This window comes from Achromobacter sp. FW305-C-28 (assembly GCF_058783235.1).
In genome coordinates this window covers 1-227,883 of the sequence record NZ_JBYSYL010000009.1, presented here as the reverse complement: position 1 = coordinate 227,883, position 227,883 = coordinate 1, and the positions used below count along the sequence as shown (strand labels likewise).

Genomic DNA, 227,883 nt, shown 5'->3' with positions numbered 1-227,883 from the left:
GCGGATCATCCACTTGGCCTGCTGCAATTGCGATTGCAGGCCGGCGTGGGCGGATTCCTTCTGGTTGCTCAACATCTGCGCATACAGGCCGTTGATCTGCAGGCGCGGCACGGCGGCGCTGTTCAGCGTCACCTGCCAGCCGCGGCGCGTCTTGCGCACGATGACGTCGGGCACGGCGTAATCGGCCGCCGGCACGGTCCAGGCGCGGCCAGGGCGAGGCTCCAGACGCAGTATCAGGCCATGGGCCGCGCGCAGCGTGGCCTCGTCACAGCCCACCGCCGCGCACAGGCGGGCATTGTTGCCGGTGGCCAGCAGCGCCAGGTGCTGGCTGCAGATGAGCCGGGCGCAGGCCAGTACCTTGGGATCGGCCGCCTCGGGCAGCCGTGACAGGTCCGGGTTGCGCAATTGCAACAGCAGGCATTCTGACATGTCGCGCGCGCCGATGCCGATGGGATCGAACGATTGCAACAACGACAGCGCGGCCCGCAGTTCGTCCAGGTCAGGCTCGGAATCGGCCGGCAGCCAGCCCAGGATCTCTTCCAGGGGCGAGCCCAGGTAGCCGTTTTCGTCCAGCTCGTCGATCAGCAGCGCCGCCAGGGTGGCGTCGCGCGGCGCCGCACGCGTCAGCACCAGCTGGCCCAGGAGGTATTCACGCAGCGTATCCGGGCGGGCGGCCTCGGGCAGGCTGGAGTCGTCATCGGGATAGACCCCGCCCGAGCCCGGCATTTCGTCCACCGGCGTCTCGCGTTCGGCGGCGGGTTCATCGTCCTGCACCGAGGATTCGCGCTCGGATTCAGCCTGCGTCTCGACCGACGACGGCTCATCGTCGCGTTCCAACAACGGATTATCCGCAAGCACTTGCGAGATCTCCGCCTCGAGATCGAGCGTAGACAGCTGCAGCAACCGGATGGATTGCTGCAGTTGAGGGGTCAGCGTCAGATGCTGGCCAGGCCGCAGTTCTAAAATTGGACGGGTCATAGGTACAATATTTTGCATGATGAATCAGACTTCGCCCGCACGCGTTCGCCAGGATTGCCGACTGATCGGTCAGACCCTGCTCAAACTGGCGCTTCCCAGAGTCCTCGTGCGTGCGATCGTGATCGCCGTCGCGGTGATCGTCTGGTATCTCGCCGCCTCCTGGATCCTGGACTTCGGCAAGCGCGTCAACTACGAATTCCTGCATTCGCTGGGCCAGCCCACCATGGACATGGTCCAGAAGGTCAATCCGTACATCTGGTGGGTCGTCGCCGGCATCTGGACCCTGATCGTCTTCTTCATCGTGCGCGCCTGGCTCTCGGCCAGCCTGGCCTCCGGCCGCGCCACCCCCGTCAGCACCGGCGTGCTGGCCGACCTGGCGCCCCAACTGTCCGAAGAATCCCTGGGCGTGCTGCGCTGGACCTGGGGCTCCCGCGAAGACCCCTTCACCGTCGGCGACCTGCAACGCTCGCTGTCGGAAATCCGCCACAACCGCATCGGCAAGATCGCCATGGTGGCCGAACAGGCCGAGATCCTGGAAGGCACGACCGCCAAGCCGCCCCGCGACGACCGCCGCGACACGCGCGCGGAACCCCGTGGCGAACGCGAACGCTACATCGAACCGCGCATCGGCGGCCCGGCCCGCTAAGGCCTTTTTCTCAGACGCTTTTCCTGCTTTCAGGCCGCCACGAGGCGGCCTGATTGTTTCAGTGCCCTGCCAGCCGGGCTCCCCTATACTGGCCCTCCAGGCTCGCGCAACCGCGGGCTGCGCACCCTTCCAATAAAACCACCCGGCTGACGAGACACGCCGGATGCGCGGCCGGCCCCCTGGAGTTGTTTTTCATGTTCCGCACCCCTGTCCGGTATGCCGCCGGCTTGCTGCTGGCCTGCTCGGCCGCTTTCGCCGCCGCCCCGGCATCCGCCGCCTGGCCCGACAAACCCATCACGTTCGTCGCGCCCTTCAGCGCCGGCGGCGCCAACGACCTGGTCGCGCGCATCATCGCCAAGGCGGTGGGCTCGACCCTGAACCAGCCCGTCATCGTGGAAAACCGTCCTGGCGCCGGCGGCGTGGTCGGCGCCGCGCACGTCGCGCGCAGCGCCGCCGATGGCTACACCTACCTGGTGGGCAGCAATGGCACGGTGACCAACAGCCTGATTCGCTCGGACCAGCCCTACAAAGACGAGGAACTGACCCCGGTCGCGCTGTTGACGGTGACTCCATCGGTGATCGTGGCCAACCCGTCCAACCCGGCCAAGGACCTGAAGGACTTCGTCGAGCGCGCCAAGAAGGCCAAGACGGACCGTATCACGTTCTCGACGGCCGGCAACGGCAGCACGCCGCATTTTGTGGCCGAGATGGTCAAGGAAGCCACCGGCCTGCCGGTCGAACCCATCGCCTACAAGAGCGGCTCGGAAGGCGTGACCGCCGTGATCGGCAACCAGGTCGATGCGACGTCGGAAGCCAGCATCGTCACGCTGCCCCTGATCCAGGCCGGCAAGCTCAAGGCGCTGGCCACCACCTGGGACAAGCGCATGGCCAGCGCGCCGGACATCCCCACCACCGCCGAACTGGGTTTCCCCGCCATCCGCATCGGCCACTGGGCCGGCCTGTACGCGCCGGCCGGCACGCCCGCGGACGTGCTGGACAAGATGAACGCGGCCATCGAGAAGTCGCTGCAGACCAGGGAAGTGCAGGACGCACTGCGCCAGAGCAGCATCGAGCCGGGCGGCGGCTCGCGCGCCAGCTTCGTTGAATTTGCCGCCAACGAACGCGAACGCCTGGGCAAGGTCGTGAAAAACGGCCACATGCAGACGCAATAAGCCGTGCCGGGGACAGATCTGTCCCCGGCTTTTTTATCGCGCTTTCATTTGCGCTTGCCCGAAAAGTATGTTTGACTAGCAACCTATGGCCGCTTACCGCACCCCCCTCGCGATTGCCACCGGACGCTTTGCCGCTCCGGTTGCCGGCCTGCGCGCTTCGATCTCGTCCATCGCGCTATCGCTATACCTACCGATCGGTTGCCGGGCCTAGTGTCCCCGTGGTAGCTCGGCAGCCACGCTTGCCACACGCGATTTCCCTTTTTCAAAACTGAATCCCCTCGCCAGACTCGGCGAACCCCTTGGCATCAGAACGCCTGTCGGCCGCATGCCATCCGGATTCAGCATCAAACCGAAAGAAACTGATCGAGGTGTAGTGATGATGCTTGCCAACCCCGCCACCAAATACGTCCCCTTCGCACCGTTTGCCCGCGACTTTTCCGAACGCACCTGGCCCAGCCGCCGCATCACGCAGCCGCCGATCTGGATGAGCACCGACTTGCGCGATGGCAACCAGGCCTTGATCGAGCCGATGAGCGTCGAGCGCAAGCTCCGCTTCTTCGAACAGCTGGTCAAGATCGGCTTCAAGGAAATCGAAGTGGGTTTCCCGTCGGCCTCGCAGACCGACTTCGATTTCGTGCGCAAGCTCATCGAAGAAAAGCGCATCCCCGACGACGTGACCATCATCGTGCTGACCCAGTCGCGCGAAGACCTGATCAGCCGCACCGTTGAAGCGGCCGCGGGCGCCAAGCAAGCCATCGTGCACATGTACAACGCCTGCGCGCCGGCCTTCCGCAAGGTCGTCTTCAACATGTCCAAGGACGAGATCAAGAACATCGCCACCACCGGCACGCGCTTGATCAAGCAATACGTGGCGCAGCACCCCGAAACGCAATGGCGCTACCAGTATTCGCCCGAAGTCTTCAGCACCACCGAACCCGAATTCGCGCTGGAAGTCTCCAACGCCGTGGCGGACGTATGGCAGCCCACGCCCGACCGCAAGATGGTGCTGAACTTGCCCGCCACCATCGAAGCCACCAGCCCGAACCTGTACGCCGACCAGATCGAGTGGATGCACAAGAACCTGGCCCGCCGCGACAGCATCGTGCTCAGCGTGCACCCGCACAATGACCGCGGCACGGCCGTGGCTGCCGCCGAATTCGCCGTCATGGCCGGCGCCGACCGCATCGAAGGCTGCCTGTTCGGCAGCGGCGAGCGCACCGGCAACGTCGACCTGGTCACGTTGGCCTTGAATCTCTACACCCAAGGCGTGCATCCCGGCCTGGACTTCTCGGACATCGACGAAGTGCGCCGCTGTGCCGAGTACTGCAACCAGTTGCCCGTGCACCCGCGCCATCCGTATGCCGGCGACCTGGTCTTCACGGCCTTCTCCGGTTCGCACCAGGACGCCATCAAGAAGGGCTTTGCGCTGCAGCAGCCCGACGCCGTCTGGGAAGTGCCGTACCTGCCGATCGACCCGGCCGACCTCGGCCGCAGCTACGACGCCGTGATCCGCGTGAACAGCCAGTCGGGCAAGGGCGGCGTGTCGTACCTGCTCGAACAGGAACATGGCCTGGTGTTGCCGCGCCGCCTGCAGATCGAATTCAGCCGCGCCATCCAGCGCGTCACCGACGAGACCGGCCGTGAAGTCACCGCCGACGACGTGCACACGATCTTCAACCGCGAGTACCTCGAACAGAAGACGCCGTGGAAGCTGATCCGCCACCGCATCGACGGCAACCCGTCGGCCGGCGAAGGCCAGCACTTCAGCATCGAAGCCGAACTCGAATACAACGGCGAACGCCGCATCGTGACGGGCAAGGGCGACGGCGCGATCTCGGCCTTCGTGGCTGCGCTGGACGTGCCGGTTCGCATCATGGACTACCACGAACACGCCATTGGTACCGGCACCGACACCCGCGCCGCATCCTACGTGGAACTGCGCGTCGGTGAATCCAGCACGGGCTTTGGCGTAGGCATCGACCGCGACATCGTGACCGCGTCGTTCCAGGCCGTGCTGAGCGCCGTGAACCGCCACATCAATGCTGGCGCCGTCACCACCGAACAAGAGGCCGCCGAGGCCGCGTGATCCGAAACCCGGAAGCATGGGGCGAGCTTACCGCCGTCACCCCCCAAGCCGGCCTCTTATCATGAAGCCGTGCCGCACAACAAAAGCCCGCCTTTATCCGGCGGGCTTTCTTTTTGCATGAAGCGCAGCGCAGCAGGCGATCAGCCGCGCGGCCACATGTCGGATGCGCCGATGTCGGGCTCGCGGGCGGCCAACAGGCGCTCGTGCACCCAGGCGGCAATCGCCAGCGTGCGGTGGTCGTCGTAGCGCCGGCCGATCAGCTGCAAGCCCACGGGCAGGCCCTGCGGGCCGGTGGCGAAGGGCAGGTTCAGGCACGGCAGGCCGAACAGCGTCCAGGCGCGCGAGAACTGCGGATCGCCCGTGCCCAGATCGGCAAAGGGCGCCTCGCCGCTGGCGCTGGGCGCGAGCAGGATGTCGTACCTGTCGAACCACTGTTCCACGCGAGCGCGCGATTCCGCGGCGCGTGCCAGGTTCTTGATGTGCTCTTCGGCGGTGATCTGCGCGCCGGCTTCGAGCACCGCCTGGATCTTGGCGCTGAGCTGCGCGGCGTGTTCCAGGCGTTCGTAGGCCAGCGACTGCGAGGCTTCGAACGCCATGATGTCCGAATGCAGCTGCACCAGCATGCAGTCTTCGGGCGGCAGCGGCACTTCTTCGACGTAGGCGCCGGCGCGCGACAGCGTGGCCGCGGCCTGCGCGAAGGCTTCCTTGGTTTCGGATTGCGCATGCCGCCACTGCAGGCTGCGATACATGCCGACGCGCGGCTTGCCGTCGTAGGCCAGGTCCAGCATGCGCGGGTCGCGCATCAGCACGGACGCGAACAAGGCGACGTCGGGCACCGAGCGAGCAAAGCCGCCCACCGTATCGAGCGATTCGGCCAGGCTTTTCACGCCGGCACGCGGAATGGCGCCGAAGGTGGGCTTGAAGCCGACGATGCCGCAGTAGGACGCGGGGCGAATGATGGAGCCCGCGGTTTGCGAACCGAGCGCGAAGGGCACCATGTCGTCGGCCACGGCTGCGGCCGAGCCGCTGGACGAGCCGCCCGGCGTATAGGCTTCGTTGCGTGGATTGCGCGTGGGGCCTGCCTGGTAGGTAGCGAATTCGGTGGTGACCGTCTTGCCGATGACCACGGCGCCGGCATGGCGGCACAGGGCAACGGCGGCAGCGTCCAGGCCTGGGTTGTGCCGCTCGTAGATCGGCGAACCGTAGCGCGTTGGCAGGTCGGCGGTATCGAACAGGTCCTTCACGCCTAGCGGCAGGCCGTGCAGCGGACCGCGCAGGGCGCCGCGATCGAGCGCCTCGGCATGGTCCAGGGCGGCCTGCTTTTGCAGCGCCGTCCAGGCATGGATGGTGTTTTCGCGTTGTTCGATGCGCGCAAAGCAGGCGCGCACCAATTGCACCGCAGTCAATTCGCGCCGTTGCAGCTTGCGCGCCGCTTCAAGCGCGCCAAGTCTGTTTAAGGCAGTAGACATGATCCTTTCCTCTATCCCGGTGCCGCGCGATATGCGCGGTACTGACACTTCCGCACCCGGTCCCCTTGACCTGGGGTTTATCCCGATCCGCCGCAGCATGATGCGCGCCGGTTGTGACAAACCCAGCCATTGTGCGCGTCGCGTCAATTAGGAAAAGCACTGAAAAACCGCGTTTTTCGGGGCATTTCCGCGCGCGTCGCGCCTTGGCCTTATGTTGTTGCGTTGTTATCAGCATAGCGCAAACGCGTGCAACACAAAGGTCATAATTGTCTTGTAAGATGAAAACGTTTTCAGCAAACCGGCAGCAATGTAGACATGGTGTCGCGCGCCTCGCCCCGCTTTTCCATTATCGAAGTGGCCCGTAAGGCAGGCGTTTCGCCGGCCACGGTTTCGCGCGCCTTCAACCAGCCGGAAATCGTGCATCCCGATACGTTGGCGCATATCCGCGCCATCGCCAAGCGCGCGGGCTTTCGGCCCAATCGCGTGGGCCGCAGCCTGCGTTCAGGCAGCACGCGCACCATCGGCCTGATCCTGCCCACGCTGTCCAACCCCGTATTTGCCGAATGCTTCGAAGGCGCCGAGCGGCGTGCCCGCGAGTCGGGCTACAGCGTCATGCTGACCGCCACTGGCTACGACCCCGCGGTGGAATCGGCGGCGGTGCAAGGCTTGATCGATCATCAGGTCGACGGCCTGATCCTGACCGTGGCGGATGCCGCGCGCAGCGCCACGCTGGACGACCTGGACAGCGCCGGCATGCCCTACGTGCTGGTCTACAACGAGTCGGCCGCCCACCCGTATGCATCAGTCGACAATCGCGCCGCCGCCATCGACATGGTGTCGCACCTGGCGGCGCTGGGGCACCGCCGCATCGCCATCGTGACCGGCCCGCTGACGGCGTCCGACCGCGCGCGCCGCCGCCTGATGGGCGCCCGCGCCTGCGCCAAGAAGCTGGGCCTGGAGCCGATCCAGCACATCGCCATGAATTCCCATACGGGCAGCGACGCCGAGGCCCTGAAAGGCGCGTTGCGCGGCAAGCAGGCGCCCACCGCGCTGTTCTGCTCGAACGACCTGCTGGCCACGGCCGTCATTGCCGACCTGGTGGCGCTGGGGCTGTCGGTGCCGAACGACATCTCGGTCTGCGGGTTTGACGGCATGCGTTTCGGCGCCTTGCTGACACCGCCGCTGACCACCGTGGCGCAACCCAGCGACGGCATCGGCCAGGCCGCCTGTTCGAACCTGCTCGCGCAGATCCATGGCCAGCCGCCGCAATCGAATCGCCTGCCGCACTGCATCGTCGTCGGCGGCACCGCCGCACCCGTGCGCCGCTGAATTCCTTTTTCTCCAGATACCCCGCAAGAGATCCACGCCATGCTTATCGCCCAGATCACCGACCTGCACATGCGCACGCCAGGCGACAAGGCCTACGGCATCATCGACTCCGCCGCCTTCCTGGGGCCGGCGGTGCGCGCGCTCAATGCGCTGACGCCGCGCCCCGATTGCGTGCTGATCACGGGCGACCTGACCGACCTGGGCAAGCCCCACGAATACCAGGCGCTGCGCGACCAACTGCAGGCCCTGGAGATTCCGTATTTCCTCTTGCCCGGCAACCACGACGACCGCGCCGAACTGCGCGCCGCGTTCCCGGACCACGGCTATCTGCAAGGGCAGGGGCCGTTCATCCAGTACGCGGTCGAGACCTATCCGCTGCGCCTGTTGGCGCTGGACACCGTGGTGCCCATGAAAAGCCATGGCGAACTATGTGCCGACCGCCTGGGCTGGCTGGCGGCGCGTCTGGCGGAACAACCCGGCCGCCCGACGCTGGTGCTGATGCACCACCCGCCCTTCGTGACCGGCATCGAGCACATGGATGCCATCGGCCTATTGGCAGGTGCGCCCGAACTGGAACAGATCGTGGCGCGTTATCCGAACGTGGAACGCGTGTTGTGCGGCCACCTGCACCGCACCATCTTCCGCCGTTTCGGCGGCACCATTGCATCGACCTGTCCGGGTACCGCGCATCAACTGGCGCTGGAACTGGGCGAGCGCCCGACCTTGCAATACATCATGGAACCGCCGGGCTACCAGCTGCACTGGTGGCACGACGACGCACTGGTGACGCACCACGCCGTGATTGGGGAATACCCCGGCCCGTATCCCTTCGCCTGAGGCGGGATTCTCGATTACAAACACAATGCCATATGTCCGTCATGTTTGCGCTGCACAATGAAAAGGATTTCATTGCACGCGACACGGGGCGGATCTAACAATTAGATCTACGAGACAGCATGTCATCCATCGTTCTGGATAACCTCACCAAACAGTACGGCAACGCGGCCGCCATCCACGGCGTCAGCTTCACGGTACCGGCAGGCAGCTTCACGGTACTGCTGGGGCCGTCGGGTTGCGGCAAGTCCACCACGTTGCGCATGATCGCCGGCCTGGACACGCCCACCTCGGGCACCATCCACATCGGCGACCGCGACGTGACGCAGCTGCCGCCGGCCAAGCGCCGCATTTCGATGGTGTTCCAGTCGTATGCGCTGTTTCCGCACCTGTCGGTGCGCGAGAACATCCTGTTCGGCCTGAAGGTCCGCAAAGAACCTGCGCGCGATTTCGACCGCCGCTTGCAGCGCGTGGCGTCATTGCTGGGCCTGGGCCACCTGCTGGACCGCAAGCCCTCGCAATTGTCGGGTGGCCAGCAACAGCGCGTGGCGCTGGGCCGCGCGGTGATTTCCGAAGCGCCGGTGTGCCTGATGGATGAACCCCTTTCCAACCTGGATGCCCAGCTGCGCCATGAAATGCGCCGCGAGATCCGCGCGTTGCAGCAGGACCTGGGCATCACGATGGTGTACGTCACGCACGACCAGACCGAAGCCATGAGCATGGCAGACCAGGTGGTGCTGCTGCGCGGCGGCCAGATCGAACAGCACGACACACCGGACGGCCTGTACGCGCGCCCGGCCAGCGAATTCGCGGCCCGCTTCATCGGCACGCCGCCCATGAACCTGATCGGCCTGACCACGCTGCACGGCGCCACGGTGATCGCCGGCACCCACGGCCCCGCCGTGGCCGGTGCACCGGCCGGCGCCGCCAAGCTGGGCGTGCGCCCCGAACACATCCGCATCGATGGCGACGGCATCGCCGCCACCGTGGAAAGCGTCGAGTACTTCGGCGCCGATTCCATCGTGGTGTGCCGGGTTGGCGATACCAGCGGCGTGGCGGTGCGCGTGGGCGGACACCTGCGCGCCCGCGCCGGCGAAGCCCTGCGGCTGTCCTGGCCCGCGGAACAACAGCATTTCTTTGCCGCCGATTCGGCGGTCATCAACACCGTCGGGCGCTGAAGACGCCCAATCCACAGGAAAGGAAACGCAATCATGCGACGCATCGTACTGAAGACCCTGGCCGCCAGCCTTGCCGCCGCCTGCCTGTCGCTGCCCGTGCAGGCACAGCAAAAGCCCGTCGAAGTGGAGTTCTATTACCCGGTCGCGGTGGGCGGCCCCATCACCAAGATCGTCGACGACATGGTGGCGGACTTCCAGAAAGAAAACCCCAACATCAAGATCAAGCCGATCTACGCGGGTTCGTACCAGGATTCGATCGCCAAGGCTCTGACCGCCCTGAAGGGCGGCACGCCGCCGCAACTGGCCGTGCTGCTGTCGACCGACATGTTCACCCTGATCGACGAAGACGCGATCGTGCCGGTGGATTCGCTGGCCAAGAGCGACGCCGACAAGCAGTGGCTGGGCGGTTTCTATGACGCCTTCATGCAGAACAGCCGCACGGGCGGACATACCTGGGGCATTCCGTTCCAGCGTTCGACCATCGTGATGTACTACAACAAGGACCTGTTCAAGGCCGCCGGCCTGGACCCGGAGCGCGCGCCCGCCACCTGGGCCGAACTGGTCGAATACGGCAAGAAACTGACCAAGCAGGACGCTTCCGGCAACACCACGCAGTGGGGCATCGAGATTCCGTCGGGCGGCGCGTTCGCCTACTGGCTGTTCCAGGCCCTGACCACGCCCAACGGCGCGATCCTCATGAACGAAGCCGGCAACGAGGTCTACCTGGACAAGCCGGCCGTGGTGGAAGCGGCCCAGTACTGGCGTGACCTGTCGGCCAAGCACAAGGTCATGCCCACCGGCACGATTGACTGGGGCACCACGCCCAAGGACTTCCTGGAAAAGAAGGCCGCGATCATCTGGACCACCACCGGCAACCTGACCAACATCCGCAAGAACGCCGACTTCCCGTTCGGCGTGGCGATGATGCCGCAGCAAAAGCGCGGCGGCAGCCCGACGGGCGGCGGCAACTTCTACATCTTCAAGAGCGGCACGCCCGAACAGCAGCAGGCCGCGCTGAAGTTCGCGCAGTGGGCCACCACGCCGGAACGCGCGGCTGACTGGAGCATTGCCACCGGCTACGTCGCCGTGACGCCGGCCGCCTGGCAGACCGAGAAGATGAAGAAGTACGCGCAGGAAGTGCCGGCCGCCGCCGTGGCGCGCGACCAGCTTCAGGTCAGCGTGGCTGAATTCTCGACCCATGAGAACCAGCGCGTCACCAAGACCCTGAACGACGCCCTGCAAGCGGCGCTGACGGGTTCCAAGACGCCCCAGCAGGCGCTGACGGACGCCCAGCGCGAAGCCGACCGCATCCTGCGTTCCTACAAGTAGACCGCCCAGCACGATGAGCCGCTCTTTGAATACGCTTTATGGCTGGCTGCTATTGCTGCCAGCCATCGTGCTGCTCGCCGCGTTCACGCATTACCCGGCGCTGGCGACGCTTTGGCACAGCTTCTATTCAACCCCCAAGGGCGCGCGCCCGGCCCGCTTCGTCGGGCTGGACAACTATGCGGTCATGCGCGACGACCCGGTGTTCTGGCAGTCGCTGTGGAACAACCTGTGGTTTGCGCTGGGCACCATTCCGACCTCGATCGGCATTGCGCTGGTCATGGCGCTGTGGGTGAACCGCAACCTGCGCGGCCGCGGCTTCCTGCGGATGGCGTACTTCACGCCGACCGTGCTGCCCATGGTGGCGGTGGCCAACATCTGGCTGTTCTTCTACACGCCGCAGTACGGGCTGATCGCGCAGGTGATGCAGCTGTTCGGCTCGCCTGGCCCCAACTGGCTGGGCAACCGCGAAACCGCGCTTCCCGCGCTGATGCTGGTGACCGTGTGGAAGGAATCGGGCTTCTTCATGATCTTCTACCTGGCTGCCTTGCAGACGGTATCGCCGTCGCTGCGTGAAGCCGCCATGCTGGAAGGGGCATCGCGCTGGCAGTACTTCCGGCGCGTGCTGTGGCCGCTGTTGATGCCCACCACGCTGTTCGTGCTGATCAACGCGCTGATCAATGCCTTCCGGCTGGTCGACCACGTGGTGGTGATGACCCGCGGCGGGCCCGACAACGCCAGCACGCTGTTGCTGTATTACATCTACCAGGTGGGCTTCAGCTTCTGGGATACCGCCTACGCCGCGACGCTGACCGTCGTGCTGCTGGTGGTGCTGGCACTGACCGCGCTGATCAAGTTCCGCTGGCTGGACCGTAGGACGCACTATCAATGAAAGACAAGCTCGATACCCTGGGCGCCTGGGCGCTGGGCCTGCTCTGGATTCTGCCGCTGGCCTACGCCATGTGGGCGGCCTTCCATCCGCCGGCCTACGCCACGCGCTTTGACCTGTTTGCCCCGCTGACGCTGGATAACTTCGCACGGGCCTGGCAGGCCGCGCCGTTTCCGCGCTATTTCGCCAACACCTTCCTGCTGGTGACGATGGTGCTGGCCGCGCAATTGGTGCTGTCGACGCTGGCCGGCTACGCCTTTGCCCGCTTCGAGTTCCGCGGCCGCGACTTCGTCTTCATGCTGGTGCTGCTGCAGCTGATGATCATGCCGGACGTGCTGCTGGTGGAAAATTACCGTTCGATGAGCCAGCTGGGCATCCGCGACACGGTGTTCGCCATCGGCCTGCCGTACTTCGCGTCGGCCTTCGGCATCTTCCTGCTGCGCCAGACGTTCAAGACGGTGCCGCGCGAACTGGAAGAGGCCGCGCGCATGGAAGGCGCGAACGCCTTGCAGATCCTTTGGAAGGTGTATGTGCCGCTGGCCAAGCCGATCTACGTAGCCTATGGCCTGGTGTCGGTCAGCCACCACTGGAACAACTTCCTGTGGCCGTTGATCATCACCAACTCGGTGGAATCGCGGCCGCTGACGGTCGGACTGCAGGTGTTCTCGTCGACCGACCAGGGCATCGACTGGTCGGTGATCACCGCCGCCACGCTGATGTCGGCAGCGCCCTTGCTGATCGCCTTCCTGCTGTTCCAGCGCCAGTTCGTGCAGTCGTTCATGCGGGCAGGCATCCGCTGACGGGCACAGGGCGGGACTGACGTCCCGCCCATTCGTTGCCCATTCGCTACCCCTTCAGGCGCTAGGCCCTGCCCGCCAGGAAGGCCGGGTTCTGCCAATCCCGCAGCTCGCGGATCTGCTGCTGGTCGCCGGCCATCAAGGTCGTCTCGCGTTGCAAGGCCGCGATCAGCGACGACTGGTGCGCCTCCAACCGATCGCGCGACCATCCCGAAAAATCCGCCTGCGACTCGCCCGCTTGCGCCGGGCTGTGCAGCGCCTGGTACATCGACAGCAACACATCACGCTCGTTGGCCAGCGGTGTGAAGACCGGCTGCGCGCGCTCGGCCACGAAGCGGATGCGCAGCTCGGCGCCTCCGTCCGCGTTCAAGGCGGTTTCGAATTGCATGCCGCGCGCACCGTCCGGAAAGCCGCGGCGATGGTCGTCCAGCGTCAACCGGCCCGGTTCACGCGTGCCGTCCTCGCCCGCCATGGCGCCGGTGTGTACCGACGGCGCGTGCATCAGGAAACTGTAGAGCTTGCGATCGGGGTCGGCCACCGACAGGCTGCCGTCGGTGTTGCGGGTAACGGTGGGCGGCTGGGCATTGCCGTTTTCCTGCGCATCCGCGGCGGCGGCGAAATACCAGGCCATGGCGCGCGCCGTGGTCAGGTTGGCCGTGGCCGCGACCTGCTGCGTCCCTTCGCCCACCGCGATCGCGCCGAAGGCGGCCTTGTCGCTGGCGCGCAGGGCGTGCGTCAGGTTTTCGCCGATATGCATCTGGCGGCGCACGTCGGGCAGGGCCAGGCTGGCGCCCCCTGCATCGGCGGCGCGCTGCATCACCCGCACGTCGACGCCGCCCTGCACGATGCCACCGTCACGCGGAGCAGACAGGATACCCAGTGCGCTGCGGCCGGCACCCTGGGTGTAGGCCAGTTCGCTCTTGCCCGCCGCACGGCGTTCGAGCAGGCGGCCCGGCACGTTGGGCAGGTCGGCCAGGAAGCGGCCGGCGCTGGACAGCCCTCGCGCGATCGAGCCGAAGAATGACTGGAACGCCGACTTGGCGCGCGCGGCCAGGCTGAGCGTCTGCGTGCGTGCCTGGCCATCCCCCAAGGCGACGGGGTGGCGCGATTCGGCACTTTGCGCCGGTGCCGACCGCGCGGTCTTGAGCGCTTCGCCGACCTGCGCCAGTTCGCGTTGCAGTGCGTCCATGCGCGGGGCGCGTTCCAGCGACACCAGCATGGTGCGATCGGTGGCGGTCTGGCGCGACGCTTCCTGGGCGATCAGGTTGTCCAGTTCCTTGAACTGCGGTTGCAGCGATTGCAACGTGCTCTCGACCAGGCTGAGCGCCGCCCGGTTGCTGGCCAGTTCCGGAAAATCGCGCAGCGCGGTCAGGCCCAGGTAGGCGCCCCCGAGCATAGCGGTGGCGTTGATGCCGATGGACGTCGGCGACAGGGCCATCGGCGTGGTGATGACGCTGGTCGCGGTGGGAATGGCCACTGCGGCGGTGGTCCACCCCAGCGTGGTCAAGCCCGCCGACAACGCGCCGCGCGCCTGGTGGTTCCAGCGCGACAGCGTGTCCCAGGTCGACAGGGTGGGCGTGTTCAGCCGCTCGCCGTCGGGCACGCGCAGCGCATCGCCGCCGCCGCCCATGCGACGCAATTGCTCATTGAGCTTGGCCATCTGCTCGTCGATCTTGCCCGCGACTTCGCCTGCGCGCGCCAGATTGCGCTCGGATACGGGGGTGCTGGCGGCGACGCTGGCGCTTTCGGCCACCGGCGTGCCCCCGCCCGGCAGATAGCCGCCGACCGTGCGCGCCACGCTCGACGCGGTGCTGGCCACCGTCGACGTCACCGCGCCCAGCGCATTGCCGCCGTATCGCAGCAGGCGGCCCATGATGCCTTCCTGCTGCTGTTGCGTTTGCTGCTGCACCGACTCGCGAGGCGGCAGCGTATCGACCAGGACCTGGAGACCTTGCGCCTCGCCGACATCGCCCAGCAAGGACGACAGCGGCAGGATCGGCACGTCGTCCAGGGATTGGGGCTGGCCCGTCGGCCCGCCCGATACCGCCTGGCGCTCTTGCTGGCGGGCGTTGTACGCGGCGACGCCATCGTCATCGCAGTCGAAGAATTCTTCGTCGTCGTCATCCACCTCGGTCAGCGTGTCGTCTTCGTCGACCTCGGTGCGCACATCGTCCTGCACATCGCTGTCGGCGCGGACCGAATCCTCGTCCTCGAGCGGGTCACCATGCATCGCGGCGGTGAAATCCTCGGCGGCTTGCCAAAGGGCGGAAAACACACCGCCGAACCAGCCGCGGCTCTGCGCCGCATCGTCGCGCAGCGCGGCCGTGCCGCCTTCGCCCACCGACACCATCGTGCCTTGCAGCCCGCCTTGGCCGGGTTGCGGCGACGATCCGATCCGGGACGCCGTGTTGCTGGGCGTGTCCTGCGGCGATGACGCCTCGCCGCCCACCACGCGGCTCCCATTGGGATTGATGAACATGACGGTGCTCCCGGTCAGGCGGCCAGTTGCGGCAGTTCCGGCGTGACCCGGCCCTGCACGACATCGCGCCACAGCAGCGCGACATCGGCAAAGGCGTCCAGGGCAGCGGCCAGCGCCCGGGCATCGCACAGGGCCAGCGGGGCGCGGGCGCACAGCAGCACCGCGCCGGTGCCCGGTTGCAAGCCCAGGGTGCAGCCGCCGGTGCCGACCCACAGGGCATTGGCTTCCAGCATCAGCTGCAACAGCTGGTCGCGGGCCACCTGCGGCGCCGGCCGGCCCAGGGTGGCGAAGAAGGCGATATCGCCCGAGTCGGCGTCGCCCTCGGCCGAGAGGCCGACGACGATGTCGGCGATGACCAATTCCTGATGGGCCACCAGGTCTTCGACCGGCGACAGACCGGCAAGGCGGGCATAGTCTTCAAGCAGCGTCTGATAGCGGGACATGGTTCGTTCCTGTCGCGTAGCGGGTTCAGCGGGGGCTGGCGTCGCCGCCCAGCCCTTGGTCGATGGCGGCGGACCATTGCGCCGAGGCTTCGGCCAGGTCACGCCAGGCGCGGGCCTGGCCCTCTGGCGCGAGGTCCAGCGGCAGCCGGCGGGCCAGCACCAGATGGCCGGATTGCTGCAGGCCGAGCGTGGCGCCGCGGGTGGCGGGGCCCAGGGTATTGGCCTGCAACAGCCAGGACAGCAGGCCGGCGGGCGGATCGGCGGGCAGGGGATGGGTGCCGACGCGGCAGGCGCCTTCCATGGCGCCGCCCAGTCCGTCATCGACATACGCCAGTGCGATGGCGGCGCCGTCGATGACCAGTTCCTGGCGGGTACCCAGCGCCTGCCCGTCTACACCGATGTGATGGGCAAGGTCGGCCAGGGCGGCGTGATAGCGTTGTTCAGACATGGGCGTGAGGCTCCAGCGCGTAAGGGGGTCGGGATCAGGCGCGCAGATGCAGCAGGCCGGGGCTGGCGTCCGTGCGGATGGCGCCGGCCGGTCGCGTCAACTGCGCGGCCCAGGTCAGCGCGTCCACCTGCAGGCTCGCCAGCAAGGCATCCAGCGTGGCCGGGGTCAACGAACCGATTCGCCGCGCGGCGCTGAGCATCACGGTGTCTTGCCCGCGCAGGCCCAAGGTCGCGCCGTGGGTGCCGGCCCAAAGATTGTTTGCCTGCAGCAGCAGCCGGCAAACCGCGTTGGATGGGCCGCCCGGAAAGCGCGCCACGTCGGTGCGGCACAGCAGCTGGCCGTCGTCCGGGTCGGCGTCGGGTCCGGCGGGTTCGAACCACAGGCTGATGCGGCGTCCGTCGATGACGACCGCCTGCGCCTGCACCACATCGGCGTGGTCGGGGCGGCGGCGCGCGTGGGCGCGCAACAGGGCGAGATAGCGATCCTGGCTCATGTCACGGGTTCCGCAAGGGGAGGAATCAAGGGACGGCGCAGGCCGTCCTTGCCCGTGAGTAACGGCAAGCCAGGATTGGTTCCTTGGGCGAACTGCGCCCAGTCAGGTCAATAGCCGACCGTCAGGCCGGGCAGGTCCACGGTGATGCGCGGACGCTCCAGCGCCAGCGCCAGGTTCTCGGCGAATTCGCGGGCTTCTTTTTCGTCGGTGGACAGCGTGTCGTAGCCCAGCGCGTCGGCCACGCCCAGCACCTTGTCCAGCAGCAGCACCTTGCCGCTGGGGCGCAGGGGCTCGCAGCCCAGGGTTTCCCAGGCGCCGTCGAACCAGTCGCGGGCCTGGTTCTGGCGCTGCGGGCTGGGTTCGACGTTGGCCGAGAGGTCCAGCGAGCGCCGGGTGTCGAAAACGATCGTGATGTCGCTGCGCATGGCAGGGATTCCTTGAAATGGCGTCAGCCGCAAAGAGACGGCAGCACGAAGATAGGCAAAAAGCGCCGGACAGATTGTCCGTCCGGCGACATTGCCTACCAGCCGCGGGACACTTCCCAGGTGACTTCGGCGCCGGCGGCCTGCGACTGGCGCATCATGTCCAGCAAGGGGAACGCCCGCTCTTTCAGGCCGACCGCGCGCGCCATGGGCGCCACCGGGGCCTGGTCTTCGTCTTCTTCGTCGGCGGGGTGGCCCTGGCCCAGGGACTCTTCGATGGCCCGCTCGATGCCCTGGATCGCCGGGCCGAGCTGGTCGACGGTGAACACACCGCGTTCGGGAATCTTGTCGCCGAAGGATTTGCCTGCGGCCTGCAACAGGGCGCTGGCATGGTCGGTAAGCATCAGGACTTCTGCCACGACTTTGGAATGAAAGGTAATCAGCATATTCCCGTCTCCTACATAGAATGCCTTCTCTACACTACCGCAACGGCCCGGGGATGCCAACTGACCCGGCGCGCAAGGCCGTCCCGGGGCGGCCCAGGCGCCGGTGGCCGCCGCCAAATCAAGCTATGATTCAGGAGATTCCCGTGACGGCAGGATCCCCGGCGGCCGAGAATCCGGCGCCCGCATGCGGTTGCGCCCCGCCGGTCGCCCCGATTCCGCCCACCAGGCTGCGCCAGGGCACTCGCGCGGGCCTCCAGCCCGGCCGCGACCCGTCGCCGCCTTCGTCACCCACCCAGAACGACTCCAGACGCCCATGCTCCCCGAGCAACAAAAACAGCTTATTTCCCTGATCCAGGCCGCCGTTGCGCAGAGCCTGCCCGACGCCCAGCCCACTGTGCTGCTGGAGCGCCCCAAGGTCGCCGCCCACGGCGACGTCGCCACCAACGTGGCCATGCAGCTGGCCAAGCCGGCCAAGCGCAACCCGCGCGAACTGGCCCAGGCCATCGTCGAGGCGCTGCTGGCCCAGCCCGGCGCCCGCGACCTGGTCGAAAGCGCTGAAATCGCCGGCCCCGGCTTCATCAACCTGCGCGTCACCGCCGCCGCCCGCCAGGCCGTCATCGCGGCCGTGGCCGAGCAGGGCGCCGCCTTTGGCCGCGCCCCGCGCGCCGGCGAGAAGATCCTGGTCGAATTCGTGTCGGCCAATCCCACCGGCCCGCTGCACGTGGGCCATGCCCGCCAGGCCGCGCTGGGCGACGCCCTGTGCCGCCTGTACGACGCCATCGGCTGGGACGTGACGCGCGAGTTCTATTACAACGACGCCGGCAACCAGATCGAGAACCTGGCGATCAGCGTGCAGGCCCGCGGCCGCGGCCTGACGACCGACTCGCCCGACTGGCCCGCCGACGGCTACAAGGGCGACTACATCGCCGACATCGCCCGCGACTTCCAGGCCGGCAAGACCATCCAGGCCTCGGACGGCGAACCCGTCACCGCCACCGGCAATATCGACAGCCTGGACGACATCCGCGTCTTCGCCGTGGCCTACCTGCGCCGCGAACAAGACCTGGACCTGCAAGCGTTCGGCCTGGCGTTCGACAACTACTACCTGGAAAGCTCGCTCTACACGTCGGGCCGCGTCGAGGCCACCGTGAAGGCGCTGATCGCCGGCGGCCATACCTATGAAGAGGGCGGCGCGCTGTGGCTGCGCACCACCGAACTGGGTACCGGCGACGACAAAGACCGCGTCATGCGCAAGAGCGAAGGCGGCTACACCTATTTCGTGCCCGACGTGGCCTACCACAAGGCCAAATGGGAACGGGGCTTTCACCGCGCCGTGAACATCCAGGGCAGCGACCACCACGGCACCGTGGCGCGCGTGCGCGCCGGCCTGCAGGCGCTGGAAGAGGGCATCCCCAAGGACTACCCGTCCTACGTGCTGCACAAGATGGTCAAGGTCATGCGCGGCGGCCAGGAGGTCAAGATCTCCAAGCGCGCCGGCAGCTACGTCACCATGCGCGACCTGATCGACTGGGTCGGCCGCGATGCCGTGCGCTACTTCCTGATCCAGCGCCGCGCCGACACGGAATTCGTGTTCGACGTCGACCTGGCCCTGTCCAAGAGCGACGAAAACCCGGTCTATTACATCCAGTACGCCCACGCGCGCATCTGCTCGGTCGTGAACAACGCCGGCATGCCGGCGGCAGATGTCGCGGCGGCCGATGCGTCCCTGTTGACGGCTCCGACCGAATTCGCGCTGATGCAGCGCCTGGCCGAGTTCCCCCAGATCGTGGCCCTGGCCGCGCAGGAACTGGCCCCGCACCACATCGCCTTCTGGCTGCGCGACTGCGCGTCCGACTTCCACGCCTGGTACAACGCCGAACGCGTGCTGGTCGACGACACCGCGCTGAAGCTGGCGCGCCTGCGCCTGGCCTCGACCACGCGCCAGGTGCTGGCCAACGGCCTGGAGCTCCTGGGCGTGTCCGCCCCCGAGCGGATGTAACATCGGTACATGGCGACCAAGCGCAAACCTACCCGCCGTTCCGGCGAAAGCGGCAGCACCCTGTACGGGGCGCTGGCCGGATTGCTCATCGGGCTGATCGTGGCCGCTGTCGTGGCGTTCTACGTCACCAAGGCGCCCGTGCCCTTCGTGGACCGCGCCAGCCGGCAGGGCGACGCAGGCAAGCTGCCCGACCCGCGCCAGGCGCCGGACCCCAACGCCGGCCTGTACGGCCGCGACGGCGCGGCGGGCACGCCGCCCAGCGGCCCCACCGCCACGGCGCCCGCGCCGCTGCCCGGGGCCGGCACCGCGCCGGCCGGCAAGTCCGACGACCTGGGCGCCCTGATTGCCACGCTGCCGACGTCCAACAACGCCCCCGCGGCGGCTCCCGCGCCCGCGCCCGCCGCCAGCGCGCCGCCCACGCCCATCGCCAAGCTGGCGCCCAGCCCGGCGCCCGCCGCGGTCAAGGCGCCGGCCGCATCGTCCGCCCCGGCGGCATCGGCCAATGGCTCGTACTACCTGCAAGCGGGCGCGTTCCGCGGCCAGGACGATGCCGAATCCCTGAAGGCCCGCATCATCCTGCTGGGTCTGCCCGTGGCGGTGCAAAAGGCCGAAGTGAACGGCAAGGCCATCAACCGCGTCCGCGTCGGGCCATTCGCCCGCCTGGACGACATGAATCGCGCCCGCGGCCGGTTGGGCGAAAACAAGATTGAAACAGCGGTGGTGCGTCAGTAACACGGCGCGCCGATCATGGCTTTTTGATTGAACTTATCCGGGCCCGGCCCTGTCTGTAACCTTTTTGTTCAGGAACATCATCCATGCTGTCCCCCAAGCTCATCCGCATCCTGGCAGCCGCCGCGCTGACCGCCACCGCGTTCTTCAGCCCGGTCAGCCACGCCCAAGGCACCCAGGCCTACGTCGCCATCAATCCGCCGCTGCCGTCCGACACCCCGGGCAAGGTGGAAGTGCTGGAATTCTTCGCGTATACCTGCCCGCATTGCGCCGCCATGGAACCGATGGTTGAAGACTGGGCCAAGACGGCCCCGGCCGACGTGGTGCTCAAGCAAGTGCCGATCGCCTTCAATGCCGGCATGAAGCCCCTGCAACAGCTGTACTACACCCTGATCGCGCTGGACCGCCCCGACCTGCACACCAAGGTCTTCACCGCCATCCACGGCGAGCACAAGCGCCTGATCGACAAGAAGGCCATGGGCGACTGGGCCGCCGCGCAGGGCGTGGACCGCGCCAAGTTCGATTCGGTGTTCGATTCGTTCAGCGTCCAGACCCAGGTGCAACGCGCCAACCAGTTGGCCGAGGCCTACCGCATCGACGGCACGCCCTCCTTCGCCGTAGGCGGCAAGTTCATGACGTCGCCGGTGCTGGCGGGCAACAGCTACGAAGGCGCCCTGAAGGAAGTGAACCAACTGATCCCGATGGCGCGCGGCAACTGACCCGCACCTGAATCGCAGTTCAAGAACGCCCCGCGCCGCGATCGGCCGGGGCGTTTTGCATGGGGTCGTCCCTAAGACCAGACTGCGTTCAACAGCGCCCGCCGCGGGCTACACTTCCCCCACAATAATTCGCCGCCGGCGGCGGCATCCAAGGGTGGAAGACACATGAGACAGCAATTCCTGCGCCGCACGGCGCTGGGCCTGTGCCTGGCGCTTGCCGGCGCCTCTGCACTGGCCAATGACGCCGACGGCGTGAAGATCGGCGTCCTGACCGACATGGCCGGCGTCACGGCCGACGCCACCGGCCGCGGGTCCGTCGAGGCGGCCCGCTTGGCCATCGAGGAACTGGGCGGCACCGTGCTCGGCAAACCCGTCTCGCTGGTCTCGGGCGACCATCAGCACCGGCCCGACATCGGCAGCGGCATGGTGCGCAAGTGGTACGACACCGACGGCGTGGACGTGGTGGTGGACGTGCCCAATTCGTCGGTGGCGCTGGCGGTGCAGGGCATTGCGCGCGAAAAGAAAAAGCTGGTGCTGTTTTCCAGCCCCGGCACCACGGCACTGACCCAGGCGCAATGCTCGCCCTATGGCGTGCAATGGACCTACACCACCTATGCGCTGTCGCGCGGCACGGCCACCGCAGTGGTGAACGAAGGCAACAAGCGCTGGTTCATCCTGGCGTCCGACTACGCCTTCGGCAAGCAGCTGGCCGCCGACACCGAGGCGGTGGTGAAAGCCAACGGCGGCGAGGTCGTGGGCACCGTGTTCCATCCGCTGAATGCGTCGGACTTCGCCTCGTTCCTGTTGCAGGCGCAGACATCCAAGGCGCAGATCATCGCAGTGGCCAATGCGGGCGGCGACACCATTTCGGCGATCAAGCAGGCGGCCGAATTCGGCATCACCGGTGCCGGCCAGAAGCTGGCGGCGATGCTGCTGCTGATCACCGACGTGCACAGCCTGGGCCTGCAAGCCGCGCAGCAGACCTACCTGACGGTGCCGTCGTACTGGGACATGAACGACGGCACGCGCGCCTTCACCAAGAAATTCGAAGCCCGCCTGGGCCGTCCGCCCACCTTCCTGCAAGCGGGGGTCTACAGCTCGGTGCGCCACTACCTGCGCGCCGTGCAGGCGGCCGGCACGACGAATTCCGACGCCGTCATGGCCAAGATGAAATCGCTGCCCATCGACGACCCTTTCAGCCTGAACGCGCACATCCGCGAAGACGGCCTGGTGGTGCGCGACATGATGCTGGCGCAGGTGAAATCGCCAGCCCAGTCCAAGGCGCCCTGGGACTACTACAACATCGTGCGCACCATCCCCGGCGATACCCTCGCCTGGCCCCTGTCGGAAAGCCAATGCCCGCTGGTCAAGAAATAAATCAGACGTTTTCCCCGCCGCTGGCGTTGGCCGATTTCGGCAGCTTCTACGCCGGCGGGCGGCAGGTGCGCATCGAAGGGCGCCCGCCACGCGAGATCGCCTTTACCCGCACCGCGTCGCTGCCGTACGACCCCAACGGGCTGTATCACGTCGAACAGGCCTATGTGCAGTACTTCATTCCCGCCGAGCGACGGCACCCGCTACCGCTGGTGCTGCTGCACGGCGGCGGCATGACCGGCGCCATGTGGGAACAGACGCCTGACGGGCGGCCCGGCTGGGTGCAACACTTCCTGCGGCACGGCCATGCGGTGTACGTGGTCGACAACGTCGAACGCGGCCGCGCGGGCTGGACGCCGTTCGAAGAGGTGTGGCCCGAACCGCCCATCGTGCGCAACGCCGAAGAAAGCTGGTCGTTGTTTCGCTTCGGCCATGCAAGCGGTTATGCGCAGCGCCGTGCCTTCGATGGCCAGCGCTTTCCGGTCCAGGCCTTCGATGCCTTCATCCGCCATGCGGTACCGCGCTGGCTGGGCAACAACGACGCGGCGCTGGCGGGCTTTTGCGCGGCGCTGGAGCGCATCGGCCCGTGCCTGGTGCTGGCGCACAGCCATGGCGGCGAAGTCGCCTACCGCGCGTTGCAAGCGCGGCCGGACCTGGTGCAAGGGGTGATCGGCATCGAGCCGTCGGGGTTCTCGGAAGCGGTGGCGCCTGCCAGCGTGGCGGGCAAGCCGTTCCTGTTCGTCTATGGCGACTATCTGGACGCCACGCCGCTCTGGACCCGCCTGTGCCAGGCGGGGCAGGCCTATGCGGAACAACTGGCGGCGCACGGCGCGAACGTCGCGACGTGGCGTTTGGCGGACATGGGCATCGCGGGCAATTCGCACATGCCCATGATGGACGACAACAGCGACGACATCGCCGCGCGCATCGGCGGCTGGATACGGGCCGAGGCGGTTTGAAGGCGGACTGGCCCGTGGTGCGTCTTGCGTGACGCACCGCCAGGGATGCACAGCGAGTAATGAATACCCCGCCGCGCGTCATGAACGCCGTCAGTCTTTGACGGTCGCCGCCTTGTCCAGCGCCTGCGTCAGGTCGGCGATGATGTCCTGCGGCGACTCCAGGCCGATGTGCAGGCGCACCAGCGCGTTCTGGCCTTCGCCCCAATAGCGGTGATGCGACAGGTCCTTGGGCGACACCAGTTGCACCAGGCTTTCGTAGCCGCCCCACGAGAAGCCGATGCCGAACAGTTCCAGCGCATCGACGAACGCACGCGCGGCCGCGGGCGACAGGCGCAGTTCGACCGACAGCATGCCGTTCGAACCGGTGCAATCGCGCTGCCACAGGGCGTGGCCCGGGTCTTCGGGCAGCGCCGGATGGAACAGGCGCACGGTTTCGGGACGGCGCTTGAAGAATGCGCAGATTTCCAGCGCGTGGCGCGCATGCTGCGCCATGCGGATGGGCATGGTGCGCACGCCGCGCAGCGCCAGCCAGGCATCGTCGGCGCTGATGGAATAGCCCATCGCGTACTGCGTGCGGTTCAGTTGCCTGGCGATCTTTTCGTCGTTGGTGACCACCGCGCCCAGCATCAGGTCGGAATGGCCGCCCACGTACTTGGTGCCGGCAATGATGGACACCTGCGCGCCCAGCGTCAGCGGCCGGTAGATGTAGCCCGAGCCCCAGGTGTTGTCGGTGGCCAGCACCAGGCCACGGCGCTGCGCGAACGCGGCCATCGCGCCCATGTCGAGCATCTCGAACAGCAGCGAGCCGGGCGATTCCACGTATAGCAGCTTGGTGTTGGGCTGCACCAGCGCGTCGAGGTCTTCGCCCGCGGCGAAGTAGGTCACGTTGATGTTCATGCGCTTGAGCACGGCATCGTCAAGCTCGCGCATCGGGCCGTAGACGCAGTCGGAAATCAGGGCGTGGTCGCCCGCCGAGCATAGCGCCAGCATCACCATCGTCATGGCCGACAGGCCCGACGGGGCCAGGTAGGCATGCGTGCCGCCTTCCAGCTGCGCAAACACCTGTTCCAGCGCCGCGTGCGTGTCCATACCCATGCGGCCGTAGGTGGTGGCGCGGCCGCCCGCGGCCTTGCTGCGCTGGGCTTTTTCCAGCGCAGCAAGGTTCTCGAACCGTACGGTGCTGGCGCGCATCGGCGGCAGCGGCACCGGCGCGGTGCCGGTCTCGGGGTTGAACGGGGCGGTGCCCGCATGCTGCAGAACCGTATCGATGTGTTTGGTAGGCATCTTCAGAGGGGAATGCTTGGCGTTAGGACGGGAATCCAGAACCATATCAGGAGCGGGCAGGGCTGTCGCCCCATGCCCTTATGAACGAGCAGGCCTAGTCGACCCAGCGCACCGTCGACGCCAGGTCCGCGCGGCTGGTGCGGTAGCTGTTGGCGGGGTGGGCGGTATCGGCATAGCCGAACGAAATGGCGCAGACCACGCGGCGGTCGGCCGCCAGGCCGAGTGCCGCGCGCAGCACCTCGGGGTACATCGCCAGCGACGCCTGGGCCACGGTGGCCACGCCATTGGCTTGCGCCGCCAGGAGGAAATTGGCGACATATCCGCCGCAATCGATGGCGCCGTATTCGCCCAAGGCCTCGTCGGTCGTGATGATGGCCACGTGCGGCGCATCGAACAGCTGGAAGTTGCGCAGTTCCTGGCGGCGATAGGCCTCGCGATCGCCGCGGGCCACGCCCACCGCGTTGTACAGCTGGAAGCCCGATTCGCGGCGCCGGGCCAGGTAGTCGCCCTGGTATTCGCGCGGGAACGGAAAGTCGGGTGTGAAACCCGGCTGCTGCGCGCGTTGCTGCAATGCCTGGCTCAAGCGGCGGGCGCCTTCGCCCGAGGCCACCGTCACCTGCCAAGGCTGGCAGTTGCACCACGACGCGGTACGCGCGGCCAGCGTCAGGATGCGTTCGATGACCGCACGCGGCACCGCATCGGGCAGGAAGGCGCGGCAGCTATGGCGCGCGCGCAGCCAGTCTTCAAGCACGGCGTCGGGTCGCGCGGCGGATTCCGGTACAGCGGACATGGTGTCTCCTTCGTGGCTTCGCATTTATTTCCTCGTATGATGCCAGTTCATTTCCGGCGCGCAAGGCGCCGGCCGACCTTCGCGAGACCCTCATGCTGCCCCTTGAATCCCTGACCGCGTTCTTCGGCATTGCCGTGCTGCTGTCCCTGACGCCCGGCCCCGACAACCTGTTCGTGCTGATGCAATCGGCCATCTGGGGACGCAAGGCCGGGCTGTTCGTGGTGCTGGGCCTGTGCACAGGCCTGATGGGCCATACCGCCGCGGTGGCGCTGGGGCTGGCCGCGCTGTTCGCCGCGTCGCCGGTGGCCTTCACCGTGCTCAAGCTGGCCGGCGCGGCCTACCTGGCTTATCTGGCGTGGCAGATCCTGCGCGCCCCGGTGCATGCCGAAGACGGCCAGCGGCCCGCGCCGATGAAGACGTCGGCGCTGTATCGGCGCGGCATCGTCATGAACCTGACCAATCCCAAGGTGCTGCTGTTTTTCTTCGCGTTCCTGCCGCAGTTCACCTCGCCCAAGCTGGGCCCGGTGGGCTGGCAGACCGTGCAGCTGGGCGCCGTGTTCATGCTGGCAACGCTGCTGGTGTTCGGCGCCATCGCATTCTTCTCGGGCGCGTTCGGCGAACTGCTGCAGCGCTCGGTCACGGCCAAGCGCTGGCTCAACCGCATTGCGGCCTTGGTGTTCGTGGGCCTGGCGGTGCGCCTGGCCACGTCGTCGCGCTAGCCCTGCGGCTCGGCGCGGGCCGGGCGTTCGCGCCAGGCCCCGCCAAAAACTGCGGTGACGACACCGGCGGCGATCAGGCCGCCGAGAACCGCACGATGCCGTCGGCGCCTTCCGCCCGGGTCAACTTGCCTTCGAAATACAGCGCGTGCAAGTGCGCCAGCGCCTCGCCCATGGCAAAGGTCAGTTGGTGCAGGTCCAGCTTGCGCTTGAACAGCACCGGCACGATGTCCGAGGTGGACTGCGGCTGCACCGCACAGGCCTGCAGCACTTCGGCCAGGCGGTCGCGGTGGTGTTCGTGCTGCTGCGCGATGCGCTCGTGCAGGCCCTTGAACGGGCGGCCGTGCGAAGGCAGCACCAGCGTGTCGCGCGGCACGTCGGCGTAGCCATCCAGCGACCGCAGGTACAGGGGCAGGGGGTTGGCGTCCGGCTCGTAGTCGAACACGCTGACGTTGGTGGAAATGCGCGGCAGCACCATGTCGCCCGAGATCAGCACGCCCAGGTCCGGCGAATGCAGCGAGGCGTGTTCGGGCGCGTGGCCGTAGCCCACGATGACGCGCCAATCGCGTCCGCCGATGCGCACCTGGTCGCCGTGCATGATGCGGGTGTAACGCGACGGCACGGCCGGCACCAGGTTCGGGAAATAATTGGCGCGCTGGCGGATCTGTTCCTGCGCGTCCGGATCGGTCAGGCCGTGGCGCGCGAAATGGTCCACCGCGGACTGCCCGCCGGGGCCGCCGCCGGCCTCGTTGCGGCGCGACGACCACAGCGACGCCACCATGAAGTCGGTCATCGTCATCCAGAGCCGGGCGTTCCAGCGCTCGCACAGCCAATAGGCCAGGCCGATGTGGTCCGGATGCATGTGCGTGACCAGCACGCGCAGCACGGGCAGACCCTCAAGCTCGTTCTTGAAAACGTCTTCCCACAGCGTCTTGACCTCGTCGCGCGAGATGCCGCAGTCGACGATGGTCCAGCCGTCGCGGCCGTCGATGTTGTCGCGCAGCAGCCAGAGGTTGATATGATCCAGCGCGAACGGCAGCGGCATGCGGATCCATTTCACGCCCTCGGCCACCGTGTGCGCCCGGCCGGCTTCGGGCTGGAAATCGGCCCAGGGATACTGCAGCTTCTGTTCGTTGGGGTTCATTGCCTCGCTCTCCACGCTTGACGATCGGGTCAAGTCATCATAATTTACGTTTACGTAAACTGCCACACGCCGCATGCCCTCGTCAACCTGGACCATCTCCGAGCTCGCCCGCGAGTTCGACGTCACGCCCCGCACGATCCGCTTCTATGAAGACCAGGGGATCGTCAGCCCGGCGCGCGACGGCCGCAACCGCATCTTCGGACCGCGCGACCGTACCCGCCTGAAACTGGCCCTGCGCGGCAAGCGGCTGGGCTTGCAGCTGTCCGAGATCCTGACGCTGATCGACATGTACGACGGCCCGGGCGACACCGAAGTGCAGTTGCGCCAATACTTGACCGTGCTGGAACAACACCGCGCCACACTCGAACAGCAGCGCCGCGACATCGAAGACACCTTGCAGGAAATCGCGATGCAGGAACGCCAGTGCCGCGACCTGCTCGCGCAGCATCCCTGACGGCGGCACCATGGGCATACTGCAAACCCTGGCGCTGTTCATCGTGACCGCCCTGGCCGAAATCGTCGGCTGCTACCTGCCTTACCTGTGGCTGCGGCGCGGCCATTCCATCTGGCTGCTCGCGCCCGCCGCGCTCAGCCTGGCGCTGTTCGCCTGGCTGCTGACCCTGCACCCCACGTCGTCCGGCCGCGTCTACGCGGCCTATGGCGGCGTCTATATCGGCATGGCGCTGCTGTGGCTGTGGGCGGTGGACGGCGTGCGGCCCAGCGTCAGCGACTACGTCGGCGTGGGCCTGTGCCTGGCGGGCATGCTGGTCATCATGTTCGGGCCGCGCGGCGGCTGACGCATCGTCCCTCGCGGCCTCAACCCGGCTTCGGGAAAAAAGCGCGCGTTCCTTGCGGATCGCGCGCTTTTTCTTGGTAGCGCCTGTTCAGGCGCCCCCCAATCAGTCGGCCTTGATATTGCCTTCCTTGATCAGGCGGGCATTGTTGGCGAATTCGGCCTGCACCTGCTTGGCGAAGGCCTCGCCCGACGCGGTGCCCGGCTGCAGGTACGACTTGGCCAGCAGGTCCTTGAATTCCGGACTGGCCACGGCCTTGGCCAGGGCGGCCTGCAACGGGCCGGACACGGCCGGCGGCAGGTTGGCCGGCGCAAAGATGCCGAAGTTCGAGTAGTACTGGGCCTGCGGCAGCTTCAGTTCGGCCATCGTGGGCACGTCGGGCCAGGCGGCCAGGCGTTCGGGCGCCATCACCGCCAGCGGCTTGAGCGCGCCGCTGGCCACGTGCGGCAGCACCACGTCGGTGTTCACCACCAGCAGTTCCACCACGCCGCCCAGGCCGTCGGTCAGCGCCTGGCTGTTGCCGCGGTAGGGCACGTGCAGCATCCTGGTGCCGGTCTGCGCCGTCAGCGCCGCCATGCCGATATGGGCCACGGTGCCCTGGCCCGGCGTGCCGTAGCGCACGCCGTCCGGGTGCGACTTGGCGTAGTCGATCAGGCCGGCGAAGTCCTTCACCGGCAACGCCTTGGTGGCGACGATGGCGACAGGCGCCACGGCCACGCTGGCCACTGGCGTCAGGTCCTTCATCGGGTCGTAGTTGGTCTTGGCCAAGTGCGGAAAGATGGTCAGCGGACTGGTCGAGGCCAGCAGCAGCGTGGTGCCGTCAGGCTGGGCCCGCGCCACGAAATCGGTGCCCACGGATGCGCCCGCGCCCGGCTTGTTTTCCACGATGACCGTGGCGTTGGCTTCCTTGCGCAGCACGTCGCCCAGGCGGCGCCCGATCGCGTCGGCGCTGCCGCCGGCGGTGTAGGGCACGACCAGCGTGATGGGCTTGGCCGGCCAGGTCTGGGCCATCGCCCCGCCCGCCATGATTGCCAGGGCCGCCCCCGCGGCCGTGAACAGCATCTTCTTTTTCATACTTTCCTTGTGATGTTGCGTAGCACTGCGTCAGGTAAAGCGTGTTGCAAAAAAAGCGTCGGGGCGCATCGGCGTCCGTGTTGATGTCGGAATCAGGCCGCGAGATAACGCTGCGCGAGGCGGATCCAATAGGCCGCGCCGGCCGGAATCAGGGCGTCGTTGAAGTCGTAGCTGGCGTTGTGCAGCATGCACGGCCCCAGGCCGTGGCCGGCCATGCGGTGCTCGCCGTCGCCATTGCCCAGGAACACGTAGCAGCCGGGCTTGGCCTGCAGCAGGAAGGCGAAGTCCTCGGACGCCATTACGGGCTCGATGACACGCGCGCCGTCGGCGCCGGCCACGTCGCGCATGACCTCCATGCAGAAATCCGTTTCGGCCGGGGTATTCACCAGCGCCGGATAGCGGCGTTCGAAATACACGTCGGCCTCGCAGCCGTGGGCCGCGGCGATGCTGCCGGCAATCTCGTGCATGCGACGTTCGATCAGGTCGACCACGTCGGTGCTGTAGGCGCGCACCGAGCCGCCGAGCCAGGCGCTGCCCGGAATCACGTTGATCACGCTGCCGCCGGCCTGCACCTGGGTGATGGACAGCACGGCGGCGTCCAGCGGCCGCTTGCTGCGGGTCAGGATGGTCTGGAACGCCTGGCCGATGGCGAACAGCGCCGGCACGGGGTCGGCGCAGTCCTGCGGCGCGGCCGCGTGGCCGCCTTTGCCGCGCACGGTGATCTTGAAGCCGTTGGCCGCCGCCATCATCGGGCCGGCGCAAACGCCGAACGTGCCGGCCGCCAGGCCCGGCCAGTTGTGCATGCCAAACACGGCTTCGCAGGGGAAGCGGTCGAACAGGCCGTCCTGGATCATCGCGCGCCCGCCCGCGCCGCCTTCTTCGGCGGGCTGGAAGCAGAAATACACCGTGCCGTCGAAGCCGCCGGCCTGCTGCAGGTGGCGGGCCGCGGCCAGCAGCATGGCGGTGTGGCCGTCGTGGCCGCAGCCGTGCATCTTGCCGTCGTGGCGCGAGCGGTGGTCGAACTGGTTCTCTTCCTGCATCGGCAGGGCGTCCATATCGGCGCGCAGCATGATGGCGCGGTCCGAGGTGCCGCGCTTGATCACGCCGACCACGCCCGTCTTGGCGATGCCGGTGTGCGTCTCGATGCCCCAGCCGCGCAGGGCGTCGGCCACCACCTTGGCAGTGCGGTGCTCTTCGTAGCAGAGCTCGGGATGGGCATGCAGGTCACGCCGCAGCGCCACAATATCGTCCAGATCGGATAGTTCGAGCACCGCTTACTCCGTCACAAATTTCAGGTTTCAAGGATCGGCTGGAATAGTACCCAGCGCGCTTCCCCCGGGACGCAAACATTTGCCTAGGGAAAACCCGACTCAAATTTACGTTTACGTAAACGTAATATTTGCGGTGCATCATTGCGTAGCCCCCGCCGATCGGCGCATCATGGGATCACGCGACGAACCGTGGCGCGGTAGCTGGCGCCCATAAAAATGTAAGTACCCACTATCACGGAGACAGCGATGAACCTTCCCGGCCTGAATTTCGACCTGGGCGAAGATCTCGACATGCTGCGCGACGCGGTGCGCACCTTCGCGCAGGCCGAGATCGCGCCGCGCGCCGCCGAAGTCGACCGCAGCGACCAGTTCCCCATGGATCTTTGGCGCAAATTCGGCGATCTGGGTGTGCTGGGCATGACGGTCGGCGAAGAGTACGGCGGCGCCAACATGGGCTATCTGGCCCACATGGTCGCGATGGAAGAGATCTCTCGCGCCAGCGCCTCCATCGGCCTGTCCTATGGCGCGCACTCCAATCTGTGCGTCAACCAGATCAACCGCAACGGCACCGCGGCCCAGAAGTCCAAGTACCTGCCCAAGCTGATCTCGGGCGAACACGTGGGCGCCCTGGCCATGAGCGAACCCGGCGCCGGTTCGGACGTCGTCAGCATGAAGCTGCGCGCCGACAAGAAGGGCGACCGCTACGTGCTCAACGGCACCAAGATGTGGATCACCAACGGCCCCGACGCCGACACCCTGGTGGTCTACGCCAAGACCGACCCCGAAGCGCACCAGCGCGGCATCACCGCCTTCCTGGTGGAAAAGGGCTTCAAGGGCTTTTCCGTGGCGCAGAAGCTGGACAAGCTGGGCATGCGCGGCAGCCACACCGGCGAACTGGTGTTCCAGGACTGCGAAATCCCCGAAGAAAATGTGCTGGGCCAGGTCAACGGCGGCGTGAAGGTGCTGATGAGCGGCCTGGACTACGAACGCGCCGTGCTGTCCGGCGGCCCCATCGGCATCATGCAGGCCGTGATGGACGTTGTGGTGCCCTACATCCACGACCGCAAGCAGTTCGGCCAGGCTATCGGCGAATTCCAGCTGATCCAGGGCAAGGTCGCCGACCTGTACACCACCCTGCAGGCCAGCCGCGCCTTCTGCTACCAGGTGGGCAAGAACCTGGACCGCCTGGGCGCCGAACACGTGCGCCAGGTCCGCAAGGACTGCGCCGCGCTGATCCTGTACACCGCCGAAAAGGCCACCTGGATGGCGGGCGAGGGCGTGCAGATTCTGGGCGGCAACGGCTACATCAACGAGTACCCGGTGGGCCGCCTGTGGCGCGACGCCAAGCTGTACGAGATCGGCGCCGGCACCAGCGAAATCCGCCGCATGCTGATCGGCCGCGAACTGTTCAACGAAACCGCCTGAGCCGCGCCGCGCCATGATCCGCACGTCCGACGTCCAGCACATCGAGCAGGCGCCCGCCAAGGGCCCCTCGCCGCTGGACGTCGCGCGGCTGATCCTGGCCGGGTTCGACCGCCACTACGCGCTGTTTCGCTATAGCGCGCAGCGCGCCAAGGCCTTGTTCGAATCGGGCGACTGGCACGGCATCCAGCACCTGTCGCGCGAACGCATCGAGTACTACGACATGCGGGTACGCGAATGCGCGAGCCAGCTCGAAGGCCTGCTGCGCGGCCGGCCCGAAGGCGCGGTGGGCGCCAACGGCGCGACCAGCCCGGCGCTGACCGACGCGCAGACCGCCTACTGGCAGCAGATCAAGCAGGAATTCGTGGGCCTCCTGGCCGAGCACCGCCAGCCCGAATGCGCCGAGACCTTCTTCAATTCGGTGTCGTGCCGGCTGCTGCACCGCGATTACTTCCACAACGATTTCCTGTTCGTGCGGCCCGCGGTGGCAACCGAATACCTGGACAGCCGCATGCCGTCGTACCGGGTCTACTACCCGGCCAGCGAAGGGCTGCAGAAAAGCCTGATCCGCATGGTGGCCGACTTTGGCCTGGCGCTGCCCTTCGAAGACCTGCCGCGCGATGCCCGCCTGCTGGCCCGCACCGCGGTGCACAAGCTGCGCACGCTGCTGCCCCGGCACGTCGGCCGCCGCATCGCCAGCGATTGCCAGGTGCATGCGCTGGGCTCGCTGTTTTTTCGCAACAAGGGCGCCTACATCGTCGGCCGCCTGGTCAACCAGACCACCGTCTACCCCTTTGCCGTGGCGCTGACGCGCAACCCGGCCGGGCAGGTGCGGCTGGATGCGCTGCTGCTGGGGTCGGATGACCTGAGCACACTGTTCAGCTTTACCCGCGCGTATTTCCTGGTGGACATGGAAACGCCCGCCGCGGTGGTCAATTTCCTGTCCAGCCTGCTGCCGCGCAAGCCCAAGGCCGAGCTCTACACCATGATCGGCCTGCAAAAGCAGGGCAAGACGCTGTTCTACCGCGACTTCCTGCATCACCTGGCGCATTCGCGTGATGCCTTCGACGTGGCCCCCGGCATCAAGGGCATGGTGATGTGCGTGTTCACGCTGCCCTCGTACCCGTACGTGTTCAAGCTGATCAAGGACCGCATCGACAAAGACGGCATGGACCACGCCACCGTGCGGCGCAAGTACCAGATGGTGAAACTGCACGATCGCGTCGGCCGCATGGCCGACACCTGGGAATACTCGCAGGTGGCGCTGCCGCGCAGCCGCTTCGCGCCGGCCTTGCTGGAAGAATTGCGGCGCCTGGTGCCCAGCCTGATCGAAGAAACCGGGGACACGGTCGTCATCCGCCACGTCTACATCGAACGGCGCATGACGCCGCTGAACCTCTACCTGACGCAGGCGCCCGACGCGCTGCTCGAACCCGCCGTGCGGGAATATGGCGATGCCATCCGCCAGTTGGCCGCGGCCAATATCTTCCCCGGCGACATGCTCTACAAGAACTTCGGCGTGACGCGCCTGGGCCGGGTCGTGTTCTACGACTACGACGAAATCCAGCGCATGACCGAAATGAATTTCCGGCGGATTCCGCCCGCCCCGAACGAAGAAGCGGAAATGGCGTCCGAACCCTGGTATGCCGTCGGCCCGAACGACGTGTTTCCCGAGGAATTCGGCCGCTTCCTGCTGGGCGACGCGCGGGTGCGCGGCGCCTTCCTGCGCCATCACGCCGACCTGCTGGAACCGGCCTGGTGGCAGGCCTGCCGCGCCCAGGTGGCACAGGGCCGGATTGAAGAATTTTTCCCTTACGATACGGACAGGCGCCTGCGTCCGGCACCAGCCGGCGCGGCCTCGTAAGCAGACGCTGTCCCGACCCTCACAGGAGCTAGTCATGTCAGATCCCGTTGTTATCGTTTCCATCGCCCGCACGCCCATGGGCGGCATGCTGGGCAGCCTGTCCGGCCTGGCCGCGCACGAGCTGGGCTCGGTCGCCATCAAAGCCGCCGTCGAACGCGCCGGGCTAAAGCCCGAGCAGGTCGAAGAAGTCATCATGGGCAACGTGCTGCAGGCCGGCCAGGGCCAGGCGCCTGCCCGCCAGGCCGCGCTGGGCGCGGGCCTGCCGCTGGGCGTGGCGTGCACCACCATCCACAAGGTGTGCGGTTCGGGCCTGAAGGCTGCCATGTTCGGCCACGACCTCCTGGCAGCCGGTTCGGCCAACGTCATCGTCGCCGGCGGCCAGGAAAGCATGAGCAATGCCCCCTACCTGCTGCTCAAGGCGCGCCAGGGCTACCGCTTCGGTCACAACACCGTGTATGACCACATGGCGCTGGACGGCCTGGAAGACGCCTACGACAAGGGCAAGGCCATGGGCGTGTTCGCCGAAGACTGCGCCGCCAAGTACTCGTTCACCCGCGAGCAGCAGGACGCCTTCTCGCTGGAATCGCTGCGCCGCGCCCGCGCCGCGACTGAAGACGGCACCTTCAAGTGGGAAATCGCCCCCGTCACCGTGGCCGGCCGCAAGGGCGACACCGTGATCGACACCGACGAGGCCCCCACCAAGGCCATGCCGGAAAAGATCCCCACCTTGAAACCCGCCTTCAAGAAAGACGGCACCATCACCGCGGCGAACTCGTCGTCGATCTCCGACGGCGCTGCCGCCATGGTGCTGATGCGCGCGTCCACCGCCGAGAAGCTGGGCGTCAAGCCGCTGGCCCGCATCGTGGCCCACAGCCAGCACTCGCAAGAGCCGGGCTGGTTCACCACCGCCCCCGTCGGCGCGCTGAAGAACCTGTTCGCCAAGACCGGCTGGAAGGCCGAAGACGTGGATCTGTACGAGATCAACGAAGCCTTCGCCGTGGTCACCATGGCCGCCATGGCCGACTTCAAGCTGCCGCATGAAAAGGTCAACGTCCACGGCGGCGCCACCGCCCTGGGCCACCCGATCGGCGCGTCCGGCGCCCGCCTGATGGCAACCCTGGTCGGCGCACTGCGCAAGACCGGCGGCAAGCGCGGCGTTGCCACGCTGTGCATCGGCGGCGGCGAAGCCGTGGCCATGGCCATCGAAATGGTCTAAGTGCGGCCCCACGACGCTGATACGCCCGCTTTGCCCGAATTTTCGGCAGGGCGGGGCCTTCGGCGTCGTGGACTGCCCGCCTGGCGGGCATGCATTCCGCTGCGCCTTTCCGGCATGGCGCTGTCCGCGGCGGGTCGGCCGCGGGCCGTGCAGGAAGGGCGCACAGGAATGCATACCGAAGACCGATAAGTCTGACAAGAAACGCCCGGCCCACCGGGCAGCGAGACAAACCGCTCTCACCCCGAGAGCGCCTTCAAATTCCAATCAAGCAGGACGGGTGGAACCCCATGCCCATCATCGAATCCCGCATCAATCCGCGGTCGCAGGACTACACCGACAACGCCCGCGCCATGCAGGCGCAGCTGGATGATCTGGCGCAGCAGCTGACGCAGACCGCATTGGGCGGCAGCGAGGCCTCGCGCGCCAAGCACGTGGCGCGCGGCAAGCTGCTGCCGCGCGACCGCGTGGAACAATTGATCGACCCGGGTTCACCGTTCCTGGAACTGTCGCCCATGGCGGCGCACGGCATGTACGACGGCGACGCCCCCGGCGCGGGCGTCATCACCGGCATCGGCCGCATCGCCGGCACCGAATGCGTCATCGTCTGCAACGACGCCACGGTCAAGGGCGGCACCTACTACCCGATGACCGTCAAGAAGCACCTGCGCGCCCAGGAAATCGCCGCGCAGAACCACCTGCCTTGCGTCTACCTGGTCGACTCGGGCGGCGCCAACCTGCCGCAACAGGACGAGGTCTTTCCCGACCGCGACCACTTCGGCCGCATCTTCTACAACCAGGCCCAGATGTCCGCGCAGGGCATCGCGCAGATCGCCGTGGTGATGGGGTCGTGCACGGCCGGCGGCGCCTACGTGCCCGCCATGAGCGACGAGTCCATCATCGTCAAGAACCAGGGCACCATCTTCCTGGGTGGCCCGCCGCTGGTGAAGGCCGCCACTGGCGAAGAAGTCAGCGCCGAAGACCTGGGCGGCGGCGACGTGCACACGCGCCTGTCCGGCGTGGTCGATCACCTGGCCGCCAACGACATGCATGCGCTGCAACTGGCGCGCGGCGCCGTGGCCCGCCTGAACCGCAAGAAGCCTGCGCCGCTGGCCACCGTGCCGGTGCGCGAACCGCGCTTCGATCCGCAGGAACTGAACGGCATCATTCCCGCCGACACCCGCAAGCCCTACGACGTGCGCGAGGTCATCGCCCGCATCGTCGACGGCTCGGAATTCGATGAATTCAAGGCCCGCTTCGGCCCCACGCTGGTCACCGGCTTTGCCCACATCCACGGCATGCCCGTGGGCATCGTCGCCAACAACGGCATCCTGTTCTCGGAATCGGCGCAAAAGGGCGCGCACTTCATCGAGCTGTGCGCGCAGCGCAAGATTCCGCTGGTGTTCCTGCAGAACATCACCGGCTTCATGGTCGGGCGCAAATACGAAAACGAAGGCATCGCCCGCCACGGCGCCAAGATGGTGACCGCGGTGGCTACCGCCGCCGTACCCAAGTTCACCGTGCTCATCGGCGGCTCGTTCGGCGCCGGCAACTACGGCATGTGCGGCCGCGCCTACTCGCCGCGCATGCTGTTCATGTGGCCCAACGCCCGCATCTCGGTCATGGGCGGCGAACAGGCCGCCAGCGTGCTGGCGACCGTCAAGCGCGACGGTATCGAGGCGCGCGGCGGCAAGTGGTCGGCAGACGAAGAGGCCGCCTTCAAGGCGCCCATCCGCGAACAGTACGAACACGAAGGCCACCCGTACTACGCCACCGCCCGGCTGTGGGACGACGGCATCATTGCCCCGGCCGACACCCGCCGCGTGCTGGGCCTGGCCCTGTCGGCCGCGCTGAACGCGCCCATCGAAGACACGCGCTTCGGCGTCTTCCGGATGTAAGGCGGCGCCGCCCCACGACGCGTTCACGACGAATTCCAGCCAGGATCACATTCATGTTCGACACTTTGCTGATTGCCAACCGCGGTGAAATCGCCTGCCGCGTCGCCGCCACCGCCCGCCGCCTGGGCATCCGCACGGTTGCCGTGTACTCGGACGCGGACGCCAACGCCCGCCACGTGGCCGCCTGCGACATCGCCGTGCACATCGGCGGCCCGGAACCGCGCGCCAGCTATCTGCGCGCCGACGCCATCCTGCAAGCCGCGCGCGACAGCGGCGCCGGCGCCATTCACCCCGGCTACGGTTTCCTGTCGGAAAACGAAGCCTTCGCCGAAGCCGCCGAAAAAGCCGGCATCGCCTTTGTCGGCCCGCCGGCATCGGCCATCGCCGCCATGGGCAGCAAGTCTGCCGCCAAGACCTTGATGGACAAGGCCGGCGTGCCGCTGGTGCCCGGCTACCACGGCGACAACCAGGACCCGCAATTCCTGAAGGAACAGGCCGACGGCATCGGCTACCCCGTGCTCATCAAGGCCAGCGCAGGCGGCGGCGGCAAGGGCATGCGCGTCGTCGAATCGTCGGCCGCGTTCCTGGACGCGCTGGCCTCCTGCCAACGCGAAGCCGCGTCCAGCTTCGGCGACGACCGCGTGCTGATCGAACGCTACCTGCAAAAGCCGCGCCACATTGAAATCCAGGTGTTCGCCGACACGCACGGCAACTGCGTCTACCTGTTCGAGCGCGACTGCTCGGTGCAGCGCCGCCACCAGAAGGTCATCGAAGAAGCCCCCGCGCCCGGCATGACCGAAGAGCGCCGCCGCGCCATGGGCGAAGCCGCCGTCGCCGCGGCCCGCGCCGTGGGCTACGTGGGCGCCGGCACGGTGGAATTCATCGCCGAACCCGATGGCCGCTTCTACTTCATGGAAATGAACACCCGCCTGCAGGTCGAGCACCCCGTGACCGAAATGATCACCGGCCACGACCTGGTCGAATGGCAGCTGCGCGTGGCCGCCGGCCAGCCACTGCCGGCACGCCAGGAAGACCTGCGCATCCAGGGCCACGCCATCGAGGCCCGCATCTACGCAGAGAACCCCGACAAGGGCTTCCTGCCGTCTATCGGTACGCTGGCCTACCTGGGCCTGCCGGCCCACACGGCGTTCGCCAACGGCGATATCCGCGTGGATGGTGGGGTGCGCACCGGCGACACCATCACGCCGTTCTACGACCCCATGATCGCCAAGCTGATCGTGCGCGGCGCCGACCGCGACCAGGCCCGCGCCCGCATGCTGCAAGCGCTGGCGCAGACCCAGGCGGTGGGCGTGCAGACCAACGTCGCCTTCCTGTCGCGCCTGATGCGCGACAGCGCCTTTGCCGCGGCCGACCTGGATACCGGCCTGATCGAACGTCAGCGCGCCACGCTGCTGCCCGCGCCCGCATCCGCCGCCCCCCTGGCGCTGGCCCTGGCCTCGGCCGCGGTGCTGGTGCGCCAAGGCCTGGCGCAGCCGCATGCCCCGGCCCCGCGCCCCGCCGACCCCTGGGACGCCCGCGACGGCTGGCGGCTGGGCAACCGCTACCAACGCACGCTGCAATGGATCGACAACGGCGAGACCCGCCACGTCGTGGTCACGCGCCAGGGCGGCGACTGGACCCTGGACAGCGGCGCCGGTGCGCAACCGTTCACCTGGCGCGTGCAGGCCGACAACGCGGCCGGCACGCCCGGTTTCGTCCATGACCTGCGCATCACCCTGGGCGGCCAGGAAAGCGCCGGCACGGTGGTGCTGCACGCCGACAAGGCCCACGTCTTCGGCACCGGGGACGCCGGCGGCGCCCACGTGCTGGACCTGTACGACCCGCTGGCGCACGCCCAGGACACCCAGGGCGAGCACGGCGGCGGCCTGACCGCCCCCATGCCGGGCAAGATCATCTCCATCGCCGTCAAGGCCGGCGACAGCGTCACCAAGGGCCAGCCGCTGCTGGTGATGGAGGCCATGAAAATGGAGCACACCATCTCGGCGCCCGCCGACGGCAAGGTCGAGGAACTGTTCTATGCCGTGGGCGACCAGGTCACCGAAGGGGCGGAGCTGGTGGCCATCGGCGCCTGATCGGTCTGCGCAAGACCCTGCGGGCGGCTGGCGCTTTAGTTTCGCGTCAGCCGGCTGTTTATAGAATGCAGATTCCGGCGCCGCCCGCGCGCCTGCCGCGCGTTCTTCCCTGATGCCTGCCCCAGACTCCCCCAGTCCGCTGTACCGCCCCGCATTCCTGCATTTCCTGTCCGCGCGCATGGGCGCGTCACTGGCCTTCCAGATCGTCTCGGTGGCGGTCGGCTGGCAGATCTACGCCCTGTCCGGCAGCGCGCTCGATCTGGGCCTGATCGGCCTGGCGCAGTTCCTGCCCATGGCGGCCCTGACCCTGGTGGTGGGACACGTGGCCGACCGCTACGACCGCCGCAAGATCGTCGCCATCTGCATGGCCGTCGAAACCCTGGCCACCCTGGTGCTGGCCATTGCCGCGCTGCACGGCCTGGGCGGCAAACCGCTGATCTACGCCACGCTCATCATCATGAGCTCGGCCCGCGCCTTCGAATCGCCCACCCTGTCCACCCTGATCCCCGCCGTGGTGCCGCGCGAATGGCTGCCGCGCGCCACCGCGCTGTCCTCGTCCGCCGGCCAGATCGCGCAGATCGCCGGCCCGGCGCTGGGCGGCATCGGCTACGGCCTGGGCGCCGGCTGGATCTACTGCGTCGCCGCGGCGCTGTACCTGTGCGGCTTCGCTTCCATCGCCAGCATGTCGATCGACCGCGCGCCCCCGCGCAAGGAACCCACCACCTGGCGCACCCTGTTCGCCGGCATCACCTTCATCTTCCAGCGGCGCCTGCTGCTGGGCACGCTGTCGCTGGACCTGTTCGCCGTGCTGCTGGGCGGCGCCACCGCCTTGCTGCCGATCTTTGCCAAGGACATCCTGAACGCCGGCCCGTGGGCGCTGGGCGCGTTGCGCGGCGCCCCCGCCTGCGGCGCCATGCTGATGTCGCTGACGCTGGCCCGCCTGAGCCTGGGCCAACACGTCGGCCGCCTGCTGTTCGGCGCGTTGATGCTGTTCGGACTGGCGACCACCGTGTTCGGCCTGTCCACGTCCATCCCGCTGTCGATCGGCGCGCTGGTCGTGCTGGGCGCGGCCGACGCCATCAGCGTGGTCGTGCGCTCGTCCCTGGTGCAGTTGAACACCCCCGACCACATGCTGGGCCGCGTCAGTGCCGTGAACACGCTGTTCATCGGCGCCTCGAACCAGCTGGGGGAATTTGAATCCGGCGTCATGGCCGCGCTGTTCGGCGCGGTGCCAGCGGTGGTGATCGGCGGGGTCGGCACCATGGCGGTGGCGGGGCTCTGGATGCGATGGTTTCCTGAACTGAGAAAGCTCAAGTCGCTGCATGGCGATTCGGCGCCGGCCTGAGCGCCACCCGCGCGGCCAGGCGCCTCGCCGAATGTGGGCGGCGCCTGGCTCGCGAGCAACGATTGTTGCTGGACGAAAATTTGTTGCGACGCAACTTTACCCCGGTTGCCGCCATCCCTATCTTGTGTCCATGTTCAGCCAACGGGTCATGCCGCTGCCATGCCAACACAGGATTCAAGCCTTGTTTCCGCTACGAAAAAGGTCTGCCGCGTACTGGCCAGCCTGTCTAGCCGGCGCGTCCAGCGCCTGACCGATATCGCCCTGGCGGCGCAGCTGGACGTGTCAACGGCCCTGCGCATTCTGAAGGACCTGGAAGCCGAGGGTTTCGTGGAGCGAGACCCCGTCAGCAAGCACTACATGCTGGGCCCGCAGATCTATGCGATGCACCACGCGATGGTCGACGGCCTGGATTTGCGCGGCCTGGCCCGCGCCGCGCTGATCCGCCTGGCGCGTAGATTCGGCGACACCGTCATCCTGTCCATGCCCACCGGCTGGGAATCCGTCTGCCTGGACCTGTGCTTTGGCGACTATCCGATCCGTGCAAATTACCTGGATGTCGGCAGCCGCCGGCCACTGGGCGTCGGCGCGGGCAGCCTGGCGCTTCTGGCCGCCATGGACGAGAACGAAGCCAGCGCCGTGCTGCCGCCCGTGCATCAATGGCTGCGCGACCGCTACCCCCGCTATCCGGCTCGTGTGATGACACAGATGACCGCGCGTGCCCGCAAGGTCGGCCACTCCATGCTGCTCGATGTCGTGGTGGACAAGATGGGCGGGCTGGGCGTAGCCGTGCGTGGGCCCAGCGGCCGCGCCATCGCCGCGCTCAGCGTCGCTGCGCTGAGCGAACGCATCCAGTCGCGCGAAGAGGAACTGGCCCAAGCCTTGACGGCCGAAGCGCGCGCCATCGAAAGCGCCTGGATGCCCCATGCCTGATACCCGCCACGCCTACCTGCTGGCCGCGGCCACCACGCGGTTCGGGCGCCACGAAGGGCGCTCGGCCCTGGATCTGATGGCCGAGGCCGCCCTTGGCGCGCTGACGCAGTCCGGCGTGCCGCGCTCGGACATCGACGGCGTGCTGTGCGGCTACGCCACGACATACCCGCACCTGATGCTGGCCACGCTACTGGCCGAAAAACTGGGCATCGAACCCCACTACGCCCACGGCATGCAAATGGGCGGCGCCACGGGTGCCGCGATGGTGATGCTGGCGCGCGAACTGGTGCGCTCGGGGCGCTGCCGCCGCCTGCTGGTCGTCGCCGGTGAGAACCGCCTGACCGGTCAGGCGGTCGATGCATCGATCCAGACGCTGGCGCAGGTTGGCGAGGCCGACACCGAAGTGCCCAATGGCGCCTCGGTGCCGGCCTACTACGCGCTGCTGGCATCACGCTACCTGCACCACACCGGCACCCGCCGTGAGGACCTGGCGGAATTCGCCACGCTGATGCGGCGCCACGCGGCGGGCCATGCGCACGCCCACCTGACGGATCCCATCAGCGTCGAAGACGTGCTGGCCTCGCGTCCTATCGCCACGCCGCTACACCTGCTGGACTGCTGCCCGATCTCGGACGGCGCAGTCGCGCTGGTCGTCAGCGCGGACGCCGGGCCGGTGCGCATCAGCGGCGCAGGGCAGGCGCATCGTCACCAGCACCTGTCGGCGCTACGCGACATTCTGGATACCGGCGCCGCCCGGGCGTGGCAACGCGCACGCACGGATGCCGCCATCGACATTGAGCAGATCGACTACCTGGCCATCTACGACTCCTTCACCATCACGCTGGTGATGCTGCTGGAAGAACTTGGCCTTGCGCGACGCGGCGCGGCCGCCGACCGGGTAAGGCGCGGTGATTTCAGCGCGGACGGCCCGCTGCCGCTCAATACCCACGGCGGCCTGCTGTCATTCGGCCATTCCGGCGTGGCCGGCGGCATGGCGCATGTCGCCGAGGCCTGGACGCAATTGGCCGGGTGCGGCGGCGCCCGCCAGACGGGCCCGCGCCGCTGCGCGCTGGTACATGCCGATGGCGGCGTGCTGTCGGCCCACGTCAGTCTGGTGCTGCAAGCGGAGGATGCCCGATGAGCGCGCACGACCTCCTGGCATTGCAGCGCTGCGACGATTGCGGCGCCTGGTGGGCGCTGCGCCCCTATGCCTGCGCAGCCTGCGGCGGCACAGCCCTGCCATGGCGTCGCAGCGGCGGCGTGGGTGTCGTGCTGGCGCGCTCCGAGGTGCACCGCGCCCCCGATGCCTTCTGGCGCCAGCGGGTGCCCTACACGCTGGTTCTGGTGCGCCTGGAGGAAGGCGCGGTGCTGATGGGCCATGCCGACGCCGGCGTGGCCATCGGTCAGGAAGTCGTGGGCCGCACGATGCACATCAACGGCCACGCATTGCTCGGTTTCGAGGCGCGCCGGCCGCCTTGAAGCGCCGCCGGCATCTGCACACCCCGCACAACAACATTTCCGCAAGACGGAGGAGACAAACATGCGCGCGATCGCAGCATGGCGCACGGCCCTGGCCGCGCTTTCCCTGGCGGCAGCCACCGCCTCGGCCGCTCAGGACTGGCCCAACAAATCCATCACCCTGGTCGTGCCGTACCCACCCGGCGGACCCACCGACATCGTGGCCCGCGTGGTGGCCCAAGGCCTGGGCGAGGAATTGAAGCAAACCATCATCGTCGACAACCGCTCGGGCGCCGGGGGCAACATCGGCGCCGACATGGTCGCCAAGGCAACGCCTGATGGCTACACCCTGCTACTGGCCACCACGGCGCACGCCATCAACATGTCGTTGTTCAAGAATCTGAACTACGACACGCGCAAAAGCTTCGCCCCGCTATCCCTGTTGACCAAGGGGCCGCTGGTGATCGTGGCTCGCCCGGACCTGCCGGCCTCGAATGTGCGCGAGCTGATCGCACTGGCCAAGTCCACGCCTGACAAGCTCAGCTTTGCCTCATCGGGCAACGGCCAGTCGACGCACCTGGCGGCCGAGCTGTTCGATGCCATGGCCGGCGTACGCATGGTGCACGTGCCGTATCGGGGCAGCGCACCCGCCCTGACCGATGTCATGGGCGGCCAGGCCGACGTGATGTTCGACACGATGCTCTCGTCGATGCCCTATGTACAAGGCGGCAAACTCAAGGCGCTGGCCATTACCGGTGCAACGCGTTCACCCGCCGCGCCCGACGTGCCGACGGTGGCCGAGGCTGGTCTGCCGGGTTACGAGGCAACCGCGTGGAATGGCCTGCTGGCCCCCGCCGGCACGCCCGCACCCGTGGTTCAGCGGCTCAGTGCCGCCTTGCACAAGGTGCTGGAGCGCCCCGACATCAAACAGAAATTCGCGGCCCAGGGCTTTGCCTCTGCATGGATGAGCCCAGCCGATACGGCCAGCTTCCTGGACGCCGAGGTCGGCAAATGGGCGACCGTGGTCAAGACTTCCGGGGCAACGGTCAACTGACCGCCCCAGCACGCACCCAATCCTACCCAGGGGAGTTTCATGGCTTCTGCATTCATTGGCGATGCCGGCCTTGCCCGGCTGCTCGACCCGGCCTCGATCGCCATCGTCGGCGCCTCCGACAATCCGGACAAGATCGGCGGCCGGCCCATTCACTACATGCGCCGCCACGGCTACGCAGGCACGCTGTACCCGATCAACCCGCAACGCGCGCAGGTCCAGGGCGAACGCGCCTGGCCCAGCCTGGCGTCGCTGCCCGCCGCGCCGGACCTGGCGATCGTGGCGGTGGCTGGCGAACAGGCGGTGCAGGCCGTGGACCAATGTGCTGCGCTGGGCGTGGCCGCGGCCATCGTGATTTCCGCGGGGTTCTCGGAAACCGGCCCCGCCGGCCGCGCGCTGCAAGATGCCATGACGGCGCGTGCGCGCGCCGCGGGGTTGCGCATCGTCGGTCCCAACTCACAGGGCCTGGCCAACTTCGGCAACGGCGCGATCGCCAGCTTCTCCACCATGTTCCTGGAGGTGGAGCCCCGCGACGGCCCCGTTGCCGTCATCAGCCAAAGCGGCGGCATGTGCGCGATGGTGTACGGCCTGCTGCGCCAGCGCGGCATCGGGGTGCGGCATGTGCATGCCACCGGCAACGAGGCCGACGTGTCGGTCGCGGAATTGGCCTGCGCAACGCTGCGTGATGCGGAGGTGGGCATCGTGCTGCTGTACCTGGAGTCGCTGCGCGAAGCCGGGCCGCTGGCCGAGGCGGCGGCGTTGGCGCGCGCACGCGGCGTGCCGTTGATCGTGGTCAAGTCAGGCCGGTCCGAGGCGGGCGCACGCGCCGCCGCCTCGCATACCGGCGCCCTGGCCAACGAAGACCGGGCCGTAGATGCCTACCTGGAGCATCACGGCATTCTGCGGGCGCGTGATCCGCAGGAACTGGTGCGCTACGCCGAACTGGCCCTGCGCAGCCCGCTGCCGCAGGGGCCCCGTGTGGTCGTGGTCAGCAACTCGGGCGCCAGTTGCGTGCTGGCCTCGGACGCCGCCGCCGAACGTGGCCTGGAAATATCGCCGCTGAGCGCCGCCACGCAACAGGCGTTGGCCGAGCGCCTGCCGGGCTACGCCACCACCGTCAACCCGGTGGACATCACCGCGGCGCTGCTGTCGAACAACGGCCTGTTCGGCCAGGTGCTGCCGGTGATCGGCGCCGACCCGGCGGCCGACATGTTCGTGCTGGACATTCCGGTGGCGGGCCGCGGCTACGACGTGGATTCGTTCGCGGAGGACGCGGCGGACTTTGCGCGTGCGGCCTCCAAGCCTGTCACCGTGGTTGCCTGGCAGGAAAACGTGGCGCAGGCATTTCGCGCGCGCGGTCTGCCCGTGTATGCCGACGAAATGCAGGCCATGGATGCCATGGCGGCGTTGCTTCGCCTGCGCCGACTGCGCGAACGCAGCCCTGTACCCGCCACGCCGGCCGCGCGCGTCGTGGTTGATCCGGCCCCCGGCACGAGCGGCGGCTTTCTGTCCGAAGCGGAAAGCCTGGCGCTGCTGGCCAGAAACGGACTGGCTGTCGTCGAGCATGCCGTCTGCGCGGACGCCGACGCGGCCGTCGCGGCGTGGCGCCAACTCGGCGCGCCTGTCGCATTGAAGGCCTGCTCGGCGCAACTGCCGCACAAATCCGAGCATGGCCTGGTGGCCCTGGGCCTGAACGACGAGGCCGCACTGCGCGCCGCCCTGGCCCGACAGGCCCGCACCCTGGCCGATCTGGGCGTGCGCGACGGTGTCTGGCTGGTGGCGCGGATGCAGCGCGGCTTGCAGGAATGCGCGCTGGGCGCGCGTGTCGATCCGGTGCTGGGTCCCATCGTCATGATCGGCAGCGGCGGCAAGTACGTCGAAGCGTTGCAAGACGTGGCCGTGCTGATGCCGCCATTCGACACGGCCCAGGTGATCGAGAAGCTGCGCGGCCTGCGCATCGGCACGCTGTTGCAGGGCGTGCGCGGCGATCCGCCCGCGGACATCCAGGCGCTGGCCGAACAGGCGGTGGCGCTGGGACGCTACGCCTTGTCCGCCGCAAACCGCCTGGCATCGATCGACATCAACCCGGTACTGGTCAGCACCGCCGGGCAGGGCGCGGTGGCGCTGGACGCACTGGTCGAAGTCCAGGGTGGCGATCCGGCCGCCCACAGCCTGGCGGCCTGAGCCCGGCCAGCCCACGGCCTCAACCAAGGAGACCCTCATGCGCAGATTTGCTCTTCTAGCGGCCGCGGCGCTGGCCCTGCCCGTCGTCCCGGTCGCCCATGCTCAGGACGCCACGGCGTGGCCGTCGCGGCCCATTACACTGGTGGTGCCTTTTCCCCCGGGGGGCACCACCGACCTGCTGGCCCGGCTGATCGCCCGTGAAGCAGGCACCCGCCTGGGCCAGAGCATCGTGGTCGAGAACCGTCCGGGTGCGGGCGGCGGCATCGGCGCGGCCGCGGTGGCGCGCGCCAAGCCGGACGGCTACACGCTGCTGATGGGCACGGTCGGCACCCAGGCCAGCAACCAGTTCCTGTACAGCCAGATCCCGTACGACGCCGAGCGCGACTTCGCCCCGGTCACCCTGCTGGCCAACTCCCCCAACGTGCTGCTGGTGAACCCCAAGGTGGGCGTGAGCAGTGTGGCGCAACTGATCGAGCAGGCGCGCCGCAGCCCCGGCAGCCTGAACTTCGCCTCCACCAGCCTGGGCGGCTCGCCTCACCTGTCAGGCGAGCTATTCAACAGCCTGGCCAAGGTGGATATCCGCCACGTGCCCTACAAGGGTTCGGCCCCTGCCATGACCGACCTGATCGGCGGCCAGGTCCAGCTTATGTACGACAACCTGCCGTCGGCCATGGGCCAGATCAAGGCTGGCGCCGTAACGGCATTGGCCGTGACCACGCAGGCGCGTGTGCCGATGTTGCCCGATGTGCCCACGGTGGCCGAATCGGGGCTGCCCGGCTACGAGGTGAATTCCTGGTTCGGCCTGCTGGCGCCGGCGGCCACGCCCGCGCCCGTCATCGCGCGCATCCAGCAGGTGGTGGCCGACGCCATGCAGGACGCGTCGCTACGCAGCCAGGTCGAGGCGCTGGGCGCGATTCCCGTTGCCAATACGCCTCGGCAATTCGCCGCCATCATCCGCGCCGACACCGACAAGTGGCGCCAGGTCATCCACGACGCAGGCATCAAAGCGCAATGACCGGCGCGAACAGGAGAACAACATGAACAAGCAGACAGCTACCCTGCGCATCGGCTCGGGCGCCGGCTGGTGGGGAGACCGCATCGATCCGGCCCGCTGGAACGCCGAACGCGGCGACCTGGACTTCCTGTGCTTCGAGACCATGGCGGAAGCCACGGTCTCGGCCGCCCAGGTGCGCAAGCGCCGCGACCCCGCGTTTCCCGGCTACGACACCTGGCTGGACGACCGCATGCGGGCGGTATTGCCGCACTGCATGAAGCGCGGCACCCGCATCGTGTCCAACCAGGGATGGATCAATCCGCGGGGTGCGGCGCAGCGCATCGCCGAACTCTGCGCCGAAGCGGGCTGGAAGGGCGCGCGGGTCGCGGCGGTCAGCGCCACGGACCTGAGCGCCAGCATCGCGGCCAGCGGCGTCGAAATCATGGAAACCGGCACGCCCGTCGCGACGATCGCCGACCGCCTGATCTCGGCGGAACCCTATGCCGGCGCGGCCGCCATCGTCCAGGCGTTGAACCAGGGCGCCGACATCGTCGTCACCGGCCGGGTGGCCGATCCGTCGCTGTTTCTCGCGCCGATGATGCATCACTTCGGCTGGCGCGAAGACGACTGGGCCAGGCTGGGGCAGGGCAGTGGCATCGGCCATCTGCTGGAGTGCGGCGCACAAATCACCGGTGGCTATTTCAGCGACCCTGGCTACAAAGACGTGCCCGAGCCCTGGAACCTGGCCTTCCCCTATGCGGACGTGCAAGCGGACGGCACTGCCGACATCGGCAAGGTCGCCGGTACCGGCGGCTGCATCGATCTGCGCACCGTGAAAGAGCAGATGTTCTACGAAGTGCACGACCCGGCCCGCTATATCACGCCGGACGTGGTGGTGGACTTCACCGGCGCCCGCCTGGCGCAGACCGGCCCGGACCGTGTCCGCGTCAGCGGCATTGCCGGACATCCCCGCACGCCCACGCTGAAGGTCTCGCTGGGCTGCACCGAGGGCTACATTGGAGAGGACATGTTCTTTTTCGCCGGCCCGGGCTGCCTCGACAAGGCGCGCCTGGCGGAAACCATTCTGCGAGAACGCCTGCGCATCGTCGGTCTGCGCGCCGACGCGCTGCGCATCGACTTCATCGGCGTCAATGCGGTGCACGGCGCCGCGTCAGTGCCCGCTGGCTGCGAACCCGCCGAAGTCGCCGTGCGCATCGCCGCGCGCAGCGGCTCGCGGGCCGAGGCCGAGAAGATCGGCCGCGAGGTAGACGGCATGGCGGTCTGCGGACTGGCGTCCACCGGCAAGCGCGTGCCGCATCAGGAACGGGTGCGCGAAGTGATCGGCCTGTGGTCCGCGCTGACGCCGCGCGAATCCGTGCAATGCAGCATCGATTTCGTCTGAAGGAGCCGCCATGCGAGTCACTTTGCGTCAAATTGCGCACACGCGTTCCGGCGACAAGGGCAACACCTCGAATATCGCGGTGATCGCCTACGAGCCGGATTTTTACTCCTACATCAAGCAGTCGCTCACCGCCCGCGCCTTGCGCGGCGTCTACAACGAACAGGCGGTGCAGGGCCCCATCACCCGCTACGACGTCGACGGCCTGGGCGTCTTGAACTTCGTGCTGGAAGGCGCGCTGGGCGGCGGCGTTTCGCGCAGCCTGGCGATCGACAACTACGGCAAGTCCCTGGCCAGCGCCGTACTGCGATTCGAACTGGACATACCGGACGAGCTGTCACCGCTGCTGCGCGGACCGCGCAAAGACCCGATGCCCGCGTCCCGAACCCAAGGAGGCTAGCCGATGTTTGAAGACCTGAAATCCAAGACTGCCCTGGTCACCGGCGCCTACAGCGGGCTGGGGCGCCACTTCGCGTTGCGTCTGGCCGAAGCCGGCGTGCGCGTGGCGCTGTGCGGCCGCCGCACCGAACTGGGGCAGGACCTGGCGCAAGACATCCGTGCCCAAGGCGGCCAGGCCTGCGTCGCGGGCATGGACGTCACGCAGGCCGACAGCGTGCAGGCGGCGTTCGAGCAGATCGCGGGCGCACTGGGGCCGGTGGACATCGTCGTCAACAATGCCGGTGTCGCCATGACACGCGCCGCGTTGGACATCTCAGAGGACGAGTGGACGAGCCTGATCGACGTCAACCTCAACGGCGCCTGGCGCGTCGCCCAATGCGCGGCCCGCCATTTCCAGAAGCACGGCCGGCCGGGCGCCATCATCAACATCGCGTCCATCCTGGGTCAGCGCGTGGCCTCGCATGTTGCCGCCTACACCGCGGCCAAGGCCGGCCTGCTGCATCTGACCCGCGCGCTGGCGCTGGAATGGGCGCGCCACGGCATCCGCGTAAACGCGTTGGCGCCGGGGTACATCGGCACCGACCTGAACCGCGCGTTCTTCGCGACCCCGGCCGGCGAGGCCTTGATCAAGCGCATCCCGCAACGCCGCCTGGGCCGCATGGCAGACCTGGATGGCCCCTTGTTGCTGTTGGCCTCTGATGCGTCCGCCTACATGACCGGCGCCGTCATCGACGTCGACGGCGGCCACCTGACCAGTTCGCTTTGAGCCGAATTTCCCATTCCGGAGACCTGACGATGGACTTTTCCCTGCCCCCTGACCTGGAAGACTACCGCTTGCGGGTACGCGCGTTCGTTGACCGCGAACTGATCCCGCTGGAGGCCGACCGCAGCCACTACGATGCCCACGAGAACATCGATGAGGCCGTACTGGACGGCGTGCGCGCCAAGGCGCGCGAAGCCGGCCTGTGGGCCTTGCAGATGCCGCGCCGGCGCGGCGGCCAGGGCCTGCCCATGGTCGGCCTGGCCGCCTGCTACGAAGAAATGAACCGCTCCATCTTCGGCCCGGCCGCCTTCAACGCCGCCGCGCCCGATGACGGCAACATGCGCGTGCTGGCGCAAGTTGCGCGCCCCGACCAGCAAGACCGCTGGCTGCAACCCATCATCGACGGCAAGGTCCGTTCGTCCTTCGTCATGACCGAACCCAGTCCGGGCAGCGGCTCGGACCCGTCCATGATGCGCACCACCGCCACCCGCCGCGGCGACAAATGGGTCATCAACGGCCGCAAGTGGTTCATCACCGGCGCTGGCGCGGCGCAGCACTTCATCCTCATCGCGCGCACGTCCGACGATCCGCGCAAAGGCCTGTCCGCCTTCCTCTTCGATGCCAGCCAGCCGGGCTGGCGCATCGAGCGCCGCATTCCCATCATGGGCCCCGAGGAACACGGCGGCCATTGCGAGCTGACATTCGACGGGCTGGAAATTCCCGACGAGAACCGCCTGATGAACGTCGGCGATGGCCTCAAACTCACGCAGATCCGCCTGGGTCCCGCGCGCCTCACCCATTGCATGCGCTGGCTGGGCCTGGCGCGTCGAGCGATGGCCGTGGCCGTCGACTACGTGGCCGAACGCAGCAGCTTCGGCCAGAAGCTGGCCGACCGCGAGGGCGTGCAGTGGCTGCTGGGCGACGCGGCCATGCAGATCGAAATCGGCAGGCTGCTCACCATGCGTGCGGCAGCCCGGCTGGACCAAGGCGACTTTGCCCGCAAGGAAATATCCATGGCCAAGATCGTCGTATCCGAAACCCTGCACAAAGTGGTCGACACCGCGCTGCAGTTGAACGGCGCCCGCGGCTACTCCAAGGACACCCCGCTGGAATGGATCTACCGCTACGCCCGCCAGGCCCGCCTGGTGGACGGCGCGTCGGAAGTGCACAAGATGGTGCTGGCCCGCCACCTGATGGACCAGGGCGACGCGTTCTGGGGCTGGGACGCGGCTGATGCCCCCCGCAAGGCCTTGGTATGAGCCAGGCCGACATGAGCATGCCTCATCCTCCGTCCGAGACCGCCCAGGCGCCGGCCTGGCTGCCCGCGCTTGCCGCCTACCTGTCCACGCACGGCCTGGGCGCCGCCGACGGTCTGCGCGCGCGCCCCCTGACGGGCGGCCAGTCCAACCCCACCTACCTGCTCCAGGATGCATCGGGCCTGCGCGTCCTGCGCAAACAGCCGCCCGGCGCGCTGCTGCCGTCGGCCCACGCCGTCGATCGCGAATACCGCGTCATGGCCGCCTTGGCCGACACGGCCGTGCCCGTGCCGCGCATGCTGCATTACTGCACGGACGCCAGCATCGTGGGCACGCCGTTCTACCTGATGAGCTACGCAGAAGGGCGCGTTTTCATGGACCCCGCGCTGCCTGGCCTGGCGTCCACCGAGCGCGCCGCCCTGTACGCCGAGACCGGCCGCGTGCTGGCCGCGCTGCACGCCGTCGACCCCGCCGCGGTCGGACTGGCCGACTACGGCAAGGCAGGCGACTACTTCGCGCGTCAGGTCACGCGCTGGACGCGGCAATACCGCGACACCGAAACCGGCGCCATCGACGCCATGGACGCGCTGATCGATTGGCTGCCACGGCATATGCCCACCGACGACCAGACTCGCCTGGTGCATGGCGACTACCGCATCGACAACCTGGTGTTCCATCCATCCGAGCCCCGCGCCATCGCCTTACTGGATTGGGAACTGTCCACACTGGGGCATCCACTCGCCGACCTGGCCTACCACTGCATGTGCTGGCGCATTGCACCGACACTGTGGCGCGGCATCGCCGGGCTGGATCTGGCGGCCCTGGGCATACCGGACGAAGCCGAATTCGTCCGCGCCTATTGCCAGGCCCGTGGCATCGAGCCGCCCGCCAACTGGGACTTCTACCTGGCCTACAGCTTCTTTCGCATCGCAGCTATTTTGCAGGGCGTCTATGCCCGCGCCCAGGCCGGCAACGCGGCCGCCGCCGACGCCCTGGAAATGGGCGCGCGCGTCGCGCCCCTGGCCGAGCTGGGGTGGGCCGCCGCACGGCGCGAAGACGCGCGCCTGGCCGCCTAGGAGAGCACCATGACCGCCATCGCCACACCGCAGCCGTCCCCGGGAACCCCGCCGGAAGACCTGCCCCGCAACCCCGCCAATCACCGCGCGTTGACGCCGCTGGGCTTTCTGCAATGGGCCGCCGCCGTCTACCCCGACCGTGCGGCACTGCTGCATGGCGACCACCGGCAAAGCTGGCGCGCCACCTACGACCGTTGCCGCCAACTGGCCGCGGCGCTGAGCGCCTGGGGCGTACAGCGGGGCGATGTGGTGGCCGTGCTGGCGCCCAACGTGCCGGCCCTGTACGAGGCCCACTTCGGCGTGCCCATGGCCGGCGCCGTGCTCAACGCCCTGAACACCCGGCTGGATGCGGCTACGCTGGCCTTCATCCTGCAACATGGCCGTGCCAGCGTCCTGCTGTTCGACAGCGAATACGCCGACCTGGTGCGCGAAGTGCTGGGGCAGCTTGCCGCCCCGCCCCGCACCGTGCGCATCCAGGACAGCGAATACCCCGGCCCCCACGGCACCCTGGGCGATGCCGAATACGAAGCCTGGCTCGCCGCCCAGCCGGCCGACGCCCCCTGGCAAGCGCCGCAAGACGAATGGGACAGCCTGTGCCTGAACTACACCTCGGGCACCACCGGCAACCCCAAGGGGGTCGTCTACCACCACCGCGGCGCCTATCTGAACGCCACCGGCAACGTCCTGTCCTGCGGCATGCCGCCGCACGCCGCCTACCTGTGGACCCTGCCGATGTTCCATTGCAACGGCTGGTGCTTTCCGTGGACCCTCGCGGCGCTGGCAGGCACCAACGTCTGCCTGCGGCGCGTCGAGCCGGCCGCCATCTTCAACGCCATCCGGCGCCATGGCGTCGGCTTCTTCTGCGCCGCGCCGGTCGTGCTGAACATGCTGATCAACGCCCCCGCCTCGGTACGTCACCGCGCCGCGCATCGCGTACAGGCCATGACCGGCGGCGCCGCGCCGCCCGCCGCGGTCATCGAGGCCATGGAAGAACTGGGCATCGGCGTCACCCATCTGTATGGCCTGACCGAAACCTACGGCCCGTCCATCAGCTGCGCCTGGCACGACGAATGGGACGATCTTCCCCTGCAGCAACGCGCCTCGCTCAAAGCCCGCATCGGCGTGCGCAAACTGAACGTCGAGGCGGTGCAGGTCGTCGACGCCCACATGCAGCCCGTACCGGCCGACGGCGCCTCGCTGGGCGAAATCGTGCTGCGCGGCAATACGCTGATGAAAGGATACTTGCGCAATCCCGCCGCCACCGCCGAAGCCTTTGCCGGCGGCTGGTTTCATTCCGGCGACCTGGCCGTGGTGCATCCCGACGGCTACATCGAGATCAAGGACCGGATCAAGGACATCATCATCTCGGGCGGTGAAAACATCTCGACCGTCGAAGTCGAAAGCGTGCTGTATCGCCACCCCGACGTGCTGGAGGCCGCCGTCGTGGCCCGGCCTGATCCGATCTGGGGCGAAACCCCCTGCGCCTTCGTCACGCTGAAAGACGGCGCTACCAGCAGCCCGCAAGACATCGTCGACTACTGCCGTGCACATCTGGCGCGCTTCAAGGCGCCGCGCTCCGTCGTGTTCGGCGCCTTGCCCAAGACTGCCACCGGCAAGATACAAAAGTTCGTGCTACGCGATCAGGCAGCTGCGTTGCCCGAGATCCAGGCCTGAAACCTGGCGCGCCAGACCTATGGCAGGCGAAAGCGGCCGCTCTGCACTGCGCCGCTGATTGCCTCGCAGGTTTGAGCGACGTCCAGCGCGGCCACCGGCAACACATGGCCTTCCAGCGCGCCCAACTGCACAAACTGCTGATGCAGCGCCGTGATCGGCCCCGGGTCGGACAACGCATCGCCCCCTCGATCGCGGCAGCGCCGGATCGCCTCGTCCAGCGCAGGGCGCAGCACGACGTAGTGCACCACGCACGGCACATGGCGAAAGGCATCGAGAAACCACGGTCCCACAATGCCATCCAGCAACACGAAATAGCCGCCCTGTGCGTACCGCGCCGCGGCCCCCGCCAGCACGTCGATCACGACCGCGTTCTGTTCGTGCGCATCCGCCTGCCACGGCGCAATCGCGCCGGCCTTGATAGCGTGCCAGAAGTCATCGGCGTGCAAATGCACCTTGGGGCAGCCGGGCCGCTGCGCGAGCCGGCTCGCGGCCGTGGTCTTGCCCGCGCCGGGCGGGCCGGTAAGGATCAGGATCTGCGCGGGGTTGAACATAGAGCGCTCCGTTATGGCGGGTCAGACTTGTTGCGCCGTGTGCCGGCGCCAACGCATCGCTTCAAACGCATTATTCTATGTCCGGGCATCCCATCCCTTTGCAGGCGCAGGCCGGCCGCGCGCGGTCCGTTTCGGCGCTATGCCTTGTTTCATCATTCCCCGAGGTTCTTGCCATGACAGCCACTACCCAGGCCCCGTTGATCCTGATCACTGGCGGCAGCCGCGGCGTGGGCGCCGCCACCGCCCGCCTGGCCGCCGAACAGGGCTACGACGTCGCCATCAGCTACGTCTCGAACGCGTCCGCCGCGCATGACGTCGCCGCGCACATCGAAGCCCATGGCCGCCGCGCCCTGGCCGTGCGCGCCGACAGCGCCGACCCCGAACAGGTCACCCAGCTGTTCGCCGCTATCGACCGCGAATTCGGCCGCCTCGACGTGCTGGTGAACAACGCCGGCATCATCGCGCAGCAGTCACGGCTGGAAGACCTGGGCTACGAACGCATGCAACGCATCTTCGCCGTCAACGCCATCGGCCCCATCCTGTGCGCCCAGCAGGCCATCAAGCGCATGTCCCACCGCCACGGCGGCGCGGGCGGGGCCATCGTCAACGTGTCATCAGGTTCGGCGCGGCTGGGCAGCCCCAATGAATACGTCGACTACGCCGCATCCAAAGGCGCGCTGGAAACCTTCACCATCGGCCTGGCCAAGGAAGTCGCGCGCGAAGGCATCCGCGTGAACTGCGTGCGCCCCGGACACATCTACACCGAGATGCACGCCAGCGGCGGCGAGCCGGGCAGGGTGGACCGCGTCAAGGATTCGATCCCGATGGGGCGCGGCGGTCAGCCCGAGGAAGTGGCGCGGGCGATCCTGTGGCTGGCGGGCGCGGAAGCGTCGTTTGTGACGGGGACGTTTTTGGATGCGACGGGGGGGAAGTGAGGGGGCAAGTCGGTTCGAATCAGCCCAATCCTACCCCTTTTAGCTCATTTCAGCTCAAATTGTGAGCTGAAATGAGCTAAGTTGAGCTAAATTAAGCTGATTCCAATCCCAGGCCTTTGCCATGACCGACCGCGAAGACATCCTCAAGCTTCTCCTTGACCAGCGGCAGGCGGCTTCGCCAGGGCTCGGTTCGCGCGAGATCGCCGACAAGATCAACGTCAGCTGGTCCACCGCCAAGCGGCAACTGAATGCCCTGATCAAGGCGGGCTTGGTGTTTCGCGACGGCCAGACCCGCGCGACACGCTATCGAATCGTGGAAGCGCCTTCGACCTCGGCGACCGGCGCTGAGGCCTCACCCGCCAGTCCCACAACCGAGGCTGACACAGTGCGCTGGTCCAACAATGGCCAAGCGTTGTTGGCCCGGCTCCAGCAACCCCTCGCCGCCCGTGCACCCGCCGGATACCAACGCGCATTCGTAGAGGACTATGTTCCGAACCAGAGCGCGCTGTTATCCCCGGCCGTGGCCCAGGCGCTGGCCGATGAAGGCAGAATGCGCGGTCGGCAACCGGCCGGCACCTACGCGCGCAAGGTACTTGAGCCGCTGCTGCTCGACCTGTCCTGGTCATCGTCACGCCTGGAAGGCAACCGCTATTCACTGCTGGCCACGCAAGAACTCTTCAAACGAGGAGCCGCTGGCGACGACCCCGATGCGGTGATGCTGCTCAACCACAAGGCGGCAATCGAATTCATGGTCGATGCCGTGCCCCAATACGGCCTGACGCCGGCCGTGATCGGCAATCTGCACGCGCTGCTGATGCAGGATCTGCTGGCCGATGCCGAAGGCCTGGGCCGCATCCGCCAGACCGTCGTCAACATCGGCGATACCACCTACGTGCCGTTGCAGGCGCCGATGCTGCTGCAGGAAATGTTCGATCTCATTGTCGAAAAGGCGCGGCTGATCAAGAACCCGGTAGAGGCGGCGTTCTTTCTCTGGGTGAACCTCGCCTATCTGCAACCGTTCGAGGATGGCAATAAGCGCACGAGTCGTCTGTCGGCCAACATTCCGCTGATGCTCTACAACTGCGCGCCACTGTCCTTTCTGGACGTAGAGGCGCAAGACTATGCCTACGCCATGATGGGCGTCTACGAAGACTGCGACGTGTCGCTCGCCGCGGATCTCTTCATCTGGGCGTATCGGCGCTCGATCCGCAAGTACGCCATACAGCTGGACGCCGTGGGAGTGCCCGATCCCGTACGGCTACGCTTTCGGGAACAACTGAACGAAGCGATCAGCCGTGTGGTCCGTGAACGCGAAACGATTGATGCCGCCATGGCGGCGTTGGGCTTGTCCGAAGACGATGCACAAGCCTTCCGTCCGCTGCTGGCGCAAGAGCTGCGCGTGCTGGGTCTGCACAACTGCGCCCGCTACAGGTTACCGATGGAGCAAGTGCAGCGATGGATCGACGCGGGTCGACCCTCGTAGCAACACCCGCACCTACTGTTCGTCCCACGACTGCGCATCATCCACCGGCCGGGGCAGAGATCCTTCCAGCGTCTGGGCGATCCAGCCCGGATCAATGTAATTCCAGGTGGATTCGATCACCCACGCCAGATGCTCTTCCGGTCCGCCATTGAGATACGGCGGTGGCGAAACCGGCTTGAACACGGTGGGTAATTTTTCCTGCACCGAAAAGTAGTTCAGTACAAAGCCCAGTTCCTGCACCACGCGCCAGGCCAGGGGATGCCCCGGCTCGATGGTCAGCTTGACCCACCAGTATGCGTCAGGCTGCACTTCGGAAGACGCCACACGTACGCCCGGTATGCGGCCCAGGTAATCCACCAGGCGAGGCAGATTGGCATGCAGCGGGCGTGGGTCGATGGCTTCGATCGGCGGGGTGATGCCTTCGAGCTTTCTGACGAGGTGAGCATGCAGTGTGCGATTGGCGTCTTGCGCCTCGCGCTCCAGGGCCTTTTGCAACTTGCCGGGCAGGTTCAGTTCCATGTCGGTTCCGTGATGGCATTCAGAAAATCGTGCGTGGATATTACACGCCGAGTTATCCCCAACTCATCGCCCCCGCCACCCCATCCCACAACAGCTTCGTCGCCGTCACCACCAGCAAGCCATAACAAGCCCGCACCATCTGCGCCTGATTCAGCCGATGGTGCAGCCGCCACCCCGCCCACACGCCAAAAAACGCCGCGGGCAGGCAGATCGCGACTAGCCCCCAGAACCCCGCCGTCAGTTCCCCCACCGCCAGCCAAGGCCCTGCCTTGAGCAGGTTGCCGAGGGTGAAGAACATGCTGGTCGTGCCGCCATACATCTCCTTGGACAGGCCCAGCGGCAACAGGTACATGGCCAGCGGCGGCCCGCCCGAGTGCGCCACCATGGTCGTGACGCCGGATGCACCGCCCGCCAGCAAGGCCTTGTTCCTGGACCTGGGCCGAGCAGTCACCACGGCCCCGCCGCGCCACCACAGCCAGGCAAAGAGCATGGTGGTGACCGCCATGAGAATCTCGACGAAATGCCGGTTCACGTGGCGCAGCACGAAATAGCCCGCCAACACCCCCACCAGCAACCCCGGCACCAGATACGCCAGGTCCGGCCGCGACCACGTGCGCGGACGCCAATAGCGAAACGCGTAGAAATCGGTCGCCACGAAGATCGGCGCCAGCAGGCTGCCCGCCTTGATCGGATCCATCACCAACGCCAAAAGCGGAATGCCGATGATGGCAAAGCCGCCGCCGAACGCTCCCTTCATGAAGCCGATGACGCCGACCGCGAGGACGGATACCGCGATGACCTGAAAACTGAAATCCATGATTGAGAACCACTGACGCTGACGATGGGATGCACGTCGCCACGTGCGTTGTGCAACGCCATCCTAGGCCCGATAATCAGCGCATCCAAATAATCGTCATGGATACGCTTTTCCATGCCTCTGTCCCGCTACAAAGAAGTGGTGGATCGCCTGGCGTCCGACATCCGCGCCGGCCGCCTGCGCCCCGGCACGCGCCTGCCCACGCACCGCGACTTGGCCGCCCGCGAAGGCCTGGCGCTGGCCACCGCCACCCGCGTCTATGCCGAGCTGCAAACGATGGGGCTGGTCAGCGGCGAATCCGGCCGCGGCACCTTCGTCAGGCAAGCGCTGCCGCGCGGCCACGGCATCGACCTGCGCGCCTGGAACGACGACACCACCGAACTCACCTTCAATTCCCCGACCCTGCCGGGCCAATCCGACCTGTACCGCACCGCGCTGCGCCGGCTAGCCGCCAAGGGCGATGCCGACGCGCTGTTGCGCTATCGGCCCCACGGCGGCAGCGATGCCGAACGGGCAGTCGCGGCAGCCCATATGGCGGCCCGAGGCGTACCGGCATCTGCGGACTCGACTTTGCTGGTCAGCGGCGCGCAGCATGGCTTGACCATCGCCGCGATGGCCTTGTTCGAACCCGGCGACGTGGTGGCCGTCGACGCGCTGACGTACCCCGGCTTCAAGCTGGCGGCGGAATTCTCGCGATTGGAACTGGCGCCCGTGCCGGCCACGCCGGACGGCATGGATCTGGATGCCTTGGCGGACCTGTGCCGCCGCCGGCGCGTGCGGGCGGTGTACACCATGCCGACCCTGCACAATCCGCTGGGCTGGGTCACAAGCCTGGCTTGGCGCGAGGCGCTGGCGGCGATCATCCGCCGGCAGGGATTGATATTGATCGAGGACGGCGCCTACGCCTTTCTGGCCGAACCTGCGCCGCTTCCGCTGGCGGCCTTGGTCCCCGAGTCCACGCTGTACGTGTCCAGCCTGTCCAAGAGCGTGGCCACGGGCCTGCGCGTGGGCGCCATCAGCGCGCCGCCTGCCTGGGTGCCGACGCTGGAACGCGCCATCCGCGCCACCACCTGGAACACGCCCGCCACCATGACGGCCATCGTCTGCGGCTGGATCGAAGACGGCACGGTCGCGCGGCTGGAAGCCGAGAAGCGGCGCGACGCCGCGCAGCGCCAGCGCATCGCCGCCGACATCCTGGACGGGCTTGGCCCGGTCAGCCACCCCACGTCCTACTTCGTCTGGCTGCCGCTGGCCCAAGAGGTGCGCGCCGACGCCATCGCGATGGCCTTGATGCGTGAGCGGATCTCGGTCTCTACCGCGCATCCCTTCGCCGTCTCGCACGTCCCGCACGCCATCCGCCTGGCGCTGGGGTCGGTCGGGCTGGATGAGTTGCGGCGGTCGTTGACAGCCGTGGCGCGGGTGGTGGCCGATCAAACCGATCGATAGCCCAGCTATACCTACGTCTATCTATTTGTCTGGAAAACCCGTCGATATGATGGGCACTCAAGGAACAGCATCGCCTTCTGCGTTGCTTCCTATCCGATTCGGGAGTTGCCCATGCCATATCACCTGTCCAGTGAAGAAGTCGCCGCTTTCCAGAACGACGGATTCCTTGTAGTGCAAGAATTGTTCGATGCTGCCTCGGTCGCATCCATGCGCACCGCGGTTGAAGCCATCATCTCCAACGTCACCGACCTGCGGCAGATCGCCGAGCTCGAACCCAGCGATGAAAAGGTCATTCGGCGAATCTGGCAACCCTCCAAGAAACACCAGACATTCCGCACCATCCAGGAAGACGCGCGCTTGCTCGACCGCCTGGAATCCCTGATCGGACCCGACATCGTCTTTCACCACGCGAAGCTGAATATGAAGGGACCGCGCGTCGGCTCGCCGGTAGAGTGGCACCAGGATTTCTCGTACTACCCGCACACCAATTCCAAGCTCGTTGCGTGCTTGACTTATCTGGACGACGCCACCGAGAACAACGGCTGTCTGCGCCTGCTGGCGGGTTCGCACAAGGCGTCCCTTTACGATCACACCGAGAACGGCGCCTTCCGCGGCAAGGTCAGTCCGTCGAATCTTCCGGCAAGCTGCCCCGAAGTGCTGGCCGAAGGCAAAGCCGGCACGGTCGTGTTCCTGCATTGCAAAGTCCTGCACCGGTCCGACGCCAATCGATCGGACCAATACCGCCGCGTCTTCATCCCCGCTTACCGTGCCGCCGATGCGCTGCCGATTTATTTCGGACCGCACGCCGCACACAACGAACCAGACGTTTATCTGCTGCGCGGCCATCACCGCGCCGAAGTCACCGTTGAAGGCGGTCGTTATCCGCTGCCGATCGCCGCCAAGGCATTCAACTCGCTCTATGCCTTGCAGCAAGGTGAGCATCTGCTCAAGGAAGATCTGCACACGCCCGCCAGCGGCTACGCGACTCACGTCTGAATCCCGGCAATTGAACAAAAGGAGAGGGCGTGAAACCGCATATCCTGGTGCTGAATCGATGGCCCCAACACCGGGGCGGCCCAAAGTGGGACCACGAGCTATGCCGCTACGACCAGATCATCCCGGCGCATTGCGACGTGTCTTACTTGTGTGATGCCGAAGGGGCAATCGGCTTGCCGACGCCAAGGCAAGCCACCCGGATGCGGGTGGTCGAGAATATCGGCGACGCCGTCGAAGCCATCACGCACGCCCGGCATCTGGCGGCAACGCATGGCCCCATCACCCATGTATTTGCCTGTTCCGAGTATCTGCTGGATACGGCGGCGCAGATCCGGTTGCAGCTGGGCATTGCCGGCCATACGCCCGAGCAGGCGGACCGCTTCCGTGACAAGACCACCATGAAAAGCATACTGCGCGCGGCGAATCTGCGGGTGCCCCAATGGTATGGGTGTCAAAGCCCCAAGCAGGTGATCAGGCATGCCATCGCGTTGGGCTTTCCGATGATCGTCAAGCCCATACGCGGCGCATCCAGCAAAGGCGTACGCAGAATCGATTCGTTAGCAGAACTCGAGCCGTTGTTGCGGGCCGATGACCTGGCCGGCAACGAGATCGAGGAATACATCGATGGCGAGATCCTGCATGTCGACGGCGTCATTGACCTGGCGGGAGATTGCCCCTTCATTTGCGTCAGTCGCTATATCTCGTCTTGCCTGGATTTCGAAAACAGTAGCCAGCCACTGGGCTCGGTCATCCAGCAAGACACACCCCTTTCCCGATCGTGCAAGACGTTTGCCTTGGCCTGCCTGCAGGCGCTCGAATTGCGCGGCTCCGCGTTTCACCTGGAACTGTTCCACCGCGAAGGCGAGTTGATTTTCCTGGAGGTCGGTGCGCGCGTACCGGGCGCCGATGTGCCCTATACGATCCATCGCGCTTTTGGCGTCAACCTGTTCCAACTCTGGATAGACGTGATGCTCGGAAGAACCGTCAAGCCGCGCGGGGCGTCCACATCCAGGGTTGCCGGTTGGATCACCTTTCCCCGGCCCCGTCCGTTGCCGCGAAAAGTCTTGTCGGCCAACTCGTTGATCGGAATCGTTCCCGGCCTGTATCGCGAGCTGATTCCCGTCGCCGATCAGTACCTGAAGGACACCGGCGGCGGATACACCCATATGCAAGGGGGTCGGTTCCTCGTGGAAGGGGACGATGAACACCAGGTGCTGGCCGCGATCGATGCGATCAAACAACAGTACGTACTGAAAACCCTACCTGCCTGAGCGCTCGCGCCGGCAATCACCTTTGCTTTGGGAGATGTACATGAAGACGCTTTCTCACGCCGAACTGCTCGCCAAGCCCTGCGTCGTCTTCGCGGAAGGCTGCTTCGGATTGTTCACCAGCAAAGTCGCTGCATCGTTCCTGCGCTTTCGGCCGGAAAACTGCCTGGCCGTCATCGACAGCACGCAGGCAGGCAAGCGCGTGCAGGACGTCATCGGCTGGGGCGGCGACATCCCGATCGTCAAGGACATCGAAAGTGCATTGGCGCTCAAGCCCGAAGTGTTGCTGATCGGCAAAGGGTTGCATTCCGCCCAGTTGCCTCCCGGTTGGAAGGCGCCGATCAAAACGGCTATGCAGAACGGCGTTCACATCATCAACTGCATCCATTTCCGCTTGCGCGCCGACGCCGACCTGATGCAGGCAGCCGAAAAGGGCGGCATCACGATCTGGGAAACCAAAGAGCCTGTGCCGCTCGAACTGAACAAGGCGCGGGTGCTGGACTTGCCATGCTTCGTCGTGCACACCTGCGGCAGCGATTCCAACATCGGCAAAAAGACCACCGGCCTGGAAATCACCCGGGAGGCCCAGCGCCGTGGAATCGCAACCGGCTTTGCAGCCACCGGCCAGACGGGCATGCTGATCTCAGGCACCGGCATCGTGGTCGATTGCATACCCAGCGACTTCGTCGCCGGCGCGGCGGAAAAGGTCGTTCTGGATGCGGCAGCGGGCAACGATTGGGTCGTGTTGGAAGGCCAAGGATCACTGAATCACATTGGCGCCAGTGGCATCGCCCTGGCGCTCTTGCACGGCGGGTTGCCGCATGCCCTGGTGTTCTGCCACCGGCTGGGGCTGGATCGCACCAAGGTCTGGAATACCCCGCTGCGACCGATTCCGGAATTGATCCGCCTGAACGAGCAACTGACTATCTTTGAAAGACCGGCAAAAGTCGTGGCCGTCAGCGTCAACAGCGCCGGATTCAGCGACGAGGACTACCGCAAGGAGGTCAGGAAACTCGAGCAGGAAACCGGCCTGCCCGTGGTAGACCCCTGCCGCGAGGGCGCTGCCGCGCTGGTGGATGCTCTGCAGGCCTATCAGAGCACCTTGCAACCTCGCAATCAAATGACCGAGGCCCAACCATGAAGGACGCCGTGCTGCTCCTGATGCACCAAGGCAACTCCTTCATCGCCGAGTTGCGCGAGCTGATGACGGCCCGTGATATTGCCCTGGTCGCCATCAGCTCGCAACCCGCGGACATGGCGACATGGGAACGCAACACGCGGCTGCTGGACGCCTGGATCGTCAGTGATAACGCTGAATTGTCGCGCCGGGAAGTTTCTGCGGCAGTGGCCCAACTGGAGCAGCACGGCTACAGGCCGCAGGCCGCCATTGCCACCTTCGAAGGCTACCGCGTCTTCATGGCGGAACTGAACCAGCAGTTCGGCGCACCCGACGTGCCACCGGCAGCGCTCGTACGAGCGCTGCACAAGCATCACTGCCGCGAGTTTCTATTGGCGCAGGGACTCAGCACGGCCGCCTGCCACCTGATTCCGGCGGGCTGCAGCGCCGATGCCGCGGGCCTGGAAAAAGACCGCAAGTGGTTCATCAAACCGGTGCGCGGCGCTGCGTCCTTCGGTTGCTTCATCCTTGAACACCGGGAAGACCTCGACGATGTTCCGGCCATGCAGGCGCAGATGGTCAAGGATGGAAAACTGGCGGCCATCTTCATGGGCCAGTACGACTTCTTCGCCGAGGAATACATCGAGGGTCCGGAATTCAGCTACGAGATCGTCGCGGCGGGCCAGCCCCGCGTCATCTGCATCCATGAGAAGGCGCGGGTCGAGCGACTGCGCAGGACGACGCTGGAGAGCATGTCGATATCCCCTCCTGTTTCGTTATCGGCCGACACGCTGCGGGAAGGCGGGCGCTTCGTGTCCGAATGCCTGGTTCGAATGGGCCTGACGCAGGGAGCATTCCACGTCGAGATGAAGTATTGGGAGTCCAGGAAGCGGTGGGAGATCATCGAGATCAACCCTCGCATGGGAGGCAGCCTGATCAACGCCAGCACCGAGCGCGCCACCGGCGCGTCCATTCTGGACCTGTGGCTGCGCACGTTGCTGGCCCGGGGGGCAAGCGCCATTGCGGCATTTCATGCGCATGCCGACACCGTGACGCAACTGGACCGGCTGGGTCAGGACGACCGCCGCGCAGTCGTATTCGTCAGCAAATACGGAGAAAAAGGCAGAACCGTGAACTCCATCGACTACGCCATGCATGGCCAAACGCCAGATCTGCTGGAATTCCATGTCACGCCCGGCACGCGCCTCGAAGACTCCGATCGCGCCATTTGCGTCATGGATGCGCTTTGGCAGGTCGACCGTGCCTCGTTGCCGGCCGCGATCGAATCCATCGACCGGCAGTCCGACGAGAACTTCAGCATTACCTATCTTGCCGACCAAGGCATATAAGTCACAAACGCCTTGCAACGACCGCGCTCAGGGGGAACTCATGATTGATTCATCGCTTGCGCTACAAGACCTGACCCACCCGGCATTCGACGCCCATCTGGGCGGCAAGCTCGAAATTCGCGGTCGCAAGCGCATCGAATCCCGGGAAGACCTGGCGCTGCTATATACGCCAGGCTTCGCCTATGTAGCGTCGGCCATTCAGCGCAATCCCGCGCTGCTGTCGCGCTATACGATGCGCCAGAATACCGTGGCCATCGTTACCGATGGCACGGCAGTGTCCGGCATCGGCGACGTCGGCCCGAAGGCGGCACTGCCCGTCATGGAAGGCAAGGCACTGATATTCGAGCGGTTCGCGGGCATCAATGCCGTGCCGATCTGCCTGGATACCAAGCGCACCGACGAGATCATCGACACCGTACGGCGGATTGCCCCTGGGTTCGGAGCGATCATGCTTGAAGACATATCCGCACCCCGCTGTTTCGAGATCGAGGACCAATTGCAGCGGCAGTTACAGATTCCGGTTCTGCACGACGACCAACATGCCACCGCCATCTCGGCAGGCGCCGCGCTGATCAATGCCCTCAAGCGGGTCGGCAAGCGTCTGGATAGGATAAAGGTGGTCATGGTGGGCACCGGTGCCGCGGGAACGGGCTGCGCCAAGATTTTCCTGGCCCTGGGGGTGAAACGGTTGATCGCCTGCGACCGCGCCGGCGCCATACATCGCAACCGCACCGACCTGAACGCGTCCAAGGCCTGGTTTGCGGCACATACCAACCCCTTGCATGAGACCGGCACCTTGCGCGACGTGATGGCAGGTGCTGATGTCTTCCTGGGCGTATCGGGGCCGGGCGTCATCACCCAGGAAGACCTGGCGCGCATGGCGCGCGATCCCATCGTGTTTGCACTGGCCAATCCCAACCCGGAGATTCTTCCCAGCGAGACCGCAGGCCTGGCCGCCATCGTCGCCACTGGCCGCAGCGACCTGCCGAACCAGATCGATGGCGGCCTCGCATACCCCGGTCTGTTCAGAGGGGCGCTCGACAGCGGCGCATCGCGCTTCAACGACGCGATGAAATGTGCCGCGGTCTATGCCTTGGCCGGATTGGTCGATGGCGCCATGCTGGATGCGGGATGCATCATCCCTGATATCTTCGATGAGCAGGTCATGCCGTCAGTGGCGGCCGCAGTCGCTGCGGCCGCATAGCGCCCCTTGCCAAGGTGGGGCGCGCCGGGCGCCCACCGGGTCCGGCTCGGGGTTCATGGCCGGCCTCGCATTCTGGTGCGTACCACTGCAGGCAATGCTTACTTGTTGGTCCCTTGCCGCAGCTTCGGCCCCTTAAAGCGCGCGCCACGCCGCCGCGTAGCCATGCTTTCCGCAGCGTGCTGCAGTTCAACACCTCGTACCGCCGCCATGGTCCGGTTGGTCACACCGAGCTTCTTGAACAGCAGGCCGATGTGCATCTTGACGGTCACCAGCTCAATGCCGAGCAGGTCCGCGATGGTCTTGTTCTGGTGACCGTCGATGATGTGTTGAAGAATCTCATGCTGGCGAGACGACAAGGAAATATAGGACATCCCCCCGTCATGGCGGCACGCCTTGTCCAGACTCGAGCCGCTAGCGTGCAACGCCCGCGGCGCAGGAAAATGTGGCCTGGCTTCGCTGACGCCACCTGGCCCGGTCTGATCGCCAGGCGCATCTTGGGACGTCCTGCGCGTATGAAGCTTGATGTTCCCAGCCACATTTATCTCCTGCATCGCCTTTGCGACATTTCAGTCGGATCGCAGGCACCGGCGTGGCGCCTGCGGCGTACTATTCATCAGTCGCTTCCAGGTAGTACTGCGTGACCGTCGCGCATTGAACACCCAGACTGCGGAACTGATCGATGAAATCCGGAAAGGAACAGATCACGTCCGCGTAGCCGTCCAGGTGGCAGGCCTGTTCGCAACGCAACGACGCGACGAACAGAGACATGAAGTTGCGATGATCGCCTCGACTGCTCAGGGCTACGCCGCCCCCATAGCTGGCCCGGCCGCGTGTGACGAAGCCGTCGACATGGCCCTCGGCGTTGTAGAGCACTTCGATGTCGGCGCCGAGCTTGCGAACCTCACCGATCATTGACTCCACCCTCGACGACTTATGGAAACGTGTCACGGAACCGCCCGTCACCGTAAACGCGCCGCGCACGAAGAGACTCAGTGCGACCAGCGTCGGAATGATGTTCGGGCCGTGGCTGACATCGAAGGCGTAGTTGCCTTCCAGCCGCGCGCCGCCGCTATCCACATGCAGCTTGTCGGCATCGTCGTACCGCAACCGCACGCCCAGCGCCTGGACGATGCCGGCAAAGAGCTTTTCGCCTTGCAGCGTTTCTGGCTGCACACCGCTGATGCGGTAGCGGCCTGGGAAGATCGCGCACGCCATCAACAGATAGGACAGTGACGTGTAGTCCGCATTGATGCGCGCTTCGAATGGGCGATAGGTGCCAGGTGCTACGACGTATTGCGTGTAATCGGTGTCGACGTGGACATCAAGGCCGCACTGGCGCATGGTGTCCACCGTTTGCGCCAGGTAGGATTGCGACAATACCGGTGGCGTGACGGTCAGGCTGACGCCGTGCCGCGTAAGCGGTGCAGCCATCAGCATCGCTGTGATGAACTGCGAGCTGATGTTCCCGGCCAGCCCGCAGTGCTTGCCCGTCAGAGACCCGCCCCAGTTGATCACAGGTGCCTTGCCTTCATCGGCGAGATAGGTGAAATTCGCACCAAGATGTCGCAGGCCATCGAACAGGGGTAGCATCACGCGACCACGTAAAGTCGCGTCGCCGGTCAGGATGGTCGGGGTGGCCTTCATGCAGCTCAACGCCATCATTGTGCGTAACACCAGACCTGAACCTTTGGCGTCAATCACTTCGACATTGGAGGCAAACTGGCCGCCCGTTCCGGTCACGTACAAGGCACCGTCGGCTTCCTCGATGCGTGCGCCGAGTTGCCGGCACGCGATCTTCATGGTCTCGGTTTCGGTGCAACGCAAGTCGTTGCGGATGATAGAGGTTCCATCCGCGAGCGTGGCTGCCAGAATCGCGCGCTGCGTTTCGGGCTTGGACGCCGGGACGCTCATTTGGGTCCCCAGTTCCTTGATCGGTTCGACGCGCAGGTACATACGTTCTCCACGTAAGTTGAAAGCTGGGCAGGTCCGGCAATACCGGATCTGACGCCCACAGAATCGTGAAAGCGCTGGCCGCGCCCGCATGCCCTCTGCCGGGCGGCCATGAACTATGCAGCGGGTGCCGTATCAGGCCACCGCTTTCTCCGCCGGCCTCTGTACCGTGTCTTCGTAGATCTCACGAAAGAACATCGCCAGGATGGCCTGGACGTCGTCGATGTACTTGAAGACGGCGTTGTAGTCGTCCTCGCTGAGAATGAGCTGGTTGAGTATCTTCCACATTTCCATGGAATGATCGTCGCGCGTGTCGACGGTCAGATGGGCTTCCTGGCCCTTGACCATTTCGTGGCCCAGCGTGGAGCGCAGGTTCTTCACAATGTCCGGCTGCAGCTTGGCCTGGGTGTATTCCACCAGGTAGTTGGACACCACCGGGGCCATGGGATGCTCGTGTTCCAGGGTGTAGTAGAAGAACCCCTCGAACAGCCGCGTCGACAGATAAGGCTCCGTCTTCATGACCTCCTGCATCGTCACGCCCGCCGCTTCGCAGTCATGGATATACAGTTTGTCATGCTGCATTTCGTCAGCCTGGTAATGCGCATAATCCTGCGCGGCCGACGGCGAGATCTGGGCAATCTTGTAGATGGCCTTGGACTGGCTGACGCGCGACAGGCGAATGCGCCAGATGTGCTCGATCAACGTGCGACGGTAGTACGCCATGTTGATGCTGGAGTCTTTCATATGTGAGGCATAGGGAATGGTCTGCCGCCACTCCTCCATTTTCTGGTCCAGATAGCGGTCGATCTTGGCCTTTCTCTTCAAGCCTTCCGCTTCGTTGAAGTAGGGTGCCGGATGTTGTATGCCGGAATGACGCACTCGATTCATGTGTAGCTCCGTGGGTAACTGGAGAAGCATCGTGGCGATGCAACGTTCTTTCACATAGACCGGCTGATTTCTTGGAGCAAACGTCGCCCACCACGCGCGCCCTTGAAGGGCGTGACAACGCGCGACGCTGTCCGTGCCGGGACGAGACTACGATCGCGGTGAAGTCAGCGTCATTCTCTGGTTGCGGGACACGCAGCAGGTTGGTGCGAGACAGGCACCGGCGGCAACGTTGCACACATGCTCGGGATGACTACTTTCTCCATTCGCATGTCACATAGTATTCATGTTGTTTGCATCGCAAAGCTATCCAAAGGTATAGGCATTCTCGTTGTCAGAGCGCGTTTTCCAGGCATTCCCGCCATGCGTTGGGCAGTTCATCGCCAAGCGATGTCGCCATAATTAGAATTTTCTGAATCACTCGTGAACCATCACTCTCAGGAAACTGACCAGGCAGGCAATGCCTGCGATCAATGCGCCAATCCATAGCGCCGCGGCGGCGGCGCCTTGCGCATCGACGGCAAAACATGCCGCCACCAGCGCGGCGCCTGTCGCCTGCCCGATCAAACGGGAGGTGGGAATGACGCCGCTGGCGGCGCCACTGCGCTCAGCCGGCGCGCTGGTCGTCAAGGCTTTAAGATTGGGGGCCTGGAAAAACCCGAAACCCGCGCCGCATACGGCCAGCCGCCAGATGATGTCGGCATCGGATGCATTGGCGGGCAGCAGTGCGACCAGGATCATGCCGATACACATCACCAGCAGTCCGCAGCCGCACAGCAGCGCCACCGGGCGGCTTTCGGACAGATAGCCCGCAATGGGCGCGACAACCGCCACGACGATTGGCCACGGCGTCAGCAACAGGCCGGTCTCGATACCCGAGCGCCCCAGGCCCATCTGGAAGAGAAAGGGCAGCGCAACCAGCGCCAACCCTTGCGCCGCGTAGGACAGCATGGAGGTCGCCACGGACATGGCGAACGGCGGTCGGCGCAGCAGGTCTATCGGCAACATCGGGGCGGGATGCGCACGTTGTCGGCGCAGCAATAGTGCGCAACATACTGCCGCGGCTCCCGCTTCGAGCAGGACACGCGGCCAACCGGCGTAGTGCGCCGCGTCGCCCAGCGCCAGCAACGCCAAGGCGAAAGCCGCGCCCAGCAATACGGCGGCGACGCCGTCGAAACCCAGAGATGCCCGAGTCGGCACGTTATGCGGCAACGTCCGCCATGCCATCACCATGGCCAATGCGCCCAAGGGGACATTGATCAGGAACAGCCAAGGCCACGTGCTGACCGCCAGCACCGCCGAGGCCATCGATGGCCCGACGACATAGAAGACCGCCACCGTGAACGCATTCAGCCCCTGTGCACGGCCCATCTGACTGCGCGGATAGATCAGGCGTATCAACGCAGTGACGACGCCCAGGATGCCCGATGCGCCGACGCCTTGCAGCACGCGCGCGGCGACCAGCATCGGCAGGGAATCGGCCAGGCCGCATGCCAGCGAGGCCAGCACAAATACCAGCAGCCCGTACTGAAAGACACGCCGGTGACCGACAAGATCGCCCAGCGCTGCGAACGGCAGCAATGTGGCAACCATGGCGATCTGGTACGCATTGATGATCCAGATCGAGGCGTCGGGCGTTGCGCGCAGATCAGCCGCGATCGTAGGCAACGCCGTGTTGGCGATGGAGGTGTCCAGCGTGGCGATTGCGCTGCCCAGGATCAGGGTCGACACCGCCCAGAGCCTTTGACGGCCCGGCAGGCCGTCGTGGGCCTGAGGGAGCGCCACGGTGTTATCAGAAGGGGACGACATGCGGGGCGGCTCCTGGGCGGTGTTTTTTGGCTATCGCCGACACGACCGGGAAGTCCTGTTGACGGGACGATTTGCTGTAAGGCTGTAAGACAGGATAGCAAGGCAAAAATGCGCGTGCATAGCGAAATGTCCGATTCTGATACTCGGGAAAACCCGAATCACGCTAAGGCCACGGCCCCAAGCGATATCATTGCCCCAGGGCAAATCCGTGAGCGCGGCGCGACCTTTGCCTTGCCATTGCCCGGCCTTGTGGGCCCCCTTTGTGGTTTCTGCTCAGGAAGGAAACATGCAAGTCATTGAGCGTCCCATGACCTTGGTCGACCAAGTGATTGCCGCGATACGGAAAGAGATCTCGGAAGGCAGGCTGGCGCCCGCCGCGCGTCTTCCCGCCGAACAGGAGCTTGCCAGGACATTGGGCTGCAGCCGTCCGGTCATCCGCGAGGCCATCTCCCAATTGAAGGCGGACGGCATCCTCGTCACGACCAAGGGCGTAGGCGCCTACGTCGCCGCCAACCCTGCCGGCAGCGTATTTCGTTTGCCGAGAGGCGAATCCTCGAACAAGGACCAGGCCCAGCTGTTCGAAATGAGATTCTGGATGGAGACTGCCGCCGCAGAATCCGCAGCCTTGCGACGCAAGCCGTCCGATCTGGCCAGGATGCGCGACGCCCTCAAGCGCATGGACCGGCACGCCGGCGATTATTCTGCCGCGTCCAAAGCCGACGTGGATTTCCACGCCGCCATCGCCGCGTCCACCCACAATGCCTACCTGGTCGCGTTCAGCAGCTTTATAGAAGGACAGTTGCTAAAAGCGCGCGAGATGGGGTGGAAGAACTCCGCCAAGCTCGCGGACGGTTCCCGACCCGCGCAAGCAGAGCACCAATTGTTGTTCCAGGCCATTCATGCCAAGGACCCTGCTCTCGCAAGAGCAGCGGCGGCTGCCCACTTGCTCGCGTCGGGTCGACGCATGGGACTCGATGTCCACAAACTGGAGGAGACCCGCCATGTCGCCACGCGCTGATGCCGAGCACGCCATCGAACCGGCAAAAACCGCCTTGCTGGTCATGCACTACCAGACCGACATCACCACGCTGTTCCCGTCGGTTGCCCCCACCTTGCTCGCCAACACGCGCCAGCTCTGCGACGCCGCGCGGCACGCCGGCATTGCCGTCTATTTCGCCAAGATCCACTTCAGCCCCGACTATCCCGAGGTCAGCCCGCTGAACAAGAACGGCCAGGGCATCAAGCAGATGGGCCTGTTCACCGACGACGAAATCTCGCCCGAACTTGGGCGGCAGATCCACGAACCCGTCATCATTGCCCACCGCGCCAGCGTGTTCTTCGGCACCGACCTGGAACTGCGCCTGTCCGCCCAGGGCGTCGATACGCTCATCATGGCCGGCATCGCGTCCACCGGCGTCATGCTGTCGTCCATCGCCTATGCCAGTGATGCGGACTTCCGGCTTTACACCGTCAAGGACTGTTGCTTTGATCCGGACCCGGTCGTGCACGAGCATCTGTTCGCCACGGCCTTCGCCTCGCGCACCCACGTGCTATCGCTGGATCACGCCTTGTCGTTGCTGGCCTGACAACGCGGCAACGCACACGGCTGCAACGCACGCTGACGCCCGCGGCCGGCAGCCGCCCGGCGATCCGTCAGCCAGGCTCATCAATTGCAGTCCGACACAATTGGCAAACTGCTGTCCGACGCGTAGCCGGGCGGCCCACTAACATGGCGCCGCACATTGCGCCCAGACGCGGGCGGCACTGAAGATCCAGGCCGTCACCCGGGAGGGGCTTGCCCCGGCAATCGCTTGCCAGGGCAGGCAAGCACAAGGCGCTTTTCACGAGTCCGACAAGAAGATATCCAACATGCAAACCCGTCCGAACGCTCGCTTCCCCACCCGCCGCTTGCGCGCCGCCGTGGCCGGCCTGTGCGCCGCCACCCTGGCCACGGTATTCGCGCCCGCCGCCACCGCCGCCGAACCGGCCACCCCCACCAAGCTGGACGTCGCCCAGGCCGCCGCCGTGACGCCGCCCGACGCGCCCACCGTGTTGAACATCATCTACGAAGTCGACACCAACGGCGCCGATACCTATCAGATGCGCGACGGCAGCGTGGTCAACTACTGGTTCGGCCATGCCTTTGACCTGGACGGCACCCGCTACTTCACCGGCTTTGTCTGGCACACCCGCGCCACGTACGGCAAGCCCATCGAAGAAGCCGGCCCCGACACCCAGGTCAACCTGTCCGAAGTCACCTTCACCCTGACCGGCTCGTCGCCCGAACGCCCCTGGAAATTCCGCGGCCTGGAATTCACGATCGGCGAGTTCGGCGCCTACGAGCGCCCCGAAAACGTCGACACCCGCCGCAAGCCGCTTGAATACCGCACCCCCGCCGGCAAGCTGGTGCTGGCCGTGCCCACCGAAGGCTTCGAGAACGGCGTCAGCTTCGAAGGCTACGCCCTGTTCGTCTTCAACATCGGCCCGCGCGACGAGGTCAAGGAACACGTCTGGACCTACATCGGCAGCATCCTCACCGGCGACGACAACGCCGCCGCCTGCGACGGCGGCGAAGTCATGCCTTGCGCCACCCGCAGCGGCAAACTGGGCTTTGCCGCGCAGGCCGGCAGCGACATGCCCCGCCTGACCGTCACGCCCAGCGGCACCATGATCACCGGGCCGGGCAAGACCCGCCAGCTGGGCGCGGCCGACACGGTCACCTACGTCTACGACGCGGCCAAGAAGAAATACGCCGAGAAGTAAGCCGCAAGGCAAGCCGCGACCATCGCATGGCAAGCCCGCGGCCGGACCCGCGGCTTGCGATGCCCCCCGTGTCGTCGGGGACGTGTATGGCCCGAAGTGACCTGCGATCGCCAAGGCCCATTGCATGGGCACCCGCGGCGACATCATCCAACCCAGGCGCGAGCGCACGATGCAGAAAATCGAAGGCGCGACATTGCAGATGGCCCATGACAAAGGCCAATCCCATTTTCAGAACCTGCATCTGCACGACTGCACGTTCGACAACTGCAGCCTGTCGATGGTGAAGATTCCCGCACGCATGTCACGCGTGCAGCACGTCCGCCTGTCCGGCTGCCGCGCCGTCAACGCGATGATCATGCCCTGCGTGTTCGAAGACGTGGTGGTTCAGGACTTGTCCACCAACCCCATCCTGCTCGTGTGGGCCTCATTCTTTCGGCGCGTGACACTGGCCGGCAAGATCGGCAAGATCAACCTCAACCTCGCCCCCGAAGCCTTCTGCCAAGACGGCCCGCGCCTGGCCCAGTTCGCCGCCGCCCGCGCCGCGTTCTACGCCAACACCGACTGGGCCCTGGACATCAGCGAAGCCAAGCTGCTGGGCCTGCGCTGCGAAGGCGTGCCCCTGCACCTGATCAAACGCGATCCGCGGACTCAGGTCATCCTCGACAAGCGAGGCCGCTATCCCGGCCACCAGGCCCTGGACAAACGCTTTGCCCAGGCCTTTCCCATTGCCGACAGCGTGCTGAGGGGATTCGATGAGTCAGACCATCCCGCCATGCTGATGGCCGCGTCGCTGGCCGCGCCCAAGAAGCGGCGCGACGAAGAGCTGGGCGCGATTGCCGAGCTGCGTACGTTGGGGTTTCTGGAAGACGCCTGACGCTAGCGCAGCGCCGTGACTTCAACCGAGCGCGCGCCACACGCCTGCACCAGCTCGGGGTCATGGCTGGCGAACAACACCACGCGGTCTTGCGCCCAGGTCTTGAACACCTCGGCCAGCACATTGCGCGCCGCCGTATCCAAGCCGTTGCTCGCGCCATCGGCAATCACCACCGCCGGATGCCCCAGGTTGGCCGCCGTCAGATAGACCTTGCGGCGCGTGCCCGTCGACATCTGCTCGAAGCGCTTGTCCAGGTGCGGCTCCAGGCCCAGGCGGCGCGCCAGATCGAGCGTGGCGTCGTCCAGCGGCACGCCTTTCTCGGACGCCACCTGCGCAAGCAAGCCACGGCCCGTCTGCATCGGCGCCGTCAGGCAGTTGTCCGGCACATACGCCAGCCGGGCTCGGGCCGCTTGCGGCGCGTGCGTCAGCGAATGGCCGTCGATCCAGACGTCGCCGGCATCCGGCGCGACCACGCCCGCGATGATGCCCAGCAAGCTGGATTTGCCCGTGCTGTCTTCTTCGCACAGCGCCACGCAACCCGGCGGGAACGTGTGCGTCAGGCCTTGGAAGACGACGTAGTCGCCGTAGCGCTTGGTGAGGTTTTCGATGCGTAGCATGCGGAGAGTTTACGCAGGAACACCGGGCGGGGCCAGATCGAATGGCCTTCGGGCGGGGGGTTCGTGTCGGAATCGCGAGCCGACACGCGGTGCCTCAAAATGCACCTGAACTTTTGCCGGTTTTTTTTCCAATTTGTCCGGTCTCTATTCCATTGAATTTTCAGGATTCTTCAATGAAATTGACCACTCTGCCGTCGAAAAAACTTCCGGTTATTTTGCCGCTCTATTTGCCGATTTATTGGCCTATTTTTTCCAGAATCCGGACTATCAGCCCAGGGGCTGTGGGCCCTCCCACCCTGGCCAGCGTCAGAACGGCTTCACCACCACCAGCAGCACAATCAGCACCGGCACCGTGAGCACCACCGGCAACAGCCGTCCGCGTCCCAGGTCGCCCGCATCCCCCGCCACGTCGGCCAGCCGCCGCAACCGCCCCGCCTGCATTCCATGCACCGCCGCCAGGGCCAGCACCAGCGCCAGCTTCACCGACAGCCATCCGCTGCCAAACCACCCCGCGCGGGTCGCCAGATACACACCGCTGGCCAGCGCGCCCACCATCGCCGGCGTGGTCAGCATGCGCTCCCACTTGCGCAGCAGGCGCAGCCGCGCCAGTTCCTGCGGCAGCGCCGGCCCCGGCAGCTTGTCGGCCGCCGCCAGCACGAACGCCTGCACCACCATCCCCGATACCCAGAACAGCACCAGCACCAGGTGCAGCGACTTGATCAGCAGATACGCCATCGCCTACGCCCGCACCGTGCGGCCCAGCGACCGCGCAATTACAAAGCCGCCAAACGGCACCACCGTCGCCACCAGCGTCCACACCAGCCGCTTGCGCGGCCACCCCTGCGCCGCCGCCACATTGCAGGCCAGCGCGAGGTAGACCATGAACGCCACCCCATGCACCGGCCCCACCCACGACACCACATTGGGCACGCCGGCCAGGTGCTTCAACGGCACCGCGATGCCCAGCAGGACGAGCAGCGTCACGCCTTCCAGCATGGCCGCCCATTTGAACAGGGCAGGGGTTGAGGGGTCGGGGTCTTTCAGGGACATGGCGGTGGTGCCTGGTGATGGGATCAGCCGCATTGTCGGGGGTGGCGGCATTGACGGCCATTGGCCAAAATGCCAATCTTCGAAAGAAATCGGCCAAGTGGGTTTGATTGCCAGATCCGTCGGTATCGGTCGTCCAAAGTGGGGCTGGCGTCCTTATCCGGCCGCCACTGCCGCGCCAAACGGGCGTGGCCGCCCAGATCCGCCTGTCCCCGCCACTCCAAGCGGGTCCGGCCGTCTGATCTGCCAGCCCCAGCCGCCCGTCCCAAACGCACCTCCAGCCCAACCCTTCGGAACTTGATGCATGCCCAAGCCAGCCCCTCACCGCGTCGCCGTCCTCGCCTTTGACGGCCTGGTTGCGGGCGACCTCGCCATGCCTTGCGAGATCTTCCAGCTTGCCGAAACGCTCGACGGACGTTTGCCGTACCACGTCGACGTCTGCGCCAGCCGGCCGCGCGTCAAGAGCCATGCCTACGACCTGCACGTCCGAGCGCGGCTCGACGTGGCGCGCACGGCGAACACCATCGTCATTCCCGGCTTGGCAGACCCCAGGCAAGACGTGCCGAACGACATCGTGGACGTCGTTCGGCACGCCCATGCGGCGGGCGCCCGGATTGCCTCCATCTGCACGGGCGCGTTTGTCCTGGCCGCCAGCGGCATCCTCGACGGCCTGAAGGCCACCACCCATTGGAAAGCCGCTGATCAGCTGGCGCAGCGCTATCCGAAGATTCAGGTGAACCCCAACGTGCTGTTCGTCGACAACGGTCAGGTGCTCACATCCGCGGGTGCAGCGGCCGGCATGGATCTGTGCCTGCACATGATCAAGCGCGATCACGGCGCGGCCGTCGCAGCCAATAGCGCGCGGTTGGCGGTGGTGCCGCTGGAACGCACGGGCGGGCAGGCGCAGTTCATCGTCAGGCCAACGCCCACGTCGCATACAGATCTGACGCAATTGCTGCATTGGATAGAAGGCCGGCTGGGCGAGAACCTCACCGTGCGCGCGCTGGCCGACCAGGCTGCGGTCAGCGTCAGGACGTTGAATCGGCGGTTTCAGGAACTGCTGGGGGTGAGTCCCCTGCAGTGGGTAATCCAGGCCAGGGTGAATCGTGCGCGGGGGATGCTGGAGACGACGGACCTACCCGTGGAGAGGGTCGCGATGGCGGTGGGGTTTGGGTCAGCGGTGTCGCTGCGGGAGCATTTCTTGGGGATCGTGGGAACGAGCCCGATGATGTATCGACGGGCGTTTCGACGGGTGGGGGAGGGCTTGGGTGACGGTTTGGCTGGCGGCTCTGGTGTGACGGCTGGGGCTTGATGCGCATCGCATTGTCAGGCCCGAGCCGTCTGAGCAGGCCTACTGCATCGATCTGGGCGCGTCGTGGGTAAGGCAGCCCAGGCTTGCGTCATCCGTGCAGGCACGCGCGGATTCCAGCAGGGCGTCGGTCAAGGTGCCCACATGCGCGCACAGGCCTTCCACACCGCCCATCAATGCGGTGATGGTCCATGCATCCAACGGCTGTGCGCCGGTCGCGTCAGGCTCAGCGGCGCTGTTGCCGACGAGGCGCGCGATGGTCTCGATCGCGAAGCGGGCGCGTTCGATGTTGTAGAGCGGGGCTAGGGGAACGAAGCCGTGTTCGGGGTCGGTGTCGACTAGCCAGGGGTTCTGGGTGAGGGGGTGGGATTGCATGAAGGGCTCCAAAGACTGATGAAGCCCGCTCCCCACTTCCAAATGGGGTGGGCGGGCACGAGGCAAGGTTGGAAGACCGGCGTCTTTGGAAACCGGCGTGCGCGAACGCACCCTCGCCAAGGCCCGCCCATAGGGACGTGCAAAGGCGCTCGGACATGAAAAAGCCGCCAGAGCGGCGGCGGTCCGCCAAAGACATTGCCGGCTTCCAAACCGGGCTACCGGTGGTGCGGTAGTGGGGGGAGTATACGTGAGCTGATCCGCCCCTGTGTTCGTGAGTGACATTTCAGCTGCACCCAAATCATGCCATCAGATGCGCGCTTTCCAACGGCTGCTACGCTTCGATTGCCGTCCTGCGTCGAGCGGCACCACCGCTATATATGCTCGCACCAATCGCTGAGGAGCAGCGTCAGGTCGTCTTGAAAATCCGGAATTGCCATAGTCACGTCTAACCCTGCTTGCCGCCTCGAAAACCACTCTCATCGAGACCTGCCGCCGACGTAAGCATCTTCAAAATCACCAGCGCAAACGCTCGGCTCTTGGTTTCGCTATCCAACACTTCTAGCGATAGCTTCTCGTGGTCAGTCATGGCATCCAGCACGGTGTCGAGCACGCGTTTAGGAAAAAGGCCGTGCATCACCTGTTCAACCGAGTGGTTGTTCACCTGGGCCATCACGTCCTCCTGGCGGCTAATGCGATTGGCAATGCCGGTGAGGAACTCCAACTGATCTTCATCACTCACCTCTGCACCGAAGATATCGTTCAGTGCCTCGATTATTTCCGAAAGCCGCTTCTTCTCCGAGTCATATGCCTTGCCGCTGCCCAACGCGCTGGCCGGGTCGAGGCCATAGACACCTTGCTCTTCATTCAGCCGTAGCTGATGTTCAGCACGCTTTGCCAGGCGGTAATGACTAAGTTGCAGTTCACCCACATCAACGTCCTCATGCTCCAGCCGATCCACGCGCAGCAGGGGGTACAAGTGCTTGGCGTACACGCACAGCTGCTCCAGCTCGCGATCCTCATATGGAATGATCTGCGAGAGGAATTCGTACAGGCGCACAAAGCTCTGCAGATTCTTGCGGAACAGATCGAGTTGATCCACCTGCTCACCGGCCTCCTTAACTGCTGCCTCGGCCTTCTTCTCGCCCAGGCTGTCACCGTTCTGCTCGGCGGTACGCTTGAAGTTCAGCGCATGCTGGCGTGATTCCTGCGCCAGCTTGTAGCGTTTGGCAAAGCGCTCCCTGGCCGGGGCGCAGTAGTAGCTGAGCTTGCTGGCGGCTGCCTTGGGATTGAAGAAGGCAAGCGCAAACGCGGCCACCTCTTCCCAGTGGTAAATACCCTCGGCATCCAGCTTCTTCTGCAGGTCATAGATGAGCTGCGGGTCAGTTACGTCGGTCAGTTCGGCCTTGGTGTAGTACGGCAGGAAGGCCTCGAGAATGTCCTGGGCGTCGTTGAAGAAGTCGAGGATGAAGGTCTGCTTGCCGGGGAAGGTACGGTTCAGGCGCGACAGGGTTTGCACGCAGTCCACGCCCTGCAGCTTCTTGTCCACGTACATGGCGCACAGCTTGGGCTGATCGAAGCCTGTCTGGTACTTATTGGCGGCGATCATCACGTTGAAGTCCTGGGTATCGAAGGCTTCCGCCAAGTCTCGCCCATTCAGGCCGGGGTTGAGCAGGCTGCTGCTTTCCGTCACCTCCTCCGGGATCACCCCATCCGGCAATACGCTGCCGGAGAAGGCCACCAGCGGATGCACATCGTTGTAGCCCATTTGCTTTACATAGGCCTGCACCGCCAACTGGTAGCGCACCGCTTCCTGCCGGCTACTGGTGACCACCATGGCCTTGGCCTGGCCGCCTAGCAGGTGGCGGATATTGGCGCGGAAGTGCTCGACAATCACCTCCACCTTCTGGCTGACGTTGTACGGATGCAGGCGCACCCAGCGCGCCAGCTTCATACGCGCCTTCTTCGAGTCCACTTCCTCGTCACCGTCCGGGTGGGCGATCTTCCAGGCTGTGCTGTAGGTGACGTAGTTCTGGAGCACATCGAGGATAAAGCCTTCTTCGATGGCCTGGCGCATGGAGTACAGGTGGAACGCCTCGGGCTTGTTGTCAGGGCCGCGTGGCTGCGTTGGATCAGGCTCACGACCGAACAGCTCCAGGGTCTTGGCCTTGGGCGTGGCGGTAAAGGCGTAGTAGCTGATGCGCTCGTTCGGTCCGCGTGCGGCCACGGCAGCATCCAGCAGTTCCTCTGCACTGATCTCTTCCGCATCCGGTGCATCGCTCCCGAGGATCTGCTTCAGCTTGCTGGCCGATGAACCTGTCTGCGAGGAATGCGCCTCGTCGGCAATAACCGCATAGCGGCCGCTAGCCAGTCTGGGGTACTTGTCCAGCGCATCGAACAGCGCCGGGAAGGTCTGGATGGTGACGATGACGATGCGCGTCTGCTCGGCCAGCGCCTCGGCCAGCTGCTCAGACTTGCTCTGGTTGCCGATATCCCGGGTGATGCACTTCACCACGCCCTGGGCGTGCTCGAACTGGTAAATGGTTTCCTGCAGCTGCTTGTCCAATACGGTACGGTCGGTAATCACGATCACCGAGTTGAACAGCCGCTGGCCCTCGGCATCGTAAAGCGAGGCGAGTTGATGCGCCGTCCAGGCAATGGAGTTGGACTTACCGGAGCCGGCACTGTGTTGGATCAGGTAACGCTTGCCCAGCCCTTCGGCTCGGCTGGTCTCGATCAGCTTGTTCACCACTTCCCACTGGTGGTAGCGCGGGAAGATCAGGGTTTCACTGGTAACGCGATTGCCGTCGGCATCTTCTTTCACAGTCTTCTGAAAGTGTAGGAAGCGGCCCAGCACCTTGAGCCAGGCATCAGGCTGGAACAGGCGCTGCCATAGGTAGCCGGTGGCGTACTGGCTGTCATCCGGCGCTGGCGGGTTACCGGCACCGCCGTCGAGGCTGCCCAGGTTGAACGGCAGGAAGAAGGTCTCCTTGCCGGCCAGCTTGGTGGTCATCGCCACCTCATCCTGGCTCACGGCAAAGTGCACCAGCGTGCCGCGTTTGAAGGTCAGCAGCGGCTCGGGCTTGCGCGTCAGCGGGTCTTTTACCGGGCGGTCGTAGCGATACTGGCGCTTGGCGTTTTCCACCGACTGCTTGAACTCGCTTTTCAGCTCCAGCGTGGCGGTGGGAATGCCATTGACGAACAGCACCAGATCCAGTCGCGGGTTGTACTCCCCTTCCCGGTAATGCGGCGAGTAGGACACCTCCGGCACCACGCGCAGGCGGTTGCACTGGTAGCGCTTGAGGGTGTCCGGGTTCATTCCGTGGTCGGGCTTAAAGCTGCAGGCCTCGACCTTTACCCCCGGTAGCTTGAAGCCATGGCGCAGCACATCGAGAGTGCCATCCTGCTCCAGCTCGCGCACCAACTTCTGCACCAGCACGCCTTCCGGATTGCTCGGATTGGCCTTGGCGAACTTGTCCCAGCGCTCCGGCCAGGCTTCCTGGAAGTAGCCGAGAAAGTCCTCGGTATACAGCGCCGTACGCCGGTCATAGCCACTGGCTGGGCCGGTACGCCAGCCCTGGGCGATCATGGCAGCGATGATGTCTTGCTGGAATTGAGCTTCCTTGCTGTCCGCCATTTATACGGCCTCGCGTACGGATTCTGGGGCTTGGGTGCTGGCCGGTGGTTGCCAACTGTGCACGTCGATTTTGCCGGTGACTGCGGCGGAGATTAGGGCTGAGCGGCGTTCTTGAAGATGATTAGCCAACAGTCCTGCTTCGTTAATCAAAGAATCGAAACTCGCCATCTCTGCATTAAGAAAATACTCTATGGATATCTGCTCATTTATGGGCGGAACCGTAATCTTGATCTTTGCGATATGCCCAGAGCTCAAGTTCATTTGACTAGTTTCGTTACCGCCATCCCGAATGTGCGGATACGCAGCAATGAAAAATAAGCGCAGATACTCTACGCGAATACGACTACCCACAAAGATCCCCGCGCAGGCCTGATTGTAGGCTGCCTCAATATCTAAAATAGCTACCCTCCCGCGCGTGACCCCCTGCCCATACATAGCCATTAGCAAGGTTCCTTTTGGAGCAACCTTGGCAGCGGAATTCTTAACGCCTTCGCGGGTTATATTCTCTTCGGCCTGAAAGATATTCTCGTAGTTAACCTCGCCAGTCTTTATCCAAGGTATATCTCCGCCCCAATACTCGGGAGTTCCTCTATCAGGGGTAGCCCCTGTATCAATTCCAGCAAAATACCCTAGCGCCCCGACCTGCCAATGCTGTGGTATCTCACGCAGCCACTCCACTCCGGAGTCCTTCATCGGCACCGTTGGGTCGAGTCCTTTGGTGACGCCGTGGGCGATCACGGCCTGGCGCTTTTCCTTGAGCAGTTCGATCAGGCGCTGCTGCTCGTCGATCAGCGCGTCAATCCGGGCGGTTTCATGGTCGAGAAAGTGGGCGATTTCCGCTTGTTCTGCCACTGGAGCAACTGGCATAGATAACGAGCCGAACTGCTCATATGTAATTGTCCGCCCCTCTCTAATTCCCGTCGTTACGGACTGCAATGCAGAGATATAAGAGCGCGCCTTAAGCAGGTACCTGAAATAGCCAGGAAAAATATTTGCCACATCTCTGCATCGAAGAACTGTATATGCAGGACTAACACACCCATCATATGCTGAGTATTCTATGCCACCCTGGAATGATCTCAGGCTTATCACAAAGTCGTTGACTCTCACCTCCCGAAAGCTCTCAGTGCCAGAAAGCGCCAGAACAACTTTAGTGTCGTTCTTTTCCATGAAATCCTTTTGAGGAATCACGCCATACGCCTGGGTTGCCGCCAACTGTTCAGCACAAGGCTTAGCCGAATCTCGTACATTGCGGAATAGCCGTTTAGCAGTGAGTACCGCCCAATGCTCCGGGATCTCTCCTAGCCATTCAACCCCAGAATTCCTGTACGCCGGATACTTCGGAAAGCTCATGCCGACAGCCCTTCGATCATCTGCTTGATCCGGTCAGTGCAAGCCTTCAGATCGCTGTCGATCTCTTCCAACGGACGTGGTGGCTGGAACACATAGAAGTGGCGGTTGAAGGGAATCTCGAAGCCGACTACTCCGACTTCGCCGTCCTGCTCATCACGCTTGCTCTCGTCGATCCACGCGTCCGGCACATGGGGTTTCACTTCGCGTTCGAAGTAGTCGTATACCGACTCGTCCAACGGCACATTCTCATAGTCGCGCAGGCTGGCATCCGGCTCCGCCTTGCCTTTGACCGTGCAGATATCCGCCTCAGGATCGCGTTCGCTCAAAGCGTTAAGGATGGCCTTCAACTCTGGTGTGCTGGGGAATACATCTTGGGCGTTGAGCGAATTTTTCAGCAGCTTGCTGAACTGCTCGCGGTTGCGGTGCAGCACGCGGGCGTCCACGGCCTTTAGTGCGCTGATCAGCCGCTGGCGGGCCGGAGCCATCATTTTCTCGATGACCTTTTCTTCCAGCACCTTGGCTATGCGCTCTGGACTTGTCTGGAAGTTAAGACGCAGTGAGCGTTCTACAGTGATGCGCCGGTAGCCAAAGGCATCAACCGGGAAGATCTTGCTCTGCAAGGTTTCCTCGAAGCGGCCATACAGGCGCACCAGCTCGTCGATCTGCTCCTCGGTGATGTACTGGCGTTTGCTGCCCAGCGACTTGCGCATCTTGGCAAAGTGCTGGCTGCCGTCGATCAGCTGCACCTTGCCTTGGCGCACGGCGGCTTTGTGGTTGCTTAGCACCCACACGTAGGTGGCGATGCCGGTGTTGTAAAACATGTCGGTGGGCAGGGCGATGATGGCTTCGACCAAATCGTTCTGCAGCAAGTAACGGCGAATCTCCGACTCGCCCGAACCGGCACCACCAGTGAACAGCGGCGAGCCGTTGAGGATGATGCCAATGCGCGAGCCGCCTTCACGCAGGTCGCGCATCTTGCTGACCAAGTGCAACAGGAACAGCAGCGAGCCATCGGACACACGCGGCAGCCCCGGGCCGAAGCGGCCGTTGAAGCCCTTCTCGGTATGCTCGTCGGTGATCTGTTTCTGCACCTTCTTCCACTCCACGCCAAACGGCGGGTTACTGAGCATGAAGTCGAAGCGGCTGTCGGCCAGTTGGTCGTCGGACAGGGTGTTGCCTAGCTTGATGTTGGTAACGTCCTGGCCCTTGATCAGCATGTCCGCCTTGCAGATGGCGTAGGACTCGGGGTTCAGTTCCTGGCCATGCAGCGATACGGTCACTTTCTCACTGATGGACTGGATGTACTCGTCACCCTCGGAGAGGAAGCCGCCAGTGCCGGCGGTCGGGTCGTAGATGGTGACGATGCTGTTGGGCTTGAGCTTGTCGTCCTGCCCGGTAATCACCAGCGAGGTGGTCAGATGCACGATATCGCGCGGGGTGAAGTGCTCCCCGGCGGTTTCGTTGGAGCTTTCCGCGAACTTGCGGATCAGCTCTTCGAAGATGATGCCCATGCCGAAGTTGCTGATCCGCTCAGGGCTCAGATCGGTAGCGGCAAAGCGCTCGACCACCTGATACAGTAGGTTGGCGGCTGAGAGCTGCCCCACGAAATCCTCAAAGTGGAAGTGCTCGAAGATCTCGCGGGCGTCCTTGCTGAAGGACTGCACATAGCTCATCAAGTCGGCGGCGGTCTGGACGTCGGACAGCGTTCCTAGGCTCAACTTGGAGGCGTTGAAGAACTGCTGCCCCGAAGCGCGCAACAGCAAGCGTTCACGTACCAGATCAGGCCGGCCTTCCTGCGCATAGGACTCACGGATCACCGCTTCCTTGGTTGGCTCCAGCACGCACTCCATGCGCCGCAGCAAGGTGAACGGCAGGATGATGCGACCGTACTGGGACTGCTTGAAGTCACCGCGCAGCAGGTCGGCAATCGACCAGAGGAAGGCGGCAGTCTGGGAATGGTTTTCCGTGTTCACGTAAAAACTCCTGGGGTGAACTTGAAAAATCCGGAGTTTAACTCGCCAACAGCTCGGACTTCATTTCTAGGCGTAGGGTTGCGCTCACACGGCGGAGGTTACCGCCACATGCCTCGCAAACAACACGCGGTGTGTAGCGTTGCTTGTAGGGCGGCTTGGGCTCATATGAATTAAAGGTGTCAGGCTACAGCCTTCATATCTAGGGCCCACGTGTTCGCTCGTTGCTTCTAGGCGAGTGACTTTGCCTAAAACAGCCATCATCTCGGGATTTGAAATCAGCTTCCGACTATAATCCCCTAAGAATAAATCCTCAGCATTTCTCCATTTTTCATAATCCTCTCCCCCAGAAAAACATGCCGTTTGGAAAAACCGTCAGGATTTTTTTGCCAGATGCGACCGTCATGGGTCTACGCCATGCGGAAATCATCAATAGAACGGCACAAGCGACAGCGTGCCCCCGTAGTCGGCTGGACGAATTAAAGCAGTGGCCAGAAACAGCGAAGCCCGGCGTCTATTTCTTGTTCGAAGCTCGACTGGGTGATGCTCAACCGACGGCGTACGTGGGTGAATCAGAGAATGCATCAGACAGGCTTCTCACTCATGATAGGCAGAAGGAATTTTGGAATGAAGTCGTTATCTTTACTAGTAAGGACGACAACCTCACCAAATCACACGTCAAATATCTCGAATCCAGACTCGACAGTCTTGCAAAATCTGCTGGCAGATACAGCCTCGACAATGCAAACACTCCAACGCAGTCCAACTTATCAAGAGCGGACCGCGAGGCGATGGAGGAATTTCTGGAAGATATACGACTAATACTCGGCACGCTGGGCTACCCAATTTTGGAACCGTTGCTTCACACCTCTAGATCACAGCCGGTTGCATCGGTCATCGCTTCGCCAAGTCTAGTGGCAGGGAAGGAACTGACTTTCACTGTCCATAGGTTGAAGGCCACGGGAGTACAGAGTGACGAAGGTTTCGTACTGAAGGAAGGCTCAACAGCATCGAAATCACATACGGACAGCCTCTATCCGAAGCTCCTCAAACTGAAGGACCAATTGTTATCAGATGGACGACTCGTTGACGAAGGCGACCATCTTCGACTTACACAGGATTTACTCATGAGCTCATCCAGCTACGCCGCTGCGCTAATCGCAGGGACTGCGCGCAGCGGCCCTCAAAGCTGGTTTGATTCCGATGGGAAATCGCTGAAAGAACTGGAAGATATTGCAGTCGAATAAGTGCTAGCCGAGGGTGCTGTAAATCCCCCCGCATCCTATTCCAACAGCTTGGAACACAAAAAAATGAAGGGCCGCAGCTCACGCTGCGGCCCTTCATTTCTTTCTACCGATTGAGGCGAATTACGCTTTACGCACCTGTGCGATCAACCCATCCAACTGCGTCAGCATCGTATCGATTTCCTCACCCGTCACATTCAACGCCGGCATAAACCGCAGCAAATTCCCCCGCGGCGCATTCAGCAGCAACCCAGCCGGAGCCAGATTCCGCGCAGCTTCCACAATCGCCGGAGCATCATCGCGATCCATCACCAGCGCACGCAGCAACCCCATCCCACGCTCGCCCTTCATGCCGTACTTGGCCGACAAGGCCAACAACCCTTCCGAAAGCTGCTTGGCACGCGCATTAACCGACTCCATAAAGCCAGGCGCAGCCAGCGCATCAAACACCGCCACCCCCACAGCCGCCATCAACGGATTGCCGTTATACGTGCCGCCCTGGTCCCCGTGCGAGAACACGCAGACTTCCTGACGCGCCAACAACGCCGCCAGCGGCACACCGCCACCAATCCCCTTGGCCAGCGTCATGATGTCCGGCACCACGTCCGACTGCTGGTACGCAAACATCGTCCCCGTACGACCCATACCGGTCTGCACTTCGTCCACGATGAACAACAGCTTGTGCTCATCGGCCAGCTTGCGCAGGCCCTGCATGAATTCCTTGGTGGCGGGGATGACGCCGGCTTCGCCCTGGACGGGTTCCAGCATGATGGCGACGGTCTGATCGTCGATCAGCGCACGCACCGATTCCAGATCATTGATCTCCGCCTTCGGGAACCCTTCGACCTGCGGCGCGAACATCTTGTCCCAGCCCGGCTTGCCCGACGCGGACATCGTGGCCAGCGTGCGGCCGTGGAAGCCGTGGTTCATGGTGATGATCTTGTAGGCGCCTTTCTTGTTGACCTGGCCCCACTTGCGCGCCAGCTTGATGGCGCCTTCGTTGGCTTCGCCGCCGCTGTTGGCGAAGAAGACGCGGTCGAAGACCGAGGCGCCGGTCAGGCGCTGGGCCAGTTCGATGGACGGCAGGTTGTAGAACGCCGGGGACGGGTTCATCAGCAGTTTGGACTGCTCGAGCAGGGCTTTCTGCATTTCCGGGGCGCAGTGGCCCAGGGTGTTGACGGCCCAGCCCTGGACGAAGTCCAGGTATCGCTTGCCCGCGTGATCCTCCAGCCAGGATCCCTGGCCGCGCACGAACACGAGGTCCGGGCGGGAGGTGATCTCCATGAGGGCGTTGACGTTGAACTGGCTGAATTCCATGGCGGTTCCTGCTGAAATGGGAGGACAGGGGTTGAAAAGGGTGGGAAACGCTAAAAGGTGAATTTAGCACCGGCGCGGGAATGCTATCGTGACGCACCCCCTGCCGATCCGCCCCCGGGCCGCCCCAAAAGGGCCGCCAGCGCGGGGCTCTCTATTTTATGCAACAGGCGCGGCACTGCGCGGCGCCTTCTGTCGCTTTTTACTGACCGATCATGACAAGAATTCTTTCCAGTCTCGCCGCCGGCCTGGTGCTGGCCGCTGCCGCCACGGCGGCGCATGCCGAATATCCCGACCGCGCTATCCGCCTGATCGTGCCTTTCCCGCCGGGGCAGGCCACCGACATTTTTGCCCGGGCCCTGGCCGAAAAGCTGGGCACGGCGCTGAAACAGCCCATCGTGGTGGAAAACCGCGCGGGCGCGGGCAGCAATATCGGCATGGAGCAGGCCGCGCGCGCGACGCCGGACGGGTACACGCTGGTGATCGCGGGCTCTGCGGCGGCGGTGAACCAGACGCTGTACAAGACCATCAATTACAGCCTGACGAACGATTTTGCGCCGGTGTCGGGGGTGTTTTCGGTGCCGCTGATGTTCCTGGCGACGCCGGCGTCGGGGATTACGTCGCTCAAGCAATTGGTGACGCAGGCGCGCGCCAATCCGGGCGAGCTGGCCTACGCCAGCGCGGGGATCGGCGGCACGCAGCATTTGTCGGCCGAGATGTTCAAGGCGGCGGCCAATATCGATATCCGCCACATTCCCTATAAGGGCAGCGGCCCGGCGCAGGCGGATTTCCTGGGCCATCAGGTGCCGTTGATGGTGGATTCGGTGACGGCGGGCCTGCCGCACGTGCAGAGCAAGAAGGCGGTGGCGCTGGCGGTGACGACGGCCAAGCGCCTGCCGCAACTGCCGGATGTGCCGACGGTGGCGGAAAGCGGCTATCCGGACTTTGAGGCGATCGGCTGGGCGTCGGTGCTGGCGCCGCGTGATACGCCGCCGGCGATTACGAAGTACCTGAGCCAGCAGATCGGCCATGTGCTGGGCACGCCGGAAATGCAGAAGTTCTTCCGGGATCGTGGCGCGGAACCGATGCCGCTGACGCCCGAGGCCACCGGCACGTTCATCGCGGGCGAGGTGGACAAGTGGGGCAAGGCTGTGAAGCAGTCCGGCGCGCAGGTGGATTGAGGGCGGTTGAGAGCAAGCGGGTCGCTGGCGTGCCTGGAGCGGCCCGGCGATCGGCCGTTTACCCGTGGTTCAGCGCCCCTTGCGGGCGCTTTTTTCTTTATGTCCCAGCGCATCCATGGCGGCCGCGACGATGTGGCCGCGCCATTCGCGCTTGACGTCCATGCGCGCGGCGGTCAGGGCGGCGATGCCCAGGCCACAGAAGGCGCTGGTGACGCGGACCACGCGGTCCAGTTCGAGCTTGGCCACGTCGATGCCCAGCGCGGCGTACAGCGTGAGGCCGGTCTTGATGAGTTCGGGTTCGACGTCGGCGCCTTGGTCCGCCAGACGGTTGGCCAAGGCTGACAGGCCGGGCCAGTCGTAGGTGAAGTCGACGGATGCCTCGACCACGGCGCGGTCGCGTTCGATGCCGACGGGGATATGCTCGACGCTCTCCAGCAGGGCCTGCATGTGGTCGGAACCGGTCTTGAGCGCCGCTTCGTAGATGGCCTGTTTGCTGGGGTAGTGGTGCAGCAGGCCGGCCTTCGAGTAATTCATGGCGTCGGCGATCTGCTGCAGCGAGGTATGCGCGAAGCCGTGGCGGGCAAAGAGGCCGGCGGCACGGTCCAGGATCTCGGCGTCTATTTCGGATTTGGTGGGTTTGGGCATGAGCAATTCTTCCGGTACGGCGCATTTTGCCTGATGCGGCCCTAGAGCGCTGCGCGGGGCAAGGCCGACATGATGCCGACAAAAGGCACCACGCGGGGCGGCGGCTCGGTCAGGCACAGGCAGGCGGCGGTGCCAAGCAGTAGCGCCAGGGCGGCGGCCCGCTTCAGTTTTCCGTGGCGGGACGCCGCCCGCAAGCGACTTGGGGCGCGCGACGGGGTCGGCGTAGGACAGGAACGGGGCAACGCGGTTTCCTAGGCGTGGGAACGGAACCACCGGCCATCGCCGGCCGGGCAGCCATCCCGGGGGAAGGGGAAGCGTCCGGCCATATTAAACCAATTCGGTATTTTTCCAACCATATTGGTTGAAAGTAAGATTTGTGGCCCGTTCGTGGCCGCAGGGGGTCATGGCGGTGCGAGCGATGCGCCAAGACAGCGCATCGCGCACCAGCACGGTGCGATAGCGCCTGCCGCTCACCCGCATGCCAACCCGGGGACAAGGCGCCGCGCAAATGGCACGGAACTTGCTTTTCCAGTTTTGTATACCGAATCGGTGTGCAACGCCCAACCCCGCTCTTGGGGCGGCGCGCCCTGGAGAGTTCCTCATGAAGCGTAGAACCCTGTTGCTGTCCCTTTGCACTGCCGCCACGTTGCTGGCCGCGCCGCTTACGCATGCCGACACGCTGGACGACATCGTCAAGAGCGGCACCATCAAGATCGCCGTGCCGCAGGACTTTCCGCCGTTCGGGTCGGTGGGCGCGGACATGAAGCCGCTGGGCTACGACATCGATACGGCCGCGCTGATCGCCAAGCAGCTGGGCGTGAAGCTGGAACTGGTGCCGGTGACCAGCGCCAACCGGGTGCCGTACCTGCAGACGCGCAAGGTGGACCTGGTGATTTCCAGCCTGGGCAAGAACCCGGAACGCGAGAAGGCGATCGACTTCTCGGACGCGTATGCGCCGTTCTTCAATGGCGTGTTCGGCCCCGCGGACCTGAAGGTGGCGTCGGCCGCCGACCTGGCGGGCAAGACCATCGGCGTGACGCGCGGCGCGGTGGAAGACATCGAGCTGACCAAGATCGCGCCGCCCACGGCCACGCTCAAGCGCTATGAAGACAACAACGGCACCATCACGGCCTTTCTGTCGGGCCAGGTGCCGCTGATCGCGACGGGCAATGTGGTGGCCGCGGCCATCCTGGCGCGCAACCCGCCCAAAAAGCCCGAGACCAAGTTCCTGATCAAGGATTCGCCCTGCTACATCGGCCTGAACAAGGACGAGCCCAAGCTGCGCGCCAAGGTCAACGAGATTCTCGCCAACGCCAAGCGTGATGGCTCGCTGGCGGCAATCTCCAAGAAGTGGCTGGGCGCCGATCTGCCCAAGGATCTGTAAGGCAGGCGCGCGCGCCGGGGCGCCCTGATGGCTTACCAATTCGACTTCGCTTCCGTGCTGGACTACACGCCGGTGCTCATCAAGGGCATCGGCGTGACGATCGAGCTGATCGCCTTTGGCGCCGTGGTCGGCGTGGCGCTGGGCATTGGCTGCGCCTGGGCGCGCACGCACGGCCCGCGCTGGTTGCGCGTGCCCGTCACCGCGTATGTAGAGACGGTGCGCAACACGCCGTTTCTGATCCAGCTGTTCTTTGTGTTCTTTGGCCTGCCGTCGCTGGGCATCCAGCTGGGCGAGATGCAGGCGGCCTGCCTGGCGATGGCGCTGAATCTGGGCGCGTACAGCGCCGAGATCATCCGCGCCGGCATCGACGCCACGCCCAAGGGCCAGTACGAGGCCGGCGCGAGCCTGGCGATGACGCGTGGGCAGGTGTTCCGGCACATCGTGCTGAAACCCGCGCTGGCGCGCATCTGGCCGGCGCTGTCGTCGCAGATCGTGATCGTGATGCTGGGGTCGGCGGTGTGTTCGCAGATCGCGGCGGAAGACCTGACGTTCGCGGCGAACTTCATTCAGTCGCGCAATTTTCGGGCGTTTGAAGTGTATTTCGTGACGACCGGCATTTATCTGGCGCTGTCGGTGCTGCTACGCCAACTGCTGCGCATGACGGGCAAGCGGCTGTTTCGCAAGGCGGTGCGATGATCGAATTCTCTACCTGGGACATTGTCCGCAACCTGTTGCTGGCCGCGCGCTGGACGATCGTGCTGTCGCTGGTGGCGTTCGCGGGCGGCGCGTTGATGGGGTCGCTGGCGCTGATGATGCGTACGTCGCGCGTGACGCTGATGCGGCGCGTCAGCTGGGCCTACATCGAACTCTTTCAGGGCACGCCGCTGCTGATGCAGCTGTTCCTGGCGTTCTTCGGTTTGTCGCTGGCGGGCATCGAGGTGCCGCCGTGGCTGGCCGCGGGCGCGGCGCTGACGCTGTGGTCGGGGGCCTTTCTGGCCGAGATCTGGCGCGGCTGCGTCGAGGCGATTCCGAAGGGGCAGTGGGAAGCCTCGGCCAGCCTGGCGCTGGGCTACGTGCAGCAGATGCGCTATGTGGTGCTGCCGCAGGCGCTGCGCATCGGTGTCGCGCCCACCGTCGGCTTTGCCGTGCAGATCGTCAAGAGCACGGCGCTGACTTCGATCATCGGGTTCACCGAGCTGTCCAAGGCCAGCACGGTGATCACCAACGCCACCTTCAGCCCCTTCACCGTCTATGCCTGCGCCGCGCTCATTTATTTTGCGCTGTGCTGGCCCCTGTCGCGCCTCAGCCTTCGGCTGGAAAGGAAGTTGCATGCCCCTCATCGCCCTTGAAGACGTCCGCAAGAAGTTCGGCGACAACGAAGTCCTGAAAGGGGTGACGTTGCGCGTGGAGCCTGGCGAGGTGATCGCCATTATCGGCAAAAGCGGTTCCGGCAAAAGCACACTGCTGCGCTGCGTGAACGGGCTGGAGCAGATCGATGGTGGCGCGATCATGGTGGCGGACGCGCAGCTGGGCGAAGATGAATTGCGGTTACGCGCCCTGCGGCTGAAGGTGGGCATGATCTTTCAGCAGTTCAACCTGTTTCCGCACCTGACGGTGGGACGCAACGTGATGCTGTCGCCGATGGTGGCCAAGCGGCTGCCGGAAGCGCAGGCGGCTGACCTGGCGCGCGCCATGCTGACGCGCGTGGGGCTGGGCCACAAGTTTGATGCCTGGCCCGAGGAATTGTCGGGCGGGCAGCAGCAGCGCGTGGCGATTGCCCGCGCATTGGCGATGCAGCCGCTGGCGCTGCTGTGCGACGAGATCACGTCGGCGCTGGACCCGGAGCTGGTCAACGAAGTGCTGGCGGTGGTGCGCGAGCTGGCCGCCGACGGCATGACGCTGTTGATGGTGACACACGAGATGCGCTTTGCGCGCGAGGTGTGCGACCGCGTGGTGTTCATGCACCAGGGCAGGGTGCACGAGATCGGTCCGCCCGAGGAATTGTTCACGTCGCCGGCCACGCCGGAATTGCGGCAGTTTCTGGGGATGACGGATCTGGCCCGATAGGGCGTGCGCGGCTCAGGCGGCTGGCAGCCGGCCCGGCAGGGCAGCGAATTGGCCCAGGCGTACGTGACGCAGTTGTCCGCCCACCACCACATCACCATCCGGCAGGATGAAAACGCGCTGGATGCCGCTGTCCAGGTCAAGCGCGCCATGGCAGATGCGCAGGACCTGGCCGGACTCAAGATGCCATAGCTGGCCCAGGTCCAGGCTGCGATGGGGCGCGTGCCAATGGCCCAGCAGCAGCCAGCCTTGTGGCAACGGCTGCAAGGTCATGCCACCGGAGGGCAGGTGCTGGGGCCGCTGGCGGCTCACGGCCAAGGCATCCAGGTCGGCATGGCACAGCGCATCGTCTTCGAGCCACGCGAGGCTGGCGTCATCATAGGCGACGGGGGACGAGATATCCCCGGATGCGGCGTCGGGATAGTGCCATGCCAAGGGCTGCAATGGGCCGTCGCGCCACAGCAGCAACTGGCCCCGGCACAACACGCAAAGGCGTCCGTCCGCCAGCGGTATCACGGCCGAGCGGTCGCTAACGGGGCGCCGCTGCGGCGGCGCGGTGTAACGCAGCATGGGCTCGATCGTGGCCGGGTCGTCCTGTGTGGCGAAAGCCCGATACGCGAACACCATGCCGCGGTCGACCAGCAGCAGATCATCGCCCGCGAAACCCAGGCTGAATTCGGGCGTGCGGCGTTGCGCCTGCGCCGCGCGCGGCGGCAGCGCGATGCCGGGCCGATGGGCTGACACGCCATCGACCTGCCGCGCACGCAGCAAGTGGGCGTAGGGCGTGCTCGCCACGCCGTCGGGGCCTTGTTCGATCCAGGCATGCACGCCATTGGCGGCCACCGCCGACGCCAGCACGCCGCGGCGCGGCTGGAACTTGCCGGTGACGGCATGCAAGGTTGGCCAGTCGCGCAGATCCACCAGCTCCGGCACTGCCGTGTCACGATTGGCCACGCAGGCCCAGCCCGGCGCAAGCGCAACGCATTGGGACAGGTCCAGATAGTCGCCGGGCCGGGCCAGCGGGCCGGATACGGGAAGGGGCAGCGAGGCCTGGACACCCTGCGCCGCGCCGTCCTGCCGACGCAGCACGGCTTGCCCGCCTTGCCCGATGATTCGCGCCACGGTGCCGCGGGCGTCCGCCAACGGCACGATCAGCAGATGAATGCCGTCGTCGCCTTCGTCCTGCTCGATCAGCGCCAGACCCAGCGCTTCGAGGTCCTGGCCCAGCAGGGGCAGGTAGAGGTCGGCGCTGTCATCGCGCAGCGCGGCACACAGAGCATCCAGCCGCGCGGCGGCCAGGGCCGGGTAGCGCGTGGCATACGCCTGCCGCAGCGTGCCCAGCAGCTCGGGCAGCGGCGCTTTCCAGTCGAAGGACAAGAGCTCCATCGCGATCCGCCAGGCCGGTATCAGCGCGAGAAGCCGCGCGCCGAGATTTCCCAGATGTCCTGCACGATGCCGTCGCGAACCACCACCAGGCCGTCGTGCAGGTTGAAGGTGGGGTCGACGTGCGAGGGCACCAGCAGCAGCGTGTCGCCCAGCGCGGGGGGCTGCGTGCCTTCGGCGACGCGCACCACGCCATGCTCGTCGTTGATGGCGGCGTACGTCAGGCCCGGCGTGCCGTGGATCGCGGGTGGGCCGCATTCAGCGGTGGTGGATTTCAAGCCCGCGTCCAGGATGACGCGATCCGGCGCGGGCGTGCTCATCACGGTGGACAGCACGAACAGGCTGTTCTTGAAGGTGAGCGGGCCGTCCCATTCATTGGCGCCGTAGTCGCCGTCCATGAACGCGTACGAGCCGGCCTGCAATTCGGTGAAGACGCCGCTGGCGGCGTCGAATTCGGCGCTGCCGGTGCCGCCGCCCGTGATGGTGTCGCAGGCGATGCCGCTTTCACGCAGCAGCAGCTGATACGACGCGGCGATGCGCGCGGCCTGGCGGCAGACGTCGGCGCGTTCCTGGCGGGTGCGGAAATGCTGTACCGACCCGTGATAGGCCTGCAGGCCGGCGAATTCCACGCCCGGCAGCGCGCGCGCCTGTTGCGCCAGCGCCAGCACCGTGGCGTCGTCGGACACGCCGCAGCGGCCCTGGCCGACGTCCACTTCCACCAGCACGTCGATCTGGGCGCCCGCCGCGGCCATGGCTTGCGAGATCTGCGCCAGGTTGGCGGCATTGTCGACACAGACACTGATCTTGGCCACGCGCGCCAGCTGGGCCAGCAGTTTCAGCTTGGCGGGGCCGACGACTTCGTTGCTGATGTGGATGTCTCGGATGCCGGCAGCCACGAAGGGCAGGGCCTCGCTGACCTTCTGGCAGCAGATGCCGCGTGCGCCCAGCGCCAGTTGGCGCAGGGCGATTTCGGGGCACTTGTGGGCCTTGGCATGCGGGCGCAGCGCGACCTCGTGACGGTCGGCCCAGGCCTGCATGGCGCGCAGGTTGGCCTCGAAGGCGGTCAGGTCCAGCACCAGGCTGGGCGTATCGACGCTGGCCAAGGGATCGCCCACCTGGGCGGGCGGGGGCAGCGCGATGCCGCGTATGACTTCCTGGGACATCTGGACACTCCGTTGTCTGGACTGCAAGAGAGGTAGCCACCCCCTGGTAAACGATAGCCTTGCAAGCATTGGCTAGGGGGTGCCGCCATGCCAGAATTTCACCACAAATAGAGCCTCCCACGGCAGGCCCGCCCAAGCGGGCTTTTGCTCGATAGGGGGGCCAGGTCACGAAACGGCCCGCAGCGCAATGCATGCCCCTTATCGAACCCTGGAGAAGCTCGCATGAAATCAAAAAGCTGGATCACCACCCTGGCCTTGGCGTTGTCCCTGACGGCCGCGGCCGGCGCGGCGCAAGCGCAGCAGTTCTTCCGCATCGGCACCGGCGGCACCGCCGGCACCTATTACCCCATCGGCGGCATCATCGGCAACGCCGTGTCGCAGCCCGGCAAACTGATCGCCACGGCAGTGGCGTCCAACGGGTCGGTCGCCAACATCAACGGCATCATCGGCGGCTCGTTCGAAGCCGGCTTCACGCAATCGGATGTGGCGTTCTGGGCCTATAGCGGCACCGGCACGTTCGAAGGCAAGCCCAAGGCGCAAGACCTGCGCTTGATCGCCACGCTGTATCCGGAAAGCATCCACCTGGTCACGCGCAAGGGCGCGGGCATCAAGGGCGTGGCCGACCTGAAGGGCAAGCGTGTGTCGATGGACGAACCCGGCTCTGGCACGCTGGTGGACGTGCGCCTGATCCTGGGCGCCTATGGCCTGACCGACAAGGACATCAAGGCCGAATACCTCAAGCCCAACCAGGCGGGCGACAAGCTCAAGGACGGCGGGCTGGACGCGTTCTTCTTCGTGGGCGGCGCCCCGGCCGGCGCGATTGCCGAACTGGCCTCCACCGGCGGCATCGAACTGGTGCCGCTGGTGGGGCCGGAAATTGATGCACTGCGGGCCAAGCAGGAGTTCTTCACGCCTGACGTGATTGCCGCCAACACGTACCAGAACGTGCCCGAGGTGAAGACCATTTCGGTCAACGCGCAGATGGTCACGTCGGCCAAGATCCCCGAGCAGACCGTGTACGAGGTCACCAAGGCGCTGTACAGCGACGCCACCCGCAAGACGCTGGATTCGGGCCACGCCAAGGGCAAGCTCATCACGCGCGACAACGCGGTCAAGGGCGCGGGCATTCCGTTCCATCCCGGCGCCGAGAAGTTCTACAAGGAAGTCGGGCTGCTGAAGTAGGGCGCGGTCGTCCGCGAACGCAGTCCGCGCACCGAAGGCCGCGATCAGCAGGCCTGGAACCGGACCGCAACCCCCCGCGCGGATTGCCGCGCGGCGTCTGGGCAGGGCCACGCGGCCCTGCCCGCGCAGCCCTTGCCGAGACCCATGGTTATGGAAATCGACCACCAGAAGACCCAGCAGTTGGCGGAAAAGTACGACTCGGAAATCCGCTTCCGCCCGCTGGACAAGACCGCCACGTGGATCGTGTCGGGCCTGCTCGTCACGCTGTCCCTGTTCCATTACTACACGGCGGGCTTCGGCCTGCTGCGCGAAGCCACGCACCGCGGGGTGCACCTGGCGTTCGTGTTGAGCCTGATCTTCCTGGTGTTCGGGTTTTCCAAATCACACTACCAGCGCGAGCCGCGTTCCACCTGGTACGCGCCGGGCGGTATTCCGCTGTATGACTGGATCATCGCCGTGGCGCTGGCGCTGTCGGTGCTGTACATCCCATACATCTTCGAGGACCTGGCTTTCCGCGTGGGCAACCCGATGCCCCTCGATGTCTTCATGGGTTCGATCCTGCTGATCGGCCTGCTGGAGGCCACGCGCCGCGCCATGGGCTGGCCGCTGCCCATCATCGCTCTCGTATTCATGGCCTATGCCATGTTCGGGCCGTATTTCCCCGGGCTGCTCAAGCACGCGGGCAACAACTGGTCCCAGATCGTCAACCACATGTACCTGACCAGCCAGGGCGTGTACGGCGTGGCGGTGGGCGTGGTGGCGACGTACGTCTTTCACTTCGTGCTGTTCGGCGTGCTGGCCACGCGCATCGGCCTGGGCCAGCTGTTCCTGGATGTGGCGTCCACCATCGCGGGGCGCTATGCCGGCGGCCCGGCCAAGGTGTCGGTGTTCGGGTCGGCCATGTTCGGCATGCTGTCGGGATCATCGGTGGCCAATGCGGTGACCGTGGGCTCGCTGACGATTCCCGCGATGATCCGCGTCGGCTATCCGCGGCATTTCGCGGCAGGGGTCGAAGCGGCCAGCAGCACCGGCGGGCAGATCACGCCGCCCATCATGGGTGCGGCGGCTTTCCTGATGATCGAATTCCTGGGCATTCCGTATCAGCAGATCGCCATCGCGGGCATCTTCCCGGCGTTTCTGTATTTCTTCGGCATGTTCATGCAGGTGCACTTCGAGGCCAAGCGCGAGGGCCTGCGCGGGCTGACCGAAGCAGAAATGCCCAAACTCAAGCAATCGTTCAAGATGCGCTGGCCCACGCTGATTCCGCTGTTTCTGCTGATCGGCGTGCTGGCCAGCGGCCGCACGCCGTACCTGGCGGCGTTCGCCGGCATCACGGGCTGCATCGTGGTGGGCTTGCTCAATCCGTTCCAGCGGTTGCGCTGGCGCGATCTGTACGAAGCCTTCGAGACCGGTGCGAAATATGCGCTGGCGGTCGGCGCCGCGGCGGGCACGGTGGGCATCGTGATCGGCGTAGTCACGTTGACCGGCGTGGGCTTCAAGATCTCGTACATCGTGATCGCCGCCTCGCAGGCGCTGGCCGGCGGCGCCGCGATGTTCATTCCCGACGCGCTGGCCGACTTGCAGTCGCTGACGCTGATGGCCGCATTGATCATGACGGGCATCGTCTGCATCCTGATGGGCTGCGGCGTGCCCACCACCGCCAACTACCTGATCATGGTCGCGGTGGCCGCGCCCACGCTGGTGCAGCTGGGCGTGCAGCCCATCGCCGCGCACTTTTTCGTGTTCTATTTCGGCATCCTGGCCGACATCACGCCACCGGTGGCGCTGGCGGCCTACGCGGCGGCGGGCATGGCGGGCAGCGATCCGTTCAAGACCGGCAACACCGCGTTCAGGCTGGGCATCACCAAACTGATCGTGCCCTTCGTGTTCGTGTTCTCGCCGTCGCTGCTGATTTCGGTGCAGGGCTTCACCTGGTACGACTTCTTCGTGACGCTGTTCGGCTGCATGGTGGGGCTGGTGCTGCTGTCGGCGGCGTTCTCGCGCTACATGCTGGTGGGCATGAAAAGCTGGGAACGCTGGCTGTGCACGGTGGGTGCGCTGCTGACCATCATTCCGGGCTTGGCGAGCGGACTGATCGGCCTGGTCATCTGCATACCGGTGTTCCTGCGCCAGTTTGCCCAGCTCAAGCTGCAGGCCGCCCCCAAAACACCTGAAGGAGTGGGTCCTTGAGGGGGACGCGAGGGGATGGGACGTTAAAAAGGGGCAGACCCTGAAAGGCTGCCCCTGGCGTAGGGGAATCGCTGATTTTGACAGGCTCGGGGCGCAGAATGTGTGACTGTAGCGGGCCGACGACGGCCCGCGCCCTGGTCCTTGTCGCCGGTTGCCCGGCTAAATAAATCAGCGTAAAGTAAAATTCATGTTTGCTGGTCTGCCGATATGCGGGCCGACTGTGCAAACAGGCTCAAAACTGCGCCATATGTTCGATATCCTGGTTTATCTGTACGAGAATTACTACACGCCGCAAGCCTGTCCCGCCGCCGACGTGCTGGCCAAACGGCTGGCCGCCGCCGGGTTCGAGCACGAAGACATCGACGATGCGCTCGGGTGGCTCTACGGCTTGGCCGAAACCACCGAACGTTGCGTCGATCTCGCCACGGCGCCCACCACCGGCACCCGCATCTACACCGATAACGAATACCAGCAGCTGGGTTCCGAATCCATCGGCTTCATCGCCTTCCTGGAATCGGCCGGCGTGCTGCCCGCGCCGCTGCGCGAGATCGTCATCGACCGGGGCCTGGCTTCGCCGGAATCGCCCGTGCCGCTGTCCAAGATCAAGATCATCGCCCTCATGGTTCTCTGGAGCCAGGAAGCCGAGATCGACAACCTGGTCCTGGAAGAGCTGCTCGACGAAGACGGCGTACGCTTGCTGCACTGAACGACAGGCGCCGGCCGGCGCCAGGTTCTGTCTCTCGAAGGCGCCGCGTGCCTTTGCGCGCGGCGCCTTCACGTCTCAACCCCGTTGATCCCCATCGCCGCACCGTGACCTACATCGGCCGCTTCGCCCCCAGCCCCAGCGGCCCGCTGCACGCCGGGTCGCTGGTAGCCGCCCTGGCCAGTTGGCTGGACGCCCGCGCCCACGACGGCCGCTGGCTTTTGCGCATCGAAGACGTGGACACGCCGCGCACGGTGCCGGGCGCGGCCGAATTCATCATGCAGCAGCTGCGGGCGCTGGGCCTGCGCTGGGACGGCGACGTCATCTGGCAATCGCAGCGCGGCGACGCCTACCAGGCGGCCTTCGATACGCTGGCGGCCCGTGGCCTGGTGTACGGCTGCGGCTGCACCCGCCGCGAAATCGCCGATTCCGCCCTGCGCGGCCAGGCTGCCCCCGGCGCGGACGGCGAACGCCCGTACCCCGGCACCTGCCGCCACGGCCTGCCGCCCGGACGAGAGGCCCGCGCCTGGCGCGTGGTGATGCCGGAAGGGCTGGAACGCTTCGATGACCGCTGGCTGGGGCCCCAAGAGCAGGACGTGGCCCAGGCGGTGGGCGACATCGCCCTGAAACGCGCGGACGGCCTGTGGGCCTATCAGCTGGCGGTGGTGGTGGATGATGGCTTCCAGGGGGTGACCGACGTGGTGCGCGGTGCCGATCTGCTCAGTTCCACGGCGCGCCAGCGCGTACTGGGCCGGCTGCTGGGGCTGCCCCCGGTGCGCTACCTGCACGTGCCACTGATCCTGGACCCCGCCAGCGGCCTGAAACTGTCCAAGCAGAATGGGGCCCCGCCCATCGACATCGACGCGCCCCAGGCGTCGCTACAGGCCGCCTGGCGCGCCTTGGGCTTTGCGCCCTTGGCGGCCACCGACGTCCAGACTTTCCTGCGCGAAGCGACGGCGCACTGGGCGGCGCGCTTTCCTTAGTACCGCTGTCGCGCATCAGCAAGCAACCGGTACGCGCAGGGTATCCGCCGCCCGGGCGTGTGCCAGCGCGGCCGCGTCACCGCGGCCCGTTTGCTACAGCGGCTGCAAGTCTTCTCCCAGCATCCGCACCAGCAGCGCTTCGCCGTTTTCCGCCACACGCAGTTCGCCGAACTTGGCGACCTGGTAGCGTTCGGCCTGACCTTCGGGGAAGAAATAGGCGTTGGTGACGATGCGCACGCCGTTGTCGCGCACGCGGTAGCGCAGCGGCACTTCGATATCGGCGTGCGGCTGCGCATCAGGCTGGATGCGCACGGCCTGCGACACGCCGCGTGCATCAGCGGTCAGCATCACGTAGCCGTCGGGCTCGAAGCCCGTGACCGAGTCGCCGTCCTGGCGCTCGCCGCCCAGCCGCATCCGGGTGACTTCGCGGCCCGCGGCGAAATTGAGCGCCATGTAGTCGCCCTGCATCAGGGACCGGGGGTCGACCGGGGCCAGCTCCAGGATCACGACCTTGCCGGTGGCCAGCAGTTTTTCACGCTGCCAGATGCCGCCGTTGGCCACCACCAGCACCAGCGCCAGGCCACCCAGGATGGTCAGGGTGCGCCAGCGCAGCGCGCCGGACACCGGTGGCAGGGGCACGCGGTGCGAAGGCGCCTGGGTGCGCATCAGGCGCGGCACCAGCCACACCAGGCCGCGCAGCACGAACAGCAGCACCGCCGCGCCGCCCAGCCACCGGGCTTTTTGCAAAAGCGGCACGTCCAGCTGGTAATAATAGATACCCAGATAGGCCAGCAGGCTCAGCACGCCGAACAGCGCCACCCGCGGCTGGTTCATGCCAAAGCCCAGCAGCAGCCAGGCCAGCGCGAAACCCACGCCGGGGCTGGGCAGCCAGAACAGGGCCAAGAGCAACAGGGCAATCGGCACGCCAACGGTCACGCCGGCCGTCAGCACGCGGCGGCGCGGCCACAGCACCGCCAGGGCCGCGGCCGCGGGCAGCAGCGCGCCCGCGCACACCAGCACCGCGGTCGGCGCGTTGACGTGCCACATGGCCGGCAGTTGCATGACGGACAGGCCGCCGGCCAGCCAGACCATGCCCTGCACCGACAGCAAGAAGGCCCAGGCCAGCGGTTGCAGCGCGTGGCCGCGCTTGCCCCCCAGGCGCCGGCCGACGGTCAGGAGCACCGCCGTGGCCCATGCGCCGGTCACCGCGATCGGCAGCCAGACGAAGGTGGCGGCCCCCAGGTCAAAGAAGCGCAGTAGCGTGTCCAGCATGTCCCGGCGCACCAGTTCCGGCGCCAGGCTGCGCCAGATCAGGCCGGCACCGGCCAGGGCGATGAGCAGGCCGCTGAGAAAGCGCAGGATCACGTCCGGCCCCAGCACGTAGACCGCCGTGGCCATCGCCAGCACGAACAGGCACGCATTGCCGAACGAAGCCGAGTCGGACATGCCGTAGATGATGAGGATCTGCCCGGCAAAGGCCATGGCCGTGCCGCACTGGCGCCAGAACGGCCCCGCGTCGCTGCGCAACACCGCCACGCCGGCCGCGCACAGCACCAGCCCGGCGATCAGTGCGCCTTCCTCTGAATTGATCACGCCGGAGAACGCCACGAACACCAGCAGCAGCAAGGTCGCCAGCCAGGCGCTCAGCCCCAGCAGGCTTTGCACGTACCAGGGCGGTTCAGTGTGCGGGACGGCGGGCGGGGCCAGTTGGGCCACCGGTTCGCCGGCATCGGCGGGGTCGACCGCATTGCCGGCCGACGCGGCGGCCGGTTCAGGGTCGGCCGGCGCCACGGCCGCTTGCGGCGGCTGGGCCAGCCCGCGCAGCCAGCGGGCCGCCCAGACGGCCTCGGCCATCAGCAGCGCCGCCAGGGGCAGGGCGGCCCAGACGCCGGGTTCCAGACGCAGCAGCCATTCACCCACCACCCGCAGCGACACGCAGATAACGCCAGCGGCCAGCATGGCCAGAATGACCAGGTCGCGCCGTCCCCGCTGGTAGTAAAAGCCCAGACCCAGGGTGACGGCCAGCCAGGCGATGCCACTGGTGACGCCTGCGCTGCGGCCGATGAAGGCGTCGGACATCAGCGACATCACCAGCACGCTGATCACCAGTGCGACCAGGACGCGCGGTCCGACGAGCGTGCTGGCACGCCAGCGACGGGCGGCGATTTCCCAGCCCAGCAGCATCACCAGGTTCAGGGCGGCGATGAACAGGCTGGCCAGGCCAGGCCCGCCCAGGATCAACCACCAGGTGAAAGCGCGTTCGCCCAGCCACAGGACCAGCGCCACGTTCATCACCAGCGCCCACAACAGCCAGACGGCCTGGCTGGCGGCGGCCAGTGCCCAGGGCAGCAGCAGGACCGCCCACCAGGCGAACAATTCCCAGGTATCGGCGCCAGTCTGGTAAGTTTGGCCTAATAACGCGAGCAGGGCGCCAAGCAACATGCCCGCCAAAGCCAGCAGGGCGCCGGGAATGCTGCGGCGCACGCCAGGGGTGCCGCGAAGGCGCAGTCCGGCCCAGGCGGCGACCAGCGCGCTGACGGCCAAAAGGCCTTGCACGCCGGCAAAGCGCTGCACTTTTGTCATGTCTTGCCAGTTGGCCGCCACCCAGCAGACGGCGGCGCTGCCGAGCAGCAAAACGCCCAGCCACAGCGTGCTTCGCGCCAGGAATTGACGCCAAGCGTGCAGTTCGGATCCCGCTTGTCTTTCAGTGCCGACTTGCATCTGGCGAATCTCCGATCTTATTATCCGCGCTACTAAGGCGGGACTACCGCCACTGGATACACATGAATAAAACGCTGATTATTGCCGAGAAGCCCTCGGTGGCCCTTGATATATCACGCGCCTTGGGAGGCTTTGCGCGCGAGGGCGACTATTTTGAAAGCGAACGTTACGTACTCGCGTCCAGCATAGGCCATTTGCTGAGCCTGGTCGCGCCCAACGATCCGGTCAAGGGAAAGTGGAGCTTCACGCACCTGCCCGTGATTCCGCCTGAATTCGAACTGGGCCCGACCGACAAGAAGTCGGCCGAGCGCCTGAAGCTGCTGGTCCGCCTGGCCAAGCGCAAGGACGTCGATGCCATCATCAACGCCTGTGACGCGGGACGAGAAGGCGAACTGATCTTCCGCTACATCATTCAGTACGCTGGCGTGAAAAAGCCGATCCAGCGCCTGTGGCTGCAATCGATGACGCAGGCCGCCATCCGCGAGGCCTTCGCCAACCTGCGTGACGACAGCCAGCTCAAGCCGCTGGAGGCCGCCGCGCGCTCGCGCGCCGAAGCCGACTGGCTGGTGGGCATCAACGGCACGCGCGCCATGACCGCCTTCAACAGCAAGGACGGCGGCTTTTTCAAGACGCCAGTGGGCCGGGTGCAGACCCCCACGCTGGCGATCGTGGCCGAGCGCGAAGAGCGCATCCGCCGCTTCGTGCCGCGCGACTATTGGGAAGTACGTGCCACCTTCGTGGCAGCCGCCGGCCTGTACGAAGGCCGCTGGATCGACCCGGATTTCAAGAAAGACGACCGCGACCCCGAAAAGCGCGAATCGCGCCTGTGGTCGCAGGCCGCCGCCCAGAGCGTGGTGGCCGCCTGCCGCGAACAGCCGGGCAGCGTCACCGAAGAATCCAAGCCGTCGACCCAGATGTCGCCGGCCCTGTACGACCTGACGTCGCTGCAGCGCGAAGCCAACGGCCGCTTCGGCTTTTCGGCCAAGACCACGCTGGCACTGGCCCAGACCCTGTACGAACGCCACAAGGCGCTGACCTACCCGCGTACCGATTCGCGCTACCTGCCCGAGGACTACATCGCCACGGTGCAGGAAACCATGCGGGCGCTGGCCAAGGGCGGCTCGAACGCCGTGGGCGGCCTGTCGCGCCACGCCGAAACCGTGGTCGGCCAGCACTGGGTCAAGCCGAACCGCCGCATCTTCGACAACAAGAAGGTGTCGGATCACTTTGCCATCATCCCCACGCTGCAGATCCCGCACGACCTGAGCGAAGCCGAGGCCAAGCTGTACGACCTGGTGCTCAAGCGCTTCTTGGCCGTGTTCTTCCCCGCGGCCGAATACCGCGTCACCACCCGCCTGACCGAAGTGCAGGGCCACCGTTTCCGCACGGACGGCAAGGTGCTGGTCAACCCGGGCTGGCTGGCCGTCTACGGCAAGGAAGCCCAGGGCGAGGATGCCAACCTGGTACCGGTGGGCGACGGCGAGACCGTGCGCACCGAAGACGTCGAAGCCGTGGGCCTGACCACCAAGCCGCCGGCGCGCTTTAACGAAGGCACGCTGCTGTCGGCCATGGAAGGGGCCGGCAAGCTGGTGGACGACGAGGAACTGCGCGAGGCCATGTCCGAGCGCGGCCTGGGCACGCCGGCCACCCGCGCCGCCATCATCGAAGGCCTGCTCAACGAGGTCTACCTGCGCCGCGAAGGCCGCGACCTGGTGCCCACCGCCAAGGCTCGCCAGCTGATGACGCTGCTGTCGGGCCTGGACGTGTCGGAACTGACCTCGCCCGAACTGACCGGCGAATGGGAACACAAGCTCAAGCAGATCGAGCAGGGCGCGCTGGACCGCCAGGCCTTCATGCGCGAGATCGCCCAGATGACCCAGGTGATCGTCAAGCGCGCCAAGGAATACGAGCGCGACACGGTGCCCGGCGACTACGCCACGCTGCAGACGCCGTGCCCCAAGTGCGGCAACGTGGTCAAGGAAAACTACCGCCGTTACGCCTGCACCCACTGCGACTTCTCGATCGGCAAGCACCCGGGCGGGCGCACGTTTGAGATTCCGGAAGTCGAGGAATTGCTGGCCAAGCGCGAAATCGGTCCGCTGCAAGGCTTCATCAGCAAGATGGGCCGGCCGTTCGCCGCCATTTTGCGCATCAGCGACGAGTTCAAGCTGGAATTCGACTTCGGCCAGAACGACGAAGACGACAACGAAGCGGTGGACTTCTCGGGCCACACGCCGGTGGGCAGTTGCCCCAAGTGCCAGTCGCGGGTGTTCGAGCACGGCATGAGCTACGTCTGCGAGAAGTCGGTCGGCCCTGAAAAGACCTGCGACTTCCGCTCGGGCAAGGTCATCCTGCAGCAGGAAATCTCGCGCGAGCAGATGGAAAAGCTGCTGACCGACGGCCGCACCGACCTGCTCGACGGCTTCGTGTCCAGCCGCACGAATCGCAAGTTCAAGGCTTTCCTGGTGCGTCAGCCCGACGGCAAGATCGGCTTCGAGTTCGAACCGCGTCCGGAGAAACCCGGCCGCGGCCGCGCGCCGGCCAAGACGGCAACGAAGACCGCCACCAAGACGGCGGCCAAGACCGCAGCGAAGAAGGCCCCGGCCAAGAAGGCGGCCGTGAAAAAGGCCGCCACCAAGACCGCGACCAAGACGGCAGCCAAGACCGCCGTCAAGAAAGCGGTGAAGAAGGCCGCCCCCAAGAAGACGGCGGCCTAAGCCCCCACGCACCGCACGCTTGCCGCGTGCGGCGCCAGCAAAACGCCCGGGCGACCGGGCGTTTTCCATTGTTGGACCGGAACCGCTGCGGTATTGTTTCGCCAAACAGCTGCAACCCAATCAACGCCGAGGATGACATGCGCAATCGCCCTGACTTCACCACCCGCCGCCGTGTGCTGGCCGCTGCCGGCGCGCTTGCCGGCGTCAGCCTGCTCGATGGCCGCGTGGCCTTTGCCCAGCCCAAGCTGGGCCGCGTCGTCTACGGCCAGGGCAGCATCGACCCGTTCTTTGCCGCGGGCTACGTGGCGCTCAAGAAGGGCTATTTCGGCGATGCCGGCCTGGAAGTCGAGTACCTGAATTCGCAGAGCGGCCCGCGCACCAACCAGCTGCTGGCGGCCGGCCAGATCGCGTTCGGCGCCACCGCCGCCACGGCCGCCCCCGCGCTGACCCTGGCCGGCAAGCCCGCCACGCTGGTGTTCGGCTTTGACCGCAAGCTCACCTATGCCAACGTCATCGTGCGCCGCGAAGACTTCGACAGCGGCAAGATCAAGTCGCTGAAAGACCTGGCCGGCAAGCGCGTGGGCGCCACCCAGCCGCAGTCCAGCACCTGGCTGATGGCGCTGTACCTGATGCAGAAGGCCGGCGTGGCCGACAAGGTCGACATCCGCCCCCTGGGCGACCTGGCGACCATGCTGGGCGCGCTCAAGACCGGCTCGGTGTCGGCCAGCATGGCCACCATGTCGATGATGGAACAGGCCCGCCAGGAGGGCTGGGGCGTGCCGATCTTCGATGCCACCACGGAAAGCTCGTGGAACGAATTCATGGGCGGCGACGTGCCCGGCATTGCCGCGTTGACGCTACAGGACACCATCCAGAAGCGCCCGGAAACCGTGCAGGCCTTCGTCACCGCGCTGGTGAAGGCGCAGGATTTCATCTCGGGCCACAGCGCCGCGGCCGTGGCCGACGCCATCTACGACGACTACCTGAACGCGTTTCCGCGCGCGGCCATCGAAAAAACGCTGGGCGTATACCAGGAAACGGTGTTCCTGAAAGATAACCTGATCACGCAGGACGCCTACGACCGCATGACGGCCATCATGGGCGACGGCCGCCAGTTCTCGAACGACGAGATCAAGACCGTGCCCTACGCCAAGTGCGTTGACATGAGCTTCGTGCGCCGCGCGCGGGGGCTCTGATGATCACGCTGGACAGGGTCGGCAAGGCCTACCAAAGCCGGCAGGGCACGACCCACGCGGTGGGCGAGGTCAGCCTGGAGATCGCGGCGGGCGAGTTCGTGTCCATTGTCGGCCCGTCCGGCTGTGGCAAGAGCACGCTGCTGAACATGATTGCCGGCTTTCTGCCGCCCACCACGGGCCAGATCCGGGTCGATGGCCGCGTGGTCGATGGCCAGGTGCCGCCGGCGCTGGGCTACATCTTCCAGAAAGACACGCTGCTGCCGTGGTTCAGCGTGAAAAAGAACGTGGCCCTGGGCCTGAAATTCCAGGGCGTGCCGCCGGCCCGCATCGCCAGCCGCGTCGCCGACCTGCTTGAACTGGGCCACCTGACGGCCTTTGCCGACGCCTTTCCGCACCAGCTGTCGGGCGGCATGCGGCGCCGCGTGGCGCTGCTGATGAGCCTGGCGGTGGAACCGCGCATCCTGCTGCTGGACGAGCCCTTTGGCGCCTTGGATACGCACACCAAGACCCACCTGCACCGCGAGCTGATGGAGATCTGGCGCAAACTCGGCCAGACCGTGGTGCTGGTCACGCACGACCTGGACGAAGCCATTTTGCTGTCGGACCGGGTGGTGGTGTTGTCCGGCCCGCCCAGCCGCGTGCTGCTGGACGAGCGCATCCGCATTCCGCATCCGCGCGACGTCTTCACCGTGCGCGAAACGCCGCAGTTCGTCACCCACGTGCAAAGCCTCTGGAGCGTGCTGGGCCAGCAGTTCCGCGCCGCCGCCTAGGTCTTCCATGAACGCTACCCCTATCGCCGATTCCCTGCAGGACCAGCTGCGGCTGGACCGCCGCGCCAGCGCCGCGCGGCGCGTGCGCATCACGTTGTGGCAGGTGCTGATCCTTGCCATCATCCTGGGCTCGTGGGAAACGCTGACGCGCATTCCGTGGTTCACGCAGAACACCCTGTTCGACCCCTTCTTCATCAGCCAGCCGTCGCGCGTGGCCGTGCGGCTCTGGGAATGGCTGCAACCCGGCCCGCGCTCGGTCTGGCCGCACCTGTGGCTGACGCTGCAGGCCACGCTGGTGGGGCTGGTGGTGGGCGTAGGCAGCGGCTTCATCGTCGGCATGACGCTCAGCCGCAGCCGCTTTCTGGCGGATGTCTTCAACCCCTTCATCGTGGCGTTCAACTCGATGCCGCGCATTGCCTTCGTGCCGCTGATCACCATGTTCTTCGGCCTGGGCCTGGCGTCCAAGGTGGTGACGTCGTGGTTCGTGGTGTTCTTCCTGGTGTTCTTCAACACCTACAAGGGCGGACGCAGCGTCGAACGCGAGCTGGTCGACTTCTGCCGCACGCTGGGCGGATCGCCGCGGCAGATCCTGTGGCGCGTGCGCATCCCCACGGCGGCGGCCTGGACCTTCGCGGCGCTGCCCAACGCCATCAGTTTCGCGCTCATCGGCGTGGTGCTGGCCGAATTCGTCGGCTCGACCACCGGCATGGGCTATTTGATGATCACCGCGCTGGCGACCCTGAACGCCACCGACATGTTCGCGGCCGTCACGCTGCTGTCCATCGTCGGCATCGCGCTGGTGTATTGCGTAACCTGGCTGGAACGGCGGCTGCTGCACTGGGCGCCGGAGTTCCGCGAATGAACGGAGCCGCCCCCATGACTGCCTTGCCCTACCTGAAACAATTCGACCTGAGCGGCCAGGTCGCGCTGGTGACCGGCTCGGCCCGCGGGCTGGGCCTGTGCATCGCCCGCGCACTGGCCGGCAGCGGCGCACGCGTGCTGATCAACGGCCGCAATGCCCAGGCGGTGGACGCCACCGTAGCCAGGCTGCGCGCCGACGGCCTGGATGCCCATCCGCTGGTGTTCGACGTCAGCAACGACGCGGCCCTGGCGCAGGCATTCGAGCGCATCGACCGCGAGCACGGCCGCCTGGACATCCTGGTGAACAACGTGGGCGCGCGCAACCGCAAGACGCTGGCCGACGCCAGCGCCGCCGAGATCCGCGAATTGATCGACACCGACCTGGTAGCCGGCATCCTGCTGGCCAAGCTGGCCGCCGAACGCATGGTGCGCCAGGGCGGCGGTCGCCTGATCGCCATCACCTCGGTCGTAGGGGAACTGGCCCGTGCCGGCGACGCCGTCTACCCGGCGGCCAAACAGGGCCTGACGGGCCTGGTGCGGGCGCTGGCGGCGGAATTCGGCGGCCGCGGCATCACCAGCAACGCCATCGCGCCGGGCACTTTCGCCACCGAAACCAATGCCGGCATGGTGGCCGACCCCGACTTCGGCCCCCGCGTCGCGGCGCGCAACCCCACCGGCCGCTGGGGCGAACCGGAAGAGATCGCGGGCGCCGCGGTGTTCCTGGCCTCAAAGGCCGCCTCGTACGTCAACGGCCACGTGCTGGTGGTGGACGGCGGCTTGTCGATCCAGTTCTAAACGGCAACCCGAATTAGACGGCGAATCGAAGGACCGCACGCCGCGAGCAATTTGTTTTCACCTGCTCGCCAGAAAAGCCGCCCGGCCGCCCGAAGGCCGGGCAGCCCCCTCGGGGGGCAGCAAGCGCGCGAAGCCGCGCGCGGCGTGGGGGTCAACCCTCCTCTTGGTACCAGACGCCTTCGGCCAGCATCATCTTCTGGTGGCCGTGGCCGGCGGGCATCATGGGGAAGCAGTTTTCCTGCGCGGTGACCGCCACGTCCAGGAAGTAGGGACCGTCATGCGCCAGGCACTCGGCCAGCGCGGCGTCCAGCTTGGCGGGGTCGTCCACCCGGGCTGCGCCCCAGCCGAACGCGCGCGCCAGCGCCACGAAATCGGGCAGTGACGCGTTGTAGCTGTGGCTGTAGCGGCCGCCGTGGATCAGTTCCTGCCACTGGCGCACCATGCCCATGTAGCCGTTGTTGCACAGCACGACCTTGACGGGCGCCTGGTGCTGCATGGCCGTGGACAGCTCCTGGATGTTCATCAGCACCGAGGCGTCGCCGCTGACGCACACCACTGTCTTGTCGGGATGCGCGATCTGCGCGCCGATCGCGGCCGGCACGCCGTAGCCCATGGTGCCGGCGCCGCCGGACGTGAGCCAGCGGTTCGGCTGGTCAAAGCGCAGGTACTGCGCCGCCCACATCTGGTGCTGGCCGACGTCGGTGGACACGATGGCGTCGCGGTCTGCCAGCACCGTATTCAAGCGCGACATCAGGTGCTGCGGCAGGATCGCATCGGCGGCCGGCGTGTAACCCAGGCAATCCTGGGCGCGCCAGGTTTGCACCCGCGCCCACCAGGGCGCCAGGCGGGCCGGGTCCAGCGGCGTGTCACCCAGTTCGGCGTGCAGCGCGCGCACCAGCGGCAGGCAATCGCCCACCAGCGCCACGTCCACCCGCACCACCTTGTTGATGGATGCCGGGTCGATGTCGATGTGGATCTTGCGCGCATGCGGGCAGAATTCGGACAGCTTGCCCGTGATGCGGTCGTCAAAGCGGGCGCCGATGCACACCACCAGATCGGAATTGTGCATGGCCAGGTTGGCTTCCACGGTGCCGTGCATGCCCAGCATGCCGACAAACTGCGGATCGGACGCCGGAAACGCCCCCAGGCCCATCAGCGTCAGCGTGCAGGGCGCACCGCTGGCGCGCACCAGCTCGGTAAACGCCGCGCAGGCCTCGGGGCCGGCGTTCACCAGGCCGCCACCGCCGTAGAAGATCGGCCGCTTGGCCTGGGCGATCAGCGCGGCCGCGCGGCGCACGGCCGATTGCGGCAGCTTGGCCGCCAGCTTGCCCGCCTGGCGCCGGGCGCGCAGCGCGGCCAGCTTCTGCTGCGACGGCGCATACGAGTCATCGTCGGCATCGCGCGGCACGGCCAACTGCACGTCTTTGGGAAAGTCCAGCAGCACCGGACCGGGCCGGCCCTGGCGCGTCAGTTCGAAGGCGCGGGCGGTCACGGCCGCCACGTCGTCCACCGCGCGCACCTGCGTATTCCATTTGGTGACCGACCGCGAGATGCCGATGGCGTCGCATTCCTGGAAGGCGTCGGTGCCGATGGCCGCCGTGGTGACCTGGCCACTGATGCACAGCACCGGGATCGAATCGCACATGGCATCCAGCAAGCCGGACGTGGTGTTGGCCATGCCGGGGCCGGACGTGACGAACACCACCCCAGTACGGCCGGTGCTGCGGGCGTAACCCTCAGCCGCATGCACGGCCGCCTGCTCGTGGCGCACCAGCACGTGGCGCAGCCGCGGCTCGGCGTACAGGGCGTCGTACAGCGGCAGCACGGCCCCGCCGGGATAGCCGAACACGGTATCCACGCCGTGCGCAATCAGCGTATCGAGCAGAATCTTGGCCCCGTTGGCAGGGGGCAGTTCAGGGGCGGCAAGCGCGGTGACGGCGGAGGGGTGCAGGCGATCGTTCATGCTATCCATCTTAGGGGCAAGTCCGAAGAATTTTTATCTTCTTTTCCACGAATTGCCGCCAAACGCAGTAAATTTGTCTGCAAATCGGAGGGATTGAAGAAAATGAACCTGGACAAGTTTGATTTGGCGATTCTGCGCGTGCTGCAAGAGAACGCCCGCGCCAGCCTGAACGACATCGGCGCCGCCGTCGGCCTGTCGTCTACGCCGTGCTGGAATCGGATCAAAAGAATGGAAGCCGCCGGCGTCATCCGCGGCTACACCGTCGACATCGATCCGGCCAGCCTGGGCTTCATGGACACCGTCATCGTCCACGTCACCCTGGAAAGCCACAGCGAAGAAACGCTCTATGAATTCGGCCGGGCGCTGGCCCAGATCCCCGAAGTGCTCGAAGCCTTCCTGGTCTCTGGCGACTACGACTACTACATCCGCATCGCCGTGCGCGACACCCGCGACTACGAACGGCTGCTGCGTGAGCAGCTTTATCGCATCCCCGGCATCCGCCACAGTAAATCCTGCTTCGTCTTGCGCCGCCTGAAGGAAACCATGCTGCCCTTGACCGGGCCGGCCACCTGAGCGGGCTGCGCCCTTAGCGCAACACGTAATCCACCGGCTTGGCCGGCTCGGGTAGCGGCCGCACGCCCAGCCCTTCCAGCAGGTCCGTCTCGATCACCCGGGCCAACGCCGACAGCGGCAGGTCGTTTTCCTCGAGCCCGAACGGATCTTCCAGCTCGTCGCCCAGCGCATCCAGCCCGAAGAACGTATACGCAATGATCGTCACCGCCACCGGCATCAGGTATTCCAGCGTGCCCACCAGCCCGAACGGCAACAGCAGACAGAACAGCCACGCCGTGCGATGCAGCAGCAGCGAATACGCAAAAGGCGAGGGCGTGAACTTGATCCGCTCGCAAGCCGCCTGGATCGCCGCGCACTGCGCCACCCGCTGCGTCAGCCCCTGGTAAAGAATGTCGCTCAGTTCCCCGCGCCGCAGACAGGCCGCCAGGTCCCGGTTGATCGCCATCAGCAGCGCGTCCGGCACATTGCGGCAACCGGCCAGGGTCTCCAGCTCGTCCGGCTGCACCCACGGCTGCACCGCCGCCACCATGTCTTCATCGCGCAGCCGCGCCGCCAACGCATAGCCAAAGCCGATACAGCGCCGCACCAGCCTTTCCTGCAACGGATTCGCCGTGCTCGCCGCCAGCAGCACCGCGCTTTCGCGCGCCAGGCTGCGCGCCTGCACGATCAGGTCGCCCCACTGCTTGCGCGCTTCCCACCAGCGGTCATAGCAGACGTTGTTGCGAAACCCCATGAACACCGACAACGCCAGCCCGAACAGCGAAAACGGCACCGCCGACAGATGCGTCGGCGAAAACCATTGCCGGTGATACATCCACACCACCACGCACGACAGCAGCGTGATGACAAGAATCCGGCTGAAGATGCGGGGAATGATGGAGCCGCGCAAAACAAAGAACAGAGCCAGCGCGGAAGGACGCGGACGGACGATCATGGTGCGTATCGGTAAGGAACAAGGCGGCGCTCACTATACGCCTGTCATCCCGTCATGAGCACGCCGATATAATTCTGTTTCGTCTCACCGCCTACCCGCCGCCAATGACCTCCGAAGACACCCCCATCAAGCCCTGGCACGTCGTGCGCCGCTCCAAGCTGCACGGCAACGGCGTCTTCGCCGCCCGCAAAATCCCCGCAGGCACCCGCATCATCGAATACGGCGGCGCCCGCATCAGCGCCAAAGAAGCCGACCGTCGCCACCCCACCAACCCCGACGATCCCTTCCACACCTTCTTCTTCGCCCTGAGCTCCGGCCGCGTCATCGACGGCGGCGACGAAGGCAACGACGCCCGCTGGATCAACCACTCCTGCGACCCCAACTGCGAAGCCCAGGAAGGCAAGCACGGCAAACGCGTCTACATCGTCGCCCTGAACGACATCCCGCGCGGCACCGAACTGTCCTACGACTACGGACTGGTCCTGGACGGCCGCATCACCAAGGCCCTCAAACAAGGCTACCGCTGCCTGTGCGGCACCCCCCCGTGCCGCGGCACGATGCTGGCCCTGCCCAAGAAAAAGAAAAAGAAAGAAGCCGAGCAAGAAGCCACGCCGCCAGCACAAAGCCCACACCCGCAATAAGCATATTCTCCCCCCCTTCGAAGACAGGCGTAAAATCAACAAGTCGTGAAAAACACGACAAGCAGTACGTCTTCAGGGCGGGGTGCAATTCCCCACCGGCGGTAAGCCATGCAATGTGGCAAGCCCGCGAGCGCCCGGCGTCCACCAGGACACCGGGGTCAGCAGATCTGGTGAGATGCCAGAGCCGACGGTCATAGTCCGGATGAGAGAAGATGTGCCGTCACATAACCAGCTGCCCGGGCCGTCAAGCGCCTGGCCAGCGGCTTTGCGTTCGGCTGTCGAATAGCCCTGAAACGTTTTTCGCCCCCTTAATCCGCGAGAGCGTTTCAATGTCCAACACCATCGTCACCCAGCAGTCCCCCATCCCCAGCCTGGCTTCCCAGCCCTTCGCCGTGCGCCTGCAACGCGCCCTGCATCACCTGCGCCTGGGCCGTCCCGTCATTCTCATGGATGACTTCGACCGCGAAAACGAAGCCGACCTCATCGTCGCCGCCGACAAGCTCACCGTGCCCGTCATGGCCCAGCTCATCCGCGACGGCAGCGGCATCGTCTGCCTGTGCCTGCCCGGCGAAGTCCTTGACCGCCTTGACCTTGCCCCCATGGTCCAGCGCAACCAGAGCCGCTTCGCCACTGCCTTCACCGTTTCCATCGAAGCCCGCGAAGGCGTCAGCACCGGCGTGTCCGCCGTCGACCGCGTCACCACCATCCGCGCCGCCATCTCGCCCACCGCCCAAAGCGACGACATCGTCAGCCCCGGCCACGTCTTCCCCCTGCGCGCCCAGGCTGGCGGCGTTCTCACCCGCCGCGGCCACACCGAAGGGTCCGTCGACCTCGCCACCCTGGCCGGCCTGCGGCCCGCCGGCGTGCTGTGCGAACTCATGAACGCCGACGGCACCATGATGCGCGGCGCCGCCCTTGAGCGCTACGCCGCCCAGCATGGCCTGGTTGCCCTGACCATCGCCGAACTCGCCGACCACCTGCAACGCCTGCGCGACGGCCAGGCCGAAAGCATCGACGACCAGGTCCTGGAAATGGCCGCCACGGTCTGACGAAAAACGGCGCCCGCACAAGCGGGCGCCGTCAACGATGCATCAAGCAACGTGCGGCCACATCAATCGGCCGCCCCGCCTCTTGCTACGGAGCCGCCACCCGGCCCCGCAAGGCCATGGCCACCGCCACCGCGCCCAGCGCGCACGCGCCCCCCATCGCATACACCGCACCGTAGCCCTGATAGCCGGCCAGCCACCCGGCCAGCGGACTCGCGATACCCAGCGCCACGTCCAGGAACGCCACGTACGCCCCCATTGCCGCGCCACGGCTTGCCGCTGGCACCCGCCGCACCGCCTCCACCCCGAACGCCGGGAAGGCCAGCGAATAGCCCGCGCCGCTGAGCAACGCGCCCGCAAACGCCCAGACTGGCGTCGCGCTCGTCCAGATCAGCCACTGGCCCACCGCCTCGATCAACACGCACACCAGCGCCACCCGCGCGCCGCCCAGCTTGTCAGGCAAACCGGCAAAGAACACCCGCGCCAGAATGAAGCCGCCGCCGAACAACGTGAACATCCACGCCGCACCGCTCCAGCCGCGTTCGGCGAACAACAGGCTGATGAACGCCGTGATCACCCCGAAGCCCACGCTGGTCAGCGCCAGGCCCAGGCCGGGCAGCAGCACCAGCCCCAACACCCGGTAAAACGGCGTACGCACGCCGCCCGTCGCGCGCACACCGCGTTGCGGCAGCACCAGCGCCAGCGCCGCCACGGGAATCAGCACCGTCGCCCAGGCGATGCCGCCAAAACCCGCCGCACCAAACAATCGCATGCCGGCCGGTGCCCCCAGGCCGAACGCGGCGTAGATCGCCACGCCCACCCAGGCCATCACGCGGCCCGCGTTCTGCGGCCCCACGCGGCCCACGCCCCAGCTCAGCGCGCCGGTGACGATCAGGCTTTCTCCGCAACCCATGATGGCGCGGCCGGCCATCAGCGCGGCCAGCGCCGCCTGGGGCTGCTGCTGCGCCAGGCCATCGGCCAGCAGATAGAACAGACCCGCGAGCGAGCCCAGCAGAAAGCCCACCACCACCGCAAGCTTGGCGCCGCGGCGGTCCGCCAGCGACCCCGAATAGGCGCGCGACAGCAGCGCCGCCGCGAACTGCATGCCGGCCACCACGCCCACCATCAGCGCGCCTTGCGCCAGCACGCCGTCCACGTACAGCGGCAGCACCGGCATCGGCAGGCCCACCATGAAAAAGCCGACGAAGACGGCCAGCGCCAGCGGCAGTATCTGCATGAAAACGGGGCGCGCGACCCCGCCGGCCGCGGGCATGGCCCCGGCCGTCGATGAATTCGACATAGGTATTCCTTGAAAGGGAGAAGTGCAGCGAGATGCCTGGCCGCCGGAATCGGCGATGGCATAATCCGCCAGTACAGGGCGGACTCAAGCTGCCTGCCAGAAATTTTATGAGCCAACGCTCAGGTTTGAAACTCGCTTTCCCCGAACTCCATGACCAGCATCCCGCAGCCCCGTAAATCGCCGCGCCAGCAGCGGTCGCAGCAGACGGTCGAGACCATTCTGCAAGCGACAGCTCGCGTTCTGGCCGAACATGGCTACGCCGGCACCAATACCAACCTGATCGCCGAGACGGCGGGCGTCAGCGTCGGTTCGCTGTACCAGTACTTTCCCAACAAGAATGCGCTGATCGCCGCGCTGCACGACCGCCACGACAACCAGATGCTGGATGTCATCGACCAGGCGCTGCTGGGCAACCCGGCAGCCACCCTGCGCGAGCGCGTCGCGGCCATCGTCGGCGCCTCGCTGCATGCGCATCTGCTCGAGCCCGCGCTGCACCGCGTGCTGGAACGCGAATTCCCGCTGTTCGACCAGCCGCGCGACCACAGCCGCGCCGACCAGGATATCCACCGGCGCATGCGCCACCTGCTGGAATTGCACCGCGCCGAGATCGCGCAACACGATCGCGAACTGGCTACGTACGTGGTGCTGCGCATCATCGAATCGCTGGTGCATGCGGCCGCATTGGAGCCGCCGGCCGGCTTCACCCCGGCGCAGCTGGAACAGGCGGTGGTGGATGCCGTGATGGGTTACCTGGGCACGCCGCAGGCGGCGGCCCCGGCCAAGCCAGCTCGCAAGACGGCAGGCAAGGCCGCGCGCGGCGCCAAGGCGCAGGCTTGACACCCGGCGGGCGCATCGCGCCGCCCGCCTCCCTTATTCACGCGGGATCTTGCCTGGCCCGCGCCATGCGGGCCAGGCAATCGGCAGCGTCGCCCACCACGATGTGCGCGCTGCACGCCAGCATCAGGTTCAGGTTCATGCCGAAGTCTTCGACGGTGAACCCTTGCGCATCCACGGCACGTGAAGCGTCGTCGGCGGCCACGCCCACGGCGGATTGTTCGAGCAGGCTGCCGGCCTGCGAGGTATAGCCCCATACCGGCTTGCCGCAGGCAATCGCGTAGCCGACCTCGAACGCCGTGCCGGAATCGGGCTCGGCGCCGCGGAAGGGGTTCAGGTTGGCCATGACCAGGTCGGCCCGGCGGATCATCGCCACATTGGCGCGGTAGATCCATTGCGCCAGCGGCGCGCCGGCCAGGCCGGGCGGCGGCACATTGTCCAGCGGGTACAGGCCTTCGAAACCATAGGTGGCCACCAGCGCCTTGAGCCGCTGGCCGTGCGCCACGGCATCCGGCAGGAACACGTCGAAACCGGCCAGGTAGACGCGGCGCATGGCGGGTTATTCCGGGTCGGTAACGGTGAACGCTTCGCCGGTGGCGAAGAACGAGCCGCCCGCCAGGTAGTGCACGGACCGGCGCGAATCATCGTTGAAGTGCCAGCGGTTGCCCGAAAACACATCGGGCGCGGCCCACGCGGCCACGACTTCGCCGATGAACAGGTCGTAGGCCTGCTGGTTGTGCGGCTCGGGCACGACCTTGCATTCCAGCCAGCCCAGGCAGCCCTCGACCAGCGGCGCGCCGATCTTGCTGGCGGCAAAGGTGGACAGGCCCGCGGCCTGGAACTTGTCGGCGTCAGTGCCCGAATGCGATCCCACCTGCAAGGTGGCCTGCGCCTGGGCGCGTGACGGAATGCACAGCGCGAATTCGCCCGAGGCCTCGATCAGCTTGCGGGTGTAGGTGTTCTTGTCCACCACCACCAACATCTTGGGCGGGCTGAAATCCAGCGGCATGGCCCAGGCGGCGGCCATGACGTTGCGCTCGCCGCCGTGCGCGCTGGTGACCAGCACGGTGGGGCCGTGGTTCAGCAGCAGGTAGGCACGGGGCAGGTCGACGGGTTCGATGGCGGACATGGGGGCCTGTGAAAACTAGAACATGCCGTTCTTGTTGGCGGGGTTTTCCGGGATTTCCTGGCTGACGTCCCAATGCTCGACGATCTTGCCGTTTTCGACGCGGAAGATATCCACCACGGCCTGGCCGCGGTCTTCGGGCGATTCTTTCCACAGGTTGTGGATGACGACCAGATCGCCTTCGGCGATCACGCGCTTGATGTCGACCGTGGCCTGCGGATGCTGTTCGAAGTAATGGGGGAAGAAGTCCACCATGGGTTCGACGCCGTCGCGCATGTAGGGGTTGTGCTGCGTGTAGTTGTTCTTGGCGACATACAGGCGCACCGCCTCGTCGATCTCGCGGTCCTGGAACATCATGCGGAAAAACGCCACCACGATGTCCTTGTTCGACTGCGGGGCGGCCGCCTGCGCCGGCGCAACCGCCAGGCAGCTGGAGGCCAGCAGCATACAGAGGGCCAGCGATTTCAACTTCATGCTCATACAACTACTCGGGTCGTGACGCCTGGTGGCGGCCTGCCAGTTTACAAACAAATGGGGACCATTCGACCCTACTGGCAGCGCGGCATTGGCGCAAAACGAAGCCCCCTTGGGGCGCAAGGGGGCAACGGGGCGGCGGCTATCGCGCGCAAACAACACTGGCGGCGATGCCGCCGAAATCGCTTGCCCGGGTCAGTAGCCCACGGTAAAGCGGCGGCGCGAGTGCTTGGGCGTCTCGATTTCGTCGGCCAGGGCGATGGCGTAGTCTTCCATCGAGATCCAGCTCTTGCCGTCATCGTCGGCCAGCAGCGAGTCGTCGCCGATGCGGAACGTGCCGGTGCGTTCGCCGGGTTCGAACAGGGCCGAGGGCGACAGGAACGTCCAGTTCAGCACTTTTTCCTGGCGCAGCGTGTCCAGGAACACGACGCCCGCGCGGGCCTCGGGCTTGTAGGCGTCGGGGAATTCGGGGGTGTCGATCAGCATCTTGCCGGGCGCCACTTGCAGGCTGCCCGCGCCGCCCACCACCAGCAGGCGCGGCACGCCGGCGTCTTTCACGGCGGCCAGCAGCGGCTTGGCGTCGGCCGACACGAAACGCGAGGCGCTGACCACGGCATCGTGGCCCTTGAGCAGCGGGGTCAGGCCTTGCGGGTCGGTGGCGTCGCCCTGCTGGATGGTCAGGCCGGGCTGGGGATTGACGTCGCCCAGGTTACGGGCGATGCCCGTCACCTGGTGGCCACGCTTGAGCAATTCGTCTGCCACGCGCGAACCGACGCGGCCGGTAATTCCGATCAATGCGATTTTCATGGTCTTGCTCCTTGGAAGGTTGGACAAAGCCATACTATTCGGCCAGATCGGTTCCAGGAACTCACGGAGACGGAAGAGTTTTTTGCATTCCGTGCACCAATGAGCCCCTGGCGGCCCGGCCGTATCAGGTCGCGGCGCGCTGCGCCTGATACACCTGCAGATGCGCGTAGGCCGTGCGCAGCGTGGTGGCGTCCACGCCCAGCGTCTGCGCGCGGCGCACCATATCGCCGACGATGTGGTCGGCCTCGACCGGCAGGCCCTGGCGCAGGTCGCGGAACATCGACGCGGTCATGGGTTGGGTCGGATCGGTCAGGATCTTGAGCGCGGCGGCATCGGCATCGGGCCGCACCGCGTGGCCGCTGGCGGCCGCGACCGACTGCGATTCGCGCAGCAGGCCGCGCACGATGTCGGCGCCGTCATTGGTGGACACGATCTGGCCGACCGTGCCGCGCATCAGGCAGGTGGCGGCGGCCAGGGTGGTCAGGAAGACGTATTTTTCCCAGATGTCCTGGTGGATGTCTTCGCTGAGACGGCTGACGTATTCGCCGCCGTCCAGCGCGTCGGCCAGGGCCGTGCAACGGGCGCTGCGGGCCGGGCCCGCGCGTTCGCCGAAGACGATGCTGGCGTGCTTGCCCAGGTGGATGACCTGGCCTTCGGCGCCCAGCGTGGCGTTGATCTGGCACAGGCCGCCCAGCACCCGGTGGGGCTCGAATTCGCGGTCCAGCACGTCGTACTGCAGCACGCCGTTCATGATGGGCAGCACGGCGGTGTCCGGCCCCACGGCGGGGCGGATGGCGTCGATGGCGCTTTGCAGGTCGTAGGCCTTGCAGCTGAGCACCACCACGTCGTAGAAGCCTTGCAGCGTGTCGGCGGTGGCCAATTGGGGTTGCAGCGTGGCGTCGCCGAACGGGCTCTGGATGCGCAGCCCCTGTTCGCGCAGCCGCGCCGCGCGGGCCTCGCGCACCACGAAGGTCACGTCCGCGCCCGCCTGGGCGGCGCGTCCGCCGAAATAACCACCGGTGCCGCCGGCACCCAAGAACAACAACCGCATGCCTGTCTCCTGTGCCCGTCGGAAGCGCGGGCCGATAACGAAATTATGCGCCCGGGCGGCATCGGCCGCAGGGCCGGCCGAGCTGGCCGCCCACGGCCCGGACAGCCGGGCGGCGGGTCAGGCGGGTGTCAGGTGAAATGACCGTGGCGCGGCCCCGGCCGGACCCGAAGGCCCTGGGCCGGTCAGGCAGGGTGGACGTGCCGAGCCCAGGCCTCGTAGCCGCCGCGCAGGGCCCAGGTATTGGGATAGCCGGCGGCCCGCAGACGCGCGGCCAGCATGGCCGCCGAGACCTCGTTGGGGCAGGCGCAATAGACCACGATGTCGGCGGCCTGCGCATCGGCCGCCAACGCTGGCAAAGGCGCGCGAAGGTCGACGGCGATGGCGCCGGGGATGCGGTCGGCCTCTTGCTGCGCCTCGGGCCGAACGTCGAACACCAGCGTGTTGCGGCCGTCCTGGCGCCACTGCATCAGTTCGTCGACCGACAGCCGCGGAATCACGCGCAGGTTGCGCTTGAGCACCCAGCGGCGCAGGCCGCGCGCCGTGATGTACAGCGCCAGCACCGCCGCCAGGATGGCCAGCCCCATCGGGCCGTAGGTGCCCAGCACGTCCAGCACATCGTTGACGACGCTGTGGAACAGGCCGCCCAACAACAGGGCAGAGCCCGCCCAGATCAGGGCGCCGACCAGGTCGTAGGCCAGAAAGCGCCGGTAGGGCGTATTGGTCAGCCCCGCCATGACGGTGGACAGCGCCCCCGCGCCGGGCAGGAACTTGCACACCAGCAGGGCGCGCACGCCGATGCGCAAGTACAGCCGCTGAGTCTGGCGGATGCAGGAATCCTGCGACAGCGACAGCTTGCAGACCACGCCCAGCAGCCGCGAGCCATAACGCCGCCCGGCCACGTACCAGAGCGTGTCAGCCAACAGGCAGGCGACGGTGGCGGCCAGCCAGGGCGTCAGCCAGCCGCCCGCGCCGGCCAGGGCGCCCGCGGCGATCAGCATGGGATAGGCGGGCACGGGCAACCCGGCCTGCTCGACCAGCACGTTGGCGAACACGAGCCACCCGCCGTACTGCTCGAGCAGCAATTGAATATCTTGCATGGTGTTTTCCGGCTTGCCGCGCCCAACGCGGCTCTTTGCTGGAATTTTAGGCTTCTGCCCAGCCCGCGGACGCTCAAGCGGACCGCAACAGGCTGTTCCAGCGCGAAAGTGTCCACGCCCCGCGACGGTGCGCACCATCTTGGTGCCACCTTTCCCCGCCAGGGTGCCTATAATCCCGCCCGGCCATCAGGATTCCCCCGACTTGCCGCGGGAATGCCCCATGGCATACAACTTGCTTCGCCAGGACTGGCTGCGAACCCGCCCATTCGGATGGGGCGCGCTGCCCCGGCAGCCCCTCTTCCGATGACCGATCCCACGCCTTCGTTTCCGCCCGCCCACGCGTGCCGCGCCGCGACGCCCGGACATCGCCGCCTTTCTCCCCATTCCCTTTCCATCCCCGCGAAGGAGCCTTCCGCATGAAATCCTTTTCCCTCCCGGCTGCAGGCGGCATTGCCCGCCGCGGCCTGCTCAAGCTGGCCGCGGCAGCCGCCGCTGGCGCGCTGCTGTTCTCGGGCGCTGCCCAGGCGCAAGCGCCCGCCAAGCTCAAAGTGGCCGCCATCTACACGGTGCCGGTCGAGCAGCAATGGGTGTCGCGCATCCACAAGGCGCTGACCGCCGCGCGCGACCGCGGTGAAATCGACTACACCTTCTCGGAAAACGTCACCAACGCCGACTACGAACGCGTCATGCGCCAGTACGCCGAGCAGGGCAACAAGCTGGTGGTGGGCGAAGCCTTCGCCGTGGAAGCCGCCGCCCGCAAGGTGGCCAAGGACTATCCGCAGACCGCCTTCCTGATGGGCTCTTCGGGCAAGCCGCAGCAGCCCAACTTCTCGGTGTTCGACAACTACATCCAGGAACCGGCCTACCTGACCGGCATGATCGCCGCCGGCATGAGCAAGACCGGCAAGATCGGCCTGGTGGGCGGCTACCCCATTCCTGAAGTGAACCGCCTGATGCAGGCGTTCATCGAGGGCGCCAAGGAAGTGAACCCCAAGACCGAATTCACCGTGACCTTCATCGGCTCGTGGTTCGATCCCCCCAAGGCCAAGGAAGCCGCCTTCGCCATGATCGACAAGGGTGCGGACGTGCTGTACGCCGAACGCTTCGGCGTGTCGGACGCCGCCAAGGAACGCGGCAAGCTGGCCATCGGCAACGTCATCGACACCCAGCCGCAGTACCCGGAAACCGTGGTGGCCTCGGCGCTGTGGAGCATGGAGCCCACCATCGACGAAGCGCTCAAGCAGGTCAAGGGCGGCACGTTCAAGGCGGCGGATTTCGGCCAGTACTCGCTGATGAAGTACAAGGGTTCGTCGCTGGCGCCGCTGGGCACCTTCGAAAGCAAGATCCCCGCCGACCTGATCGCCAAGGTGCAGGCCAAGCAGAAGGCCATCCTGGACGGCAGCTTCACGGTGCAGGTCGTCGACAAAGAACCCAAGTCCTCGGCACGATGAACCAAGCGCCTCTCGCCCTGCGTCTTGCGGGGATCACCAAACGCTTCGGCAGCCTGACGGCCAACGATGATGTCTCGCTGACCCTCGCGCAGGGCGAGGTGCTGGCCTTGCTGGGCGAGAACGGCGCCGGCAAATCGACCCTGGTGTCGATTCTGTTCGGCCACTATGTGGCCGACGCCGGCAGTATCGAAGTCTTCGGCCAGCCCTTGCCCCCCGGCCGGCCCGACGCCGCGCTGGCGGCGGGCGTGGGCATGGTGCACCAGCACTTCACGCTGGCCGACAACCTGACCGTGCTGGACAACATCATGGTCGGCACCGAATCGCTGTGGAAGCTGGCGTCCGGCCGTGGCCAGGCGCGCCGCCGCCTGGTCGAGCTGGGCCAGCGCTTCGGCCTGGGCGTGGACCCGGATGCGCGCGTCGGCGGCCTGTCGGTCGGCGAAAAGCAACGCGTCGAAATCCTGAAGGCCCTGTACCGCGGCGCCAAGGTGCTGATCCTGGACGAGCCCACCGCGGTGCTGACGCCCCAGGAAGTGCAGGACCTGTTCGCGACCCTGCGCGGCTTCGTGGACGAGGGCCTGGCCGTCATCTTCATCTCGCACAAGCTGGACGAGGTGATGGCCGTGTCGCGCCGCGTCGCGGTGCTGCGCCAGGGCAAGCTGGTGGCCGAACGCGACACCGCCGCCACCACGCCGGCCGAATTGGCCGAGCTGATGGTGGGCCGCAAGGTCGCCATGCCGCATGCCGAAGCGATGGCGGCGGCCGGCCAGGCCGCACCGGTGGTGACGCTGTCGCAGGTCACCGTGCGCGACAGCCGCGACGGCGCGCCGCGCCTGGACAGCCTGGACCTGGTCGTGCACAAGCACGAGATCGTGGCCATTGCCGGCGTGGCCGGCAACGGCCAGCAGGCGCTGGTGTCGGTGCTGACCGGCCTGCGCCTGCCGTCGGACGGCACCATTCGCCTGGGCCCCGAGCATGCGGCCGCGCCCACCACGCCGGCTGGCTGGACGGCGGCACAAGTCGGCCGCATTCCCGAAGACCGCCACGGCGAAGGCGTCATCGGCGACAGCCCGCTATGGGAAAACGCCATTGTCGAAGACCTGAAGGACCCCCGCTTCGCCCGCTACGGCGTGGTGCGCGCCAGCGCCGGCCGCGCCTACGCGGCGGCCCTAGCCAAGCAGTTCGACGTGCGCGCGGCCTCGCTGGACGTGCGCACCCGCAGCCTCTCGGGCGGCAACATGCAGAAGCTGATCCTGGGCCGCACGCTGGCGCGCGAACCGCGCCTGATCGTTGCCGACCAGCCCACCTGGGGCCTGGATATCGGCGCCGTGGCCTACGTGCGCGAGCAGCTGCTCGCCGCGCGCCGTCGCGGCGCGGGCATCCTGCTGGTGTCCGAAGACCTGGAAGAAATCTTCGCCCTGGCCGACCGCATCGCGGTGCTGTGCGGCGGCAAACTGGTCGCGGTCAAGCCCGTCGGCCAATGGACGCCTGCCACCGTCGGCCTGGCCATGACGGGCACGCGCGCGTGACGCGCCGCGCCCTTACTCATTGAGCATTTCTAGAATGAAACTGACCCTGGAACGCCGCCCCGAGCCCAGCCGCGCCGCGCTGGCCCTGGCGCCTATCGCGGCCATCCTCTTCACCCTGGCGGTCTGCGCGCTGCTGGTGGCCTGGGCGGGCGCCCCCGTCGGCCGCACCTATGCGCTGCTGTTCGAAGGCGCGTTCGGCTCGCGCTTCGCGCTGTCCGAAACCCTGACCCGCGCCACGCCGCTGATGCTGACCGGCCTGGCCTGTGCCGTGGCGTTTCGTGCACGCTTCTACAACATCGGCGCCGAAGGCCAGCTGTACCTGGGCGCGCTGGCGGCCGTGGCCGTGGGCGGCATGCATGACGGCACGGGCTTTGACCTGCCCTTGCCGGTGCTGTTCTCCGGCATGATGCTGGCCGCGGCGCTGGCCGGCGCCTTGCTGCTGCTGATTCCCGCCTTGCTCAAGACCCGCCTGGGCGTGGACGAAGTGGTGACCACGCTGCTGGGCAACTTCATCGTGCTGCTGTTCGTATCGATGATGCTGGACGGCCCCATGAAAGACCCGATGGCCATGGGCTGGCCGCAGTCGGTGGCGCTGAACCCCGACCTGGAACTGGGCAAGCTGATCGAACGCACCCGCGCCCATACCGGCCTGCTGTGGGCCGCCGGCCTGGCGCTGGGCCTGTGGCTGCTGAACCGCTACACGGTGTTCGGCTTCCAGATGCGCGCGGTCGGCGCCAATGCGCACGCCTCGCGCTTCCTGGGGCTGCCGGTCAGCCGCGTCATGCTGGGCACCGCCATGCTGTCCGGCGCGCTGGCAGGGCTGGCTGGCGCCATCGAAGTGGCCGGCCGCACCGGCTATGTCACCCTGGACATGTCGCCGGGCTATGGCTACACCGGCGTGGTGGTGGCCATGCTGGCCGGACTGCATCCGCTGGGCGTGATCCTGGCCAGCATCTTCGTGGCCGGCATGCTGGTCGGCGCCGACAGCATGAGCCGCGCCATCGCCGTGCCGAACTACATCGCCGACGTCATCGTCGCCACTTCGTTGCTCGCCATGCTGGTCGCGACGCTATTCGCGCAGTACCGCCTGCGCCGCCACCGGGCTTGAGGAGCACGCCATGGAATGGATGGACCTGTTGAGTTCCGCGGCCTTCTGGGTCGCCGTGTTGCGGCTGGCGACGCCGCTGATCCTGGGCACGCTGGGCGTGCTGCTGTGCGAACGCGCCGGCGTGCTGAACCTGGGCATCGAAGGCATCATGGCCGCCGGCGCCTTCACCGGCTGGCTGGTGGTGTACCTGGGCGCGCCGCTGTACGTGGGCGTGCTGGCGGCCGCGTTTGCGGGCGCCGTGTTCGGCCTGCTGCACGCGGTACTGACAGTGCCGCTGGGCCTGTCCCAGCACGTCTCCGGCCTGGGCGTCACCTTGCTGGCGACCAGCCTGAGCTACTTCGCCTATCGCGTCACGTTCCCCAGCGTGAACACCCCGCCCACCATCACGCCTTTCGCGGAAATGAAGTTCCTGAATGGCATTCCGCTGATCGGCCCGGTACTGGCCGGCCAGACGCCGATGACGCTGCTGGCGTTGGCCGCGGTACCGCTCCTGGCCTGGGTGCTGAACCGCACGCCGGTCGGCCTGGCTATCCGCATGGTGGGTGAAAACCCCGCCGCCGCCGAAGGCCAGGGCCTGTCGGTCACGCGGCTGCGCATGGGCGCCATCGTGGCCGGCTCGGCGCTGATGGGCGTGGCCGGCAGCTTCCTGACGCTGGCGGCGTTCAATGCCTTCTTCTTCAATATGGTCAACGGCCGCGGCTGGGTCTGCGTGGCGCTGGTGGTGTTCGCCTCGTGGCGGCCCGGCAAAGCGCTGCTGGGCGCGCTGATCTTCGCGTTCTTCGATGCGCTGCAGCTGCGCCTGCAGCAGGGCGGGGCGGCCTTGCCGGGCCTGCCCGAACTGCCGTATCAGGTGTACCTGATGCTGCCCTATATCCTGTCCATCCTGGCCCTGGTGGTGATGGCGCGCCGCGCCGCCTACCCGCAGGCCCTGATGAAGCCCTACCGCAAGGGCGAACGGTAATCCACAAGGTGTGACTATGCTCGATCTCATCATCAAGAACTGCACGCTGCCCGACGGCCGCCAGAACATCGACATTGGCGTGGCCCAGGGCCGCATCGCCGCGCTCGAACCGGCGCTCAAGGCCCAGGCAGCCCAGACGATAGACGCCGCCGGCCAGCTGGTCGCGCCCCCGTTCGTCGATGCGCACTTTCACATGGACTCCACCCTGTCGTTCGGCCTGCCGCGCGTCAACCAGTCGGGCACGTTGCTCGAAGGCATCGCGCTGTGGGGCGAGCTCAAGCCGCTGCTGACGCAGGAAGCGCTGGTCGAACGCGCGCTGGCCTACTGCGACTGGGCCGTGGCCCGCGGCCTCCTGGCGATTCGTTCGCACGTGGACGTCTGCGACCCGCGCCTGCTGGCCGTGGAAGCGCTGCTGCACGTGCGCGAAAAGGTCAAACCCTACCTCGACCTGCAACTGGTGGCCTTCCCGCAGGACGGCGTGCTGCGCGCGCCCGGCGCGCTGGACAACCTGAAGCGGGCGCTGGACATGGGCGTGGACGTGGTGGGCGGCATTCCCCACTTCGAACGCACCATGCAGGACGGCGCGGAATCCGTGCGCATCCTGTGCGAGCTGGCCGCCGAACGCGGCCTGCGCGTGGACATGCACTGCGACGAAAGCGATGACCCGCTATCGCGTCACATCGAAACGCTGGCGTATCACACGCAACGCCTGGGCCTGCAGGGCCGCGTGACGGGTTCGCACCTGACGTCCATGCACTCGATGGACAACTACTACGTGTCCAAGCTGATCCCGCTGATGCGCGAAGCCGGCGTGTCGGCGATCGCCAACCCGCTGATCAACATCACGCTGCAAGGCCGCCACGACACCTATCCCAAGCGCCGCGGCATGACGCGTGTACCCGAGCTGCTGGCCGCCGGCGTGCCGGTGGCCTTCGGCCACGACTGCGTGATGGACCCGTGGTACAGCCTGGGTTCGGGCGACATGCTGGAAGTGGCGCACATGGGCCTGCACGTGGCCCAGATGACCGGCCAGGACGCCATGCGCGCCTGTTTCCAGGCCGTGACGGCCACGCCGGCCGCCATCCTGGGCCTGGACGACACAGGCCTGGCCGTGGGCAAGCGCGCCGACCTGGTGCTGCTGCAAGCGCGCGACCCAGTCGAAGCGCTGCGCCTGCGCGCCACGCGCCTGATGGTGCTGCGCGCCGGCAACGTCATCGCAACCACGCCGCCGGCCACCGCCACGCTGAACCTGCCCGGCCGTCCGGCCCAGGTCAGCTTCCAGACGCCGGCCCGCTGAGCCGGCTGCGGGCCGCCCCGGATCAAGCTTCCGACGCCGGCCCGCCAACGTATCCCGGCCGCTTGGCGGCCGTGACGATGATCTCGACCAGCAGGTCGGGCGAGGCCAGCTTGGCTTCGCAGGTGGCGCGGGTGGGCAAGGCGTTGGCCGGCGCCCACTCGGCCCACACGGCGTTCATGCCGGCGAAATCACGGTCGATGTCCTTCAGCCAGATCTGCACCGACAGCAGCCGCGTCTTGTCGGTGTCGGCCTTGGCCAGGTAGCCGTCGATCTTGGCCAGCGCGTCGCGCGTCTGTTCGGTAATGCCGCCGGCCGCCGACGAGGTGACGCCGGCAACGTACACCGTGTCGCCGTGGATCACGATGCGGCTCAGGCGCTGATTGGAGTCCTTGCGCACGATATCAGTCATGGATGCTGCTCCTTGGGGAATGAGGCCGGCGCCTGCTCGGCGCTGGCGAAACGATCGATGGCGAAGGGCGCGATTGGAAGATCGGTCGCCCCGGTAGTGATCAGGTCGGCCATGATACGGCCCACGATGGGGCCCAGCTCGAAGCCGTGTGCCGAAAAGCCGAACGCATGGAAAGCGCTCTCGTGACGCTGGCTGCGGCCGATGACGGGAATTTCATCGGGCATGGCGGCTTCGATGCCGGCCCAGCCGCGATTCACCACCGCGCCGCGCATGTGCGGAAACAGGTCGCACACGGTGCGCGCGCCTTCGGCAAGCGAGCGGAAATCCAGCTCGGTCCATTCCGCGTCGCGGTCGACCCAGGCGCGACGGCCGCCGCCGATCAGCACCGTGCCGTTGGCCCGCTGCTTGAACGACAGCGGACGGCCGGTACCCAGCACCACCGCATCCAGGAAGTGATCCATGCGCAGCGTCACCAGCATCATGGGGCTGATGGCGACGAGCGGCACCGCTTCGCCCCAGTCGGCTGCCACGCGGTCGGCCCAGGCGCCCGCGCAATTGAGGATCTGCGGCGCGGTGTAGACCCCAGCGTCCGTCTCGACGCGCCATTGGCCGGCTTCGCGTGCGGTGCGCTGCACCCGTACCCCTTCCTGGAAACGCGCACCCAGGCTGGCGGCCTTGCGGCGAAAGGCCAGCGTGGTGCGGTAGGGGTCGGCAGCCGCGTCCTCGCGTGCGATCAGGCCGCCGTGCACGGTAGGCGCCAGCGCCGGAATCATCGCCAGCAGATCCTCACGGGATATCCACTGCTCGTGGGTATAGCCGTGCGACTGCATCGTGGCCAGCCGCTCGCGCAGCGTGGACGCATCAGCCTCGTTTTCGGCCACGCGCACCTGGCCGTGCTGTTCGAAGCCGCAGTCGTCGTCGACCAGCTCGCCGATGCGGTACCAGAGGTCGCGCGAGGCCAGCGCCAGCGGCACCTCGGCCAGATGCCGCGCCAGCGTGCGCACGCCGCCCGCGTTGACGCCGGACGCATGGCGGCCGACGTAGTTCTTTTCAATCACCAGCGCCGGCACGCCCGCACGGGCCAGGTGCAGGGCAGCCGAACTGCCGTGCAGGCCGCCGCCGATGATGATGACCGCGGCCGACCGGGAAGCGTCCGTCATGTCGGCCCTCCTATTTTTTCAGGCGCACCACTGCCTGGCGGGAATCATCGGTCTGCGGCAGCGACGCCAGCTCGCCCAGGGTCAGCGGCTTGGTCGGGAAGCGCAGCCGGTAGTAGCCCACTTCTTCTACCGGCACGCCGCGTTCCTCGGCGATGATCTCCGACACGGTCAGGCCGCAGAACCGCCCTTGGCACGGACCCATGCCGCAGCGCAGGAAGGCCTTCATCTGATTCGGACCGCTGCAGCCCAGCTTGACGGTGTCGCGCACCTGCGCCGCGGTGACTTCCTCGCAGCGGCAGACGATGGTGTCTCCGGTGGGGCGGCGCAGGGCTTCGGGCGCCTTGTACAGCGCATCGAAGAATTCGCGGCCGCGCACAGCGCGCGCCAAGGCGGCGCGGGGCGCGGCGGCCTCGTTGTCGCGGCGGGCGGCGTCGATGCGGCCCAGCAGATGCGCCGCTTGCAATGCGGCCAGCCGGCCACGCTGTTCGGCCGCCAGCGCACCGGCAATGCCGGCGCCGTCGCCCGCCATGCCCACGCCATCCACCGACGTCAGGCCCCAGTCGTCCACGTCGGGCTCCCAACAGTCCAGCGCACCGTTCCAGCGGTGCTCGATGCCTATGGCGCGCGACAGGTTGACGTTGGGCACCACGCCCTGGTGCAGCATCAGCTGCTGCGCCGGCAACGTCTTGGTCACACCGCCCACGGTGTAGCGCACGCTTTCCAGCTTGCCGTCGCCCAGCGCTTGCAGCGCCGTCACGCCCTTGATGATGGGCACGGCGGCTTTCACGGCGCGCAGCAGCGACAGGCCCTTGCCCAGGTAGGGCGACCGCAGAAAGCCCCACACCTTGGGCAGCGCCTGGCGCAAGCGTCCCGGCGGCGTGGTTTCGAGCAGGGCGTCGATCTTCACCCCTGCATTCAGGTATTGCCAGGCCACCAGGTACAGCAAGGGGCCGCTGCCGGCCAACACCGTGCGGTCGCTGGGCACCATGCCGGCGGACTTCAGCAGGATCTGCGCCGCGCCCGCCGTGATGACGCCGGGCAGCGTCCAACCCGGAATCGGGAAGGGCCGTTCCTGCGCGCCCGTGGCCAGCAGCAACCGGCGCGCATGCAGGATGCGTGCTTCGCCCGCCACCGAATAGGCCACCTCGAATCCCTGTTCGGGCTGCGGCGCGGTGCGTTCGGCCACGGCCCACACGGTGGCACCCGGCACGTAACGCGCGCCGGATTGCTTGAACGGTTCGACCAGCGAGGCGCCGTGCCAGTAGTCCGGCCCCAGGATCGCGCGGTTGGTGACCGGCGTGGTGGTGATGGCGCGGTAGATCTGCCCGCCGGGCGCGGGTTGCTCGTCCAGCAGCACCGTATCCACGCCCAGGCGTGCGGCCGCCGTCGCGGCGGCCAGGCCGGCAGGGCCGGCGCCCACCACCAGCAAATCGCATTGCGTCGTCTCGATCATGCCTGCACCTTGCGCGCGCCCAGCTGGCGCTCGATCTTCATGCCTTCGCGCACGGCCGTCATGCAGCCCTGCTGGTTCGCCTGACCATCGATGGTGACCAGGCAGTCGTAGCACACGCCCATCATGCAATAGGGTCCGCGTGGCACCTCGCCCACGGCCGTATCGCGACAGGCCTGCATGCCGCCGGCAAACAGCGCCGCGGCGACGCTGTCGCCCTGGCGGCATTGCAGGTCGGCGCCGTTGACCGTTACCCGCACCGGCGCGCCCTGCGCCTGGCGCTGAGCCTCATCAAGCCTCTTGAACATGGAACCTCCGGGTCGAGAAGGGCGCCATGTCGTCGGCCAGCGTGCCGGCGGCGATCATGGGCGCAAGTTTGAGCGCGTGCGCGGCGGCCAGTGTCACGCCGCTATGACAGGTGGCCACGAAGGCCCCGGGACACGTTTCGGATTGCTGGTAGATCGGAAAGCCGTCTTGCGACATCACCCGCAGCGCGGCCCAGCTGCGCACCACGCGCACCTCGCGCAGCGCCGGCAGCGTGCGCAGTGCACGATCGGCCAGCGTACCCAGGATGGGCAGGCCCACCAGGTTGTCCACATAGCCGGCCTCTTCCTGAGAATCGCCGATCAGCCACGTGCCTTCGTCGGTCTGGCGCAAGGTCGACAGCGGCGTTTCCAGCAGGCGGCGGGTGCGTTCCAGCACCACGATCTGGCCGCGTTGCGGGCGCACCGGCACGGCCAGGCCCACCTGTTCGCCCAGCGCCTTGTTGGACAGCCCGCCGGCCAGCACCACCTTGCGCGCGCGCACGGTGCCGGTGGGCGTGACAATCTCGAACACACCCTCGCGCTGGCGGATCTGCTGCGCCGGACAGCGCGGCAGGTAATCCACAACCCGCTGTGCAAAACTCATGTGCAGCGCGCGCAGCAGCTTGAGCGGATTGGCGATGCCGTCGACCGGCGTCCAGGTCGCGCCGCGCACGTCCGGGCCGATGCCCGGCACCAGGTCGGCCACCTCGGCGCGGTCCAGCATCTTCCAGTCATATTGCGCCATGCCGGGCTGGGCCAGCAGCGTCTTCATGAAGGTGGCGCGCGCGTCCATCTCTTCGTCGCTCAACAGCACATGCAGACCGCCGCGCTGTTCCAGGTGCACGTCCACGCCGGTTTCTTCCTGCAGCAGCGCCGCCAACTGCGGCCAGGCCGTGGCCGACGTCATGGTCCAGACGCCGTAACGCGGCAGGCCCATGCCCTTGCTCTGCACCCACACCAGGCCGAAGTTGCCGCGCGACGCGCGGTATGCGACATCGCCCTCGTCCAGCACGGCGACGTGATCCAGTTCGCGCCGCAGCCCGTAGGCCACGGCCGAACCGACCAGCCCGCCACCGATCACCGCGGCATCGTAGATCCCCCGGTGCGTCGGCGCGCGCGGCGCCCGTTCTTTCTCGTCCGTCATTAGCGTCCCTTTCCAACAAACAGCTTTTCCAGGCCGACCAGGCGGTCCAGGATGAAGATGGCGATGATCGTTACGTAGATCAGCACGGCGGACACCGCCGTCACCAGCGGATCGATGGTGTCTTCGATGTGCAGGAAGATGCGCACCGGCAGCGTGGTGGTCGACGGCGATGCAATGAAGATCGACATGGTCAACTCATCAAAACTGGTGATGAAGGCAATCACCCAGCCGCTCACCACGCCTGGCAGCAACAGCGGCAGCACCACGCGCCGGAAGGCCGTCCAGTTCGAGGCGCCCAGCGATTGCGCGGCGCGCTCCAGCGCAGGGTCGATGCCGGTGGCCGACGCCAGCACCAGCCGCAGGGCATAGGGCATGACCAGGATCACGTGCGCCACGACCAGCCCCACATACGTGCCGGCCAGGTTCACGGTGGTGAAGAACTTCAGGAAGGCCAGGCCCAGCACCACGTGAGGAATCATCAGCGGCGACAGGAAGAACGCCACCAGCGCCTCGCGGCCGCGAAAGCGGTTGCGCGCCAGCGCCAGTGCGCTGGGCACGGCCAGCGCAATCGCCACGGTGGCCGACAAGGTGCCCAGGCCCAGGCTGAACCAGAACGCCTCGACAAAGCGCGGATTGTCCAGAATGGCGCGGAACCACCGCAGCGACAGGCCGCCGCTGGGCAGCGAGATGAAGCCTTCGGACGTGAAGGCCACCGCGCACACCATCACGATGGGTGCCAGGATGAAAAGTATGAAGACGGTGTGGAACAGCAGGCCGATCGGACCATTGCGGAAGTTCATGTCAGGCCCCCGATTGGTTGAAGACCGCGCCATAGCGACGCTCGATGATCCGGTTGGCCGACAGCAGCACCACCACGGTCGCCACCAGCAGCACCACCGCCAGGGCCGCGCCCAACGGCCAGTTCAGCGTGTTCAGGAACTCGTCGTATGCCGCGGTGGCCACGTTCTTCAGTCGGCGTCCGCCGATGATGGCCGGCGTGGCGAACGAGCTGGCCGCCATGGCGAACACCATGATCGCGCCCGACAGAATGCCCGGCATGACCTGCGGCACGATCACGCGCCGGATCACGGTGAACTGGCTGGCCCCCAGCGACAGCGCCGCGGCTTCGGTGGACGGATTGATCCGCTGCAACGAGGCCCACACCGAGATCACCATGAACGGCACCAGCACGTGGGTCAGCGCAATGCCCACCCCCAGGTTGCTGTACATCAGGTCAATCGGCGTGGACACCAGGCCGATGCCCATCAAGGCCTTGTTGATGAGACCCGTGGACCCGAACAGCAAGGCCCAGCCCAGCGTGCGCACTACCACCGAAATCAGCAGCGGCCCCAGCACCACCATCAGGAAAAGCCCCTTCCACGGATTGGCCATGCGCGACAGCACATAGGCTTCGGCCGTGCCCAGCACCAGGCAGGCCACGGTGACCAGCGCCGCCACGCCAAAGGTGCGGGCGTAGATCTCGTAGTAATAGCCGTCGCCCAGGATTTCCAGATAGTTCTTCCAGGTGAACGTGGCCTGCATGCCGCCGTAGAACTGGAAGTCGAAGAAGCTGATCAGAAACACCAGCGCCATCGGCACCACCAGGAAGGTGGCGTACACCGCCAGCGCCGGCGCGCTCAGCAGCCAGGGGTTGGCGCGGGCGCTCATGGCGTGGGCTTCCCGGCCACAAGACACATGTCCTGCGCGCGCCAGCGCAGGTGCACCGGCTGGCCTTCAGCCGGCACCGGCACGCCGTCGTTCTGGCGGATCACCATCACTTCGCCCACCGACGTTTCCACCTGGCAGAGCCAATGGTTGCCCTGGAACACGCGCGTCTTCATGCGGCCGGGCAGGGCACAGGCGCCCGCGTCGGCAAACAGGATCTTCTCGGGCCGCACGATCACCGCGCCCTGCGGCACCGGCTGGCCGTCCATGGGAATGTGGGCTTCGCCGATGCGTGCGCGCGTCTCGCCGTCGAACTGCTGGGCGGTCGGCGTGAACACGTTGGCCTTGCCCAGGAAGCCGCCCACGAAATGGCTGGCCGGCCCTTCGTAGGCCTCGAACGGATCGGCCACCTGTTCGACCCGCCCCTGGTTCATCACCACGATGCGGTCCGACAGCGCCAGCGCTTCGGACTGGTCGTGCGTGACCAGGATGGTGGTGGTGCCCACCGTGCGCTGGATGCTGCGCAATTCCAGCTGCATTTCCTCGCGCAGCTTGGCATCCAGGTTGGACAGCGGCTCGTCCAGCAACAGCACGCTGGGCCGGATCACCAGTGCGCGGGCCAGCGCCACGCGCTGCTGCTGCCCGCCCGACATGCGCGCCGGATGGCGGTCAGCCAAATGCGACAGGCCCACCAGCTTGAGCGCATCGGCCACGCGGGCCTGGCGCTCGTCCTTCTTCACCCGCTGCATCTCCAGGCCGAACGACACGTTCTCGGCGGCGGTCATGTGCGGGAACAGGGCGTAGTTCTGGAACACCATGCCCAGCCCGCGCTTGTTGGCCGGCATCTTGCTGACGTCTTTGCCGTCCAGCACGATGCTGCCCCCGCTGGGTTCGACAAAGCCCGCGATCATCTGCAGAGTGGTGGTCTTGCCGCAGCCGGACGGGCCCAACAGGGAAATGAACTCGCCGCGCTTGACGGACAGGCTCAGGTCCTCGACGGCCGTCAGGTCGCCGTAGCGCTTGGAAAGGCGGTTCAGTACGAGATAGCTCATGAATGCTCCTGCGGGCGGCGCATGCGCCGCCGTTGCCTCAACGCTCGATTTCCCGCGTCCAGCGCTTGTTCCAGTCGTCCCGATTCTGATTGACGGTGTCCCAGTCGATCACGATCAGGTCGGCGGCGCGCTTGCCGATCGGCAGCGGCACGCGCGGATCATCGGCGACCTTGGCCTGCTTGTTGACCGGGCCGTAGCCGTAAGCGGTGGCGAGTTTTTCCTGCACCGCCGGGCTGACCAGGTAGTTCACGAAGGCCTGGGCCAACGGATTGGCGTTGGCCTTGGCGACCGGGCACACCGACGACAGCAGTGCATAGGCGCCTTCCTGGGGATACACAAAGCCCACCGGGAAGCCGGTGTCGGCAAAGGCCTTGACGCGGCCGCTGCCCCAGACCGCGATGGTGGCCTGGCCGCTGGAGAACAGTTCAGTCATCTTGCCCGGCGACGGCTCGTACACCAGCACGTTGGGGCCGACCTCGTCCTTGAAGGTCTTGAAGCCGGCGTCGATCTTCTTTTCGCCTCCGCCGCCTTCGCGGGCGTACTCCACCAGCGCGTGCAGGCCGTAGGTATTGTTCAGCGGCGGCACCACCAGCTGCTTCTTGTACTTGGGGTCCTTCAGGTCTTTCCAGGACGTGGGCGCGGCCCATTTGCGTTCGTCGAAGACCTTCTTGTTGTACATGATGCCGGTGGCGACGATGCCGATGGCCACGGCCTTGTCGTCCTTGTAGCGCGCGGTGCCATAGATATCGTCGGCGGGCAGGCCCTGGATCGGGGCGCAGAAGCCCAGCGCGATCGCCTGGTACATGGGGCCGTCATCGATGATCGCGACGTCGATCTGCTGGTTGCTTTTCTGGGCCTGCAGACGCGCCACCGTGTTGGTGGAATTGCCGGCGACGTAGTCGAGTTCAACGCCGTGCTGCTTGGCGAAGGGCGGGAAGATGTCTTGCCGCATGATGTCTTCGAACGAGCCGCCGTAGCCGGCGACCACCAGTTTCTGCTGCGCCTGCGCATTGGCGCCCACGCCGGCGGCCATCGTCGCCGCCGCGAGCACTGCAAGTACCTTGCCCATGAAAACCCCCGTGTATTGGAAGAGAACTGCAAGAACTGCCTGATGCCGCTAGATCGGGAAAGGACGCGCCGCTGCAAAAAAAGAACCGCCCCGCTTGCCCCGCGAACCCATGTCGGCCGTACAATTTGTCCGTACATGAATGTCCGGACAAATAATGGATCGGACGAGACAACGTTGTCAATCGGTTATTGTCCGTACAAACCCCGATAGAACGAGCCACAAAGGAGCCCCCATGACCCGATCTTCCGAACGCGTGGCCGCGCCGAATGGCGCGCGCGAAGCGCGCGGCCGGGCAGAGGCCCCGGACGCTGACGCCGGCGGCCCGCGCTACAAAAGCATCTACCAGCAGCTGGCGCGTGACATCGGCGCGGGCCGCTATCCGGTCATGACGCTGCTGCCCACCGAACACGAGCTGTGCGACCAGTTCGGCGCCAGCCGCCACACCATTCGCGAAGCCATCCGCATGCTGACCGTGGCGGGCATGGTGTCGCGCCGGCCCGGCGTGGGTACGCGCGTGGAAACCGCCAGCGCCAGCACCCGCTTCACGCAGCGCATTTCGCAGTTCCCCGACCTGCTGCAGTACGCACGCAATGCCGCGCTGCTGGTGCAGGACGTGCGCACCATCAAGCTGACACGGCGCCTGGCCGAAACGCTGGGGTGCGAAGCCGGCCAGTCGTGGCTGCACATCAATTCGATCAAGACGCTGGGCGACCAGGACACGCCCGTGGCCTGCACGCTGATCTACGCCGACCCCGCGCATTCCGACCTGCGTGCCGACATCCAGCCGCGCATCTCGTTGCTGCGCCTGATCGAAGACCACTTCGGCAACCGCATCCACGAGGTCAACCAGGAGTTCTCGGCCACGCCGATTGCAGCCAGCATCGCGAGGCAACTGCAGGTCGAGCCGAAGACGGCGGGCTTTGTCATCACCCGCCGCTACTACGGCAGCGGCGGGGTCTTGCTGCTGGCCACCATCACCACGTTCCCGCACGACAAGATGAAGTACTCGATGTCGCTGAACGTGGCGTAGCGCAGGGCTAAACGCCGTAATCCGACCTTGCGGCCGCGGCGCTGATCTTGCCGTCGGCCAGGTCGCGTTCGATGCGGGCACGGCTGCGCTGGGCCGGCGCCCCATAGCCGCCCGCCCCCGGCGTTTCGATGCGCACGCTGTCGCCCGGCGCCAACGCGATGTTGGCGGTCTTGGAAAACAGCTCTTCCTCGCTGGGCGTGCCGAAATTGCGGATGAGCCGAGCCCGGCGCCCATCGCCACCGCCGTCCACGCCCGCAGCCACGCCCACCGTATGGCTGTCCGAGCGCGCCGAGAACACGATGCCCGGCCCCACCGCGCGGATCTGCTTGGCGATGCCCATGCCGCCGCGCGTGCGGCCCGCGCCACCCGAGTCCTGGATCATCGCGTACTCGTCCATCAGCAACGGGTATTCGTTTTCCAGCGCTTCCACGGGCAGGTTCGACGTGTTGGTCATATGCACGTGCACCGCATCCATGCCGTCGGCATCGAAGCGCGCACCCGCGCCGCCGCCCAGCGTTTCCAGGTATACGAAATGGCCCGCGCGTTCGCGCCAACGGCCCGAGAACACGATGGCGGGGCAGCAATCGTTGCTGGATGCCATGGTCTTTTCTGCCGGCAGCAGGCCACGGAATGCGCCGAAGATGGCGCCCGCCACTTTCTGCGCGGTGATCGAACGCGCGCCCACCGCCGCGGGATGTTCGGGGTTGGTGATCGTGCCGACCGGCGCCGACACGCTGATGGGATCAAACAGGCCGGCGTTGGGCGCCAGGTCAGGGTCCAGCAGCGCCTTCACGGCGTAGTACACGCAGGCCCGCAGGGCGTTGAACGGCAGGTTCATCGCGCCGCGCGCCTGCTTGCCCGAGCCTTCGAAATCGAAGTGCAGTCCGTCGCGGCTGACGGTCAGCGTCACCTGGATCGGCACGGGGTCGCCGCCCATGCCGTCATCGTCCAGGTCGCTGCGGAAGGTGTAGCTGCCCAGCGCCAGTTCCTGGATGCGGTTGAGCAGACGGCGACGTGTATAGGTAATGACGTCGTCGACCGAACGCAGCACGGCGTCCAGGCCCATCTGACGGATCAGCCCCTGCACCGCGGCCGCGCCGCGACGGTTGGTGGCCATCTGCACCCGCAAGTCCAGCACGCGCTCTTCGGGATCGCGGGTGTTGGCGCAGATCAGGCGCAGCATGTCTTCGTCGACCTCGCCGGCGCGCGCGATGCGGCAGGCGGGAATGCGGATGCCTTCTTCGAAGATCGATTTCAGGCCGCCCGCGATGGACCCCGGCACCGCGCCGCCTACGTCGGAATGGTGCGCGATGTTGGCGGCAAAGAACCGCAGCGTGCCGGCCCAGAACACCGGCGTGACGATATTGATGTCGGGCAGGTGGCTGCCGTCCGCCAGATAGGGATCGTTGCAGATGAACACGTCACCGTCGCGAATCTCGCCCTGCGGGAAGGTGCGCAGGATTGCACCCATGGCGCCATCCAGCGAGCCCAGGTGCAGCGGAATCTGCGTGCCTTGCGCCACCAGCCGGCCGGTGGCATCGAACAGCGCCACCGAGCAATCCTTGCGTTCCTTGATGTTGGTCGAGAACGACGCACGTACCAGCGTGTTGTTCATGTCTTCGGTAATGGACAACAGGCGGTTGCAGAATACCTCCATGCCGACGGGATCGGCCAGTGCCGCGCCCGATTCTTCTTTGGCTTCACGCATCGGAGCCTCCTTGCAGACGGATAATCAGGTTGCCGTAATCGTCGACCGTGACGTCCTGGCCGGCGCCCACGACAGTGGTCGAGCTCATTTCTTCCAGCAGCGCCGGGCCGGTGAAGCGCACGCCGGTGGGCACGCGGTCGCGGTCATACACCGGCGTATCCAGCCAGCCGTGGCGGGCGCCGAAATAGGCGCGGCGTTCGCCGATGCGGGCATCCTGCAACGTGCCGCCGACATGGCGCGGCGCCAAGGGCGCCTTCACGACCTGGCCCACGGCCTGCATGCGGCAGTTGATGATCTGCACCTTGCGGTCATCGACCGTGTAGCCGTATTCGCGTTCGTGCGCCTCGTTGAAGCGGCGCGCGAATTCCGCATAGCCGCCGGCGCCGGCGCCGGTGTCATCCAGGCTGACCTGCACTTCGAAGTTCTGGCCTTCGTAGCGCGCATCGATAGCGCTGCGATATAGGCGCAGCGCGGGTTCGACGCGTTCGTCATCCAGCCAGCGTTCGGCCTGGCCGCGCAGGCCCTCGAAGATGGCGGACACGCCGGCCCAAGTGGCCTCGCTGGCCAGCGAGATCTCGCTGCGCACGAAGTCGAACGAGATATCGCTCAAGAGAATGCCGCGCGCGCACATGGTGCCGGGTTCCTGCGGCACGATCACCACGGGAATGCCGCATTCCTCGGCGACTTCCACCGCATGCAGCGGGCCGGCGCCGCCATAGGCATACAGCGCAAACTGCGACAGATCGTAGCCCCGCTCGGTGGACACGGCCCGGATGGCGCGGCTCATGTTGGCCGCCGCGATCCGCAGGATGCCTTCGGCGGCCGTTTCGCGGTCCAGTCCCAGTGGCCGGGCCACGCGCGCATCGATCACCTGGCGCGCGGCTTCGGCGTGCACCGGCATGCGGCCGTTCAAGAGCGCCACCGGGTTCAGCCGCTGCAAGGCAATCTCGGCATCGGTGATGGTCGGCTCGGTGCCGCCACGCCCATAGCCGACCGGCCCGGGCACCGCGCCCGCGCTGTGCGGCCCCACTTTCAGGGCGCCCGCGTCATCCAGCCAGGCAATGCTGCCGCCGCCCGCGCCGATCACGTGGATATCCACCATCGGCGTCTTGACCGGATACCCGGCCACCTGGCGATGTGACGTGAACAAGGGCCGTCCATCGCAGATCAGCGACACGTCGGTGCTGGTGCCGCCCACGTCGAACGTCACCAGGTTCAGGCTGCCGATGGCGCGTCCCACCGCGGCGGCGCCCACCACGCCCGCGGCCGGCCCCGACAGGCAGGTGCGTACCGGATACTGGCGCACGGTGGCGATCGACATCAGCCCGCCGTTCGAATGGATGGTGTGCGGCTCGTGGGCGATATCCAGCTCGCGCACGCGTTGCAAAAAGCGCTCGAGGTAGCGCGCCATCTTCGGCCCCACCGCGGCATTGAGCACCGTGGTGGACAGGCGTTCATACTCGCGGAATTCCGGCAGCACGTCGGACGACAGGCTCACGTACGCATCGGGCATTTCCTCGGCCACGATGCGCGCGGCGGCCTGCTCGTGCGTCGGGTTACGGTAGGCGTGCAGAAAACAGATCGTCACGGCGTCGATGCCGGCCTGGGCGAACTTGCGTGCCGCGGCGCGCACCTGCTCGGTGTCCAGCGCGGTCAGCACGTCGCCCTGCGCGTTGATGCGCTCTTGCACCTCCACGCGGAACTCGCGCGGCACCGCCACCGGCGGCTTGCCGACGCTGTAGTCATACAGGTGCGGACGCGTCTGCCGGCCGATCTCCAGCACATCGCGAAAGCCCTGCGTGGTGATCAGCCCCACGCGGGCGCCCTTGCGCTCGATGATGAGATTGGTGGCCACCGTCGTGCCGTGGCCCACGTGCGACACCTGCGACGGCGACACGCCGTGGTCCGCCAGCATCTGGCCGATGCCGGTGGCAATGGCTTCTGACGGGTCCTGCGGCGTGGACGGCACTTTGTGAAAGTGCACCACGCCCCGGTCTTCGTCGATCATCGTGAAGTCGGTGAACGTGCCGCCGACGTCTATCCCTATGCGATACATGCTTGTGCTTCCCAGAAAAAAATGAAGGGCGCCGACGCGCTCAATCCAGGCGGATGCCGGCCTGCTTGACTACGCCGCACCACTTGTTGATTTCGTCCTTGATCATGTCGCCGAAGGCCGGGCCGGATACGTCCGACACCTGCGCGCCCTGCTGTTCCAGATAGGTCTTCATGGCCGGCGCGTGCAGGGTCTGCACCAACGCATCGGTCAGCTTCTGGCGCAGCGGCTCGGGCAGCTTGGCCGGCGCCAGCATGCCGAACCACACCATGGCCTCGTAGCCTGGATAGCCGGACTCGGCCACCGTGGGCACATCGGGCAACATGCTGGAGCGCTGCGGCGAGGTCACCGCCAACGCCTTGATCTTGCCGTCCTTGATGTAGGGGTAGGACGTCATCACCACGTCCATCATCATGTTGATCTGGCCGCTCACCAGGTCGATCAACGCCGGGCCAGAGCCGCGGTACGGCACGTGCACCATGGACACGCCCGCCGTGTTCTTGAACAGTTCGGCCGCCAGGTGGTTGGAGGTGCCCTGGCCGTTGGAGGCGAACGAGTACTTCTCGGGATCCTTCTTGAGCAGCGCCACGAATTCCTGCAGCGTGTTGGCCGGCACCGACTGGTTGACCGACATCACGTTGGGAATGGTGGCCACCACACTCAGTGGCGTGAAGTCCTTGACCGGATCGTAGGGCAGCTTCGAATACACGCAGGGCGCGCTGCCGTGCGTGCTGACGGACCCCATCAGGATGGTGTAGCCATCGGGCGGCTGGCGCGCCACGTAGTCGGTGCCGACGGTGCCGCCCGCGCCAGGGCGGTTTTCAACGATGACATTGGCGGACAGGCGTTGGCCCAGTCCTTCGGCGACCTTGCGCGCAATCAGGTCGGTCGAGCCGCCCGCCGCGAAAGGCACGACGATGCGGATCACTTTGTCGGGCCAGTCGGCTCGCGCCGGCAGGGCGGCCGCGGCTAGCGCGACGCTCCCGAATACAAGACAGCACTTGCGAATAAACGCTGCGTTCATGGCTTGGTTTCCCCTTGTTGATAGAACTTCCTTGCGGCCGGATCATGCGTGTCCAGCCTGAGAGGCATTGCCTCGGGTTCACTGCAACAACGGGAACATCCTAGGCTGGGCGGGCATCTGCCAGCAGCCCTGGCGGTTTATATTGGTATAGATGCCATTTATAGGTGGGCAGTCGTGAAGAATCCGGACCTGAATCTGCTGCTGCATTTCGATGCGCTGATGGCCTGCCGCAATGTGTCACGCGCGGCCGAGCAGCTGGGCATCAGCCAGCCCGCGATGAGCGCGGCGATGAACCGGCTGCGGCAGTTGTTCGGCGATCCGCTGCTGGTGCGCGAGGGCGGTTCATGGCAGCCGACGCTGCGGGCACAGGAGCTGCACCAGGGCTTTCAGCCACTGCTCGAAAGCTGGCGCCGCGCCACCCGTACGCGGGAGGTGTTCGACCCGGCGCATTCGTCGCGCAGCCTGTCGTTCTATGCGACCGACTATGTGCAGTACACGCTGCTGCCCAAACTTATCCCCAGGCTGGCGGTGGACGCACCGCATTTCCAGCTGCTGATCGTGCCGGCGCGGCCGCAGCACGGCTTGAGCATGCTGGACACCAACCATGTGGAATTGATCGCGGGCTACTTTCCCGACCCGGCGCCGGATCTGCGCACGCGCTTCCTGTACCAGGAACCGGCGGTGTGCATCGTGCGCGAAGGCCACCCGTGCCTGCGCAAGCGCTGGAACCTGGATGCCTACCTGAGCTATGGGCACCTGGACCTGGCGGCCCACACGCGTTATTTCAGCACCGCGATCGATCGCATCCTGATGGGGCAGAACCGCAGCCGGCGGATCGTGGCGACGTTGTCCAGCTACATGGTGTGCCCGTTCATCGTCGAGGCCTCGGACCTGATCGCGACGATGCCGGTGAGCATTGCGAAGGCGATGTCGGGCAGCGCGCGCATCGTGACGCTGAAGGCGCCGCTGAGCCTGCCGGCGATCACGGTGTCGCTGTATTGGCACGAGCGCTACCAGGACGATCCGGCGCACGCGTGGCTGCGGCAGTATCTGGCGGGGGTGTTGGGCTAGGGCCTGTTGAGGTCAACAGGCCCCCGGGGGGTTGCGTACGCCGGGGTGGCGGGCCTATTTCAGCGGCATGCAGATGCGCGTCTGCAATTGAGCGGGCGGGGTGGTGCGCGGGTCGTTCAGGTACTGCTCGAACATGGGAAAGTCGGCCGGCACGGCGCCGCTGGCGGGCAGCCATTCGGAGAACATCCAGTTATAGGGCTTGTCCATTTCGTTGTAGGGCCCGGTGTAGGTGAGGATGGCGCAGCGGCCGGCCGGGATCTCGAAGCGTTCGAGTTCGTCGCCCAGGTCGGCGTCGGGCGCGACGGACATGCCGGCCAGGGACCGCAGCTGGCCGACGGGCACTTGTTCGGGGTCGTCGAAGTAGACGCCGAAGCCGATGGATTCGGGGCGGGCCAGGCCGCGGCTGCCGGCCAGCATGAAGGCGCGGGTGAAGACGGGGCCGATCTCCTGGTAGCTGCCACGGTGCGGCAAGGCCGCCAGGATGGCGCCAGGAAAGGTTTCGATGGTGATGGGGTACATGCCTGACTCCTGAGGGTCGAAGGGACGGGAGCGGGCTTCGCGATAGCGTCCCGGCGAGATGCCGAAGGTGGCGCCGAAGGCTCGGCTGAAGGCAGCGTCGGATTCGTAACCGGCTCGCTGCGCAACGTCTCGCAGTGATGCCCCGGTGCCACCCAATGCGACGGCCGCGCGATGCATGCGGATGCGCTGCACGGTGGCGTTGACCGTTTCACCCATCATCGCGCGGTAGACGCGGTGAAAGTGATACGGCGACAGGCAGGCGAGGTCGGCCAGGTGATACAGGTCCGGGTCGGCGTCGGGGTTGCTTGCCAGCCAGCGCAGGACGGGGTCCATGCGGTGGGCATATTGGGTTCGGGTTTGGGGTTTCACTTGCGGGCTCCTTGGGGAGCAATGTAGGTTTTGTTCGTTTGCAGATTTTGCGGTTTTTTTGCTGATTGGGGGGTGGGGTTCTTTAGACGCCTGGGGCGCCGGGGCAGTGGGGGTGCGGGGCTACGATTGCGGTCCGGAGCCTTCGCTCCGGACTTCCCCGTCCTCATCCTCGTCCTCGCCTTCGGCGACTCCTTCGGATTCCGTCGGGCGCATCTACACGCCCCGCACCCCCACTGCCCCGGCGCCCCAGACTCTGCTCGTTTCAGCTTGGCGGGTGGCGCTGCGCGCTTGCGCAAAGGGCTATCAGTAGCCGCGTGACGGGTCGTAGATGTTGGGAAGGGCTTCGCTGCGTTCGTTTGCTTCGATCAGCCAGGCGGTGTGTCTTGCGCGTTCTTCGCGGTCGGGGATGGCGGCGCAGTGGGGGGTGATGATGATGTTGGGATGGGTCCAGAGGGGGGAGTCTGGGGGCAGGGGTTCGGGGTCGAAGACGTCCAGGACGGCCTGGTGCAGGTGGCCCGAGTTCAGGGCGTTCAGGACGTCCTGGGTGACCATGTGGGCGCCGCGGCCGGCGTTGATGAGGCTGGCGCCGCGGGGGAGTTGGGCGAAGGTGGTGTGGTTGAGGATGCCGCGGGTGGATTCGGTGGCGGGCAAGAGGCACACGAGGAGGTCGGTGCGGGACAGGAATTCGCCGAACTGGGCCTGGCCGGCGTAGGACGGCAGGCCGTCGGGCAAGGTGCTGGCGCCGCGGGACCAGCCGGCGACGGGGAAGCCGACGCGGGACAGCAGGCGGGCGGCGGCGATGCCCAGGTGGCCCAGGCCCATGATGCCGACGCGGATGTCGGCGGCGACGCGCAGGGAGTCGTACAGTTCCCAGTGGCGGCGGGCTTGCTGGTCGATGGCGCGTTTGACGTCGCGGGTCAGCATGAGGGCGCTGGTCAGGACGTATTCGGCCATTTCGGTTTCGGTGCGCGGGGTGACCATGCGGGCGATGCGCAGGTGGCGGGGCCAGGCGGGGTCGGAAACGATGTGGTCGACGCCGGCGCCGGCGCTGATGATGAGTTTGAGGTTGGGGAAGGTGGCGAGGCGGCCGGGGTCGGGGGCCCAGACCAGGGCGTAGTCGACGGTGGCGGGGTCGATGTCGTCGTGCCAGTCGACCACGTCCAGGGCGGGCGCGTGGATCTTGAATTTTTCACGCCATTCGTCGATGGCGCGAGGGCTGCCTGACCTGATGATGAGCCGCATGCCTGGCTTACTCCGTAGCGGGCGCGGTCGCGCCCTGGGGGGATCGGCGCCGCGCCGTCCTCGGTGGGGACGGCGCGGCGCGCCTGTGGTCAGCGTTCGACGGTGCGGTTCCAACGCGCATTGAAGGCGGGACGGGTGGCGTTGATCTGGTCCCAGTCCAGGATCTTGGCGTTGGCCATGTAGCCCTGGAAGCGCGTGAGCGCCTCTTCGTTGCCGGCCGGCGGCTGAACGTTCTTATTGGACGGGAAATGGCCGCCCATTTCCAGTGCCTTGGCCTGGGCCTGGGCGGACAGCAGGTACAGGGCCAGTTTCTGGGACAGTTCGGGTTCGCTGTTCTTGGCGATGACGCATTCGCCGACCATCAGGATGACCGAGCCTTCCTTGGGCTGGACGTATTCCACGGGGATGTCGCGCTTTTTGAGGCGGGCGATGGCGGTGGGGGTCAGCGGGAAGATGGCGGCTTCGTTGGACTGGATCATCTCGGCCAGCTTGGCCGAGTTGGGGATGTATTCCAGCACGTTGGGGCCGATGGTGGCGGGCCACTGCTTGAAGCCGGGTTCGGTGTTCTGGTCGGTGCCGCCCTGGATGCGATTGAACATCAGGAAACCGTGCAGGCCGAAGGTGCTGCCGGAGGCAGACTGGAAGACGACCTTGCCTTTGTATTTGGGGTCGGCCAGGTCCATCCACGAGGTGGGCGGGGCCCAGCCTTTGTCGGCGAACAGCTTGGTGTTGTAGCCCAGGCCGGTCATGCCGATGTCGATGCCGGCGGCCATGCGGTCTTTCATGACGGCGGTGGGGTACAGCTCTTTGAGCACGGGATCGTCGTTGAGCTGTTCGCACAGGCCCATGGTGATGGCGCGCGCCATGATGCCGTCGTCCAGGAACATGACGTGCATCTGCGGCTTGTCCTTGAAGGCCTGGGCCTTGGCCAGCACGTCGGTGGACGTGCCGGGCACGACGACGATCTTGACGTTGTTGGCCTTCTCGAAATCGGGGAAGACGTACTGGGTGAAGGCGCGCTCCATGTCGCCGCCGTTCATGCCGACGTACAACGTCTTTTGCTGCGCCATGGCGCCGACCGACAGCGCGGTCAATGCAGCGCCCAGCAGCCACTTCCCCTTGTGCAGGCGGCCCTTGCCGCCCTGTTTCTTGTCCATCATGGTGACTCCAGCGTTTGCTCACGAACAGGCCCCAACCGAGGCACGGCGCCGTGAGCGGCCCCCGTGTATCGTCCAATGCCGAAGGCATCGATGGGAATGGAAGACCGGCCGTGCACGACCAGTTCGGAAAGCGCTTCGCCCACGGCGGGGCCGATCTGAAAGCCCGCACCCGACAGGCCGAAGGCGTGGAACAGGCCCGGCACGGTGCCGCTGGGGCCCAGCACCGGGTTGTGGTCGGGCATGTTGCCTTCGACGCCGGTCCAGAAGCGGATGACCTGGGCGCCGCGCAGTGCGGGCAAGAGGCGCTGCGCGTTGGCCATGAGCGTGCCGGTGGCGTCGCGGCCGGGCCGGGCGTAGTCCGGGCCGGACGCGACCGCGCGGCCGCCGCCGATGACGCAGTTGCCGCGCGCCACCTGGCGGGCATAGATGCCGCCGCCCTGCATGCCCAGGCTGACATCCATGAACAGCGGCAGGGGTTCGGTCACCATCATGAGCGGATGGATCGAGGTTTCGGGCACGGTTTCGCCAAAGCCCTGGGCGAAGCGGCCGGCCCAGGCGCCGGCGCAGTTCAAGAGGAAACGCGCGCGCACTTCCAGTTCACCGGCGCGCAGCACGAAGCGGTCGCCGTCGTGACTGGCTTCGGTGACGGCGGTGCCTTCGCGCACGTCCGCCCCCAGCGCGCGCGCGGCACGGCCAAAGGCCGGCGATACCAGGCGCGGATTGGCGTGGCCGTCGTCGGGGCAGAGCGATCCACCCATAACCTGTTCGCCCAGCCAGCCGAAGCGGCGCGCGAGCGTGCGCCGGTCCAGCATCTGCAGGTTCATGCCAAAGCCACGGGTCTGATCGCGATAGGCGTGCAGTGCTTGCAGGTCGGCTTCGGAACAGGCCAGCTTGAGGTGGCCCGAGCGCACATATTCGCCGTCGATGCCGATCAGCTGCGGCAGCTGGCCCCAGAGTTCGTGTGCGCGGCGTGCCAGCGGCATCTGTTCCAGCCCGCGGCCCTGGCGGCGCACGCCGCCGTAGTTCACGCCGCTGGCGCGGGCGCCGCACAGCGCGGCTTCCAGCAGCACCACCGGCACGCCCAGGCGGCGCAGGAACAGCGCGGCGCTGCCGCCGACGATGCCGCCGCCGATGATGGCGACTTCGGTGTCGATGCGTTCGATCATGGCGCGGCCCTTGCGGAACGGTCCAGGCAGACGATGTCCACCGGGATGGGCTTGACCGGGGGCTGGTTGCGCAGGCGACCCACCGTGTCGGGCGATGCGCCGCAGGCGTGCGCCAGCACTTCGGCGGCGCCCGCGCCGCACATGCGGCCCTGGCAGCGGCCCATGCCCACGCGGGTCAGCGCCTTCAGGCGGTTCATTTCGCGCGCACCCGTCGTGTGGATGGCGGCGCGCATCGTGCCCGCGGTGACTTCTTCGCAGCGGCACACCACCGTGTCGTCGGCGATATCGGCCGCCCAGTCGTCGGGAAACGGAAACGCGCGTTCCAGCGCATCGCGCACGCGGCCGTTGGCAGCCAGGCGGGCTTCGAGTTCGCGCGCGCGGCCGCCGGGCTGTGGATAACCGGCATCTTCCAGCAATGCCAGCGCGGCGCGCTCGCCGGCCAGCTCGGCCGCATCGGCGCCACCGATCCCCGCACCGTCGCCCGCCACGTAGACGCCGGTGACGCTGCTGCGCCCGGTGGCATCGCGGCGCGGCGTCCAGTTGCGGTCGCGGGCATGGAATTCGAACTGGCAGCCCACCAGGCTGGCCAATTGCGTTTCGGACCGCAGGGACAAGCCGTAGCCCACCGCGTCGCAGTCGATGCGGTGCTGCCGTGCGCCTTGCCGATAGACCAGGCCGCTGACACGCAGGTCGCCGTCGACCTGCACCGGCCGCACGCCGCTTTTCATTGGCACGCCGTGCGCACGCAGCCACGCCATGTAGTACAGCCCCTTGGCCAGCAGCCCTGGTGCGCGCAGCAGGCCAGGCAGGGCGGCCAGGCGGTCCGCGAAGCGCGAGGTGTCCAGCACCGCGGCCACCGTGGCGCCGGCCTTGGCGTATTGGCAGGCCACCAGGTACAAGAGCGGACCGGTGCCCAGGAACACGACGCGCGAACCGATGGCGCAGCCCTGGTGCTTCAACGCCACCTGCGAGCCGCCCAGGGTATAGACGCCGGGCGTCAGCCAACCGGGAAAGGGCAGCACGCGGTCGGTGGCGCCGGTGGCCAGGATCAAGTGCGTATAGGGCACCGGGGCGCTGGCGCCGCCTTGCAGCACGTCCAGCACCTTGCCTTCGGCGTTCCAGACCAGGCTGCCGGGCCGGTAGTCGATGCGCGGCAGCAGTTCGTCCATCTGGCGGTGCAGGGCATCGGCCTTGCGGTGTTCGAAGCCGTACAGCACCTTCTTGGGCCGCGAGAAGCCCGGTGGCGGCTGGCGGTAGATCTGGCCGCCGGCGCGCGGCGCCTCGTCCAGCACCACGGGCCGCAGGCCCTGCGCGACCAGCGCCTGGGCCGCGCGCACGCCGGCCGGGCCGGCCCCCACGATCACGGGCAGGATGATGCTCATGGCGCCTCGCCCTCGGCCCAGCTTGCCGCCAGCGTTCCCGCCACCGCGCCGGGCTGCAGGGGGCTGCTGCGCAGGCGCATGTCCGGCTCGATATAAGTGGAACAGGCGCGCAGCCGGGTGCCGTCTTCGCGCTGCATCCAGCAGTCCTGGCAGGCACCCATCATGCAGAACCCGGCGCGCGGCGCGCCGCCGAATTCCGACAGCCGCAAGCGCTCGGCCTGGGTCAGCACTGCCGTCAGCACCGTGTCGCCGGCCAGCGCTGCGCAAGGCTTGCCGTCCAGCGTGAACGCCACGGTGGGCCGGGCCATTTCGGCCAGCCGTTTCAGTATCGCCATGGTTCCCGGGCCTCCCGTCCCGCGTCCGGCATGCAATTCATTTCTGCCCCACCAGCACCCGATCCAGCCCGTAGGCGCGATCCAGCAGCAGCATGGTCACCGCGGTCAGGCCGATGACCAGCGCCGACACGGCCGCCATCATCGGATCGATCGATTCGGTGGCGTACATGTACATGCGCACGGGCAGCGTGATGGTCGACGGCGCGGTGATGAACACCGACATGGTCAGTTCGTCGAAGCTGTTGATGAACGCCAGCAGCCAGCCGCCGGACACGCCGGGGATGATGAGCGGCAGCGTCACCTGGAAAAAAACCGTGGCGCGGCTGGCGCCCAGCGACAGCGCCGCGTGCTCGATCGAACGGTCAAAGCCCACCAGCGCGCCGATCACCAGCCGCATCACGTAGGGCGTGATGACCACGACGTGGCTGAACACCAGCCACGGAAAACTGCCCGTCATGCCCAGCAGCGCAAAGAAGCGCAGCAGCGCCACGCCCAGCACCAGGTGCGGAATCATCAGCGGCGACAGGAACAATCCATTGAGCGCATCGCGCCCCGGAAAGCGGTAGCGCGTGATGGCAATCGCCGCCGGCACCGCCAGGCACACGGCGATGCTGGCCGACAGGAACGCCAGCCACAGGCTGTTCTGGAAAGCCTGCATGAAATTGGGGTGCTCGAACACCGCGCGGAACCAGCGCAGCGAGAACTGCGTGGTCGGCACCGTCAGCGTCGACTCGGGCGTGAACGCCACCAGGCACACGATGACCAGCGGCGCCAGCACGAACGCCACCACCAGGAAATTGAACGCCAGCGCGATAGGACCGTTCTTCTGCATGATCGTGTCCCCTTCAGCCCAGGCTGCGGCGGTAAGAGCGTTCCACCACGCGGTTGTAGGCCATCATGATGATCACGTTGACCACCAGCAGCACGATCGCGATGGCCGCGCCCAGCGGCCAGTTCAGCTCGGTCAGGAACTCGTCGTAGACCACCGTGGCCACCATCTTCAGGCGGCGTCCGCCCAGCAGCGCGGGAATCGCGAACGAACTGGCCGACAGGCCGAACACGATCAGGCTGCCCGACAGAATGCCCGGCATCGCCTGCGGCAGCACGATGCGCAGCAGCGTCTGAAAGCGCGAGGCATTCAGCGACAGCGCGGCATGCTCGACGGCCGGGTCCAGCTTCTGCAACGACGTCCAGACCGGAATCACCATGAACGGCAGCATCACGTGCACCAGGCCGATGATGACGGCAGTGGGCGTGTACAGCAGCGGCCCCAGGCCCACCGCGGCCGCCGCACGGCCGATCACGCCGCCAGGTCCCAGCAGCATGCTCCAGCCGAACGCGCGCACCACCAGCGAGATCAACAAGGGCGACAGCACCACCAGCAGGAAGATCGAGCGCCACGGTTTGCCCATGCGCGACAGGATGTAGGCCTCGGGCGCGCCGATCAGCACGCAGATCAAGGTGGTGACGCCCGCGATCCAGAACGTGCGCCAGAAGATCTCCAGGAAATAGCTGTCGGTCACCACCGCCAGGTAGTGCTCGAACGTGTGCCCCGGCAGGATGCCCGCGCCGTAGTCGAACGGCCGGAACGACAGCACGAACGTCAGCGCCAGCGGCGTCAGCACCAGCGTCAGGAACACGATGGCCAGCGGAATCGAGCCCAGGATGGCCAGGAGGCCGTCGGTGCGCGGCTTGGGCGCGCTGGCGGCGCCGGGTTGGGTCAGCGTCGCCATGTCAGGCCTCTTCGGCCACGGCCGGTGCGCGCAGCACACGCAGCACGCCCTCGGCCCAGTCGAGCCCGATGGCGTCGCCATCTTCGTGCGGCCGGCGACCGTCGTTGGGCGTCAGCACCGTCAGCGCGCCCACCGGCGAATCCAGGTCATACATCCACTGGCTGCCCAGAAAATAACGCGTGCTGACCACACAGGCCAGCTTGCCCTGGCCCGCCGCCACCGGTACCAGCTTTTCCGGCCGCAGCGACAGCTGCACGCTGTCGCCATGGCGCAGGCCCGTGCCATCGACCAGCACGCGCAGCGCGCCCGTTTCCACCTCGGCCTGTTCGCCACAGCGCGTCACGCGGCCGGGCAACAGATTGGTCTTGCCCACGAAGCGCGAGATGAATTCGGTCTGCGGATGTTCATACATGCGATAGGGCGCATCCACCTGCGTCGCGCGACCCTCCTGCATCACCACCACCCGGTCGCTGATCGACAGCGCCTCGGCCTGGTCGTGCGTCACCATCACCGTGGTCGTGCCGATTTTCTTCTGAATGCTGCGCAGCTCGAACTGCATGTCTTCGCGCAGCTTGGCGTCCAGGTTGGACAGCGGCTCGTCCAGCAGCAGCACCGGCGGGCGAATCACCAGCGCACGCGCCAGCGCCACCCGCTGACGCTGGCCGCCCGACAATTCGCGCGGAAAGCGGGCCGCGTGCTTGTCCAGCTTGACCAGGGCCAGCGCCTCGCGCACCCGCTCCAGGCGCTCGGCACGCGCCACCTTGCGCATCTTCAACCCGAAGGCCACGTTGTCCGCCACCGTCAGGTGCGGAAACAGTGCATAGCTCTGGAACACGATGCCCAGGCCACGCGTGTTGGGCTTGGCGTGCGTGATGTCGCGGCCATCCAGCGTGATCGCGCCCCGAGTCACGTCGGCAAAGCCCGCAATCATCTGCAGCGTGGTCGTCTTGCCGCAGCCCGACGGGCCCAGCAACGACACGAATTCCCCTTTCTCGACCGCCAGGTTCAGATCCGACACGACCCGCAGGTCGCCGTAATTCTTCGAGACGTTATCCAACCGCAAAAATGACATAGTCCAACCCCGTGGCCCGATATGGAGCGGTGCGCAGACCCGCCGGCCCAGCCGGACTTCCGCCGCGCATTCGATGAGGCAGTCTAGGAGTCGCCGAAAAGGGCGGTCAATTAGGGTTTTCCGAAGAATCGAATTTTCTTAAAGTTATTTCCGACTAACCGAATTTACTGATAAAAATACAGCTAGATATTTTGATTATCGGAATTGAACAATGAAGAAATCAGAAACCAACGAAGACGCCGGCGGCCAGGGCGTCCTGCAACGCGCCTTTGCCGTGCTGCGCGTACTGGCCGACGCCAAGGGCGAAAAACTGCGCCTGACCGACATCGCCACCCGCACCGGCCAGGCGCAGGCCACCGTTCACCGCGTGCTGCAAGGGCTGGTGCAGGAAGGCATGGTCGAGCAGCCTGCCAACAGCAAGGGTTACCAACTCACCGTCGCCTTCTTCTCGCTGGCCGCCGCCGCCGGGAACCACCAGTCCACCCTGCGCTCGATCTACCGCCCCGCCATGCTGCGCCTGTGCGGCATGCTCAACGACACCGTCTTCCTGCTGGTGCGCAGCGGCTTTGACGCCGTCTGCCTGGACCGCATCGACGGCGCCTTCCCGGTACGTTCACACACCGGCGACATCGGCGGCCGCGTGCCCCTGGGCCTGGGCCAGGGCGGTCTCGTCCTGCTCGCCAACCTGCCCCCCGCCGAACGCGAAGAGGTCCTGCGCTTCAACATCCCGCGCCTGCACCACCTGGGCTTCGTCGACGAAATCTCCATGCGCGTCGGCATCAAGGAATGCCTGGAACTCCAATACGCCCGCAGCAAAGGGCAGGGCGTCTTCCCCAACATCGCCGGCCTCGCCGTCCCCGTCCACGACCCCAACGGCGTCACCGTCGCCGCCCTGAGCGTCGCCGCCCCCGTCGAACGCATCAGCGACGAACGCCTCCCCCTGATCGTGGAAATCCTGCGCCGAGAAGCCGCCGGCATCAGCGCCCAACTCAACCCCTTCGACCCCGCGCTACGCCGCCCCAGCCAGTTCCTGGGCACGGGCAACCGCGAGTAAAGGGAAATCGACCCACGCGCCAGCCACAAGCTGACTACCGTCACCGCGCCCACTCCAGGCGAGCGAAGCAACGCCGCGCAAGCGCGCAGCGAACCCCGTCACGACGCAACACACTGCGTAAGCTCAGACCCGGCCGCCCGCGCGGCCGGTCTGAGCGGGCGACGCAACCCTCTCCCCCATCCCCCGGCCTGGCAGCGCCCCATTTCTCCACACCCGTAGCCCGGGGCGGGTGGTGCACACGTGGCGCGCGCCGTCGATGCGCCCGAGGGAATTCGAAGGGAGCCGAAGGCGGACGAGAATGACGAAGGGGCAGTCCGGCGCCCGCGCGCCGGACCGCAATCGTTGGCGCGCGCCACGTGTGCACCACCCGCACCGGGCGGCCTACGAAGCAATCCCCGCCAACAAAAAACAAAGGCCGAGCAAGTCGCGCTAAGCGACTCCCCCGGCCTAGACAGCCCAACAGAACTCAGACCGGATAGGTCCCAGGCAGCAAGATGCTCCGATCCCCCACCTCGATGCTGCGACGCCCGCAAAGCGCCATCGTCGTATCCATTTCCTTGTACAGAATCTCAAGCACCCGGCGCACGCCGTCCTGCCCATAGGCGCCTAAGCCGTACAGGAATGCCCGCCCGATCATCGCGCCGCGCGCGCCCAGCGCCACGGCCTTCAAGATGTCCTGGCCGGAGCGCACCCCGCCATCCATCCAGACCTCGATCTTCGAGCCCACCGCATCCGCGATGCCCGGCAACGCAGCGATCGACGACATCGCGCCATCCAGCTGACGCCCGCCATGGTTGCTGACGATCAGCGCATCGGCCCCGCTATTGGCCGCCAACTGCGCATCCTCGACATCCAGGATGCCCTTGATGATCAGCTTGCCGCCCCAGCGCTGCTTGATCCATTCGACGTCGTCCCAGCTCAGCCGCGGATCGAACTGCTCTGCCGTCCATGCCGACAGCGACGACAGGTCGCTCACGCCCTTGGCGTGGCCCACGATATTGCCGAACGTGCGGCGCTTGGTGCCCAGCATGCCCATGCACCAGCGCGGCTTGGTCGCCAGGTTGATCAGGTTGCGGATCGTGGGCTTGGGCGGCGTCGACAGCCCGTTCTTGATGTCCTTGTGGCGCTGGCCCAGGATCTGCAGGTCCAGCGTCAGCACCAGCGCCGTGCAGCCGGCCGCCTTGGCGCGGTCGATCAGGTTGGCCACGAACTCGCGGTCACGCATCACGTACAGCTGGAACCAGAACGGCTTGCCCGTGGCCGCGGCCACGTCTTCCAGCGAGCAGATGCTCATCGTCGACAACGTGAACGGCACGCCGAAGTCTGCCGCCGCCTTGGCCGCCAGGATTTCACCATCGGCATGCTGCATGCCCGTCAGGCCCGTGGGCGAAATGGCCAGCGGCATCACCACGTCGTGACCCACCAGCGTCGTGCGCAACGAGCGGCCTTCCATGTTCACGGCCACGCGTTGGCGCAGCTTGATCTTCTGGAAATCGCTTTCGTTGGCGCGGTACGTGCCTTCCGTCCAGGCGCCCGAATCGGCGTAGTCGTAGAACATGCGCGGCACGCGCTTTTGCGCAATAGCGCGCAGGTCTTCGATGCAGGTGATCGTGGAGAGATTAGCGGTCATGGTTATTTTTCTGGGAGAAGAGGGACGCAGTCCCAGAGCGGCCTGCCTGCTGCGCGAACGCCCCGCGCATCGATGCGCACCCGCCGTCCGCGCAAGGCGGCGACGCCCTGCGGCGCCGCCCAGTATACGCGCCGGGGCCGGCAAGCGCCCCTTGCCGGCCCCGATTTCCCCTTGTTTACAGGCCTCGCCCGGGCCTCTTGCCGCCGCTCGCGTTACCTTGGCCAGACCTTGCTGACCGCGCGTATCGTGGCCCATGCCACCCAGCGCGGGCTGGTCAGGCGCGCCCCCGGCAGGCGCCGCAGCACGTCCACCGCCAGGCCGCCGCGGCGGTGCCATTCCTTCTTGCGTGTCTGGCTGTCGGTCCAGCGCCCCTCCAGCCACGGGAATTCGCGCCGCCCCGGCTTGTAGACCGGCGGCGTGTTGTAGATGAGGATGTACGCCAGCCGCGGCTGCGGCGACGTATTGGCGCCCGTGAAATGCAGCGTGCGAGCATCGTGCACGGTGCAGCCGCCCGGCTGCAGCGGTTCGGCCACGGCCTGGCTGCGCGGAAAATCGGCGCAGCATTCCAGCGGATGCAGCGTCTTGTCACCGCCCGGCGAGCGGTGTTCCAGCACGTCGCCCTTGTTCGAGCCGGGAATGAACTGCATGCAGCCGTTTTCCAGCGTGGCCGGCTGCAACGCCAGCCAGATGCTCAGCTCGTTGTAGACGAAGTCGGGCGAGCGAAACGCCTCGTCCTGGTGCCACGGCGTTTCGGGGCCGTTCAAGGCCGGCTTGAGCAGCGCGTGTTCGCCATACAGCGCGGCATCCTCGCCCAGCAGCTGGCGCGCCAGTTCCAGCGTGCGCTCGTGATAGCTCGTCTTCAGCAGGCCCGGGGCATAATGGCGCGGATCGTGCAAACTGGGAAACTTGGCCGGCTTGGATGGGTCGTCACGGCTGATGAAGTCGTATTGGGCCCCCTCGTTGTAGCCGGTCTTGTTCGCGAACAGGTCCAGCAGCGTGCGCCGGATGTACCCCACTTCATCCTGCGGGCACATGTCCGGCAGGGCCAGGTAACCCTGGTCTCGATAGCGCGCTGTTTCTGCTTCCGACAACAAACTGGTCTCTTCCATAATGGCTTCTCCAAGCTTTGCTTGCGGGTGGTCCCGTTGGCACGTTTTGACATGTGCTCTAACGTATCGCTTCGATGCCCAGAGGGCCTATCGACCATCCGCCGTAGCCGGAAGCGCCTAATGCGCCGGTGCCTGCGGCGCATCATCCGAAGGAAATTTCCATGCAAGACCCTCATTCCGACAGCCATATCGAAACCGTTCATGTCACCGTCAGCGGCACCGTCCAGGGCGTGGGCTACCGCCATGCCGCCGTGCGGCGCGCACACCTGCTGGGCGCCCGGGGATGGGTGCAGAACATGCTGGACGGCACGGTGGAAGCGCTGGTGCAGGGCACGCCCGACCAGGTGGATCACATGCTGGAATGGCTGCGCCGCGGCCCGCCGGGCGCCTATGTGGCCGAGATCATCACGCGCCGGGAATTCACCGACAAGCGTTACGCCCATTTCGAACAGCTGTAGGCGCCGCGCGAAAAACAGCCGCCCCGTCATCCGAAAGCGGGGTGGAGAGCGCGAAGCAAAAGGATGAACCGGACGCGAGGCCCGCGCCGGTCAGGTGGCCACCGTGGGCGATCAGCGGTTGCGCAGCCAGCGCCCGCCAACCTGGTTGACGATCAGGCCCGCCAACACGCCGCCCGCCCCCAGCCATTGCAGGGGTTGCAACTGCTCGCCAAAGGCCGCCGACGCCGCCCACAGGCCCACCACCGGCACCAGCAATGAGAACGGCGCGATCTTGGCGGCGGGGTGGCGCGTCAGCAACTGGGTCCATAGCGTGTAGGCCAGCAACGTCGCCAGCACCGCCAGGTACAGCACGGAAAGGGCTTCGCTCCAGCCAATGCCGGTGATCATGCCGACGACAGGTTCCCAGCCATCCGCCCACACCGCCAGCGCCAGGAAGGGCAGCACCGGCGCGGCGCTGCTCCAGGCAATGAACGCAAAGGGGTCGTAGCCGGGCGACTTGCGGCTGGCCAGCCGCACGATCATGTTCGACACCGCCCACATGAATGCGGCGCCCAGGGTCAGGGTGAAGCCCAGCATGGTCATCTGGCCCGGGCCCTCGCCGCGGCCGGCGGCAATGACGGCCAACCCCAACGCGGCCACGCCCAGCCCGATCCAGTGGTGCCTGCGTGCGCGCTCGTGCAGCACGGGCGCGGCCAGCAGCAGCGTGAAGAACGCCTGGGTCTGGATCACCAGCGAGGCCATGCCCGCCGGCATGCCGAATTTCAGCGCCGTGAACAGCAGGCCGAACTGGCCCAGCCCCTGCACCAGGCCGTAGGCCGCGATCCAGTGCCAAGGCAGCCGCGGGGGCCGCACGAACAACACCAGGGGAAATGCCGCCAGCGCAAACCGCAGCGCGCCGAGCATCATGGGAGAGAGGCCTTTCAGGCCGAACTTCATGACGACGAAGTTCAGGCCCCAGATCACCACTACCGCCAAAGCGCAGAGATAATCTTTCCTGGAGAGGTGGGTCGCGGACATGCGTCATTATCGCATCGCCAGCCCTCTCCAAAGGCGATTTCAGCGGCTGGAAAGCACCTTTTTGAAGGCGTCGATCGCGGCATCGATGCCGGCGTCATCGATGTGCCGATGGGTCACGCAGCGCAGCCGCGTGCGGCCCCACGGACGGGTCAGGAGACCCGCCGCTTCCAGCGCCGTCACCCAGTGCGCATTGGTCATGCCGGTGTCGGCAGTTTCGACCTGCACGATGTTGGTCTGCGGCACCGTCGCCGACAGCACCGGGTCCAGCCGGTTCAGCCCGTCGCTCAGACGGCGCGCGCGGGCATGGTCTTCGCCCAGACGGGCGCCCATGTGCTGCACGCCTTCCATGCCGGCCGCGGCCATGATGCCGGCCTGGCGCTGCGTGCCGCCCAACATGCGGCGCAGCGTGCGCGCCCGCGTCATCACCGCGCGCGGCCCCGACAGCACGGCGCCCACCGGCGCGCTCAGGCCCTTGGACAGGCACAGCGACACCGTGTCGGCATGGCGCGCGATCTCGATGGGTTCCACGCCCAGCGCCACCGCGGCGTTGAACATGCGCGCGCCGTCCAGGTGCACCGCGATGCCACCGGCATGCGCCATGCCGTAGACGGCCTGCATGTGATCCAGCGGCAGCACCGTGCCGCCGGCGTTGTTGTGCGAGGTTTCCATCGCCACCAGCGAGGTCTTGAGCTTGTGACCGCCGGACAGCAGCGCATCTTCCAGGCGGTTCAGGTCCATGGCGCCGTCGGTGCCGGGCACGCCCTGGTAGAACAGGCCGGTGAAGGTGGCCGCGCCCCGTTCCGATGTGTACATGTGCGCGGCCGATTCCAGCACCACCTGTTCATTGCGCTGCGTCTGCGCCAGCACGGCCAACAGGTTGGCCATGGTGCAGCTGGGCACGAACAGCCCGGCTTCCTTGCCCAGGCATGCCGCCACGTGGGCTTCCAGCGCACGCACGCTGGGGTCGCCATCCAGCCCGTCGTCACCGATGGGCGCCGTTCGCATGCGCTCGTACATCTCGGCGGTGGGCTGGGTCACCGTGTCGCTGCGCAGGTCGACAAGTGCGCGGGATGGGTCGACGGAGATCCGCTGGGTCATGACTATCAGTGCTGCAAAATTTTGGAAAGGAATTGGCGCGTGCGAGGAGCACGTGCGTCTACGTTGCCGAAGAACTCGTCCTTGACGCAGTCTTCGACGATCTTGCCGCCGTCCATGAAGATCACCCGATCGGCAACGCGACGGGCAAACCCCATTTCGTGGGTCACCACCATCATCGTCATGCCGTCGCCGGCCAGGTCGGTCATCACGTCCAGCACTTCATTGACCATCTCGGGGTCCAGCGCCGAAGTCGGTTCGTCGAACAGCATCACGACCGGGTCCATCGACAGCGCACGGGCGATCGCCACGCGCTGCTGCTGGCCGCCCGACAGTTCGCCGGGGTGCTTGTCCTTGTGCGCCGACAGGCCCACGCGTTCAAGCAGCGTCAGCGCCCGCGCGCGGGCCTCGTCCTTGCCGCGCTTCAAGACCTTGACCTGGCCCAGGCACAGGTTCTCCGTCACCGTCAGGTGCGGGAACAGCTCGAAATGCTGGAACACCATGCCGGCCACCGAACGCAGCTTGGGCAGGTTGGTGCGGGGATCACCCACCGCAATGCCGTTGACGATGATCTCGCCCTTCTGGAAGGGCTCCAGCGCGTTCACGGTCTTGATCAGGGTGGACTTGCCCGAGCCCGACGGGCCGCACACCACCACCACCTCGCCGCGGCCGACGGTAGTGGTGCAGTCGTCCAGCACCTGGAAGGCGCCATACCATTTGCTGACCTGGCGGATCTCGATCATCGGAGGGTTCGAAGAAAGTTGCATCGTTGGACCTGTGGATAACCCGGGGCGCCTAGCGCAGCACCCGGACGCGCTTTTCCAGCCGTTTGACCAGACGGGATGCCGTGAAGCAGATCACGAAATACACCACCGCCACGAAGAGATAGAGTTCGACCAGCCGGCCGTCGCGCTGGCCGATCTTGGACGCCGCGCCCAGGAAGTCGGTCAACGACAACACATACACCAGCGACGTGTCCTGGAACAGGATGATGACGCGCGTCAGCAACGCCGGCACCATGTTGCGCACGGCCTGCGGCAGGATCACGTAGCGCATGCCCTGCCAATGGTTCAGGCCCAGCGCCATGCTGGCCGAGACCTGGCCGCGGGCAATCGACTGGATGCCGGCGCGCATGATTTCGCAGAAGTACGCCGCCTCGAACAGCGTGAACGTCACAACCGCCGAATTGAATGCCCCCACGCGCAGCGGCGTGGGCGAACCGACGATCCACGCCGCGATATACGGCACCAGGAAATAGAACCAGAAGATCACCAGCAAGAGCGGCACCGAACGCATCACGTTCACGTAGATGCCCGCCGGCACCGACAGGATCTTGTGGCGGGACAGCCGCATCATCGCCAGCAGGGTGCCCAGCGCCAGCCCCATCACCGCTGCCAGCAGCGTGAGGGTCAGCGTGAACGTCATGCCGGTCTGGAACAGGTACGGCAGCGCGCTGCCGATGACGTCGAAATCGAATTTGCCCATGGCTGCCCCTAGCGACCGTTCTTGGCCGCCGCGCCGATCAGGCCGGGGACCGCCACGTGGCGTTCAAGCATGCGCATGCCGAGCACGACGATGCCGTTCAGGATCAGGTAGATCACCGTCGCGGCCGAGAAGGCCTCGAAGATGTGGAAGCTGAATTCCGCCATGGAACGGGACTGACCCGTCAGCTCCAGGAGGCCGATGGTCAACGCCACCGACGAATACTTGACTGTGCCCATGAACTCGGAAGTCAGCGGAGGCAGCACGATGCGATAGGCCTCGGGCAGGATGATGTAGCGGTACACCTGCACTTCGGTCAGGCCCAGCGCCGTGCCGGCCTGGAACTGGCCGCGCGGCAGAGACTGGATGCCCGCGCGCAATTGTTCGGCCACGCGCGCCGAGCCATAGAACCCCAGGCACATCACCGCCGGCACGAACTGGCCCCAGGGCTGCGGCATCTGCTTCATCGCCAGCCCCCAGGCATGCGGCAGCAGCTCGGGCAGCACGAAATACCACAGGAACATCTGCACCAGCAGCGGCACGTTGCGGAAAATCTCGACATAGGTGGCGCCGACGGCATTGGCCACGCGCGACGACGCGGTGCGCAGCACCCCCAGACAGGAACCGAGCAGCAGGGAGAACACCCATGCCGTCAGCGCCAGCGCCAGGGTCCAGCCCACGCCGATCAGGATGGTCTCCAGGAAGGTGTGCACGCCGTCGGGCGACATCTCCAGGAAGACGCTCCAGCTCCAGTTGTAATTCATGCTTCGGGACCTGTAGAACTGAAAGGAGGCGCCGGCAGGCGGCGCCTTGTCCGCACATCGCCGCGATGCCCGAGGGGGCATCCGCGGCGTGGCCGGCTTACTCGTAGGCCTTGGGGTCGCCCGAGTCGGTCGGATGAGCCAGGGCGCGCTTGAGCGCGTCGCTCATCGGGTACTTCAGGTTGATGTTCTTGGGCGGGATCGGCGAATTGAAGTACTTCTCATAGATCGCCGCGACGCGGCCATTCTTGATCAGTTCCAGCACGGCCTCGTCCACCACCTTCTTGAAGGCGGTGTCGTCCTTGGGCTGCATGATGCCGTAGGGCGCCAGTTCCAGGCCCTTGGTGCCGATCACGAACACGTCGGGGTTCTTGGCCGAGGCCACGGCGCCGTAGGCGATGCCGTCGTCATTGGCCGAACCGGCGGCGCGGCCCGACTCCACCATCAGCAGCGTTTCCGCCGTATCCTTGGTGGGCGCCATGGTGATGCCCAGGCTGCCCTCGGCGTTCAGGCGCGAGATCAGCTTGAACGTCTGGCCGCCGGCCTGCGCCGCGATCGACTTGCCCCGGAACGAGGCCAGGTTGTTCGGGTCCACGCCGCCATCCTTGCGGGCCACCAGCACGACCTGCGCCACGAACGTGGTGGGCGCGAACGACACCAGCTTGTGGCGTTCCAGGTTATTGGTGGTGTTGCCGCATTCCAGATCGATGGTGCCGTTGGCCAGCAACGGGATCCGGGTGGCAGAAGTGGTGGGGTTGTAACGCACGTCCAGCTTGGGCAGCTTGAGCGCGGTTTTGACGTATTGGGCGATTTCCTGGCAGATCTCGACGGTATAGCCCACCGGTTTCTGGTTGCCGTCCAGGTAGGCGAACGGCACCGAGGTCTCGGGGTGGCCGATGGTGATTACGCCGGTTTCGCGGATCTTGTCCAGGCGGCTTGGGCCTTCGGCGTGGGCGGCGGCGCTGCCGAGCAGGGCGGCGGCGACCGAGATCGCGGCAAATGCTTTCATCGTATTCCCTTGGCGCCATGCGAGCGGCGCGTGTTTATGTTCACGAACAGCGGTACCAGACTGCCTATATACCGCCGCGTCCCGCGATGAGCCCCGCGGCTGGCAAAAAGTATCAACTAGCGTTATGGTTTTATCCAGTTCCAATCGGGTATTCCTCTATACGGATTTGATATGGCCATTACACGAATGGGCTTACGGCACATCGAGGCTTTCCGGGCCGTCATGATGACCGGCTCCATGACCGCGGCCGCCAGGCGAGTACACACCTCGCAGCCGCACGTTAGCCGCTTAATCGCGCAATTGGAAGCAATCACCCAGTTTCCCCTGTTCGACCGCAATGGCAGCCGCCTGACCCCCACCCAGGACGGTTCGCGCTTCTTTCAAGAGGTGGAAAAGACCTTCATCGGCCTGGCCGGCCTGGAATCGGCGGCGGCCAGCATCCGCTCGTTCAGCGCCAGCCGCTTGAGCGTGGCGGCCATGCCACGGCTGGCCGGCGGCCTGCTGGCGCGCATCGTGGCCGCCTTCAAGACCGAGTACCCGGATGTGATGGTGTCGATCCACTCGGGCAACGCCAGCGCCGTACACAACTGGATCAGCTCGGGGTTCTGCGACACCGGGCTGGCCATGCTGTCAGGCGATTCGCCCGGCATCCAGGTCGAGCCCGTGCTGACGATGAATTGCGTGGCGGTGCTGCCCAAGGGCCACCGGCTGACCAAGCTGAAAAAGCTCAAACCCGCCGATTTCGCGGGTGAGCCCTTCATTGCCTTCCCCAGCGCCACGCCGCTGCGGGAAAAGATCGACGCCGTCTTCAAGGCCGCCAAGGTCGAACGCCAGACGGTGGCCGAAGCCGGCCTGGGTTCATCGGTCTGTGCACTGGTCGGCGCCGGGCTGGGCGTGGCGCTGATCAACCCGTTGGCGGCGCGCGAGGAATACGAAGCCAACGGGGTGGAGGTGCGCCCCTTCAGCCCCGCCGTGCCGGTCACGGTGGCGCTGCTGTACCCGCCGTACCACACCCGCACCCGCCTGGTCAGCGTGTTCTCGCGCTACGCCCACCAGTTGATGCAGGAAGAAATGGCCGACCTCAAGGCCCGGCCGGCGCGCTGACGGCTAGCGGGCCGGTTCTGCCCCTGGCGCCCCGTCCAGGTAGGCCTGGGCCTGGCCAGACAGCTTCATCGCCTCCCATTGGGCCAGCGTCAACTGGGGCATCTGGAAGGCGGCCTGCGGGCGGCAATACCAGCCCGGGTTGTGCAGGCGGGCCAACAGGTCCATGCGCGGGCCGTCCAGGTACAGATGGTCGCGATCCGCCACCATCTCGTCCTGCACATGCATCGCCGCCACCTCGGCCACCACCAGGCTGCGCCGATCGATGCGGATCAGCTCGCGCACCCGGCATTCGAACGCCACCGGCGACTGTGACACCCGCGGCACGGCGATACGCTCTGACGGGGCCAGCGCCAGCCCGGCCTCGAGCGATTCGTCCACGCCCGGCGGAAAATCCACCGCCGTCACGTTCATGCGCGTCGCCAGCCGGGCCGACACCAGGTTCACGGTGAACTCGCCGCGTTCGGCCAGGTTGCGCGCCGTGTCCTTGGGCACGTCGCCGCGCACGCCGATGCCCACGCAGATCAGCGCCGGATCGCCGGACATGAGATTGAAGAAAGAGAAGGGCGCCACATTGGTGGTCCCACGCGCATCGCGCGACACGATCCACGCGATCGGCCGCGGCACGATCGCCGCGGTCAGGAGCTTGTAGCGGTCTGGCCCGGGCAGGGCATCCAGGTCGATGAACATGACGATGTCGTTCACGCCTGCCCGGCCGACGGCGCGGCGCCCGCGGCCGCCTTGGCGTCGGCAAAGGCGCGGTCGCTGCGCTTGCAGCGGCAGCGGCCGATCTGGTGCAGCTCGATCAGGTTGCCCACCGGGTCCCGCAGGAACAGCTGCATCAGCTCGGGCGCGGCCACGTTGTCCAGCTTCCAGTAGTCCACCGCCAGGCGCTGCAGCTCGGTCTCGGCGGCGGCGATATCGCGCACCGCCAGCGCCACGTGGTTTTCCACAGGGTCGCAGCCCGGCCCCTGTGCATAAGGCGACGGCCCGTCGCTGCCCAACAGGTGGATCTGGCAATCGTTACCCATGTCCAGGAAATAGCCCGCGATGCCGGGAATCTCCCAGCGCCCCTGGTCCGTGTCCAGGCCCAGCACGTCGCCATAGAACGCCCCCATCGCCGCCACCTTGCCCAGCGGCATGCGCACCGCGTGATGATGCAGTTCCAGCACTTCCAGCGCCATTTGTCTCTCCTTGGTCGGTGCGGCACATCCACGCGCCGCGATGGCGCCCATCTTCACGCGCACCGACGCCGCGGAAAATGCCTTGCCGCACAAACCACGATTGCATGCCGCGCAATCCGCGCGCGTGGCCCGTCGCGCTATGCTTGCCCACATGACATCGCCCGACCTGAACCTGCTGCTGACGCTGGATATCCTGATCCAGGAAGGCAGCGTCGTGGGCGCCGCACGTCGCCTGAACCTCAGCGCCCCGGCCGTCAGCCGCAGCCTGGCCCGCATCCGCCGGGCGGTAGGCGACCCGGTGCTGGTGCGCTCGTCGCGCGGCCTGGTGCCCACGCCGCGTGCCTTGGAACTGCGCGAGCAGATCCGACAGACCGTGGACCAGGCACAGGCGGTATTCACGGCGTTCAGCGCCAGCCTCGACCTGGCAACGTTGACGCGCGTCTTCACCCTGCGCGCCAATGATGTGTTCGCCGGCGGCTACGGCGGACGGCTGCGCGAACACCTGCGCCGCTATGCGCCACGCGCCGTGCTGCGTTTCGTCTCGGAAGGCGACGACGACACGGCCGCGCTGGGTGGCGAGACCGATCTGTACATCGGTTCAATGCAGAAATTCGGCGCCGACATCAAGGTGCAGACCTTGTTCACCACCCCGTTCCTGGGGGTGGCCCGCGCCGGGCACGCGATCTTCAAGGGCGACATCACGCCCCAGCGCCTCGCGGCCTATGACCACATCAGCGTGTCGCGGCGCGGCCGCGCGCAGGGGCCTATCGATACGGCCCTGGCCGACCTGGGCCTGGCACGCCATGTGTCGCTGATCGTGCCCACGTTCCACGCCGCCTTGTTCGCCGTTGCCGATTCCGACCTGATCCTGCCCGCCATGCCCGAACACCTGGTGCCAGGGGCTGAACGGTTGGGCCTGCGCGCCTTCGCCATGCCGGTGCCCTCGGCACCGGTGGCCGTGGTGCAGGCCTGGCCGCCCCGGCTGGACAACGACCCCGCGCACCGCTGGCTGCGGCAGACCATCAAGCAGGTGTGCGCGGCGCCCCAGGCGGCGTAGCCGCAACCGCCTCGGCGGTACGCAAGTCCAGCCAGGCCACCAGCAGCAAGCCGCCCGCCAGCCCCAGGTGCTCGAAGAAAGCATTGGCGGCCATGAAGCGGTCTTGCCCCAGGGGCATTTCCCAGAACCGCAATGCCAGCCCGGTGGCCGCCAACGTGAAACCGGCCAGCGCCACCGCCCCCAGCCAACGCAGCCGGCCGGTCAGGATCATGGCCGACGCCGCCAGTTCCAGCACAATCACCAGCACCGCGAAGAGCGGCTCGGGCGATAGGCCGAAATGCGCCATCTCGCGCAGGGCGCCGGGAAAGTCCGTGAGCTTGACCCATCCGCCTTGCAGATAGGCCGCGCACAGGCCCAGGTAAGCCAGGAACCGCACGGCAGGGGAACCGAAGAGCGGCCGGGCGGCGTCCGCCAGCCGCTGTTCCCAGGAAGTAGACGCTTGCATGACCGGACTCCCTCAAACCGCCCAGCACGCGCAGCCCAGCGCGCCGAAAAAGCCCTGCAGGTCGCCGCTGGGCGCCGTCGAGGCCCACGCCTTGGCATGGTCGTGGCCGTGCACGGCGCAAGCGCTGGCGCAGCCGCAGGCGGCCATGTTGCGGTAGCCCAGGGAGTTACGGCCGGCGCCCTCGGGATCCCCCCAGGCGGCATAGCCGCCGAACAGGCGCGTGGGCGACCAGTCCGGCATGGCGGGCGGCAACGGGTTCTCGTCCAGCGGCCCGAAATCACCGCCGCCATAGACCACGCGGCCACCCACCACCGTCAGGTCCGACGTCAGGAACGAGATGTCGTCTTCGGCGCAGCTGAAATAGTCTTTGCTGGGCACGATGAAGTCGGCCAGCTGGCCGGCCTGGATGCGGCCGCGCTTGCCTTCCTCGTTCGAGAACCAGGCGACGTTCTCGGTCCACATGCGCAGCGCCGTTTCGCGATCCAGGCAGTTGCGCGCCGGATACAGGCGCGTGCCGCCCACGGTCTTGCCGGTGATCATCCAGGACAGCGATACCCACGGGTTGTAGGATGCGACGCGCGTGGCGTCCGTGCCTGCCGATACCTTCACGCCCCGCTGCAGGATCTTGGCCACGGGCGGCGAGGCCTCGGCGGCCGCCGCGCCGTAGCGCTCGATGAAGTATTCGCCCTGGTAGGCCATGCGGTGCTGCACGGCAATGCCGCCGCCCAGCGCGGCAATGCGGTCGATCGACTTGTCGGAGATGGTTTCGGCGTGGTCGAAGAACCAGTTCAGGCCGGTCAGCGGCGTGTCCTGGTGCACTTTCTCGAACACGTCCAGTGCCCGCGAGATGGTCTCGTCATAGGTCGCATGCAGGCGCCATGGCCAGCGGTTCTGCGCCAGCACCCGCACCACTTCTTCCAGCTCGCCTTCCATTTCCGCCGGCATGTCCGGCCGCTCGACGCGGAAGTCTTCGAAGTCGGCCGCCGAGAACACCAGCATTTCACCCGCGCCGTTGTGACGGAAGTAGTCGGTGCCTTGCTTGTACTTCACGCTGGAAGTCCAGTTCAGGAAGTCTTCCTTTTCCTGCTTGGGCTTCTGGGTGAACAGGTTGTAGGCCAGGCGCACCGTCATCTGGCCATCGTCGGCCAGCTTCTGGATGACGGCATAGTCGTCGGGATAGTTCTGGAAGCCGCCGCCGGCATCGATCACGCCGGTGACGCCCAGGCGGTTCAATTCCCGCATGAAATGGCGCGTCGAATTGAGCTGGTAGTCGAACGGCAGCTTGGGCCCCTTGGCCAGCGTGGCGTACAGGATGGTCGCGTTGGGCTTGGCCAGCAGCAGCCCGGTGGGGTTGCCCTGGCTGTCGCGGATGATCTCGCCGCCGGGCGGGTTGGGCGTCGTCTTGGTGTAGCCCACGGCACGCAGCGCGGCGCCATTGAGCAGCGCGCGGTCGTACAGGTGCAGGATGAATACCGGCGTGTCCGGCGCGATGGCGTTGATCTCGTCGATGGTGGGCAGGCGCTTTTCGGCGAACTGATGCTCGGTGAAGCCGCCCACGATCCGCACCCACTGCGGGGCCGGCGTGATGGCCACCTGGCGCTTGAGCATGCCCATGGCATCGGCCAGCGAACGCACGCCGTCCCAGCGCAGTTCCATGTTGTAGTTCAGGCCGCCGCGTACCACGTGCGTGTGGTTGTCGAACAGCCCCGGCAGCACGCCGCGGCCCTTCAGGTCGACGCGCCGGGCGGTGGAGCCGGCCAGCGCCATGACCTCGGCATCAGTGCCGACGGCAACGAAGCGGCCGTCCTTGATCGCGACCGCGCTGGCCTGCGGTCGGGCGCGGTCCAGCGTAGTGATGCGGCCGTTGTAGAAAACGACATCCGGGGTAGCGTTTGACGGGTCGGACATGGAGGAATCTCCTTGGGATCGGGCAATGGCGCGGCGGCCCAGCAGGCTATTGAGCGCCAGGGTAGAAGCAACACCAATGAGGTCGCGGCGAGTAGGCATACGATATTCCTTTGGTGCGTGATGGGGGTCAGCCCTGGGCCTTGTCCTCGGGGGTTTTGTCCTGTGCCTGGCGGCCGGGCAGTTGCCCGAAGACATGGCTCACCGCCTTCTCTTTGTCGCAGGCAGCGACAAACGCGGTGCCGCTGAGCCACTGCTTGCCCACCGGCACGATCTGCTCGCCGACCAGGATGCCGAGCAGGCCGATCAACGCCACCAGCGGCGGTGCCGGCGAACGCACCTGCAACAGGCTGTACACCACGCCGACCAGCAGGCCGGCGCCAAGGGAAAGTAGATAAATCTTCATGGATGTCCTTGCGGGATGAATGGGGTCAGGCATGCGTATCGGCCAGCAGGACTTCGGTGTCGTCCAGGGCCATGAGGCGTAGATCGGTTTCATCGTGGATGGCAACGCCGTCGCCGCCATCCACGGGGATGTCGTTGACGGTCAAGCGCCCCTTGGCAGCCACCAGGTAGCCGCGGCGCGCACCCTGTGCAAAGCGGTAGGTGGCCGCTTGCCCGGCCTTCAGCGCAACCGCCAGCACACGCGCGTCGCTGCGAATCGGCAACGCGTCATCGTCGCCCTCCAGGCCGCTGGCCAACGTGACGAACTGGCCATGGCAAGCCTCGCGGGCAAAGGTCTTGCGGCCCCAGCTGGGCGGCACGCCGCGGCGGTCCGGCTCGATCCAGATCTGAAACACGCGGGCAGGGCCGCCTTCCATGTTGAATTCGGCGTGCGTCACGCCGCTGCCCGCGCTCATCACCTGCACATCGCCCACCCGGGTGCGGCCCCGGTTGCCCAGGTCGTCTTCGTGCGTCAGCGCGCCTTCGCGCACGCAGGTGATGATTTCCATATCCGTCTGCAACAGCGGCGGAAAGCCCGCGCCCGCCGCAATCGTCTCATCGTTCCAGGCACGCAGCGCCCCCCATCGCATCCGCTTGGGGTCCTGGTAGCCGGCGAACGAAAAGTGGTGCTTGGCATCGAGCCAGCCGCGGCGGGCATGGCCCAGGCTTTCAAGGGGACGGCGCTCAATCATGGCGTGCCTCTTTCGATGATCCCTGCTTCAACGCCAGGAAGTGATGGACTTCCGGCTTGTCCGGCCCGATATGAAAGCGCAGCGTCTCGGCCTGCAGATCGGCATCGGCATGCGATACCCGATGATGCTGGCGCAAGTGTTCGGCCCACGATTCCACGAAGAACCACTCCACCACGCGCTGCGGATTGTTCGTGTGTTCGACCACGCCCCAGGCATAGGCGCCATCGCGCAACCGTTCCTGCGACAAGCGCTGCATCGCGTCCAGGAACGCCGGGCGGTCTTCCTGGCGAATGCGGTATTCCACCTGCACCATCACCGGCCCGCGGTCGTTGGCCACCGATTCCGCAACCAGCGGCTCGGGCCAGTGGTTGGACGCCTGCAGATCCGCTTCGCCCACCGGCAGGCGAACACGGTGGAACAACAGCGCCACCAGCACCAGGCCTGCCGCGCTGGCCGCCAGGGCGTACGGCACGCCGATCTCGCGGGCCACCAGGCCCCAGCCCAGGCTGCCAGCGGCCATCGCGCCGTTGAACACCATCAGGTACACGGCCAGGCCGCGACCACGCACCCAGTTCGGCAGAATCGCCTGGGCCACGCTGTTGAAGGTCGTCAACGCAGTGATCCAGCCCATGCCCAGCAGCACCAGCAACAGCACGGCCAGCCACTTGGGCGGGGCAAACACCAGCATCGCCATGACGGCCGCACTGACCACCGACGCCAGCAGCACCAGCCCGTCCGTATCCAGGTGCGCGCTCAGCCGCGGCATCACCAGGGCGCCGATGATGGCGCCAGCGCCCACCGCGCCCAGCAGCACACCGTAGAAGCCCGCGGTGCCGCCCAGCATCTGTCGCGCCACCAGGGGCAGCAGGGCCCACACGGCGCTGGCAAACAGGAAGAACACGGCGGCGCGCAGCAGCACGCGGTGCAGTTCCTTGCTGGCCCGCGTGTAACGCAGGCCAGCGCGGAAAGCCCCCAGGAAGTTTTCCGACAAGGCGCTGTCGGTGGCGGCCGGGCGCTTCCACCAGAGCAGGGCGGCAATCACGAAGACGTAGCTCAGCACATCCATGCCGTAGGTCACCGCGGCGCCGAAGCTGGCCAGTATCAGACCGCCCGCGGCCGGGCCGATGGCGCGCGCAATGTTGATGCCCAGCGAGTTCAGCGCCACCGCACCCTTGAGGTTTTCTCGCGGCACCAACTCGGGCACGATGGACTGCCAGGTCGGTCCCATCAACGCCGCGCCGATACCGCCCACGAAGGTCAGCGCAATCAGGTAATCCACCGTCAATGCGCCAAAGTGCGACAGCACCAGCAGCGTGCCGCTGACCGAGGCCAGCAGCAGCTGCACGACGATCAGGAAACGCCGCCGGTCCAGAATGTCCGACAGCACGCCGGCCGGAATCGCCAGAAGAAAAATCGGCAGCGTCGCCGCCGTCTGGATCAGGGCCACGGCGGTCGGGCTGGCGGACAGGTCCGTCACCAGCCAGGAGCTGGCCACGTCGCGCATGAAGCTGCCGACGTTGCCCAGCACCGTGGCCGCCCACAACACGGCAAACACGGGCTGGCGCAGCGCCACGAAGCTGCCTCCCGCGGAATGGTTCTTCTGGTCTGGCACGGTGCGCTCCTGGTTCCGGGATTACTTGGCCGGGTTGGGGCCGATGCGTTCGCCGTGCTGCACGCGCTCGGCCAGCTTGTGAACGTGGGTCACGGCGTAGTCGATGCCCATGCCGTACGCGCCGGAGTGTTCCTTGACGATGGCGGTGACGGCGTCATAGGTTTCCTTGCGGGCCCAGTCGCGCTGCCATTCCAGCAAGACTTGCTGCCAGGTCACCGGCACCACGCCGGCCTGGATCATGCGGTCCATGGCGTACTTATGCGCATCCGCCGAGGTGCCGCCCGAGGCATCGGCCACCATGTAGATCTCGTAGTCGCCTTCCAGCATGGCGCACAGGGCGAAGGTGGTGTTGCAGACTTCGGTCCACAGGCCCGCCACGATGACCTTCTTGCGGCCGTTGGCGGCCAGCGCGTCACGCACGTTCTGGTCGTCCCACGAATTCATCGAGGTGCGTTCCAGGATCTTGTTGTCCGGAAACACGGCCAGCAGTTCAGGGAAGGTATTGCCCGAGAAGCTCTCGGTTTCCACCGTGGTGATGGTGGTGGGAATGTTGAAGGTGCGCGCGGCCTTGGCCAGGCCCACTACGTTGTTCTTCAGCGTCTGGCGGTCGATCGACTGCACGCCGAATGCCATCTGGGGCTGCTGGTCGATGAAGATGATCTGGCTGTTCTCGGGGGTCAGGACTTCGAGGTATTTGCGGTTCGACATGGCGGGTCTCTCTTCCAGGGGATCAGTCAAAAAAGGGGCGGCGAAATGAATTCGGGGTCTGAGCAGGCCTCTGAGACCTGCACCGTTTGCGCGGTGTCGGAAGCGCCGCTTGAAGCTTCCGTCTGCGTTGTCTGTCGGTGTAGGCATATTAGGGATGGGCCCATCCCCTGAGAATCCGCCGCACGGAATTCCATCCTTTCCATTTTTTGCATGATCCCTCTGGCGGACTGCGATTGCGTGACCCTTTGCAAGGCGATCTTGTATGGGTAATAGGCAGCCGCTATCATCGGCGCGAACCGATACATGAGAGCGCACGATGAATAAACTGCCCGATCTGGAAGGGTGGGCGATCTTCGCCAAGGTCGCCGAGACCGGGTCGTTCGCCAAGACCGCCGCGGAACTGTCGGTGGCCCAGGCCACGGTTTCCAAGACCATCACCCGGCTGGAAACCCGCATGAAGACCACGCTGTTCCACCGCACGTCGCGCAGCATGACGCTGACCGAATCGGGTTACGCTGCCCTGGAGCGGGCCGCCCGCATCCTTGAGGAAGGCGAAGCGGTCGAAGCCGAGGTCACGGAAAAATCCACCAGCCTGCGCGGCAAGATCCGCCTGGCCGCACCCATGTCGTTCGGCGTCACGCACCTGGCGCCGATGCTGCCGCCCTTCATGCAGGCGCATCCCGACGTGGGCCTGGAAATCGAATTCAACGACAAGCAGGCCGACCTGGTGTCAGAGCGCTTCGACGTGGCGCTGCGCATCTCCAACCTGGTGGATTCCACCTTGCTGGCGCGGCGCTTGTGCTCGGTGCGCATCCTGCTGGTGGGTGCACCCGGCTACTTCAAGCGTGCGGGCAAGCCCAAGCACCCGCGCGATCTGGCGCAGCACAGCGCGCTGCAATACATGTACGCGCGCAACGGCGCCAGCTGGCGTTTTCGCCACGAGACGCACGGCGAGTTTTCGCAGGCCTTGCCCATCCACCTGAACGTCAACAACGCCGAAGCCCTGGCGCCCGCGCTGCGGGCCGGCATGGGCCTGGCGCTGCAACCGGAATTCCTGGCCTGGGAAGACCTGCAATCGGGCGCCCTGGAAACCGCCATGGACGACTGGCAGGTGGACCCCATCGCGCTGCACATCGTCACGCCACCGGGGCGGCGCCGGCCGGCCCGGGTGCAGGCGCTGATCGAATACCTGGCGCAGCGCCTGACGGCCGAGCCGTGGGCGAATGACGTGCAGGCTTGATGCAACCCGCGAGCAAGTCAACAAGCAAAGAAAAAGGGGCTGCCTGAGCAGCCCCTTCTTATGTCATCCCGCAGCCCGGGCGGGCCGCTCGATGATGGTCTGACCGCCAGCGATCAAACGTCGATATTGCCCGCCGACAGCGCGTGCGCTTCGATGAAGTTGCGGCGCGGTTCGACGTCGTCGCCCATCAGCGTGGTGAAGACCTCGTCCGCCGCGATGGCGTCTTCGATCTGCACGCGCAGCAGGCGGCGCACCTTCGGGTCCATCGTGGTTTCCCACAGCTGTTCCGGGTTCATTTCGCCCAGACCCTTGTAGCGCTGCTTGGAGATGCTGCGGTCGGCTTCGCTGCGCAGCCATTGCATGGCTTCGCGGAAGTCGGACACGACCTGTTCCTTGCGCTTGTCGCCTTCGCCACGCGCGGCCAGCGAGCGCGGGCCGACCTTGCCGGAAAAGCTCTTGGCGGCCTTGGACAGGATGGCGTAGTCGCTGCCATTGACGAAGTCGGCGTCGATGATGCTGACGCGCACGTTGCCGTGGTGCATGCGCTGCACCGACAGGCGATGGCGTTCGGTGGCTTCGTCGAACTGGGGCACGACGTCCACGCCATTGCCGCTGACCGGGTCACGCATGGCATCGGCCAGGCGCTTGGCCGAATCGGCGGCGGCTTCGGCCGAGTCCAGGTTGATCTCGACGCCTTCGGCCATGGCCGACAGCGCGGCCACGTCGAACACGCGGGCCAGGCGGGCCATCACGCCGTCAGCGGCCACGTACTGGCGAGCCAGGTCGCTGAGCTCTTCGCCGCGGATGATGTTGCCGCCCGAGATGATCTCGGCGTCTTTGAGGGCCAGCTGCAGCATGAACTGCGCTTCTTCCTGGGCATCCTTCAGGTAGCGTTCCTCGCGGCCAACCTTGACCTTGTACAGCGGCGGCTGGGCGATGTAGACGTAGCCGCGTTGCACCAACTCGGGCATCTGGCGGTACAGCAGCGTCAGGAGCAGGGTGCGGATGTGCGCACCGTCAACGTCCGCGTCGGTCATGATGATCAGGCGGTGGTAGCGCAGCTTGTCGACGTTGAAGTCGGGGCCGATGCTGGTACCCAGCGCGGTGATCAGCGTGGCGATCTGTTCGCTGGCGATCAGGCGGTCAAAGCGCGCCTTTTCCACGTTCAGCACCTTGCCGCGAAGCGGCAGGATGGCCTGGAACTTGCGATCACGGCCTTGCTTGGCCGAGCCGCCTGCCGAGTCACCCTCCACGATGTACAGCTCGCACAGCGCCGGGTCTTTTTCCTGGCAGTCAGCCAGCTTGCCGGGCAGGCCGGCGCCTTCCAGCACGCTCTTGCGACGCGTCATTTCGCGCGCCTTGCGGGCGGCTTCGCGGGCACGGGCGGCTTCGACGATCTTGTTGCACAGGGCCTTGGCGTCGTTCGGGTGTTCGAGCAGCCAGGTTTCCAGCGTGCGCGCCACGGCTTCTTCGACGGCCGGACGCACTTCGCTGGACACCAGCTTGTCCTTGGTCTGGCTGCTGAACTTGGGCTCGGGCACCTTCACCGACAGCACGCAGGCCAGGCCTTCGCGCATGTCGTCGCCGGACGTCTCGACCTTGGCCTTCTTGGCCAGCTCGTTGTCGGTGATGTACTTGTTGATGATGCGGGTCATCGCCGCGCGCAGGCCGGTCAGGTGCGAGCCGCCGTCGCGCTGCGGAATGTTGTTGGTGAAGCACAGCACGCTTTCGCTGTAGCTGTCGTTCCACTGCATCGCCACTTCCACGCCCACCGACACGCCGCCCGCGGCGGACTCGGTGCTGACCGAGAACACGTTCGGGTGCAGCACGGTCTTGGCTCGGTTGATGTATTCGACAAAGCCCTTCACGCCGCCCGAGAAGGCGAAGTTCTCTTCCTTGCCCTGGCGCTGGTCGATCAGGCGGATCTTGACGCCGTTGTTCAGGAACGAGAGCTCGCGCAGGCGCTTGGAGAGAATCTCGTAGTGGTATTCGATGTTGTTGAAGATGATCGGGTCGGCCAGAAAGCGCACTTCAGTGCCGCGCTTGTCGGTCGTGCCGGTCACGGCCAGGGGCGCGACGCGCTCGCCCTGGCGGAATTCCATCTGGTGCACTTCGCCGTTGCGGCGGATGGTCAGGCGCAGCCATTCGGACAGGGCGTTCACGCAAGACACGCCCACGCCGTGCAGGCCGCCGGACACCTTGTACGAGTTCTGGTCGAACTTGCCGCCGGCGTGCAGTTCGGTCATGACGATTTCCGCCGCGCTGCGATGGAATTCGTCGTCCTTGTGGATATCCGTGGGGATGCCACGGCCGTTGTCGGTGACCGAGATGGAATTGTCGGTGTGGATCGTGACGACGATGTCGTCGCAATAGCCGGCCAGCGCTTCGTCAATGGCGTTGTCGACGACTTCGAACACCATGTGGTGCAAGCCGGTGCCGTCGGACGTGTCCCCGATGTACATGCCGGGGCGCTTGCGCACGGCCTCCAGCCCCTTGAGCATCTTGATCGAGTCGGCGCCGTAGCCGCCATTCTCGGGAGTGGTGTTCTGCTGATCTGACATGTCTGTATCGATAACGCTTTAAAGAACGGCCTGGCGGCCGGACCGCCGACGAGCCATCAGGCCCGTGGCGGCACAAACCCACATGAGCGCGGACTTAGATCCGCATGGGCATGACGACGTATTTGAACTGGTCGTCTTCGGGCAGGGTGATGAGCGCCGACGCGTTGGCATCGGGCATGACCGACCACTGGATGTTGTCCACTTTGACGTTGGCCAGCACGTCGAGCAGGTAGCCGACGTTGAAGCCCACGTCCAGCGGTTCGTGGCCGTAGTCGATGTCGATTTCTTCCTGCGCCTCTTCCTGCTCGGCGTTCGAGGACGAGATCTTCATCTGGTTCTGCGCCAGCTGCAGGCGCACGCCCTTGAACTTGTCGGTGGTGAGAATGGCGGCGCGTTGCAGGCTGCCCTGCAAGGCTTCGCGGCCCACCAGGAAGTGGCGCGAGTAATTCGTGGGAATCACGCGCGTGAAATCGGGGAACTTGCCTTCGACCAGCTTGGACACCAGCTCGACGTCGCCGAAGCGGAAACGGATCTGGCCCGGCGCCACGTCGATCGACACGACTTCGTCGGAGTCTTCGAGCAGGCGCTGCATTTCAAGCACGGTCTTGCGCGGCACGATCACCTCGTGGCGTTCGCTGATGCCGTCTGCTTCGGTGGAGCAGTGGGCCAGGCGGTGACCGTCGGTGGCAACCGCGCGCACACGGCCCGGTTCGAACACCAGCAGCATGCCGTTCAGGTAATAGCGGATGTCCTGCTGGGCCATGGCGAAGTGCACCATGTTGAACAGGTGGCGCAGCGTGCGTTGCGGCATGGTCAGCGACACGTCCCACTGCTCGGGCTGAGCCACGGTGGGGAATTCGCTGGCGGCCAGCGTCTGCAGGGCAAAGCGGCTCTTGGCCGACTGCACCGACAGCTTGTTGCTGGCCAGCGCCAGGCGCACGTCGCCCGTATCGGGCAGGGCCTTCAGAATATCGAGCAGCTTGCGCGCAGCAACGGTGGTGGACTCGTTGTCGTGGCCCACGCCGAAGTCGGCATGCGTCGTGATCTGTACTTCGAGGTCGGTCGCAATGAAGGCAACCTTGTTGCCTTCCTTGCGCATCAGGATGTTCGCCAGGATGGGCAGGGTATGGCGTCTTTCGACGATGCCCGCCACGGTCGACAGCGGTTTCAGCAATGCATCGCGTGTGGTTTGTACGAGTTGCATGGTCATCCTTTTAGAGTTTGTTCCAACACGTGCAGGGTATGGTTGAGCTCCGCTTGCTTTGCGCGGGCGTCGGAAATCTTGCGTACGGCGTGCAGGACGGTGGTGTGATCACGACCACCGAACAGGTCGCCGATTTCCGGCAGGCTTTTCTGGGTCAGCTCCTTCGCCAGGTACATAGCGACCTGGCGCGGCAACGCGATATTGGCCGGCCGGCGTTTCGAATACATGTCGGCCACTTTGATCTTGTAGAAATCCGCCACCGTCTTCTGGATGTTTTCCACGGTGATCTGTCCGTTGGACACGGACAGCAGATCCTTCAGGGCTTCCTTGCAGACGTCCACCGTCAGCACGTCGCGGCCATGGAAGCGGGCGTAGGCCAGCACCTTGCGCAACGCGCCTTCAAGTTCGCGCACATTGCTGCGCAGGTGCTTGGCGATGAAGAACGCCACTTCCTCGGGCATGGGCACGCCTTCGGACTCGGCCTTGCGCAGCAGGATCGCCACGCGCATCTCGAGTTCAGGCGGCTCGATCGCGACCGTCAGGCCGGAATCGAAGCGCGAGATCAGGCGGCTGTCGATGCCCGACAGTTCTTTCGGGTACGTGTCGCTGGTGATGATGATCTGCTTGCGCTGCGCGACCATCGCCTCGAACGCATAGAAGAATTCTTCCTGCGTGCGGTTCTTGCCGGAGAAGAACTGGATATCGTCGATCAGCAGCAAGTCCAGCGAGTGGTAGTAGCGCTTGAAATCGTCGAACGCCTTGCGCTGGTACGCCTTGACCACGTCGGACACGTATTGGTCGGCATGCACGTAGCGCACGCGCACCCCGGTGCCCGCCGCCACCATGGCGTTGCCGATGGCGTGGATCAAGTGGGTCTTGCCCAGGCCCACCCCGCCATACAGGAACAGCGGGTTGTAGGACGTACCCGGGTTCTCGGCCACCTGCAGCGCGGCAGCGCGCGCCAGCTGGTTGGCCTTACCCGTCACGAAGTTCTCGAACGTCAGGTCGGTGTTCAGGCGCGAGCGCTCGTACACGATGTTCGCGGCATCCGCGTTGACGGCAGCCGCGCCCGCACTGGGTGCGGGGGCTGCCGGCGCGGCGGGCTGCGCGGCCATGCCGGGCGGCGGCGCGCCGCCTGACGGCGTGGCACCGGACAGTGGCGTGTGCGCGGGTTGCTGGGCGCGCACAGGCGCGACAGGCATGCGCGGCGTGGCGCCCTGCGAGGGCAACTCGAACAAAACCTGTACCGGACGCTCGAACCACTCCGCGGCCAACGCTTCGATCTGGTGGGAGAAGTTCTTGCGCACCCAGTCCAGCTTGAACCGGTTGGGGGCGGCAACGCGCAGCACCGCCTGCGTCTCGTCATACGCAAGCGGGACCAGCGGTCGTATCCACGCGCTGATTTGTTGGGGGGGGAGTTCCTGCTCAAGACGACTGACGCAGGTCTGCCAGAATTCTTTCATGTCGCTCTTATTCAAACCTCGATTCTACCTTGCCTGGGCATGGGTTATCCACAGGGTAGGGCATAAGCTTGCACATGCCGCCAGCTTAACTGTTTGACAAGACAGGGAAAACTTGCTGAAATGGTGGGCTTTTCCGAATTCTGTCTGTCAGAAGGTTTCGCAGAAGGCCCAGTATCAACGTGAGCGCTACACTAGCGTTCGCCTGGAATCCTGGCCTTGCTGAATAGGTCGCCCGGGGAATCCCCGGCCCCCAAGCCCCGTCTACAAGTCTGATTTTGCTGGCGTTTTTGCACCTTGGTGCCATGACGCGGCGCAATCGCTTACTAGATACCCGCTTTGGATCCGCGACCAGGAACCCTCCGGGCAGGTCCCTTCTGACTTTTGTTCTTTTTGTGGATCGTCCATGAAACGTACCTACCAACCTTCCGTTACCCGCCGCAAGCGCACCCATGGCTTTCGCGTGCGCATGAAAACCCGCGCTGGCCGCGCCATCCTGAGCGCCCGCCGCGCCAAGGGCCGCAAGCGTCTGGCCGTCTAAGTCCCGCGTTTCCGGTCTTTTGCCGGAAGCCTGACTTTTTTTGCACGGACCGGCCATATTGCAAGACCTCTCGCAATCCCGTCCCGGTTCCGCGCAAACGCCTGACCCGCAGTCCATGCCGCGCTCCACGCTTCCCCCGGAGGCGCGGCTGCATCGCCCCTCCGAGTTCGCCGCCGCCCTTAAAGGCCGGCGTCTTGCCCGAGGGGCGTTTTTCGTTGTGAGCGCCGCTCCCAACGATCTGCCTCCCGGCCAGGACGCCTGTGCCCGCCTGGGCCTGGTGATCGCCAAGCGGTTCGCCGCCCACGCCACCACGCGCAACGCCTTGAAGCGGGTCATCCGCGAGGCGTTCCGTCACCGGCGCCTGGCGCTTCCGGCAAAAGACTACGTCGTGCGGCTGCACTGCAAAGTGGCGCCCGCCACGCTCACCGCGCTTAAACGCGCGGCCAGAGCCGAAGCGGACGCTCACTTCGAGCGGATCGCGCGATGAACGGCCCATCCCCCCGGCAGGCAAGCCGTCCGCGACGCGGGCGTTCCGTGGGGGCCGCAATACTCATTGCCCCGATCCGGTTCTACAGGTTCTTCCTGAGCCCCTGGATCGGCCGGCAGTGCCGCTTTACCCCGACCTGCTCGGCGTACGCGATCGAGGCGATCGAACGCCACGGTCCCTGGCGCGGCTTCTGGCTGATGGTCCGGCGCATCGGCCGTTGCCATCCCTGGTCGCCCGGCGGCTGGGACCCGGTTCCGCCGGCCAAGGGAACCAACGGCGGCGCTTGCTGCTCCCATGGCCACCGCACCGAGCACGATTGACGCTAAACTGGCGGGCTTTGCTGGCCCGTATTCACTTCAGTAGGCACCATGGATATCCGACGAACCGTCCTCTGGATGATTTTTTCCTTCTCGCTGTTGCTCCTTTGGAACAACTGGCAGATCCATAACGGCAAGCCGTCGTTGTTCGGGGGCCCCACGCCCGCGGCCAGCACGAACGCCAACGGCACGCCGGCCGCCGCGAACAACGCGACGCCTTCGGTGCCCAATGCCCCCAGCACCGCCAGCGCCCCCGCGCCCTCGGCCGTGCCGGGCGCCGCCACGCCGGCCCCGACGCGCTCGGAAGAAGTCGTCATTACCACCGACGTACTGCGCCTGACGTTCGACACGCTGGGCGCCCAGCTGGTGCGGGCCGAACTGCTGAAGTACCCGGCCACCGGCCAACCCGACAAGCCCACCGTGCTGCTTGATCGCGCCGCCGGCCTGAACTACGTCGCCCAGACCGGCGTGGTCGGTGCAGGCAACGGCCAGAGCTTCCCGACGCACCAGACGCCTTTCCGCGTCGTCTCGACCGATCGCCAGCTGACCGGCGACAACCTGGACGTGACGTTCGAAGCCGAATCCGGCGGCGTCAAGGTCACCAAGACCTTCACGCTGCATCGCGGCCGCTACGACATCGACGTGCGCCACGACCTGGCCAACGTCGGCTCCGCCCCCGTGACGCCCGCGCTGTACCTGCAGCTCGAGCGCGACGGCAACGACCCGGCCGATACCTCCAGCTTCTATCACACGTTCACCGGCATGGCCGTCTACTCGGAACAGGACAAGTTCCAGAAGATGACCTTCGCCGACATCGAAAAGAAGAAGGCCAACTACATCAAGCAGACGGACAACGGCTGGATCGCCGTGGTCCAGCACTACTTCGCCACCGCCTGGGTGCCGCCGCAAGGCAAGCCGCGCAGCAACGAAGTGCTGGAAGTGCAGAAGAACCTGTACGCCGCCCGCACCATCGAAGCCATCGGCGAGATCGCCCCGGGCGCCGCTGCCCGCGTCGATTCGCACCTGTGGGTCGGCCCGCAAGACCAGAAGGCCATGGCGGCGCTCGCCCCCGGCCTGGAACTGGTGGTCGACTACGGCTGGCTGACCATCATCGCCAAGCCGCTGTTCACGCTGATGACCTGGCTGCACTCCATCCTGGGCAACTGGGGCTGGACCATCGTTGCCCTGACCGTGCTGATCAAGGCCCTGTTCTACCCCCTGGCCGCCGCCAGCTACCGCTCGATGGCCCGTATGAAGCAGGTCGCCCCGCGCCTGCAGGCCCTGAAGGAAAAGTACGGCGACGACAAGCAGAAGCTCAATGCGGCCATGATGGAGATGTACCGCACCGAAAAGATCAACCCGCTGGGCGGCTGCTTGCCGATGGTGGTGCAGATCCCGGTGTTCATCTCGCTGTACTGGGTGCTGCTGGCCAGCGTGGAAATGCGCGGCGCGCCCTGGATCCTGTGGGTCCATGACCTGTCGATCCGCGACCCGTTCTTCATTCTGCCCGCCATCATGATGGCCACCATGTTCCTGCAGATCAAACTGAACCCGACGCCCCCGGACCCCGTCCAGGCCAAGGTCATGATGATCATGCCGCTGGTGTTCGGCGGGATGATGTTCTTCTTCCCGGCCGGCCTGGTGCTCTACTGGTGCGTCAACAACACCCTGTCGATCGCCCAGCAGTGGTCCATCACCCGCGCCATGCAGCGCAAGGCAGAAGCCGCGGCCAGCCGCTGATCGCTTCGCGCCACGAAAAGCCGGCCTCTTGGGGCCGGCTTTTTTTCGCCTGCGTTCCAGGATGGTTGGGCGGCGATGGACATCATGTCGCGCCATCGATAGTTATTTTTAATCAAATTTACTAGTTCAATCAACTTCACAGTGGAAACATAGACCCCTATGATGTGTCGGAGATATTCCCCGGCCGGCTATGTCCGGGGCGGTATCCATCACGTTGCGCGGCCCGGCCCAGGCGCCGCGCATTCCAGGAATTACGTAGGGAGTGTGTGCCATGACCGACAAGAAGCAGCATCTGACCACCGCCTCTGGCGCCCCGGTGGCCGACAACAACAACACGCTGACCGCAGGCCCTCGCGGTCCCGCGCTGTTGCAGGACTTCTGGCTGATTGAAAAGCTCGCCCATTTCGACCGTGAACGCATCCCCGAACGCGTCGTGCACGCCAAGGGCTCGGGCGCCTATGGCACCTTGACCATCACCCACGACATCTCGCGCTACACCCGCGCCAGCATCTTCTCCAAGGTCGGCAAGCAGACCCCGCTGTTCCTGCGCTTTTCGACCGTGGCCGGCGAACGCGGCGCGGCCGATGCCGAACGCGACGTGCGCGGCTTCGCCATCAAGTTCTATACGGACGAAGGCAACTGGGACCTGGTGGGTAACAACACGCCGGTGTTCTTCATCCGCGACCCGCTCAAATTCCCCGACTTCATCCACACCCAGAAGCGCGACCCCAAGACCAACCTGCGCAGCGCCACCGCCGCCTGGGACTTCTGGTCGCTCAGCCCCGAATCGCTGCACCAGGTCACCATCCTGATGAGCGACCGCGGCATTCCCGCCAACCTGCGCCAGCAGCATGGCTTCGGTTCGCATACCTTCAGCTTCGTCAACGCCAACAACGAACGCTTCTACGTGAAGTTCCACTTCAAGTCGCAGCAGGGCATTGCCTGTCTGAGCGACGAGGAAGCGGCGCAAGTGGTCGCTCACGACCGCGAAAGCTCGCAGCGTGACCTGTACAACAACATCGAACAGGGCAATTTCCCGAAGTGGTCGCTGAAGGTGCAGATCATGCCCGAGGCCGAAGCCGAGACTTACCACATCAACCCGTTCGACCTCACCAAGGTGTGGCCGCACGGCGACTACCCGCTGATCGACGTGGGCGTGCTGGAACTGAACAAGAACCCCGAGAACTACTTCGCCGAAGTCGAGCAGGCCGCCTTCACGCCGGCCAACGTGGTGCCGGGCATCGACTTCTCGCCGGACAAGATGCTGCAAGGCCGCCTGTTCTCGTATGGCGACACGCACCGCTACCGCCTGGGCATCAACCACCACCAGATTCCGGTGAACGCGCCGCGCTGCCCGTTCCACAGCTACCACCGCGATGGCGCATCGCGCGTGGACGGCAATGCCGGCGGCACGCTGAACTACGAGCCCAACAGCGCCGGTGAATGGAAGGAAACTCCGTCGGCCGGCGAACCGCCGCTGGCGCTGGACGGCCAGGCCGCGGCCCGCTGGAACCACCGCGTGGACGACGACTACTACTCGCAGCCGGGCGCCTTGTTCCGCCTGATGACGCCGGCACAGCAAGAGCTGCTGTTCGGCAACATCGGCCGCCACATGGCGGACGTGCCCGAGGAAATCCAGCGCCGCCAGCTGGAACACTTCCGCAAGGCCGACCCGGCCTATGCCGCGGGCGTGGCCAAGGCGCTGGGCCTGAAGCTGTAACGCACCAGCACGGAAGCCGCGCGGTATTTGCCGCGTGGCCCAGGCGGGCGGCCTTCGGGCCGCCCGTTTTCATTGCGGCCTGGTCGTTTGGCGCCGAAAGACGCCGAAAATTCCTGCCAGCGACTTATCCCCAGAGGGTGGGGCGGAAAGTTATTCTTTTTTATCCACAAGCCTTTCACAGGCAATCCACAGGACTTTCACAGGGATATCCACAGCTTTGGCCTACATTGACCCGATTTTGCGTTGAATCGGGTATCCCGGGCCTAATACTTCAAGCCGGTGTCGCACAACACGGTGGCCACCGTCGCATCCGGCCGCAGCCGTCCGGACTGCAACAGCTTCACCGCCGCGCACACGTTGGCCGCGGCCGAAAACCCCACGTAAAGCCCCTCGCGCACGGCCAGCAGGCGGCGCCAGTCCTCGGCCTCGTCGTCGGTTACCGCCAGGCTCAGGTCCATCAGCGTGGCATCCCAGTGGGGCGGCACGGCGCCGTAGCTGGTGCCCTGGATCACGTGGCGAGCCTTCACGACGAGCGCCCCCGCCAGCACTTCGCAGCCCTGCGGCTCGACTGCCGCGCAGACCGTCGCCAGATTGGCCGCCTTCAAGGCGCGCGCCACGCCCATGAATGTGCAGCCCGTGCCCACGGCTGCGACCCAGCCATCTGGCGCACTACCCAATTGATCCAGAATTTCCCGGCCCGTGCCCGCTTCGTGCGCCGCAATGCATTCGACGGCGTTGAACTGGTCGACATAGAAGCCGCCGCGTTCGGCCGCGACGCGAGCCGCGACATCAGCGGCGGACTGCACGTCGGCGCCGGTGACCTGCCCGGGGGCGCCATCCACTTGCGCCACCAGCACCACCTCGGCGCCCAGGCCTTCCAGCATGCGGGCACGGGCAGGGCTGTTGCCGGCAGACATCGTCACCACCAGCGGATGCCCCAGCGCGGCGCAGGCCACGGCCAGGCCCGCCCCCATGTTGCCACTGGTCATCTCCACCACCGGCATCCCGGGCTGGAGCCTGCCGTCCGTCCTGGCGGCCAGCAGGATCGCGCGGGCAGCGCGGTCTTTGACGCTGCCTCCGGGCTGCAGAAATTCCGCCTTGGCGACGACGCGCCCGGGACCGTCGTGAATGCGGCTGAGCGTCACCAGCGGGGTATTGCCGATCAAGTCGATGGAAGAGGTTGCCAGCATGTCAGTCCTATGGCGCCGAGTCGTCTGGCCCGGTGAAGACCCGGACCGGCAGGGCAATCGAAAGGACTTATTGTAGAGAGGCGAGTCGACGACTCGCTCAGGCAAGCGTCCGATAGCGCCAGTCCCGCGGGATATCCACAGGACAGGCCTGGCGTGGCATGAGCCTCGCGCCTATTGAACCGCCAACAGGACGGCGGAGCTTTGCACCGCGAGTGCGGGAGTGGGCGAAGCGAGAGCGACCAGCGCAAGCGCCAACGCCAAGCCGGCACCGGTCGCGGTGCGAACCAGGCGTTCACGTAGTTCAGAGGAAAGACGCATGGCGGTCCTTGTGGATAAGTACGGGGGCGGTGAATGAACCGGCGTCAGACCGGCACATCGCCTTCAATCGTGGTGCGGTAAAGCTTGCGGCGCAGATGGTCGGGCGTGCCGCCGGCCAGGTGGATCAGCGAACGGTTGTCCCAGAACACCAGGTCATGCGGCTGCCAATGGTGGCGGTACAGGTGTTCCGGCCGAATGCTGTGTGCAAACAGTTCGTCCAGCAACTGGCGGCTTTCGTCTTCCGGCAAGCCTTCGATGCGGGTCGTGAATCCCTCGCTGACGAACAGCGCGCGGCGTCCGTTCTCCGGATGCGTACGCACCACCGGATGCACCACTTCCTGCACCTGCGCCACCTGCTGCGCGCTCAGGTTGGGGCGCCAGTTGCCTTCCTTCTGCAGCTGGCCGTACTTGGCCAGGTAGGAATGCACCGCGCGCTTGCCTTCAACGGCGCTGCGCAGCGCCGCGGGCAGGGTGTCGTAAGCCAGGTGCATGTTGGCGAACAGCGTGTCGCCACCTTCGGCCGGCAGCTCCTGCGCATGCAGCAGCGACCCCAGGCTGGGCAGTTCCTTGTACGAGATGTCCGAATGCCAGTACTTGCCGGCATCGCCCAGACCGACAGGCTTGCCGTCTTGGACGATGTTGGACACGATCAGGATTTCAGGGTGCCCGGCCAGATGGAACTGGTGCAGCACGTGAATCATCAGGCGGCCAAAGCGGCGGCTGAAATCGATATGCTGCTGCGGCGTGATGCGCTGGTCGCGAAACACCAGCAGATGGTGATCCAGGTGCGCCTGGTGCACCCGCGAGAAGTCGGCCGACGTCAGCTCGCGCGACAGGTCCAGGCCGATGATCTCTGCGCCAACCGGGCCGGCCAAACGCCGCAGCTCGAACGTCTGCGATTGGGGGGCGGCGGCGCCGGCCTCCACACGCCGCACGGCATTGCTCTGGGACATCGATCGCTCCGGTTCACGAGGCGGCAATGCCGCCTGCGCTGGCTCTGCGATCCGCCCACGGGCGGATCAGGAATGATCGATTATGGAAAGCGCGCCTTGTATCTCAAACGAAGATATCGGCGTTTGAACAAAGCTTCCCGTCATATAGAAAAGCCGCCCAGGGGAGGTCGGGCGGCTTCATGCGCTGCATGCATAAGCTAATAGCGCTTATGGCTGAAGGGCGGTGCGAATCCGCGGCCAGAACGTCAAGGAATCACTTCTGCGCGGGCAGGAAGGCCTCGACCAGCTTCACCCAATACGTCGCGCCCACCGGCAGCAAGGCATCGTTGAAATCGTAGTTGGGGTTGTGCAGTTGGCACGGCCCCATGCCGTGATAGCTTTCCATGCGATGGTCGCCGTCACCGTTACCCAGGAACAGGTACGTACCCGGCAACGCTTCCAGGAAGAAGGAAAAATCTTCCGCCCCCATGAACGGCGGCATCTCGCGCACCACGTTCTCGGCGCCAAAGGCGTCTTCGGCCACCTGTGCGGCAAACGCGGTTTCTTTTTCCCAGTTCACCAGCGGCGGATAGGCGCGCACGAAATCCAGCGTGCCGGTGCCGCCGTACACCTGCGGCAGCGTCGTGGCGATGCGCCGCATGTCGGCTTCGATCTTGTCCAGCACCGCCACCGAATAGGTGCGTACGGTGCCGCGCAGCACGGCTTCGCCGGGAATCACGTTGTAGGCGTCGCCCGCGTGAATCTGCGTGATCGACAGCACGGCCTGCTCCAGCGGGTCTTTGCTGCGCGAGATGACGGTCTGCAGCGCATGCACCATGTCGGCGGCCACGATGATCGGATCGACCGACGCGTGCGGCTGCGCGGCATGGCCGCCCACACCCTTGATGACGATGTCCCAGCGATTGCTGGACGCCATGGTGGGGCCGGTGCGAAAACCGAACTGGTTCACCGGCATGCCCGGCATGTTGTGGATGCCGAACACGGCATCGCACGGGAATCTGTCGAACAGGCCGTCCTGCATCATTGCCCGCGCGCCGGCATTGCCGCCTTCTTCGGCGGGCTGGAAGATGAACACCACCGTGCCGTCGAAATTGCGATGCTTGGACAAGTACTGGGCCGCGCCCAGCAGCATCGTGGTGTGGCCATCGTGGCCACAGCCATGCATGCGGCCGCTGATGGTCGACTTGTGCGCGAAACGGTTGTGTTCGGGCATGGGCAGCGCGTCCATGTCGGCGCGCAGGCCCACCGTCTTGCCGCCGTTGCCGCCGCGCAATACGCCGACCACGCCGGTTTTCCCCAGGCCGGTGTGCACTTCCAGCCCCCACTCGCGCAGGCGCTCGGCCACCAGGTTCGAGGTGCGCGTTTCCTGGAAGGCCAGTTCGGGGTGGGCGTGGATATCGCGGCGCAGGGCGGTCAGATCGCCGTGGGCGCGTTCGATTTCGGCTAGGGTTTTCATGGCTGTGGATAAGCGGTCGGTAGAGGTTCGGATCGAAATGGCAACGTCTGCATAAACGGACTATCGCAGGAATTCTCGCGCTGGCCACCCGCCGCGTCCAGCCTTGTTACGGATGAGGCTCAGTTCGCATCGTTCAGATGGCAGGCGCTGAATTGCCCCGGCGCAATCTCGCGCAGCAGCGGCCGTTCGGTCTTGCAGCGCGCCATCGCCTGTGGACAACGCGGGTGAAACGCACAGCCGCTGGGCGGGTCCAGCGGCGACGGCAACTCGCCCTTGATGGGCTGGTAACTACGACGTCCCGGCGACAACGTAGGCAGCTCTTTGAGCAGCGCCTGCGTGTACGGATGGTTGGCGCGCTGGAACACCATGTCGGTGGGCGCCAGCTCGACCACGCGCCCCAGGTACATGATGGCCACGCGATCCGAAATATGGCTGACCACGCTCAGGTTGTGGCTGATGAACAGGTAAGTCAGGTCCAGGTCGTCGCGTAGTTGCTCGAACAGGTTCAGCACCTGCGCCTGGATGGACACATCGAGCGCAGCCACGGCCTCGTCGCAGACGATCACCGACGGCTTGAGCGCCAATGCCCGCGCGATGCCGATGCGCTGGCGCTGGCCCCCCGAGAATTGATGCGGATAGCGCTGCGCAAAGCTTGGGTCCAGCCCGACCTGGCGCATCAGGCCGGCCACGTACTCAGCCTTGTCGCGGGCCCGTATCAGGCCATGCGCCACCGGCGCCTCGCCGATGATCTCGCGCACGCGCATGCGCGGATTGAGCGATGCATACGGGTCCTGGAAGATCATCTGCACGCCCAGCTCGTAGGCGCGTCGCGCGGACCCCGCCATGGCCTTCACGGCGTGGCCCTGGTAGTGCACTTCTCCGGAAGAGGGCGGCAAAATGCCGGACACGATGCGGCCCAGCGTCGACTTGCCGCAGCCCGATTCGCCAACGATGCCGATGACCTCGCCGGGCTGCACGTCCAGGTCGACGCCGGCCACCGCATGTACCACCTGCGTCTTCAGGCCCGCCCCCAACAGGTTGGCGATGCGGCCGGCCAGGTCCACGGGCTGCGTGAATCGCAATTCCACACCGCGCAGGGACAGGATGGGGGCGGCAACGCCGCGTTCTGCTGCGGTCATTTGATGTCTGGGTCTCCGGCATGCCAGCAGCGCACCCATTGCGCCGGGCGGACTTCCACGGGCTGCGGTTCGACCAGACAGGCGTCGGTCGCGCGCGGACATCGCCCGCGAAACGCACAGCCTTGCGGCAGGTTCAGCAGCGACGGCGTCATGCCGGGAATCGGCACCAGCGGCCGACCACGCGATTCAGGCGTGGGAATCGACGCGATCAGGCCATGCGTATACGGGTGCATGGGATGGCTGATCACATCCTGCGTGCTGCCGGTTTCCACCACGCGGCCGGCATACATCACCGACACGCGATCGGCCAGGCCCGCCACCACCGCCAGATCATGCGTGATCCAGATCAGGCCCGTGCCGGTCTCGCGGCACAGCTTCTGCACTTCGAACAGGATCTGCCCCTGGATGGTCACATCCAGCGCCGTGGTGGGCTCGTCGGCGATGATCAGGCGCGGCGAATTCAGCAGCGCGATCGCGATCGCCACGCGCTGGCGCATACCGCCGGACAACTGGTGCGGATACGTGCGCAACCGTTCCTGCGGTGACGGGATGCCGACCATCGTCAAGGTCTGCAACGCCCGGTCGCGGGCCTGGTCGCGCGACACCTTGTGATGCGCCTGCACCGCCTCGATCATCTGCGTATCGACGCGCAGCACCGGGTTCAGCGTCATCATCGGGTCCTGGAAGATCATGGCGATCTCCTGGCCGCGAAGCTGGCGCCAGCGCGCAGGCGATGCGCCGCGCAGGTCTTCGCCATTCAAGCGCAATTCACCGTCGACGATGCGGCCCGGTTCGTCCAGCAGGCCCATCAACGAAAAGCCCGTGATGCTCTTGCCCGATCCCGACTCGCCCACCAGCCCCAGGATCTCGCCTTCGGCCAAGGTCAGGTCGACGCCATCCACCGCCTTCACCACGCCGTTGCGCGTGAAGAAGTGCGTCTTCAGTCCGTGCACTTGCAGCACGGGGCCTGACGTGGCCAGCGGTTTTTCCACAGCTTGGGTCTGCATCGCGTCCGCCCTCAATTCGCGTGGCGCGGGTTGAGCACATCGCGCAGGTGGTCGCCCACCAGGTTGATGGCGATGATGGCCAGTGCCAGCGCAATGCCGGGAAAGAACGAAATCCAGTATTGGCCCGACAGCAGGTATTCGAAGCCGTTGTAGATCAGCATGCCCAACGACGGCTCGGTCACCGGCACGCCCACCCCCAGGAACGACAGCGTGGCTTCCAGCGCGATGGCGTGCGCCAGGTCGATCGTGGCGATCACGATGAGCGGCGGCATACAGTTGGGCAACACATGGCGAAACAGCACCCGCCCCCAAGACAAGGACATGCAACGCGCCGCCTCGACGTATTCCTTGCCGCGCTCGACCAGCGCCGCGCCGCGGGCCGCGCGGGCAAAGTAAGCCCACTGCACCACGATCAGCGCGACGATCACCTTATCCACACCCTTGCCCAGAATCGCCAGCAGCATCAACGCCACCAGGATCGCGGGAAACGACAGCTGGATATCCACAATCCGCATCAGCAGCGCGTCGATGCGGCCGCCAAAGTACGCAGCGATCAGCCCCACCGTGGCGCCGATGCCGAAGGCCGCCAGCACCGACACCGTTGCCACCATCAGGCTGGTGCGCATGCCATACAGAATGGCCGACAACAGATCGCGCGCCTGGCCATCCGTGCCCAGCCAATAGCGCATGGCACCATCGCCGCTCTCGCTGCCGGGCTTGAGCTTGGAGTCCATGATGTCCAGCGACGCCAGGTCGTACGGATTCTGCGGCGCGATCCAGGGCGCCAGCAGCGCCGCGCCGACGATCACCACCAGCATCACCAGGCCCAACGTGGCCAGCTTGCTGGCAAAGAAATCCGCCACGAAGCGGCGCCAGGGCGTCTGTTCCTTGGCCGCGGCGGGCGGCGCGCTTGCGGTCGCGGGCGTATTCATCGGCGGCTATCCAGGCGTACGCGGGGGTCCAGCACCGTATAGATGATGTCCACCACGAGGTTCAGCATGACAAGGAAAAACACGATCAACAGCAGATACGCCACCACCACCGGGCGATCCAGGTTGATGATGGAGTCGATCAGCAGCTTGCCCATGCCCGGCCACGAAAAGACGGTCTCGGTCACCACGGCGAACGCCATCACCTGGCCGAATTCCAGGCCTGCCACCGTCACCACGGGAATCAGGATGTTCTTGAGCAGGTGCACGCCCAGCACGCGTTTTTCCGACAGCCCCTTGGCGCGCGCGAACTTGATGTAATCCATCGGCAGCGCCTCGCGCGTGGCCGCCCGCGTCACGCGAATGATCATGGCGCACTTGGCGAATGCGATGGTGGCCGCCGGCAAGGCCAGGCTCAACCAGCCGTTCAGCGTCAGCACGCTCAGTTGCAGCGACCCGATGCTGACCGTCTGGCCGCGACCGCCCGCCGGCACCCAGCCCAGCATCACCGCGAACACCATGATCAGCATCAGGCCGACCCAGAAGTTGGGCAAGGAAAAGCCCAGCACCGAACCCGTCATGATGGCGCGTGAGCCCGGCGCCTTGGGCTTGAGCCCGGCCAGGATGCCCAGCGGCACGCCGATGAGCACCGACAGCAGCATGGCCACACAGGCCAGCTCGACGGTGGCCGGCATGCGCTCGAGAATCAAATGCATGGCCGGCTCGCCAGTCAGGAAGCTATTGCCGAAATCGCCGCGCACCGCCTGGCCCATGAAGATCAGGTACTGTCGCCAGAGCGGCAGGTCCAGGCCCAGCGACGCACGTATCGCGGCGCGTTGCGCTTCGGTGGCCTCCGGGCTGGCCAGCATCGATACCGGATCGCCCACCATGTAGATGCCGGCGAAGACCAACGCCGACATCACCAGCATGACGACGATGGTTTGCAGCAGCCTTCGTACGATTGTCGCTAACACGGGAACCTGCCCAACGACCGCATTACTTCTTGAGCGTCGCGAACTGCGCCAGCGTCACCTGGTCAGGACGGCCCTGGTAGCGGATGTCGCTCTTCATCGCCCACACCGACAGTTCGAAGTGCACCGGCAGCATCGCGTAATCGTCCATCGCGATATTGCTGGCCTGCGACAGCAGTTCGGCACGCTTGGCATCATCCATGGTGGACGAGGCTTCCTTCACCAGCTCGTCCATCTTCGGATTCGAATAGCGGCTGCGGTTGGTGGTGCCCAGGCCCGCCTCGGGATTGCGCGTCACCAGCAACGACGTCAACGCATTGGACATCTCGCCGCTGGTCACCGACCAGCCCGCCAGATAGGCCGAGAACGCATAGCTGTCACGGTTCTTGAAGAACACCGGCGGCGCCATCGCATCCACGCTGGTCTTCACGCCGATGCGCGTCCACATCGACGCAATGGCCTGCGCCACCTTCGAATCGTTGACGTAGCGGCCCGACGGCGAGCCCAGCGTGATAGAGAAGCCGTTGGGATAACCCGCTTCCTTCAGCAGCGCTTTCGCCTTCTCGACGTCGGCCTTGGGCGCCTTGGAATGTTCCTTGCTGGACCCGAACATGGGGTAGGGCAGCAGGTTGCCGGCCGGCAATGCCACGCCCCCCATCACCCGTTCCACCAGCGCATCGCGGTTGATCGCCAGGGACAGCGCTTCACGCACGCGCTTGTCCTTCATCGGATTCTTGTCGGTGCCCTGGATGCCGGGCGAGGGCTCGGCATATTGATCCAGCGCCACGTACACCACGCGCACCGACGGCGTCTCTTCGACATACAGCTTCTTGTCGCCCTTCAGCTTGGGCAGGTCGTCGGTGGGGGGATCCTCGATCATGTCGACGTCCCCGGCCAACAGGGCGGCCACGCGCGCCGCGGCATTGCTGATCGGGCGATAGATCACCTTGTCCCAGGTCGGCTTCTTGCCCCAATAATTGTCATTGCGCGCCAGCACGAATTCCGCGCCGCGCTTCCACGACACGAACTTGTACGGGCCGGTGCCCACCAGGCCATCGCCGCTATTGAGTTCCGTCGTCGTCTTGCCTTCGGCCGCAGGACCCGATGCGGCCTTCTTGGACATGATCGGCAATTGCGCCAGGTTCACCAGCAGGTTCGGAGCGACTTCTTTGGTGGTCACGCGCAGCGTCATCGGATCCACGGCTTCCGTCTTGGCGACAGACCCCAGATACAGCGTGAATGGCGACGGGCTGTTCGGCACCTTGGGGACGCGGTCATATGTGAACACCACGTCTTCGGCGGTGAACGGCGTGCCATCCGAGAATTTCACCCCGGGACGCAGCTTGAACGTCCACACCTTGCCATCTACAGTCCAGGACTCCGCCAGCGCCGGCACGGGCTTGAGCTGCGCGTCGGTCGCGACCAGCGTATCGAAGATGGTCTGGGAGATTTGCGTATTCGGCGTCAGGGCGTGGTACTGCGGATCCATCGACGACGGCTCGGTTTTCAGGGCAATCACCAGATCGCGCGCCAGCGCCGAACTGAAGGTGCCGAAAGCCAGCATTACCGCGGCCGAACCACAGGCCAACGCACGCGAAAACCGATATGCCATCGTGATCTCCCTGAGCTGTTTTGGGTTTTAAACCTCGGGGCCACCTTAACCAGCAAACAAGCCGCCGCGCAACAGTTATATTCCCCTATTGTTCTCGCTTAGCCTTGTCCCTGATATGTCTGTCCACGCCCCCATCGCCGCCATTGCAACCGCCCCCGGAAGAGGCGGCATCGGCGTCGTGCGCGTTTCTGGTGCGGACCTGTCCGAATTGGTGCGCCGCCTGTTCCAGCGCGACCTCACGCCGCGCCACGCCCACTACCTGCCGTTCAAGTCGCAGGACGGCGAACTGCTCGACGAAGGCATCGCGCTGTACTTTCGCGCGCCGCACTCGTATACCGGCGAAGACGTGCTGGAACTGCAGGGCCACGGCGGCCCGGCCGTGCTGCGCCGCGTGCTGGAAAGCTGCCTGGCCGCGGGCCGCGACCTGGGCGCACGCCTGGCCGAGCCCGGTGAATTCACGCGCCGCGCGTTCCTCAATGACCGCATGGACCTGGCCCAGGCCGAAGCCGTAGCCGATCTGATCGAAGCCTCGTCGGTGGCGGCTGCCCGCGGCGCCATGGCCTCGCTGTCCGGCGAATTCTCCGCCCACGTCAACGATCTGTCCGACCGCATCATCAACCTGCGTATGCTGGTCGAGGCCACGCTGGATTTCCCTGAAGAAGAAATCGACTTCCTCGAGAAATACCAGGCCCGGCCCACCCTGGAGAAGCTGGCCGACGACCTGAACCGCCTGATCGCCCAAGCCCGTCAGGGTGTCATCCTGCGCGAAGGCCTGCACGTGGTGCTGGCCGGCCAGCCCAACGTGGGCAAGTCCAGCCTGCTCAACGCCCTGGCCGGTGACGATATCGCCATCGTCACGCCCATTGCCGGCACCACGCGCGACAAAGTGGTGCAACAGATCCATATTGACGGCGTACCGCTGCACATCGTCGACACCGCCGGCCTGCGCGAAACCGACGACACGGTCGAAAGCATCGGCATCGCCCGCACGTGGCAGGAAATCGAGCGCGCCGACGTCATCCTGCACCTGCAGGACGCCACCGCCCCCGGCGACGAACTCGATGCCCAGATCACCGCACGCCTGCCGCCGCGCACGCCGGTGCTGAAGGTGTTCAACAAGGTCGACCTGTTATCCGCAGCCTTCGCACCCGGCCCGGGCGAACTTGGCATCTCGGCCAAGCGCGGCGCCGGCCTGGACGCGCTGCGCGCCGAACTGCTGCAGATTGCCGGCTGGAACCCCGGCGCCGAATCCCCCTGGCTGGCCCGCGAACGTCACCTGCACGCCCTGCAGGACGCCGCCGAACACCTGGCCCTGGCCGCGGAGCACGCGGAACAGGACGACCGAGTGCTGGACCTGTTCGCGGAAGAGCTGCGGCTGGCGCATGACAGCCTGTCGAGCATCACGGGGAAATTCACCAGCGATGATTTGTTGGGGGAGATCTTTTCCAGCTTCTGCATCGGGAAATAGCGCAACAGAAAGTCGCATTTGCCGATTTTTCCTACAGTCGATGAGCCCTGCCGACACGCACAATGCGTGTTTTCGGCGTGAAGCAGGGCTGCCTGCATACGCCGATCTATCTGAACATAGGGCTCATCACCAGACCATGACGCGACCGTCCTCGAAAAGAGCCGAGGCCTTGAGAGCCATCAGCGTGCAAGACGAGATCGTCTACTTATTGTCATCACTGAAAGACCCCATCATTACGGAATTCCGAGAGCACTGGAACAAGCACTGCGACGAGTGGATTCAAGAGATGGACGCGGGCAAAGTGTCAGCGGCGGCTTTGACAAGTAGCATGATGCAGTCATTGCGGGAAGGCCTGTCCATTTTCTCGCGGGCTGCCCCACCGAAAGGTCGCCATGCGTTCAACATGGCATACCGAGCGATCGTGATCGCTACCTACCCCGACTTTTACGAGCAGGACGAGAGGAAGCTTGATGCGATCATCAAGCGCGGCAAGATCAGGAATGACGATGAGTTCTATCTCGTCGGGTTCTTTTTCGAGCAACAGCAAGAGATCGACCCTGATGGCCCCGAAAGCGCGGCATTGCGCCGACTCATGGACGATTTCGAGTTCGGAGAAAGCTGAAATTTGCTAGAGTCGATCTGCACGGAAATTGCATGGAGAAATCGTGTCTTCGACGCCCACGACCCGTCAACACCGCATCCGCCAGGCCACTACCGCCGACCTGGCCGCCATCAAACGCATCGTCCACGACGCCTATCGCCACTACATTGACCGCATCGGCGCCACGCCGGGCCCGATGCGTGACGACTACCGCCAACGCATCTCGCAAGGCCAGACGCAAGTGCTGGAAGACGACGCCGGCGTGCAGGCCGTGCTGGTGTTGGTGCGCGAGCCGGACTGCTTGCTGCTCGACAACGTAGCTGTTTCTCCGGCCGCGCAAGGCAAGGGATATGGACGCGAACTGATGCAGTGGGCCGAGATTCAGGCGCGCCAGGCGGGCTATCGGCAGATACGGCTTTACACGCAGGAATCGATGACCGAGAACATTGGCATCTATCAACGCTATGGCTACGTTGAAACGCACCGCGCCGAAGAGATTGGTTTGAAGCGCGTGTTCATGACCAAGCCTCTGCGATGAGGCTCCTTTTAATAAATGAGTAATCACTCATATTCTTGAAGATCACGAACGCGCATGATCATACGCGCTCCAACGCCATATTCAACTCTGAAAGCCAAGAAAAATGGCGATGTCGCTTTCATCATTTCTTGGGCAACAAGAACAATATGAGCTTTTACTCATAAAAAACAAAAGGGGATTTCACCCCTTTATTAAAGCACTTTTCTCAAGATCTCCCTGGCTTGTCGACAGGCAATGACGGCACTGCACGGATCTGTTCCCGAGCAATCCGATTGCTGGCCAACGACTTGGCATACACCGAATCCGGCCGGATTTTCTGCGCGATGACAAAGCCCGTGATGCAGGCGAGCATCAGCGGCAGCATGACCTCGTAGCTCAACGTCATCTCGAAGATCATCAGTATCGACATCAATGGCGCATACGTCGTGGCAGCAAGCAGCGCCCCCATGCCCACCACGGCATAACTCGACACGGCGGACAGGTCACCCGCAGGAAACAGCGCATGCAGCCCGCTGCCATAGAGGGCGCCGACCGCCGCCCCCACGAACAGCGTTGGCGTGAACACGCCGCCAATCGCCCCCGAGCCCACGCTGGCGCCAGTTGCCACGATCTTGAACAGCAGCACCGCCGCCACCGCCTGCCAGGCCCACTCGCTGTGCAGCATGCTGTTCACCACGCTGTAGCCGTTGCCCCAGACTTCGGGCTTGAACACCGACAACGCCCCCACCACCAGTCCGCCTGCCGCCATCCGGGTCCACAATGGCAACGGCATGCGCCGAAACAGTGCCTTCGACGTATCCAGAAAACGCAGGAATTGCGGCGCCACCAGGCCGGCGATCAGCCCCAGACCTAGATAATTGACCACTTCCCAGCCCGATACGAAGTCGAACGGCGGCATATGGAAAACCGCGTCGTAGTGCAGGATCTGGCGGGTCACGATGTTGGCGACCACCGACGACACCACCAGCGGAACCAGGGTGGCCGACGAAATCGCGCCGTAGACGATTTCGGAAATGAACAAGGCGCCGGCAATCGGCGCGTTGTACGCCGCGGTGATCCCGGCCGTGGCGCCGCAGGCCACCAACAGGCGCAGATGGCGCGGCGGCAACACCAGGTAGCGGCCGGACAATGAAGAGAACATCGCAGCCAGCTGCACCATGGGGCCTTCGCGGCCGATGGATGCGCCGGAACCAATTGAAAACAAAGAAGAAATACTACGTGCCACGGTCTGCCGAAAGCCGATGACACCGCGGCCGATGGAGATCGCTTCCATATAGTCAGCGGCGCCGCGCCTGGGCAGCCGGCTGGCCGCCCATTGCAGGATCAGCCCGGCAATCGCGCCGCCTATTGCCGGCAGCAGGAATCGTTGCCAGGCCGACAGGCCCCGCGCCAGCGAGACCATGCCGTGCGGTTCGTCCGCCCCGGCCAGCAGCATCTGGATCCCGCCCAGCAATTCTCGAAATATCACAGTGGCCAGCGCGCCGGCCAGTCCCATCAATGCCGCCGCGCACAGCGTGACGGGCAAGTTATCGGCCAGCAAACGGCCCCTCAGCCAGGTCGCCCAGGCCGGTTTCTTGATTCTGATTTGTCGTGCCATGGCCGAATTCTACGGCGGAAAACTGCTCACTTTTTGTTCAGGCAATCGTCAACCGCGGCAGGGATTCCTCCCCTGGCAAGGCCGATTTTCCAAGCGCTTGCAGGGCCCTTTACGGGGCTGGAAAGGGGCGAAAACCAGGGTAGGCAATGGGCGGTTTTTCGGGGTAAAAGTGCCGCTTCCGACCCCGGCTTCCCAAAAAGGGCCTGTGGATAACTCCTAAGGCGGCAGGTTGTGCACATTGTGTGGAGGCAAGTTGAACAAGCTGGGGTTTTGGGCCGGGTCCGAAATCTTGTCCAACTTCAACTTTTTTCCCACACAGAGTTCTTGCACAGCCAAAAACGGCCGCAAGTTCATGAAAAAGCACAGGTTTCCAAGGTTAAGGTAGTTATCCACAGGCCTTATTAATCATTAGTCTTTATATAAAGAGAAATACAGGGAAAAGACAAACATGCTTTCTCCTATCTCCCAGCCACGCCCCCCCGGACTCCGTCCATGCGCATCCTCCTGATAGAAGACGAAGCTGAACTTGCTCGCTGGTTGGCCAGAAGCCTGGCCCGACATGCGGGTTTCGTCGTCGAGTGGGCTGATGACGGACTGGTCGCCGAAAGAAGGTTGGCCGTCGAAGAATTCGATGCGGTCGTGCTGGACCTGGGATTGCCAGGCATCGATGGCCACACTTTGCTGGCGAAGATTCGCGCGCGGGACGATCGAACGCCGGTCCTGGTCCTGACCGCGCGCGATTCACTGGCCGAAAAAATCGGGACACTTCACCAGGGCGCAGACGATTTCCTGCCAAAACCGTTTGTTGTGGAAGAGTTGGAAGCGCGTTTGATCGCTTTGGTACGGCGTAGCCGAGGTCGCGAACATCCGCGACTTGCCCTGGGAAACCTGGTTTTCGAGACTTCCGCGCAAAAATTCTCGGTCTCGGGACAGACTTTGCAGTTATCCCCACGTGAACACGCGGTACTTCGGGTCCTGATCCAGAAAAGCGGCGAACCGATCAACAAGCAGCAGATCCTGGATCGGATCGTGACCGACGATGCCGACATCAACCTCGAGGCCATCGAGGTTCTGGTGCACCGGTTGCGCAAAAAATTGGCGGAAACAGGCGTGCAGATCACCACCATGCGCGGCATGGGCTACTGCCTGGAGAACGCTGTTGACAACTAGTTTTCCGGAAAAAACCCGGTTTTCCAGGAAAAAAAACCGCACGCGTACCCTGAAGACGCAGCTTCTCTGGTGGCTGATCCCCACATTAGTTTTAGTAATGATGGGTGCCTTGTGGCTGTCGAACCACCAGCTGCGCAACCAGGTCGACATTGCGTACGACCGCTCGCTTGCGGGCGCGCTGCGCGCGATCGACCACAACATATCCACAGCCAGCGGTGGATTAGCCATGGAGCAGCCATACCTGATGCTGGAGTTTTTTGAGCTGACGGCCAATGGCAGCGTGTTCTACCGAGTGGCGACCGAAGACGGGCTGGCCGAAATCGGCCATCCTGAGCTGCCCATGCCCACTCAGCCGCTGGTGTCCGGCGAACCGCAGTTTTTCTATGCGACATACCTGGGCATGCCGGTTCGGGTCGCCGCGCTGGCGCGGGCGATGGATCCGCCGCTCTATGCGAACAAAGGGGGACGGGTTATCGTCCAGGTCGCCGAAGGCCTGGAAAGCCGCCAGGCGTTCCTGCACCAGGTGCTGGTGCGGTCGGTAGAGCGTGACCTGGCCGTGATCCTGATCAGCGTGCTGGTGATCATCCTGGGCGTTTTCATGGCCTTGCGACCCCTGGCGCGGTTACGGCAAGAACTGGAAAGGCGTCCTGCAGACGATTTAAGCCCCGTCAGCGCGTTTGACCTGCCGGGTGAGGTCCTACCCCTGGTGGGCGCTGTAAACCTCCACATGGCCCGCTACGCGGCCCAGGCGAGGGTCCAGAGCCAGTTCCTGGACGACGCCTCGCACCAACTGCGTACGCCGTTGTCGGTCTTGCGTACCCAGACCGCCTACGCCTTGCGGGAAACATGCCCCCAGGAGGTCCGTACAGCCCTTCTGGCGATGCAAGAGGGGTTGGACAGGGCCGTACGCACCACCAACCAGATGCTGGCTCTGGCGCGCGCTAAAGACGCTTCCCTCGCCGAGGGAGGCTTTTCGCTGGAACCCGTCGACCTGGCTGTGCTGGCCGACGGGGTCATCCGCAGCCTGCTGCCCACGGCCCGTGCCCGGCAGATGGACATCGGCCTGGACGCTGATCCTGGTCCGGCCATCGTCTCGGGCGCCGAATGGTTGCTGCGCGAAGCGGTCGGCAACCTGGTGGACAACGCGATCCGTTACACCTCGCCCGGGGGAACGATCACCGTGCTGGTCCGGCGAGAACCCGGGCAACTGCGGCTATCCGTGGAAGACAGCGGCCCCGGCATGTCAGCCGAGGACATTGCCCGTGCCGGCATCCGCTTTCGCCGTGGAGCTGCCGGCAAGAACAAGCCGGGCGCCGGCCTGGGGTTGGCCATAGTCGGCACGATCGCCGAAGCCCTGGGCGCCCGCCTGGTGCTGGAGAACCGCGCCCCCTTGCCCGGGCTGCGAGCATCCCTGGTGTTTTCCCTGGAATCTGTCGCGAATGTTGCGTCGCACCAGGAAAAACCCGTTTTTTGAAAGGTGTTAGAAAGCTTCGGTTTTGTACGGTTGCATCCGCTGGACCCGCCTTGCCGTGCTTCGCCGGGTCGCCAGCCATACCTAGACCTATAAATCACGGAGACACAACAATGCAGACCAGCCTGAAGCTGCGCCTGGCCGCCGTCGCGGCGCTTGGCGCGATGACCTTGTCCCTGGGCACTGCCCAGGCGGCCGACGAACCGCGCCGCCCCGAATGCATCGCGCCGGCCCAGCCCGGTGGCGGTTTCGACCTGACCTGCCGGCTGGCCACCGAAGGCCTCAAGCAGAGCGGGGCGCTCAAGAGCGCCATGCGCATCGTCTATATGCCGGGCGGCATCGGCGCCGTGGCCTACAACAACATCGTGGCGCAGCACCCCAACGAACCCGGCACCATCGTGGCCTTCTCGGGCGGTTCGCTGCTGAACCTGGCACAGGGCAAGTTCGGCAAGTACAACGTCGACGACGTGCGCTGGCTGGCAGCCATCGGCACCGACTACGGCGTGGCCGTGGTGCGCAACGATTCGCCCTATACCGACCTGAAGGGCCTGATGGACGCGTTCAAGCAGGACCCGACCAAGATCGTGCTGGGGGCCGGCGGCACCGTGGGCAGCCAGGACTGGATGAAGGCAGCGTTGACCGCCAAGGCAGCCGGCGTCGATTTCAAGAAGATGCGTTTCGTGGCGTTTGAAGGCGGTGGCGAGGCCGTCACGGCGCTGCGTGGCGGCCACATCCAGGCCTACATGGGCGACGCCGCCGAAGCCTTCACCATGCTCGAGGGCGGCGCCCCCATCCGCGTGCTGGCCGTATTCAACGACCAGCGCCTGCCGGGCAAGCTGGGCACCGTGCCTACCGCCAAGGAACAGGGCTACGACATCGTCTGGCCGATCATCCGCGGCTTCTACGTGGGTCCCAAGGTGTCGGATGCCGACTACCAGTTCTGGGTTACCGCGTTCAACCGCGTCACCAGCGCCCCCGAATTCTCCAAGCTGCGAGAACAGCAGGGCCTGTTCCCCTTCAACAAGACGGGTGCCGACCTGGATGCCTACGTGAAGCAGCAGGTCAAGCAGTACGCCGAACTGGCCGACTCCTTCGGCCTGGTCAAGAAATAAGCCGCAAGGCATTCCTTCCGACCGCGCCTGCAGGCGCACCCCGTTGCCGCCGGCATTGTCAGCGGCCCGGGCGGGCTTGCGCCGCGTGGTCCTGCTACCAACGGAAATCTGATCATGAACGATCGCATCCTGGGCATCGCGGCGCTTGCGCTGGCGGCCTTCATGACATGGGCGGGGTGGGGCATTGAAGCGCCGTTCGCCTACGAACCGGTGGGGCCGCGCGCGTTCCCGCTGCTGCTGGCATTGATCATCGGCCTGTGCGGCTTGAGGCTGGCCTACAAGGGCGGCAACGCCGTCGAGGCCAACCCGGCCGGCGCCAATGTGCGCATCGTGATGATGGTGCTGTTCGCCACGGCGTATGCCTTTCTCTTCCAGTGGCTCGGCTTCATCATCGCCACCGCGTTGATGACGGTGTTTGTCGGCCGCCTGTTCGGCGGCGGCTGGCTCAAGTGCGCGATTGGCGGTCTCGTCATGAGCGCTTTCTTTTTCGTGTTGTTCGACAAGGTGCTGGACGTGGTCCTGCCCGGCGGGCTGCTGGAGAACCTGATATGAGCGGAATCCTTGATCACCTGTCGATCGGCTTCGGTGTTGCGTTCTCGTGGACCAACATCCTGGTGGCCGCCATCGGCTCGTTCTTTGGCACCATGGTGGGGGTGCTGCCGGGCCTGGGGCCGATCAACGGCGTGGCGATGCTGATCCCCATCGCATTTGCGATGAACCTGCCGCCAGAGACCGCGCTGATCCTGCTGGCGGCGGTGTATGTCGGTGCGGAATACGGCGGCCGCATCACCTCGATCCTGATCAATGTGCCGGGCGAAGCCAGCGCCATCATGACGACGCTGGACGGCTATCCGCTGGCGCGCCAGGGCCTGGCCAACGTGGCCCTGTCGCTGTCCGCGTGGTCGGCGTTCTTTGGGGCGTTGGTGTCGGTGGTGGGCGTGGTCCTGCTCGCGCCGACGTTGGCCAAATGGGCGTTGGCGTTCGGCCCAGCCGAGTACTTCGTGCTGATGATCTTCGCGTTCTGCTGCCTGACCAGCCTGCTCGGCAAGCAGCCGGTGAAGGGCGTGCTGGCCGCGATGATCGGGTTGTCGATTTCGGTGATCGGTGTGGACGCGAACTCTGGGGTATACCGCTATACCTTCGAATCCGTGCACCTGGCCGACGGCATCGATTTCGTGGTGGTGGTGATTGCCTTGTTCGCGGTCAGCGAAATGCTGGAAATGCTGGAAAAGGTGATGGCCGGACATAGCGTCGAGGTCAAGTCCAGCGGCCGCAAGATCTTCAATCTGAAAGAGCTGGCCTTCACCTGGTGGAGCGTGGTGCGCAGCGCCTTCGTGGGCTTTGGCGTGGGCGTGTTGCCCGGCGCCGGCGCGAGCGTGGCCGCGGCCGTGGCGTACTCGCAAGAGAAGCGCATCATCGAGGCCAAGGATCCGGACGCCAAGTTCGGTCGTGGCGACATGCGCGGCCTGGTGGCGCCGGAAGCGGCGGCCACGGCATCGGCCATCGGCTCGTTCGTACCGATGTTGACGCTGGGCGTGCCGGGGTCGGGCACCACTGCGGTAATGATGGGCGCGCTGACGCTCTACAACATCACGCCGGGTCCCGTGCTGTTCGAATCCAAGCCGGAACTGGTGTGGGGATTGATTGCGTCGCTGTTCGTGGCCAACGTGTTGCTGTTCATCATGAACGTGCCGCTGGTGCGCGTGTTCTCGAAGGTGCTGTCGGTGCCGGGTTGGCTGATGGTGCCGGGCATCCTGTGCATCAGCTATATCGGCGTGTACGCCATCAATGCCGGTACGTTCGACCTGTTGCTGGTCGCGGCCATCGGTACGCTGGGCTACCTGCTGCGCAAGTTCGGCGTGCCGATGGCGCCGCTGGTGCTGGGCGTGGTGTTGGGCAACATGATGGAACAGAACCTGCGCCGCGCCTTGTCGATGACCGATGGCAATGTGTCGGTGCTGTTCTCCAGCCCCGTCGCCATTACGTTGTGGGTGGCTGCTGCGGCGGTGGTGGTGGTGCCGCAGGTCATGCGCCGGGTGCGTCGGGCCAGGAAGGTTGCCGCCGAACCGGTGTGAAAAAAATGAAAAGCCCCTTGCGGGGCTTTTTTTCTGGAAGAGGTATTGCGCGTTCAGACTTGCGCCAGGCGCTCCAGCGCCGCATCCAGCGTGGCGTCTTTCTTGGCGAAGCAGAAGCGCACGATGCGGTGGTTCGATTCCGGTGCATCGGGCTTCTGGTAGAAGGCCGACACCGGGATCACCGTCACGCCGTGGCGCACCGTCAGGTCACGCGCAAAATCGGCTTCGTTCTGTTTGGAGATATCGCTGTAGTCCGCCAGCAGGAAGAAGGTTCCGGGGCTGGGCAGCGGCTTGAAGCGTGTCTTGGCCAGACCTTGGGCCAAGCGGTCGCGCTTGGCCTGGTAGAACGTGGGCAGGTCCAGGTAGGGCTTGGGATCGCGCATGAATTCGGCCAGCGCGAATTGCATGGGGGACGGCACCGTGAACACCATGAACTGATGTACCTTGCGCAGCTCGGCGCTCAGTTGGCGCGGCGCGCAGCAATAGCCGATCTTCCAGCCGGTGGTGTGATACGTCTTGCCGAACGACGAAATGACAAACGCGTGTTCGGCCAGCAACGGGCGACGCGCCACGCTGGCGTGCGGCTTGCCGTCGAACACAATATGTTCGTAGACCTCGTCGGACACCAGCAGCACGCCGGTGTCGCGCACGATGGCTTCCAGCGCGTCCAGGTCGCTGTCGTCCAGCACGGCGCCGGTGGGGTTGTGCGGAAAGTTCAGCATCAGCAGGCGCGTCTTGGACGTAATGGCGTCGCGCACGCACTGCCAGTCGATGCGGTAGTAGGGGTCGTCCGCGGTGGGCGCGCGCAGCGGCACCGGCACGGCCGTGCCGCCGGCCAGGCGAATGGCGGGCAGGTACGAGTCGTAGCAGGGTTCGATGACCACGACTTCGTCGCCGCTGTTCACGGCAGCCAGTACCGTGGCCATCAGGGCCTCGGTGGCGCCACTGGTGACGGTGATCTCGGTTTCGGGGTCATAGGCGCGGCCGTACAAGGCCTGCGTCTTGGCGGCGATGGCTTCGCGCAGCGGCGCCACGCCGGGCATGTAGGGATACTGGTTATGGCCATCGGCCATGGCCTTGCTGACCAGCGCACACAGCGCCGGGTCGGGATCGAAGTCGGGAAAGCCCTGGCCCAGGTTGATGGCCTTGTGCTCGATGGCCAGGCGGCTCATGACGGTGAAGATGGTGGTGCCGACGTCGGGAAGTTTGGATCGGATCATGGTGGGCGCGAAGGTGAACGCTAGGTATGCACGGGAGTTTTCGTAAGTATCCCACTAACTCATAATTCCGGTTTCTCATGAGCTTATGGCGTGGACGGTGTCGTGGTGCAGAACATGTTGTTGAGAGTCTTCGGCGGATTGGCGATCGCGTTGACGGGGGCCTTGCTGGCGGTGTGGGCGCACATCCCGCTGCCCTGGATGCTGGGGGCGCTGCTGTTGACGGCGGCGGTGCGGATCGGCGGTCTTCGCACGGTTTGTCCGCGGCCGGCGCGCAACGCGGGGCAGTGGGTCATCGGCACGTCGTTGGGGCTGTATTTCACGCCGCAGGTGATCGGGCACATCGGCGCCAACGCCGGGCCGATCATCGTCGGCATGTTGTTCGCATTGGGGTTGGCATTCATCGGCACCGCCATCCTGCGGCGCTACACCGATGTCGATTTCAAGACGGCTTGGTTCTCCTGCGCGATGGGCGGCGCCAGCGAGATGGCCAGCCTGGCGGAACGGCACGGCGCGCGTATCGATCGCGTCGCCACGGCGCACAGCGTGCGCGTGTTGATGGTGGTGTTGACGGTGCCCTTCATTTTCCAGTGGTGGGGTGTTGCGGGCATCGATCCGACCGTGCCAGGGCCGCGCACCGTGGATGGTGCAGGCCTGGCTGCGCTGGTGGGCCTGACCTGCATCGGAGGCCTGTTCTTCATGAAGCTGAGGCTGCCCAACCCGTGGGTGCTGGGGCCGATGCTGGTGGCCATGCTGCTCACCAGCAACCGCATCGAATTGTCGGCGTTGCCGGACTTCGTGCCCAAGATCGGCCAGCTCTTTATCGGGTGGTCGTTGGGGGATCGCTATCGGCCCGATTTCTTCCGTGCGGCGCCGCGTTTCATCGCTGCGGTGGCGGTGTTCACGGTCATCGCATTGGCGTTGGCATTTGGCTTGGGCGCGTTGTTGTCATTGTGGTCCGCGGCGCCGATTCCGACGTTGATCCTGGGCACGACACCAGGTGGCATTGCAGAGATGGCCATCACCGCGAAAGTGCTGCAGCTAGGGGTTCCCGTGGTCACTGCGTTCCACGTCACGCGCATGGTATTCGTCGTGATCGTGACCGGTCCGATGTACGCGTTGCTGGCGCGTCGGCATGCTAATTCCGCGTGACGGGATTGAGCTTCCAGTCAGAAAAATACGACATTGGGGTAAACAACTATATGAGTCTGTAATGTCGGATGAGTATGCTGATTCCGCAGTTGATTCAAGCAGCGCGCGGACTCGTTCTGCTGCTTTTGCGGCATGCGAGAACGCAGCAGCAACGCAGGTATCCCTACCGGTCGTTCAGTTCTCACGGCGTCCTTGATTCATTGCATTTCGAGTTAATTACAGGACGCTAGGAAAATGGCTCAGAAGGGCAAAGTTAAGTGGTTCAACGCTGACAAGGGTTACGGTTTCATCACGCCGGACACCGGCGGTACCGATGTTTTCGCACACTTTTCCGCCATCCAGGGCCGCGGCTATCGCAGCCTGAACGAAGGGCAGGAAGTCGAATTCGAAGTCAAGGATGGTCCGAAAGGACCTCAAGCGGCCGAAATTCGCCCGCTCTAAATCGGGAAATCCCAATTTCCCGTCTGCCAGGCCAAGCCTGGCTACGACGCCCCAGAACCTCACGGTCTGGGGCGTTGTTTCATTCCGGCCGAGGTTTGTGCCGCCCCAGATCAGCCCGATGTTAGTGATCACTAACATATCCTCCAACCTTGGATAAGTTTGTGGATAATTATTTTCGGGCATGAGTATCAGACTGCTCAGTAATGAAGCAACCGTGAGTTTGAAATCACGGTTTTGCACATTTTTCGACACCTCATGAATTGCGTTCTTGACGCCGATCACCGCGCTGACAGCACTGGGCTGCCAGCTTGCCGTTCCATGGGAAATAGCGCTTTTCCCTAGGGAAACCATGTGGTTACGCGGCTTTTGTTGATTGTTTTTCTGCGCGGACCGCTATTTTTTTACGCCGGCGGGCCGAGGCAATGACGGCGTTTTGGGTCGCCTCGGCGGCGGTTGTTCACAAAGATATCCCCATCCCGGTTATGCACAGAATTAGGCCTTCGGCGGCCAAATGATGGGTGCTCAACCTGTGGATAGAAATGGGGATAGCAGTCCTCGCGTGACCACGGCCGGGGGAATCTGGTGTTTTGAGTGGGTCGTGGCCGGCGCCTATGATCGGGCTGCTGTGGATTTCACGTGAAAGGAAAATTCGCGTCGAATTTCCTTCCGTCGACTTTTCCACAGGTGGCTGGCATGCCGCCTCAGCCAAATGGATGATGGCGTTGCCCGTGAGGGGAGGGCAAGATATTTGTTGCATCAAGCGTCCCGGCAACTTGTGCACAGCGCAGCGCTTGATCGCAGATCTGGATAAGGTTGGGGATAAGTAGGGCGCGTGTGCGGCAGTCGGATCCAGACGGAGCGGCGATTGGACTTCGGCAGGGATGTGAAGTTCCCGAGTGGGTGTGACCCGCATCGAACACGTTTGGCACGCGGTCTGGTTGGGGCACATGCGCATTGTGGGCAGGCGCATCGAAGATTTTAAGAAAGCCAATGGGTTCGATAGCGCTGACTTATCCACAATTTTTTCCACCGTTTTTCATAGGCTGATTAGTGCGTCGCCATATCCTCCCGTACGGACGGTGAAGCGGGTCGGACGCATAGCAGCGCACGGGCTCTGAAGACAATTTCCCTGGGAAGGGATTGCCGTTTTGTGCGTTTTGCCAAATCTGGGTATTTGAATTGCCGTCGGTACTTCGTGGCTGATGACGGGGCAATCTCTTCTGTCGAACCGGAGCCTCTTCCCAAGTTATCCCCAAAGTTGTTCCACGTGAAACCGGCCGATCGCGGCCCGAGCGGACTGTGGATTGATATGTTGATAAATCATGGTTGCCCTGGATGCTGGGCGCGGGATGAAGTTACTGCTGGGGTGCTGCCTTGGTTTGCGGTTGCACTGGAGGTTGGGTCGGATCTCACCAGCACGTAGTCGTGCCGAATTGCGGGGACGCATAAGCGATTGAGCCGGTCCGGCGGACCCTGGTTACCGACTGCCCGCAGTGTTCGAAATTCTTGCCTTGCTATTTTTCATTCGGATGACGGGAGATGGTCAGCCGGCCTGGTGCCGGGCGTAATCTTCCGTGAGGATCGTGAATTTTCCGCTCACCAGGATAGGGAGCTCGGGCACGGCCTCGGTCTATGTTTCACGTGAAACCCGAAAATCCACCATGTTTTTGGGTAAGGGGTAGGGTAGGGCCCAGAAAATCGTTTCTTTTTTCATTCAGATGCGATCGGGATGGGCATGTGAATGTCTTGTTAGTTGGGTGTGTTGTTGTGACCACATCCTGCGATCGGAGCTGTTTTGCATGTTCCCCGGCAGTTGGGCGCAACGATATTGGTTCCTACGGTCGGTTGGATTTGATATGTTCCACGTGAAACGTCAGCTCTGCTATACGCATAAGGTCTATGAAGCTGGATGGTCTGCAGTAGTTTGCGCGTGTTTCACGTGGAACATTTTCAATAGACTGATGCACTGTAGGGATCGGTCGAACCCGCGCTCAGACGTAGTAGCGTGCAGTGGGATTGCACTTTCGATGTTGAATATTAGAACCTCCGTGCGATGTTTCACGTGAAACATCGGCAGTCGTTCCTCGCTGTGACCTGATCAATTAGGTTGGCGTCGCATTCGACCATGCCTTGTTGGTGGTTTTCTGTCCGTGGGCAGTGAGCTATGATTCACGTGAAACATGCAACGATAAGCCTCATCCAGCCCTCTGGACGGCATATGGAGCGGTCATTCTTACCCTCCCATCCTGCGCGGGGGATATCAATACCAAGGCTACAGGCCGATGTTTCACGTGAAACATACTGCCCGAACATGGCGAAGAGCCTCAACCTTGGCGGGGCGTTATCGCTTATGTTGGGGCCGGACCGGCACGCGGGCCATGTGACCGGTCATAGATGGCATGTGAGAGGAGGGTGATCTTCCGTGTTCCACATGAAGCCGGCTCGGACCGACCTCTGCTGGCGGACGCATGGTTCACGTGGAACATGCGCGGGTAAGAGCAGGGCGCCGATGTGTTTCACGTGAAACATCCACCCAACAGAGGCAATTGCCGACATATTTGACTGCTCAGACCCGACGCCGCGTTGCCATTTGCAGACGAACAGGGGAAGACCGCATGGCCCATTGCTGCACCGAACCATGTTTCACGTGAAACATGCCCCCCCTGCCTCTATAATGAGCATCGAACGCTCTCTTACCTCCCCATCATGGATTATCCCCGCGAATTCGATGTCATCGTCGTTGGTGGCGGCCACGCCGGCACCGAGGCGGCGCTGGCTGCAGCACGCGCTGGCGCCCAGACGCTGCTGCTGACCCACAACATCGAAACCCTAGGTCAGATGTCTTGCAATCCCTCCATTGGGGGGATCGGCAAAGGCCATCTTGTCAAAGAAGTCGACGCCCTTGGCGGTGCCATGGCACTGGCAACGGACGAGGCGGGGATTCAGTTCCGCATCCTCAACGGCTCGAAGGGGCCGGCCGTACGCGCAACCCGCGCCCAGGCAGACCGGGTGCTGTACCGCCAGGCCATCCGTGGCCGTCTGGAAAACCAGCCCAACCTGTGGCTATTCCAGCAAGCGGTCGAGGATCTGATGGTCGAAGGCGACCGTGTGGTCGGTGCCGTTACCCAGGTTGGGCTGAAGTTCCGAGCCAAGACCGTGGTGCTGACCGCCGGCACGTTCCTCAACGGCCTGATTCACGTGGGCTTGCAAAACTACTCGGGTGGCCGTGCGGGCGATCCCCCCGCCATTTCGCTGGGCCAGCGCCTGAAAGAACTGCAGCTGCCCCAAGGCCGCTTGAAGACCGGCACTCCGCCGCGCATCGACGGTCGCAGCATCAACTACAGCATTCTTGAAGAACAGCCGGGCGATCTCGATCCGATTCCCGTCTTTTCGTACATGGGCAATGTGGCGATGCACCCCCGGCAGTTGCCGTGCTGGATCACGCACACCAACGCGCGTACCCACGACATCATCCGCGGTGGCCTGGATCGCTCGCCGATGTATAGCGGCGTGATCGAAGGGGTGGGGCCGCGTTACTGCCCGTCCATCGAAGACAAGATCCACCGTTTTGCCGACAAGGAATCCCACCAGGTCTTCCTCGAGCCCGAAGGGCTGGACACGCACGAGGTCTACCCCAACGGCGTATCGACCAGCCTGCCGTTCGACGTGCAGCTGGACCTGATCCATTCCTTGCCTGGCCTGGAAAACGCACACATCCTGCGCCCGGGCTACGCGATCGAATACGACTACTTCGATCCACGTGGATTGAAGAGCACGCTCGAAACCAAGGCCATCTCCGGGCTGTTCTTCGCCGGCCAGATCAACGGCACCACCGGCTACGAAGAAGCTGCGGCCCAGGGCCTGCTGGCTGGCGTGAACGCCGCGTTGCAATCGTTGGGCCGCGATCCTTGGACGCCGCGCCGGGACGAAGCCTATCTGGGCGTGTTGGTCGACGACCTGGTGACGCGCGGCGTGACCGAGCCGTACCGCATGTTCACGTCGCGCGCCGAATACCGTCTGAGCCTGCGTGAAGACAACGCCGATCTGCGCCTGACCGAAATCGGCCGTCGGCTCGGAATCGTCGATGACGCCCGCTGGGAAGCCTTCAACCGCAAGCGCGATGCCGTCGCCACGGAAGTCGAACGTTTGAAGTCGTCGTGGGTGAACCCGCGGCTGCTGCCGCTGGAAGTGGCCGAGCCGTTGCTGGGCAAGGCAATTGAACGTGAGTACTCACTAGCTGATCTGCTGAAACGCCCGAATGTTTCCTATGAAGCGTTGATGGCCGCCCGCAATGTCGACGGCACGCTCCTGGCCGGCCCGGGTGTCGTGGCCGACGAGGTGCTGGCCGAGCAGGTCGAGATCCAGGTGAAGTACGCCGGTTACATCGCCCGCCAGCAAGACGAAGTGCAAAAGCAGATTGCCCACGAACAACAGCCCATCCCGGCGGACGTCGATTACGACGCCGTGACCAGCCTGTCGTTCGAAGTGCGCCAGAAATTGAAGACGCATCGGCCCGAGACCATCGGCCAGGCCGCCCGTATTTCGGGCGTGACGCCGGCGGCGATCTCGCTGCTGCTCATCCACCTGAAGCGCCTGCATTACGGCTCGCGCAAGCAAGCCGCATGAGCGCCCATCCCAATTCGGCCGGCGCAGACATGGCCGGCCGTCTCTCCCTTGCCTTCGAGCAACTGGGGCTGCAGGCCGATGCCGGCGCAGCGCCCAAGCTGCTCGACTACCTGGCGCAGATGCAGCGCTGGAATCGAACCTATAACCTGACCGCCATCCGCGATCCGCAACAGATGCTGGTGCAGCACCTGTTCGACAGCCTGGCCGCGGTGGGCCCGTTCAGCGAGGCGCTGGGCCAGCCCGGTACGCCGGCCAAGGTCTACGACGTCGGATCCGGTGGCGGCTTGCCTGGCGTCGTCCTGGCCGTCATGCGGCCAGAATGGTCCGTGACCTGCGTCGACGCCGTCGAAAAGAAAACCGCATTCGTCCGGCAGATGAGTGGCGCGCTGGCCTTGCCCAACCTGCAGGCCCGCCACGCACGCATCGAAACGCTGGACCCCGCCGACTGCAACATTGTGACGTCACGCGCCTTCGCATCCTTGGATGATTTTGCGATGCTCGCGGGCAGGCACGTCAGCAAGGGTGGTACCCTCGTCGCGATGAAGGGCAAGGTCCCCGATGATGAGATCGTAGCGCTGCACGCGCGCGGGGATTGGCAAGTCGACCATATTCAGCAACTCCGGGTGCCGGAGCTGCAAGCAGAACGCTGCCTGATCTGGATGCGCCGCAGTCAAGGAACCCTATGAAGAACTTACCCCCCAGCTCGTCCGCCCGTGTTTTCTGCATCGCCAACCAAAAAGGCGGTGTGGGCAAGACGACGACCGCCATCAACCTGGCGGCCGGCCTGGCGACGCACAAGCAACGCGTGCTGCTGGTGGACCTGGACCCTCAAGGCAACGCCACGATGGGCAGCGGCATCGACAAGAATTCGCTCGAGTCGAACCTGTACCAGGTGCTGATCGGTGAATCCACGATCGAGCAGGCACGTGTGCGCTCGGAATCGGGCGGCTACGACGTGTTGCCCGCCAACCGTGAATTGTCCGGCGCAGAGATCGACCTGGTGCAGATGGACGAACGCGAGCGCCAGCTCAAGGCCGCCATCGACACCGTGGCCAGCCAATACGATTTCGTCCTGATCGACTGCCCGCCCACCTTGTCGCTGCTGACGCTGAACGGCCTGGCAGCCGCGCACGGCGTCATCATTCCGATGCAGTGCGAGTACTTCGCGCTGGAAGGCTTGTCCGACCTGGTCAACACGATCAAGCGCGTACACCGCAACATCAACGACGACCTGCGCGTCATCGGTTTGTTGCGTGTCATGTTTGACCCGCGCATGACGCTGCAACAGCAAGTGTCCGCGCAGCTCGAAGCGCACTTCGGCGACAAGGTCTTCAAGACCGTCGTGCCGCGCAACGTGCGCCTGGCCGAGGCCCCCAGCTATGGCATGCCCGGCGTGGTCTACGACCGCGCCTCGCGTGGCGCACAGGCCTACATCGCCTTCGGCGCCGAAATGATCGAGCGCGTTCGCGACCTGAACAAATAAGCCGTACAGCATGTCCGCCGCACCGCGCCATTCTTCGACCCACGCCTTGCCCCACACGCCGCCCGCCGACGTGCGCGATGCGCTGCGCGTGCGGCTCGAAGAGGCGGCGCTCAACGCAACGGCGGTACGCGCGCAAGTGCTGTACGACGGTTGGCTGGTGCGTTTTTCGGCGTCATCGGCCAAACGGGTACGCAGCATCAATGTGCTGGGGTTATCCACACGTCCGCTGGACGAGCGGCTGGCGTATTGTTCAACGTTGTATGCGCGCCATGGCTTGCCCATGGTGCTGCGCATCACCTCCATCGGTCCCGATTTCGCCCTGGACGCCGACCTGGAGTCCCGTGGTTACATCCTCACTGGCGAGACCCGAGTCATGAGCATGCCGCTCGCCCCCAGGCCTGGTGCCCGGGGCGATCTGCTTTTCAAGACAGTGGACGCTGCCCGATTCGCGGCGGCGGTCGGACGCATGCGCGATTCCCGTCCGGAACACATCGCCGAGCACCAAGCGCGCCTGGAAGGACTGGCTGTGGATATCTTGCCGGTGCTGGCCACAGACAGCGAGGGCCATTGCGTGGCTGCTGGCATGGCCGTGCGCGATGGTGATGTCGTGGGGTTGTTCGATGTGGTGACGGATCCAGGGCAACGGCGCAAAGGGCACGCCGCGACGCTGGTCGAGCATTTGTTGGCTCGCGGTGCCGAGGGTGGCGCTACTACGGCTTATCTGCAGGTCGAGCCGGAAAACACCGCGGCGCGCGCCTTGTACGGCCGCTACGGTTTCAAAGACTGTTACGCGTATTGGTACCGCCTGCCCGCCGAGCAGGCGGACGCCTGAGCCTGGCTCGGGATACAAAAACAGAAGGAAAGAGGATTTAACTATGGCCACCAAGAAACCCAAGGGTTTGGGTCGCGGACTTGACGCCTTGCTGGGCGCCGACGCGCCTGCGATCGACAATATCGGCAAGGCTGCGGCCAAGCCCGAGGGTCTGCCGTCCACCTTGCCTGTTTCGAAGATGCGGGCCGGCAAGTATCAGCCGCGCACCCGCATGGACGAGGGCGCGCTGGGCGAGCTGGCCGAATCGATACGCACACAAGGAATCATGCAACCCATTCTTGTGCGCGCGCTGGGCGATGCGCCCGGCCACTATGAGATCATCGCGGGAGAGCGTCGTTTCCGCGCGGCCCAGTTGGCGGGGCTGAAAGAAGTGCCGGTGCTGGTGCGCGAAGTCGCCGACGAAAATGCGGCCGTCATGGCGCTGATCGAAAACATCCAGCGCGAAGACCTGAACCCGCTGGAAGAAGCGCATGGCGTGCGCCGCCTGCTCGATGAATTCGGCTTGACGCACGAGCAGGCCGCCCAGGCCATCGGCCGCTCGCGTTCGGCCACCAGCAATCTGCTGCGCCTCTTGAACCTGGCCGCTGCCGTGCAGACCATGCTGTTGGCCGGCGACGTCGACATGGGCCATGCTCGCGCGCTGCTGGCCGTGGATGCCGCCACGCAGATCCAGCTGGCCAACCAGATCATCGCGCGTCGCCTGTCGGTTCGCGAAGCAGAAAAGCTGGTCGCCAAGACCGCCAAGGAAGCCGAGACCGCGGCGTCGCCCAAGAAAAAGACCAACGGGGCGTCGCGCGACCTGACGCGCCTGGAAGAGGCCTTGTCCGACCATCTGGGCACCCGTGTGGCGCTGAAGGTCGGCGCCAAGGAAAAGGGCCAGATCGTGATCGACTTCCACGGCTGGGAACACCTGAATTCGCTGCTCGAGCGTCAAGGCTTGTCCGGAGTGGTCGATGCCTGATCAGGCTTTGCCGGTCATCGCCGTACTGGCCACCGGCGGCACCATTGCCGGCGCCCAGGCCGACGCCACCGCGGCCGGCTACAAAGCCGGCTCGTTCTCGGTAGGCGACCTGCTCGCGGCCGTGCCGCAGTTGGCGGGCCTGGCGGACATCCGCGCCGAGCAGGTGGCCAACGTGGGCAGCCAGAACATGACGCACGACGTCTGGCGCGCGTTGGCGCAGCGCGTGGATGCGCTGTGCGCCGATGCATCGGTGGCCGGCATCGTCATCACCCATGGCACGGATACGCTTGAAGAAACGGCGTACTTTCTCAGCCTGGTGATCCAGCACGACAAACCGGTGGTGCTGGTGGGCGCGATGCGTCCCGCTACCGCGTTGGGCGCCGAAGGCCCCGCGAACCTGTACAACGCGGTGGCGCTGGCGCGGCACCCTGACGCGCGTGGCCGCGGCCCGCTGGTCGTCATGAACGAAGACGTGCACTACGCACGCGAGATCCAGAAGATCGCCTGCGCGGGCATCAGCGCCTTCGCCTCGCCCAATCGCGGACGCGCAGGAGTCATGCACGGTGGCGTGCCGTGCTTTTATTCGCGCAACACCACCACGCATACGGCACAAAGCGAGTTTTCACTCGCATTGTTGGAAAAGGCCGGTTGGCCGCGTGTGGACATCATTTATGCGCACGCCAATCTGCAAGCCGACGTCATTGCATTCGTTGCTGGCAAGGCCGACGGCATTGTGCTGGCCGGCGTGGGCGATGGCAATGCCACCGACCTGGCCGTCGAGGCCTTGACCCGTGCGGCTGCCGATGGCGTGGCGGTGGCGCGGTCCAGCCGCACCGGCAGTGGCCTGGTGGCGCGCGATGTCGAACTGGACGACGCGGCGCTTGGCTTTGCCGCCGCCCGCGACCTGAATCCGCAGAAAGCACGCATCCTGCTGATGCTGGCGCTGTGCATCACCCGCGATCCTGCCGCCGTGCAGGGTTACTTCGATCGCTATTGAAGGCTTGCGGGGTTGGGTGCGGCGTCTGCATGCCGCGCCAACCCCAGGCTGGCCTTGAGCATGTCGTAGACCTGACGCGTCAGCGGATTGATCAGGTCACGCCTTATCCACAGGAAGTACGTCACGTCCGGCAAGGGCGGCAGGCCTTCCTTTTCGCCCAACACCCGCATTTCCGGCCCCAACAGCTCCACGCTGCGCGCCGTTACGCCCAGCCCTGCGCGTAGCGCCGCCTTGATGCCCACCAGATTCGGCGCGACATAGTTGGTGTGCCAGCGGACCTGCGCCTGTTCCAGCGCAGTCAGCGCCAGGCGGCGGAAGATGCTGGGTTCGTCGGCCAGCACCAGCGGTACGGGCGCATTCACATCGTGCACATAGTCGGCCGACGCCAGCCAGACAGTCGGGGAGGTGCGCAGCGCCACCCCTTCGAAATCCTGATCAAAGCGCGTCGAAATGGTCAGGTCAAGTTCACCGGCCCGCAGCGCGTCCATCAGGAAAGGGCTGCGATCGGCACGGATCTCGAGTTTCACGCGGGGCGCCGAGCGCGCAATGTGCGTCAGCAGCGTGGGCAGGATGGTGTCCGCGACGTCCAGCGGCGCGCCCAATCGCAAATCGCCTTCCAGCGGCCCGTCCTGCAGTGCGCGCAGCGCCTCGTCGTTGATGGCCAGCATGTGGCGTGCGTATTCGACCAACCGCCGCCCATGGGTGGACAAGGCCTTGTTGCGCCCTTGCTTTTCGAATAGCGGCAGGCCGATGGTGGCCTCCAGGCGCTGCATTTGCTGCGTGACGGCCGATTGCGTCTTGTGCAGCCGGTTGGCCGCTTCGGAAAACGTGTCGTAGCGCGCGATCGCGGTCAGCGTCCGCAGCAGGTCCAGATCCAGATTACGCATGTCGCTTGAAATCTAAAGTATTAGCAATGCTTATGGAATATTAAGGCAATTTAAATTGTTGCGCCCCGCCCGTGGCGATACAGTGACTCAAATAACTCATGAAACAAGAGGGAAAGTCACTGTGGGCAATGCGCATCCTCACCAGCAGGGCATCGACAGCACCGTTGGAAATATTAAAAATACTTTAGGAAATAAGGGCCTGAACCGCGACAGCCTGAAGGCCGTGCTGGACGACCTGATCCAGCTGGCCGGCCACACCGACTGGTGGGCGCAGGACCGCTACCCGGCGCCAGAAGAAGGCGAGCGTCAGGCGCGCTACCTGATCAGCGAAGACGCCGACAAGCAATACGCGCTGTACTTGAACGTGATGCGGCCGGGCAAGCAGATCGTGCCGCACAACCACACCACCTGGGCCTGTATCGCGGCCGTGGAGGGGGTGGAATACAACTACGTCTACGACCGCACCGACGACGGGTCGGTGCCGGGCGTGGGGCATCTGGAAAAGACCGGCACCGTCGTGGTCGGCCCCGGCGCCGGCATCGCACTGATGCCCGACGACATCCACGCCGTCGAGATCCAGGGCGACAGCGTCATTCGTCACCTGCACATGTACGGCCGCGCGCTGGAAACGCTGACCGAGCGACTGGCCTTCGATCTGGCCGCCGGCACCTGCAAAGTCATGCCTATCGGCGTGCAGACCCGTCGCTGATCATGGACAAGCCCTATCGGTCCGCGACGCGGCTGCTGCGCGCCGGGCGCCCGCATGGCGGCTGGGTCAACACCCCGGTCACGCGTGCCAGCACCTATGTGTTCGACAGCGTCGCGGCCTGGCGCGACACGCGAACGCGCCGCGAGCAGGAACGCCTGCCGTCCTACGGCGCGCGCGGCACCGATAGTACGCACGCACTGGAAGACGCGCTGGTCGAACTGGAACAGGGCTTTCGCGCCAAGCTGTTTCCCACGGGGCAGGCAGCCATCGCCACGGTGCTGCTGGCCTATCTGCGCGCCGGCGACCACGTGCTGGTGACTGACGCCGTTTACGAGCCGGTGCGCCGCTTTTGCGCCGAACATCTGTCGCGCCTGGGTATCGAGTTCTCGTATTACCCGCCGGATGGCAACGGCCTGGCCCAGTTGGTGCGTCCGAACACCCGCATGATCTACGCCGAATCGCCGGGTTCGCTCACCTATGAAATGCCGGACCTGCGCCGCCTGGCCGAGCTGGCACGGCAACACGATTGCTGGCTGGCTGTGGATAACACCTGGGCTTCGGGATTGCTGTGCCAGCCGCTGTCTCTGGGCGCCGATATCTCGATTCTTGCCGCCACGAAATACCTGGGTGGCCACGCCGACGTGATGATGGGCGCGGTGGTGACCAACCCGCGCGCCTGGCGGCCGTTGGACCGCGCAGGCATCGACTTCGGCCAGACCGTCGGCGCCGACGATGCCTTCCTGGTGCTGCGTGGCATGCGTTCCCTGCCGCTACGCCTGGCCCAGCATGCCCGTAGCGCGATGCGCGTGGCCGAGTGGCTGCAGGGCAGGGCAGAGGTCGCGCGCGTGCTGTGCCCGGCGCTGCCTGGCGATCCTTCGCATGCCGTCTGGCAGCGTGAATGTTCCGGCACCAACGGCCTGTTGACACTGGAGTTCGTGGCGCCCATTACCGATGCCGACATGGAGCGCGCCATCGATGCGCTGCGACTGTTTGGCATCGGCGCTTCGTGGGGCGGCTTCGAAAGCCTGGTGATTCCGGTGCAACTGGGCAATGCGCGATCGCTGCCGACGCCGCAGAAGCCCGGTCCGATGTTGCGCCTGCATATCGGGTTGGAAGATCCGGAAGACCTGATCGCCGACCTCGAACACGCGTTGACCCAGCTGCGGCCTCAGCGCTGATATCCGCCTTTCCCCCATTTCCGATTCCCGAGAATTCACTGATGCATTCCCATTCCGCCCTGAACACGGCCGACGTCGATTCCCACACGCTCAAGGACTGGCTGCACGACGGTAGCGAGATCGCGCTGCTGGACGTGCGCGAACATGGTCAATACGGCGAGTCTCACTTGTTCTATGCCGCGCCGGTCCCTTACAGCCGACTTGAAGTCGACATCGCGCGGCTGGCGCCGCGTCGCGGTGTGCGCGTGGTGGTCTATGACGAGGGCGGCACGGACGACACGGCGGCTCGTGCGGCGCACGCATTGCGCGGGTTGGGTTATCCACAGGTGTATCGCTTGGCAGGCGGCATTGCCCAATGGCTGCGCGACGGCTATGCGGCATTCGCCGGCGTCAACGTGCCCAGCAAAACCTTTGGCGAACTGGCTGAAGAAGTTTTCCACACTCCCCGCATCGGCGCACGTGAACTGGCCGAACGCCAGCGCCGCGGCGATGACCTGATCGTGCTGGATGGCAGGCCCTTTGCCGAATACCAGAAGATGAGCATTCCGGGCGGCATCTGCTGCCCCAATGGTGAACTGGCCTTGCGTGCACACACCCTGGCCAAGGACCCGGCCACCACCATCGTGGTCAACTGCGCAGGGCGCACGCGCAGCATCATCGGTGCACAGACGTTGATCAATCTTGGCGTGCCCAACCCTGTCTACGCGCTGGAAAACGGCACTCAAGGTTGGTATCTGGAAGACTTCAAGCTCGACCATGGCGCGCAGCGCCGCTACGCTGATAGCGTGGCGCCCGAAGACCTGCCGGCGCTTGTGCAACGTTCAGCCAATCTGGCCGAGCGCCATGCCGTGCCGCGCGTCAATGCAAGTCAGGTACAGCACTGGCTGAATGACGCGAACCGCAGCACCTTCCTGTGCGATGTCCGCAGCGCCGAAGAATTCGCGCAAGGGTCCTTGCCCGGCGCACAGCACACGCCGGGCGGCCAGCTGATCCAGGCCACCGACCAATACCTGGCTGTGCGAGGCGCGCGAATCGTGGTGTTCGATGCCGAAGGCGTGCGTGCGCCGGTCGTGGCCAGCTGGCTGCGCCAGATGGGCTGGGACGCAAGCGTGTTGCAAGAGGGCGTGGCTGCCGTGTTGAATGTCACCGCGGCTTCGGTCGATGCGCCGGCCGTGTCGGTGCTCGACGATACCGCGCTGGCCGCTGCATCGGCCCAGGGGGCGCAGCTGGTCGATATCCGCGCCAGCATGCGTTATCGCGCGCAACATATCGCGGCGGCGCAATGGTCGATCCGCCCGCGCTTTGCCGATCTGGTACTGGATCCCGCGCAACCTGTGGTGCTGCTGGCCGACGAACTGGCCGTAGCCGCCTGGGCGGCGGCGGATCTGCGGGCGCTGGGTGTGCGCGACGTCAAGGTCAATCTCGGTTCGCCAGCCGGCTGGTCGGCCGCGGGCCTGGCGCTGCAAGCCACGCCTGACGAGCCCGCCGACCGCGATTGCATCGACTACCTGTTTTTCGTGCACGACCGCCACGACGGCAACAAGGCCGCGGCGCGTCAGTACCTCGCCTGGGAAACCAACCTGGTCAAGCAGATCGACGAGCGCGAACGCGCCGCGTACCGCTTCCCGGCGTCGTAGCCCTCGCGCTGCGCAAGCGGCCGCACGACATGCTTTATCCGATCAGCACGCCCCGGCGCCCAGCCGCCGGGGCGCGGACGGTTCATGGCGAACCGAAATGCAACGGACAGCCGAGTATCCGGCTGCCGACAACAAGGGGAAGTACCGATGACAAAGCAACACGTGCTGCAAGCCTGCAGAACCGCGGCGGCCCTGGCCTGCCTGGCTTGGGGGGCCAACGCCCACGCCCAGGCGCTCGCGCCGCTGGCCGACTATCCCAAACAGGCGATCACGGTCGTATCGCCGTTTCCGCCCGGGGGCGGCAACGACGGCGTGGCGCGCCTGATCGCGCAGGAGCTCGGCGCGATCACGGGGCAAAGCGTGGTGGTGGAAAACCGATCCGGCGCCGGTGGCAACGTGGGCACCTCCCAGGTCTCGCGCGCCAAGCCTGACGGCTACACGCTGGTGATGTCGCAGACCAGCGTCATGGCCGTCAACCCGCGTCTGTACAAGAACGTGGGCTTCGATCCGGTCAAGGACTTCGTGCCCATCTCGCAGATCACGTCCGCGCCGCTGGTGCTCGTGTCGCGCAGTGAAAGCGCTTACAAGTCGTTGGGCGACTACCTGGACGCTGCACGCAAACAGCCCGGCGTCATCACTTACGCAACGCCTGGCAACGGCACCATGAGCCACCTGATGGGCGCGCTGCTGTCGCAAAAGGCTGGCGTGAAACTGGTGCACGTGCCATACCGCGGCGCTGCGCCCGCCATCACCGACCTGATGGGCGGCACCGTGGACATGCTGATCACTTCGCCCGCATCGGCCGAACCCATGGTGGCTGCCGGCAAGCTGCGCATCCTGGCGCTCAGCCACGACAATGGCATCGGCATCTTCAAGACCGCGCCCACGCTCAAGCAATCGGGCATGGACGGCATCACCGCCGATGACTGGTATGGTCTGTTCGCACCCGCCGGCACGCCGCCCGACCGCATCGCCTATCTGGCCAAGGCCGTGGCCCAGGCCATGAAGTCGCCCAATGTGATCGCCAAGATCCAGGCGGGCGGCAGCCAACCCGTGGGCAGCGCGCCCGATGCTTTCCAGAAACGCTTGCAGCAGGACACGGTGTACTGGGCAGACATGGTGAAGGTGGCGGGTGTGTCGGTGGATTGACGCGGGGCTAGACGGCTAACGTCTTGCCCACCGCCGCTTTCAGCGGCGCGAAGGCCGGCATCTTTTCAGCATTGGTGTTGGTGACCAGGTGATCGATGCGGCCCACCTCGCAATACGACACGCGGCTGCACAGACCGATCTTGCTGAAGTCGGCCAGCAGCACGCGTTGCTTGGCGTTGGCGGCCATGGCGCGGGCCACTTCGGCCTCGCGCAGGTCGTAGCTGGTGGCGCCGCATTCCGCATCCACGCCCACCGGCGAGAGCAGCGCCAGGTCGGCGCGGTAGCGGTGGATTTCGGCGATGGTGATGTCGCCGGCGGTGGCGCACACCGGGCCGCTCACCGCTCCGCCGAGCATGATCAGTTCGTTGGCGCCGTTGCCGGCCGCGCCGACTTTCAGCGCCACGTCGAACGAATTGGTGATGATGGTCAGTCCGGTCAGCTTGGCCAGTTCGTCGGCCAGCACGCTGGTGGTGCTGCCCGCGTCAAGAAACAACGTCTGTCCGCTGCTGACCAGGCCTGCTGCGGCGCGCGCGATGGCACGTTTGTATTTGACGCGCGTATGGACGCGTTCGGTGATGGGCGGCTCGCTGTGCACCGGCACGGCGCCGCCGTGCACGCGGCGCAGCTCGCCCATCGCTTCCAGCTCCAGCAGGTCGCGCCTGACTGTCTCCCGTGATACCCCCAGTTCGCCGACGATACGATCGGTCGATACCTGCTGCAGGGAAGACAGCAGGGCGCGGATTCTTTGATACCGCTCTTCTTGCCACATATCGGATGCTTCCTAATCTATTTGCGGCGCCGTGCCGCCAGCGCGATCAACGCGCGCATCGCCAGCAGGGAACCGCCCACGACCAGCATGATAAGCGTCGAATAGGCCGCCGCCTGCGAGACGAACCCCGCTTCGTCCAGCCGCAAGACAGAAACCGGCGCCACGCTGACCGAGGGCGTCACCAGGAAAATCACCGCGGACAGCGTCACCATGGACCGCATGAACAGGAAAAAGAACACGCCCAGCACCGTGGGGGCGATCTGCGGCAGCACCGCATCGCGCAGTATCTGCCAGGTGCCGCCGCCCAGGCAGCTGACCGCTTCCTCCAAGGCCTGTGGCACTGCGCGCATGCCCGTCATCATCGTCAGGAAACCCTGCGTGTGATAGTGGTAGAAATTGCATAGCGCGATCAAGGCGGCGCTGCCGTACAGCGCATAGAGCGGCGTGGCTGGCGAGTTGAAGGCGAAGATATAGGACAGGCCCAGCACCAGACCAGGCACGCCCACCGGCAGCACCGACACCAGGTACACCACCTTGGCCCAGGCCCGCGGAATGCGGCACACTCCGAAGGTCAGGAAGAACAGCAGCAGCACGCCGCCGGACGCGGCGGCCAACGACAGGTACAGCGACGTCCACAGCGGCGCGTAGCCACCGCTGACGGTGATGTCGTAGTGCTTCAGCGTCCATTCCATGCGGTAGGGCCACAGGCGCATGAAGCTGGCGAACACCACGGTGGCCACCGTGGCGACGATCGCGCTGGCACACAGCAGCACGCCGGCCGTGAAGGCGCGATCGCGACCGCGCGCCGGCTGCGGCGTCACGCGCAGGCCGCTGGGCGAGGCGGCGCCGAACTGGCGCTGCGACGCCACGCGTTCGATCTGCACCGAGATCAACGACGGTAGCAGCAGCAGGATGCCCACCACCGATCCCATGCCGAAGTTCATCTGGCCCGACACCTGACTGTAGATCTCGGTGGCCAGCACCTTGTAGTTGCCGCCGATCACCGCAGCGTTACCGAAGTCGGTGATGGTGATGACGAAGACCACAAAGGCGGCGCTCAACAATCCGAACTTGCAGTTGGGCAACGTGATGTCGAAGAACTGCCGCGTGCTGGATGCGCCCATCACTTCGGCCGCATCGTAGTAGCGCGCATCGGTGTTGCGCAGCGCCGCCTGCAGGATCAGCACCGCCTGGGGCAGGGCGTAGAACACATTGGAAATCAACAGGCCCCAGAAGCCATAGATATCGAATTCCCAGCCGGTCCAGCGGTGCACCAGGCCGTTGCGGCCCAGGATGAAGATCAGACCCAGGCCTTGTACCAGCGATGGCGCCAGCAGCGGCAGCACCAATGCCAACTTGACGTAGGCCTTGCCGCGCATGCGGCTGCGGTCCAGCCCGTAGGCGATGGCAAAGCCCAGCAGCAGGCTGACGACGGTAGTGGCCGTGCTCATGGTCAGGCTGTTGGCGGTGGCGGTCAGGATGCCGCGGGTCGCGAACACCTCGGCATAGTTGCCCAGGCCGATCCCGCCGTCCTTTTCTACCAGGCTGCGCCAGGCCACCGTTGCCAGCGGAAACAGGAAGAACAGCGCCAGGCCCGCCATCGGTATGCCGACGCAGGTCCAAAGCAGCACCCGGTCCAGCGACCAGGGCACGCGGGCGGCGGGGGCTGATGCGGTCGCGCTCATGCGGGCCGTGCTCACGCGGTGACTCCCGGCCGCCCTGTCGCGGCTGCCGGCGTCATACGCGGACCCAGGCGCATTGTCCCGGCTCCATGTCCAGGCGTACCGGCGCGCCCTGCGACAGTCCGGCTGCGCCCTGTTGCTCCACCAGCAGTTCGCGGCCTTGCCAGTCCACCCGCAAACGCGTCAGGTTGCCCATGAAGGTCATCCCGCGTACGCGTCCGGGGCCTTGGTCGTCGGCGGCGATGCGCAGGCTCTCGGGGCGCAGGCAGGCCTCGAAACGGTCGCTGGCGCCTTCGGGCCGCGTGGCCAGCAGCGCTGGCATGGCCTGGCGTACCCAATCGGTGGGCAGCAGATTGCTCAGCCCCACGAAATTGGCCACGAACCGCGTCTGGGGGCGCAGATACAGGTCGGACGGCGATCCGACTTGCTCCACGCACCCGTCATTCATGCAGACGATCTTGTCGGCCAGCGTCAGGGCTTCCTCCTGGTCGTGGGTCACCATGATGGTGGGAATACGGAGCCGGCGCTGCACTTCGTGAATTTCCGCGCGCATGTCCGTGCGCACGCGGGCATCCAGCGCCGACAGCGGTTCGTCGAGCAGGATCAGGGCGGGGTCCACCGCCAACGCCCGGGCCAGCGCCACGCGCTGCTGCTGGCCGCCGGAAAGCTGGTGCGGATAGCGCTGCGCATAATCGGGCAGCTTGATCAGCGCCAGCAGTTCCGTCACGCGTGCGGCGATACGGTCGCGGCTTTCGCCGCGTATGCGCAGGCCGTAGCCGACGTTCTCGGCCACGGTCATGTTGGGAAAAAGCGAATACGACTGGAACACGATGCCGAAGCCGCGCTTGCGCGCCGGCAGCGCCGACAGATCGTGCCCCCCCAGCATGATGCTGCCCGCATCGAACGGCAGCAGTCCTGCCACGATGCGCAGCAGCGTCGTCTTGCCGCAGCCGCTGGGGCCCAGCAAGCAGACGAATTCGTGTTCGCCGACAGACAGGTCGATGCCTTCCAGCGCAACCGCGCCATCGAAGGTCTTGCGTATCCCGCGCAGTTCCAGGTACATGGCTGCTCCAGCTGGGCGCTGCGGCCGGCGGCGCCGGCCGCATGCCGTCAGCGTTTGATGGTGTCTTGCCAGGTCTTGACGGTGGCGTCGCGCTCGGCGGCCGATTTCTGGAAGTCCACGGGGTACAGCACCGCGGTCAGGTCCTTGGGCAGGCCGGCGGCCTCGGCGGCCTTGTTCGGCGCCGCGCCGGGAATGGTCACCAGTTCCTTGTACTTGCTGTACAGCCCGCCGGCCTGCGCCGACAGCGTCCAGTCCAGGAAGCGCTTGGCGTCCGTCGGGTTCTTGGCGGTCTTCATCAGGCCGGACGCTTCCAGCTCGTAGCCCACCCATTTCGACGGAATCACCATCTTGACCGGGAAGCCTTCCTCGATGGATTGCATGGCAGGGAAGGCGAACGACACGCCGATCGCATATTCCCCGGCACGCGCCATCTTGCACGGGCGCGAGCCGGATGGCGTGTACTGCGCCACGTTCTTGTCCAAGTCCTTCAGGTACGCCCAGCCCTTCTCGGCGCCCAGTCCTTGCAGCAGCGCCACGATCTGCAGGTAGCCCGTGCCGGAGGCCGCGGGACTGGGGATGACGATTTCACCCTTGTAGACCGGTTTGGCCAGGTCTTCCCACGATGTGGGCATGGGCAGGTTCTTCGACTTCAGCCGATCGGTATTCACACAGAACGCGGCTACATAGCCCGTCGCGGCGAACCACTTGTTGTCGGCGGCCTTGTACTGGGCGGGCAGGGCGTCGATGCCTTTCGCGGCATAGGGTTCCAGCAGCTTCTGCAGCCGCGGGTCCAGCATGTTGCTGACGGCAAAGCCCCAGATCACATCCTGCTGGGGGTTGCCCGCTTCGGCGATCAGGCGCGCGCCCAGGTCGCCGGTGGACAGGCGCAGCACGTTCACCTTCACGTCCGGCATGGCGGCGTTGGCGGCCTTCAGGTAGGCAGCGATCTCGTCTTCTTCGAGGGCGGAATAGACGGTGATGGCGCCCGCATGGGCGGCCTGTGCACAACTTAGGGAAATTACTGCAACCACAAGGCTAAGCTTCTTCTTACATTGCATGATGGAACTCCGGAAAGGAATACACGGCAACGGCGGTGAGCTACGGTTTGCGGACAGCGGCCTGCTGTAAGACGTTTGGGTTGCGTTTTTAGGTATATTTGCAAATTTGTGGCAACGTGTCTAGACTGGAAAAACCTTAATTCGCATGGGTTTTTTTGGCGCCGCACCACGCCTGGGAGCTCGTCAATGCAAACTTCGCCGCCGCTTACCGCGCAGCAACTGGCCGCTTTTTCCTCGTTCGCCCAATCGCTGGCGGACCAGGTCCGGCCCTTGTCGCGCCAGTGGTTCCGCCACCCGCTGTCGGTGGATACCAAAGCGGATGAAAGTCCCGTCACCCAGGCCGACCGCGAGGTCGAAGCCGCATTGCGCGCGGCCATCGCCAGCCAGTACCCCGACCACGGCATCTTCGGCGAGGAATTCGGCGCCAGCCATGCCGAAGCCGAACTGGTGTGGTCCCTTGACCCCATCGACGGCACGCGCGCCTTCATCTCGGGCAACCCGTTGTGGGGCACCCTGCTTGCACTGCTGCACCGCGGCCACCCCGTTTTGGGTCTGATCGATATCCCGATGCTGGATGAGCGTTGGCTCGGCGCCGCGGAGTCCCCCGCGCGCTTGAACGGCGAAGTCTGCCGCGCCAGCGGCTGCACCGAGCTGGGACAGGCGATTCTCTACGCCACCTCGCCCGACATCTTCGAAGGCGCCGATCTGGCCGCGTTTGATACGCTGACCCAGTCGGTGCGCATGCGCCGCTACGGCGGCGATTGCTACAGCTATGGCCTGCTGGCCAGCGGCCACGTCGACCTGGTGGTCGAGGCCGGCCTGCAGCCTTATGACTATCTGGCGCTGATGCCCGTCATCGAAGGGGCGGGCGGCGTCATTACCGATTGGTCGGGGCAGCCGTTAGGCCTCGCGTCGCAGGGCCGCGTGATTGCGGCCGCCACACCGCAACTGCATCGCGAGGCGATGCGAGTGCTGGGGGCGGCCAAGACCTGAAACGCCACGCCCCGCGACCCCGCAAGTCAACGCAACGCTTCAGCCACGGACAAGGTGAACAAGCATGCATGCACTAGGGGTAGCAACGGTGGAAGACGCAGAGCGGCTGGTGCAAGCCAGCACGCTCTCGCATATCAAGGTCGGCCTGTCTGACGTCGATGGCGTCATGCTGGGCAAGTACATCCGGCGCGACAAATTCCTGTCCGCGCTGCGCGGCGGGCTGGCGTTCTGCGACGTCGTGTTTGGCTGGGATCTGGACGACCAGCTCTACGACAACACCAAATACACCGGCTGGCACACGGCGTATCCGGACGCCAAGCTGCGCATCGTTCCGTCCACCGGCCGCCGGCTGCCGCTGGAACAAGGACCGGGCGGCGAAGACATGCTGCTGTTCCTGGCTGAGTTCGAAGGCCCTGCGGCCCAGATCTGCCCGCGTCGCCTGCTTCACCGCACGCTCGACCGCGCGGCCGACATGGGCTTTGAGGTCTACGCCGCGCTCGAATACGAGTTCTTCATGTTCCGCGAAACGCCGCATTCGGTGCGCGCCAAGCACTATCGCGACATGGAGAACTGGACGCCCGGCAACTTCGGCTATTCCATGCTGCGCAGCACGGTGCAGGGCGATTTCTATCGCAAGCTGCTGGACATGTGCGAACGCATGGACATGCCCATCGAAGGCCTGCATACGGAGACCGGTCCGGGCGTGCTCGAAGCCGCCATCGCGGTCGACCAGGCCGCGGCTGCCGGCGACAAGGCTTTTCTCTTCAAGACCTTCACCAAGGCGCTGGCGCAGCAGAACGGCCTGATGGCCACCTTCATGGCCAAGTGGTCGCATGACCATCCCGGCCAGAGCGGCCACATCCATCTTTCGCTACGCGAGCGCAAGAGCGGCCGCTCGGCCTTCTACGATGAATCGCAGCCCCACGGCATGAGCGCGACGCAGACTGCGTTCATGGCCGGCGTGCAGCGCTACCTGCCGGAATTCATGGCGCTGTACGCGCAGACCATCAACAGCTACTCACGGTTGGTGCCGGGCTACTGGGCGCCGCTGGACGCCACCTGGGGCATGGAAAACCGCACTACCGCGTTGCGGCTCATTCCGGGCAGCGATAAGTCGCAGCGCGTCGAAGTGCGCATCGGCTCGGCCGATGCCAATCCCTACCTGGCGCTGTCCGCGGCTTTGGCATCGGGCCTGTACGGCATCGAGCAGGGCCTCAAGCCCGAGCCCATGGTGCAGGGCAACGCCTATACCCAGCAGTTTCCCGCGCACCTGCGTTTGCCCACCACCTTGTGGGAAGCGGCCCAGCGCTTGCGTGAATCCGAAGCGGCGTGTCACCTGTTCGGCGATGCCTTCGTCGAGCATTACGCCGCCACGCGTGAATGGGAAGAGCGCCAGTTCCGGCGCCATGTCACCGATTGGGAATTGGCGCGGTACTTCGAAATCATCTGACCACGAAGACGCGCACCACACTTATCCACAGCTTGTACGCATAGGGCCGCCATGACGCAGGAACTTATCACCATCAGTCCCATCGACGGCCGCGAAGTCGTGCGTCGTCCCTACGCCAGTGAAGCGCAGATCGCGCAGGCGCTGGCCGACGCGCAGGCCGCGCAAGCGCCATGGCATTCGTTGGGCATCGAACAACGCGCACGCATTCTGTCAGAGGCCGTCACGCGTTTCGTCGCGGCAAAGGCCGAAGCGGCGCGCGCAATCACGATCCAGATGGGACGGCCGCTGCGCTATACGCCTGGCGAGGTCGACGGCTTCGAGGCACGCGCGCGCCACATGATCAGCATCGCCGCCGCCGCGCTGGCACCGATACGCGTGCCCGAGCTGACGGGCTTCACGCGCTTCATCAGCCGCGAACCGATCGGCGTGGCGTTGACGATCGCGCCGTGGAACTACCCGCTGCTCACGGCCGTCAACAGCATCGTGCCGGCATTGATGGCGGGCAACACCGTCATCCTCAAGCACTCCGACCAGACACCGTTATGCGCCGAACTGATCGGCCGCGCGTTCAGCGAGGCGGGCGTGCCGCCGGGCGTGTTCCAGTACCTGCATGCCAACCACGACATCGCGCAGCGGTTGATTCGTGCCCCGGAGATCGGCTATGTGTCGTTCACCGGCTCGGTGCGTGGGGGGCGCAGCGTGGAACAGGCTGCCGCCGGCCGCTTCATCGGTGTAGGCCTGGAACTGGGCGGCAACGATCCGGCCTATGTGCGGACGGACGCCAAGCTCGACCACGCCGTCGAAACCCTGGTGGATGGCGCGTTCTTCAATTCGGGCCAGTCCTGCTGCGGCATCCAGCGCATCTATGTGGCGCGCTCCCGCTACCAGGAATTCGTCGACCGCGCGGCGAGCCTGACCAACGACTACGTGCTCGGTGATCCGCTGCGCGCCGAAACGACCTTGGGTCCCGTGGTGCGCACGCGCGCAGCCGACGAGGTGCGGGAAGTGATCGACGAAGCCCTGTCGCGCGGCGCCCGCAACCTGGTCGACGCCAGCCGCTTCGAGGCCGCCCGTGCCGGCACGCCTTACGTGGCGCCCGCGCTGCTCACGCAGGTCGACCACCACATGCGCATCATGAACGACGAGTGCTTCGGGCCCGTGGTCGGCGTGATGCCGGTGGACAGCGACGAAGAGGCCGTCGCGTTGATGAACGACAGTCCCTACGGCCTGACCGCGGCCGTGTTCACGCAGGACGAAGACGCCGCATTGCATCTGGGCCGCCAGGTGCGCACCGGCACGTTCTTCATGAATCGCTGCGACTACCTGGACCCCGCGCTGGCATGGACGGGCGTCAAGCACACCGGCCGCGGCGTATCGCTGTCGCAGGTCGGCTACGAACAACTCACCCAAGCCAAATCCTTTCATCTGCGCAGCGTGGCCTGAGGCCGCGCGACCAGGAGCCGACATGACTGTCCCCAGCGTCAACTGGAACTATCCCACCGCCATCAAGGCGGGCCCCGGCCGTATCAAGGAACTGCCGCACTGGTGCCGCGAACTCGGCATGGCAAGGCCCTTGCTGGTCACCGACCCGGGCCTGGCGGCATTGCCCATGATTGGCGAGGCCGTACGCGCGTGCCGGCAGGCGGGCTTGGAATGCGGCCTGTTCCACGAAGTGAAGGGCAATCCGACCGGGCGCAATGTCGACGACGGTGTGGCGCGTTATCGCGAAGGCCGCCATGATGGCGTGATCGCGTTCGGCGGCGGTTCGGCACTGGATGCAGCCAAGGCCATTGCGCTGATGGCGGGGCAGAACCGTCCGCTCTGGGACTTCGAAGACGTGGGCGACAACTACCTGCGCGTCAATGTCGCCGGCATGGCGCCGGTGGTGGCGGTGCCGACAACGGCGGGCACCGGTTCGGAAGTGGGCCGTGCGTCAGTCATCACTGATGAAGCCGCGCACGTCAAACGCATCATCTTTCACGCGCGCATGCTGCCCGCCATCGTCATCCTCGATCCGGAGCTCACGACGGGCCTGCCGCCGAAGATCACCGCGGCCACCGGCATGGACGCGCTGTCGCACAACCTCGAAGCCTACTGTTCGCCGTTTTTCCATCCCATGGCCGCCGGCATCGCGCTGGAAGGCATGCGCATCATCAAGGAATACCTGCCGCAAGCGGTCGCCGACGGTACGGATCTGCAGGCGCGCCAGCAGATGCTGGTGGCTTCCAGCATGGGCGCCACCGCGTTCCAGCGCGGCCTGGGCGCGATGCATGCGCTGGCGCATCCGCTGGGTGCGTTGTACGACGCGCACCACGGCATGCTCAATGCCATCCTCATGCCCTATGTGCTCAAGGCCAACCAGCATGCTGTCGCGCCGAGGCTGCAGGCGCTGGCCCGCTACCTGGCGCTGCCGGACGACAACCCGGGCGCGGTGCTGGACTGGGTGCTGGCCTTGCGCGAAACCGTGGGCATTCCCCATACCCTGGCCGACATCGGCATCAACGACTCGGAAGCCGATCGGGTAGGGCGCATGGCCAGCGAGGATCCGTCGGGCGGAACCAACCCCGTGACCTACACGCCAGAGCAGTACGCTGAACTTTTCCGTGCAGCCGTTCGCGGAATCTTGTAAGCTTCGCCCCCTCTGCGCGGAAACGCGGCGGAGGTAGAACAAAAGATTTGAATATTTTTCATCCCAGGCGTTTGACAGCGGTTTTGAAAGTGTTCATAATCTCAAGTTCTCCGCTGGAGGGGTGCCCGAGTGGTTAAAGGGGGCAGACTGTAAATCTGTTGGCCTTGCGCCTACGTTGGTTCGAATCCAACCTCCTCCACCAGAGACCCATACCTGAATCCAGGCGATGTTTGCCTGGATTTTAAAATGTAGGCCTAGGGAACTGGGCGGCCTTCGCAACGAAGGTTGGAAAGTTCCCCGGGCCTTGATTTTGAAAGTTTGGGATAGAGATGGTGAAAGGGTAGCCCGCGGGTGTAGCTCAATGGTAGAGCAGAAGCCTTCCAAGCTTACGACGAGGGTTCGATTCCCTTCACCCGCTCCAAGATTTACATGCCCATGTGGCTCAGTGGTAGAGCACTCCCTTGGTAAGGGAGAGGTCGCGCGTTCGATCCGCGCCATGGGCACCACTAATTTCCAAAGTTCTTTTCTTCAGTCAGAAGCGCAATCCAGGTCAGGAGTCAGCCATGGCAAAAGGCAAGTTTGAACGTACCAAGCCGCACGTGAACGTGGGTACGATTGGTCACGTTGACCACGGCAAAACGACGTTGACGGCGGCGATCACGACCGTTCTGTCGAGCAAGTTTGGCGGCGAAGCCAAGGGCTACGACCAGATCGATGCGGCTCCTGAAGAAAAGGCTCGCGGTATCACGATCAACACGGCACACGTCGAGTACGAAACGGAAGCGCGTCACTACGCGCACGTTGACTGCCCGGGCCACGCCGACTACGTCAAGAACATGATCACGGGCGCTGCCCAGATGGACGGCGCGATTCTGGTCGTGTCGGCCGCTGACGGTCCGATGCCGCAAACGCGTGAACACATCCTGCTGAGCCGCCAGGTTGGCGTGCC

General features: G+C 65.6%; 205 protein-coding genes, 3 tRNA genes and 1 riboswitch (1 of these 209 only partly in view). Of the genes, 112 read left to right on the top strand and 96 right to left on the bottom strand.

The window, feature by feature from the left end; genetic code table 11:
* Positions 1-978: the 5' portion of an RNA polymerase factor sigma-54 gene (gene rpoN, locus AC3WMR_RS21860; RefSeq protein ID WP_492264922.1), read on the bottom strand. 450 nt of this gene lie to the left of the window's left edge; the window shows 978 of its 1,428 coding nt (coding positions 1-978); its start codon is at positions 976-978; its stop codon lies off the left edge, out of view.
* 16 nt (positions 979-994) lie between these two features.
* Between rpoN and AC3WMR_RS21855 the strand changes: the two genes are divergently transcribed.
* The 3 genes from AC3WMR_RS21855 (at position 995) to leuA (ending at position 4,882) form a co-directional block, all read left to right on the top strand.
* The gene (locus AC3WMR_RS21855) at positions 995-1,624 is read left to right on the top strand and encodes a hypothetical protein (RefSeq protein WP_492264921.1); all 630 of its coding nucleotides are present in this window, start codon (positions 995-997) and stop codon (positions 1,622-1,624) included.
* 194 nt (positions 1,625-1,818) lie between these two features.
* A complete protein-coding gene (locus AC3WMR_RS21850; protein ID WP_492264920.1) occupies positions 1,819-2,796 on the top strand; it encodes a tripartite tricarboxylate transporter substrate binding protein in 978 nt (325 codons plus the stop codon).
* Between the two features lie 376 nt (positions 2,797-3,172).
* A complete protein-coding gene (leuA, locus tag AC3WMR_RS21845; protein ID WP_492264919.1) occupies positions 3,173-4,882 on the top strand; it encodes a 2-isopropylmalate synthase in 1,710 nt (569 codons plus the stop codon).
* Between the two features lie 140 nt (positions 4,883-5,022).
* Here the strand turns inward: leuA and AC3WMR_RS21840 are convergent, their stop codons facing one another.
* Entirely contained in the window at positions 5,023-6,351 is a 1,329-nt protein-coding gene (locus AC3WMR_RS21840; protein WP_492264918.1) for an amidase, read from the bottom strand.
* A gap of 315 nt (positions 6,352-6,666) precedes the next feature.
* On the opposite strand from AC3WMR_RS21840, the gene AC3WMR_RS21835 reads away from it, so the two are divergent.
* The 6 genes from AC3WMR_RS21835 to AC3WMR_RS21810 all read left to right on the top strand — a co-directional run bounded on the left by AC3WMR_RS21835 (position 6,667) and on the right by AC3WMR_RS21810 (position 12,707).
* Positions 6,667-7,680, top strand: coding sequence for a LacI family DNA-binding transcriptional regulator (locus AC3WMR_RS21835; RefSeq protein ID WP_175195798.1), 1,014 nt, complete (start codon positions 6,667-6,669; stop codon positions 7,678-7,680).
* Between the two features lie 39 nt (positions 7,681-7,719).
* Positions 7,720-8,517, top strand: a complete 798-nt coding sequence (locus AC3WMR_RS21830; RefSeq protein WP_492264917.1) for a phosphodiesterase — start codon at positions 7,720-7,722, stop codon at positions 8,515-8,517.
* 119 nt (positions 8,518-8,636) lie between these two features.
* Positions 8,637-9,692 carry an ABC transporter ATP-binding protein gene (locus tag AC3WMR_RS21825; protein ID WP_175220150.1) on the top strand — a complete coding sequence of 352 codons (1,056 nt, stop codon included), beginning with the start codon at positions 8,637-8,639 and terminating at the stop codon, positions 9,690-9,692.
* Between the two features lie 33 nt (positions 9,693-9,725).
* Positions 9,726-11,021 (top strand): ABC transporter substrate-binding protein, encoded by a 1,296-nt coding sequence (locus AC3WMR_RS21820; protein ID WP_025139984.1) that lies wholly within the window; start codon positions 9,726-9,728, stop codon positions 11,019-11,021.
* A 13-nt stretch (positions 11,022-11,034) separates the two neighbouring features.
* Positions 11,035-11,910 carry a carbohydrate ABC transporter permease gene (locus AC3WMR_RS21815; RefSeq protein ID WP_492264916.1) on the top strand — a complete coding sequence of 292 codons (876 nt, stop codon included), beginning with the start codon at positions 11,035-11,037 and terminating at the stop codon, positions 11,908-11,910.
* On the top strand, positions 11,907-12,707 hold the full coding sequence (locus tag AC3WMR_RS21810; RefSeq protein WP_025139986.1) for a carbohydrate ABC transporter permease: 801 nt from the start codon (positions 11,907-11,909) through the stop codon (positions 12,705-12,707). Before AC3WMR_RS21815 ends, AC3WMR_RS21810 begins: the two co-directional genes overlap by 4 nt.
* 61 nt (positions 12,708-12,768) lie before the next feature.
* Here the strand turns inward: AC3WMR_RS21810 and AC3WMR_RS21805 are convergent, their stop codons facing one another.
* The 6 genes from AC3WMR_RS21805 to AC3WMR_RS21780 form a co-directional block, all read right to left on the bottom strand.
* Positions 12,769-15,183: a hypothetical protein gene (locus tag AC3WMR_RS21805; RefSeq protein WP_492264915.1), complete on the bottom strand. Its 2,415-nt coding sequence runs from the start codon at positions 15,181-15,183 to the stop codon at positions 12,769-12,771.
* Between the two features lie 14 nt (positions 15,184-15,197).
* A complete protein-coding gene (locus AC3WMR_RS21800; protein WP_492264914.1) occupies positions 15,198-15,626 on the bottom strand; it encodes a CesT family type III secretion system chaperone in 429 nt (142 codons plus the stop codon).
* Between the two features lie 25 nt (positions 15,627-15,651).
* Positions 15,652-16,074, bottom strand: coding sequence for a type III secretion system chaperone (locus AC3WMR_RS21795; RefSeq protein WP_492264913.1), 423 nt, complete (start codon positions 16,072-16,074; stop codon positions 15,652-15,654).
* 34 nt (positions 16,075-16,108) lie between these two features.
* Positions 16,109-16,567: a type III secretion system chaperone gene (locus AC3WMR_RS21790; RefSeq protein ID WP_492264912.1), complete on the bottom strand. Its 459-nt coding sequence runs from the start codon at positions 16,565-16,567 to the stop codon at positions 16,109-16,111.
* 107 nt (positions 16,568-16,674) lie between these two features.
* Positions 16,675-16,992, bottom strand: coding sequence for a hypothetical protein (locus AC3WMR_RS21785; RefSeq protein ID WP_025139991.1), 318 nt, complete (start codon positions 16,990-16,992; stop codon positions 16,675-16,677).
* 95 nt (positions 16,993-17,087) lie between these two features.
* Positions 17,088-17,435, bottom strand: coding sequence for a DUF1840 domain-containing protein (locus AC3WMR_RS21780; RefSeq protein ID WP_492264911.1), 348 nt, complete (start codon positions 17,433-17,435; stop codon positions 17,088-17,090).
* Positions 17,436-17,748: 313 nt separating this feature from the next.
* Here AC3WMR_RS21780 and argS point away from each other — a divergent pair, with 313 nt between their 5' ends.
* From argS to AC3WMR_RS21755, 5 genes are all read left to right on the top strand, one after another.
* Positions 17,749-19,434 (top strand): arginine--tRNA ligase, encoded by a 1,686-nt coding sequence (gene argS / locus AC3WMR_RS21775; RefSeq protein WP_492281589.1) that lies wholly within the window; start codon positions 17,749-17,751, stop codon positions 19,432-19,434.
* 9 nt (positions 19,435-19,443) lie between these two features.
* Positions 19,444-20,166, top strand: a complete 723-nt coding sequence (locus AC3WMR_RS21770; protein ID WP_492264909.1) for an SPOR domain-containing protein — start codon at positions 19,444-19,446, stop codon at positions 20,164-20,166.
* Between the two features lie 83 nt (positions 20,167-20,249).
* Positions 20,250-20,882, top strand: a complete 633-nt coding sequence (locus tag AC3WMR_RS21765) for a thiol:disulfide interchange protein DsbA/DsbL (RefSeq protein ID WP_175217729.1) — start codon at positions 20,250-20,252, stop codon at positions 20,880-20,882.
* Positions 20,883-21,047: 165 nt separating this feature from the next.
* Positions 21,048-22,259 carry an ABC transporter substrate-binding protein gene (locus AC3WMR_RS21760; RefSeq protein WP_492264908.1) on the top strand — a complete coding sequence of 404 codons (1,212 nt, stop codon included), beginning with the start codon at positions 21,048-21,050 and terminating at the stop codon, positions 22,257-22,259.
* Positions 22,238-23,215 carry an alpha/beta hydrolase gene (locus AC3WMR_RS21755; protein WP_492264907.1) on the top strand — a complete coding sequence of 326 codons (978 nt, stop codon included), beginning with the start codon at positions 22,238-22,240 and terminating at the stop codon, positions 23,213-23,215. Before AC3WMR_RS21760 ends, AC3WMR_RS21755 begins: the two co-directional genes overlap by 22 nt.
* A gap of 90 nt (positions 23,216-23,305) precedes the next feature.
* On the opposite strand, the gene metC (AC3WMR_RS21750) is transcribed toward AC3WMR_RS21755, so the two are convergent.
* On the bottom strand, positions 23,306-24,499 hold the full coding sequence (gene metC, locus AC3WMR_RS21750) for a cystathionine beta-lyase (RefSeq protein ID WP_492264906.1): 1,194 nt from the start codon (positions 24,497-24,499) through the stop codon (positions 23,306-23,308).
* A gap of 94 nt (positions 24,500-24,593) precedes the next feature.
* Complete coding sequence (locus AC3WMR_RS21745; RefSeq protein WP_492264905.1) at positions 24,594-25,289, bottom strand: nitroreductase; 696 nt, start codon at positions 25,287-25,289, stop codon at positions 24,594-24,596.
* Positions 25,290-25,381: 92 nt separating this feature from the next.
* Between AC3WMR_RS21745 and AC3WMR_RS21740 the strand changes: the two genes are divergently transcribed.
* Positions 25,382-26,008 (top strand): LysE family translocator, encoded by a 627-nt coding sequence (locus AC3WMR_RS21740; RefSeq protein ID WP_025140000.1) that lies wholly within the window; start codon positions 25,382-25,384, stop codon positions 26,006-26,008.
* A gap of 73 nt (positions 26,009-26,081) precedes the next feature.
* On the opposite strand, the gene AC3WMR_RS21735 is transcribed toward AC3WMR_RS21740, so the two are convergent.
* A complete protein-coding gene (locus tag AC3WMR_RS21735) occupies positions 26,082-27,149 on the bottom strand; it encodes an MBL fold metallo-hydrolase (RefSeq protein WP_492264904.1) in 1,068 nt (355 codons plus the stop codon).
* 73 nt (positions 27,150-27,222) lie between these two features.
* On the opposite strand from AC3WMR_RS21735, the gene AC3WMR_RS21730 reads away from it, so the two are divergent.
* Positions 27,223-27,603, top strand: coding sequence for a MerR family transcriptional regulator (locus AC3WMR_RS21730; RefSeq protein WP_492264903.1), 381 nt, complete (start codon positions 27,223-27,225; stop codon positions 27,601-27,603).
* A 10-nt stretch (positions 27,604-27,613) separates the two neighbouring features.
* The gene (locus AC3WMR_RS21725) at positions 27,614-27,946 is read left to right on the top strand and encodes a YnfA family protein (protein WP_492264902.1); all 333 of its coding nucleotides are present in this window, start codon (positions 27,614-27,616) and stop codon (positions 27,944-27,946) included.
* 102 nt (positions 27,947-28,048) lie between these two features.
* Here AC3WMR_RS21725 and AC3WMR_RS21720 read toward each other — a convergent pair whose 3' ends face one another.
* Both AC3WMR_RS21720 and AC3WMR_RS21715 read right to left on the bottom strand, forming a co-directional pair.
* Positions 28,049-29,017, bottom strand: coding sequence for a Bug family tripartite tricarboxylate transporter substrate binding protein (locus AC3WMR_RS21720; protein ID WP_492264901.1), 969 nt, complete (start codon positions 29,015-29,017; stop codon positions 28,049-28,051).
* A 92-nt stretch (positions 29,018-29,109) separates the two neighbouring features.
* The gene (locus tag AC3WMR_RS21715; RefSeq protein WP_492264900.1) at positions 29,110-30,288 is read right to left on the bottom strand and encodes a M20 aminoacylase family protein; all 1,179 of its coding nucleotides are present in this window, start codon (positions 30,286-30,288) and stop codon (positions 29,110-29,112) included.
* 246 nt (positions 30,289-30,534) lie between these two features.
* Here AC3WMR_RS21715 and AC3WMR_RS21710 point away from each other — a divergent pair, with 246 nt between their 5' ends.
* The 18 genes from AC3WMR_RS21710 to AC3WMR_RS21625 all read left to right on the top strand — a co-directional run bounded on the left by AC3WMR_RS21710 (position 30,535) and on the right by AC3WMR_RS21625 (position 53,307).
* Positions 30,535-31,713, top strand: coding sequence for an isovaleryl-CoA dehydrogenase (locus tag AC3WMR_RS21710; protein ID WP_492264899.1), 1,179 nt, complete (start codon positions 30,535-30,537; stop codon positions 31,711-31,713).
* A gap of 13 nt (positions 31,714-31,726) precedes the next feature.
* Positions 31,727-33,574 carry a bifunctional isocitrate dehydrogenase kinase/phosphatase gene (aceK, locus tag AC3WMR_RS21705; RefSeq protein ID WP_492264898.1) on the top strand — a complete coding sequence of 616 codons (1,848 nt, stop codon included), beginning with the start codon at positions 31,727-31,729 and terminating at the stop codon, positions 33,572-33,574.
* A 34-nt stretch (positions 33,575-33,608) separates the two neighbouring features.
* On the top strand, positions 33,609-34,790 hold the full coding sequence (locus AC3WMR_RS21700; RefSeq protein WP_492264897.1) for an acetyl-CoA C-acetyltransferase: 1,182 nt from the start codon (positions 33,609-33,611) through the stop codon (positions 34,788-34,790).
* 287 nt (positions 34,791-35,077) lie between these two features.
* Complete coding sequence (locus tag AC3WMR_RS21695) at positions 35,078-36,685, top strand: carboxyl transferase domain-containing protein (RefSeq protein WP_025140009.1); 1,608 nt, start codon at positions 35,078-35,080, stop codon at positions 36,683-36,685.
* Between the two features lie 53 nt (positions 36,686-36,738).
* A complete protein-coding gene (locus AC3WMR_RS21690) occupies positions 36,739-38,778 on the top strand; it encodes an acetyl/propionyl/methylcrotonyl-CoA carboxylase subunit alpha (protein WP_492264896.1) in 2,040 nt (679 codons plus the stop codon).
* A 112-nt stretch (positions 38,779-38,890) separates the two neighbouring features.
* Positions 38,891-40,123, top strand: a complete 1,233-nt coding sequence (locus AC3WMR_RS21685) for an MFS transporter (RefSeq protein ID WP_492264895.1) — start codon at positions 38,891-38,893, stop codon at positions 40,121-40,123.
* A 159-nt stretch (positions 40,124-40,282) separates the two neighbouring features.
* Positions 40,283-41,053, top strand: coding sequence for an IclR family transcriptional regulator (locus AC3WMR_RS21680; RefSeq protein WP_492264894.1), 771 nt, complete (start codon positions 40,283-40,285; stop codon positions 41,051-41,053).
* Entirely contained in the window at positions 41,046-42,194 is a 1,149-nt protein-coding gene (locus AC3WMR_RS21675; RefSeq protein ID WP_492264893.1) for a thiolase family protein, read from the top strand. The genes AC3WMR_RS21680 and AC3WMR_RS21675 overlap by 8 nt, the downstream gene beginning before the upstream one ends.
* On the top strand, positions 42,191-42,532 hold the full coding sequence (locus AC3WMR_RS21670; RefSeq protein WP_492264892.1) for a Zn-ribbon domain-containing OB-fold protein: 342 nt from the start codon (positions 42,191-42,193) through the stop codon (positions 42,530-42,532). The genes AC3WMR_RS21675 and AC3WMR_RS21670 overlap by 4 nt, the downstream gene beginning before the upstream one ends.
* Before the next feature lie 61 nt (positions 42,533-42,593).
* Positions 42,594-43,565, top strand: a complete 972-nt coding sequence (locus tag AC3WMR_RS21665; RefSeq protein ID WP_492264891.1) for a tripartite tricarboxylate transporter substrate binding protein — start codon at positions 42,594-42,596, stop codon at positions 43,563-43,565.
* Positions 43,566-43,604: 39 nt separating this feature from the next.
* Positions 43,605-45,746, top strand: coding sequence for an acetate--CoA ligase family protein (locus AC3WMR_RS21660; RefSeq protein ID WP_492264890.1), 2,142 nt, complete (start codon positions 43,605-43,607; stop codon positions 45,744-45,746).
* A 37-nt stretch (positions 45,747-45,783) separates the two neighbouring features.
* Positions 45,784-46,761 carry a Bug family tripartite tricarboxylate transporter substrate binding protein gene (locus tag AC3WMR_RS21655; RefSeq protein WP_492264889.1) on the top strand — a complete coding sequence of 326 codons (978 nt, stop codon included), beginning with the start codon at positions 45,784-45,786 and terminating at the stop codon, positions 46,759-46,761.
* A 22-nt stretch (positions 46,762-46,783) separates the two neighbouring features.
* A complete protein-coding gene (locus AC3WMR_RS21650; RefSeq protein ID WP_492264888.1) occupies positions 46,784-48,142 on the top strand; it encodes an acyclic terpene utilization AtuA family protein in 1,359 nt (452 codons plus the stop codon).
* Between the two features lie 10 nt (positions 48,143-48,152).
* Positions 48,153-48,539 carry an AtuA-related protein gene (locus tag AC3WMR_RS21645; RefSeq protein ID WP_492264887.1) on the top strand — a complete coding sequence of 129 codons (387 nt, stop codon included), beginning with the start codon at positions 48,153-48,155 and terminating at the stop codon, positions 48,537-48,539.
* Positions 48,540-48,542: 3 nt separating this feature from the next.
* Complete coding sequence (locus AC3WMR_RS21640; RefSeq protein WP_492264886.1) at positions 48,543-49,304, top strand: SDR family NAD(P)-dependent oxidoreductase; 762 nt, start codon at positions 48,543-48,545, stop codon at positions 49,302-49,304.
* A 29-nt stretch (positions 49,305-49,333) separates the two neighbouring features.
* On the top strand, positions 49,334-50,560 hold the full coding sequence (locus AC3WMR_RS21635; protein WP_492281588.1) for an acyl-CoA dehydrogenase family protein: 1,227 nt from the start codon (positions 49,334-49,336) through the stop codon (positions 50,558-50,560).
* A gap of 17 nt (positions 50,561-50,577) precedes the next feature.
* Complete coding sequence (locus tag AC3WMR_RS21630; RefSeq protein WP_492264883.1) at positions 50,578-51,633, top strand: phosphotransferase; 1,056 nt, start codon at positions 50,578-50,580, stop codon at positions 51,631-51,633.
* Positions 51,634-51,642: 9 nt separating this feature from the next.
* A complete protein-coding gene (locus AC3WMR_RS21625; protein ID WP_492264882.1) occupies positions 51,643-53,307 on the top strand; it encodes an AMP-binding protein in 1,665 nt (554 codons plus the stop codon).
* A 17-nt stretch (positions 53,308-53,324) separates the two neighbouring features.
* Here AC3WMR_RS21625 and AC3WMR_RS21620 read toward each other — a convergent pair whose 3' ends face one another.
* Positions 53,325-53,858, bottom strand: coding sequence for an AAA family ATPase (locus tag AC3WMR_RS21620; RefSeq protein WP_492264881.1), 534 nt, complete (start codon positions 53,856-53,858; stop codon positions 53,325-53,327).
* Between the two features lie 173 nt (positions 53,859-54,031).
* Between AC3WMR_RS21620 and AC3WMR_RS21615 the strand changes: the two genes are divergently transcribed.
* Both AC3WMR_RS21615 and AC3WMR_RS21610 read left to right on the top strand, forming a co-directional pair.
* Positions 54,032-54,793, top strand: coding sequence for an SDR family oxidoreductase (locus tag AC3WMR_RS21615; RefSeq protein WP_492264880.1), 762 nt, complete (start codon positions 54,032-54,034; stop codon positions 54,791-54,793).
* Between the two features lie 121 nt (positions 54,794-54,914).
* The gene (locus AC3WMR_RS21610; RefSeq protein WP_492264879.1) at positions 54,915-56,276 is read left to right on the top strand and encodes a Fic family protein; all 1,362 of its coding nucleotides are present in this window, start codon (positions 54,915-54,917) and stop codon (positions 56,274-56,276) included.
* Between the two features lie 12 nt (positions 56,277-56,288).
* Here AC3WMR_RS21610 and AC3WMR_RS21605 read toward each other — a convergent pair whose 3' ends face one another.
* Both AC3WMR_RS21605 and AC3WMR_RS21600 read right to left on the bottom strand, forming a co-directional pair.
* Positions 56,289-56,795: a hypothetical protein gene (locus AC3WMR_RS21605; protein ID WP_263912746.1), complete on the bottom strand. Its 507-nt coding sequence runs from the start codon at positions 56,793-56,795 to the stop codon at positions 56,289-56,291.
* 52 nt (positions 56,796-56,847) lie between these two features.
* The gene (locus tag AC3WMR_RS21600) at positions 56,848-57,612 is read right to left on the bottom strand and encodes a sulfite exporter TauE/SafE family protein (RefSeq protein ID WP_492264878.1); all 765 of its coding nucleotides are present in this window, start codon (positions 57,610-57,612) and stop codon (positions 56,848-56,850) included.
* Between the two features lie 114 nt (positions 57,613-57,726).
* Here AC3WMR_RS21600 and AC3WMR_RS21595 point away from each other — a divergent pair, with 114 nt between their 5' ends.
* The 6 genes from AC3WMR_RS21595 to AC3WMR_RS21570 all read left to right on the top strand — a co-directional run bounded on the left by AC3WMR_RS21595 (position 57,727) and on the right by AC3WMR_RS21570 (position 64,992).
* Positions 57,727-59,058 carry an aminotransferase-like domain-containing protein gene (locus tag AC3WMR_RS21595; RefSeq protein ID WP_492264877.1) on the top strand — a complete coding sequence of 444 codons (1,332 nt, stop codon included), beginning with the start codon at positions 57,727-57,729 and terminating at the stop codon, positions 59,056-59,058.
* 111 nt (positions 59,059-59,169) lie between these two features.
* Positions 59,170-60,054, top strand: a complete 885-nt coding sequence (locus tag AC3WMR_RS21590) for a phytanoyl-CoA dioxygenase family protein (protein ID WP_492264876.1) — start codon at positions 59,170-59,172, stop codon at positions 60,052-60,054.
* A 29-nt stretch (positions 60,055-60,083) separates the two neighbouring features.
* Positions 60,084-61,325 carry an ATP-grasp domain-containing protein gene (locus AC3WMR_RS21585; RefSeq protein ID WP_492264875.1) on the top strand — a complete coding sequence of 414 codons (1,242 nt, stop codon included), beginning with the start codon at positions 60,084-60,086 and terminating at the stop codon, positions 61,323-61,325.
* A 40-nt stretch (positions 61,326-61,365) separates the two neighbouring features.
* A complete protein-coding gene (locus tag AC3WMR_RS21580) occupies positions 61,366-62,463 on the top strand; it encodes an N-acetyltransferase DgcN family protein (protein WP_492264874.1) in 1,098 nt (365 codons plus the stop codon).
* Complete coding sequence (locus AC3WMR_RS21575) at positions 62,460-63,788, top strand: ATP-grasp domain-containing protein (protein ID WP_492264873.1); 1,329 nt, start codon at positions 62,460-62,462, stop codon at positions 63,786-63,788. The genes AC3WMR_RS21580 and AC3WMR_RS21575 overlap by 4 nt, the downstream gene beginning before the upstream one ends.
* A 40-nt stretch (positions 63,789-63,828) precedes the next feature.
* Positions 63,829-64,992 carry an NAD(P)-dependent malic enzyme gene (locus AC3WMR_RS21570; protein ID WP_492264872.1) on the top strand — a complete coding sequence of 388 codons (1,164 nt, stop codon included), beginning with the start codon at positions 63,829-63,831 and terminating at the stop codon, positions 64,990-64,992.
* Between the two features lie 98 nt (positions 64,993-65,090).
* Here AC3WMR_RS21570 and AC3WMR_RS21565 read toward each other — a convergent pair whose 3' ends face one another.
* The 4 genes from AC3WMR_RS21565 to AC3WMR_RS21550 form a co-directional block, all read right to left on the bottom strand.
* Positions 65,091-65,363, bottom strand: coding sequence for a response regulator transcription factor (locus AC3WMR_RS21565; protein WP_492264871.1), 273 nt, complete (start codon positions 65,361-65,363; stop codon positions 65,091-65,093).
* A gap of 235 nt (positions 65,364-65,598) precedes the next feature.
* Positions 65,599-66,945 carry a 3-phosphoshikimate 1-carboxyvinyltransferase gene (locus AC3WMR_RS21560; protein ID WP_492264870.1) on the bottom strand — a complete coding sequence of 449 codons (1,347 nt, stop codon included), beginning with the start codon at positions 66,943-66,945 and terminating at the stop codon, positions 65,599-65,601.
* Positions 66,946-67,077: 132 nt separating this feature from the next.
* The gene (locus AC3WMR_RS21555; RefSeq protein WP_492264869.1) at positions 67,078-67,830 is read right to left on the bottom strand and encodes a hypothetical protein; all 753 of its coding nucleotides are present in this window, start codon (positions 67,828-67,830) and stop codon (positions 67,078-67,080) included.
* A 414-nt stretch (positions 67,831-68,244) separates the two neighbouring features.
* The gene (locus AC3WMR_RS21550; protein WP_492264868.1) at positions 68,245-69,636 is read right to left on the bottom strand and encodes an MFS transporter; all 1,392 of its coding nucleotides are present in this window, start codon (positions 69,634-69,636) and stop codon (positions 68,245-68,247) included.
* A gap of 307 nt (positions 69,637-69,943) precedes the next feature.
* Here AC3WMR_RS21550 and AC3WMR_RS21545 point away from each other — a divergent pair, with 307 nt between their 5' ends.
* From AC3WMR_RS21545 to AC3WMR_RS21530, 4 genes are all read left to right on the top strand, one after another.
* Positions 69,944-70,654, top strand: coding sequence for a FadR/GntR family transcriptional regulator (locus tag AC3WMR_RS21545; protein ID WP_492264867.1), 711 nt, complete (start codon positions 69,944-69,946; stop codon positions 70,652-70,654).
* Positions 70,638-71,222 carry a cysteine hydrolase family protein gene (locus AC3WMR_RS21540; RefSeq protein ID WP_492264866.1) on the top strand — a complete coding sequence of 195 codons (585 nt, stop codon included), beginning with the start codon at positions 70,638-70,640 and terminating at the stop codon, positions 71,220-71,222. The genes AC3WMR_RS21545 and AC3WMR_RS21540 overlap by 17 nt, the downstream gene beginning before the upstream one ends.
* A 283-nt stretch (positions 71,223-71,505) precedes the next feature.
* Positions 71,506-72,399, top strand: coding sequence for a hypothetical protein (locus AC3WMR_RS21535; protein WP_492264865.1), 894 nt, complete (start codon positions 71,506-71,508; stop codon positions 72,397-72,399).
* A gap of 124 nt (positions 72,400-72,523) precedes the next feature.
* Positions 72,524-73,273, top strand: a complete 750-nt coding sequence (locus AC3WMR_RS21530; protein ID WP_492264864.1) for a hypothetical protein — start codon at positions 72,524-72,526, stop codon at positions 73,271-73,273.
* 2 nt (positions 73,274-73,275) lie between these two features.
* On the opposite strand, the gene AC3WMR_RS21525 is transcribed toward AC3WMR_RS21530, so the two are convergent.
* The 3 genes from AC3WMR_RS21525 to AC3WMR_RS21515 form a co-directional block, all read right to left on the bottom strand.
* Positions 73,276-73,890 (bottom strand): ABC transporter ATP-binding protein, encoded by a 615-nt coding sequence (locus tag AC3WMR_RS21525; RefSeq protein WP_492264863.1) that lies wholly within the window; start codon positions 73,888-73,890, stop codon positions 73,276-73,278.
* 306 nt (positions 73,891-74,196) lie between these two features.
* Positions 74,197-74,625, bottom strand: a complete 429-nt coding sequence (locus AC3WMR_RS21520; RefSeq protein WP_492264862.1) for a CopD family protein — start codon at positions 74,623-74,625, stop codon at positions 74,197-74,199.
* Positions 74,626-74,628: 3 nt separating this feature from the next.
* Positions 74,629-74,940, bottom strand: a complete 312-nt coding sequence (locus tag AC3WMR_RS21515) for a DUF3817 domain-containing protein (protein WP_492264861.1) — start codon at positions 74,938-74,940, stop codon at positions 74,629-74,631.
* 301 nt (positions 74,941-75,241) lie between these two features.
* On the opposite strand from AC3WMR_RS21515, the gene AC3WMR_RS21510 reads away from it, so the two are divergent.
* Positions 75,242-76,249: a GlxA family transcriptional regulator gene (locus AC3WMR_RS21510; protein ID WP_492264860.1), complete on the top strand. Its 1,008-nt coding sequence runs from the start codon at positions 75,242-75,244 to the stop codon at positions 76,247-76,249.
* Positions 76,250-76,288: 39 nt separating this feature from the next.
* On the opposite strand, the gene AC3WMR_RS21505 is transcribed toward AC3WMR_RS21510, so the two are convergent.
* The 4 genes from AC3WMR_RS21505 to AC3WMR_RS21490 form a co-directional block, all read right to left on the bottom strand.
* Positions 76,289-76,621: a hypothetical protein gene (locus tag AC3WMR_RS21505; RefSeq protein ID WP_492264859.1), complete on the bottom strand. Its 333-nt coding sequence runs from the start codon at positions 76,619-76,621 to the stop codon at positions 76,289-76,291.
* 445 nt (positions 76,622-77,066) lie between these two features.
* The gene (locus tag AC3WMR_RS21500) at positions 77,067-80,255 is read right to left on the bottom strand and encodes a type I restriction endonuclease subunit R (RefSeq protein WP_492264858.1); all 3,189 of its coding nucleotides are present in this window, start codon (positions 80,253-80,255) and stop codon (positions 77,067-77,069) included.
* Complete coding sequence (locus AC3WMR_RS21495) at positions 80,256-81,608, bottom strand: restriction endonuclease subunit S (protein ID WP_492264857.1); 1,353 nt, start codon at positions 81,606-81,608, stop codon at positions 80,256-80,258.
* Positions 81,605-83,581 (bottom strand): type I restriction-modification system subunit M, encoded by a 1,977-nt coding sequence (locus AC3WMR_RS21490; RefSeq protein WP_492264856.1) that lies wholly within the window; start codon positions 83,579-83,581, stop codon positions 81,605-81,607. Before AC3WMR_RS21490 ends, AC3WMR_RS21495 begins: the two co-directional genes overlap by 4 nt.
* Positions 83,582-83,850: 269 nt before the next feature.
* Between AC3WMR_RS21490 and AC3WMR_RS21485 the strand changes: the two genes are divergently transcribed.
* Positions 83,851-84,825 (top strand): GIY-YIG nuclease family protein, encoded by a 975-nt coding sequence (locus tag AC3WMR_RS21485; protein WP_492264855.1) that lies wholly within the window; start codon positions 83,851-83,853, stop codon positions 84,823-84,825.
* A 120-nt stretch (positions 84,826-84,945) separates the two neighbouring features.
* Here the strand turns inward: AC3WMR_RS21485 and AC3WMR_RS21480 are convergent, their stop codons facing one another.
* On the bottom strand, positions 84,946-86,139 hold the full coding sequence (locus tag AC3WMR_RS21480; protein ID WP_492264854.1) for an acetylornithine transaminase: 1,194 nt from the start codon (positions 86,137-86,139) through the stop codon (positions 84,946-84,948).
* A 212-nt stretch (positions 86,140-86,351) separates the two neighbouring features.
* On the opposite strand from AC3WMR_RS21480, the gene AC3WMR_RS21475 reads away from it, so the two are divergent.
* Complete coding sequence (locus AC3WMR_RS21475) at positions 86,352-87,317, top strand: Bug family tripartite tricarboxylate transporter substrate binding protein (protein ID WP_492264853.1); 966 nt, start codon at positions 86,352-86,354, stop codon at positions 87,315-87,317.
* Positions 87,318-87,386: 69 nt separating this feature from the next.
* Here AC3WMR_RS21475 and AC3WMR_RS21470 read toward each other — a convergent pair whose 3' ends face one another.
* A complete protein-coding gene (locus tag AC3WMR_RS21470) occupies positions 87,387-87,962 on the bottom strand; it encodes a TetR/AcrR family transcriptional regulator (RefSeq protein ID WP_492264852.1) in 576 nt (191 codons plus the stop codon).
* Positions 87,963-88,563: 601 nt separating this feature from the next.
* On the opposite strand from AC3WMR_RS21470, the gene AC3WMR_RS21465 reads away from it, so the two are divergent.
* The 4 genes from AC3WMR_RS21465 to AC3WMR_RS21450 are packed head-to-tail and all read left to right on the top strand — an operon-like array spanning position 88,564 to position 91,413.
* On the top strand, positions 88,564-89,346 hold the full coding sequence (locus tag AC3WMR_RS21465; RefSeq protein ID WP_492264851.1) for a transporter substrate-binding domain-containing protein: 783 nt from the start codon (positions 88,564-88,566) through the stop codon (positions 89,344-89,346).
* Positions 89,347-89,373: 27 nt separating this feature from the next.
* Positions 89,374-90,042, top strand: a complete 669-nt coding sequence (locus tag AC3WMR_RS21460) for an amino acid ABC transporter permease (protein ID WP_492264850.1) — start codon at positions 89,374-89,376, stop codon at positions 90,040-90,042.
* On the top strand, positions 90,039-90,695 hold the full coding sequence (locus tag AC3WMR_RS21455) for an amino acid ABC transporter permease (RefSeq protein WP_492264849.1): 657 nt from the start codon (positions 90,039-90,041) through the stop codon (positions 90,693-90,695). Before AC3WMR_RS21460 ends, AC3WMR_RS21455 begins: the two co-directional genes overlap by 4 nt.
* Positions 90,676-91,413 carry an amino acid ABC transporter ATP-binding protein gene (locus AC3WMR_RS21450; RefSeq protein WP_492264848.1) on the top strand — a complete coding sequence of 246 codons (738 nt, stop codon included), beginning with the start codon at positions 90,676-90,678 and terminating at the stop codon, positions 91,411-91,413. The genes AC3WMR_RS21455 and AC3WMR_RS21450 overlap by 20 nt, the downstream gene beginning before the upstream one ends.
* A gap of 12 nt (positions 91,414-91,425) precedes the next feature.
* Here the strand turns inward: AC3WMR_RS21450 and AC3WMR_RS21445 are convergent, their stop codons facing one another.
* On the bottom strand, positions 91,426-92,796 hold the full coding sequence (locus AC3WMR_RS21445) for a DUF6630 family protein (RefSeq protein WP_492264847.1): 1,371 nt from the start codon (positions 92,794-92,796) through the stop codon (positions 91,426-91,428).
* Positions 92,797-92,816: 20 nt separating this feature from the next.
* Positions 92,817-93,956, bottom strand: a complete 1,140-nt coding sequence (locus AC3WMR_RS21440) for a DSD1 family PLP-dependent enzyme (RefSeq protein WP_492264846.1) — start codon at positions 93,954-93,956, stop codon at positions 92,817-92,819.
* Positions 93,957-94,178: 222 nt separating this feature from the next.
* On the opposite strand from AC3WMR_RS21440, the gene AC3WMR_RS21435 reads away from it, so the two are divergent.
* From AC3WMR_RS21435 to gluQRS, 4 genes are all read left to right on the top strand, one after another.
* The gene (locus AC3WMR_RS21435) at positions 94,179-95,138 is read left to right on the top strand and encodes a TAXI family TRAP transporter solute-binding subunit (protein WP_175192247.1); all 960 of its coding nucleotides are present in this window, start codon (positions 94,179-94,181) and stop codon (positions 95,136-95,138) included.
* A gap of 150 nt (positions 95,139-95,288) precedes the next feature.
* Positions 95,289-97,328 carry a TRAP transporter permease gene (locus tag AC3WMR_RS21430; RefSeq protein WP_492264982.1) on the top strand — a complete coding sequence of 680 codons (2,040 nt, stop codon included), beginning with the start codon at positions 95,289-95,291 and terminating at the stop codon, positions 97,326-97,328.
* Positions 97,329-97,575: 247 nt separating this feature from the next.
* Entirely contained in the window at positions 97,576-98,034 is a 459-nt protein-coding gene (locus tag AC3WMR_RS21425; protein WP_263912723.1) for a Smg family protein, read from the top strand.
* A gap of 104 nt (positions 98,035-98,138) precedes the next feature.
* The gene (gluQRS, locus tag AC3WMR_RS21420) at positions 98,139-99,014 is read left to right on the top strand and encodes a tRNA glutamyl-Q(34) synthetase GluQRS (protein ID WP_492264845.1); all 876 of its coding nucleotides are present in this window, start codon (positions 98,139-98,141) and stop codon (positions 99,012-99,014) included.
* Positions 99,015-99,107: 93 nt separating this feature from the next.
* Here the strand turns inward: gluQRS and AC3WMR_RS21415 are convergent, their stop codons facing one another.
* Complete coding sequence (locus AC3WMR_RS21415; protein ID WP_492264844.1) at positions 99,108-101,735, bottom strand: GDYXXLXY domain-containing protein; 2,628 nt, start codon at positions 101,733-101,735, stop codon at positions 99,108-99,110.
* A 62-nt stretch (positions 101,736-101,797) separates the two neighbouring features.
* Between AC3WMR_RS21415 and AC3WMR_RS21410 the strand changes: the two genes are divergently transcribed.
* The 5 genes from AC3WMR_RS21410 to AC3WMR_RS21390 all read left to right on the top strand — a co-directional run bounded on the left by AC3WMR_RS21410 (position 101,798) and on the right by AC3WMR_RS21390 (position 108,074).
* A complete protein-coding gene (locus AC3WMR_RS21410; protein ID WP_492264843.1) occupies positions 101,798-104,452 on the top strand; it encodes a DNA topoisomerase III in 2,655 nt (884 codons plus the stop codon).
* A gap of 137 nt (positions 104,453-104,589) precedes the next feature.
* The gene (locus AC3WMR_RS21405; protein ID WP_492264842.1) at positions 104,590-105,648 is read left to right on the top strand and encodes an ABC transporter substrate-binding protein; all 1,059 of its coding nucleotides are present in this window, start codon (positions 104,590-104,592) and stop codon (positions 105,646-105,648) included.
* Positions 105,648-106,418 (top strand): ABC transporter ATP-binding protein, encoded by a 771-nt coding sequence (locus tag AC3WMR_RS21400; protein WP_492264841.1) that lies wholly within the window; start codon positions 105,648-105,650, stop codon positions 106,416-106,418. The genes AC3WMR_RS21405 and AC3WMR_RS21400 overlap by 1 nt, the downstream gene beginning before the upstream one ends.
* Before the next feature lie 7 nt (positions 106,419-106,425).
* Positions 106,426-107,280, top strand: a complete 855-nt coding sequence (locus AC3WMR_RS21395) for an ABC transporter permease (protein WP_492264840.1) — start codon at positions 106,426-106,428, stop codon at positions 107,278-107,280.
* A gap of 14 nt (positions 107,281-107,294) precedes the next feature.
* A complete protein-coding gene (locus tag AC3WMR_RS21390; protein ID WP_492264839.1) occupies positions 107,295-108,074 on the top strand; it encodes an SDR family oxidoreductase in 780 nt (259 codons plus the stop codon).
* Between the two features lie 151 nt (positions 108,075-108,225).
* On the opposite strand, the gene ilvB is transcribed toward AC3WMR_RS21390, so the two are convergent.
* The gene (gene ilvB / locus AC3WMR_RS21385; protein WP_492264838.1) at positions 108,226-110,046 is read right to left on the bottom strand and encodes a biosynthetic-type acetolactate synthase large subunit; all 1,821 of its coding nucleotides are present in this window, start codon (positions 110,044-110,046) and stop codon (positions 108,226-108,228) included.
* Positions 110,047-110,139: 93 nt separating this feature from the next.
* Here ilvB and AC3WMR_RS21380 point away from each other — a divergent pair, with 93 nt between their 5' ends.
* Positions 110,140-110,610, top strand: coding sequence for an Lrp/AsnC family transcriptional regulator (locus tag AC3WMR_RS21380; RefSeq protein ID WP_025141110.1), 471 nt, complete (start codon positions 110,140-110,142; stop codon positions 110,608-110,610).
* Positions 110,611-110,623: 13 nt separating this feature from the next.
* Here the strand turns inward: AC3WMR_RS21380 and AC3WMR_RS21375 are convergent, their stop codons facing one another.
* A complete protein-coding gene (locus tag AC3WMR_RS21375; RefSeq protein ID WP_025141111.1) occupies positions 110,624-111,544 on the bottom strand; it encodes a bestrophin family protein in 921 nt (306 codons plus the stop codon).
* 104 nt (positions 111,545-111,648) lie between these two features.
* Between AC3WMR_RS21375 and AC3WMR_RS21370 the strand changes: the two genes are divergently transcribed.
* Positions 111,649-112,185 (top strand): SET domain-containing protein, encoded by a 537-nt coding sequence (locus AC3WMR_RS21370; RefSeq protein ID WP_492264837.1) that lies wholly within the window; start codon positions 111,649-111,651, stop codon positions 112,183-112,185.
* 64 nt (positions 112,186-112,249) lie between these two features.
* Positions 112,250-112,403, top strand: a riboswitch (FMN riboswitch).
* Positions 112,404-112,514: 111 nt separating this feature from the next.
* Positions 112,515-113,234, top strand: a complete 720-nt coding sequence (gene ribB, locus AC3WMR_RS21365; RefSeq protein WP_492264836.1) for a 3,4-dihydroxy-2-butanone-4-phosphate synthase — start codon at positions 112,515-112,517, stop codon at positions 113,232-113,234.
* Positions 113,235-113,319: 85 nt separating this feature from the next.
* Here the strand turns inward: ribB and AC3WMR_RS21360 are convergent, their stop codons facing one another.
* Positions 113,320-114,531: an MFS transporter gene (locus AC3WMR_RS21360; RefSeq protein ID WP_492264835.1), complete on the bottom strand. Its 1,212-nt coding sequence runs from the start codon at positions 114,529-114,531 to the stop codon at positions 113,320-113,322.
* Between the two features lie 150 nt (positions 114,532-114,681).
* On the opposite strand from AC3WMR_RS21360, the gene AC3WMR_RS21355 reads away from it, so the two are divergent.
* Positions 114,682-115,368: a TetR/AcrR family transcriptional regulator gene (locus AC3WMR_RS21355; RefSeq protein WP_175192259.1), complete on the top strand. Its 687-nt coding sequence runs from the start codon at positions 114,682-114,684 to the stop codon at positions 115,366-115,368.
* Positions 115,369-115,405: 37 nt separating this feature from the next.
* On the opposite strand, the gene AC3WMR_RS21350 is transcribed toward AC3WMR_RS21355, so the two are convergent.
* The 6 genes from AC3WMR_RS21350 to AC3WMR_RS21325 form a co-directional block, all read right to left on the bottom strand.
* Positions 115,406-115,918, bottom strand: a complete 513-nt coding sequence (locus AC3WMR_RS21350; RefSeq protein WP_492264834.1) for a nucleoside 2-deoxyribosyltransferase — start codon at positions 115,916-115,918, stop codon at positions 115,406-115,408.
* A gap of 6 nt (positions 115,919-115,924) precedes the next feature.
* Positions 115,925-116,494: a flavin reductase family protein gene (locus AC3WMR_RS21345; protein ID WP_492264833.1), complete on the bottom strand. Its 570-nt coding sequence runs from the start codon at positions 116,492-116,494 to the stop codon at positions 115,925-115,927.
* Between the two features lie 15 nt (positions 116,495-116,509).
* Complete coding sequence (locus AC3WMR_RS21340; RefSeq protein ID WP_025141118.1) at positions 116,510-116,971, bottom strand: nuclear transport factor 2 family protein; 462 nt, start codon at positions 116,969-116,971, stop codon at positions 116,510-116,512.
* Positions 116,972-117,160: 189 nt separating this feature from the next.
* On the bottom strand, positions 117,161-117,772 hold the full coding sequence (locus tag AC3WMR_RS21335; RefSeq protein WP_175217699.1) for an NAD(P)-dependent oxidoreductase: 612 nt from the start codon (positions 117,770-117,772) through the stop codon (positions 117,161-117,163).
* Positions 117,773-117,896: 124 nt separating this feature from the next.
* Entirely contained in the window at positions 117,897-118,823 is a 927-nt protein-coding gene (gene panE, locus AC3WMR_RS21330; RefSeq protein WP_492264832.1) for a 2-dehydropantoate 2-reductase, read from the bottom strand.
* A 182-nt stretch (positions 118,824-119,005) separates the two neighbouring features.
* On the bottom strand, positions 119,006-119,920 hold the full coding sequence (locus AC3WMR_RS21325) for a VTT domain-containing protein (RefSeq protein WP_492264831.1): 915 nt from the start codon (positions 119,918-119,920) through the stop codon (positions 119,006-119,008).
* A 416-nt stretch (positions 119,921-120,336) separates the two neighbouring features.
* Here AC3WMR_RS21325 and AC3WMR_RS21320 point away from each other — a divergent pair, with 416 nt between their 5' ends.
* From AC3WMR_RS21320 to AC3WMR_RS21300, 5 genes are read left to right on the top strand one after another with little or no spacing between them, the layout of a single operon-like run.
* Positions 120,337-121,371 (top strand): BMP family protein, encoded by a 1,035-nt coding sequence (locus AC3WMR_RS21320; RefSeq protein WP_025141122.1) that lies wholly within the window; start codon positions 120,337-120,339, stop codon positions 121,369-121,371.
* Positions 121,368-122,897 (top strand): ABC transporter ATP-binding protein, encoded by a 1,530-nt coding sequence (locus tag AC3WMR_RS21315; RefSeq protein ID WP_492264830.1) that lies wholly within the window; start codon positions 121,368-121,370, stop codon positions 122,895-122,897. Before AC3WMR_RS21320 ends, AC3WMR_RS21315 begins: the two co-directional genes overlap by 4 nt.
* Before the next feature lie 34 nt (positions 122,898-122,931).
* Positions 122,932-124,005: an ABC transporter permease gene (locus AC3WMR_RS21310; RefSeq protein ID WP_492264829.1), complete on the top strand. Its 1,074-nt coding sequence runs from the start codon at positions 122,932-122,934 to the stop codon at positions 124,003-124,005.
* 10 nt (positions 124,006-124,015) lie between these two features.
* Positions 124,016-124,966, top strand: coding sequence for an ABC transporter permease (locus tag AC3WMR_RS21305; RefSeq protein WP_492264828.1), 951 nt, complete (start codon positions 124,016-124,018; stop codon positions 124,964-124,966).
* Positions 124,967-124,982: 16 nt separating this feature from the next.
* The gene (locus tag AC3WMR_RS21300) at positions 124,983-126,263 is read left to right on the top strand and encodes an amidohydrolase family protein (RefSeq protein ID WP_492264827.1); all 1,281 of its coding nucleotides are present in this window, start codon (positions 124,983-124,985) and stop codon (positions 126,261-126,263) included.
* A gap of 22 nt (positions 126,264-126,285) precedes the next feature.
* On the opposite strand, the gene AC3WMR_RS21295 is transcribed toward AC3WMR_RS21300, so the two are convergent.
* From AC3WMR_RS21295 to AC3WMR_RS21255, 9 genes are read right to left on the bottom strand one after another with little or no spacing between them, the layout of a single operon-like run.
* Positions 126,286-126,672, bottom strand: coding sequence for a RidA family protein (locus tag AC3WMR_RS21295; protein WP_492264826.1), 387 nt, complete (start codon positions 126,670-126,672; stop codon positions 126,286-126,288).
* Positions 126,669-127,832 (bottom strand): NAD(P)/FAD-dependent oxidoreductase, encoded by a 1,164-nt coding sequence (locus tag AC3WMR_RS21290; protein WP_492264825.1) that lies wholly within the window; start codon positions 127,830-127,832, stop codon positions 126,669-126,671. Before AC3WMR_RS21290 ends, AC3WMR_RS21295 begins: the two co-directional genes overlap by 4 nt.
* Positions 127,833-127,842: 10 nt before the next feature.
* Positions 127,843-129,285 (bottom strand): FAD/NAD(P)-dependent oxidoreductase, encoded by a 1,443-nt coding sequence (locus tag AC3WMR_RS21285; protein WP_492264824.1) that lies wholly within the window; start codon positions 129,283-129,285, stop codon positions 127,843-127,845.
* Positions 129,282-129,590, bottom strand: a complete 309-nt coding sequence (locus tag AC3WMR_RS21280) for a (2Fe-2S)-binding protein (protein WP_025141130.1) — start codon at positions 129,588-129,590, stop codon at positions 129,282-129,284. The genes AC3WMR_RS21285 and AC3WMR_RS21280 overlap by 4 nt, the downstream gene beginning before the upstream one ends.
* On the bottom strand, positions 129,574-130,731 hold the full coding sequence (locus AC3WMR_RS21275; RefSeq protein ID WP_492264823.1) for an NAD(P)/FAD-dependent oxidoreductase: 1,158 nt from the start codon (positions 130,729-130,731) through the stop codon (positions 129,574-129,576). Before AC3WMR_RS21275 ends, AC3WMR_RS21280 begins: the two co-directional genes overlap by 17 nt.
* On the bottom strand, positions 130,731-131,531 hold the full coding sequence (locus AC3WMR_RS21270) for an ABC transporter permease (RefSeq protein WP_492264822.1): 801 nt from the start codon (positions 131,529-131,531) through the stop codon (positions 130,731-130,733). Before AC3WMR_RS21270 ends, AC3WMR_RS21275 begins: the two co-directional genes overlap by 1 nt.
* A gap of 1 nt (position 131,532) precedes the next feature.
* A complete protein-coding gene (locus AC3WMR_RS21265; protein ID WP_492264821.1) occupies positions 131,533-132,399 on the bottom strand; it encodes an ABC transporter permease in 867 nt (288 codons plus the stop codon).
* Complete coding sequence (locus tag AC3WMR_RS21260) at positions 132,396-133,448, bottom strand: ABC transporter ATP-binding protein (protein ID WP_492264820.1); 1,053 nt, start codon at positions 133,446-133,448, stop codon at positions 132,396-132,398. Before AC3WMR_RS21260 ends, AC3WMR_RS21265 begins: the two co-directional genes overlap by 4 nt.
* Positions 133,449-133,485: 37 nt before the next feature.
* The gene (locus AC3WMR_RS21255) at positions 133,486-134,517 is read right to left on the bottom strand and encodes an ABC transporter substrate-binding protein (RefSeq protein WP_175192269.1); all 1,032 of its coding nucleotides are present in this window, start codon (positions 134,515-134,517) and stop codon (positions 133,486-133,488) included.
* Between the two features lie 232 nt (positions 134,518-134,749).
* Here AC3WMR_RS21255 and AC3WMR_RS21250 point away from each other — a divergent pair, with 232 nt between their 5' ends.
* Positions 134,750-135,547 carry a GntR family transcriptional regulator gene (locus AC3WMR_RS21250; protein ID WP_025141136.1) on the top strand — a complete coding sequence of 266 codons (798 nt, stop codon included), beginning with the start codon at positions 134,750-134,752 and terminating at the stop codon, positions 135,545-135,547.
* 7 nt (positions 135,548-135,554) lie between these two features.
* Here AC3WMR_RS21250 and AC3WMR_RS21245 read toward each other — a convergent pair whose 3' ends face one another.
* The 3 genes from AC3WMR_RS21245 to AC3WMR_RS21235 are packed head-to-tail and all read right to left on the bottom strand — an operon-like array spanning position 135,555 to position 140,332.
* Positions 135,555-137,255 carry a hydantoinase B/oxoprolinase family protein gene (locus AC3WMR_RS21245; RefSeq protein WP_492264819.1) on the bottom strand — a complete coding sequence of 567 codons (1,701 nt, stop codon included), beginning with the start codon at positions 137,253-137,255 and terminating at the stop codon, positions 135,555-135,557.
* Positions 137,248-139,311 carry a hydantoinase/oxoprolinase family protein gene (locus AC3WMR_RS21240; RefSeq protein ID WP_492264818.1) on the bottom strand — a complete coding sequence of 688 codons (2,064 nt, stop codon included), beginning with the start codon at positions 139,309-139,311 and terminating at the stop codon, positions 137,248-137,250. The genes AC3WMR_RS21245 and AC3WMR_RS21240 overlap by 8 nt, the downstream gene beginning before the upstream one ends.
* A 40-nt stretch (positions 139,312-139,351) precedes the next feature.
* The gene (locus AC3WMR_RS21235) at positions 139,352-140,332 is read right to left on the bottom strand and encodes a Bug family tripartite tricarboxylate transporter substrate binding protein (RefSeq protein WP_492264817.1); all 981 of its coding nucleotides are present in this window, start codon (positions 140,330-140,332) and stop codon (positions 139,352-139,354) included.
* 174 nt (positions 140,333-140,506) lie between these two features.
* On the opposite strand from AC3WMR_RS21235, the gene AC3WMR_RS21230 reads away from it, so the two are divergent.
* Positions 140,507-141,403: a LysR family transcriptional regulator gene (locus AC3WMR_RS21230; protein WP_232786645.1), complete on the top strand. Its 897-nt coding sequence runs from the start codon at positions 140,507-140,509 to the stop codon at positions 141,401-141,403.
* Positions 141,404-141,457: 54 nt separating this feature from the next.
* Here AC3WMR_RS21230 and AC3WMR_RS21225 read toward each other — a convergent pair whose 3' ends face one another.
* The 9 genes from AC3WMR_RS21225 to AC3WMR_RS21185 form a co-directional block, all read right to left on the bottom strand.
* A complete protein-coding gene (locus AC3WMR_RS21225; protein WP_492264816.1) occupies positions 141,458-142,291 on the bottom strand; it encodes an AraC family transcriptional regulator in 834 nt (277 codons plus the stop codon).
* A 303-nt stretch (positions 142,292-142,594) separates the two neighbouring features.
* Complete coding sequence (locus tag AC3WMR_RS21220; protein ID WP_492264815.1) at positions 142,595-143,533, bottom strand: 2-hydroxyacid dehydrogenase; 939 nt, start codon at positions 143,531-143,533, stop codon at positions 142,595-142,597.
* 89 nt (positions 143,534-143,622) lie between these two features.
* On the bottom strand, positions 143,623-144,693 hold the full coding sequence (locus AC3WMR_RS21215) for an ABC transporter substrate-binding protein (RefSeq protein ID WP_492264814.1): 1,071 nt from the start codon (positions 144,691-144,693) through the stop codon (positions 143,623-143,625).
* Positions 144,690-145,859, bottom strand: coding sequence for an NAD(P)/FAD-dependent oxidoreductase (locus tag AC3WMR_RS21210; protein WP_492264813.1), 1,170 nt, complete (start codon positions 145,857-145,859; stop codon positions 144,690-144,692). Before AC3WMR_RS21210 ends, AC3WMR_RS21215 begins: the two co-directional genes overlap by 4 nt.
* On the bottom strand, positions 145,856-147,241 hold the full coding sequence (locus AC3WMR_RS21205; protein WP_492264812.1) for an FAD/NAD(P)-dependent oxidoreductase: 1,386 nt from the start codon (positions 147,239-147,241) through the stop codon (positions 145,856-145,858). The genes AC3WMR_RS21210 and AC3WMR_RS21205 overlap by 4 nt, the downstream gene beginning before the upstream one ends.
* Complete coding sequence (locus AC3WMR_RS21200; protein ID WP_492264811.1) at positions 147,238-147,576, bottom strand: (2Fe-2S)-binding protein; 339 nt, start codon at positions 147,574-147,576, stop codon at positions 147,238-147,240. The genes AC3WMR_RS21205 and AC3WMR_RS21200 overlap by 4 nt, the downstream gene beginning before the upstream one ends.
* 37 nt (positions 147,577-147,613) lie before the next feature.
* Positions 147,614-148,408: an ABC transporter permease gene (locus tag AC3WMR_RS21195; protein ID WP_025140432.1), complete on the bottom strand. Its 795-nt coding sequence runs from the start codon at positions 148,406-148,408 to the stop codon at positions 147,614-147,616.
* Positions 148,409-148,421: 13 nt separating this feature from the next.
* A complete protein-coding gene (locus AC3WMR_RS21190; RefSeq protein ID WP_175192277.1) occupies positions 148,422-149,309 on the bottom strand; it encodes an ABC transporter permease in 888 nt (295 codons plus the stop codon).
* Position 149,310: 1 nt separating this feature from the next.
* Positions 149,311-150,381 (bottom strand): ABC transporter ATP-binding protein, encoded by a 1,071-nt coding sequence (locus tag AC3WMR_RS21185; protein WP_492264810.1) that lies wholly within the window; start codon positions 150,379-150,381, stop codon positions 149,311-149,313.
* Positions 150,382-150,592: 211 nt separating this feature from the next.
* Here AC3WMR_RS21185 and AC3WMR_RS21180 point away from each other — a divergent pair, with 211 nt between their 5' ends.
* Positions 150,593-151,435, top strand: coding sequence for an IclR family transcriptional regulator (locus AC3WMR_RS21180; protein ID WP_492264809.1), 843 nt, complete (start codon positions 150,593-150,595; stop codon positions 151,433-151,435).
* A 466-nt stretch (positions 151,436-151,901) separates the two neighbouring features.
* Here AC3WMR_RS21180 and AC3WMR_RS21175 read toward each other — a convergent pair whose 3' ends face one another.
* A complete protein-coding gene (locus AC3WMR_RS21175; protein ID WP_025140428.1) occupies positions 151,902-153,065 on the bottom strand; it encodes an alpha-hydroxy acid oxidase in 1,164 nt (387 codons plus the stop codon).
* A 212-nt stretch (positions 153,066-153,277) separates the two neighbouring features.
* Positions 153,278-154,174 carry a phytanoyl-CoA dioxygenase family protein gene (locus tag AC3WMR_RS21170; protein ID WP_025140427.1) on the bottom strand — a complete coding sequence of 299 codons (897 nt, stop codon included), beginning with the start codon at positions 154,172-154,174 and terminating at the stop codon, positions 153,278-153,280.
* A gap of 161 nt (positions 154,175-154,335) precedes the next feature.
* On the opposite strand from AC3WMR_RS21170, the gene AC3WMR_RS21165 reads away from it, so the two are divergent.
* Positions 154,336-154,632 carry an acylphosphatase gene (locus AC3WMR_RS21165; protein WP_175192282.1) on the top strand — a complete coding sequence of 99 codons (297 nt, stop codon included), beginning with the start codon at positions 154,336-154,338 and terminating at the stop codon, positions 154,630-154,632.
* Between the two features lie 111 nt (positions 154,633-154,743).
* On the opposite strand, the gene AC3WMR_RS21160 is transcribed toward AC3WMR_RS21165, so the two are convergent.
* The 6 genes from AC3WMR_RS21160 to AC3WMR_RS21135 all read right to left on the bottom strand — a co-directional run bounded on the left by AC3WMR_RS21160 (position 154,744) and on the right by AC3WMR_RS21135 (position 159,996).
* Positions 154,744-155,649, bottom strand: a complete 906-nt coding sequence (locus AC3WMR_RS21160) for an EamA family transporter (RefSeq protein ID WP_492281587.1) — start codon at positions 155,647-155,649, stop codon at positions 154,744-154,746.
* Between the two features lie 39 nt (positions 155,650-155,688).
* A complete protein-coding gene (locus tag AC3WMR_RS21155) occupies positions 155,689-156,747 on the bottom strand; it encodes a threonine aldolase family protein (RefSeq protein WP_492264807.1) in 1,059 nt (352 codons plus the stop codon).
* A 5-nt stretch (positions 156,748-156,752) separates the two neighbouring features.
* Complete coding sequence (locus AC3WMR_RS21150; protein ID WP_025140423.1) at positions 156,753-157,487, bottom strand: amino acid ABC transporter ATP-binding protein; 735 nt, start codon at positions 157,485-157,487, stop codon at positions 156,753-156,755.
* Positions 157,488-157,539: 52 nt separating this feature from the next.
* Positions 157,540-158,229: an amino acid ABC transporter permease gene (locus AC3WMR_RS21145; protein WP_025140422.1), complete on the bottom strand. Its 690-nt coding sequence runs from the start codon at positions 158,227-158,229 to the stop codon at positions 157,540-157,542.
* An 8-nt stretch (positions 158,230-158,237) separates the two neighbouring features.
* The gene (locus AC3WMR_RS21140; RefSeq protein ID WP_492264806.1) at positions 158,238-158,990 is read right to left on the bottom strand and encodes an amino acid ABC transporter permease; all 753 of its coding nucleotides are present in this window, start codon (positions 158,988-158,990) and stop codon (positions 158,238-158,240) included.
* A gap of 97 nt (positions 158,991-159,087) precedes the next feature.
* Complete coding sequence (locus AC3WMR_RS21135; RefSeq protein WP_175217683.1) at positions 159,088-159,996, bottom strand: amino acid ABC transporter substrate-binding protein; 909 nt, start codon at positions 159,994-159,996, stop codon at positions 159,088-159,090.
* 171 nt (positions 159,997-160,167) lie between these two features.
* On the opposite strand from AC3WMR_RS21135, the gene AC3WMR_RS21130 reads away from it, so the two are divergent.
* The gene (locus AC3WMR_RS21130) at positions 160,168-161,100 is read left to right on the top strand and encodes a LysR substrate-binding domain-containing protein (RefSeq protein WP_025140419.1); all 933 of its coding nucleotides are present in this window, start codon (positions 160,168-160,170) and stop codon (positions 161,098-161,100) included.
* A 3-nt stretch (positions 161,101-161,103) separates the two neighbouring features.
* Here the strand turns inward: AC3WMR_RS21130 and AC3WMR_RS21125 are convergent, their stop codons facing one another.
* Both AC3WMR_RS21125 and AC3WMR_RS21120 read right to left on the bottom strand, forming a co-directional pair.
* Positions 161,104-161,787, bottom strand: coding sequence for a flavin reductase family protein (locus tag AC3WMR_RS21125; protein WP_492264981.1), 684 nt, complete (start codon positions 161,785-161,787; stop codon positions 161,104-161,106).
* Between the two features lie 11 nt (positions 161,788-161,798).
* Complete coding sequence (locus tag AC3WMR_RS21120; RefSeq protein WP_492264805.1) at positions 161,799-162,281, bottom strand: VOC family protein; 483 nt, start codon at positions 162,279-162,281, stop codon at positions 161,799-161,801.
* A gap of 151 nt (positions 162,282-162,432) precedes the next feature.
* On the opposite strand from AC3WMR_RS21120, the gene AC3WMR_RS21115 reads away from it, so the two are divergent.
* Positions 162,433-163,338: a LysR family transcriptional regulator gene (locus AC3WMR_RS21115; protein WP_492264804.1), complete on the top strand. Its 906-nt coding sequence runs from the start codon at positions 162,433-162,435 to the stop codon at positions 163,336-163,338.
* Here AC3WMR_RS21115 and AC3WMR_RS21110 read toward each other — a convergent pair.
* From AC3WMR_RS21110 to AC3WMR_RS21085, 6 genes are all read right to left on the bottom strand, one after another.
* Entirely contained in the window at positions 163,304-163,783 is a 480-nt protein-coding gene (locus tag AC3WMR_RS21110; protein ID WP_492264803.1) for a DoxX family protein, read from the bottom strand. The genes AC3WMR_RS21115 and AC3WMR_RS21110 overlap by 35 nt on opposite strands.
* 12 nt (positions 163,784-163,795) lie before the next feature.
* A complete protein-coding gene (locus tag AC3WMR_RS21105) occupies positions 163,796-165,691 on the bottom strand; it encodes an amidohydrolase (protein ID WP_492264802.1) in 1,896 nt (631 codons plus the stop codon).
* A gap of 127 nt (positions 165,692-165,818) precedes the next feature.
* Positions 165,819-166,094 carry a XapX domain-containing protein gene (locus tag AC3WMR_RS21100; protein WP_492264801.1) on the bottom strand — a complete coding sequence of 92 codons (276 nt, stop codon included), beginning with the start codon at positions 166,092-166,094 and terminating at the stop codon, positions 165,819-165,821.
* Positions 166,095-166,119: 25 nt separating this feature from the next.
* Complete coding sequence (locus AC3WMR_RS21095) at positions 166,120-166,824, bottom strand: pirin family protein (RefSeq protein WP_175192290.1); 705 nt, start codon at positions 166,822-166,824, stop codon at positions 166,120-166,122.
* The gene (locus AC3WMR_RS21090; protein ID WP_492264800.1) at positions 166,817-168,436 is read right to left on the bottom strand and encodes an MFS transporter; all 1,620 of its coding nucleotides are present in this window, start codon (positions 168,434-168,436) and stop codon (positions 166,817-166,819) included. The genes AC3WMR_RS21095 and AC3WMR_RS21090 overlap by 8 nt, the downstream gene beginning before the upstream one ends.
* 21 nt (positions 168,437-168,457) lie before the next feature.
* Positions 168,458-169,144, bottom strand: coding sequence for a hydrolase (locus tag AC3WMR_RS21085; RefSeq protein WP_175192292.1), 687 nt, complete (start codon positions 169,142-169,144; stop codon positions 168,458-168,460).
* A gap of 316 nt (positions 169,145-169,460) precedes the next feature.
* Between AC3WMR_RS21085 and AC3WMR_RS21080 the strand changes: the two genes are divergently transcribed.
* Complete coding sequence (locus tag AC3WMR_RS21080) at positions 169,461-170,384, top strand: LysR family transcriptional regulator (RefSeq protein ID WP_492264799.1); 924 nt, start codon at positions 169,461-169,463, stop codon at positions 170,382-170,384.
* Between the two features lie 113 nt (positions 170,385-170,497).
* On the opposite strand, the gene gyrB is transcribed toward AC3WMR_RS21080, so the two are convergent.
* From gyrB to dnaA, 3 genes are all read right to left on the bottom strand, one after another.
* Positions 170,498-172,945 (bottom strand): DNA topoisomerase (ATP-hydrolyzing) subunit B, encoded by a 2,448-nt coding sequence (gyrB, locus tag AC3WMR_RS21075; protein WP_492264798.1) that lies wholly within the window; start codon positions 172,943-172,945, stop codon positions 170,498-170,500.
* A gap of 94 nt (positions 172,946-173,039) precedes the next feature.
* Positions 173,040-174,149, bottom strand: coding sequence for a DNA polymerase III subunit beta (gene dnaN, locus AC3WMR_RS21070; protein WP_025140409.1), 1,110 nt, complete (start codon positions 174,147-174,149; stop codon positions 173,040-173,042).
* Between the two features lie 2 nt (positions 174,150-174,151).
* Positions 174,152-175,612, bottom strand: a complete 1,461-nt coding sequence (gene dnaA / locus AC3WMR_RS21065; protein ID WP_025140408.1) for a chromosomal replication initiator protein DnaA — start codon at positions 175,610-175,612, stop codon at positions 174,152-174,154.
* A gap of 403 nt (positions 175,613-176,015) precedes the next feature.
* Between dnaA and rpmH the strand changes: the two genes are divergently transcribed.
* From rpmH to AC3WMR_RS21040, 5 genes are all read left to right on the top strand, one after another.
* Positions 176,016-176,150 carry a 50S ribosomal protein L34 gene (rpmH, locus tag AC3WMR_RS21060; RefSeq protein WP_006228069.1) on the top strand — a complete coding sequence of 45 codons (135 nt, stop codon included), beginning with the start codon at positions 176,016-176,018 and terminating at the stop codon, positions 176,148-176,150.
* Positions 176,151-176,265: 115 nt separating this feature from the next.
* Entirely contained in the window at positions 176,266-176,637 is a 372-nt protein-coding gene (locus tag AC3WMR_RS21055) for a ribonuclease P protein component (protein WP_025140407.1), read from the top strand.
* Positions 176,634-176,957 (top strand): membrane protein insertion efficiency factor YidD, encoded by a 324-nt coding sequence (gene yidD / locus AC3WMR_RS21050; RefSeq protein WP_233175920.1) that lies wholly within the window; start codon positions 176,634-176,636, stop codon positions 176,955-176,957. The genes AC3WMR_RS21055 and yidD overlap by 4 nt, the downstream gene beginning before the upstream one ends.
* 48 nt (positions 176,958-177,005) lie before the next feature.
* On the top strand, positions 177,006-178,694 hold the full coding sequence (yidC, locus tag AC3WMR_RS21045; RefSeq protein WP_492264797.1) for a membrane protein insertase YidC: 1,689 nt from the start codon (positions 177,006-177,008) through the stop codon (positions 178,692-178,694).
* Positions 178,695-178,965: 271 nt separating this feature from the next.
* The gene (locus AC3WMR_RS21040) at positions 178,966-180,414 is read left to right on the top strand and encodes a catalase (protein ID WP_492264796.1); all 1,449 of its coding nucleotides are present in this window, start codon (positions 178,966-178,968) and stop codon (positions 180,412-180,414) included.
* A gap of 263 nt (positions 180,415-180,677) precedes the next feature.
* Here AC3WMR_RS21040 and AC3WMR_RS21035 read toward each other — a convergent pair whose 3' ends face one another.
* The 8 genes from AC3WMR_RS21035 to AC3WMR_RS21000 form a co-directional block, all read right to left on the bottom strand.
* Positions 180,678-181,604 carry a PLP-dependent cysteine synthase family protein gene (locus AC3WMR_RS21035; protein ID WP_492264795.1) on the bottom strand — a complete coding sequence of 309 codons (927 nt, stop codon included), beginning with the start codon at positions 181,602-181,604 and terminating at the stop codon, positions 180,678-180,680.
* 362 nt (positions 181,605-181,966) lie between these two features.
* The gene (locus AC3WMR_RS21030) at positions 181,967-182,875 is read right to left on the bottom strand and encodes a TauD/TfdA dioxygenase family protein (protein ID WP_492264794.1); all 909 of its coding nucleotides are present in this window, start codon (positions 182,873-182,875) and stop codon (positions 181,967-181,969) included.
* A 253-nt stretch (positions 182,876-183,128) separates the two neighbouring features.
* Positions 183,129-184,331, bottom strand: coding sequence for a M20 aminoacylase family protein (locus tag AC3WMR_RS21025; RefSeq protein ID WP_175192304.1), 1,203 nt, complete (start codon positions 184,329-184,331; stop codon positions 183,129-183,131).
* A gap of 119 nt (positions 184,332-184,450) precedes the next feature.
* A complete protein-coding gene (locus tag AC3WMR_RS21020) occupies positions 184,451-185,470 on the bottom strand; it encodes an ABC transporter ATP-binding protein (protein WP_492264793.1) in 1,020 nt (339 codons plus the stop codon).
* Positions 185,467-186,477: an ABC transporter ATP-binding protein gene (locus AC3WMR_RS21015; RefSeq protein ID WP_492264792.1), complete on the bottom strand. Its 1,011-nt coding sequence runs from the start codon at positions 186,475-186,477 to the stop codon at positions 185,467-185,469. Before AC3WMR_RS21015 ends, AC3WMR_RS21020 begins: the two co-directional genes overlap by 4 nt.
* An 11-nt stretch (positions 186,478-186,488) precedes the next feature.
* Positions 186,489-187,409: an ABC transporter permease gene (locus AC3WMR_RS21010; RefSeq protein ID WP_492264791.1), complete on the bottom strand. Its 921-nt coding sequence runs from the start codon at positions 187,407-187,409 to the stop codon at positions 186,489-186,491.
* Positions 187,406-188,380: an ABC transporter permease gene (locus AC3WMR_RS21005; RefSeq protein WP_025140394.1), complete on the bottom strand. Its 975-nt coding sequence runs from the start codon at positions 188,378-188,380 to the stop codon at positions 187,406-187,408. Before AC3WMR_RS21005 ends, AC3WMR_RS21010 begins: the two co-directional genes overlap by 4 nt.
* Before the next feature lie 22 nt (positions 188,381-188,402).
* Positions 188,403-189,989: an ABC transporter substrate-binding protein gene (locus AC3WMR_RS21000; protein WP_492264790.1), complete on the bottom strand. Its 1,587-nt coding sequence runs from the start codon at positions 189,987-189,989 to the stop codon at positions 188,403-188,405.
* 115 nt (positions 189,990-190,104) lie between these two features.
* Between AC3WMR_RS21000 and mnmE the strand changes: the two genes are divergently transcribed.
* The 3 genes from mnmE to AC3WMR_RS20985 all read left to right on the top strand — a co-directional run bounded on the left by mnmE (position 190,105) and on the right by AC3WMR_RS20985 (position 192,596).
* A complete protein-coding gene (gene mnmE, locus AC3WMR_RS20995) occupies positions 190,105-191,457 on the top strand; it encodes a tRNA uridine-5-carboxymethylaminomethyl(34) synthesis GTPase MnmE (protein ID WP_492264789.1) in 1,353 nt (450 codons plus the stop codon).
* 184 nt (positions 191,458-191,641) lie between these two features.
* On the top strand, positions 191,642-192,079 hold the full coding sequence (locus tag AC3WMR_RS20990) for a hypothetical protein (protein ID WP_492264788.1): 438 nt from the start codon (positions 191,642-191,644) through the stop codon (positions 192,077-192,079).
* A gap of 43 nt (positions 192,080-192,122) precedes the next feature.
* On the top strand, positions 192,123-192,596 hold the full coding sequence (locus AC3WMR_RS20985; protein WP_492264787.1) for a GNAT family N-acetyltransferase: 474 nt from the start codon (positions 192,123-192,125) through the stop codon (positions 192,594-192,596).
* Positions 192,597-192,801: 205 nt separating this feature from the next.
* On the opposite strand, the gene AC3WMR_RS20980 is transcribed toward AC3WMR_RS20985, so the two are convergent.
* Complete coding sequence (locus AC3WMR_RS20980) at positions 192,802-194,193, bottom strand: ClcB-like voltage-gated chloride channel protein (protein WP_492264786.1); 1,392 nt, start codon at positions 194,191-194,193, stop codon at positions 192,802-192,804.
* Positions 194,194-194,685: 492 nt separating this feature from the next.
* On the opposite strand from AC3WMR_RS20980, the gene AC3WMR_RS20975 reads away from it, so the two are divergent.
* The 5 genes from AC3WMR_RS20975 (at position 194,686) to AC3WMR_RS20955 (ending at position 200,021) form a co-directional block, all read left to right on the top strand.
* Complete coding sequence (locus AC3WMR_RS20975; protein WP_492264785.1) at positions 194,686-195,363, top strand: response regulator; 678 nt, start codon at positions 194,686-194,688, stop codon at positions 195,361-195,363.
* A gap of 97 nt (positions 195,364-195,460) precedes the next feature.
* Positions 195,461-196,837 carry a sensor histidine kinase gene (locus AC3WMR_RS20970; protein ID WP_492264980.1) on the top strand — a complete coding sequence of 459 codons (1,377 nt, stop codon included), beginning with the start codon at positions 195,461-195,463 and terminating at the stop codon, positions 196,835-196,837.
* 110 nt (positions 196,838-196,947) lie between these two features.
* Positions 196,948-197,946, top strand: coding sequence for a Bug family tripartite tricarboxylate transporter substrate binding protein (locus AC3WMR_RS20965; protein ID WP_492264784.1), 999 nt, complete (start codon positions 196,948-196,950; stop codon positions 197,944-197,946).
* Positions 197,947-198,060: 114 nt separating this feature from the next.
* Positions 198,061-198,498, top strand: coding sequence for a tripartite tricarboxylate transporter TctB family protein (locus AC3WMR_RS20960; protein ID WP_492264783.1), 438 nt, complete (start codon positions 198,061-198,063; stop codon positions 198,496-198,498).
* On the top strand, positions 198,495-200,021 hold the full coding sequence (locus AC3WMR_RS20955) for a tripartite tricarboxylate transporter permease (RefSeq protein WP_492264782.1): 1,527 nt from the start codon (positions 198,495-198,497) through the stop codon (positions 200,019-200,021). The genes AC3WMR_RS20960 and AC3WMR_RS20955 overlap by 4 nt, the downstream gene beginning before the upstream one ends.
* Positions 200,022-200,074: 53 nt before the next feature.
* Here the strand turns inward: AC3WMR_RS20955 and AC3WMR_RS20950 are convergent, their stop codons facing one another.
* Positions 200,075-201,241 (bottom strand): pyridoxal phosphate-dependent aminotransferase, encoded by a 1,167-nt coding sequence (locus AC3WMR_RS20950; protein ID WP_492264781.1) that lies wholly within the window; start codon positions 201,239-201,241, stop codon positions 200,075-200,077.
* A gap of 114 nt (positions 201,242-201,355) precedes the next feature.
* On the opposite strand from AC3WMR_RS20950, the gene AC3WMR_RS20945 reads away from it, so the two are divergent.
* The 8 genes from AC3WMR_RS20945 to AC3WMR_RS20910 all read left to right on the top strand — a co-directional run bounded on the left by AC3WMR_RS20945 (position 201,356) and on the right by AC3WMR_RS20910 (position 211,730).
* The gene (locus tag AC3WMR_RS20945) at positions 201,356-202,390 is read left to right on the top strand and encodes an AbrB family transcriptional regulator (RefSeq protein ID WP_492264979.1); all 1,035 of its coding nucleotides are present in this window, start codon (positions 201,356-201,358) and stop codon (positions 202,388-202,390) included.
* A 234-nt stretch (positions 202,391-202,624) separates the two neighbouring features.
* Entirely contained in the window at positions 202,625-202,831 is a 207-nt protein-coding gene (locus AC3WMR_RS20940) for a cold-shock protein (RefSeq protein ID WP_025140381.1), read from the top strand.
* Positions 202,832-205,537: 2,706 nt separating this feature from the next.
* Positions 205,538-207,457 (top strand): tRNA uridine-5-carboxymethylaminomethyl(34) synthesis enzyme MnmG, encoded by a 1,920-nt coding sequence (gene mnmG / locus AC3WMR_RS20935; RefSeq protein ID WP_492264780.1) that lies wholly within the window; start codon positions 205,538-205,540, stop codon positions 207,455-207,457.
* Positions 207,454-208,143, top strand: a complete 690-nt coding sequence (gene rsmG / locus AC3WMR_RS20930) for a 16S rRNA (guanine(527)-N(7))-methyltransferase RsmG (RefSeq protein ID WP_492264779.1) — start codon at positions 207,454-207,456, stop codon at positions 208,141-208,143. The genes mnmG and rsmG overlap by 4 nt, the downstream gene beginning before the upstream one ends.
* A complete protein-coding gene (locus AC3WMR_RS20925) occupies positions 208,140-208,940 on the top strand; it encodes a ParA family protein (protein WP_025140378.1) in 801 nt (266 codons plus the stop codon). The genes rsmG and AC3WMR_RS20925 overlap by 4 nt, the downstream gene beginning before the upstream one ends.
* A 10-nt stretch (positions 208,941-208,950) precedes the next feature.
* Complete coding sequence (locus AC3WMR_RS20920; protein ID WP_492264778.1) at positions 208,951-209,772, top strand: GNAT family N-acetyltransferase; 822 nt, start codon at positions 208,951-208,953, stop codon at positions 209,770-209,772.
* A gap of 43 nt (positions 209,773-209,815) precedes the next feature.
* Entirely contained in the window at positions 209,816-210,733 is a 918-nt protein-coding gene (locus AC3WMR_RS20915) for a ParB/RepB/Spo0J family partition protein (RefSeq protein ID WP_025140376.1), read from the top strand.
* The gene (locus AC3WMR_RS20910) at positions 210,726-211,730 is read left to right on the top strand and encodes an asparaginase (protein ID WP_492264777.1); all 1,005 of its coding nucleotides are present in this window, start codon (positions 210,726-210,728) and stop codon (positions 211,728-211,730) included. Before AC3WMR_RS20915 ends, AC3WMR_RS20910 begins: the two co-directional genes overlap by 8 nt.
* Here AC3WMR_RS20910 and AC3WMR_RS20905 read toward each other — a convergent pair.
* The gene (locus AC3WMR_RS20905) at positions 211,724-212,617 is read right to left on the bottom strand and encodes a LysR substrate-binding domain-containing protein (RefSeq protein ID WP_492264776.1); all 894 of its coding nucleotides are present in this window, start codon (positions 212,615-212,617) and stop codon (positions 211,724-211,726) included. The two genes, AC3WMR_RS20910 and AC3WMR_RS20905, sit on opposite strands and share 7 nt — an antisense overlap.
* Positions 212,618-212,738: 121 nt before the next feature.
* On the opposite strand from AC3WMR_RS20905, the gene AC3WMR_RS20900 reads away from it, so the two are divergent.
* The 4 genes from AC3WMR_RS20900 (at position 212,739) to AC3WMR_RS20885 (ending at position 217,290) form a co-directional block, all read left to right on the top strand.
* Entirely contained in the window at positions 212,739-213,326 is a 588-nt protein-coding gene (locus AC3WMR_RS20900) for a cysteine dioxygenase family protein (protein ID WP_175217034.1), read from the top strand.
* 2 nt (positions 213,327-213,328) lie between these two features.
* Positions 213,329-214,504 carry a cystathionine beta-lyase gene (gene metC, locus AC3WMR_RS20895; protein ID WP_492264775.1) on the top strand — a complete coding sequence of 392 codons (1,176 nt, stop codon included), beginning with the start codon at positions 213,329-213,331 and terminating at the stop codon, positions 214,502-214,504.
* 41 nt (positions 214,505-214,545) lie between these two features.
* Positions 214,546-216,141 carry a rhodanese-like domain-containing protein gene (locus tag AC3WMR_RS20890; RefSeq protein WP_492264774.1) on the top strand — a complete coding sequence of 532 codons (1,596 nt, stop codon included), beginning with the start codon at positions 214,546-214,548 and terminating at the stop codon, positions 216,139-216,141.
* 147 nt (positions 216,142-216,288) lie between these two features.
* Positions 216,289-217,290: a Bug family tripartite tricarboxylate transporter substrate binding protein gene (locus AC3WMR_RS20885; protein ID WP_492264773.1), complete on the top strand. Its 1,002-nt coding sequence runs from the start codon at positions 216,289-216,291 to the stop codon at positions 217,288-217,290.
* 7 nt (positions 217,291-217,297) lie between these two features.
* On the opposite strand, the gene AC3WMR_RS20880 is transcribed toward AC3WMR_RS20885, so the two are convergent.
* Genes AC3WMR_RS20880 through AC3WMR_RS20865 form a run of 4 tightly spaced genes read right to left on the bottom strand, consistent with a single transcriptional unit; the run spans position 217,298 to position 221,862 of the window.
* Positions 217,298-218,059, bottom strand: a complete 762-nt coding sequence (locus tag AC3WMR_RS20880) for a DeoR/GlpR family DNA-binding transcription regulator (RefSeq protein WP_492264772.1) — start codon at positions 218,057-218,059, stop codon at positions 217,298-217,300.
* Between the two features lie 17 nt (positions 218,060-218,076).
* Positions 218,077-219,744, bottom strand: a complete 1,668-nt coding sequence (locus AC3WMR_RS20875) for an ABC transporter permease subunit (protein WP_492264978.1) — start codon at positions 219,742-219,744, stop codon at positions 218,077-218,079.
* Between the two features lie 52 nt (positions 219,745-219,796).
* Positions 219,797-220,804, bottom strand: a complete 1,008-nt coding sequence (locus AC3WMR_RS20870) for an ABC transporter ATP-binding protein (protein WP_492264771.1) — start codon at positions 220,802-220,804, stop codon at positions 219,797-219,799.
* 47 nt (positions 220,805-220,851) lie between these two features.
* Positions 220,852-221,862 carry an ABC transporter substrate-binding protein gene (locus AC3WMR_RS20865; RefSeq protein WP_492264770.1) on the bottom strand — a complete coding sequence of 337 codons (1,011 nt, stop codon included), beginning with the start codon at positions 221,860-221,862 and terminating at the stop codon, positions 220,852-220,854.
* A gap of 186 nt (positions 221,863-222,048) precedes the next feature.
* On the opposite strand from AC3WMR_RS20865, the gene hisN reads away from it, so the two are divergent.
* From hisN to AC3WMR_RS20825, 8 genes are all read left to right on the top strand, one after another.
* Complete coding sequence (gene hisN / locus AC3WMR_RS20860; RefSeq protein ID WP_492264769.1) at positions 222,049-222,855, top strand: histidinol-phosphatase; 807 nt, start codon at positions 222,049-222,051, stop codon at positions 222,853-222,855.
* Positions 222,856-222,919: 64 nt separating this feature from the next.
* On the top strand, positions 222,920-224,305 hold the full coding sequence (locus tag AC3WMR_RS20855) for a glutamine synthetase family protein (protein ID WP_492264768.1): 1,386 nt from the start codon (positions 222,920-222,922) through the stop codon (positions 224,303-224,305).
* Positions 224,306-224,356: 51 nt separating this feature from the next.
* Positions 224,357-225,748: an aldehyde dehydrogenase family protein gene (locus AC3WMR_RS20850; protein WP_492264767.1), complete on the top strand. Its 1,392-nt coding sequence runs from the start codon at positions 224,357-224,359 to the stop codon at positions 225,746-225,748.
* Positions 225,749-225,770: 22 nt separating this feature from the next.
* Positions 225,771-226,934, top strand: coding sequence for an iron-containing alcohol dehydrogenase (locus tag AC3WMR_RS20845; protein WP_492264766.1), 1,164 nt, complete (start codon positions 225,771-225,773; stop codon positions 226,932-226,934).
* 115 nt (positions 226,935-227,049) lie between these two features.
* Positions 227,050-227,136 (top strand) — tRNA-Tyr (locus tag AC3WMR_RS20840).
* A gap of 145 nt (positions 227,137-227,281) precedes the next feature.
* Positions 227,282-227,355 (top strand) — tRNA-Gly (locus AC3WMR_RS20835).
* A gap of 10 nt (positions 227,356-227,365) precedes the next feature.
* Positions 227,366-227,440: transfer RNA gene (locus AC3WMR_RS20830), tRNA-Thr, on the top strand.
* A gap of 57 nt (positions 227,441-227,497) precedes the next feature.
* A partial coding sequence (locus AC3WMR_RS20825; protein WP_492264765.1) for a GTP-binding protein occupies positions 227,498-227,883 on the top strand: 386 nt, incomplete at its 3' end.

Bases quoted from the DNA above. Each gene is read 5' to 3' on its own strand.
- AC3WMR_RS21855 (WP_492264921.1), top strand. From the start codon at position 995: ATGATGAATCAGACTTCGCCCGCACGCGTTCGCCAGGATTGCCGACTG.
- AC3WMR_RS21850 (WP_492264920.1), top strand. From the start codon at position 1,819: ATGTTCCGCACCCCTGTCCGGTATGCCGCCGGCTTGCTGCTGGCCTGC.
- leuA (WP_492264919.1), top strand. From the start codon at position 3,173: ATGATGCTTGCCAACCCCGCCACCAAATACGTCCCCTTCGCACCGTTT.
- AC3WMR_RS21840 (WP_492264918.1), bottom strand. From the start codon at position 6,351: ATGTCTACTGCCTTAAACAGACTTGGCGCGCTTGAAGCGGCGCGCAAG.
- AC3WMR_RS21835 (WP_175195798.1), top strand. From the start codon at position 6,667: ATGGTGTCGCGCGCCTCGCCCCGCTTTTCCATTATCGAAGTGGCCCGT.
- AC3WMR_RS21830 (WP_492264917.1), top strand. From the start codon at position 7,720: ATGCTTATCGCCCAGATCACCGACCTGCACATGCGCACGCCAGGCGAC.
- AC3WMR_RS21825 (WP_175220150.1), top strand. From the start codon at position 8,637: ATGTCATCCATCGTTCTGGATAACCTCACCAAACAGTACGGCAACGCG.
- AC3WMR_RS21820 (WP_025139984.1), top strand. From the start codon at position 9,726: ATGCGACGCATCGTACTGAAGACCCTGGCCGCCAGCCTTGCCGCCGCC.
- AC3WMR_RS21815 (WP_492264916.1), top strand. From the start codon at position 11,035: ATGAGCCGCTCTTTGAATACGCTTTATGGCTGGCTGCTATTGCTGCCA.
- AC3WMR_RS21810 (WP_025139986.1), top strand. From the start codon at position 11,907: ATGAAAGACAAGCTCGATACCCTGGGCGCCTGGGCGCTGGGCCTGCTC.
- AC3WMR_RS21805 (WP_492264915.1), bottom strand. From the start codon at position 15,183: ATGTTCATCAATCCCAATGGGAGCCGCGTGGTGGGCGGCGAGGCGTCA.
- AC3WMR_RS21800 (WP_492264914.1), bottom strand. From the start codon at position 15,626: ATGTCCCGCTATCAGACGCTGCTTGAAGACTATGCCCGCCTTGCCGGT.
- AC3WMR_RS21795 (WP_492264913.1), bottom strand. From the start codon at position 16,074: ATGTCTGAACAACGCTATCACGCCGCCCTGGCCGACCTTGCCCATCAC.
- AC3WMR_RS21790 (WP_492264912.1), bottom strand. From the start codon at position 16,567: ATGAGCCAGGATCGCTATCTCGCCCTGTTGCGCGCCCACGCGCGCCGC.
- AC3WMR_RS21785 (WP_025139991.1), bottom strand. From the start codon at position 16,992: ATGCGCAGCGACATCACGATCGTTTTCGACACCCGGCGCTCGCTGGAC.
- AC3WMR_RS21780 (WP_492264911.1), bottom strand. From the start codon at position 17,435: ATGCTGATTACCTTTCATTCCAAAGTCGTGGCAGAAGTCCTGATGCTT.
- argS (WP_492281589.1), top strand. From the start codon at position 17,749: ATGCTCCCCGAGCAACAAAAACAGCTTATTTCCCTGATCCAGGCCGCC.
- AC3WMR_RS21770 (WP_492264909.1), top strand. From the start codon at position 19,444: ATGGCGACCAAGCGCAAACCTACCCGCCGTTCCGGCGAAAGCGGCAGC.
- AC3WMR_RS21765 (WP_175217729.1), top strand. From the start codon at position 20,250: ATGCTGTCCCCCAAGCTCATCCGCATCCTGGCAGCCGCCGCGCTGACC.
- AC3WMR_RS21760 (WP_492264908.1), top strand. From the start codon at position 21,048: ATGAGACAGCAATTCCTGCGCCGCACGGCGCTGGGCCTGTGCCTGGCG.
- AC3WMR_RS21755 (WP_492264907.1), top strand. From the start codon at position 22,238: ATGCCCGCTGGTCAAGAAATAAATCAGACGTTTTCCCCGCCGCTGGCG.
- metC (WP_492264906.1), bottom strand. From the start codon at position 24,499: ATGCCTACCAAACACATCGATACGGTTCTGCAGCATGCGGGCACCGCC.
- AC3WMR_RS21745 (WP_492264905.1), bottom strand. From the start codon at position 25,289: ATGTCCGCTGTACCGGAATCCGCCGCGCGACCCGACGCCGTGCTTGAA.
- AC3WMR_RS21740 (WP_025140000.1), top strand. From the start codon at position 25,382: ATGCTGCCCCTTGAATCCCTGACCGCGTTCTTCGGCATTGCCGTGCTG.
- AC3WMR_RS21735 (WP_492264904.1), bottom strand. From the start codon at position 27,149: ATGAACCCCAACGAACAGAAGCTGCAGTATCCCTGGGCCGATTTCCAG.
- AC3WMR_RS21730 (WP_492264903.1), top strand. From the start codon at position 27,223: ATGCCCTCGTCAACCTGGACCATCTCCGAGCTCGCCCGCGAGTTCGAC.
- AC3WMR_RS21725 (WP_492264902.1), top strand. From the start codon at position 27,614: ATGGGCATACTGCAAACCCTGGCGCTGTTCATCGTGACCGCCCTGGCC.
- AC3WMR_RS21720 (WP_492264901.1), bottom strand. From the start codon at position 29,017: ATGAAAAAGAAGATGCTGTTCACGGCCGCGGGGGCGGCCCTGGCAATC.
- AC3WMR_RS21710 (WP_492264899.1), top strand. From the start codon at position 30,535: ATGAACCTTCCCGGCCTGAATTTCGACCTGGGCGAAGATCTCGACATG.
- aceK (WP_492264898.1), top strand. From the start codon at position 31,727: ATGATCCGCACGTCCGACGTCCAGCACATCGAGCAGGCGCCCGCCAAG.
- AC3WMR_RS21700 (WP_492264897.1), top strand. From the start codon at position 33,609: ATGTCAGATCCCGTTGTTATCGTTTCCATCGCCCGCACGCCCATGGGC.
- AC3WMR_RS21695 (WP_025140009.1), top strand. From the start codon at position 35,078: ATGCCCATCATCGAATCCCGCATCAATCCGCGGTCGCAGGACTACACC.
- AC3WMR_RS21690 (WP_492264896.1), top strand. From the start codon at position 36,739: ATGTTCGACACTTTGCTGATTGCCAACCGCGGTGAAATCGCCTGCCGC.
- AC3WMR_RS21685 (WP_492264895.1), top strand. From the start codon at position 38,891: ATGCCTGCCCCAGACTCCCCCAGTCCGCTGTACCGCCCCGCATTCCTG.
- AC3WMR_RS21680 (WP_492264894.1), top strand. From the start codon at position 40,283: ATGCCAACACAGGATTCAAGCCTTGTTTCCGCTACGAAAAAGGTCTGC.
- AC3WMR_RS21675 (WP_492264893.1), top strand. From the start codon at position 41,046: ATGCCTGATACCCGCCACGCCTACCTGCTGGCCGCGGCCACCACGCGG.
- AC3WMR_RS21670 (WP_492264892.1), top strand. From the start codon at position 42,191: ATGAGCGCGCACGACCTCCTGGCATTGCAGCGCTGCGACGATTGCGGC.
- AC3WMR_RS21665 (WP_492264891.1), top strand. From the start codon at position 42,594: ATGCGCGCGATCGCAGCATGGCGCACGGCCCTGGCCGCGCTTTCCCTG.
- AC3WMR_RS21660 (WP_492264890.1), top strand. From the start codon at position 43,605: ATGGCTTCTGCATTCATTGGCGATGCCGGCCTTGCCCGGCTGCTCGAC.
- AC3WMR_RS21655 (WP_492264889.1), top strand. From the start codon at position 45,784: ATGCGCAGATTTGCTCTTCTAGCGGCCGCGGCGCTGGCCCTGCCCGTC.
- AC3WMR_RS21650 (WP_492264888.1), top strand. From the start codon at position 46,784: ATGAACAAGCAGACAGCTACCCTGCGCATCGGCTCGGGCGCCGGCTGG.
- AC3WMR_RS21645 (WP_492264887.1), top strand. From the start codon at position 48,153: ATGCGAGTCACTTTGCGTCAAATTGCGCACACGCGTTCCGGCGACAAG.
- AC3WMR_RS21640 (WP_492264886.1), top strand. From the start codon at position 48,543: ATGTTTGAAGACCTGAAATCCAAGACTGCCCTGGTCACCGGCGCCTAC.
- AC3WMR_RS21635 (WP_492281588.1), top strand. From the start codon at position 49,334: ATGGACTTTTCCCTGCCCCCTGACCTGGAAGACTACCGCTTGCGGGTA.
- AC3WMR_RS21630 (WP_492264883.1), top strand. From the start codon at position 50,578: ATGCCTCATCCTCCGTCCGAGACCGCCCAGGCGCCGGCCTGGCTGCCC.
- AC3WMR_RS21625 (WP_492264882.1), top strand. From the start codon at position 51,643: ATGACCGCCATCGCCACACCGCAGCCGTCCCCGGGAACCCCGCCGGAA.
- AC3WMR_RS21620 (WP_492264881.1), bottom strand. From the start codon at position 53,858: ATGTTCAACCCCGCGCAGATCCTGATCCTTACCGGCCCGCCCGGCGCG.
- AC3WMR_RS21615 (WP_492264880.1), top strand. From the start codon at position 54,032: ATGACAGCCACTACCCAGGCCCCGTTGATCCTGATCACTGGCGGCAGC.
- AC3WMR_RS21610 (WP_492264879.1), top strand. From the start codon at position 54,915: ATGACCGACCGCGAAGACATCCTCAAGCTTCTCCTTGACCAGCGGCAG.
- AC3WMR_RS21605 (WP_263912746.1), bottom strand. From the start codon at position 56,795: ATGGAACTGAACCTGCCCGGCAAGTTGCAAAAGGCCCTGGAGCGCGAG.
- AC3WMR_RS21600 (WP_492264878.1), bottom strand. From the start codon at position 57,612: ATGGATTTCAGTTTTCAGGTCATCGCGGTATCCGTCCTCGCGGTCGGC.
- AC3WMR_RS21595 (WP_492264877.1), top strand. From the start codon at position 57,727: ATGCCTCTGTCCCGCTACAAAGAAGTGGTGGATCGCCTGGCGTCCGAC.
- AC3WMR_RS21590 (WP_492264876.1), top strand. From the start codon at position 59,170: ATGCCATATCACCTGTCCAGTGAAGAAGTCGCCGCTTTCCAGAACGAC.
- AC3WMR_RS21580 (WP_492264874.1), top strand. From the start codon at position 61,366: ATGAAGACGCTTTCTCACGCCGAACTGCTCGCCAAGCCCTGCGTCGTC.
- AC3WMR_RS21575 (WP_492264873.1), top strand. From the start codon at position 62,460: ATGAAGGACGCCGTGCTGCTCCTGATGCACCAAGGCAACTCCTTCATC.
- AC3WMR_RS21570 (WP_492264872.1), top strand. From the start codon at position 63,829: ATGATTGATTCATCGCTTGCGCTACAAGACCTGACCCACCCGGCATTC.
- AC3WMR_RS21565 (WP_492264871.1), bottom strand. From the start codon at position 65,363: ATGTCCTATATTTCCTTGTCGTCTCGCCAGCATGAGATTCTTCAACAC.
- AC3WMR_RS21560 (WP_492264870.1), bottom strand. From the start codon at position 66,945: ATGTACCTGCGCGTCGAACCGATCAAGGAACTGGGGACCCAAATGAGC.
- AC3WMR_RS21555 (WP_492264869.1), bottom strand. From the start codon at position 67,830: ATGAATCGAGTGCGTCATTCCGGCATACAACATCCGGCACCCTACTTC.
- AC3WMR_RS21550 (WP_492264868.1), bottom strand. From the start codon at position 69,636: ATGTCGTCCCCTTCTGATAACACCGTGGCGCTCCCTCAGGCCCACGAC.
- AC3WMR_RS21545 (WP_492264867.1), top strand. From the start codon at position 69,944: ATGACCTTGGTCGACCAAGTGATTGCCGCGATACGGAAAGAGATCTCG.
- AC3WMR_RS21540 (WP_492264866.1), top strand. From the start codon at position 70,638: ATGTCGCCACGCGCTGATGCCGAGCACGCCATCGAACCGGCAAAAACC.
- AC3WMR_RS21535 (WP_492264865.1), top strand. From the start codon at position 71,506: ATGCAAACCCGTCCGAACGCTCGCTTCCCCACCCGCCGCTTGCGCGCC.
- AC3WMR_RS21530 (WP_492264864.1), top strand. From the start codon at position 72,524: ATGGGCACCCGCGGCGACATCATCCAACCCAGGCGCGAGCGCACGATG.
- AC3WMR_RS21525 (WP_492264863.1), bottom strand. From the start codon at position 73,890: ATGCTACGCATCGAAAACCTCACCAAGCGCTACGGCGACTACGTCGTC.
- AC3WMR_RS21520 (WP_492264862.1), bottom strand. From the start codon at position 74,625: ATGGCGTATCTGCTGATCAAGTCGCTGCACCTGGTGCTGGTGCTGTTC.
- AC3WMR_RS21515 (WP_492264861.1), bottom strand. From the start codon at position 74,940: ATGTCCCTGAAAGACCCCGACCCCTCAACCCCTGCCCTGTTCAAATGG.
- AC3WMR_RS21510 (WP_492264860.1), top strand. From the start codon at position 75,242: ATGCCCAAGCCAGCCCCTCACCGCGTCGCCGTCCTCGCCTTTGACGGC.
- AC3WMR_RS21505 (WP_492264859.1), bottom strand. From the start codon at position 76,621: ATGCAATCCCACCCCCTCACCCAGAACCCCTGGCTAGTCGACACCGAC.
- AC3WMR_RS21500 (WP_492264858.1), bottom strand. From the start codon at position 80,255: ATGGCGGACAGCAAGGAAGCTCAATTCCAGCAAGACATCATCGCTGCC.
- AC3WMR_RS21495 (WP_492264857.1), bottom strand. From the start codon at position 81,608: ATGAGCTTTCCGAAGTATCCGGCGTACAGGAATTCTGGGGTTGAATGG.
- AC3WMR_RS21480 (WP_492264854.1), bottom strand. From the start codon at position 86,139: ATGGAATTCAGCCAGTTCAACGTCAACGCCCTCATGGAGATCACCTCC.
- AC3WMR_RS21475 (WP_492264853.1), top strand. From the start codon at position 86,352: ATGACAAGAATTCTTTCCAGTCTCGCCGCCGGCCTGGTGCTGGCCGCT.
- AC3WMR_RS21470 (WP_492264852.1), bottom strand. From the start codon at position 87,962: ATGCCCAAACCCACCAAATCCGAAATAGACGCCGAGATCCTGGACCGT.
- AC3WMR_RS21465 (WP_492264851.1), top strand. From the start codon at position 88,564: ATGAAGCGTAGAACCCTGTTGCTGTCCCTTTGCACTGCCGCCACGTTG.
- AC3WMR_RS21460 (WP_492264850.1), top strand. From the start codon at position 89,374: ATGGCTTACCAATTCGACTTCGCTTCCGTGCTGGACTACACGCCGGTG.
- AC3WMR_RS21455 (WP_492264849.1), top strand. From the start codon at position 90,039: ATGATCGAATTCTCTACCTGGGACATTGTCCGCAACCTGTTGCTGGCC.
- AC3WMR_RS21450 (WP_492264848.1), top strand. From the start codon at position 90,676: ATGCCCCTCATCGCCCTTGAAGACGTCCGCAAGAAGTTCGGCGACAAC.
- AC3WMR_RS21445 (WP_492264847.1), bottom strand. From the start codon at position 92,796: ATGGAGCTCTTGTCCTTCGACTGGAAAGCGCCGCTGCCCGAGCTGCTG.
- AC3WMR_RS21440 (WP_492264846.1), bottom strand. From the start codon at position 93,956: ATGTCCCAGGAAGTCATACGCGGCATCGCGCTGCCCCCGCCCGCCCAG.
- AC3WMR_RS21435 (WP_175192247.1), top strand. From the start codon at position 94,179: ATGAAATCAAAAAGCTGGATCACCACCCTGGCCTTGGCGTTGTCCCTG.
- AC3WMR_RS21430 (WP_492264982.1), top strand. From the start codon at position 95,289: ATGGAAATCGACCACCAGAAGACCCAGCAGTTGGCGGAAAAGTACGAC.
- AC3WMR_RS21425 (WP_263912723.1), top strand. From the start codon at position 97,576: ATGTTCGATATCCTGGTTTATCTGTACGAGAATTACTACACGCCGCAA.
- AC3WMR_RS21415 (WP_492264844.1), bottom strand. From the start codon at position 101,735: ATGCAAGTCGGCACTGAAAGACAAGCGGGATCCGAACTGCACGCTTGG.
- AC3WMR_RS21410 (WP_492264843.1), top strand. From the start codon at position 101,798: ATGAATAAAACGCTGATTATTGCCGAGAAGCCCTCGGTGGCCCTTGAT.
- AC3WMR_RS21405 (WP_492264842.1), top strand. From the start codon at position 104,590: ATGCGCAATCGCCCTGACTTCACCACCCGCCGCCGTGTGCTGGCCGCT.
- AC3WMR_RS21400 (WP_492264841.1), top strand. From the start codon at position 105,648: ATGATCACGCTGGACAGGGTCGGCAAGGCCTACCAAAGCCGGCAGGGC.
- AC3WMR_RS21395 (WP_492264840.1), top strand. From the start codon at position 106,426: ATGAACGCTACCCCTATCGCCGATTCCCTGCAGGACCAGCTGCGGCTG.
- AC3WMR_RS21390 (WP_492264839.1), top strand. From the start codon at position 107,295: ATGACTGCCTTGCCCTACCTGAAACAATTCGACCTGAGCGGCCAGGTC.
- ilvB (WP_492264838.1), bottom strand. From the start codon at position 110,046: ATGGATAGCATGAACGATCGCCTGCACCCCTCCGCCGTCACCGCGCTT.
- AC3WMR_RS21380 (WP_025141110.1), top strand. From the start codon at position 110,140: ATGAACCTGGACAAGTTTGATTTGGCGATTCTGCGCGTGCTGCAAGAG.
- AC3WMR_RS21375 (WP_025141111.1), bottom strand. From the start codon at position 111,544: ATGATCGTCCGTCCGCGTCCTTCCGCGCTGGCTCTGTTCTTTGTTTTG.
- AC3WMR_RS21370 (WP_492264837.1), top strand. From the start codon at position 111,649: ATGACCTCCGAAGACACCCCCATCAAGCCCTGGCACGTCGTGCGCCGC.
- ribB (WP_492264836.1), top strand. From the start codon at position 112,515: ATGTCCAACACCATCGTCACCCAGCAGTCCCCCATCCCCAGCCTGGCT.
- AC3WMR_RS21360 (WP_492264835.1), bottom strand. From the start codon at position 114,531: ATGTCGAATTCATCGACGGCCGGGGCCATGCCCGCGGCCGGCGGGGTC.
- AC3WMR_RS21355 (WP_175192259.1), top strand. From the start codon at position 114,682: ATGACCAGCATCCCGCAGCCCCGTAAATCGCCGCGCCAGCAGCGGTCG.
- AC3WMR_RS21350 (WP_492264834.1), bottom strand. From the start codon at position 115,918: ATGCGCCGCGTCTACCTGGCCGGTTTCGACGTGTTCCTGCCGGATGCC.
- AC3WMR_RS21345 (WP_492264833.1), bottom strand. From the start codon at position 116,494: ATGTCCGCCATCGAACCCGTCGACCTGCCCCGTGCCTACCTGCTGCTG.
- AC3WMR_RS21340 (WP_025141118.1), bottom strand. From the start codon at position 116,971: ATGAGCATGAAGTTGAAATCGCTGGCCCTCTGTATGCTGCTGGCCTCC.
- AC3WMR_RS21335 (WP_175217699.1), bottom strand. From the start codon at position 117,772: ATGAAAATCGCATTGATCGGAATTACCGGCCGCGTCGGTTCGCGCGTG.
- panE (WP_492264832.1), bottom strand. From the start codon at position 118,823: ATGCGGTTGTTGTTCTTGGGTGCCGGCGGCACCGGTGGTTATTTCGGC.
- AC3WMR_RS21325 (WP_492264831.1), bottom strand. From the start codon at position 119,920: ATGCAAGATATTCAATTGCTGCTCGAGCAGTACGGCGGGTGGCTCGTG.
- AC3WMR_RS21320 (WP_025141122.1), top strand. From the start codon at position 120,337: ATGAAATCCTTTTCCCTCCCGGCTGCAGGCGGCATTGCCCGCCGCGGC.
- AC3WMR_RS21315 (WP_492264830.1), top strand. From the start codon at position 121,368: ATGAACCAAGCGCCTCTCGCCCTGCGTCTTGCGGGGATCACCAAACGC.
- AC3WMR_RS21310 (WP_492264829.1), top strand. From the start codon at position 122,932: ATGAAACTGACCCTGGAACGCCGCCCCGAGCCCAGCCGCGCCGCGCTG.
- AC3WMR_RS21305 (WP_492264828.1), top strand. From the start codon at position 124,016: ATGGAATGGATGGACCTGTTGAGTTCCGCGGCCTTCTGGGTCGCCGTG.
- AC3WMR_RS21300 (WP_492264827.1), top strand. From the start codon at position 124,983: ATGCTCGATCTCATCATCAAGAACTGCACGCTGCCCGACGGCCGCCAG.
- AC3WMR_RS21295 (WP_492264826.1), bottom strand. From the start codon at position 126,672: ATGACTGATATCGTGCGCAAGGACTCCAATCAGCGCCTGAGCCGCATC.
- AC3WMR_RS21290 (WP_492264825.1), bottom strand. From the start codon at position 127,832: ATGACGGACGCTTCCCGGTCGGCCGCGGTCATCATCATCGGCGGCGGC.
- AC3WMR_RS21285 (WP_492264824.1), bottom strand. From the start codon at position 129,285: ATGATCGAGACGACGCAATGCGATTTGCTGGTGGTGGGCGCCGGCCCT.
- AC3WMR_RS21280 (WP_025141130.1), bottom strand. From the start codon at position 129,590: ATGTTCAAGAGGCTTGATGAGGCTCAGCGCCAGGCGCAGGGCGCGCCG.
- AC3WMR_RS21275 (WP_492264823.1), bottom strand. From the start codon at position 130,731: ATGACGGACGAGAAAGAACGGGCGCCGCGCGCGCCGACGCACCGGGGG.
- AC3WMR_RS21270 (WP_492264822.1), bottom strand. From the start codon at position 131,531: ATGAACTTCCGCAATGGTCCGATCGGCCTGCTGTTCCACACCGTCTTC.
- AC3WMR_RS21265 (WP_492264821.1), bottom strand. From the start codon at position 132,399: ATGAGCGCCCGCGCCAACCCCTGGCTGCTGAGCGCGCCGGCGCTGGCG.
- AC3WMR_RS21260 (WP_492264820.1), bottom strand. From the start codon at position 133,448: ATGAGCTATCTCGTACTGAACCGCCTTTCCAAGCGCTACGGCGACCTG.
- AC3WMR_RS21255 (WP_175192269.1), bottom strand. From the start codon at position 134,517: ATGGGCAAGGTACTTGCAGTGCTCGCGGCGGCGACGATGGCCGCCGGC.
- AC3WMR_RS21250 (WP_025141136.1), top strand. From the start codon at position 134,750: ATGACCCGATCTTCCGAACGCGTGGCCGCGCCGAATGGCGCGCGCGAA.
- AC3WMR_RS21245 (WP_492264819.1), bottom strand. From the start codon at position 137,255: ATGCGTGAAGCCAAAGAAGAATCGGGCGCGGCACTGGCCGATCCCGTC.
- AC3WMR_RS21240 (WP_492264818.1), bottom strand. From the start codon at position 139,311: ATGTATCGCATAGGGATAGACGTCGGCGGCACGTTCACCGACTTCACG.
- AC3WMR_RS21235 (WP_492264817.1), bottom strand. From the start codon at position 140,332: ATGAACGCAGCGTTTATTCGCAAGTGCTGTCTTGTATTCGGGAGCGTC.
- AC3WMR_RS21220 (WP_492264815.1), bottom strand. From the start codon at position 143,533: ATGCGGCTCATCATCAGGTCAGGCAGCCCTCGCGCCATCGACGAATGG.
- AC3WMR_RS21215 (WP_492264814.1), bottom strand. From the start codon at position 144,693: ATGATGGACAAGAAACAGGGCGGCAAGGGCCGCCTGCACAAGGGGAAG.
- AC3WMR_RS21210 (WP_492264813.1), bottom strand. From the start codon at position 145,859: ATGATCGAACGCATCGACACCGAAGTCGCCATCATCGGCGGCGGCATC.
- AC3WMR_RS21205 (WP_492264812.1), bottom strand. From the start codon at position 147,241: ATGAGCATCATCCTGCCCGTGATCGTGGGGGCCGGCCCGGCCGGCGTG.
- AC3WMR_RS21200 (WP_492264811.1), bottom strand. From the start codon at position 147,576: ATGGCGATACTGAAACGGCTGGCCGAAATGGCCCGGCCCACCGTGGCG.
- AC3WMR_RS21195 (WP_025140432.1), bottom strand. From the start codon at position 148,408: ATGCAGAAGAACGGTCCTATCGCGCTGGCGTTCAATTTCCTGGTGGTG.
- AC3WMR_RS21190 (WP_175192277.1), bottom strand. From the start codon at position 149,309: ATGGCGACGCTGACCCAACCCGGCGCCGCCAGCGCGCCCAAGCCGCGC.
- AC3WMR_RS21185 (WP_492264810.1), bottom strand. From the start codon at position 150,381: ATGTCATTTTTGCGGTTGGATAACGTCTCGAAGAATTACGGCGACCTG.
- AC3WMR_RS21180 (WP_492264809.1), top strand. From the start codon at position 150,593: ATGAAGAAATCAGAAACCAACGAAGACGCCGGCGGCCAGGGCGTCCTG.
- AC3WMR_RS21175 (WP_025140428.1), bottom strand. From the start codon at position 153,065: ATGACCGCTAATCTCTCCACGATCACCTGCATCGAAGACCTGCGCGCT.
- AC3WMR_RS21170 (WP_025140427.1), bottom strand. From the start codon at position 154,174: ATGGAAGAGACCAGTTTGTTGTCGGAAGCAGAAACAGCGCGCTATCGA.
- AC3WMR_RS21165 (WP_175192282.1), top strand. From the start codon at position 154,336: ATGCAAGACCCTCATTCCGACAGCCATATCGAAACCGTTCATGTCACC.
- AC3WMR_RS21160 (WP_492281587.1), bottom strand. From the start codon at position 155,649: ATGTCCGCGACCCACCTCTCCAGGAAAGATTATCTCTGCGCTTTGGCG.
- AC3WMR_RS21155 (WP_492264807.1), bottom strand. From the start codon at position 156,747: ATGACCCAGCGGATCTCCGTCGACCCATCCCGCGCACTTGTCGACCTG.
- AC3WMR_RS21150 (WP_025140423.1), bottom strand. From the start codon at position 157,487: ATGATCGAGATCCGCCAGGTCAGCAAATGGTATGGCGCCTTCCAGGTG.
- AC3WMR_RS21145 (WP_025140422.1), bottom strand. From the start codon at position 158,229: ATGGGCAAATTCGATTTCGACGTCATCGGCAGCGCGCTGCCGTACCTG.
- AC3WMR_RS21140 (WP_492264806.1), bottom strand. From the start codon at position 158,990: ATGAATTACAACTGGAGCTGGAGCGTCTTCCTGGAGATGTCGCCCGAC.
- AC3WMR_RS21135 (WP_175217683.1), bottom strand. From the start codon at position 159,996: ATGAAAGCATTTGCCGCGATCTCGGTCGCCGCCGCCCTGCTCGGCAGC.
- AC3WMR_RS21130 (WP_025140419.1), top strand. From the start codon at position 160,168: ATGGCCATTACACGAATGGGCTTACGGCACATCGAGGCTTTCCGGGCC.
- AC3WMR_RS21125 (WP_492264981.1), bottom strand. From the start codon at position 161,787: ATGTTCATCGACCTGGATGCCCTGCCCGGGCCAGACCGCTACAAGCTC.
- AC3WMR_RS21120 (WP_492264805.1), bottom strand. From the start codon at position 162,281: ATGGCGCTGGAAGTGCTGGAACTGCATCATCACGCGGTGCGCATGCCG.
- AC3WMR_RS21115 (WP_492264804.1), top strand. From the start codon at position 162,433: ATGACATCGCCCGACCTGAACCTGCTGCTGACGCTGGATATCCTGATC.
- AC3WMR_RS21110 (WP_492264803.1), bottom strand. From the start codon at position 163,783: ATGCAAGCGTCTACTTCCTGGGAACAGCGGCTGGCGGACGCCGCCCGG.
- AC3WMR_RS21105 (WP_492264802.1), bottom strand. From the start codon at position 165,691: ATGTCCGACCCGTCAAACGCTACCCCGGATGTCGTTTTCTACAACGGC.
- AC3WMR_RS21100 (WP_492264801.1), bottom strand. From the start codon at position 166,094: ATGAAGATTTATCTACTTTCCCTTGGCGCCGGCCTGCTGGTCGGCGTG.
- AC3WMR_RS21095 (WP_175192290.1), bottom strand. From the start codon at position 166,824: ATGATTGAGCGCCGTCCCCTTGAAAGCCTGGGCCATGCCCGCCGCGGC.
- AC3WMR_RS21085 (WP_175192292.1), bottom strand. From the start codon at position 169,144: ATGTCGAACCGCAAATACCTCGAAGTCCTGACCCCCGAGAACAGCCAG.
- AC3WMR_RS21080 (WP_492264799.1), top strand. From the start codon at position 169,461: ATGAATAAACTGCCCGATCTGGAAGGGTGGGCGATCTTCGCCAAGGTC.
- gyrB (WP_492264798.1), bottom strand. From the start codon at position 172,945: ATGTCAGATCAGCAGAACACCACTCCCGAGAATGGCGGCTACGGCGCC.
- dnaN (WP_025140409.1), bottom strand. From the start codon at position 174,149: ATGCAACTCGTACAAACCACACGCGATGCATTGCTGAAACCGCTGTCG.
- dnaA (WP_025140408.1), bottom strand. From the start codon at position 175,612: ATGAAAGAATTCTGGCAGACCTGCGTCAGTCGTCTTGAGCAGGAACTC.
- rpmH (WP_006228069.1), top strand. From the start codon at position 176,016: ATGAAACGTACCTACCAACCTTCCGTTACCCGCCGCAAGCGCACCCAT.
- AC3WMR_RS21055 (WP_025140407.1), top strand. From the start codon at position 176,266: ATGCCGCGCTCCACGCTTCCCCCGGAGGCGCGGCTGCATCGCCCCTCC.
- yidD (WP_233175920.1), top strand. From the start codon at position 176,634: ATGAACGGCCCATCCCCCCGGCAGGCAAGCCGTCCGCGACGCGGGCGT.
- yidC (WP_492264797.1), top strand. From the start codon at position 177,006: ATGGATATCCGACGAACCGTCCTCTGGATGATTTTTTCCTTCTCGCTG.
- AC3WMR_RS21040 (WP_492264796.1), top strand. From the start codon at position 178,966: ATGACCGACAAGAAGCAGCATCTGACCACCGCCTCTGGCGCCCCGGTG.
- AC3WMR_RS21035 (WP_492264795.1), bottom strand. From the start codon at position 181,604: ATGCTGGCAACCTCTTCCATCGACTTGATCGGCAATACCCCGCTGGTG.
- AC3WMR_RS21030 (WP_492264794.1), bottom strand. From the start codon at position 182,875: ATGTCCCAGAGCAATGCCGTGCGGCGTGTGGAGGCCGGCGCCGCCGCC.
- AC3WMR_RS21025 (WP_175192304.1), bottom strand. From the start codon at position 184,331: ATGAAAACCCTAGCCGAAATCGAACGCGCCCACGGCGATCTGACCGCC.
- AC3WMR_RS21020 (WP_492264793.1), bottom strand. From the start codon at position 185,470: ATGACCGCAGCAGAACGCGGCGTTGCCGCCCCCATCCTGTCCCTGCGC.
- AC3WMR_RS21015 (WP_492264792.1), bottom strand. From the start codon at position 186,477: ATGCAGACCCAAGCTGTGGAAAAACCGCTGGCCACGTCAGGCCCCGTG.
- AC3WMR_RS21010 (WP_492264791.1), bottom strand. From the start codon at position 187,409: ATGAATACGCCCGCGACCGCAAGCGCGCCGCCCGCCGCGGCCAAGGAA.
- AC3WMR_RS21000 (WP_492264790.1), bottom strand. From the start codon at position 189,989: ATGGCATATCGGTTTTCGCGTGCGTTGGCCTGTGGTTCGGCCGCGGTA.
- mnmE (WP_492264789.1), top strand. From the start codon at position 190,105: ATGTCTGTCCACGCCCCCATCGCCGCCATTGCAACCGCCCCCGGAAGA.
- AC3WMR_RS20980 (WP_492264786.1), bottom strand. From the start codon at position 194,193: ATGGCACGACAAATCAGAATCAAGAAACCGGCCTGGGCGACCTGGCTG.
- AC3WMR_RS20975 (WP_492264785.1), top strand. From the start codon at position 194,686: ATGCGCATCCTCCTGATAGAAGACGAAGCTGAACTTGCTCGCTGGTTG.
- AC3WMR_RS20970 (WP_492264980.1), top strand. From the start codon at position 195,461: ATGATGGGTGCCTTGTGGCTGTCGAACCACCAGCTGCGCAACCAGGTC.
- AC3WMR_RS20965 (WP_492264784.1), top strand. From the start codon at position 196,948: ATGCAGACCAGCCTGAAGCTGCGCCTGGCCGCCGTCGCGGCGCTTGGC.
- AC3WMR_RS20960 (WP_492264783.1), top strand. From the start codon at position 198,061: ATGAACGATCGCATCCTGGGCATCGCGGCGCTTGCGCTGGCGGCCTTC.
- AC3WMR_RS20955 (WP_492264782.1), top strand. From the start codon at position 198,495: ATGAGCGGAATCCTTGATCACCTGTCGATCGGCTTCGGTGTTGCGTTC.
- AC3WMR_RS20950 (WP_492264781.1), bottom strand. From the start codon at position 201,241: ATGATCCGATCCAAACTTCCCGACGTCGGCACCACCATCTTCACCGTC.
- AC3WMR_RS20945 (WP_492264979.1), top strand. From the start codon at position 201,356: ATGTTGTTGAGAGTCTTCGGCGGATTGGCGATCGCGTTGACGGGGGCC.
- AC3WMR_RS20940 (WP_025140381.1), top strand. From the start codon at position 202,625: ATGGCTCAGAAGGGCAAAGTTAAGTGGTTCAACGCTGACAAGGGTTAC.
- mnmG (WP_492264780.1), top strand. From the start codon at position 205,538: ATGGATTATCCCCGCGAATTCGATGTCATCGTCGTTGGTGGCGGCCAC.
- rsmG (WP_492264779.1), top strand. From the start codon at position 207,454: ATGAGCGCCCATCCCAATTCGGCCGGCGCAGACATGGCCGGCCGTCTC.
- AC3WMR_RS20925 (WP_025140378.1), top strand. From the start codon at position 208,140: ATGAAGAACTTACCCCCCAGCTCGTCCGCCCGTGTTTTCTGCATCGCC.
- AC3WMR_RS20920 (WP_492264778.1), top strand. From the start codon at position 208,951: ATGTCCGCCGCACCGCGCCATTCTTCGACCCACGCCTTGCCCCACACG.
- AC3WMR_RS20915 (WP_025140376.1), top strand. From the start codon at position 209,816: ATGGCCACCAAGAAACCCAAGGGTTTGGGTCGCGGACTTGACGCCTTG.
- AC3WMR_RS20910 (WP_492264777.1), top strand. From the start codon at position 210,726: ATGCCTGATCAGGCTTTGCCGGTCATCGCCGTACTGGCCACCGGCGGC.
- AC3WMR_RS20905 (WP_492264776.1), bottom strand. From the start codon at position 212,617: ATGCGTAATCTGGATCTGGACCTGCTGCGGACGCTGACCGCGATCGCG.
- metC (WP_492264775.1), top strand. From the start codon at position 213,329: ATGGACAAGCCCTATCGGTCCGCGACGCGGCTGCTGCGCGCCGGGCGC.
- AC3WMR_RS20890 (WP_492264774.1), top strand. From the start codon at position 214,546: ATGCATTCCCATTCCGCCCTGAACACGGCCGACGTCGATTCCCACACG.
- AC3WMR_RS20885 (WP_492264773.1), top strand. From the start codon at position 216,289: ATGACAAAGCAACACGTGCTGCAAGCCTGCAGAACCGCGGCGGCCCTG.
- AC3WMR_RS20880 (WP_492264772.1), bottom strand. From the start codon at position 218,059: ATGTGGCAAGAAGAGCGGTATCAAAGAATCCGCGCCCTGCTGTCTTCC.
- AC3WMR_RS20875 (WP_492264978.1), bottom strand. From the start codon at position 219,744: ATGAGCGCGACCGCATCAGCCCCCGCCGCCCGCGTGCCCTGGTCGCTG.
- AC3WMR_RS20870 (WP_492264771.1), bottom strand. From the start codon at position 220,804: ATGTACCTGGAACTGCGCGGGATACGCAAGACCTTCGATGGCGCGGTT.
- AC3WMR_RS20865 (WP_492264770.1), bottom strand. From the start codon at position 221,862: ATGCAATGTAAGAAGAAGCTTAGCCTTGTGGTTGCAGTAATTTCCCTA.
- hisN (WP_492264769.1), top strand. From the start codon at position 222,049: ATGCAAACTTCGCCGCCGCTTACCGCGCAGCAACTGGCCGCTTTTTCC.
- AC3WMR_RS20855 (WP_492264768.1), top strand. From the start codon at position 222,920: ATGCATGCACTAGGGGTAGCAACGGTGGAAGACGCAGAGCGGCTGGTG.
- AC3WMR_RS20850 (WP_492264767.1), top strand. From the start codon at position 224,357: ATGACGCAGGAACTTATCACCATCAGTCCCATCGACGGCCGCGAAGTC.
- AC3WMR_RS20845 (WP_492264766.1), top strand. From the start codon at position 225,771: ATGACTGTCCCCAGCGTCAACTGGAACTATCCCACCGCCATCAAGGCG.